Source organism: Serratia sp. CY33802 (genome assembly GCF_052169095.1).
Taxonomy (GTDB): domain Bacteria; phylum Pseudomonadota; class Gammaproteobacteria; order Enterobacterales; family Enterobacteriaceae; genus Serratia; species Serratia bockelmannii.
The window spans coordinates 627,141-854,765 of record NZ_JBJNLL010000001.1 but is presented as its reverse complement, the minus strand read 5'-3'; the positions used below and the strand labels follow the sequence as shown (position 1 = coordinate 854,765).

226 protein-coding genes, 1 pseudogene and 1 riboswitch (2 of these 228 running past the window's edge) are annotated in these 227,625 nt (G+C 59.0%); of the genes and pseudogenes, 85 read left to right on the top strand and 142 right to left on the bottom strand.

What is annotated here, in order from left to right; all coding sequences use genetic code 11:
• From ACJ8HA_RS04045 to ACJ8HA_RS04035, 3 genes are all read right to left on the bottom strand, one after another.
• A protein-coding gene (locus tag ACJ8HA_RS04045) for a Slp family lipoprotein (protein WP_021503867.1) crosses the window boundary here: on the bottom strand, positions 1-359 show its 5' portion. The gene continues 232 nt to the left of window position 1, outside the view; 359 of the gene's 591 nt are visible here — the first part of the coding sequence; its start codon is at positions 357-359; its stop codon lies beyond the left edge, outside the window.
• A 100-nt stretch (positions 360-459) separates the two neighbouring features.
• A complete protein-coding gene (gene tsaB / locus ACJ8HA_RS04040) occupies positions 460-1,161 on the bottom strand; it encodes a tRNA (adenosine(37)-N6)-threonylcarbamoyltransferase complex dimerization subunit type 1 TsaB (protein ID WP_025303116.1) in 702 nt (233 codons plus the stop codon).
• Positions 1,162-1,240: 79 nt separating this feature from the next.
• A complete protein-coding gene (locus ACJ8HA_RS04035; RefSeq protein ID WP_004932318.1) occupies positions 1,241-3,157 on the bottom strand; it encodes an ATP-dependent DNA helicase in 1,917 nt (638 codons plus the stop codon).
• A gap of 133 nt (positions 3,158-3,290) precedes the next feature.
• Here ACJ8HA_RS04035 and ACJ8HA_RS04030 point away from each other — a divergent pair, with 133 nt between their 5' ends.
• Complete coding sequence (locus ACJ8HA_RS04030) at positions 3,291-3,635, top strand: RidA family protein (RefSeq protein WP_025303117.1); 345 nt, start codon at positions 3,291-3,293, stop codon at positions 3,633-3,635.
• Between the two features lie 61 nt (positions 3,636-3,696).
• Here the strand turns inward: ACJ8HA_RS04030 and mdtI are convergent, their stop codons facing one another.
• The 4 genes from mdtI to zwf form a co-directional block, all read right to left on the bottom strand.
• Complete coding sequence (gene mdtI / locus ACJ8HA_RS04025; protein WP_016927446.1) at positions 3,697-4,026, bottom strand: multidrug/spermidine efflux SMR transporter subunit MdtI; 330 nt, start codon at positions 4,024-4,026, stop codon at positions 3,697-3,699.
• Entirely contained in the window at positions 4,013-4,381 is a 369-nt protein-coding gene (gene mdtJ / locus ACJ8HA_RS04020) for a multidrug/spermidine efflux SMR transporter subunit MdtJ (protein WP_025303118.1), read from the bottom strand. Before mdtJ ends, mdtI begins: the two co-directional genes overlap by 14 nt.
• A gap of 552 nt (positions 4,382-4,933) precedes the next feature.
• Positions 4,934-5,575 carry a bifunctional 4-hydroxy-2-oxoglutarate aldolase/2-dehydro-3-deoxy-phosphogluconate aldolase gene (locus ACJ8HA_RS04015; protein WP_025303119.1) on the bottom strand — a complete coding sequence of 214 codons (642 nt, stop codon included), beginning with the start codon at positions 5,573-5,575 and terminating at the stop codon, positions 4,934-4,936.
• Between the two features lie 154 nt (positions 5,576-5,729).
• Complete coding sequence (gene zwf, locus ACJ8HA_RS04010) at positions 5,730-7,205, bottom strand: glucose-6-phosphate dehydrogenase (RefSeq protein WP_033643346.1); 1,476 nt, start codon at positions 7,203-7,205, stop codon at positions 5,730-5,732.
• A gap of 448 nt (positions 7,206-7,653) precedes the next feature.
• On the opposite strand from zwf, the gene ACJ8HA_RS04005 reads away from it, so the two are divergent.
• From ACJ8HA_RS04005 to ACJ8HA_RS03995, 3 genes are all read left to right on the top strand, one after another.
• A complete protein-coding gene (locus ACJ8HA_RS04005; protein ID WP_025303120.1) occupies positions 7,654-8,526 on the top strand; it encodes a MurR/RpiR family transcriptional regulator in 873 nt (290 codons plus the stop codon).
• A gap of 190 nt (positions 8,527-8,716) precedes the next feature.
• The gene (gene pyk, locus ACJ8HA_RS04000) at positions 8,717-10,159 is read left to right on the top strand and encodes a pyruvate kinase (protein ID WP_004932339.1); all 1,443 of its coding nucleotides are present in this window, start codon (positions 8,717-8,719) and stop codon (positions 10,157-10,159) included.
• Positions 10,160-10,244: 85 nt separating this feature from the next.
• Positions 10,245-11,126: a leucine-rich repeat domain-containing protein gene (locus ACJ8HA_RS03995; RefSeq protein ID WP_442515211.1), complete on the top strand. Its 882-nt coding sequence runs from the start codon at positions 10,245-10,247 to the stop codon at positions 11,124-11,126.
• 49 nt (positions 11,127-11,175) lie between these two features.
• Here the strand turns inward: ACJ8HA_RS03995 and lpxM are convergent, their stop codons facing one another.
• From lpxM to znuA, 3 genes are all read right to left on the bottom strand, one after another.
• Positions 11,176-12,144, bottom strand: a complete 969-nt coding sequence (lpxM, locus tag ACJ8HA_RS03990) for a lauroyl-Kdo(2)-lipid IV(A) myristoyltransferase (protein ID WP_015378127.1) — start codon at positions 12,142-12,144, stop codon at positions 11,176-11,178.
• Positions 12,145-12,295: 151 nt separating this feature from the next.
• Positions 12,296-13,618 carry a murein DD-endopeptidase MepM gene (gene mepM, locus ACJ8HA_RS03985; RefSeq protein ID WP_025303122.1) on the bottom strand — a complete coding sequence of 441 codons (1,323 nt, stop codon included), beginning with the start codon at positions 13,616-13,618 and terminating at the stop codon, positions 12,296-12,298.
• 21 nt (positions 13,619-13,639) lie between these two features.
• Positions 13,640-14,584: a zinc ABC transporter substrate-binding protein ZnuA gene (gene znuA, locus ACJ8HA_RS03980; RefSeq protein WP_442515267.1), complete on the bottom strand. Its 945-nt coding sequence runs from the start codon at positions 14,582-14,584 to the stop codon at positions 13,640-13,642.
• Between the two features lie 78 nt (positions 14,585-14,662).
• On the opposite strand from znuA, the gene znuC reads away from it, so the two are divergent.
• Both znuC and znuB read left to right on the top strand, forming a co-directional pair.
• Positions 14,663-15,421, top strand: a complete 759-nt coding sequence (gene znuC / locus ACJ8HA_RS03975) for a zinc ABC transporter ATP-binding protein ZnuC (RefSeq protein WP_004932357.1) — start codon at positions 14,663-14,665, stop codon at positions 15,419-15,421.
• Complete coding sequence (gene znuB, locus ACJ8HA_RS03970; protein ID WP_442515210.1) at positions 15,418-16,203, top strand: zinc ABC transporter permease subunit ZnuB; 786 nt, start codon at positions 15,418-15,420, stop codon at positions 16,201-16,203. Before znuC ends, znuB begins: the two co-directional genes overlap by 4 nt.
• 60 nt (positions 16,204-16,263) lie before the next feature.
• On the opposite strand, the gene ruvB is transcribed toward znuB, so the two are convergent.
• The 7 genes from ruvB to ACJ8HA_RS03935 form a co-directional block, all read right to left on the bottom strand.
• Positions 16,264-17,268 (bottom strand): Holliday junction branch migration DNA helicase RuvB, encoded by a 1,005-nt coding sequence (gene ruvB, locus ACJ8HA_RS03965; protein WP_025303125.1) that lies wholly within the window; start codon positions 17,266-17,268, stop codon positions 16,264-16,266.
• A 19-nt stretch (positions 17,269-17,287) separates the two neighbouring features.
• Positions 17,288-17,902: a Holliday junction branch migration protein RuvA gene (ruvA, locus tag ACJ8HA_RS03960; protein WP_164064172.1), complete on the bottom strand. Its 615-nt coding sequence runs from the start codon at positions 17,900-17,902 to the stop codon at positions 17,288-17,290.
• A gap of 112 nt (positions 17,903-18,014) precedes the next feature.
• On the bottom strand, positions 18,015-18,536 hold the full coding sequence (gene ruvC, locus ACJ8HA_RS03955) for a crossover junction endodeoxyribonuclease RuvC (RefSeq protein ID WP_442515209.1): 522 nt from the start codon (positions 18,534-18,536) through the stop codon (positions 18,015-18,017).
• A gap of 57 nt (positions 18,537-18,593) precedes the next feature.
• The gene (locus ACJ8HA_RS03950; RefSeq protein ID WP_004932370.1) at positions 18,594-19,337 is read right to left on the bottom strand and encodes a YebC/PmpR family DNA-binding transcriptional regulator; all 744 of its coding nucleotides are present in this window, start codon (positions 19,335-19,337) and stop codon (positions 18,594-18,596) included.
• A gap of 19 nt (positions 19,338-19,356) precedes the next feature.
• Entirely contained in the window at positions 19,357-19,803 is a 447-nt protein-coding gene (nudB, locus tag ACJ8HA_RS03945; RefSeq protein ID WP_004932373.1) for a dihydroneopterin triphosphate diphosphatase, read from the bottom strand.
• Complete coding sequence (aspS, locus tag ACJ8HA_RS03940; protein WP_025303127.1) at positions 19,803-21,587, bottom strand: aspartate--tRNA ligase; 1,785 nt, start codon at positions 21,585-21,587, stop codon at positions 19,803-19,805. Before aspS ends, nudB begins: the two co-directional genes overlap by 1 nt.
• Positions 21,588-21,661: 74 nt before the next feature.
• Positions 21,662-21,853, bottom strand: coding sequence for an FmdB family zinc ribbon protein (locus ACJ8HA_RS03935; RefSeq protein WP_033632845.1), 192 nt, complete (start codon positions 21,851-21,853; stop codon positions 21,662-21,664).
• 254 nt (positions 21,854-22,107) lie between these two features.
• Between ACJ8HA_RS03935 and ACJ8HA_RS03930 the strand changes: the two genes are divergently transcribed.
• The 5 genes from ACJ8HA_RS03930 to cmoB all read left to right on the top strand — a co-directional run bounded on the left by ACJ8HA_RS03930 (position 22,108) and on the right by cmoB (position 25,867).
• Positions 22,108-22,686, top strand: coding sequence for a hydrolase (locus ACJ8HA_RS03930; RefSeq protein ID WP_043143030.1), 579 nt, complete (start codon positions 22,108-22,110; stop codon positions 22,684-22,686).
• Between the two features lie 53 nt (positions 22,687-22,739).
• A complete protein-coding gene (locus ACJ8HA_RS03925) occupies positions 22,740-23,555 on the top strand; it encodes a DUF72 domain-containing protein (protein WP_089196530.1) in 816 nt (271 codons plus the stop codon).
• A gap of 102 nt (positions 23,556-23,657) precedes the next feature.
• Entirely contained in the window at positions 23,658-24,053 is a 396-nt protein-coding gene (locus ACJ8HA_RS03920; protein WP_004932387.1) for an MAPEG family protein, read from the top strand.
• Positions 24,054-24,155: 102 nt separating this feature from the next.
• Positions 24,156-24,899 carry a carboxy-S-adenosyl-L-methionine synthase CmoA gene (cmoA, locus tag ACJ8HA_RS03915; protein ID WP_089180997.1) on the top strand — a complete coding sequence of 248 codons (744 nt, stop codon included), beginning with the start codon at positions 24,156-24,158 and terminating at the stop codon, positions 24,897-24,899.
• Positions 24,896-25,867 carry a tRNA 5-methoxyuridine(34)/uridine 5-oxyacetic acid(34) synthase CmoB gene (cmoB, locus tag ACJ8HA_RS03910; protein ID WP_025303131.1) on the top strand — a complete coding sequence of 324 codons (972 nt, stop codon included), beginning with the start codon at positions 24,896-24,898 and terminating at the stop codon, positions 25,865-25,867. Before cmoA ends, cmoB begins: the two co-directional genes overlap by 4 nt.
• Positions 25,868-25,903: 36 nt before the next feature.
• Here cmoB and ACJ8HA_RS03905 read toward each other — a convergent pair whose 3' ends face one another.
• Positions 25,904-27,994, bottom strand: coding sequence for an FKBP-type peptidyl-prolyl cis-trans isomerase N-terminal domain-containing protein (locus ACJ8HA_RS03905; RefSeq protein ID WP_089195962.1), 2,091 nt, complete (start codon positions 27,992-27,994; stop codon positions 25,904-25,906).
• Complete coding sequence (locus ACJ8HA_RS03900; protein ID WP_025303133.1) at positions 27,991-28,395, bottom strand: hypothetical protein; 405 nt, start codon at positions 28,393-28,395, stop codon at positions 27,991-27,993. The genes ACJ8HA_RS03905 and ACJ8HA_RS03900 overlap by 4 nt, the downstream gene beginning before the upstream one ends.
• Before the next feature lie 437 nt (positions 28,396-28,832).
• Between ACJ8HA_RS03900 and ACJ8HA_RS03895 the strand changes: the two genes are divergently transcribed.
• Positions 28,833-30,653: a hypothetical protein gene (locus ACJ8HA_RS03895; RefSeq protein ID WP_025303134.1), complete on the top strand. Its 1,821-nt coding sequence runs from the start codon at positions 28,833-28,835 to the stop codon at positions 30,651-30,653.
• Positions 30,654-30,784: 131 nt separating this feature from the next.
• Here the strand turns inward: ACJ8HA_RS03895 and cutC are convergent, their stop codons facing one another.
• Positions 30,785-31,543, bottom strand: a complete 759-nt coding sequence (gene cutC / locus ACJ8HA_RS03890; protein WP_043143046.1) for a copper homeostasis protein CutC — start codon at positions 31,541-31,543, stop codon at positions 30,785-30,787.
• Positions 31,544-31,644: 101 nt separating this feature from the next.
• On the opposite strand from cutC, the gene ACJ8HA_RS03885 reads away from it, so the two are divergent.
• Complete coding sequence (locus ACJ8HA_RS03885; RefSeq protein ID WP_149570489.1) at positions 31,645-32,793, top strand: MalY/PatB family protein; 1,149 nt, start codon at positions 31,645-31,647, stop codon at positions 32,791-32,793.
• On the opposite strand, the gene ACJ8HA_RS03880 is transcribed toward ACJ8HA_RS03885, so the two are convergent.
• Complete coding sequence (locus ACJ8HA_RS03880) at positions 32,790-33,356, bottom strand: VOC family protein (RefSeq protein WP_025303137.1); 567 nt, start codon at positions 33,354-33,356, stop codon at positions 32,790-32,792. The two genes, ACJ8HA_RS03885 and ACJ8HA_RS03880, sit on opposite strands and share 4 nt — an antisense overlap.
• A gap of 829 nt (positions 33,357-34,185) precedes the next feature.
• On the opposite strand from ACJ8HA_RS03880, the gene argS reads away from it, so the two are divergent.
• A complete protein-coding gene (argS, locus tag ACJ8HA_RS03875) occupies positions 34,186-35,916 on the top strand; it encodes an arginine--tRNA ligase (protein WP_025303138.1) in 1,731 nt (576 codons plus the stop codon).
• Positions 35,917-35,978: 62 nt separating this feature from the next.
• Here the strand turns inward: argS and murJ are convergent, their stop codons facing one another.
• The 4 genes from murJ to rimJ all read right to left on the bottom strand — a co-directional run bounded on the left by murJ (position 35,979) and on the right by rimJ (position 39,775).
• Positions 35,979-37,514, bottom strand: a complete 1,536-nt coding sequence (gene murJ / locus ACJ8HA_RS03870; RefSeq protein WP_043143599.1) for a murein biosynthesis integral membrane protein MurJ — start codon at positions 37,512-37,514, stop codon at positions 35,979-35,981.
• Between the two features lie 106 nt (positions 37,515-37,620).
• Positions 37,621-38,541 (bottom strand): Gfo/Idh/MocA family protein, encoded by a 921-nt coding sequence (locus tag ACJ8HA_RS03865; protein ID WP_060447818.1) that lies wholly within the window; start codon positions 38,539-38,541, stop codon positions 37,621-37,623.
• On the bottom strand, positions 38,534-39,181 hold the full coding sequence (locus ACJ8HA_RS03860) for a YceH family protein (RefSeq protein WP_060447819.1): 648 nt from the start codon (positions 39,179-39,181) through the stop codon (positions 38,534-38,536). The genes ACJ8HA_RS03865 and ACJ8HA_RS03860 overlap by 8 nt, the downstream gene beginning before the upstream one ends.
• Positions 39,182-39,190: 9 nt before the next feature.
• The gene (gene rimJ / locus ACJ8HA_RS03855; RefSeq protein ID WP_025303142.1) at positions 39,191-39,775 is read right to left on the bottom strand and encodes a ribosomal protein S5-alanine N-acetyltransferase; all 585 of its coding nucleotides are present in this window, start codon (positions 39,773-39,775) and stop codon (positions 39,191-39,193) included.
• Between the two features lie 346 nt (positions 39,776-40,121).
• Between rimJ and mdtH the strand changes: the two genes are divergently transcribed.
• The 5 genes from mdtH (at position 40,122) to ACJ8HA_RS03830 (ending at position 44,815) form a co-directional block, all read left to right on the top strand.
• Positions 40,122-41,327 (top strand): multidrug efflux MFS transporter MdtH, encoded by a 1,206-nt coding sequence (gene mdtH, locus ACJ8HA_RS03850; RefSeq protein ID WP_197759036.1) that lies wholly within the window; start codon positions 40,122-40,124, stop codon positions 41,325-41,327.
• A gap of 73 nt (positions 41,328-41,400) precedes the next feature.
• Complete coding sequence (locus ACJ8HA_RS03845) at positions 41,401-41,649, top strand: hypothetical protein (protein ID WP_442515208.1); 249 nt, start codon at positions 41,401-41,403, stop codon at positions 41,647-41,649.
• Positions 41,650-41,776: 127 nt separating this feature from the next.
• Entirely contained in the window at positions 41,777-42,424 is a 648-nt protein-coding gene (gene grxB, locus ACJ8HA_RS03840) for a glutaredoxin 2 (RefSeq protein WP_049209173.1), read from the top strand.
• A gap of 34 nt (positions 42,425-42,458) precedes the next feature.
• Positions 42,459-44,099, top strand: coding sequence for an AarF/UbiB family protein (locus tag ACJ8HA_RS03835; protein WP_197770685.1), 1,641 nt, complete (start codon positions 42,459-42,461; stop codon positions 44,097-44,099).
• A gap of 152 nt (positions 44,100-44,251) precedes the next feature.
• Positions 44,252-44,815, top strand: a complete 564-nt coding sequence (locus ACJ8HA_RS03830; protein ID WP_025303147.1) for a lipoprotein — start codon at positions 44,252-44,254, stop codon at positions 44,813-44,815.
• Positions 44,816-44,871: 56 nt separating this feature from the next.
• Here ACJ8HA_RS03830 and yebF read toward each other — a convergent pair whose 3' ends face one another.
• The 5 genes from yebF to cspE (ACJ8HA_RS03805) form a co-directional block, all read right to left on the bottom strand.
• Entirely contained in the window at positions 44,872-45,231 is a 360-nt protein-coding gene (gene yebF, locus ACJ8HA_RS03825) for a protein YebF (RefSeq protein WP_049209172.1), read from the bottom strand.
• Between the two features lie 70 nt (positions 45,232-45,301).
• On the bottom strand, positions 45,302-45,610 hold the full coding sequence (yqfB, locus tag ACJ8HA_RS03820) for a N(4)-acetylcytidine aminohydrolase (protein WP_004927562.1): 309 nt from the start codon (positions 45,608-45,610) through the stop codon (positions 45,302-45,304).
• A 39-nt stretch (positions 45,611-45,649) separates the two neighbouring features.
• Positions 45,650-45,973, bottom strand: coding sequence for a YebG family protein (locus tag ACJ8HA_RS03815; RefSeq protein WP_049209171.1), 324 nt, complete (start codon positions 45,971-45,973; stop codon positions 45,650-45,652).
• 88 nt (positions 45,974-46,061) lie between these two features.
• Complete coding sequence (gene dbpA / locus ACJ8HA_RS03810) at positions 46,062-47,444, bottom strand: ATP-dependent RNA helicase DbpA (RefSeq protein WP_043143580.1); 1,383 nt, start codon at positions 47,442-47,444, stop codon at positions 46,062-46,064.
• 147 nt (positions 47,445-47,591) lie between these two features.
• On the bottom strand, positions 47,592-47,801 hold the full coding sequence (cspE, locus tag ACJ8HA_RS03805) for a transcription antiterminator/RNA stability regulator CspE (RefSeq protein ID WP_004927572.1): 210 nt from the start codon (positions 47,799-47,801) through the stop codon (positions 47,592-47,594).
• Positions 47,802-48,047: 246 nt separating this feature from the next.
• Between cspE (ACJ8HA_RS03805) and purT the strand changes: the two genes are divergently transcribed.
• The gene (gene purT / locus ACJ8HA_RS03800; protein ID WP_049209168.1) at positions 48,048-49,226 is read left to right on the top strand and encodes a formate-dependent phosphoribosylglycinamide formyltransferase; all 1,179 of its coding nucleotides are present in this window, start codon (positions 48,048-48,050) and stop codon (positions 49,224-49,226) included.
• Positions 49,227-49,260: 34 nt separating this feature from the next.
• Here the strand turns inward: purT and ACJ8HA_RS03795 are convergent, their stop codons facing one another.
• Positions 49,261-49,500 carry a YoaH family protein gene (locus tag ACJ8HA_RS03795; RefSeq protein WP_025303152.1) on the bottom strand — a complete coding sequence of 80 codons (240 nt, stop codon included), beginning with the start codon at positions 49,498-49,500 and terminating at the stop codon, positions 49,261-49,263.
• A 70-nt stretch (positions 49,501-49,570) separates the two neighbouring features.
• Positions 49,571-50,572 carry a glycosyltransferase gene (locus ACJ8HA_RS03790; protein WP_049209167.1) on the bottom strand — a complete coding sequence of 334 codons (1,002 nt, stop codon included), beginning with the start codon at positions 50,570-50,572 and terminating at the stop codon, positions 49,571-49,573.
• Between the two features lie 525 nt (positions 50,573-51,097).
• On the opposite strand from ACJ8HA_RS03790, the gene pabB reads away from it, so the two are divergent.
• The 4 genes from pabB (at position 51,098) to ACJ8HA_RS03770 (ending at position 56,712) form a co-directional block, all read left to right on the top strand.
• Positions 51,098-52,471 (top strand): aminodeoxychorismate synthase component 1, encoded by a 1,374-nt coding sequence (pabB, locus tag ACJ8HA_RS03785; RefSeq protein WP_049203957.1) that lies wholly within the window; start codon positions 51,098-51,100, stop codon positions 52,469-52,471.
• Complete coding sequence (locus ACJ8HA_RS03780; protein ID WP_025303155.1) at positions 52,468-53,046, top strand: CoA pyrophosphatase; 579 nt, start codon at positions 52,468-52,470, stop codon at positions 53,044-53,046. The genes pabB and ACJ8HA_RS03780 overlap by 4 nt, the downstream gene beginning before the upstream one ends.
• 446 nt (positions 53,047-53,492) lie before the next feature.
• Entirely contained in the window at positions 53,493-54,857 is a 1,365-nt protein-coding gene (gene sdaA / locus ACJ8HA_RS03775) for an L-serine ammonia-lyase (protein ID WP_043143577.1), read from the top strand.
• 268 nt (positions 54,858-55,125) lie between these two features.
• Positions 55,126-56,712 carry an EAL domain-containing protein gene (locus ACJ8HA_RS03770; protein ID WP_025303157.1) on the top strand — a complete coding sequence of 529 codons (1,587 nt, stop codon included), beginning with the start codon at positions 55,126-55,128 and terminating at the stop codon, positions 56,710-56,712.
• A gap of 16 nt (positions 56,713-56,728) precedes the next feature.
• Here the strand turns inward: ACJ8HA_RS03770 and ACJ8HA_RS03765 are convergent, their stop codons facing one another.
• Positions 56,729-58,273 (bottom strand): TerC family protein, encoded by a 1,545-nt coding sequence (locus tag ACJ8HA_RS03765; protein ID WP_043143573.1) that lies wholly within the window; start codon positions 58,271-58,273, stop codon positions 56,729-56,731.
• Positions 58,274-58,835: 562 nt separating this feature from the next.
• Between ACJ8HA_RS03765 and manX the strand changes: the two genes are divergently transcribed.
• From manX to mntP, 5 genes are all read left to right on the top strand, one after another.
• Entirely contained in the window at positions 58,836-59,795 is a 960-nt protein-coding gene (manX, locus tag ACJ8HA_RS03760; RefSeq protein ID WP_049203948.1) for a PTS mannose transporter subunit IIAB, read from the top strand.
• 56 nt (positions 59,796-59,851) lie between these two features.
• Entirely contained in the window at positions 59,852-60,652 is an 801-nt protein-coding gene (locus ACJ8HA_RS03755; protein ID WP_015378156.1) for a PTS mannose/fructose/sorbose transporter subunit IIC, read from the top strand.
• Positions 60,653-60,667: 15 nt separating this feature from the next.
• Positions 60,668-61,510, top strand: coding sequence for a PTS mannose transporter subunit IID (locus ACJ8HA_RS03750; RefSeq protein WP_015378157.1), 843 nt, complete (start codon positions 60,668-60,670; stop codon positions 61,508-61,510).
• Positions 61,511-61,560: 50 nt separating this feature from the next.
• A complete protein-coding gene (locus tag ACJ8HA_RS03745) occupies positions 61,561-62,019 on the top strand; it encodes a DUF986 family protein (protein ID WP_025303160.1) in 459 nt (152 codons plus the stop codon).
• Positions 62,020-62,237: 218 nt separating this feature from the next.
• A riboswitch (yybP-ykoY riboswitch) is annotated at positions 62,238-62,421 on the top strand.
• A gap of 11 nt (positions 62,422-62,432) precedes the next feature.
• Entirely contained in the window at positions 62,433-63,002 is a 570-nt protein-coding gene (gene mntP / locus ACJ8HA_RS03740) for a manganese efflux pump MntP (protein ID WP_025303161.1), read from the top strand.
• 61 nt (positions 63,003-63,063) lie between these two features.
• On the opposite strand, the gene rlmA is transcribed toward mntP, so the two are convergent.
• Positions 63,064-63,882: a 23S rRNA (guanine(745)-N(1))-methyltransferase gene (rlmA, locus tag ACJ8HA_RS03735; RefSeq protein ID WP_025303162.1), complete on the bottom strand. Its 819-nt coding sequence runs from the start codon at positions 63,880-63,882 to the stop codon at positions 63,064-63,066.
• A gap of 161 nt (positions 63,883-64,043) precedes the next feature.
• On the opposite strand from rlmA, the gene pgeF reads away from it, so the two are divergent.
• Positions 64,044-64,760: a peptidoglycan editing factor PgeF gene (gene pgeF, locus ACJ8HA_RS03730; RefSeq protein WP_025303163.1), complete on the top strand. Its 717-nt coding sequence runs from the start codon at positions 64,044-64,046 to the stop codon at positions 64,758-64,760.
• A gap of 52 nt (positions 64,761-64,812) precedes the next feature.
• On the opposite strand, the gene cspE (ACJ8HA_RS03725) is transcribed toward pgeF, so the two are convergent.
• The 3 genes from cspE (ACJ8HA_RS03725) to ACJ8HA_RS03715 all read right to left on the bottom strand — a co-directional run bounded on the left by cspE (ACJ8HA_RS03725) (position 64,813) and on the right by ACJ8HA_RS03715 (position 66,895).
• Positions 64,813-65,022: a transcription antiterminator/RNA stability regulator CspE gene (cspE, locus tag ACJ8HA_RS03725; protein ID WP_002221949.1), complete on the bottom strand. Its 210-nt coding sequence runs from the start codon at positions 65,020-65,022 to the stop codon at positions 64,813-64,815.
• Between the two features lie 41 nt (positions 65,023-65,063).
• Complete coding sequence (locus ACJ8HA_RS03720; protein ID WP_002211058.1) at positions 65,064-65,180, bottom strand: DUF2627 domain-containing protein; 117 nt, start codon at positions 65,178-65,180, stop codon at positions 65,064-65,066.
• Positions 65,181-65,860: 680 nt separating this feature from the next.
• A complete protein-coding gene (locus tag ACJ8HA_RS03715; protein WP_442515207.1) occupies positions 65,861-66,895 on the bottom strand; it encodes an MBL fold metallo-hydrolase in 1,035 nt (344 codons plus the stop codon).
• Positions 66,896-67,115: 220 nt separating this feature from the next.
• Between ACJ8HA_RS03715 and ACJ8HA_RS03710 the strand changes: the two genes are divergently transcribed.
• The gene (locus ACJ8HA_RS03710) at positions 67,116-67,406 is read left to right on the top strand and encodes a hypothetical protein (protein ID WP_043143566.1); all 291 of its coding nucleotides are present in this window, start codon (positions 67,116-67,118) and stop codon (positions 67,404-67,406) included.
• A 46-nt stretch (positions 67,407-67,452) separates the two neighbouring features.
• On the opposite strand, the gene ACJ8HA_RS03705 is transcribed toward ACJ8HA_RS03710, so the two are convergent.
• From ACJ8HA_RS03705 to ACJ8HA_RS03695, 3 genes are all read right to left on the bottom strand, one after another.
• The gene (locus ACJ8HA_RS03705; RefSeq protein ID WP_043143564.1) at positions 67,453-68,814 is read right to left on the bottom strand and encodes an amino acid permease; all 1,362 of its coding nucleotides are present in this window, start codon (positions 68,812-68,814) and stop codon (positions 67,453-67,455) included.
• A gap of 175 nt (positions 68,815-68,989) precedes the next feature.
• The gene (locus ACJ8HA_RS03700; RefSeq protein WP_025303167.1) at positions 68,990-69,226 is read right to left on the bottom strand and encodes a DUF4060 family protein; all 237 of its coding nucleotides are present in this window, start codon (positions 69,224-69,226) and stop codon (positions 68,990-68,992) included.
• Between the two features lie 74 nt (positions 69,227-69,300).
• Entirely contained in the window at positions 69,301-69,603 is a 303-nt protein-coding gene (locus ACJ8HA_RS03695; RefSeq protein ID WP_004927682.1) for a phage protein NinX family protein, read from the bottom strand.
• 169 nt (positions 69,604-69,772) lie between these two features.
• On the opposite strand from ACJ8HA_RS03695, the gene fos reads away from it, so the two are divergent.
• Positions 69,773-70,180 carry a fosfomycin resistance glutathione transferase gene (gene fos / locus ACJ8HA_RS03690; protein ID WP_025303168.1) on the top strand — a complete coding sequence of 136 codons (408 nt, stop codon included), beginning with the start codon at positions 69,773-69,775 and terminating at the stop codon, positions 70,178-70,180.
• A gap of 39 nt (positions 70,181-70,219) precedes the next feature.
• Here the strand turns inward: fos and ACJ8HA_RS03685 are convergent, their stop codons facing one another.
• Both ACJ8HA_RS03685 and ACJ8HA_RS03680 read right to left on the bottom strand, forming a co-directional pair.
• Positions 70,220-70,498, bottom strand: a complete 279-nt coding sequence (locus ACJ8HA_RS03685; protein ID WP_025303169.1) for a YebO family protein — start codon at positions 70,496-70,498, stop codon at positions 70,220-70,222.
• An 81-nt stretch (positions 70,499-70,579) separates the two neighbouring features.
• The gene (locus tag ACJ8HA_RS03680) at positions 70,580-70,738 is read right to left on the bottom strand and encodes a PhoP/PhoQ regulator MgrB (protein WP_004927688.1); all 159 of its coding nucleotides are present in this window, start codon (positions 70,736-70,738) and stop codon (positions 70,580-70,582) included.
• Between the two features lie 161 nt (positions 70,739-70,899).
• Between ACJ8HA_RS03680 and ACJ8HA_RS03675 the strand changes: the two genes are divergently transcribed.
• Complete coding sequence (locus ACJ8HA_RS03675; RefSeq protein WP_004927690.1) at positions 70,900-71,133, top strand: YobH family protein; 234 nt, start codon at positions 70,900-70,902, stop codon at positions 71,131-71,133.
• A gap of 40 nt (positions 71,134-71,173) precedes the next feature.
• On the opposite strand, the gene ACJ8HA_RS03670 is transcribed toward ACJ8HA_RS03675, so the two are convergent.
• On the bottom strand, positions 71,174-71,413 hold the full coding sequence (locus tag ACJ8HA_RS03670; RefSeq protein WP_025303170.1) for a DUF2766 family protein: 240 nt from the start codon (positions 71,411-71,413) through the stop codon (positions 71,174-71,176).
• A 183-nt stretch (positions 71,414-71,596) separates the two neighbouring features.
• Between ACJ8HA_RS03670 and ACJ8HA_RS03665 the strand changes: the two genes are divergently transcribed.
• Both ACJ8HA_RS03665 and ACJ8HA_RS03660 read left to right on the top strand, forming a co-directional pair.
• Positions 71,597-71,809, top strand: a complete 213-nt coding sequence (locus ACJ8HA_RS03665; protein ID WP_004927694.1) for a YccJ family protein — start codon at positions 71,597-71,599, stop codon at positions 71,807-71,809.
• A gap of 447 nt (positions 71,810-72,256) precedes the next feature.
• Positions 72,257-72,643 (top strand): helix-turn-helix domain-containing protein, encoded by a 387-nt coding sequence (locus tag ACJ8HA_RS03660; RefSeq protein ID WP_004927697.1) that lies wholly within the window; start codon positions 72,257-72,259, stop codon positions 72,641-72,643.
• 21 nt (positions 72,644-72,664) lie between these two features.
• Here ACJ8HA_RS03660 and ACJ8HA_RS03655 read toward each other — a convergent pair whose 3' ends face one another.
• From ACJ8HA_RS03655 to lysM, 5 genes are all read right to left on the bottom strand, one after another.
• On the bottom strand, positions 72,665-73,018 hold the full coding sequence (locus ACJ8HA_RS03655; protein ID WP_260514727.1) for a DUF1304 domain-containing protein: 354 nt from the start codon (positions 73,016-73,018) through the stop codon (positions 72,665-72,667).
• 427 nt (positions 73,019-73,445) lie between these two features.
• Positions 73,446-74,387 carry a pirin family protein gene (locus ACJ8HA_RS03650; protein WP_025303173.1) on the bottom strand — a complete coding sequence of 314 codons (942 nt, stop codon included), beginning with the start codon at positions 74,385-74,387 and terminating at the stop codon, positions 73,446-73,448.
• Between the two features lie 100 nt (positions 74,388-74,487).
• A complete protein-coding gene (locus tag ACJ8HA_RS03645) occupies positions 74,488-74,652 on the bottom strand; it encodes a hypothetical protein (RefSeq protein ID WP_162837923.1) in 165 nt (54 codons plus the stop codon).
• 23 nt (positions 74,653-74,675) lie between these two features.
• Positions 74,676-74,831, bottom strand: coding sequence for a hypothetical protein (locus ACJ8HA_RS03640; protein WP_016927390.1), 156 nt, complete (start codon positions 74,829-74,831; stop codon positions 74,676-74,678).
• Between the two features lie 265 nt (positions 74,832-75,096).
• Positions 75,097-75,543, bottom strand: a complete 447-nt coding sequence (lysM, locus tag ACJ8HA_RS03635; protein WP_025303174.1) for a peptidoglycan-binding protein LysM — start codon at positions 75,541-75,543, stop codon at positions 75,097-75,099.
• Between the two features lie 228 nt (positions 75,544-75,771).
• Between lysM and ACJ8HA_RS03630 the strand changes: the two genes are divergently transcribed.
• Positions 75,772-75,963 (top strand): YebW family protein, encoded by a 192-nt coding sequence (locus ACJ8HA_RS03630; RefSeq protein ID WP_004934567.1) that lies wholly within the window; start codon positions 75,772-75,774, stop codon positions 75,961-75,963.
• A gap of 123 nt (positions 75,964-76,086) precedes the next feature.
• On the top strand, positions 76,087-76,311 hold the full coding sequence (locus tag ACJ8HA_RS03625; RefSeq protein WP_016927388.1) for a biofilm development regulator YmgB/AriR family protein: 225 nt from the start codon (positions 76,087-76,089) through the stop codon (positions 76,309-76,311).
• A gap of 242 nt (positions 76,312-76,553) precedes the next feature.
• On the opposite strand, the gene ACJ8HA_RS03620 is transcribed toward ACJ8HA_RS03625, so the two are convergent.
• From ACJ8HA_RS03620 to ACJ8HA_RS03595, 6 genes are all read right to left on the bottom strand, one after another.
• Entirely contained in the window at positions 76,554-77,636 is a 1,083-nt protein-coding gene (locus ACJ8HA_RS03620; protein ID WP_025303175.1) for a porin, read from the bottom strand.
• A gap of 566 nt (positions 77,637-78,202) precedes the next feature.
• Complete coding sequence (gene astE / locus ACJ8HA_RS03615) at positions 78,203-79,186, bottom strand: succinylglutamate desuccinylase (RefSeq protein ID WP_442515206.1); 984 nt, start codon at positions 79,184-79,186, stop codon at positions 78,203-78,205.
• A 10-nt stretch (positions 79,187-79,196) separates the two neighbouring features.
• Positions 79,197-80,537: an N-succinylarginine dihydrolase gene (astB, locus tag ACJ8HA_RS03610; RefSeq protein WP_049295797.1), complete on the bottom strand. Its 1,341-nt coding sequence runs from the start codon at positions 80,535-80,537 to the stop codon at positions 79,197-79,199.
• A gap of 52 nt (positions 80,538-80,589) precedes the next feature.
• Entirely contained in the window at positions 80,590-82,062 is a 1,473-nt protein-coding gene (astD, locus tag ACJ8HA_RS03605; protein ID WP_049209079.1) for a succinylglutamate-semialdehyde dehydrogenase, read from the bottom strand.
• On the bottom strand, positions 82,062-83,096 hold the full coding sequence (astA, locus tag ACJ8HA_RS03600) for an arginine N-succinyltransferase (RefSeq protein ID WP_049204091.1): 1,035 nt from the start codon (positions 83,094-83,096) through the stop codon (positions 82,062-82,064). Before astA ends, astD begins: the two co-directional genes overlap by 1 nt.
• Positions 83,097-83,148: 52 nt before the next feature.
• A complete protein-coding gene (locus ACJ8HA_RS03595; protein WP_025303180.1) occupies positions 83,149-84,363 on the bottom strand; it encodes an aspartate aminotransferase family protein in 1,215 nt (404 codons plus the stop codon).
• A gap of 676 nt (positions 84,364-85,039) precedes the next feature.
• Here ACJ8HA_RS03595 and ACJ8HA_RS03590 point away from each other — a divergent pair.
• The gene (locus ACJ8HA_RS03590) at positions 85,040-86,014 is read left to right on the top strand and encodes an alpha/beta hydrolase (RefSeq protein ID WP_273830351.1); all 975 of its coding nucleotides are present in this window, start codon (positions 85,040-85,042) and stop codon (positions 86,012-86,014) included.
• A 2-nt stretch (positions 86,015-86,016) separates the two neighbouring features.
• Here the strand turns inward: ACJ8HA_RS03590 and ACJ8HA_RS03585 are convergent, their stop codons facing one another.
• From ACJ8HA_RS03585 to ACJ8HA_RS03560, 6 genes are all read right to left on the bottom strand, one after another.
• Positions 86,017-86,985: an ABC transporter ATP-binding protein gene (locus tag ACJ8HA_RS03585; RefSeq protein ID WP_025303182.1), complete on the bottom strand. Its 969-nt coding sequence runs from the start codon at positions 86,983-86,985 to the stop codon at positions 86,017-86,019.
• Entirely contained in the window at positions 86,975-87,961 is a 987-nt protein-coding gene (locus ACJ8HA_RS03580; RefSeq protein ID WP_049204093.1) for an ABC transporter ATP-binding protein, read from the bottom strand. Before ACJ8HA_RS03580 ends, ACJ8HA_RS03585 begins: the two co-directional genes overlap by 11 nt.
• Positions 87,958-88,908, bottom strand: a complete 951-nt coding sequence (opp4C, locus tag ACJ8HA_RS03575) for an oligopeptide ABC transporter permease (RefSeq protein ID WP_025303184.1) — start codon at positions 88,906-88,908, stop codon at positions 87,958-87,960. The genes ACJ8HA_RS03580 and opp4C overlap by 4 nt, the downstream gene beginning before the upstream one ends.
• A 4-nt stretch (positions 88,909-88,912) precedes the next feature.
• Complete coding sequence (locus ACJ8HA_RS03570; protein ID WP_004934604.1) at positions 88,913-89,869, bottom strand: ABC transporter permease; 957 nt, start codon at positions 89,867-89,869, stop codon at positions 88,913-88,915.
• A 48-nt stretch (positions 89,870-89,917) separates the two neighbouring features.
• Positions 89,918-91,573 carry an ABC transporter substrate-binding protein gene (locus ACJ8HA_RS03565; RefSeq protein ID WP_442515266.1) on the bottom strand — a complete coding sequence of 552 codons (1,656 nt, stop codon included), beginning with the start codon at positions 91,571-91,573 and terminating at the stop codon, positions 89,918-89,920.
• A gap of 187 nt (positions 91,574-91,760) precedes the next feature.
• The gene (locus ACJ8HA_RS03560) at positions 91,761-93,179 is read right to left on the bottom strand and encodes an aminotransferase-like domain-containing protein (RefSeq protein ID WP_238969470.1); all 1,419 of its coding nucleotides are present in this window, start codon (positions 93,177-93,179) and stop codon (positions 91,761-91,763) included.
• A 144-nt stretch (positions 93,180-93,323) separates the two neighbouring features.
• Here ACJ8HA_RS03560 and ACJ8HA_RS03555 point away from each other — a divergent pair, with 144 nt between their 5' ends.
• From ACJ8HA_RS03555 to ACJ8HA_RS03545, 3 genes are read left to right on the top strand one after another with little or no spacing between them, the layout of a single operon-like run.
• Entirely contained in the window at positions 93,324-94,724 is a 1,401-nt protein-coding gene (locus tag ACJ8HA_RS03555; protein ID WP_016927376.1) for a cytochrome ubiquinol oxidase subunit I, read from the top strand.
• A 2-nt stretch (positions 94,725-94,726) separates the two neighbouring features.
• A complete protein-coding gene (cydB, locus tag ACJ8HA_RS03550) occupies positions 94,727-95,734 on the top strand; it encodes a cytochrome d ubiquinol oxidase subunit II (protein ID WP_025303188.1) in 1,008 nt (335 codons plus the stop codon).
• A 14-nt stretch (positions 95,735-95,748) separates the two neighbouring features.
• A complete protein-coding gene (locus tag ACJ8HA_RS03545; RefSeq protein WP_071605360.1) occupies positions 95,749-95,901 on the top strand; it encodes a DUF2474 domain-containing protein in 153 nt (50 codons plus the stop codon).
• A gap of 9 nt (positions 95,902-95,910) precedes the next feature.
• On the opposite strand, the gene ACJ8HA_RS03540 is transcribed toward ACJ8HA_RS03545, so the two are convergent.
• From ACJ8HA_RS03540 to ACJ8HA_RS03410, 27 genes are all read right to left on the bottom strand, one after another.
• Positions 95,911-96,177 carry a hypothetical protein gene (locus ACJ8HA_RS03540; RefSeq protein ID WP_033643416.1) on the bottom strand — a complete coding sequence of 89 codons (267 nt, stop codon included), beginning with the start codon at positions 96,175-96,177 and terminating at the stop codon, positions 95,911-95,913.
• Complete coding sequence (locus ACJ8HA_RS03535; protein ID WP_025303190.1) at positions 96,174-96,398, bottom strand: hypothetical protein; 225 nt, start codon at positions 96,396-96,398, stop codon at positions 96,174-96,176. Before ACJ8HA_RS03535 ends, ACJ8HA_RS03540 begins: the two co-directional genes overlap by 4 nt.
• A gap of 106 nt (positions 96,399-96,504) precedes the next feature.
• Positions 96,505-97,590, bottom strand: a complete 1,086-nt coding sequence (locus ACJ8HA_RS03530; protein WP_025303191.1) for an acyl-CoA desaturase — start codon at positions 97,588-97,590, stop codon at positions 96,505-96,507.
• On the bottom strand, positions 97,587-98,669 hold the full coding sequence (locus ACJ8HA_RS03525) for a fatty acid desaturase family protein (RefSeq protein WP_442515205.1): 1,083 nt from the start codon (positions 98,667-98,669) through the stop codon (positions 97,587-97,589). The genes ACJ8HA_RS03530 and ACJ8HA_RS03525 overlap by 4 nt, the downstream gene beginning before the upstream one ends.
• Entirely contained in the window at positions 98,662-99,795 is a 1,134-nt protein-coding gene (locus ACJ8HA_RS03520) for a sterol desaturase family protein (protein WP_025303193.1), read from the bottom strand. Before ACJ8HA_RS03520 ends, ACJ8HA_RS03525 begins: the two co-directional genes overlap by 8 nt.
• Positions 99,792-100,409, bottom strand: a complete 618-nt coding sequence (locus ACJ8HA_RS03515; protein WP_025303194.1) for a phosphatase PAP2 family protein — start codon at positions 100,407-100,409, stop codon at positions 99,792-99,794. The genes ACJ8HA_RS03520 and ACJ8HA_RS03515 overlap by 4 nt, the downstream gene beginning before the upstream one ends.
• Positions 100,406-101,692 (bottom strand): F390 synthetase-related protein, encoded by a 1,287-nt coding sequence (locus ACJ8HA_RS03510; RefSeq protein ID WP_049204099.1) that lies wholly within the window; start codon positions 101,690-101,692, stop codon positions 100,406-100,408. The genes ACJ8HA_RS03515 and ACJ8HA_RS03510 overlap by 4 nt, the downstream gene beginning before the upstream one ends.
• Positions 101,689-102,495 (bottom strand): MBL fold metallo-hydrolase, encoded by an 807-nt coding sequence (locus ACJ8HA_RS03505; protein WP_025303196.1) that lies wholly within the window; start codon positions 102,493-102,495, stop codon positions 101,689-101,691. Before ACJ8HA_RS03505 ends, ACJ8HA_RS03510 begins: the two co-directional genes overlap by 4 nt.
• Positions 102,488-103,504, bottom strand: coding sequence for an NAD-dependent epimerase/dehydratase family protein (locus tag ACJ8HA_RS03500; RefSeq protein ID WP_025303197.1), 1,017 nt, complete (start codon positions 103,502-103,504; stop codon positions 102,488-102,490). Before ACJ8HA_RS03500 ends, ACJ8HA_RS03505 begins: the two co-directional genes overlap by 8 nt.
• Positions 103,501-104,508, bottom strand: a complete 1,008-nt coding sequence (locus tag ACJ8HA_RS03495; protein ID WP_049209030.1) for a 3-oxoacyl-[acyl-carrier-protein] synthase III C-terminal domain-containing protein — start codon at positions 104,506-104,508, stop codon at positions 103,501-103,503. The genes ACJ8HA_RS03500 and ACJ8HA_RS03495 overlap by 4 nt, the downstream gene beginning before the upstream one ends.
• 273 nt (positions 104,509-104,781) lie before the next feature.
• Positions 104,782-105,459 carry a respiratory nitrate reductase subunit gamma gene (narI, locus tag ACJ8HA_RS03490; protein ID WP_025303199.1) on the bottom strand — a complete coding sequence of 226 codons (678 nt, stop codon included), beginning with the start codon at positions 105,457-105,459 and terminating at the stop codon, positions 104,782-104,784.
• 2 nt (positions 105,460-105,461) lie between these two features.
• Positions 105,462-106,184: a nitrate reductase molybdenum cofactor assembly chaperone gene (gene narJ, locus ACJ8HA_RS03485; protein WP_025303200.1), complete on the bottom strand. Its 723-nt coding sequence runs from the start codon at positions 106,182-106,184 to the stop codon at positions 105,462-105,464.
• Positions 106,181-107,725, bottom strand: coding sequence for a nitrate reductase subunit beta (gene narH, locus ACJ8HA_RS03480; protein WP_025303201.1), 1,545 nt, complete (start codon positions 107,723-107,725; stop codon positions 106,181-106,183). The genes narJ and narH overlap by 4 nt, the downstream gene beginning before the upstream one ends.
• Positions 107,722-111,483, bottom strand: a complete 3,762-nt coding sequence (locus tag ACJ8HA_RS03475; protein WP_442515204.1) for a nitrate reductase subunit alpha — start codon at positions 111,481-111,483, stop codon at positions 107,722-107,724. Before ACJ8HA_RS03475 ends, narH begins: the two co-directional genes overlap by 4 nt.
• A 292-nt stretch (positions 111,484-111,775) precedes the next feature.
• Positions 111,776-113,635 (bottom strand): carbohydrate-binding protein, encoded by a 1,860-nt coding sequence (locus ACJ8HA_RS03470; protein WP_043138527.1) that lies wholly within the window; start codon positions 113,633-113,635, stop codon positions 111,776-111,778.
• Positions 113,636-113,646: 11 nt separating this feature from the next.
• A complete protein-coding gene (locus ACJ8HA_RS03465) occupies positions 113,647-114,390 on the bottom strand; it encodes a glycosyltransferase family 2 protein (RefSeq protein WP_038876984.1) in 744 nt (247 codons plus the stop codon).
• 7 nt (positions 114,391-114,397) lie between these two features.
• On the bottom strand, positions 114,398-115,453 hold the full coding sequence (locus ACJ8HA_RS03460) for a glycosyltransferase family 4 protein (protein ID WP_043138535.1): 1,056 nt from the start codon (positions 115,451-115,453) through the stop codon (positions 114,398-114,400).
• A 1-nt stretch (position 115,454) separates the two neighbouring features.
• Positions 115,455-116,360 carry a glycosyltransferase family 2 protein gene (locus ACJ8HA_RS03455; RefSeq protein WP_025303206.1) on the bottom strand — a complete coding sequence of 302 codons (906 nt, stop codon included), beginning with the start codon at positions 116,358-116,360 and terminating at the stop codon, positions 115,455-115,457.
• A 3-nt stretch (positions 116,361-116,363) separates the two neighbouring features.
• Positions 116,364-117,518, bottom strand: coding sequence for a hypothetical protein (locus tag ACJ8HA_RS03450; protein ID WP_049295809.1), 1,155 nt, complete (start codon positions 117,516-117,518; stop codon positions 116,364-116,366).
• Positions 117,519-117,524: 6 nt separating this feature from the next.
• Positions 117,525-118,373, bottom strand: a complete 849-nt coding sequence (locus tag ACJ8HA_RS03445) for an ATP-grasp fold amidoligase family protein (RefSeq protein WP_025303208.1) — start codon at positions 118,371-118,373, stop codon at positions 117,525-117,527.
• Complete coding sequence (locus ACJ8HA_RS03440; RefSeq protein WP_262237356.1) at positions 118,354-119,652, bottom strand: flippase; 1,299 nt, start codon at positions 119,650-119,652, stop codon at positions 118,354-118,356. Before ACJ8HA_RS03440 ends, ACJ8HA_RS03445 begins: the two co-directional genes overlap by 20 nt.
• A gap of 4 nt (positions 119,653-119,656) precedes the next feature.
• A complete protein-coding gene (locus tag ACJ8HA_RS03435) occupies positions 119,657-121,840 on the bottom strand; it encodes a polysaccharide biosynthesis tyrosine autokinase (RefSeq protein ID WP_043138547.1) in 2,184 nt (727 codons plus the stop codon).
• Between the two features lie 27 nt (positions 121,841-121,867).
• Positions 121,868-123,001: a polysaccharide export protein gene (locus ACJ8HA_RS03430; RefSeq protein ID WP_025303211.1), complete on the bottom strand. Its 1,134-nt coding sequence runs from the start codon at positions 122,999-123,001 to the stop codon at positions 121,868-121,870.
• 45 nt (positions 123,002-123,046) lie between these two features.
• A complete protein-coding gene (wecA, locus tag ACJ8HA_RS03425; protein ID WP_025303212.1) occupies positions 123,047-124,096 on the bottom strand; it encodes a UDP-N-acetylglucosamine--undecaprenyl-phosphate N-acetylglucosaminephosphotransferase in 1,050 nt (349 codons plus the stop codon).
• A gap of 174 nt (positions 124,097-124,270) precedes the next feature.
• Positions 124,271-125,233 (bottom strand): NAD-dependent epimerase/dehydratase family protein, encoded by a 963-nt coding sequence (locus ACJ8HA_RS03420; protein WP_025303213.1) that lies wholly within the window; start codon positions 125,231-125,233, stop codon positions 124,271-124,273.
• 180 nt (positions 125,234-125,413) lie between these two features.
• Positions 125,414-126,313, bottom strand: a complete 900-nt coding sequence (locus tag ACJ8HA_RS03415; protein ID WP_043138557.1) for a winged helix-turn-helix domain-containing protein — start codon at positions 126,311-126,313, stop codon at positions 125,414-125,416.
• Positions 126,314-127,085: 772 nt separating this feature from the next.
• Entirely contained in the window at positions 127,086-128,480 is a 1,395-nt protein-coding gene (locus tag ACJ8HA_RS03410) for a NarK family nitrate/nitrite MFS transporter (protein ID WP_025303214.1), read from the bottom strand.
• Between the two features lie 350 nt (positions 128,481-128,830).
• Here ACJ8HA_RS03410 and narX point away from each other — a divergent pair, with 350 nt between their 5' ends.
• Together narX and narL are read left to right on the top strand one after the other, a co-directional pair.
• Positions 128,831-130,615, top strand: coding sequence for a nitrate/nitrite two-component system sensor histidine kinase NarX (gene narX, locus ACJ8HA_RS03405; RefSeq protein WP_049204108.1), 1,785 nt, complete (start codon positions 128,831-128,833; stop codon positions 130,613-130,615).
• A 10-nt stretch (positions 130,616-130,625) separates the two neighbouring features.
• Entirely contained in the window at positions 130,626-131,276 is a 651-nt protein-coding gene (gene narL, locus ACJ8HA_RS03400) for a two-component system response regulator NarL (RefSeq protein ID WP_025303216.1), read from the top strand.
• Here the strand turns inward: narL and ACJ8HA_RS03395 are convergent.
• Complete coding sequence (locus tag ACJ8HA_RS03395) at positions 131,273-132,784, bottom strand: YchO/YchP family invasin (protein ID WP_025303217.1); 1,512 nt, start codon at positions 132,782-132,784, stop codon at positions 131,273-131,275. The two genes, narL and ACJ8HA_RS03395, sit on opposite strands and share 4 nt — an antisense overlap.
• Positions 132,785-133,214: 430 nt before the next feature.
• On the opposite strand from ACJ8HA_RS03395, the gene ACJ8HA_RS03390 reads away from it, so the two are divergent.
• Entirely contained in the window at positions 133,215-133,883 is a 669-nt protein-coding gene (locus ACJ8HA_RS03390) for a prepilin peptidase (protein ID WP_025303218.1), read from the top strand.
• Here the strand turns inward: ACJ8HA_RS03390 and ACJ8HA_RS03385 are convergent.
• The 10 genes from ACJ8HA_RS03385 to chaB form a co-directional block, all read right to left on the bottom strand.
• Positions 133,880-135,490 carry a hypothetical protein gene (locus tag ACJ8HA_RS03385; protein ID WP_442515203.1) on the bottom strand — a complete coding sequence of 537 codons (1,611 nt, stop codon included), beginning with the start codon at positions 135,488-135,490 and terminating at the stop codon, positions 133,880-133,882. The two genes, ACJ8HA_RS03390 and ACJ8HA_RS03385, sit on opposite strands and share 4 nt — an antisense overlap.
• Positions 135,491-135,721: 231 nt before the next feature.
• Positions 135,722-137,296, bottom strand: a complete 1,575-nt coding sequence (locus tag ACJ8HA_RS03380; protein ID WP_089181023.1) for an ABC transporter substrate-binding protein — start codon at positions 137,294-137,296, stop codon at positions 135,722-135,724.
• Between the two features lie 132 nt (positions 137,297-137,428).
• Positions 137,429-138,100: an ABC transporter ATP-binding protein gene (locus ACJ8HA_RS03375; RefSeq protein WP_043138574.1), complete on the bottom strand. Its 672-nt coding sequence runs from the start codon at positions 138,098-138,100 to the stop codon at positions 137,429-137,431.
• Entirely contained in the window at positions 138,097-138,939 is an 843-nt protein-coding gene (locus ACJ8HA_RS03370) for an ABC transporter ATP-binding protein (protein WP_025303222.1), read from the bottom strand. Before ACJ8HA_RS03370 ends, ACJ8HA_RS03375 begins: the two co-directional genes overlap by 4 nt.
• Positions 138,929-139,798: an ABC transporter permease gene (locus tag ACJ8HA_RS03365; RefSeq protein ID WP_016927339.1), complete on the bottom strand. Its 870-nt coding sequence runs from the start codon at positions 139,796-139,798 to the stop codon at positions 138,929-138,931. The genes ACJ8HA_RS03370 and ACJ8HA_RS03365 overlap by 11 nt, the downstream gene beginning before the upstream one ends.
• Positions 139,795-140,850 (bottom strand): ABC transporter permease, encoded by a 1,056-nt coding sequence (locus tag ACJ8HA_RS03360; protein ID WP_025303223.1) that lies wholly within the window; start codon positions 140,848-140,850, stop codon positions 139,795-139,797. The genes ACJ8HA_RS03365 and ACJ8HA_RS03360 overlap by 4 nt, the downstream gene beginning before the upstream one ends.
• Positions 140,850-142,418, bottom strand: a complete 1,569-nt coding sequence (locus tag ACJ8HA_RS03355) for an ABC transporter substrate-binding protein (RefSeq protein WP_147823916.1) — start codon at positions 142,416-142,418, stop codon at positions 140,850-140,852. Before ACJ8HA_RS03355 ends, ACJ8HA_RS03360 begins: the two co-directional genes overlap by 1 nt.
• A 175-nt stretch (positions 142,419-142,593) precedes the next feature.
• The gene (cbl, locus tag ACJ8HA_RS03350; protein ID WP_025303225.1) at positions 142,594-143,547 is read right to left on the bottom strand and encodes an HTH-type transcriptional regulator Cbl; all 954 of its coding nucleotides are present in this window, start codon (positions 143,545-143,547) and stop codon (positions 142,594-142,596) included.
• Between the two features lie 301 nt (positions 143,548-143,848).
• On the bottom strand, positions 143,849-144,544 hold the full coding sequence (locus tag ACJ8HA_RS03345) for a gamma-glutamylcyclotransferase (protein WP_025303226.1): 696 nt from the start codon (positions 144,542-144,544) through the stop codon (positions 143,849-143,851).
• A 251-nt stretch (positions 144,545-144,795) separates the two neighbouring features.
• The gene (gene chaB, locus ACJ8HA_RS03340) at positions 144,796-145,023 is read right to left on the bottom strand and encodes a putative cation transport regulator ChaB (protein WP_025303227.1); all 228 of its coding nucleotides are present in this window, start codon (positions 145,021-145,023) and stop codon (positions 144,796-144,798) included.
• A gap of 130 nt (positions 145,024-145,153) precedes the next feature.
• Here chaB and ACJ8HA_RS03335 point away from each other — a divergent pair, with 130 nt between their 5' ends.
• Together ACJ8HA_RS03335 and chaA are read left to right on the top strand one after the other, a co-directional pair.
• Positions 145,154-145,972: a siderophore-interacting protein gene (locus tag ACJ8HA_RS03335; RefSeq protein ID WP_025303228.1), complete on the top strand. Its 819-nt coding sequence runs from the start codon at positions 145,154-145,156 to the stop codon at positions 145,970-145,972.
• A gap of 294 nt (positions 145,973-146,266) precedes the next feature.
• A complete protein-coding gene (gene chaA, locus ACJ8HA_RS03330; protein ID WP_442515202.1) occupies positions 146,267-147,370 on the top strand; it encodes a sodium-potassium/proton antiporter ChaA in 1,104 nt (367 codons plus the stop codon).
• A 36-nt stretch (positions 147,371-147,406) separates the two neighbouring features.
• Here the strand turns inward: chaA and lpxO are convergent, their stop codons facing one another.
• From lpxO to putP, 6 genes are all read right to left on the bottom strand, one after another.
• The gene (lpxO, locus tag ACJ8HA_RS03325; RefSeq protein WP_025303230.1) at positions 147,407-148,309 is read right to left on the bottom strand and encodes a lipid A hydroxylase LpxO; all 903 of its coding nucleotides are present in this window, start codon (positions 148,307-148,309) and stop codon (positions 147,407-147,409) included.
• A 234-nt stretch (positions 148,310-148,543) separates the two neighbouring features.
• A complete protein-coding gene (gene phoH / locus ACJ8HA_RS03320; RefSeq protein ID WP_015378226.1) occupies positions 148,544-149,332 on the bottom strand; it encodes a phosphate starvation-inducible protein PhoH in 789 nt (262 codons plus the stop codon).
• Between the two features lie 716 nt (positions 149,333-150,048).
• Positions 150,049-151,347: an iron uptake transporter deferrochelatase/peroxidase subunit gene (gene efeB, locus ACJ8HA_RS03315; protein WP_442515201.1), complete on the bottom strand. Its 1,299-nt coding sequence runs from the start codon at positions 151,345-151,347 to the stop codon at positions 150,049-150,051.
• 11 nt (positions 151,348-151,358) lie between these two features.
• Entirely contained in the window at positions 151,359-152,495 is a 1,137-nt protein-coding gene (gene efeO, locus ACJ8HA_RS03310) for an iron uptake system protein EfeO (protein WP_043138585.1), read from the bottom strand.
• 20 nt (positions 152,496-152,515) lie between these two features.
• On the bottom strand, positions 152,516-153,361 hold the full coding sequence (gene efeU, locus ACJ8HA_RS03305) for an iron uptake transporter permease EfeU (protein ID WP_049209047.1): 846 nt from the start codon (positions 153,359-153,361) through the stop codon (positions 152,516-152,518).
• 245 nt (positions 153,362-153,606) lie between these two features.
• Positions 153,607-155,091 carry a sodium/proline symporter PutP gene (putP, locus tag ACJ8HA_RS03300; RefSeq protein ID WP_049295847.1) on the bottom strand — a complete coding sequence of 495 codons (1,485 nt, stop codon included), beginning with the start codon at positions 155,089-155,091 and terminating at the stop codon, positions 153,607-153,609.
• A 571-nt stretch (positions 155,092-155,662) separates the two neighbouring features.
• Between putP and putA the strand changes: the two genes are divergently transcribed.
• Complete coding sequence (gene putA / locus ACJ8HA_RS03295) at positions 155,663-159,634, top strand: trifunctional transcriptional regulator/proline dehydrogenase/L-glutamate gamma-semialdehyde dehydrogenase (protein WP_025303235.1); 3,972 nt, start codon at positions 155,663-155,665, stop codon at positions 159,632-159,634.
• A 200-nt stretch (positions 159,635-159,834) separates the two neighbouring features.
• Positions 159,835-159,930 (top strand): annotated as a pseudogene (locus tag ACJ8HA_RS03290) (type II toxin-antitoxin system HicB family antitoxin); the annotation flags it as partial.
• A gap of 29 nt (positions 159,931-159,959) precedes the next feature.
• Here the strand turns inward: ACJ8HA_RS03290 and tcyN are convergent.
• The 8 genes from tcyN to ACJ8HA_RS03250 all read right to left on the bottom strand — a co-directional run bounded on the left by tcyN (position 159,960) and on the right by ACJ8HA_RS03250 (position 166,296).
• Positions 159,960-160,712, bottom strand: coding sequence for an L-cystine ABC transporter ATP-binding protein TcyN (gene tcyN, locus ACJ8HA_RS03285; protein WP_089195983.1), 753 nt, complete (start codon positions 160,710-160,712; stop codon positions 159,960-159,962).
• A 3-nt stretch (positions 160,713-160,715) separates the two neighbouring features.
• A complete protein-coding gene (tcyL, locus tag ACJ8HA_RS03280) occupies positions 160,716-161,378 on the bottom strand; it encodes a cystine ABC transporter permease (protein WP_442515200.1) in 663 nt (220 codons plus the stop codon).
• Entirely contained in the window at positions 161,378-162,178 is an 801-nt protein-coding gene (tcyJ, locus tag ACJ8HA_RS03275) for a cystine ABC transporter substrate-binding protein (RefSeq protein WP_025303238.1), read from the bottom strand. The genes tcyL and tcyJ overlap by 1 nt, the downstream gene beginning before the upstream one ends.
• 115 nt (positions 162,179-162,293) lie before the next feature.
• Positions 162,294-163,286, bottom strand: coding sequence for a D-cysteine desulfhydrase (locus tag ACJ8HA_RS03270; protein ID WP_049295850.1), 993 nt, complete (start codon positions 163,284-163,286; stop codon positions 162,294-162,296).
• Positions 163,287-163,410: 124 nt separating this feature from the next.
• On the bottom strand, positions 163,411-163,920 hold the full coding sequence (gene fliZ / locus ACJ8HA_RS03265) for a flagella biosynthesis regulatory protein FliZ (RefSeq protein ID WP_025303240.1): 510 nt from the start codon (positions 163,918-163,920) through the stop codon (positions 163,411-163,413).
• 55 nt (positions 163,921-163,975) lie between these two features.
• Positions 163,976-164,698, bottom strand: a complete 723-nt coding sequence (locus ACJ8HA_RS03260; RefSeq protein WP_004934752.1) for an RNA polymerase sigma factor FliA — start codon at positions 164,696-164,698, stop codon at positions 163,976-163,978.
• A 182-nt stretch (positions 164,699-164,880) separates the two neighbouring features.
• Complete coding sequence (locus ACJ8HA_RS03255; RefSeq protein ID WP_049209051.1) at positions 164,881-166,008, bottom strand: flagellin FliC; 1,128 nt, start codon at positions 166,006-166,008, stop codon at positions 164,881-164,883.
• A 117-nt stretch (positions 166,009-166,125) separates the two neighbouring features.
• Positions 166,126-166,296, bottom strand: coding sequence for a hypothetical protein (locus tag ACJ8HA_RS03250; RefSeq protein ID WP_233494396.1), 171 nt, complete (start codon positions 166,294-166,296; stop codon positions 166,126-166,128).
• On the opposite strand from ACJ8HA_RS03250, the gene fliD reads away from it, so the two are divergent.
• The 4 genes from fliD to ACJ8HA_RS03230 all read left to right on the top strand — a co-directional run bounded on the left by fliD (position 166,290) and on the right by ACJ8HA_RS03230 (position 169,685).
• On the top strand, positions 166,290-167,705 hold the full coding sequence (gene fliD, locus ACJ8HA_RS03245; protein WP_089181028.1) for a flagellar filament capping protein FliD: 1,416 nt from the start codon (positions 166,290-166,292) through the stop codon (positions 167,703-167,705). The two genes, ACJ8HA_RS03250 and fliD, sit on opposite strands and share 7 nt — an antisense overlap.
• A gap of 32 nt (positions 167,706-167,737) precedes the next feature.
• On the top strand, positions 167,738-168,148 hold the full coding sequence (gene fliS, locus ACJ8HA_RS03240) for a flagellar export chaperone FliS (RefSeq protein WP_025303243.1): 411 nt from the start codon (positions 167,738-167,740) through the stop codon (positions 168,146-168,148).
• Positions 168,148-168,516: a flagella biosynthesis regulatory protein FliT gene (gene fliT / locus ACJ8HA_RS03235; RefSeq protein WP_004934765.1), complete on the top strand. Its 369-nt coding sequence runs from the start codon at positions 168,148-168,150 to the stop codon at positions 168,514-168,516. The genes fliS and fliT overlap by 1 nt, the downstream gene beginning before the upstream one ends.
• Positions 168,517-168,824: 308 nt before the next feature.
• Complete coding sequence (locus tag ACJ8HA_RS03230; RefSeq protein WP_025303244.1) at positions 168,825-169,685, top strand: helix-turn-helix transcriptional regulator; 861 nt, start codon at positions 168,825-168,827, stop codon at positions 169,683-169,685.
• A gap of 479 nt (positions 169,686-170,164) precedes the next feature.
• Here the strand turns inward: ACJ8HA_RS03230 and ACJ8HA_RS03225 are convergent, their stop codons facing one another.
• On the bottom strand, positions 170,165-171,094 hold the full coding sequence (locus ACJ8HA_RS03225; RefSeq protein WP_025303245.1) for a LysR family transcriptional regulator: 930 nt from the start codon (positions 171,092-171,094) through the stop codon (positions 170,165-170,167).
• Positions 171,095-171,222: 128 nt separating this feature from the next.
• On the opposite strand from ACJ8HA_RS03225, the gene ACJ8HA_RS03220 reads away from it, so the two are divergent.
• The gene (locus ACJ8HA_RS03220) at positions 171,223-171,822 is read left to right on the top strand and encodes an FMN-dependent NADH-azoreductase (protein WP_060433359.1); all 600 of its coding nucleotides are present in this window, start codon (positions 171,223-171,225) and stop codon (positions 171,820-171,822) included.
• Positions 171,823-171,995: 173 nt separating this feature from the next.
• On the opposite strand, the gene ACJ8HA_RS03215 is transcribed toward ACJ8HA_RS03220, so the two are convergent.
• The gene (locus ACJ8HA_RS03215; protein ID WP_025303247.1) at positions 171,996-172,196 is read right to left on the bottom strand and encodes a hypothetical protein; all 201 of its coding nucleotides are present in this window, start codon (positions 172,194-172,196) and stop codon (positions 171,996-171,998) included.
• 80 nt (positions 172,197-172,276) lie between these two features.
• On the bottom strand, positions 172,277-172,591 hold the full coding sequence (gene fliE / locus ACJ8HA_RS03210; protein WP_025159836.1) for a flagellar hook-basal body complex protein FliE: 315 nt from the start codon (positions 172,589-172,591) through the stop codon (positions 172,277-172,279).
• A 315-nt stretch (positions 172,592-172,906) separates the two neighbouring features.
• Here fliE and fliF point away from each other — a divergent pair, with 315 nt between their 5' ends.
• From fliF to sra, 14 genes are all read left to right on the top strand, one after another.
• Complete coding sequence (gene fliF, locus ACJ8HA_RS03205; protein WP_049204117.1) at positions 172,907-174,601, top strand: flagellar basal-body MS-ring/collar protein FliF; 1,695 nt, start codon at positions 172,907-172,909, stop codon at positions 174,599-174,601.
• On the top strand, positions 174,598-175,590 hold the full coding sequence (fliG, locus tag ACJ8HA_RS03200; protein WP_025303249.1) for a flagellar motor switch protein FliG: 993 nt from the start codon (positions 174,598-174,600) through the stop codon (positions 175,588-175,590). Before fliF ends, fliG begins: the two co-directional genes overlap by 4 nt.
• Positions 175,583-176,287 carry a flagellar assembly protein FliH gene (gene fliH, locus ACJ8HA_RS03195; RefSeq protein WP_025303250.1) on the top strand — a complete coding sequence of 235 codons (705 nt, stop codon included), beginning with the start codon at positions 175,583-175,585 and terminating at the stop codon, positions 176,285-176,287. Before fliG ends, fliH begins: the two co-directional genes overlap by 8 nt.
• On the top strand, positions 176,287-177,648 hold the full coding sequence (fliI, locus tag ACJ8HA_RS03190) for a flagellar protein export ATPase FliI (protein WP_004934781.1): 1,362 nt from the start codon (positions 176,287-176,289) through the stop codon (positions 177,646-177,648). The genes fliH and fliI overlap by 1 nt, the downstream gene beginning before the upstream one ends.
• Before the next feature lie 21 nt (positions 177,649-177,669).
• Complete coding sequence (gene fliJ, locus ACJ8HA_RS03185) at positions 177,670-178,116, top strand: flagellar export protein FliJ (RefSeq protein ID WP_043138615.1); 447 nt, start codon at positions 177,670-177,672, stop codon at positions 178,114-178,116.
• Positions 178,113-179,342: a flagellar hook-length control protein FliK gene (locus ACJ8HA_RS03180; protein WP_197812479.1), complete on the top strand. Its 1,230-nt coding sequence runs from the start codon at positions 178,113-178,115 to the stop codon at positions 179,340-179,342. The genes fliJ and ACJ8HA_RS03180 overlap by 4 nt, the downstream gene beginning before the upstream one ends.
• A 165-nt stretch (positions 179,343-179,507) precedes the next feature.
• Positions 179,508-179,993 carry a flagellar basal body-associated protein FliL gene (fliL, locus tag ACJ8HA_RS03175; protein ID WP_025303253.1) on the top strand — a complete coding sequence of 162 codons (486 nt, stop codon included), beginning with the start codon at positions 179,508-179,510 and terminating at the stop codon, positions 179,991-179,993.
• Between the two features lie 5 nt (positions 179,994-179,998).
• Positions 179,999-181,003, top strand: a complete 1,005-nt coding sequence (gene fliM, locus ACJ8HA_RS03170) for a flagellar motor switch protein FliM (RefSeq protein WP_025303254.1) — start codon at positions 179,999-180,001, stop codon at positions 181,001-181,003.
• The gene (gene fliN / locus ACJ8HA_RS03165) at positions 180,996-181,412 is read left to right on the top strand and encodes a flagellar motor switch protein FliN (RefSeq protein WP_038876868.1); all 417 of its coding nucleotides are present in this window, start codon (positions 180,996-180,998) and stop codon (positions 181,410-181,412) included. Before fliM ends, fliN begins: the two co-directional genes overlap by 8 nt.
• The gene (fliO, locus tag ACJ8HA_RS03160; RefSeq protein ID WP_025303256.1) at positions 181,412-181,816 is read left to right on the top strand and encodes a flagellar biosynthetic protein FliO; all 405 of its coding nucleotides are present in this window, start codon (positions 181,412-181,414) and stop codon (positions 181,814-181,816) included. The genes fliN and fliO overlap by 1 nt, the downstream gene beginning before the upstream one ends.
• Positions 181,813-182,574 (top strand): flagellar type III secretion system pore protein FliP, encoded by a 762-nt coding sequence (gene fliP, locus ACJ8HA_RS03155; protein WP_025303257.1) that lies wholly within the window; start codon positions 181,813-181,815, stop codon positions 182,572-182,574. Before fliO ends, fliP begins: the two co-directional genes overlap by 4 nt.
• Before the next feature lie 21 nt (positions 182,575-182,595).
• On the top strand, positions 182,596-182,865 hold the full coding sequence (gene fliQ / locus ACJ8HA_RS03150; protein ID WP_004934803.1) for a flagellar biosynthesis protein FliQ: 270 nt from the start codon (positions 182,596-182,598) through the stop codon (positions 182,863-182,865).
• Positions 182,866-182,867: 2 nt separating this feature from the next.
• Positions 182,868-183,650, top strand: coding sequence for a flagellar biosynthetic protein FliR (gene fliR, locus ACJ8HA_RS03145; protein ID WP_043138626.1), 783 nt, complete (start codon positions 182,868-182,870; stop codon positions 183,648-183,650).
• Positions 183,651-184,006: 356 nt separating this feature from the next.
• Positions 184,007-184,141 carry a stationary-phase-induced ribosome-associated protein gene (gene sra, locus ACJ8HA_RS03140; RefSeq protein ID WP_087763075.1) on the top strand — a complete coding sequence of 45 codons (135 nt, stop codon included), beginning with the start codon at positions 184,007-184,009 and terminating at the stop codon, positions 184,139-184,141.
• Between the two features lie 272 nt (positions 184,142-184,413).
• On the opposite strand, the gene flgL is transcribed toward sra, so the two are convergent.
• The 11 genes from flgL to flgB form a co-directional block, all read right to left on the bottom strand.
• Positions 184,414-185,373 (bottom strand): flagellar hook-associated protein FlgL, encoded by a 960-nt coding sequence (gene flgL, locus ACJ8HA_RS03135; protein ID WP_016927302.1) that lies wholly within the window; start codon positions 185,371-185,373, stop codon positions 184,414-184,416.
• A 59-nt stretch (positions 185,374-185,432) separates the two neighbouring features.
• Positions 185,433-187,082 (bottom strand): flagellar hook-associated protein FlgK, encoded by a 1,650-nt coding sequence (gene flgK, locus ACJ8HA_RS03130; protein WP_033643519.1) that lies wholly within the window; start codon positions 187,080-187,082, stop codon positions 185,433-185,435.
• Positions 187,083-187,367: 285 nt separating this feature from the next.
• Positions 187,368-188,312 carry a flagellar assembly peptidoglycan hydrolase FlgJ gene (gene flgJ / locus ACJ8HA_RS03125; RefSeq protein ID WP_169540639.1) on the bottom strand — a complete coding sequence of 315 codons (945 nt, stop codon included), beginning with the start codon at positions 188,310-188,312 and terminating at the stop codon, positions 187,368-187,370.
• Entirely contained in the window at positions 188,312-189,412 is a 1,101-nt protein-coding gene (locus tag ACJ8HA_RS03120; protein ID WP_004934816.1) for a flagellar basal body P-ring protein FlgI, read from the bottom strand. The genes flgJ and ACJ8HA_RS03120 overlap by 1 nt, the downstream gene beginning before the upstream one ends.
• A gap of 10 nt (positions 189,413-189,422) precedes the next feature.
• Complete coding sequence (flgH, locus tag ACJ8HA_RS03115) at positions 189,423-190,124, bottom strand: flagellar basal body L-ring protein FlgH (RefSeq protein ID WP_004934817.1); 702 nt, start codon at positions 190,122-190,124, stop codon at positions 189,423-189,425.
• 83 nt (positions 190,125-190,207) lie between these two features.
• Positions 190,208-190,990 (bottom strand): flagellar basal-body rod protein FlgG, encoded by a 783-nt coding sequence (flgG, locus tag ACJ8HA_RS03110; protein ID WP_004934819.1) that lies wholly within the window; start codon positions 190,988-190,990, stop codon positions 190,208-190,210.
• An 18-nt stretch (positions 190,991-191,008) separates the two neighbouring features.
• The gene (locus ACJ8HA_RS03105) at positions 191,009-191,764 is read right to left on the bottom strand and encodes a flagellar basal body rod protein FlgF (RefSeq protein ID WP_043138634.1); all 756 of its coding nucleotides are present in this window, start codon (positions 191,762-191,764) and stop codon (positions 191,009-191,011) included.
• Positions 191,765-191,776: 12 nt separating this feature from the next.
• Positions 191,777-193,000: a flagellar hook protein FlgE gene (gene flgE, locus ACJ8HA_RS03100; RefSeq protein ID WP_099817138.1), complete on the bottom strand. Its 1,224-nt coding sequence runs from the start codon at positions 192,998-193,000 to the stop codon at positions 191,777-191,779.
• A gap of 54 nt (positions 193,001-193,054) precedes the next feature.
• Positions 193,055-193,732: a flagellar hook assembly protein FlgD gene (gene flgD / locus ACJ8HA_RS03095; protein WP_016927297.1), complete on the bottom strand. Its 678-nt coding sequence runs from the start codon at positions 193,730-193,732 to the stop codon at positions 193,055-193,057.
• Positions 193,733-193,744: 12 nt separating this feature from the next.
• Positions 193,745-194,149, bottom strand: a complete 405-nt coding sequence (gene flgC / locus ACJ8HA_RS03090) for a flagellar basal body rod protein FlgC (RefSeq protein WP_004934826.1) — start codon at positions 194,147-194,149, stop codon at positions 193,745-193,747.
• A gap of 5 nt (positions 194,150-194,154) precedes the next feature.
• Positions 194,155-194,568: a flagellar basal body rod protein FlgB gene (flgB, locus tag ACJ8HA_RS03085; protein WP_025303263.1), complete on the bottom strand. Its 414-nt coding sequence runs from the start codon at positions 194,566-194,568 to the stop codon at positions 194,155-194,157.
• Positions 194,569-194,728: 160 nt separating this feature from the next.
• On the opposite strand from flgB, the gene flgA reads away from it, so the two are divergent.
• The 5 genes from flgA to ACJ8HA_RS03060 all read left to right on the top strand — a co-directional run bounded on the left by flgA (position 194,729) and on the right by ACJ8HA_RS03060 (position 197,198).
• Entirely contained in the window at positions 194,729-195,382 is a 654-nt protein-coding gene (flgA, locus tag ACJ8HA_RS03080) for a flagellar basal body P-ring formation chaperone FlgA (RefSeq protein WP_025303264.1), read from the top strand.
• Positions 195,383-195,511: 129 nt separating this feature from the next.
• Positions 195,512-195,823 (top strand): flagellar biosynthesis anti-sigma factor FlgM, encoded by a 312-nt coding sequence (gene flgM / locus ACJ8HA_RS03075; protein WP_004934832.1) that lies wholly within the window; start codon positions 195,512-195,514, stop codon positions 195,821-195,823.
• Positions 195,824-195,863: 40 nt separating this feature from the next.
• Positions 195,864-196,298, top strand: a complete 435-nt coding sequence (locus tag ACJ8HA_RS03070) for a flagella synthesis protein FlgN (protein ID WP_025303265.1) — start codon at positions 195,864-195,866, stop codon at positions 196,296-196,298.
• A gap of 230 nt (positions 196,299-196,528) precedes the next feature.
• A complete protein-coding gene (locus ACJ8HA_RS03065; RefSeq protein ID WP_025303266.1) occupies positions 196,529-196,903 on the top strand; it encodes a type II toxin-antitoxin system RelE/ParE family toxin in 375 nt (124 codons plus the stop codon).
• On the top strand, positions 196,896-197,198 hold the full coding sequence (locus ACJ8HA_RS03060; RefSeq protein WP_015378258.1) for a helix-turn-helix domain-containing protein: 303 nt from the start codon (positions 196,896-196,898) through the stop codon (positions 197,196-197,198). The genes ACJ8HA_RS03065 and ACJ8HA_RS03060 overlap by 8 nt, the downstream gene beginning before the upstream one ends.
• A 2-nt stretch (positions 197,199-197,200) precedes the next feature.
• Here ACJ8HA_RS03060 and ACJ8HA_RS03055 read toward each other — a convergent pair whose 3' ends face one another.
• The 15 genes from ACJ8HA_RS03055 to flhD all read right to left on the bottom strand — a co-directional run bounded on the left by ACJ8HA_RS03055 (position 197,201) and on the right by flhD (position 213,252).
• Positions 197,201-197,605: a flagellar protein FlhE gene (locus ACJ8HA_RS03055; protein ID WP_442515199.1), complete on the bottom strand. Its 405-nt coding sequence runs from the start codon at positions 197,603-197,605 to the stop codon at positions 197,201-197,203.
• Positions 197,605-199,683: a flagellar biosynthesis protein FlhA gene (flhA, locus tag ACJ8HA_RS03050; protein WP_261464504.1), complete on the bottom strand. Its 2,079-nt coding sequence runs from the start codon at positions 199,681-199,683 to the stop codon at positions 197,605-197,607. Before flhA ends, ACJ8HA_RS03055 begins: the two co-directional genes overlap by 1 nt.
• Positions 199,676-200,827 carry a flagellar biosynthesis protein FlhB gene (gene flhB, locus ACJ8HA_RS03045; protein WP_043138644.1) on the bottom strand — a complete coding sequence of 384 codons (1,152 nt, stop codon included), beginning with the start codon at positions 200,825-200,827 and terminating at the stop codon, positions 199,676-199,678. The genes flhA and flhB overlap by 8 nt, the downstream gene beginning before the upstream one ends.
• A 165-nt stretch (positions 200,828-200,992) precedes the next feature.
• Positions 200,993-201,637, bottom strand: coding sequence for a protein phosphatase CheZ (cheZ, locus tag ACJ8HA_RS03040; protein ID WP_004934858.1), 645 nt, complete (start codon positions 201,635-201,637; stop codon positions 200,993-200,995).
• Between the two features lie 10 nt (positions 201,638-201,647).
• Positions 201,648-202,037 carry a chemotaxis response regulator CheY gene (gene cheY / locus ACJ8HA_RS03035; RefSeq protein ID WP_004934862.1) on the bottom strand — a complete coding sequence of 130 codons (390 nt, stop codon included), beginning with the start codon at positions 202,035-202,037 and terminating at the stop codon, positions 201,648-201,650.
• A gap of 102 nt (positions 202,038-202,139) precedes the next feature.
• Entirely contained in the window at positions 202,140-203,189 is a 1,050-nt protein-coding gene (locus tag ACJ8HA_RS03030; RefSeq protein ID WP_025303269.1) for a protein-glutamate methylesterase/protein-glutamine glutaminase, read from the bottom strand.
• Positions 203,189-204,061, bottom strand: coding sequence for a protein-glutamate O-methyltransferase CheR (gene cheR / locus ACJ8HA_RS03025; protein ID WP_025159837.1), 873 nt, complete (start codon positions 204,059-204,061; stop codon positions 203,189-203,191). Before cheR ends, ACJ8HA_RS03030 begins: the two co-directional genes overlap by 1 nt.
• Before the next feature lie 37 nt (positions 204,062-204,098).
• Positions 204,099-205,715 carry a methyl-accepting chemotaxis protein gene (locus ACJ8HA_RS03020; RefSeq protein ID WP_049209059.1) on the bottom strand — a complete coding sequence of 539 codons (1,617 nt, stop codon included), beginning with the start codon at positions 205,713-205,715 and terminating at the stop codon, positions 204,099-204,101.
• A gap of 76 nt (positions 205,716-205,791) precedes the next feature.
• Positions 205,792-207,462: a methyl-accepting chemotaxis protein gene (gene tsr / locus ACJ8HA_RS03015; RefSeq protein ID WP_043138649.1), complete on the bottom strand. Its 1,671-nt coding sequence runs from the start codon at positions 207,460-207,462 to the stop codon at positions 205,792-205,794.
• 195 nt (positions 207,463-207,657) lie between these two features.
• Positions 207,658-208,158, bottom strand: a complete 501-nt coding sequence (cheW, locus tag ACJ8HA_RS03010; protein WP_025303271.1) for a chemotaxis protein CheW — start codon at positions 208,156-208,158, stop codon at positions 207,658-207,660.
• A 32-nt stretch (positions 208,159-208,190) separates the two neighbouring features.
• Complete coding sequence (gene cheA / locus ACJ8HA_RS03005) at positions 208,191-210,212, bottom strand: chemotaxis protein CheA (RefSeq protein ID WP_049206033.1); 2,022 nt, start codon at positions 210,210-210,212, stop codon at positions 208,191-208,193.
• A complete protein-coding gene (gene motB, locus ACJ8HA_RS03000; protein ID WP_043138656.1) occupies positions 210,209-211,285 on the bottom strand; it encodes a flagellar motor protein MotB in 1,077 nt (358 codons plus the stop codon). Before motB ends, cheA begins: the two co-directional genes overlap by 4 nt.
• Complete coding sequence (motA, locus tag ACJ8HA_RS02995; RefSeq protein ID WP_015378266.1) at positions 211,282-212,172, bottom strand: flagellar motor stator protein MotA; 891 nt, start codon at positions 212,170-212,172, stop codon at positions 211,282-211,284. The genes motB and motA overlap by 4 nt, the downstream gene beginning before the upstream one ends.
• A gap of 145 nt (positions 212,173-212,317) precedes the next feature.
• Complete coding sequence (flhC, locus tag ACJ8HA_RS02990) at positions 212,318-212,902, bottom strand: flagellar transcriptional regulator FlhC (RefSeq protein WP_016927281.1); 585 nt, start codon at positions 212,900-212,902, stop codon at positions 212,318-212,320.
• Positions 212,902-213,252, bottom strand: a complete 351-nt coding sequence (gene flhD, locus ACJ8HA_RS02985) for a flagellar transcriptional regulator FlhD (RefSeq protein ID WP_004934891.1) — start codon at positions 213,250-213,252, stop codon at positions 212,902-212,904. Before flhD ends, flhC begins: the two co-directional genes overlap by 1 nt.
• A gap of 1,337 nt (positions 213,253-214,589) precedes the next feature.
• Here flhD and ydgT point away from each other — a divergent pair.
• The 3 genes from ydgT to ACJ8HA_RS02970 all read left to right on the top strand — a co-directional run bounded on the left by ydgT (position 214,590) and on the right by ACJ8HA_RS02970 (position 216,539).
• Positions 214,590-214,805 carry a transcription modulator YdgT gene (ydgT, locus tag ACJ8HA_RS02980; RefSeq protein ID WP_025303274.1) on the top strand — a complete coding sequence of 72 codons (216 nt, stop codon included), beginning with the start codon at positions 214,590-214,592 and terminating at the stop codon, positions 214,803-214,805.
• A gap of 197 nt (positions 214,806-215,002) precedes the next feature.
• Positions 215,003-215,422, top strand: coding sequence for a universal stress protein UspC (gene uspC, locus ACJ8HA_RS02975; RefSeq protein ID WP_025303275.1), 420 nt, complete (start codon positions 215,003-215,005; stop codon positions 215,420-215,422).
• Between the two features lie 85 nt (positions 215,423-215,507).
• A complete protein-coding gene (locus tag ACJ8HA_RS02970; protein ID WP_025303276.1) occupies positions 215,508-216,539 on the top strand; it encodes an NADP-dependent oxidoreductase in 1,032 nt (343 codons plus the stop codon).
• Between the two features lie 34 nt (positions 216,540-216,573).
• On the opposite strand, the gene pcp is transcribed toward ACJ8HA_RS02970, so the two are convergent.
• On the bottom strand, positions 216,574-217,221 hold the full coding sequence (gene pcp / locus ACJ8HA_RS02965; RefSeq protein WP_025303277.1) for a pyroglutamyl-peptidase I: 648 nt from the start codon (positions 217,219-217,221) through the stop codon (positions 216,574-216,576).
• Between the two features lie 97 nt (positions 217,222-217,318).
• On the opposite strand from pcp, the gene ACJ8HA_RS02960 reads away from it, so the two are divergent.
• The 10 genes from ACJ8HA_RS02960 to tssJ all read left to right on the top strand — a co-directional run.
• The gene (locus ACJ8HA_RS02960) at positions 217,319-218,251 is read left to right on the top strand and encodes a LysR family transcriptional regulator (protein WP_025303278.1); all 933 of its coding nucleotides are present in this window, start codon (positions 217,319-217,321) and stop codon (positions 218,249-218,251) included.
• 512 nt (positions 218,252-218,763) lie between these two features.
• Positions 218,764-221,103, top strand: a complete 2,340-nt coding sequence (locus tag ACJ8HA_RS02955; RefSeq protein ID WP_368907548.1) for a type VI secretion system Vgr family protein — start codon at positions 218,764-218,766, stop codon at positions 221,101-221,103.
• Positions 221,104-221,113: 10 nt separating this feature from the next.
• Positions 221,114-221,503 (top strand): DUF3592 domain-containing protein, encoded by a 390-nt coding sequence (locus ACJ8HA_RS02950; protein ID WP_025303280.1) that lies wholly within the window; start codon positions 221,114-221,116, stop codon positions 221,501-221,503.
• 100 nt (positions 221,504-221,603) lie between these two features.
• Positions 221,604-222,104, top strand: coding sequence for a hypothetical protein (locus tag ACJ8HA_RS02945; protein ID WP_025303281.1), 501 nt, complete (start codon positions 221,604-221,606; stop codon positions 222,102-222,104).
• A gap of 171 nt (positions 222,105-222,275) precedes the next feature.
• Positions 222,276-224,828 (top strand): DUF2169 family type VI secretion system accessory protein, encoded by a 2,553-nt coding sequence (locus ACJ8HA_RS02940; RefSeq protein WP_060433391.1) that lies wholly within the window; start codon positions 222,276-222,278, stop codon positions 224,826-224,828.
• A complete protein-coding gene (locus ACJ8HA_RS02935) occupies positions 224,825-225,892 on the top strand; it encodes a pentapeptide repeat-containing protein (protein ID WP_043138675.1) in 1,068 nt (355 codons plus the stop codon). The genes ACJ8HA_RS02940 and ACJ8HA_RS02935 overlap by 4 nt, the downstream gene beginning before the upstream one ends.
• Positions 225,893-225,922: 30 nt before the next feature.
• A complete protein-coding gene (locus ACJ8HA_RS02930) occupies positions 225,923-226,558 on the top strand; it encodes a DUF3540 domain-containing protein (protein ID WP_025303284.1) in 636 nt (211 codons plus the stop codon).
• A gap of 16 nt (positions 226,559-226,574) precedes the next feature.
• Positions 226,575-226,967, top strand: a complete 393-nt coding sequence (locus ACJ8HA_RS02925; RefSeq protein WP_169540645.1) for a DUF4150 domain-containing protein — start codon at positions 226,575-226,577, stop codon at positions 226,965-226,967.
• A gap of 48 nt (positions 226,968-227,015) precedes the next feature.
• Entirely contained in the window at positions 227,016-227,516 is a 501-nt protein-coding gene (gene tagV, locus ACJ8HA_RS02920) for a type VI secretion system accessory protein TagV (protein ID WP_025303285.1), read from the top strand.
• A 29-nt stretch (positions 227,517-227,545) separates the two neighbouring features.
• Positions 227,546-227,625, top strand: partial view of a type VI secretion system lipoprotein TssJ gene (gene tssJ, locus ACJ8HA_RS02915; RefSeq protein WP_049209066.1) — the 5' end (the start) only. It continues 451 nt past the right edge of the window; only the first 80 of its 531 coding nucleotides appear in the window; the start codon lies at positions 227,546-227,548; its stop codon lies off the right edge, out of view.

Genomic DNA, 227,625 nt, shown 5'->3' with positions numbered 1-227,625 from the left:
ACGACGGTCACCAGTTGGCCTTTGAAATCGACCGGTTCGAGGAAGCCGTTCACCGTGGCCAGCAAGCGGCCGTTCGACGGTTCACCCAGTATCGGCCGCGCACCGCTGTCGAGCGGCACCGCCGCGATCTCCAGCAGCGTACGCCCTTGTTCGTTGGCGACGTTCACCACAGTGCCGCCGAAGCGGGCTTCCGCGCCAGTAAACAGGTTCGGTGCATTTTGTACCGAGGAAAGCTGAGTCACCGGCGAAGGGCTGGAGCCTTTGATCGCATCCGGTACGGTGACGCACCCGGTCAGAACCAGCGCGCCGCAGGCGACGGCCAGCAGCGACAGCTTTTTACTTGCAGTGCGGATTAACATGGTCGCAATCTCCTGAAATGCCTGTAACTTTGACCGCGTTTCGTCGTTCAAGTTGCAGGCCTTCATCGCCCGGCATCAACAACAGCACAATACGCCGCGATTACTCGCGGCCCGGCAGTTTTTTCCAGGTGACTTCATTGCGCAGATAGGTCGGCTCGGCGTTTTCCACCGCCACCGCCAACCCCTGTTGCCAGGCGTGCAGCGCCAGCGGCAGCATGTCTTGCGCCTGCGGCAGCAGCATTTGGCCGTCACGCACGCTCAGCGTAGAACCGTTGACCAGATCGGGGTAGGTTTGCCAGCCGGTGCCAACGTGGGCCCATTCGCCCTGCAGGCGCTGTGCACGCTCGAGCGCCTGCGCCGGCGACAGCACCGCCTCGCCTTCGCTTTCCAACCAGCTGCCGTCCACTTGGCGTTCGAACTGCCCCCAGTAGACTTCCCCCATGCGCGCATCGATCGCTGCCAGCACGCGCGCCGCGCCGCTGACGCGCCAGGCGCCCTGCGCCATGGTTTGCAGCGTGGAAATGCCAATCATCGGCAAATCGGCGCCCAGCGCCAGGCCCTGAGCGATGCCGATGCCGATGCGCACCCCGGTAAAACTGCCGGGGCCGCGGCCGAAGGCCAGCGCATCGAGCTGGTTGAGCGCCAGACCGGATTCCGCCAGCACCTGCTGCACCATAGGTAAAATTCGTTGCGTATGCTCGCGTGGGCACAGCTCAAACAGGGCGTGGATTTCGCCTTGATTCCAGACGGCGACGGAACAGGCTTCCGTCGCGGTATCGATCGCTAAAATTCGCGTGGACATGCCAACCTCTGGCGGGAATAAAACTGGGTTTTTCATACAGGGCGCGCATTGTAGCACAGCCCCGTAAGCCCTTCATCTTTCACGTGGCCGACGTATCGGCGGCCTGCAGGAAGGCGATGGCCTGTTTCAGATCGCGGGTACGCGGCGTGGGCGGCAGGCTATTGAGGAACACCTCGCCATAAGGGCGCATCACCAGACGGTTATCGCAAATCACCAGCACGCCACGATCGTCGGTATCGCGGATCAAACGGCCCACCCCCTGTTTCAGGGTGATGACCGCATCCGGTAACTGTACGTCATTGAACGGATCGCCGCCGCGCAGGCGGCAATCTTCAATGCGCGCCTTCAGCAGCGGATCGTCCGGTGAAGTAAACGGCAGCTTATCGATGATGACACACGACAGCGCATCGCCACGCACGTCCACCCCTTCCCAGAAGCTGCTGGTCGCCACCAACAGCGCGTTACCGGCGGCGACGAACTGCGCCAACAGCTGCCCTTTGCTGGTTTCCCCTTGCAATAAGACCGGCAGCGTCATCGTGGCGCGGAACTCTTCCGCCAGCTCGCGCATCATCTGGTGCGATGTGCACAAGAAGAAGCAGCGGCCGTTGTTGGCTTCGATTAATGGGCGCAGCATGCGCGCCAGCTGGCGCGCCCCGCCGGGCTGATTCGGCGAAGGCAAAAAGCGCGGCACGCACAGCAACGCCTGTTTGGCATAGTCGAACGGGCTCGGCAACAGCAGCGTTTTGGCCTTGGTCAGCCCCAGCCGTTCGGTGAAGTGGCCCAACTGATCGTTGACCGACAGCGTGGCCGAGGTAAAGATCCAGCTGCCCGGCTTCTCGTCCAGCATTTCGCGGAAACGATCGGCTACCGTCAGCGGCGTCAGCGCCAGCACGAAGTGGCGCGAATTGCACTCATACCAATAGCTGTAGCCCGGTTCCGTTACCGCCTTGAGGCGTTTGAGACGCGCGCGGTACAGCGTGGCGCGCTCAAAGGCGGCGTCCAGCAGCGCCGAACGCCCCAGCGACAGCTTCATCACGTCATAACACAGCTCCAGCGCGTCATCGAGCAGCAACAGAGCACGCTGCACGTTGGGTTCGCCGAGCACGTCACGCAGATTACCGCGGAACCCCGGTTCTCCCAGATTCAGACGGAAATCTTGCGTGCTCAGGCTGAGACGGTCGGCGCTTTTTTGCAGTTGAGCGGCATCGCGCACCTCGGTGCGGTAGGCGATGGTGATGTCCTTCGCCAGATCCAGCAGCTGGCGGCTGGTGAGCTGCTGGCCGAAATACTGGCTGGCGATGTCGGGGATTTGGTGCGCCTCGTCGAAAATCATCACCTCGGCTTCCGGGATCAGCTCGGCGAAACCGCCCTCTTTCACCACCATATCCGCCAGGAACAGGTGATGGTTTACCACCACCACATCTGCATCCATCGCGCGGCGACGCGCCTTGACCACGAAGCAATCCTGATACAGCGGGCAGTCGCTGCCCAGACAGTTGTCATTGGTGCTGGTCACCAATGGCCAGACGAAGCTGTCCTCCGCCACTTCGCTACAGGTGCTGATATCACCCTCTTTGGTCTGCGACGACCACTTGCGCAGCTGCACCAGATCGATCAGCGTCTGCCCCGCCAGCTCCCCGCCGGCCATCGACTGTTGCTCAAGACGCTCCAGACACAGGTAGTTGGAGCGCCCCTTCAGCAGCGCCAGCTTGCCTTTGTACTTCAACGCCTTGGCGACGGTGGGCAGATCGCGCGCATACAGCTGATCCTGCAGCGCTTTCGAACCGGTGGAGATGATCACTTTGCGATCGGCACGCAGCGCCGGCGCCAGATAAGCGAAGGTTTTGCCGGTGCCGGTGCCGGCTTCCACCACCAGTTCCTGCTTGAAATTGATCGCTTCGGTAACGGCTTGCGCCATCTGCCGCTGCGGCTCACGCGGTTTAAATCCCTTGATAGCCTGCGCCAATGCGCCGTCTGTTGCAAAATCGTCTGTCACGCTGTCTCTCTGCCGGTGTCATTCAACGGTGATTATGCCAAGCCTGCCGCCCGGCTACCACCCACTTTATCGCCGCGCTTTTTTATCACCGGCTGTGCTACCCTTAGCGCGACTATGATATGGAGATAAGCAAATGAATATCGAAAGAATTGATCCCGATCAGCGCTGGTCCGAAGCCGTAGTGCACAACGAGACCGTTTACTACACCAGCGTGCCGGAGAACCTGGACGACGACGCGACCGCGCAGACCGCCAACGCCCTCGCCGCCATCGACGTGCTGCTGGAACGCGTAGGGTCGGACAAAAGCCGTATTCTGGATGCCACCATTTTCCTGGCCAACAGCGCCGACTTCGCCGCGATGAACGCCGCCTGGGACGCCTGGGTGGTCGCCGGCAGCGCGCCGGTGCGCTGCACGGTGCAGGCGCAGCTGATGAATCCGAAGTACAAGGTGGAAATCAAAATCATCGCCGCGCTGTAAGCCTGAGCGCAGACGAAAAAAACCGCAGACGGCGACGCCTGCGGTTTTTTATTGCCCGCTATCAAGACAGTTTAAGGATCACCATCCCCGTCAGCAACAGCGCCAGGCCAATCCAGCCTTTGGCGTTCAACCGCTGGCCGAACATGATCCAGCCTGCGGCGATGGTGGCGGCGATACCGAAACCACCCCACAGCGCATAGGCGATCGACAGATCGATACCCTTAACCGCCTGCGCCAGGGCGCTGAACGCGCCGAGCACCGACAGCAGCGACAGCAATCCCAGCCAAATTTTACGGAAGCCGTCCGACATCTTCAGGAAGATGTTGGCGATAATTTCCAGCACGATGGCCAGCCCCAGGAACCCAATGTGGTACAACTCAAACTGTTGCATGGTTGTCACCTCGCGGGCTGACCTGTTTTCGCTCTTTGCGGGTACCGGATTTCACCAACATGATGCCGGCGATCAGCGTAGCCAAGCCCAGCACCTTCAGCGCCGAGATCGGCTCGTCGAACCACAGTACGCTGAACAGGGTAATGAACAGAATGCCGATGCCTTCCCACAGCGCATAGGCCACGCCGAGCGCCACGCGTTTTATCGCTACCGACAACAATACATAAGACGCGGTGATCATCACGTACATCACGATATGCCCGATCATGCCGCCATTGACGCTGGCGTATTTCATCGACAAGGTGCCGATGATTTCGGTCATGATGGCCAAACCTAAAAAGATCCAATAAATCATAATTTTTCTCCCAAACGGCGAATAACGCGCGCCAAGGCATATTTATCCCGATTTATCTCGTCGAACGGCCGCAATGCGGCGCGCAAGACGCAGAGATCCCTGGGGATAAACTGACCCAAACGCAAAAAGAATGTTTGCCCGGCTGAACGGTAATGCGAAGGCCTAAGCCCGCTACCAGCACCGGTTAAGGGAGAAAGACGCTATAGCTCGCTGCACCAGTGATGCTCACTGGCAAGGATCGCAGACAGGAAGAGTTGGCACGTAGAGGTTCTGAGGGTAGTTCCGTTAATAGTCATCATAATAGTTCTCTATTATCAGCCGCACACCGTGCGATTTGCCCAATATCCTCATAAAAGTAAAATTTTCAACTGGGATATTTTTACCACAGCCAAAATTAGAAAGCAAACTGCCGTTTTCATAAAAAAGCAGAAAAAAACGGGTTAAAAATAAGAAAGTTAATCGCGATAAAAATTAAAAAAGGCCCAACGGAGCGTTGAGCCTTGCGAGATCCGCGGGTGAGCAAATAAGCGCCAACCCCAGGCCTGGCGCGGGTTACAACGCGGCGCCGCTGACCGCGCTGCGCGCCAGTTCAGTGATGCGCGCATAGTCGCCGCTTTCGAGCGCATCGGCCGGCACCAACCAGGAGCCGCCGATGCACAATACGCTTTTTAGCGCCAGATAATCGCGGTAATTGTTCGGCGTAATGCCGCCGGTCGGGCAAAAACGCACCTGGGGGAACGGGCCGCCGATCGCCTGCAGCGCCTTAACGCCGCCGTTGGCTTCCGCCGGGAAGAATTTGAATTCGCGCAGGCCGTAATCCATGCCCAGCATCAGTTCAGATACGGTGCTGATGCCCGGGATCAGCGGGATTGACCCCGCCGTCGCCGCCTGCAGCAAAGCGTCGGTCAGCCCCGGGCTGATGGCGAACTGCGCCCCCGCCTCGGTCACCTCCCGCAGCTGCTGCGGATTGATCACCGTACCGGCGCCGATGATCGCCTCCGGCACCTCTTTGGCGATAGCGCGGATAGCCTCCAGCCCGCAGGCGGTGCGCAGCGTCACCTCCAATACCCGCACGCCGCCGGCAACCAACGCTTTCGCCAGCGGCACCGCCTGCTCCAACTTGTTGATCACGATAACAGGCACCACCGGCCCTGCCGTCAGGATCTGCTCGGCGCTGGTTTTCCAGTTTTTCATCGTTATTTCTCCATGACTCGCGGTTAACAATGGCACGCCCCTGCCACAGGGCTCCGCGCAAGCGCGCGAACGTCCGGCCGTACCGTAAGTGATGTGGCCCACGCGCAGATCGCAGGCAAAAAAAAGCCGGCAGACAGGCTGCCGGCATTGCGCATTATTCGAACTCGTTCCAGGAACGGCCGTCGCGGGTGATCATTGCCACCGAGGCCACCGGCCCCCAGGTGCCCGCCTGATAAGGTTTAGGCGCCTCGTTGTCGGCTTTCCATGCATCCATGATGGAGTCGACCCACTTCCAGGCCTCTTCCACTTCATCGCGGCGCACGAACAGCGCCTGAATGCCTCGCATGGTCTCCAGCAGCAGGCGCTCGTAGGCGTCCGCCACGTGCTCCTGGTTGAAGGTTTCCGAGAAGCTCAGGTCCAGCTTGGTGGTCTGCAGACGGTGCTTGTGATCCAGCCCCGGCACCTTGTTCAGTACCTGAATTTCGATGCCTTCGTCCGGTTGCAGACGGATGGTCAGCTTGTTCTGCGGCAGCTGCTGGTACGAATCGCTGAACAGGTTAAGCGGCGGGTTTTTGAAGTACACCACCACTTCCGAACATTTGGTCGGCAGGCGTTTACCGGTACGCAGGTAGAACGGCACCCCGGCCCACTGCCAGTTGTCGATATCCACGCGGATGGAGACGAAGGTTTCGGTGCTGCTGCTCTTATTCGCGCCTTCCTCTTCCAGATAACCCGGCACTTTCTTGCCCTGGACGAAACCGGCGGTGTACTGCCCGCGCACGGTGGTTTCCCGTACATTGGTCTGATCGATGCGGCGCAGCGAGCGCAGTACCTTCACCTTCTCGTCGCGGATACGGTCGGTCGTCAGGTCCGCCGGCGGCGACATGGCGATCATGGTCAGGATCTGCAGCAGGTGGTTCTGGATCATGTCGCGCATCTGGCCGGCCTGGTCGAAGTAACCCCAGCGCCCTTCGATGCCCACCTCTTCCGCCACGGTGATCTGCACCGAATCGATGGTGCGGTTATCCCAGTTGGATGCGAACAGCGAGTTGGCGAAACGCAGCGCCAACAGGTTCAGCACCGTCTCTTTGCCGAGATAGTGGTCGATGCGGTAGACCTGGGACTCGTTGAAGAACTCCGCCACCTGATCGTTGATCACGCGGGAGGACGCCAGATCGGTGCCCAACGGTTTCTCCATCACCACGCGCGCCGGCTCATGGTTCAGCTTGGCTTCGCCCAACCCTTTGCAGATGGCGCCAAAGGTGCTTGGCGGCATGGCGAAGTAGTTGATGGTGGTGCGGTGTTTCTGATCCAGCATTTTACCCAGTTTGGTAAAGTTCTTGCTGTCGTTGACGTCCAGGTTGCAAAAGTCCAGGCGTGCGCTCAGCGTGGCCCAGAGTTCGTCATCCAATTTTTCTTTCATGAAGGTGCCAAGCGCTTCCTTGACCACTTCGGTATACGCTTTTTTATCCCACTCCGCGCGGCCGACGCCGATAATCCGCGTATCCGGGTGGATGTGTCCGGCTTTCTCTAACTGGTACAGGGAAGGCAGCAGCTTACGGCGCGCCAAATCACCTTTCGCGCCGAAAATAACCAGGTCACACGCCTGGGCTGTAGAGGTTACCGCCATGTTCATCTCCTCGTTGCAGGATATTTGTAATTTTCTTACATTACTAATGTACTCTGTTTGACTACGGCCAGCAAACCCGGTGCAGAAGCAGGAAAAAAGACCTCAAGATTCCAGTGATAGCGCCAATGCGCGCCAGAGCCCGCACAGGCGGGCAAAACTGTAATTTTTCGTCTTTTTTGACGCTCTGTTACCATTATGAAAGTTAGACACAGGTCATATTCTGGTGAAAAAAGCCTGCATACGCCCTGTCGAGACTGCCAACGGTTACCAGCACGTAGTATATTTTCACTAAACCGGCATTGATTTCTCCTTTGTTTGAAATCGACATACCCTATCGATTCCAGGTTACAGCCGCTCGTTTGGCGTCTGCGTGCACGGCGAACACAGGCGAAATTCGGCGCTGTTGCTTGAAAGCCACAGGGATAAAACCATGAGTGACTCTCGTTATATGAATACGCTGGACAAAATCCAGAACCATCTGGAACGCCTGAGCAAATCTGAAAGGAAAGTCGCCGAGGTGATCCTGGCCTCCCCACAGACCGCCATTCACTCCAGCATTGCCACGCTGGCGCGCATGGCCGACGTCAGCGAACCTACCGTCAACCGTTTTTGCCGCCGCCTTGATACCAAAGGCTTTCCCGATTTCAAACTGCACCTCGCCCAAAGCCTGGCTAACGGCACGCCCTACGTAAACCGTAACGTTGAGGAAGACGACAGCGTCGATTCCTATACCAGCAAGATCTTCGAATCGGTCATGGCCAGCCTGGATACAGTAAAGGCAAATTTGGATATTGCCGCAATCAATCGTGCGGTTGACCTGCTCACCCAGGCAAAAAAGATCTCTTTCTTCGGCCTGGGTGCCTCCGCGGCGGTGGCGCACGACGCGATGAACAAATTTTTCCGCTTCAACATTCCGGTGGTCTACTTCGATGACATCGTCATGCAACGCATGAGCTGCATGAACTCCGGCGAGGGCGACGTGGTGGTGCTGATCTCACACACCGGCCGCACCAAAAATCTGGTGGAGATGGCTCACCTGGCGCGGGAGAACGACGCCACGGTACTGGCTATCACCTCGCGCGACACCCCGCTCGCCCAAGCGGCGACCCTCGCGTTGCTGCTCGATGTGCCTGAAGACACCGACGTTTACATGCCGATGGTGTCGCGGATCGCGCAATTAACGCTCATTGACGTGCTTGCCACCGGATTTACCTTGCGCCGAGGGGCTAAATTCAGAGATAACTTGAAGCGGGTCAAAGAAGCGCTCAAAGAATCGCGCTTTGATAAAGGCGTGGTCATTCCCAACAGTTTTGATTCGTGACCCGACGAAGAAAAAAATCGCCGTTCAACAGACATTTGAATGACGGCATCAGAGGCGGTACCCTGTTAACATGCTCATGCGGGTAACCCGGGTGAAATATCAGTGTTGTAAAATTACATTTCACGCCTGGTTTCGTTATCCGACGTTATCGCAACACCAATATTTGCTTCACCAGTCAACGGAGTAATACATGTCCAGACGGCTCAGAAGAACCAAAATCGTTACCACCCTGGGTCCGGCTACAGACCGCGACAATAATCTGGAAAAGATCATTGCCGCCGGTGCCAACGTAGTTCGGCTTAACTTCTCCCACGGCAGCCCGGAAGATCACCAGGCTCGCGCAGACAAAGTGCGCGAAATCGCTGCCAAACTGGGACGTCACGTCGCTATCCTCGGCGATCTGCAAGGGCCGAAAATCCGCGTATCCACCTTCAAGGAAGGCAAAATCTTCCTCAACGTGGGTGATAAATTCCTGCTGGACGCCAACCTGTCAAAAGGCGAAGGCGATAAAGAAAAAGTCGGTATCGACTATAAAGGCCTGCCTGCCGACGTCGTGCCGGGCGATGTCCTGCTGCTTGACGACGGCCGCGTTCAGTTAAAAGTGCTCGAAGTTCAGGGCATGAAAGTGTTTACCGAAGTGACCGTCGGCGGCCCGTTGTCCAACAACAAGGGCATCAACAAGCTAGGCGGTGGCCTGTCAGCCGAAGCGCTGACCGAAAAAGACAAGGCGGACATCGTGACCGCCGCCAAGATTGGCGTCGACTATCTGGCGGTCTCCTTCCCGCGTACCGGTGAAGACCTGAACTATGCCCGCCGCCTGGCGCGCGATGCGGGCTGCAACGCCAAGATCGTGTCCAAGGTTGAGCGCGCCGAAGCGGTTTGCACCGACGAAGCGATGGACGACATTATTCTGGCCTCCGACGTGGTGATGGTTGCCCGTGGCGACCTCGGCGTCGAAATCGGCGATCCGGAACTGGTCGGCATTCAGAAGAAACTGATCCGCCGCGCCCGCACCCTGAACCGCGCGGTGATCACCGCGACTCAGATGATGGAGTCAATGATCACCAACCCGATGCCGACCCGCGCCGAAGTCATGGACGTGGCCAACGCCGTGCTGGACGGCACCGACGCCGTCATGCTGTCGGCGGAAACCGCTGCTGGCCAATACCCGGCGGAAACCGTGGCGGCGATGGCGCGCGTTTGTCTGGGCGCCGAGAAGATCCCGAGCATCAACGTTTCCAAACACCGTTTGGACGTGCAGTTCGACAATATCGAAGAGGCGATCGCCATGTCTTCGATGTATGCGGCCAACCACCTGAAAGGCGTCACCGCGCTGATCGCCATGACTGAGTCCGGCCGCACCGCGCTGATGATGTCACGCATCAGCTCCGGCCTGCCGATCTTCGCCATGTCGCGTCATGAGCACACGCTGAACCTGACTGCGCTGTATCGCGGCGTGACGCCGGTATATTTCGACAGCCACAAAGACGGCGTGATCGCCGCCAATGAAGCCGTCAATCGCCTGCGTGACAAAGGCTTCCTGGTCTCCGGCGATCTGGTGATCGTCACCCAGGGCGACGTGATGGAAACCGTCGGTACCACCAATACCAGCCGTATCCTGCGCGTCGAGTAATTCACGCCGCAGACGAAATGCCGGCCGGCTCACGTTGGCCGGCATTTTTTTTGCGCTGACATCGCCATAAACGACGGAGAACGCCATGCTCCACCAACACAACCCCGCAGCGAGCGCTGATGAGCTCGATCTCGACAGCCGTAGCCTGACGCAGCTCGACGAATCGCAGCTTGCCGGCAGCGCGCTGCGCAAGGTCAGCCTGTACGACAATCAGCTGACGGCCTTCCCCACCCCAATCTTCCGGCACCAGAATCTGCAGGTGCTGAATATCTCCTGCAATCAGCTCGACCGTCTGCCGCCGGAGATTGGTCAGTTGCAACAGCTCGAGATGTTCGACTTTGGCCACAATCGCGCGAGCGAACTGCCTGAAGCGTTGGGGCAACTGCACCGGCTGAAATACCTCTATCTGAGCGATAACGGTTTTAGCGACCTGCCCCATTCGCTGGCACAGCTGCAGCAGCTCATCTATCTCAACGCGACCGATAACCAACTGACCGCCTTGCCGCAGGCAATACCGAGGCTGGCGGCGTTGCAGGAGCTGCGTTTATACAACAATCGCATCCGCAGCCTGCCCGCCGAAATCGGGCAGCTGCGCGCGCTGCGCGAACTGCATATCATGAAAAATGCCCTGACCACGCTGCCGGCGGAAATGGCTCTGCTCGGTGAGTTGGAGATACTCGATGCGGCCAACAATGCTATCACCGAACTGCCGGCAGCCTTCTGCCGCCTGCCGCGATTGAGCGAGCTGAACCTGCGTTTCAATCAACTGACGCGCCTGCCGGAAAATATCGGTGAGCTGACAGCGCTGAGAAGTCTGGATCTGCGCGCCAACCGCCTGAGCGAGCTGCCGGAAAGCCTCGGCGAACTGAGCCGGCTGCGCAAGCTGGATCTGCGCTGGAATGATTTCACCCGCACGCCTAAAGTCATCGACATCCTGCGGGCGCGCGGCTGTATGGTGCACATCTGAAGTGATACCGGCCGGGTTATAGCCCGACCGGCGTTAACGTTAGGAAGGATTAGCGATACAGATCGTCGCGCGAGTAAGGCTCAATCTCCCCTTCCTTGCGCGTCTTCAACAGTTTTAGGATCCAGGTGTACTGCTCAGGGTTCGGGCCCACCAGGTTTTCCACTTCTTCATTCATGCGGCGCGCAATCCGTGGGTCATCGGCTTCGGCCAGATCGTCCATGGGCTCGCGAATATAAATATCCAGCATGCTGGTTTTGCCATCGTACACCGGGAACAAAGGCACGATCGCCGCACGGCAAACCTTCATCAACCGGCCTACCGCCGGCAGCGTCGCCTTATAGGTCGCGAAGAAATCGACGAACTCACTGTGCTCGGCGCCGTGATCCTGATCGGGCAGGTAGTAGCCCCAGTACCCCTGCCGTACCGAACTGATAAACGGTTTGATGCCGTCGTTGCGCGCGTGCATGCGGCCGCCGAATTTACGACGCACGGCATTCCACAGGTAATCGATCAACTGATTGCGCTGGTTGTGGAACATCGCCGCCATCGGTTGGCCGCGCGCAGCCATCAGCATCGCTGGCACATCCACCGCCCAGCCGTGAGGCACCAGGAAAATCACGTTACGCCCTTCCGCCCGGATCTTGTCCAGCACCTCTTCACCGTGCCAACGCACGCGCTTTAGCACTTTTTCGGGCTTGGTGCAGGCCAGTTCCGCCATCAGCACCATCGACTGCGGCGCGCAGGCGAACATCTGGTCGATAATGTGCTCGCGTTCGCTTTCAGGCAGCTCAGGCAAGCAATACAGCAGGTTGATGCGGGCACGACGGCGCGCGCCCTTCGCCAGCTTGCCGGCCAGTTTGCCGACCGCACCCAGCACCGGATCGCGCAGGCGCGCAGGCACCAGCGAAATGCCGGCCATCAGACCGGTTCCCAACCACACGCCCCAGTAGCGCGGATATAAAAAGGCTTTTTGAAACTGCGGGATGAACTCTACGTTCGATTTCTTCTCGTTTTGCATGCACGTGCTCTTCGCTTAGCGATTCGGCTAATCATAATTGCCATCACCGATTTTGCAATTAACAACCGCGAACCACCCAGATAAAACAGCATCGGCCCGCAATCAGGCCGATGAAATTAACGGCGCCGGAGCGCCGGAAAAAAGGGGGACGTTAATCCAACTGCAGCTGAGGAACCACTTCCTTCACCTGTGCCAGATAATCGCTGCGGTCTTTGCCGCCCAGCCCTTCGGAACGCGGCAGTTTGGCCGTCAGCGGGTTCACCGCCTGTTGGCCGGTCCACAGTTCAAAGTGCAGGTGTGGCCCGGTGGAACGGCCGGTGTTGCCGGAGAGCGCAATGCGATCGCCGCGTTTCACCTTCTGGCCTGGTTTCACCAGCAGTTTTTTCAGGTGCATATAGCGCGTGGTGTACTGACGACCGTGGCGGATCGCCACATAGTTGCCCGCTGCGCCGCTGCGTTTGGCGATCACCACCTCACCGTCGCCGACCGCCAGCACCGGCGTGCCGACCGGCATGGCGAAATCGACGCCCTTGTGCGGCGCCACGCGGCCAGTCACCGGGTTCACGCGGCGCGGGTTGAAGTTGGAGGAGATGCGGAACTGTTTCATGGTCGGGAAACGCATGAAGCCGCGCGCCAGGCCAGAGCCTTGGCGATCGTAGAATTTGCCGTCTTCGGCGCGGATCGCATAGTAATCTTTGCCGCCGGTGCGCAGACGCACGCCCAACAGCTGGCTTTGCGATTTCTTACCGTCGAAATGCTCGCGCGACATCAGCACGGAGAACTGGTCGCCTTTGCGCAGCTTGCGGAAATCGAGCTGCCATTGCAGCGCCTTGATCACCGCATTGATTTCGTTACGGCTCAACCCGGCGTCGCCAGCGCTGCTGACGAAGCTGCCGTTAACGCGGCCGCTGATCACGTTGTTGCGCCATTCGCCCTGCTGCGCCTCTTTCGATTCTTTGAAGCTGTTGCCGACGCGATCGTAGGTGCGGGTTTCGCGGCGGGAAACTTCCCAGGTCAACTGCTGCAAATCGCCCGCATCGTTCACGGTCCACGACAGCTGTTGGCCGATCTTAAGGTTGCGCAGATCGCGGTTTTGCGAAGCCAGCAGCGTGACATCCGACATATCGATGCCGTACTGCGTCAGAATGCTGCCGAGGGTATCGCCGGTGGAAACCACATATTCATGCACGCCATCATCGCCGGCATCTTTTTGATCCAGCTCATCCTGCGGGATTTCGTCATCGGGGGTGGGTTGGTCGACATCTATCGGTTCACTGGCTTCGGGGAGCAATGACCGCATCTGGCTGGATTCTAACTCGACGCTCTTGGCGATGGGGTTGTGTTCTGGGTGGTAAACAAAAGGCCGCCAAACAGCGACGGCCAATGTGACGACTGTCAGCGACCCCAGCATGACGCGATGGGGCCGTGGCAGGTTGTTATACGCCAGAGCGATAGTTCGGACTATCTGCTGCACTCGATATTATCCTCATAAGCTTTACTTCAGGCAGCTCACGTACTGGTTTGACAGCTGATTCAGGAATTTCCCGTAGCTGTCCTTCCCCAGCGCGATGCCGATGCCCAGCGGGTCCAGCGTTCCAGAACGCACTTTGGTACCCTTGGCGACGGCATTGATTACGGCCGGCCTGAATTGTGGCTCAGCAAAAACGCATACCGCTTTCTGCTCAACCAACTGTGTTCGAATTTGGTGTAGGCGCTGTGCTCCAGGCTGAATTTCGGGATTGACGGTGAAATGGCCCAGCGGACTCAAACCGTAGTGTTTCTCAAAGTAGCCGTAAGCATCATGAAAAACAAAATAACCCTTACCTTGCACAGGCGTAAGCATGTTACCAACATTTTTGTCAGTTTGCGTCAGCAGATTCTCGAACTGGCGCAGGTTTGCGTCTAATTTGTCCTTATTTTGCGGCATAAGTTCCAACAATCTGTCGTGAATCGCGATCGCGGTCACTTTTGCTATCTCCGGCGACAGCCAAACGTGCATATTGTACTCGCCGTGATGATGCCCATGATCGTCATCGGCATGGTTATGCGCTTCGCCTGCATGATCATGATCGTCGTCATCTTCGCCTTTCATCAGCAACGGCTTCACCGCCGGCAGTTCGCTGATAGCCAACTTGCGGGTTGCCGAGATAGGCACCAGCGCCTTGTTCAGGAACGCTTCCATGTCCGGCCCGACCCATAGCACCAGGTCCGCAGAGCGCAAACGCTGGATATCGGAAGGACGCAGCGCAAAATCGTGCGGTGAAGCGCCGTCCGGCAGCAACACCTCGGTCGGCGTCACGCCGTCGGCGATCGCCGAAGCGATAAAGCCCAGCGGACGAATCGTGGTCACCACCGCCGCGGAAGCGCTGCTCAGCGGGCCGGCCATCAACAATGCGCTGGCCAACAGCGTACGCTGCAGCCATTTATTTTTCTTTGCCATCATCAGTAATCCCATCGTTTTCATCAACAAGGCGTGATATTATAACATTCGCTTCGTTCTGCAACCTGTAATCTCGAGATGTCTACACTGATAACGCTAAAAAATATCTCCGTCGCCTTCGGCAGCCGCAAGGTGCTGTCGAACATTTCCCTCAGCCTGCAACCCGGCCGTATTCTCACGCTGCTTGGCCCGAACGGCGCGGGCAAATCCACGCTGGTGCGCGTGGTGCTGGGATTGGTCAAACCGACCGCCGGCACGCTGGAGCGTGAGCCCGATCTGCGCATCGGCTATGTGCCGCAAAAGCTGCACCTCGACGCCACCCTGCCACTGACCGTCAGCCGCTTTATGCGTCTTAAACCTGGCGTAAAGAAAGCCGACATTCTGCCGGCGCTCAAACGCGTGCACGCCGCCCACCTGCTCGACCAGCCGATGCAAAAGCTCTCCGGCGGTGAAAACCAGCGCGTGCTGCTGGCGCGAGCGCTGCTGAATAAACCGCAGCTGCTGGTGCTGGACGAACCCACGCAAGGGGTAGACGTCAACGGCCAGCTGGCGCTGTACGATCTGATCGATCAGCTGCGCAAGGAGCTGGGGTGCGCCGTGCTGATGGTCTCGCACGATCTGCATCTGGTGATGGCGAAAACCGACGAGGTGTTGTGCCTCAATCAGCACATCTGCTGCTCCGGCGCGCCGGAGGTGGTCTCGATGCATCCCGAATTCATCGCCATGTTCGGCAACCGCGGCGCAGAGCAGCTGGCGGTGTATCGCCACCATCACAACCACCGCCACGATCTGCAGGGAAGAATTGTCTTGAAGAAAACCGGGAGCCGCGAAGCATGATTGAACTGTTACTTCCCGGCTGGCTGGCCGGCGTGTTGCTGGCTAGCGCCGCCGGGCCGCTGGGTTCCTTCGTGGTCTGGCGCCGCATGTCCTACTTTGGTGATACCCTGGCGCACGCCTCGCTGCTCGGCGTCGCCTTTGGTCTGCTGCTCGACATCAACCCCTTCTATGCGGTGATCGCCATTACGCTGCTGCTGGCTCTGGCCCTGGTTTGGCTGGAACGTCGCCCGCAGCTTTCGGTGGATACCCTGCTCGGCATTCTGGCGCATAGCGCCCTGTCGCTGGGACTGGTGGTGGTGGCGTTGATGTCTAACGTGCGGGTCGATCTGATGGCCTACCTGTTCGGCGATCTGCTGTCGGTTACGCTGAGCGATATCGTGATGATTGCCGGCGGCGTCGCCGTGGTGCTGTTGGTGCTGTGGTGGCAGTGGCGCGATCTGCTGTCGATGACCATCAGCCCGGAGCTGGCGCACGTCGACGGCGTTAATCTGGTGCGCGTACGCACCGTGTTGATGCTGGTCACCGCCTTAACCATCGGTCTGGCGATGAAATTCGTCGGCGCGCTGATCATCACCTCACTGCTGATCATTCCGGCAGCCACCGCTCGGCGCTTCGCACGCACGCCGGAGCAGATGGCGGGCGTCGCAGTGCTGCTCGGCATGGTGGCAGTCACCGGCGGCCTGACCTTCTCGGCATTTTACGATACGCCGGCCGGCCCTTCGGTGGTGCTGAGCGCCGCCGTGCTGTTCACGCTGAGCCTGTTCAAAAAACAGCAGGCTTGATTAAAGCCGGGATATGACAAGGGCCGCGAATGCGGCCCTTTTTTATGATGGGTGGAAAACTTATGCTTCGCGTTCGAGGCCGAAATGCCGGTAGGCATGCTGCGTCGCCAAACGGCCGCGCGGCGTGCGCTGGATAAAGCCCTGCTGGATCAGGAACGGTTCAATCACGTCTTCGATGGTTTCACGCTCTTCGCCGATCGCCGCCGCCAGGTTGTCCAACCCGACCGGGCCGCCGGTAAACTTGTCGATGATCGCCAGCAGCAGCTTGCGATCCATATAGTCGAAGCCTTCGGCATCGACGTTGAGCATATCGAGTGCCTGCGCCGCCACTGCGCCGCTGATCACGCCGTTGGCGCGCACTTCGGCGAAGTCACGCACCCGGCGCAGCAGGCGGTTGGCGATACGCGGCGTACCGCGCGCGCGGCGGGCCACCTCATGGGCGCCCTCGTCGGACAGCTCCAACCCAAGGCACCCGGCGCTGCGTGAGACGATATGCTGCAGATCCGCCACCTGATAAAACTCCAGCCGCTGGACTATGCCGAAACGATCGCGCAGCGGCGAGGTCAGCGAACCGGCGCGGGTGGTCGCGCCCACCAACGTGAACGGCGGCAGATCAAGCTTAATCGAACGCGCCGCCGGCCCTTCGCCGATCATGATATCCAGCTGGTAGTCTTCCATCGCCGGATACAGCACTTCTTCTACCACCGGTGACAAACGGTGGATTTCGTCGATGAATAACACGTCGTGCGGTTCGAGGTTGGTCAGCATCGCCGCCAAATCGCCCGCCTTCTCCAGCACCGGGCCGGAAGTGGTGCGCAGATTCACGCCCATTTCGTTGGCCACGATGTTGGCCAGGGTGGTTTTCCCCAGCCCCGGCGGGCCGAAGATCAGCAGGTGGTCGAGCGCGTCACCGCGCTGCTTGGCCGCCTGGATGAAGATCTCCATCTGCTCGCGTACGTGCGGCTGACCCACGTATTCGGTCAACAGCTTGGGACGAATGGCGCGATCGAGGACTTCTTCCTCGTTGATCGGTTCGGCGGAGATCAGGCGATCGGCTTCAATCATTATCTACCTCTTAGCGGCCTTACAAAGCAGCGCGCAACGCGTCGCGGATCAGCGTCTCGCAGTCGGCGCCCGGTTTGGCAATTTTGCTGACCATGCGGCTGGCTTCCTGCGGCTTGTAGCCCAGCGCCACCAGCGCCGAAACGGCTTCGGCTTCCGCGTCCGCTTCCGGCGCGTTGTCGGCGGCGGACGGCAGGCTGATCTCGCTGCTGTTGTTGAACAGGTCGCCGTTAAGCCCTTTGAAGCGGTCTTTCATCTCTACCACCAGGCGCTCGGCGGTTTTTTTGCCCACGCCCGGCAGCTTGACCAGTGCGGTGATCTCTTCACGCTCCACCGCGCTGACGAACTGCTGCGCGGACATGCCTGACAGGATCGCCAGCGCCAGCTTCGGCCCGACGCCGTTGACCTTGATCAGCTCGCGGAACAGCGCACGCTCCTGCTTGTCGTTGAAACCGTACAGCAGCTGCGCGTCTTCACGCACCACGAAGTGGGTAAACACGATGGCCTCTTGCCCCAGTTCAGGCAGCTCGTAAAAGCAGGTCATCGGCATGTGTACCTCGTAGCCCACGCCGTTCGCCTCCAGCAACACCAGCGGCGGCTGCTTTTCCAGAATATTTCCTCTGAGACGACCTATCATTTACCCTCCTGCAGAATGACCGGGCATGGCGCCCTGCCATGCCGTTGCTGGTAAAGCTTATAACATAAAAAAGGCTGGATGAATATCCAGCCTGAGCAATCATCGCTTTGCGTCAGCGCAAACGCCCGCGCGCCAGGTTCAACCGCCCTTCGCTCATCCGCAGCACGTTCTGGCTGAGGTGGCAATGGGTGATGGCGATAGCCAGAGCATCGGCGGCGTCCGCCTGCGGGTTGGCCGAGAGTTTGAGCAGCGAGCGCACCATGTGCTGTACCTGCGCCTTTTCGGCCGCACCGGTGCCGACCACGGTCTGTTTGACCTGCCGCGCCGCATACTCGAACACTTCCAGATTCTGATTCACCGCCGCCACGATCGCGACGCCGCGTGCCTGGCCGAGCTTGAGCGCCGAATCCGGATTCTTAGCCATAAACACCTGTTCGATGGCGAAGAAGTCGGGCTGAAACTGGGTGATGATCTCGCTGACGCCGGTGTAAATCAGCTTCAGCCGCGTCGGCATGTCGTCCACCACCGTGCGGATGCAGCCGCTGGCGATATAGCTCAACTGACGCCCCTGCTGGCGGATAAGGCCATAGCCGGTGACGCGTGAACCGGGATCGATACCGAGTATGATCGCCATATCTACATCCACCTTGCATGCACGGCGCCGCCGAACGGCGGCGCCCGTTTTACCGGATTACAGCGTCGCCGCCACTTCGTCGGAAATTTCACCGTTATGGTAAACTTCCTGCACGTCGTCGCAGTCTTCCAGCATATCGATCAGACGCAACAGCTTAGGCGCGGTTTCCGCGTCCATGTCGGCCTTGGTCGATGGGATCATCGACACTTCCGCCGCTTCGGCCTCGAAGCCCGCCGCGGTCAGCGCGTCTTTCACCGCGCCCAGGCTTTCCCAGGCGGTGAACACGTCGATAGCGCCATCGTCATAGGTCACGATGTCTTCCGCACCGGCTTCCAGCGCCGCTTCCATCACGCTGTCTTCATCCAGGCCCGGTGCGTAAGTGATCACGCCCTTCTTGGTGAACAGATAAGCTACGGAACCGTCGGTGCCGAGGTTGCCGCCACACTTGGTGAAAGCGTGACGCACTTCCGCCACGGTGCGGTTGCGGTTGTCACTCAGGCATTCGATCATGACGGCGGTGCCGCCAGGGCCGTAACCTTCATAGATGATGGTTTCCATATTGGTATCATCATCGCCGCCCACGCCGCGCGCGATCGCACGGTTCATGGTGTCGCGCGTCATGTTGTTCGACAGCGCCTTGTCCATCGCCGCGCGCAGACGCGGGTTGGAATCCGGATCGCCGCCGCCCAGCTTCGCGGCAGTGACCAGCTCACGAATAATCTTGGTGAAAATTTTACCGCGCTTGGCGTCCTGCGCCGCTTTACGGTGCTTTGTGTTGGCCCACTTACTATGACCTGCCATAAAAAATCTCCGAAAAAAACTACTGGACTGAATTGATCACGAACTCTTCAATCGCCTGCTGATTGCTCCATGACTTGGTCAACTTCACGGCTTCGGCCGCCTCAAGCCATTGGTAAGCGTGGTGCTCGGTAATCACCGGATCGCGCTCCTCGGGCAACGCCAGACAGAACCAGTGCTCTTTATTGCGCGTGGTTCCCGGCGCATAGCGATGTCGCAAATGGACAAAGAGTTCAAACTCCACGCAGCGTTGGCAATCGAACAACGGCAGGTGCTCTGCTTCGATATCGATGCCGACTTCTTCCATGACTTCACGCCGCGCGGCATGCGGCGGTGACTCATCCTGTTCCAGGCTGCCGGTGACCGACTGCCAGAACTCGGTATCGTCGCGCCGCTGTAACATCAGCACCCGACCACTGGATTTCGCGTAAATCACTACCAGGATAGATTCAGGGCGCTTATAACTCATCACTCGCTCTCTTGTTCCGCACCGGCTTTCTTTACCACGCTGATCGCCAGCTCCTGCAGCGACGCCGGGTTGGCGAAGCTCGGTGCGTCGGTCATCAGACAGGCCGCCGCGGTGGTTTTCGGGAAGGCGATCACGTCGCGGATGTTGTCGGTGCCGGTCAGCAGCATCACCAGACGATCCAGGCCGAAGGCCAGGCCGGCGTGCGGCGGCGTACCGTACTTCAGCGCGTCCAGCAGGAAGCCGAACTTCTCGCGCTGTTCATGTTCGTTAATGCCCAGAATGCTGAATACCGTCTGCTGCATTTCGCTGCGGTGAATACGCACCGAACCGCCGCCCACTTCGTAACCGTTGATCACCATGTCATAGGCATTGGCGATAGCGTTGACCGGCGCTGCCGCCAGCTCTTCCGGGCTCATGTCGCGCGGCGAGGTGAACGGGTGGTGCATCGCCGCCAGGCCGCCCTCTTCGTCTTCTTCGAACATCGGGAAGTCGACCACCCACAGCGGCGCCCAGCTGTCGAGTTGGGTCAGCCCCAGATCGCGACCCAGTTTCAGGCGCAGCGCGCCCATCGCGTCGGTGACAATCTTGAAACTGTCTGCGCCGAAGAACAGGATGTCGCCGGTCTGCGCGTTGGTGCGCGCCAGGACAGCTTCCAGCACTTCCGCGCTGAGGAATTTGGCGATCGGGCTCTGCACGCCTTCCATGCCTGCGGCGCGGTCGTTGACCTTCAGCCAGGCCAGGCCTTTCGCGCCGTAGATGTTGACGAAAGCGCCGTACTCGTCGATCTGCTTGCGTGTCAGCTGTGCGCCGCCCGGTACGCGGATTGCCGCCACGCGGCCTTTGGCGTCGTTAGCCGGGCCGGAGAACACTTTAAACTCGACGTCTTTGACCAGGTCGGCCACGTCCACCAGCTCCAGCGGGTTACGCAGGTCCGGCTTGTCGGAGCCAAAGCGACGCATCGCTTCGGCGAAGGTCATGACCGGGAAATCGCCCAGATCCACGCCCTTCACATCCAGCCACAGCTCGCGCGCCAGTTTCTCCATCACTTCACGCACCTGATCGGCGGTCATGAAGGAGGTTTCGACGTCGATCTGGGTGAATTCAGGCTGACGGTCCGCACGCAGGTCTTCGTCACGGAAGCATTTGACGATCTGATAGTAACGATCGAAGCCGGACATCATCAGCAGCTGTTTGAACAGCTGCGGAGACTGCGGCAGCGCGTAGAATTTGCCCTTGTGCACGCGGCTTGGCACCAGGTAATCGCGGGCGCCTTCCGGCGTCGCCTTGGTCAGCATCGGCGTTTCGATATCGAGGAAGCCATGGCTGTCCATGAAGCGGCGTACGAAGCTGGTGATTTTGGCGCGGGTCTTCAGACGCTCAGCCATTTCCGGGCGGCGCAGATCCAGGTAGCGGTATTTCAGGCGCGCTTCTTCACTGTTGACCTGGTTGGAGTCCAGCGGCAGCGGCTCGGAGCGGTTGATGATCTCCAGCGCGTGGGCAAACACTTCCACTTCGCCGGTGGCCATATCTTTATTGATCTGGCTGTCCGGACGCGCACGCACGGTGCCGACGATCTGGATGCAGAACTCATTGCGCAGGTCGTAGGCCTTGTCGAACGCCACTTTCTCGTCCGGATCGAAGAACACCTGCACGATGCCTTCGCGGTCGCGCATATCAATAAAGATCAGGCCGCCGAGATCGCGACGACGATTGACCCAACCACACAGAGTGACTTCCTGGCCCACGTGGGACAGATTCAACTGTCCGCAATATTCAGTACGCATACGCTATCCTTTTACACAGCCGATGCCGCGCCGGGCTACTGCGCCCCTGTCGCGCGGCTGTTATCTGATAAATTCTACTTGTTACCCGGTTTAAAATCCGTCGCATACCACCCGGTGCCCTTAAGCTGGAAGCCGGAGGATGAAATCAACTTGGTCAACGCGGGCTGCCCACACGCCGGGCAGTCTGCCAGCGGCGCATCGGAAAATTTTTGCAATTTCTCTAACCGATGGTTGCAAGCACCACATGCATATTCATAAATCGGCATAGGTCGTTGGATTAAAGAGTGTTGAAAAAAGGGAGTCATTATAAAGGAAATTCATCCGCCCGATAAGTGCGAACACAGCATTGTTACTGCACTAAATGGCGCGTTTTTGCTCGAATCAACACATCGGTTAACAAATTTCCCATTAACCTGCGACAGTTTTTTCACGTAGCCTGATTCTCCCCCGGTTTTGCGCCGAACGCAGCTCGCCCGACGCGCCGAACAGTTTTTATCCACTTCGCAACGAGATGAAATCCATGCTGAAACTTGACGCCCAAACCACCGCTCTGGTGCTGATCGATTTGCAAAATGGCATTCTGCCCTACGCCGGCGGCCCGCACGGCGCCGAGCAGGTGGTGGCGAACGCCGCCCTGCTGGCCGCGCGTTTTCGTCTGCTAGGCGCGCCGGTGCTGTTGGTGCGCGTCGGTTGGTCAGACTCCTTCGCCGAAGCGCTGAAACAACCGGTGGATAAACCGGCTCCCGCGCCCGCCGGCGGTTTGCCGGCCAGCTGGTGGGAGTTCCCCGCGCCGCTGGCGGTCTGCGACAGCGATATTCTGATCACCAAGCGCCAATGGGGCGCCTTCTACGGCACCGATCTGGACTTGCAGCTGCGCCGTCGCGGCATCAAGTCTGTGGTGCTGGGCGGTATTTCCACCAATATCGGCGTGGAATCCACCGCACGCGCCGCCTGGGAACACGGCTATGAGCTGGTGATCGCCGAAGACGTCTGCAGCGCGCAGAACGCGGAAATGCACCGTTTCGCGTTCGAACACATCTTCCCGCGTTTGGCGCGAGTGCGCGACACCGGCGAAATTCTTGCCGCGCTCGACCGGTAACGTTAAGTTGTAGCCTGATAAGCCAAGGATAAGTAAAGGAAGACGACGCCGTGATCTACATCGGACTGCCCCAGTGGCAACATTCAGCCTGGAATCGTATCGGGCTGCGTGACTTGGCGGATTACAGCCGCTACTTCAACTGCGTGGAAGGCAACACCACCTTCTACGCGCTGCCGAAGCTGGACATCGTGCAGCGCTGGCGCGACATGACCGGCGACGATTTTCGCTTCTGCTTCAAATTCCCGTCGGACATCAGCCACAAGGCCGCCCTGCGCAACTGCGCCGCCGAGCTGCAGGCGTTTTACCACTGCCTGAGCCCGGTGCATCAACGCATCGGGCAATTGTGGCTGCAGTTGCCCGCCGCCTTCGGCCCCGACGAGCTGCCGCGCATGTGGCAGTTCTTCGAAAGCCTGCCGCAGGAATTCACCTACGGCGTCGAAGTGCGTCATCCGGCATTTTTCGCCAAAGGCGAGGAAGAGCGCGCGTTGAATCAGGGGCTGCATCAGCGCGGCATCAATCGGGTGATCCTCGACAGCCGCCCGGTGCATCACGCCGCCCCCCATACCGCCGCCGTGCGCGATGCCCAGCAGAAAAAACCGAAGCTGCCGGTGCACGCTCTGGTCACCGCCGACCAACCGCTGGTGCGCTTTATCGGCGGCGACCAATTGACCGACAACCTGCGCTGGTTCGAAGCCTGGCAGCAAAAACTGCCGCTGTGGCAGCAACAACATCAACCGTATCTGTTTATTCATACGCCGGACAACGGCGATTCACCCCAGCAAGCGCAAAAAATTTGGCAGCAGCTGCGCCGAGCGATCCCCGATTTGCCTGCGCCGCCGGACTGGCCAGAGCAAGATGCACTGTTTTGACCTATTAATCTGACCAATAACATCAAATATTTCCCCGCGACAGTGAATACAATGACGGCTATGATGCTGGCTGCCAGTTTTGGTTAGGGAACGGAGTTAAAAATGGTAAGCGCGCTTTATGTAGTGCTCGGCGCATTGTTGTTGATCAAACTCTCTTATGACGTAGTCAGATTAAGGATGCAGTACCGCGTAGCCTACGGCGACGGCGGTTTTTACGAATTGCAGACCGCCATCCGCGTGCATGGCAACGCCGTTGAATACATTCCTATCGCTGCCGTATTGCTGGTGATCATGGAGATGAACGGCGCGGAAATCTGGATGATTCACCTTTGCGGCCTGATGCTGATGGCCGGGCGACTGGTGCATTACTACGGTTTGCGCAACCGCGAGGTTCGCTGGCGTCGTTCAGGCATGGCCGCGACCTATATCTCTTTGTTGTTGATGGTTCTGGCAAATATCTTCTATCTGCCCTGGGATCTAATTTTCAGCCTGCATTGATCCCGTTTTATCATCAGGCGGCCGCGCCGCCTGCTTCCGCTCCGCTTTTTTACGCTTTTCTGTTAGACTACGCAGCTTCGAATTCTGAACTGATTTGCCGCTATGCCAAACCGCGATACCCTTTTCTCCGCCCCCATCGCCAAACTGGGCGACTGGACCTTCGACGAACGCGTCGCCGAAGTGTTTCCCGACATGATCCAACGCTCCGTTCCCGGCTATTCCAACATCATCTCGATGATCGGCATGCTAGCCGAACGCTTTGTGCAACCCGACAGCCGGGTGTATGACTTGGGCTGCTCGCTGGGCGCGGCGACGCTGTCGATGCGGCGGAATATCAAGGTGCCTGGCTGCACTATCATCGCCGTCGACAATTCGCCGGCGATGGTGGAACGTTGCCGCCGCCATATCGACGCCTTCCGCGCCGACACGCCGGTCGACGTCATCGAAGCCGACATTCGCGACATCGACATCGAAAACGCCTCGATGGTGGTGCTGAACTTTACGCTGCAGTTCCTCGAGCCGGCCGATCGCCTGCGTCTGCTGGAGAAAATCTATCGCGGCCTGCGCCCAGGCGGCGCACTGGTGCTGTCGGAGAAATTCAGCTTTGAAGACGCCGAAGTCGGCGAACTGCTGTTCAACATGCATCACGATTTCAAACGCGCTAACGGGTACAGCGAGCTGGAGATCAGCCAAAAACGCAGCATGCTGGAAAATGTGATGCTCACCGACTCGGTAGAAGCGCACAAAGCGCGACTGCAACAGGCCGGGTTCGAGCATGCCGAAGTGTGGTTCCAGTGCTTCAACTTCGGTTCGCTGATCGCCCTGAAAGCGGGAGAGGCACAATGATTGAGTTCGGTGATTTCTATCAGCATATTGCCAAGAGTCCCCTCAGCCATTGGTTGGATACCCTGCCCGCGCAGCTCAGCGCCTGGCAACGTGAATCGCTGCACGGCAAATTCAAACAGTGGTTCAACTCGGTAGAACATTTGCCGACGCTGACCCCAACCCGCCTCGATCTGCTGCACGGCGTGCGCGCCGAAATGGAGCCCGGCCTGTCGCCGGGCCAGCTCGAAGGCATCGAGAAAATGCTGCGCACCCTGATGCCGTGGCGTAAAGGGCCGTTCTCGCTGTATGGCATCGATATCGATACCGAATGGCATTCCGACTGGAAGTGGGATCGTGTGCTGCCGCACATTTCTCCGCTGGCCGGCCGCACCATTCTCGACGTTGGCTGCGGCAGTGGTTATCACCTGTGGCGCATGATCGGCGCCGGTGCCCACTTCGCCGTAGGCATCGATCCCATGCAGCTGTTCCTATGCCAGTTCGAAGCGGTGCGCAAGCTGTTGGGCGGCGATCAGCGCGCCCACCTGCTGCCGCTCGGCATCGAGCAGTTGCCAGATTTGGCGGCGTTCGACACCGTGTTCTCGATGGGGGTGCTGTATCACCGCCGCTCGCCGCTTGATCATCTGTATCAGCTGAAAAATCAGCTGGTGGCTGAAGGTGAACTGGTGCTGGAAACGCTGGTGGTGGAAGGCGATCGCCACCAGGTGCTGGTGCCGGGCGATCGTTATGCGCAGATGCGCAACGTGTATTTCATCCCTTCCGCCGAAGCGCTGAAATGCTGGCTGGAGAAGTGTGGCTTCGTCGACGTGAAGATCGCCGATATGTGCGTCACTAGCCTCGAGGAGCAGCGCCGCACCGACTGGATGACCAGCGAGTCGCTGGCCGAATTCCTCGATCCGAACGATCGCAGCAAAACGGTCGAAGGCTATCCGGCGCCCCTGCGCGCCGTACTGACCGCCAAAAAACCCTAGTACTCGCTAATCGGGCCGGCCTGCGCCGGCCCGAATTCACCCGTTACTGACATCGACAATTCGCAGCTCATAGACCATCGTCGCGTTCGGCGGGATCTGCGGCGCATAGCCGGTTTCACCGTACGCCAACGCCGGCGGCACCACCATCGTCAGCGAGCCGTGATTTTTCAGGTGGCCGATCGCCTCGCGGAACAACGGCGGATAGGCGGAGAGCGGCTGGGACATCACCTTCCCACTACGATCCATATCCTGAATCACGCGACCGTCGGTTAAACTTTCTTTCACCACGATGTCCACCCGCGCGTTTTCCTTAATGGCCTCATCACCCGCATAATCGATGCGATACCAGAAACCGGCAGGCGACTTCTGCGTACCCTTCTTCTTTTTAAACTCGGCGACGAACGCCTCACCCTTGCTGGTCTGCGTCTTCGCCGCCTGGTTTCTGGCGTCATTTACCGCTTTTTCCGACTCCGCCAGTGCGCTGGTCAACTGCGCATCGCTCAACTGGTAATGGCCGCTGAAGGTATCGATCACGCCCGCCAGCAGCACGGTTTTGTCGGGCGTGATACCCCAATTTTTACGTTCCGCCAGCATCGTTTGAATATCGCGCCCCAAAGCGACACCGGCGGCGTAGCTCTGTTGCTCCGGCTTTTTCTTGAGCGTCTGACTCTCCGGCAGCCATTTAGCCCGCGATCTCAGCCCATCCAGTTCCTCGCGCAAGGCTTGCTGTGCCTGTTGCGCGGCCGCCAGCTCCGTCGCCGTTTTATCCGCCTGTTGCGCCGCTTTATTCCGTAGCTGCACTGTCTGCGCGTTTTCCGTCGTCAGCGCCGCCAGACGCTGTTCCAGCGCCTTAGCCTGCTCGGTTTGCGTTTTGTTTTTTCCCTGCAGCGTTGCCAACTGCTGCTGAAGTTCAGCCGTCGCTTTGGCGGCCTCGGCCTTTTGCTGCGCCAGCGCCGTCTTCAGGTTTTGCTCTTGTTGCTCAGCCTGTTGGCGTTGACCATCACGCTCTTTCTGCAGCTGAGTCAGCTGCTGCTGAAGTTCAGCCGCAGCCTTGGCGGCTTCGACCTTTTGCTGCGCCAGCGCCGTCTTCAGGCTTTTTTCTTGCTGCTCGGCCTGTTGGCGTACGATATCCCTCTCTTTTTGCACCTGCGCCAGCTGCTGTTGAAGTTCACCCGCAGCCTTGGCGGCTTCCGCCTTTTGCTGCGCCAGCGCCGTCTTCAGGCTTTTTTCTTGCCGCTCGGCCTGTTGGCGTACGATATCCCTCTCTTTTTGCACCTGCGCCAGCTGCTGCTGAAGTTCACCCGCAGCCTTGGCGGTTTCGGCCTTTTGCTGCGCCAGCGCCGTCTTCAGGCTTTGCTCTTGCTGCCCCCCCTGCTGCCGTTGATCCACCTGCTCTTTTTGCAGTTTCGCCAACTGCTGCTGCAGTTCGCCCGTCAGCCTGGCAGCCTCGGCCTTCTGCTGTTCCAGCTCAGCGGCGGCCGCTTTTTTATCCTGCTCATAACGTTGGCGCGCTTTATCGTGGGCGGTCTGCACCGCGCCCAATTTCTCCTGCCAGGCGTTATCCGCCTGGCCAGGCAGCACCGCCAGCCGTTGTTCCAGCAAGGCAATACGCCGATCGCGCTCCGCGGTTTGTTGCTTTTGCCGCGCTAACGCCGCTTGCGTTTCGGCGATCTGCGCCTGAGCCTTACGCTCCTGCGGCGTCAGGTTCAGCGCCTGCCGCACGCCGCTGGCGAAGTTGCTCAACGCGCTCAGATCGGGCGCCGGTGACGGTTTGTCGGCGGCCGTCAGGGTGGACGCGACGCGCAACGCGGTCAGCTCCTGCTGCAGTGATTGAATTACCGCCTGCTGTTGCTCCAATCGGGCCTCTTTCTCGCGCAGCGCCTTTTGCCACTGCGCCAGCTGCTTCTTATGCGCCGCCGTCTCACGCGTTTGAACCGGCCGGGATGCTGACTTTTGTGGGGCCTGGGATTGAGTGACTGCGGTATCCGCTGCCGGTGCATCTTGCCGCTGATAGCGCTCGGCAAACTGCAATAACGCCGGCACGTCGTCATCCGCAGCGACCACCGCCGGCGCAAACGCCAACGCTATCATCAGGCTCAGTAGCGCCTTTCTCGCACGGAGAGTCATTGGGCGCGTTCTCCGCGCTCAGCCAGGCCGGTCATCATGGCAGAACTGATGTCTGCGCACAGACGGCTGGTGCGATAACGATACAGGGCGTCAACGGTTTCCTGCGTGCCCGTGTTGACCCGCTGGCGTACCCCGGCATACTGCGCCGCGCCGCCCATCAAAGTATCGAACTCGCGTTTGAATTTTTGGTATTTTTCGTTATCCATACCGCGCATGGCATCCAGTTCGCGCTGGCACTGCTGCATGCGCTCAGCTTCACGCTGCCGTTTGTCTTGCTCGGCAACTTCTTCCGCGCTGGGCGGCTTACTTAATGTAGAAACAGGCCGCTTGGCGGTCTGGCAGCCGGTCAGGGCCAACGTCAGCAAAAGCGCAGCGGTCAAACAGTGTGCCGTTCGGGTCATTATCGTTATCTCCTTGTAAAGTCCGCCGTCGGCGTGCTCTGTGGCTGCGCCGACGGCTCTCCTCAATTGATGCTGTGATGTTCCGGCCATAAAACCGGCGGTGAGCAGGTATAAAATGCAGACGCGATAATGAGCGGCAGAGCGCAAATCATTCACCACGCAAATAAATACCAAAAAATCATTTAATATCATGATATTTAAAGGATTTTAACTCACAAATTTATCAGCAGGGCATAGCGAGCGCAAGAAGAGATGGGGCCGCCGACCGAATAACAGCGTTGAAACGGTGCTGCGTCTTTACAAGGTACCAGGCCAATCCATGCTCCACTTTCCGCGGCCTGAACTTCACGCTGTATCAGCACCCAGCAAACCTCATCGACTTTTTGAAACGTCCAGCCTGATTGAGAATAGTGTTGCCAACCAACAGGAGAAATTTCATGAACAATATGATTAGTGTTAATAACATCAGTGAATTGCGTAATCTGACGCCAGTTACAGATGACCAGATTGTCTTTTTAGTTTCTCACACCGCTGGACACTTCACCGGAGGCGGCGAATTCTATTATGCGAAAACGGATACAACCAGTGCGGACAATAACGGTACCGTGGTGGTTACAACGGGAGGAGCGCGCTGGAAACGACTGGATCAGAAACTGACTTTCGATCACTTCGGTGCCGATCCTAGTGGCACTTCCGCCTCTGACGCAGCAATCAGCGCGACATTAAACTATGCCGCGAGTTTAAAAAACAAAGTGGTCTATGCTTCGGGAAATGCTCAATATCTGCTGACCAGCACTCAACCTATCAACGTCGCAAATGGCGTCACAGTCAGAGGATCCCGCCGCGGTATTGCTCAAGGCCCTGCAAGTCTTACAAACAATGGCCCTAATCGGGCAGGCCTTGCTGACGATAGTGCTTTCATCATCAAAAAGCCGGCAGGTACGGTTTGTTTCGCCTGCGATAAGAACGTTGTCTTTGATGGTTGGTCGTTCCTCTATCCAGATCAGAAATATACTGCCACCCAGCCGGAGGCGTTTGTTCCATACGGAGCCACCATTACCGCAACCGGCGCTCTGTCAGTCGCCAACTGCCGTTATGTAGGCGCCTATGATTTTGTTGAAGCTCGTGGAGAAGCCAACAGCTTTGAGAATATCTACGGTTGGGCAGTACGCTGCGACTACAGGGTTTATGAAAGCAGGGACATCAACAGATTTACCAATGTTCACGTCAATGCCAACGTCGTGCGCCCGACAGAAAACGCGGTGACTGCCTCTATCGCCGTAGCCGGTTCTTGTGCTTTCAATCTCGATCGCCACGACAATACGTTTATGGTGAATGTGTTCTCTTATGGCAAAAAGATCTTTATCAAAACTACAACACAAGGAACCTCCTATTTAGGCGGCCTTAGCCTGAGCAATTTCATGGCAGACAGAAATGGTACCGGAATTGATATCGACTCGGATTCCTCCGCCAATATTCAAATCGCCAACGGTTCTTATATTAATGACTATGGTGATACCGTTGGAGGGTTCCTGGTATTAAGAAAGTCTACTGGCCAATCAAATATCACCCCAGTGCAAATCAGCAATGTTAACTTCGCTACCGCTAATGGGCCGAAGGGTTCACTCTCCCCTCAGGCCATTCGCTTCGAAGCGAACGGCGGGTATCAACTTTCATTCAGCAACACCGTCATGCCAATGTGGACGAACGGCAGTCTGAACAATGAAGCGGGTTACAACATTCTTAGAGGCACACTGAGCATTGCGCAACGCAGCTATCAGCTACATGCGGCTCCGCTAAATTGTTTGACGAACAGCAACATGATCGCCATCGGTGCTGACAAACAGCCTGTTGGCTGGTTTATTGACGGGAATCTGACGGCGGATAGCAATATCCTGACCGCCAATGGAGACAACCCGGCTTATAAAGGTTTGGGTCAACGTATTCATCGGAGCATGGGATTGAGAACATTCTGGGCCATCGCATCCTCTATCGGCGATCAATCTACCGCGCAAGCTTCGACTGGCATTTGGGCCCGCTCGTACAACGATAATTATACCGACACTGTCGAGAGCAATGAAGCGATTCCCTGGATACGCATCGGCAACCTCTACTACGCGCGTTTTGTCATGAACAACAATCGCACTATCCACGATATCCTGGTCAATCCCGGAAGTGGCAATAATGCGGTGCGCGTTTTAAACTGCGGCATTACTCCGGGCGAAGTCTTCAACTTCTCGCCCGATGCACAGCACTAATCATCCGCAAAATAAAAAAAGCCCCGGCAAAACGCCGGGGCCTGGTACTTGCGTGATCGCCGAGGGCTCGGTGACACGCAAAGGGGTCTTACGGCCCGGAAACCGGTTATCAAACACGGTTAGCTGCGTGTTTATGCGCTTTGCGCCAGGGGATCAACCAAGGCCAGCGCGTTTTTCATCGCCTCCACCATTTCGCCATCCACGCAATAATGGCTAAATTCGTCAAACTCGTTATCGGAGCACATGGTGACACCCGCCTTGCGATAACGCATGGTCGACGGCGCTAGATGGCCGGAAGAGCTGTGCAGTTCATGCAGGCCGATATCGACGAACTTGTGCAGATTGCTGAGGCGCACACCGGCACCCGCCATGATCACCGGGCCCTGGCTGGCCTGACGCAAATCACGCAGCAACGGCAGGCCAAGTTCGGCGCTCTGCTGTTGGCCGGAGGTCAGAATGCGCGCCACGCCCAGCTCAGTCAGTTGCTCCAGCGCCACCATCGGATTCTGGCACATGTCGAACGCGCGGTGGAACGTCACCGCCATCCCCTCGCACAGCCTCATCACTTCGCGCATGCGCGGCAGATCGATGTGCCCTTCTTCGTCCAACATGCCTACCACTACGCCGGGGAATCCCATCTCGCGGATGTGGCGGATATCTTGCTTGATCACCTCGAAATCCACCGCGCCGTAGCAAAAATCACCACCGCGAGGGCGAACGATCGGATGCACCGGGATCGCAACCCGCTCGCGCGCCAGACGCAGCGTGCCATAGCTCGGCGTCAATCCCCCTTCGCTCTGGCTGGCGCACAACTCGATGCGATCGGCGCCCGCCCGTTCGGCCGTCAGCGCACAGTCGACGCTAAAGCAACAAACTTCCAGTTTTATCATTGTCACCCCCAGATAACGGCCAACATACGGCGGCAATTGTTCATTTCTTCATTTCTCACGTAGGCTCATGCATAGGCATAAACCGGTTCAGGGTTGTAACTATGGCATTCAATTTTGATCAATGGGTAGACCGCAGTCACAGTGACAGCGTTAAGTGGGATAAATATCGCGGCCGCGACATCCTCCCGCTTTGGGTCGCCGACAGCGATTTCGCCTCGTCGCCGGCGGTGATAGAAGCCTTGCAGCGGCGCGTAGCGCACGGCGTATTCGGCTACACCCACCCATCCCCTGATCTTCTTGAGGTTTTTATCCGCCGCATGGTAGAGCGCTACGGTTGGCACATCAAGCCTGAATGGATCATTTTCTTGCCTGGGTTGGTGTGCGGCCTGAACCTGTGCGTGCGCGCCTGCACCGAAGAACATCAGAGCACGCTGGCTCCCTCTCCCATTTATCCGCCGTTTCGCAAAGCGGCCAAATTCGCGGGGCGTAAACACCTCTCGGTGCCGCTAACGGCGGCAAACCAACGTTGGGTGCTGGATTTTTCCGCGCTGCATGGGCAGCTCAGCGGCAACGAGAAGCTCCTGCTGCTGTGCAACCCGCAAAATCCCGGAGGCACCGTTTATCGCCGGGATGAACTGTTGCAGCACCATCAGTTCGCTCGCGAGCACGATTTAATCGTCTGCTCCGATGAAATCCACTGCGAGCTGCTACTTGAACCCGGCGTGCGACACATCCCTTTCGCCACCCTGAATGAAGATGCGGCCCAACGCAGCGTGACGCTGATGTCACCGTCAAAGACATTCAATCTCGCCGGGCTCGGCGCCTCGATGGCGATCGTCCCCAACGAAGCGTTGAGACAAAAGCTGAAACGCGCACGCAGCGGCATTGTCCCGGAGGTTAATCTGCTGGCGCTGGTCGCCGCCCAGGCGGCCTATCAATACGGGCAACCCTGGCTGGATGAGCAATTAATTTATCTGCGCGCCAATCGCGATCGGTTGACAGAGCGCATCAACGCTATGCCGGGATTGACGTTGTTACCGATCGAAGCCACCTATTTGGCCTGGATCGACTGCAGCGCTTTGCCGGTGGATAACCCGCATCAGTTCTTCGAGCGCGCAGGCGTTGGGTTAAGCGCCGGTTTGGATTTCGGCGATCGGCGCTTTGTACGGCTGAACTTCGGTTGCCGGCGGGCCCTGCTCGATGAAGCGCTCGATCGCATGGCGCAAGCCTGTGCGGCACTGGCTGGCTAGCCTTGTTCGCTGGCGACGATGTCTCTAATGGAATAAGGATGAAACTTGATCGTAACCGTTCCATCGGTGATGGCCAGCGTCGGGTTCGGCAGCCGTTCGCCTTCGCCTTTTGGCGAACTTTGCTTCAGCTTGATCCCCGGCGCCAACAACGCTTCATCAGCAAGGTGACTCAACGCCCGTGCATGCAGCGTCTGCGGATCGCCGCTGAGCACCAATTCAACATGTTCCCACCCTTCATGCGGATAGCGTTTCTCCCCGGGGTACGGCAGCTCGACGCAATCTATGCGCCACGGCCCCACGGCCAGCGGCTGCTGTAAATCAAACAAACAGATAGGCCGCCCGTTGATCATCGATTCGGACAGCAGTGTCCCACACTGCATCAATCCCTGGCGCCAGCGTTCGGCGGTAGCGTTCTGGTGACAACGCAGGGAGATGTGATCGGCGATAAAGGCAGACAGATCAAGCCGCAATCTGGCGGCAAATTGTTGCAACGCCTGCTCGAAACGCGGCAGGTCGAGCTTCAGATCGTCAAGCTCGGCAATGGCCTGCAAGGGAGTGGTCATAGGAACCTCAAAACAACGGAGCACAAAGTTAAACGCCGTAATTTACACGGTGGCGACAGCGCTCGCCAGCGTTGAGAGGGTTTTCAGCAGTCATTCAGAATGATTTTTGGTTGCGTGCAGAGAGAGCAAAAAACCAACTTTTTATTAAGAAGGCAGCTTATTAAGTCAACAGAAAAATAAAAATTAAGAATTTTCGCAAGCCATTATAACCCTTCATCATGACGTTATGATTTAAGTTATTTTTCACAAAACCATTCGTGATTCGCGGGTTAAACCGATTGAATCGCTTCATTTAATCACACTTTATCCACTTATCAAATTCACAAAAAAACAACAATCAACCCATTGTAAACAAAGACAATAAAATTCAATAATTAATAAAAAACTAAGGATTATCTTAATTTAACCTCGGACAATTGATTCACCAGTACAACTCAGCTACTTTGGAGAAAATTTAAATTCGAGATGATCATTATGTTATTGCTGACGATTTCCTTGGTGTTGATAATTATCGCCGTATACGCCATCTACCGTCATTTTAAATCACGCCGCACCAACACGCTGGATGCCAGGCGTCACAATAAAAAGCGTTAGCCTCATAACTCTCCCCTCCGTACATTCTGGTCAGGTCATTCTGCTTTTCACCTTCAGGCATTCTACGCGCCGCACCCGACAACTGTTTCATCGCAGCGGCCGCGCCAACTGCTGACGGGCTCCGTCAGATCGGTTACAATTGCAGGCTGTTTTGTGGAGGTCGCCCGTCGCGCCCGCCACCGTTGAATCCCGCAGGGGCTGGCTTCAGCTCCTCGTTCGTCATTAAGGTAACCCGGTGAATATTCAGGTTCTTCTTTCAGATAAAGTCAGCCAGGCGCTGATTGCCGCTGGTGCGCCAGCCGATTGCGAAGCGCAGGTCCGCCCTTCCGCCAAGGCGCAGTTTGGTGATTACCAGGCCAACGGCGTGATGTCAGTCGCCAAAAAGCTGGGCATGCCGCCCCGTCAGCTGGCGGAAAAAGTGGTGCAACTGCTGGATCTCGGCGATGTCGCCAGTAAAGTGGAAATCGCCGGTCCCGGCTTTATCAACATTTTCCTGAACAGCGACTGGGTCGCCCGCCAGGCCGACCAGGTGCTGAATGCACCGAAGCTGGGCATTGCCCCGGTTGAACCGCAAACCATCGTTATCGACTACTCTGCGCCGAACGTGGCGAAAGAGATGCACGTCGGCCATCTGCGCTCCACCATCATCGGCGACGCCGCGGCACGTACCCAGGAGTTTCTGGGCCACAAAGTGATCCGTGCCAACCACGTCGGCGACTGGGGCACCCAGTTCGGCATGCTGATTGCCTACCTGGAAAAAATGCAGAATGAAAACGCCAGCGATATGGGCCTGTCCGATCTCGAGCAGTTTTATCGCGAAGCCAAGAAACATTACGACGAAGACGCCGAGTTCGCCGAGCGCGCGCGCGCTTACGTCGTGAAGCTACAGGGCGGCGATCAGTACTGCCTGAAAATGTGGCGCAAGCTGGTCGACATCACCATGGCGCAAAACCAGCTGACCTATAACCGCCTGAACGTCACGCTGACCGAAGACGACGTGATGGGCGAAAGCCTGTATAACGCGATGCTGCCGGGCATCGTCGCCGATCTGAAAGCCAAAGGGCTGGCGGTGGAAAGCGAAGGCGCCACCGTGGTGTTCCTCGACGAATACAAGAACAAGGACGGCGACCCGATGGGCGTCATCATCCAGAAAAAGGATGGCGGCTACCTCTACACCACCACCGATATCGCCTGCGCCAAATATCGCTACGAGACCCTGGGCGCCAACCGCGTGCTGTATTACATCGACTCCCGCCAGCATCAGCACCTGATGCAGGCCTGGACCATCGTGCGCAAAGCCGGTTACGTGCCTGAGTCCGTCTCGCTGGAACACCACATGTTCGGCATGATGCTGGGCAAAGACGGCAAGCCGTTCAAAACCCGCTCAGGCGGCACCGTGAAGCTCTCCGATCTGCTGGATGAGGCCATCGAACGCGCCGAACAGCTGATCGCCGGCAAAAACCCGGACATGCCGGAAGAGGAAATGAAGACCGTGGCCCGCGTGGTCGGCATCGGCGCGGTGAAATACGCCGATCTGTCGAAAAGCCGCACCACCGACTATGTTTTCGACTGGGATAACATGCTGGCCTTCGAAGGCAATACCGCGCCTTATATGCAATACGCCTATACCCGCGTGGCATCGGTATTCAAACGCGCCGGGATCGACGAAAGCAGCCTGACGCTGCCGCTGACACTGACCGAAGAGCGTGAAATTGCACTGGCCACTCGCCTGCTGCAGTTCGAAGAGGTGCTCACTACCGTTGCACGTGAAGGCACGCCGCACGTCATGTGCAGCTACCTGTACGATCTGGCGGGCTTGTTCTCCGGTTTCTACGAGCACTGCCAGATCCTCAACGCCGACAGCGAAGAAGCGCGTCAGAGCCGCCTGAAGCTGGCGCTGCTGACCTCTAAAACGCTGAAAACGGGTCTGGACACGCTCGGCATCGAAACCGTCGAACGTATGTAAACCGCACTGCGCGGAAAGCAAAAAGGTCGCCAAGGCGACCTTTTTTTATTCTTGCATTCGGCTCAGGCGACGCGGCGCGCAAAATCACGCGGGCGGAAACCCAACCCGGCCAGCACGCCGAAGTAGGCCACCACGCCGGCCACAACCACCGCCGCCAAGCGCAGCAAACGCTCCAGCATATTGCCCTGATCCCAGGCCGGCATCAGCCACATCACACCAATCAGCACCGCCGACATCACCAGCACGGCGATCACCAGCTTGGTGAGGAACAGTGCCCAACCCGGCTGTGGCTGGAAGATCTTCTGCTTGCGCAGCTGCCAATACAACAACGTGGCGTTCAGGCAGGCCGCCAAACCGATCGACAGCGCCAGACCGGCATGCTTAAGCGGACCAATAAACGCCAGGTTCATCACCTGTGTCATGATGAGCGTGATGATGGCGATCTTGACCGGCGTTTTAATGTCCTGCCGCGAATAGAAGCCTGGCGCCAACACTTTAACCACGATCAGCCCCATCAGTCCTACCGAGTAAGCCACCAACGCGCGTTGCGTCATCGCCGCGTCAAAGGCGCTGAACTTGCCGTACTGGAATAACGAGACGGTCAACGGCTTGGCCAAAATACCCAGCGCGATGGCGCTCGGCAACGCCAGCAGGAAGCACAGACGCAGCCCCCAATCCATCAGGCGCGAATACTCGTCGTGGTTGCCGCTTGAGAAGCTTTTGGCCAGCGACGGCAGCAGGATGGTGCCCAACGCCACGCCCAACACGCCGGACGGAAACTCCATCAGGCGGTCAGCGTAGTACATCCAGGACACCGAGCCGGACACCAGGAACGAAGCGAAAATGGTGTTGATGATCAGCGAGATTTGGCTGACCGACACCCCGAGGATCGCCGGCCCCATCTGGCGCATCACGCGCCAGACCCCGGCATCACCCAGTTTGAGGCGCGGCAATACCAGCATGCCGATCTTGCGCAGGTGCGGCAGCTGATAACCCAGCTGCAGCACGCCGCCCACCACCACCGCCCAGGCCAGCGCCAGCACCGGCGGGTGGAAATACGGGGCGGCGAACAGCGCGAAGCCGATCATGCTGACGTTAAGCAACGTGGGGGCAAAGGCCGGGATCGAGAAGCGGTTCCAGGTATTGAGAATAGCCCCCACCAGCGACGCCAGTGAGATCAACAAAATGTAGGGGAACGTGATGCGCAGCAGCGCCGAGGTCAACGCAAATTTGTCGGGCGTGTCGGTAAAGCCCGGCGCAGTAATGTAGATCACCCAGGGCGCGGCCAGCATCCCCAACACCGTCACCACCGCCAGCACCAGCGTCAACAGCCCGGAGACATAAGCGATAAAAGTGCGCGTCGCTTCTTCACCCTGCTGGCTCTTGTATTCGGCCAGGATCGGCACGAAGGCCTGCGAAAACGCGCCTTCGGCAAAGATACGGCGCAGCAGATTAGGGAGTTTGAACGCCACGAAGAAGGCGTCCGTTGCCATGCCGGCCCCGAACACGCGCGCGACGATCGCATCGCGGGCAAAGCCCAACACCCGCGAAAACATCGTCATCGAGCTGACGGCAGCCAAGGATTTGAGTAGGTTCATGTGGTTGTCTGATAGGTACCGTAAATATCAACGCCTGCAACAGCAGGCGTCAGTGAAACAATCGGCTCAGTTTACGCATCCGGAAAAGAATAGCTACCGCCATATGTTACATAGAGTTATCCCGCAGCAAACGCTCGACCACCCGCTGGGCGACCAGCGCCTGTTCGCCGCCGGTTTCCGGCGCGCTCTGGTTGGCGACGGCATCAAGGAAATGCCGTACCGCCCCGTCGAAGCCGCGTTGCACCAGCGTGCTTTGCCAACCCGGCACCGGCTGTTCCAACTCACCCTGTACATCTTCACGCAGCCAGTGACGCATATCGGTCAACTGATACAGCGCGCCGTCGGTCACCGCCTGCACGCTTTCGCGCTGGCTGCCGCCGCGGCGATGCATACTGGTCGTCACCTGCGTGTCGCCGCAGGCGAAGTGGTGCTCGGCGTACAGCATTTCGCCTGCGGCGTTGGCCCGTAAGCTGCCGCTCAACAGTTGCTCGCGTCCGCCCGCCAGCCACAGCGCAGTGTCTACCACGTGCAGGTAATCATCCAATAGGGTAAAACGCAGATCGTGCGGACCGACGCTGTCCGCCCGATGTTTATCCATACGGATAGAGGCCGGCTGGTTCATTTCCAGCTTGAGCTGCCGGTAAAGCGGCGCGAAACGGCGGTTGAACCCCACCATCAGCGTTTTGCCTCGCCGCTCGGCCAACTCGAGCAGTTGCTCGCCCTGCTCCAGCGTTTCCGCCAGCGGCTTATCGACGTAAACGTGCACGCCGCGGTTTAGCAGCTCGCCAATGACCGAAAAATGGCTGGCGGTGCTGCTGTGGACAAATACGGCGTCGCACTGTTCGGCCAGGCTGTCCAGCCGGGAGAAACAGGCCATGCGGTAGCTGTCGCACAGCGGCTGCGCTTTTTGCTGATTGGGCGAAAAACCGCCCACCAGCGTCCAATCCGCCGCTTGGCCGAGGATTGGCAGGTAAGCCTTCTGCGCGATACTGCCCAATCCCACCACGCCTACTCGTAATTTAGTCATTCGCATCCCTCGCCAACAGGTGTTGCAGCTGCCGTTTCAGCTCCGCCACTTCGTTTTCCAATGCGCTGACCCTGGCGCTCAGTTCGCTGTCTTCCTCGGATTCGAACGCCTCCGGCGGCGCTTCATCAATCTGGCCGCTGAACAGATGCATGAACCGGCTTTCGCGCTTGCCCGGCTCACGAGCCAGGCGCACCACGAACGGGCCATCTTCCCGCGTGGCCAGCTGTTGCAGCACCTGCTCGACCTCGCTGACATCGCTGAACTCGTGCATCCGATTGGTGCGGGTGCGTAGCTCGCCCGGTGTTTGCGCACCGCGCAGCAACAAAGTGGCGATCACCGCCAGTTCGGCGGGTGAAAGTTTCAGCTGGCCAAACTCGGAATTGCAAAACCGCTGCTCGTATTTCACTACCCGATTGCCGAATCCGCTGAGGGTGCGCAGGAAATGTTTGCGCAGCAACAGATCGAGGAGTTGCTGCACCTCACTCTCGCTCAGATCCATCACCGGCTCGCGGTTGGTCTTTTGGTTACAGGCCAGGGTAATGGCGTTAAGCGAAAGCGGGTATTGGTCCGGCGTCGTCACCTGTTTTTCCAACAGGCAGCCGATGACCCGGGCCTCTTTGGCGTTCAATTCATATTTCATCGTTTGGCCTCAACGTGGGGGGAGCCACTCTTTATTGGTGTATGCCGTCAAAACGTGGTCTTGCCACTGGCCATCGATCAGCAGGTAATCCTTGGCGTAACCTTCGCGTTCGAATCCCAGACGCGTCAGCAATGCGCCGCTGCGCTGGTTGTGCGGCATATAGTTGGCCATGATGCGGTGCATGCGCTGTTGGCGCAGCATATAACGGATGGCGGACTGCAAGGCTTCGAACATCAGCCCTTGCCCCTGCCATTTCTCCCCCAGCGAATAGCCGAGGAAACAGGCGTGAAACGAACCGCGCAACACGTTACTGAAGTTCGCCACGCCGCGGACTTCCTGCTCTTCCGGATCGAGCAGGATAAAATAGTAGGCGCTGCCCTGCTTTTGCATTTCAGCGATCATCCCCAGGCGCGCCTGCCAGCCGGACGGATAACAGTGGCTTTCATCGCGCACCGGCTCCCAGGGTTTGAGAAAGGTCCGGTTCTCGGCATAATAGTCCGCCAGACGATAGGCGTCCCGTTCATGCACTAAACGGACCACCATCCGGTCGGTAGTAAGACGTACTTTTGGCGATGCAGAGCGGTAGCCGAACATCATTTCCCCCGCAGTCAAAACGGTTCGATAAGAAGTATTTATTGGGAAGCCGCATGGTTAATTATCCGGCGCCGATCTAATGCCATGACTTTATTTAGCCAATAGCGCCTCAGAACCGCACTTCCCTGCATTCAATATAACCGTAGCCCGCCCCCGAGGTAAAATCCCGGTCGCTCAGTAAATCGCCGAACACGCGTTTTACGGCGTTTTTCCGCCCATTTTGCAGTGCAGGTAACACCTTGACGATAAAAAAATATTATCTACTCCGCCCCTGTCGCCGCCCGGCAATTGGGTAGAGAATGGTGGGGTTGCCTTCCCCCTCTCTCTTAATTGCTCATGGTGATGCATGTCTCTGGTGTCGCAAGCGCGCAGCTTGGGTAAATATTTTCTGTTGCTCGACAACCTGCTGGTGGTTTTAGGCTTCTTTGTCGTGTTCCCGCTTATTTCGATCCGCTTTGTCGATCAATTAGGGTGGGCGGCGCTGATCGTCGGCATCGCGCTGGGTTTGCGTCAGCTGCTGCAACAAGGGCTCGGCATCTTTGGCGGCGCCATCGCCGATCGCTTCGGCGCCAAGCCGATGATCGTCACCGGCATGCTGCTGCGCGCCGCCGGTTTCGCTACCATGGCGATGGCCGATGAACCTTGGATCCTGTGGTTCTCCTGCGGGCTGTCCGCCCTCGGCGGCACGTTATTCGATCCGCCGCGCACCGCTTTGGTAATCAAGTTGACCCGCCCGCATGAACGCGGCCGTTTTTTCTCGCTGCTGATGATGCAGGACAGCGCGGGAGCGGTGGTCGGCGCGCTGATCGGCAGTTGGCTGCTGCAGTACGATTTCCACTTTGTCTGCTGGGTTGGGGCGGCGATCTTCGTGCTCGCCGCCGGCTGGAACGCTTGGCTACTGCCGGCTTACCGCATCTCTACCGTGCGTATACCGATGAAGGAAGGCATGTTGCGGGTACTGCGCGATCGCCGCTTCCTCACCTATGTCCTGACGCTGACCGGTTACTATATGCTGGCGGTACAGGTGATGCTGATGCTGCCGATCGTGGTCAACGAAATCGCCGGTTCACCGGCGGCAGTAAAATGGATGTATGCGATTGAAGCGGCGCTGTCATTATCGCTGCTCTATCCGTTGGCGCGTTGGGGAGAAAAACACTTCCGGCTTGAGCAGCGCCTGATGGCGGGCCTGTTGCTAATGACGCTCAGCCTGCTGCCGATTGGCCTCGCCACCACCCTGCAGGGGGTGTTCACACTGATCTGCTGCTTCTATCTGGGATCGATTATCGCCGAGCCGGCGCGCGAAACGCTAAGCGCTTCGCTGGCGGATCCGCGTGCACGCGGCAGCTATATGGGCTTCAGTCGCCTTGGCCTGGCGCTGGGTGGCGCGTTGGGTTACACCGGCGGCGGCTGGATGTACGATACCGGACGCACGATGAACATGCCGGAGCTGCCCTGGTTGCTGCTTGGGGCAGTAGGCTTCGCTACGCTGCTGGCGCTGTACTGGCAGTTCAGCCCACGACGCAGCGCCCCGATGATGCTGCGCGGCGGTTAACGCCATAGAAATCCGGCCGAATCGGCAACAGCTGCTATCCTGTTAGTAAAAACACCCACAGGAGCCCGTCGGCATGAGCGAAGAAGCAAAATTACCGCAACTACTCGAACATATGATACTGAACTTGCGCATGATTTATGCGCGTTCCACCCTGGTGGAAAAAGCACTGGCCTACATCCTCGCCAGCGACGCCGGCCTGAAGGACGATATTATCAAGCAGCTGCAGGTCGTCACCGCCGCCAACGAACGTGACAGAATCGACCTCGAAGAAGCTCGCATTCACCTGATCGATGTGCTCAACTCGGTACCGGCCAAGAAATAACGCCCTCTAGCCCGTGCCGGTGCGCGGGCAATATCGCAATAACGCACCATCCAACACACGCACGTCAAGACAGCCTCGATAAGCTGTGGTAACTATTGCTGTTAAAACCTGACAACCCGGAGCAAGCATGAAACTGTTCATTTACGATCATTGCCCATTCTGCGTTAAAGCCCGCATGATTTTCGGCCTGAAACGTTTGCCGATTCGCCTGGTCACGTTGCTCAACGACGATGAGACGACCCCGTTCAACCTGATCGGCAAAAAAATGGTGCCGATTCTGATTAAAGACAACGGTGAAGCGATGCCGGAAAGCCTGGATATCGTACGCTATGTCGATGGGTTGGACGGCAAGCCGGTCCTGACCGGCCGCACCAACCCGGCTATCGCCGAATGGCTGCAGCGGGTCGGCGGTTACAGCGCAAAATTGCTGCTGCCGCGTATTGCGCATGCCGATTTCGAAGAGTTTGCCACCGCCAGTGCGCGCCAGTACTTTATCGATAAAAAACAGGCGTCAATCGGAGATTTCGCCGAACATCTCGCCAACAGCGCCGATCTGATCGCCCAGTTGGAGGCCGATCTGCAAACCCTGTCACCGCTGATCGTCTCCACTGACGCGGTGAACGGCGAGCTGTCCGAGGACGACATTCACCTGTTCCCGCTGCTACGTTCGTTGTCGATCGTCGCCGGGGTTGCGCTGCCGGATAACGTGGAAGCCTACCGCAACCGCATGGCGCAACGCAGCGAGGTGCCGTTGCTACTGGATATGGAACAATAACGTTCGAGAGTCACAAAAAGGACATGGCGTATTGATGTTGAAAATGGTGCTCGCCACCGCTCGCGATCGGGCGCGGCTGAAGGAAATTACCTCCGTTCTGATTCGTTATGGTCTGCAAGACGTTCTGCGCTTGCTGGGCCTGGGGGCATTGCTGCGCGGTGTCCGCGGCGAGCCCGCCCTGCAGGACGCACAGACCCTGCCTGAACGGCTGCGGGAGGCGCTCGAGGCGCTGGGCCCCACCTTCGTCAAATTCGGTCAGATCCTGGCCACGCGTTCTGACCTCCTGGATCCGGCCTGGACCGACGAACTGGATCGCCTGCACAGCCAAGCGGCGGTATTGCCATGGGAGACACTGGCGCCGCAGATCGTTGCCGATCTGGGGGGCGAGCCCGAGCACCTGTTTGCCGAGTTCGATCGCACGCCGCTGGCGGCAGCGTCGATGGCGCAAATTTACCGCGCCCGCTTGCACAGTGGCGAACAGGTGGTGGTGAAAGTGCTGCGGCCCGGCCTGGCGAAAACCATCCACGCCGATCTGCGGCTGCTGGCCTCGCTGGCGGAAACCGTGGAGCAGCAGAGCCCCACGTTGGCACGCTATCGGCCGCGGCAGATGGTCCGAGCGCTGGCGACGGCGCTCAATCACGAGCTGGATTTGACTCACGAAGGGCATAACTGCGATCGCGTCGCCAAGATGTTTGCACGAGAACCCGACGTGGTCGTGCCGAAAATCTATTGGCAATGGTCGTCTCCGCGTCTGTTAGTGCAGGAATACTTGCCCGGTACCGCGCCGGAGAACCCTCAGCAATTGGCGGTGGCAGGCTTTGACGGCCCGCTGCTGGCGCAACGCGGCGCCCGCGCCTTTATGAGCATGGTGCTGGAGCATCGGCTGTATCACGCCGATCCCCACCCCGGCAACGTCATGGCGCTGAGCGGTGACCGCGTCGGTTTTATCGACTTCGGTATGGTGGGCCAGCTGTCCGAGCGGCGGCGCAACCAGTTGCTCCTGCTGCTGCAGGCCATCGCCGATCGCCAATCCGAAGGCATCGTTAACACGCTGATCGCCTGGTCGGACAGCGAACCGTTGGACCTGCTGGATCTGGAGTTGGCGGCGCAAAACTTTCTCGACAAACAGGCCGCCGCCACCCTGACGCTGGGTAAAGCCTTGACCGACCTGCTGGTGATGGCGCGTGAACACCAGCTGGCGCTGCCGCCCGATCTGGTGCTGCTGTTCAAGGCGTTAATCACCGCCGACGGCGTACTGCACCGATTGGATCCGGCCTTCGACATCGTCGCCACGCTCAAGCCGATGCTGCAACAAACGGTGCTGCAGCGCTATGCCCCCGACGCCGTGCGCCAGCGGTTGTTGGCCCTGGGCGGGGAAGCGCTCGACGCCGGAGAGGAGCTGCCGCAAACCCTGCGGTTGTTGGTACGTCGCCTGAAGCGGGGGCAGCTCAATGCCGAGATCAACGTCAAGAACCTCGGCCAATTGAGCAAAGCGCTGGAACGCGCCGCCGTCACGCTGGCTATCGCCATCGTCACCGCCGCTTTTGCTCTGGGCCTGGCGCCTTATCTGATGCATTCTTCGCTGCGGCTGTGGGGCATCCCGCTGTTCCCGCTGTTGGGGAGCGCGGCCTGCGTGGCCGGCGTAATTCTCTTGGCGCTACGATTGCGGCGCTGATGCTTTCGGCGTTATCCGATAGGTCTCACCCGCTTTTGCGCGCACTATCCTTTGCACATCGCCGCCTGTCGTTTTCACGCGCAGGCGGAACGTTTATAATGATTAATCAATTATCTGCAGCACTTTTCGCCAGCAGTCGCAATGAGGCATTAATGAAGAAGATCCTGATGGGCGCAGCCGCCCTGCTGTTCGCCGGCGTATTGGCCGGTTGCAATCAACTGACCCAGTACACCCTGAGCGAGCAGGAAGTGAATGATTACCTGCAGAAACACAACGACTATCAGAAGCAGATCGGCGTGCCCGGCTTGGTGGACGCCAATATCGTGCTGACTCAGCTGCAAAGCCAAATCGGCCGCAGCGAACCGGGTAAAGTTACCCTTTCCGGCGACGCCAAGGTCAATATCACGTCGATTCTCGGCCCGCAGACCGCGGATCTGAAGCTGACGCTGAAGGCGCAGCCGGTTTACGACCGGGCGCAGGGCGCCATTTTCCTGAAGGACATGGAGCTGACTGATTACAGCGTGCAGCCGGAAAAAATGCAGACGGTAATGAAAGCGCTGACGCCGTATCTGAACCAGTCACTGAAGTCTTACTTCGACCAAAAGCCAGCTTATGTGCTAAATCCTGACAACAGCAAAACCGAAGCGCTGGCCAAAAAACTGGCGAAGGGGTTGGAAGTGAAGCCGGGTGAGTTGGTGATCCCGTTCAGCGACTGACCTCGTCTTGATGCATCAAGCCCGCCACCAGGCGGGCTTTTTATTGCAAAACAGTATTACTGCGGCGCGCTGTAGGCGATTTCGCCGGTGTTGCAGTTGAGCGTCACGTTGTAGGTTTTATCTGCCTTGGTGCCACGCACCGTCAACGGTACCTGCCACACCTGATCCTTGCCGGTGATGGCATCCGGGCTCACCCAGGCGATCGGGGTTGCGGTGCCCAGCAGTTTTTTGTCCGCCTCCCAACGCGTGATACGGTTCTGCAAGAAGTCGCGCTTGACCTGGGCGGCGATATCCGCCGGCTGCAGGCCTGCACACTGCCCCACCTTGGCAGTGCGTTGCTCTTGATCCTGCGCCCACACCGCAGTTGATGCTCCCATCATGGCCAACAAGGCGATAGCCAAACCCATTTTTTTCATATGTCCTCCCGTTGTGATTAGCGCTATCCGGGCGCCCATCCCTGGCTCACAACAGGGTTTCGGCAAAGAGTTACCGTTTGACGAACTCGATGACAAACAGCGCATCCAGGCCCGGATAGATTTCCTTGATCACCTGCTTCAGTTCGCCGAGCGACATGTTTTCCTGCTGTGCGTGGCGTTCGGTCAGCGCATCCAGGCGCACCGGCGTTACCGACAGCACTTCGATAAAACAGAAAAAGACGCCGTCTTCATTGCGGCTTACGCGCAATACCTCGCCCGGTTCGAAGTGCGACTCACTGGCATCCCGAATGGTGATGGTTTTACGCCCGGCCAGAATGTCTTGCTCAAAGCGGCTGAAGAAAGTTATTTCACGGCTCATTTTAGATCCTTTTTCATCACAACACCGCAACATAAGTCATTATGCTGCTTGCTTTTCTGACGCAGATCCCTCTTTTGAGTTAGATGTCGCTTTTTTCGCTTTGCTTTCCGCCGGTTTCTTGAGGGTTTCCGCCGGCGAAGCGCCACGCAAAATCAGACCCAGCGCGTCCTTATTCTCCGCCAGGAAGAAGCTCAAGCCTTCGCGCTGTTCGTCATCCAGAGTCAGCGGTGCCTGCTGCAGCCACTCCCCGAGATTGTCCGCCAGATCCAGCATTTTGTCGTAGGCGTCGGCTTCTTTCTTGCTCGCGAAAGTCATTTTTTCCTCACCGTTTCTCACCACCACATATTTAACTTCAACCGCCATGCGTGCGTCCTCAAAAACTCAAATTACTGTAATTATGTACAGTATAAATAGATCGTGGCGGGAAGGCAAACCGCCGCCCGCCTTCGGCTTATTTCAGCAGCCGCACCTTGCAGCTTTTGCCTTTGATTTTGCCCTGCTGCAACTGTTGCAGCGCCTTGCGCGCGCTGGCTTTGCGGATTGCGACATAGGCATGCACTGGGAACATGTCAATCTTGCCCACTTCCGCCGCCGTCAGCCCGGCATCACCGGTCAGCGCCCCGAGAATATCGCCGGGACGGATCTTCGCCTTGCGACCGCCGTCGATGCACAGCGTCACCATCTCCGCCTCCAGCGAGCCGTTGGCAGCCCCGCTCAGCTCGGACACCGGCGACCAGTCGACGCTCATCTGCAGATAGTCTTCAATCGCGTGCGCACGTGCCATTTCCTGCGGCGTGCACAGGCTGATCGCCAACCCGCTCATGCCGGCGCGGCCGGTACGGCCAATACGGTGCACATGCACTTCGGGATCGAACGCCAGCTCGTAGTTGACCACCAGCTCCAGCTCTTTAATATCCAGCCCGCGTGCGGCAACGTCGGTCGCCACCAATACCCGGCAACTGCGGTTGGCGAAACGCACCAACACCTGGTCGCGGTCGCGCTGTTCCAGATCGCCATGCAGCGCCAGCGCGCTGATGCCGCGGGCCTCCAGGGCCTCAAGCACCGTCTGACAATCGCGTTTGGTATTGCAGAACACCACGCAGGACGCGGGTTGATGATAGCGAATAGCCGACACCAGGAGCGCCGGGCGCTGATCGCGCGTAGTCTCATAAAAGCGTTGTTCGATGGAGGCCTGCGCTTCTCCATCGTCCACCTCGACGCTCAGCGGCTGGCGTTGAACGCGCGCGCTGATGCGCTCGATACCTGCCGGGTACGTGGCGGAAAACAGCAGCGTCTGACGTTGCGGCGGCGTATAGCTGATCACATCGTCGATGTCGTCGGCGAACCCCATGTCCAGCATGCGATCGGCCTCATCCAGCACCAGCACCTTCAGCTCGTCCAACTGCAGCGTTTTCTTGCGCAGGTGTTCCTGGATACGGCCCGGCGTCCCCACCACGATGTGCGGCGCATGCACCAGCGAATCGAGCTGCGGCCCCATCGGCTGACCGCCGCACAGCGTCAGGATCTTGATGTTTTGCGTGAAACGCGCCAGGCGGCGCAGCTCTTTGCTCACCTGATCGGCCAGCTCGCGGGTGGGACAGAGCACCAGCGCCTGCGTGGCGACCTGACCGACGACGATACTGTTCAGCAGACCAATGCCGAAGGCCGCCGTTTTACCGCTGCCGGTTTTCGCCTTGGCGCGCACGTCCCGCCCTTGCAGGATGGCGGGCAACGCGGCGGCCTGTACCGGCGTCATTTCGGCGTACCCCAGTTCGTTGAGGTTGGCCAACTGTTCGGCTGGCAGCGGCAGGGAAGAAAAAGAAACTGTGCTCACGGCGATAACTCTTATATGACGAATGGAATGGCGGCGCGCCCGCAGGTTGGCGCCGAATCAGGGGTAAATGATAACAGAGATGGGCGGCGTTACGGGGTGCGGGCATAAAAAAACCCGCCGGCGGCGGGTTTCTTGGCAACGCAGTCGTTAAATCGCAACGACGTTGGCTGCAGCAGGGCCACGTTGGCTGTCCTGGATGGAGAATTCAACCTGCTGGCCTTCAGCCAGGGTTTTGAACCCATCGCTAACGATAGCGGAAAAATGAACGAAAACGTCTTTAGAACCGTCGGCAGGCGTGATGAAGCCGAAACCTTTGCTTTCGTTGAACCATTTAACGTGACCAGTGATCTTGCTCATTTGTGTTTCCTTTACTTGATAAACCTGCCTTAACGGCACGAGACGCGAAAACCCTGTGATATGTAGGCCTTCTTTCGCCGTCGGTTATTAACGCATAATCGCTCATGCAGGGAAAATATTTCTGTTTGTTATAAAAACAGTCAGTTAGCAACAAACCTGGCGCAGCGGCTGTGAACGCAATCGTTTTCGTATATACTGCCCGCCGATCATCAATCCGCTTACTTTCACCGATCCAGGTACGACACTATGTTAACGATTGGAACCGCCCTGCGCCCTTCCGCCACCCGCGTTATGTTGCTCGGCTCCGGGGAGCTGGGTAAAGAAGTCGCCATTGAATGCCAGCGCCTCGGTCTGGAAGTGATCGCCGTCGATCGCTATCCCGACGCCCCCGCCATGCATGTGGCGCACCGCAGCCACGTCATCAATATGCTGGATGGTGACGCGCTGAAAGCCGTTATCGAACAAGAGCGGCCTGACTATATCGTTCCCGAAATCGAAGCGATCGCCACTGCCATGCTGGTCGAGCTTGAACGCCAGGGCCACCGCGTGGTGCCCTGTGCCGAAGCCACCCGCCTGACGATGAACCGTGAAGGCATCCGCCGTCTGGCGGCGGAAGAGCTCGCTCTGCCCACCTCAAGCTACCGCTTTGCCGACAGTGAAATCGCCTTCCGGCAGGCGGTCGAACACATCGGCTACCCGTGCATCGTCAAACCGGTGATGAGCTCCTCCGGCAAAGGCCAAAGCCTGATCCGCACGCCCGAACAGCTGCAAAGCGCCTGGGATTACGCCCAACAGGGTGGTCGTGCCGGTGGTGGCCGGGTGATCGTCGAAGGGCTGGTAAGATTTGATTTTGAAATTACACTGCTGACCATCAGCGCCGTGGACGGCGTGCATTTCTGCGAGCCGATCGGCCATCGTCAGGAAGACGGAGATTATCGCGAATCCTGGCAGCCTCAGCGTATGTCGGCTACGGCGCTGAGCCGTGCTCAGGCTATCGCGGAGAAGGTGGTGAAAGCCCTGGGTGGCTTCGGCCTGTTCGGCGTGGAGCTGTTCGTCTGCGGCGACGACGTGATCTTCAGCGAAGTGTCGCCACGCCCGCACGATACCGGCATGGTTACGTTGATCTCACAGGATCTGTCTGAGTTCGCCCTGCACGTGCGCGCGTTTCTCGGTTTGCCGATCGGCGCTATCCGCCAGTTCGGCCCTTCCGCTTCGGCGGTGATCCTGCCACAGCTCACCAGCACCGATGTGCGCTTCAGCGGATTGGAAAACGCGCTGCGCGGGCACAACCAGCTGCGTCTGTTCGGCAAGCCGGAAATCGCCGGCCAGCGCCGCCTGGGTGTAGCGCTGGCGACGGCGGACACCACGGAACAGGCGGTGGAACAAGCGAAACAGGCCGCCACCGCAGTGGTGGTCAACGGTTGACACTCACGGGGCCGCTTGCGCGGCCCCGATAACATCAATAGTCTTCGTCTTCTTCAGCATCGTCATCCCGCGACGCCTCCGGTGCGGCATCCTGCTGCTCGTCTTCGTCATCGAACAGCACCGCAACCTGAGCGCCCTGATGCTGCTCACGAATTTCCTGCGCAACGCGAGCAATGGCCTCACCGCTGCTCATGCCCTGTTCCATCAGCTGATGGATGCGATCCGCCGCTTCCTGCTGCTCCGCGTGGCTCAGTAATGGCATACCTGCATGCATGTGTCGTTCTCTCCGGCAAAAGGGAGAGCGAGTATACGCGCTAACGCGACGGATCCCAACGTCTTGTGGCTCAGGCCGGTTGCGAACAGCCGTTATCGCTGCGCCACTGCTTCAGGCGATGCCGCCACAGCATGACATGCCACCCCTGCTTCAGGCCGCGCGTATTGGCGAACATCGCTCTGTCGATGCCGCGCTGATAGAACTCTTCGGTAATCTGACTCTGGGCGGCCGGATCCGGCTCACGACGGATACTGTGACAAATGCCCAACGCCTCACGGGTGATTTGCCAATGGAAAGCGGGACGAATGGCGACAGTGCCCGCATAGCGCCGGTTGAGCCGCTCCAGCATTTCGACGATTTTCATATAGTGACGCTGATACTCTACGTTCGCTTTGCCGGTGCGACGACGGTTACTGATCGACTTGTCGTGCACCCGTTGCCGGTACAGCGGCGTGCTTAAATATTTGACCCGTTTGGCATTAAACATGACTTCCGTCGTCCAGGGAATATCCTGGTGATGCAACCCCGGCTCAAAATAAAGCCGATGCTGGCGAATAAAATCGAGGCGATATATTGCCAGCCATACAACATGAATAAACTTTCGCGACTTCAATGCACGTTCGAACCACTGAACGCCAGTGATAACGTCGGTAGTGCGTAAACGCGCCTCGGGAAAAATCGGCTGTAATTCGTCTTGGCTGGTAAAATAGCGTTCACCATTACATTGCATCACGTCTAATTGGTGTCGTTCTGCCTGTTCCAACAGCGTGGAATACATCTCGGGCGCCAATAAATCGTCGGCGTCCGGAAACGCCACATATTTACCTCGGGCAACGGCGAGCCCGGCATTACGTGCATTAGAAACGCCGGCATTGGCTTGATCGATCACGCGAATATGCGGATGCACCGCCGCGTAACGGTGCGCGATCTCTCCCGAACCGTCGGTGGAACCATCGTTGACGATGATCACCTCCAACCGTTGCTCGCGCTGGGCCAGCAGCGAGACCAGGAACGGCTCCAATAACTCCCCCGCATTGTGCATCGGGACGATGACGCTCAGCATTAACGACATAGGTAGCTCTTCACTAATAATGTAACAAAATGATAATTTTATTTTTTTAAAAAATAGAAACCGCTTCAGCGCACGAGCGAAATAAAACGCGAACCTTCACATTTCCGCCGCAGGCTAAATAAGATTAATCTTGTTTGTCTTTTCATGCTTTCGACAAGAAAAGCGTTCCACAACAAGGGATAACTTTCACAAGACGGCCACCATGAAAAAACACAGGCAAAACCGTTTCGCATCGCCAGCTTAATAACAGCAAGCAACAATAAAAGTATGAAATTAACGAACCTTTTTTATATTTCTCGGGTCTTGCGCCCTCGATGAATAAACGTCCAGTGCATTTGACGTTAAATTTTTAACATATCGAAGTATAATCAATGGCGCAAAAAATGCCTTATCTCAGGTTTATTGAACTGCCGTTTATGTGAACTGTGCTCCATGTCGCGCGTGGCAAAACATGCATGACGTGACCGTCTATGGCACACTAGCCGCCAGATATCGCCGTCCTCACAGCCAGGTTTATTGACGTTCATGAGCGTAACCGCCCCAAACATAAAATCTTTGCCCTACAGCCGCAGTGCCCTGATGACGCTTTTCGCCCCGATTTCAACCCACCCGTGGGCGATGCTGCTGCATTCGGGCTTCGCCGACCATTCGCATAACCGCTTCGACATCCTGGTCGCGCAGCCGTGCGTTACGCTCACCACCCAGGGCGCCAGCACGAAAATAGAAAGTGACGGCGTCACTATCCAGTCAAAGGAAGATCCATTCTCCCTGCTGCAGCAACACCTGGTGGCGCAAGGTTGGCAACCGGCGTTTAACCCGGATCTGCCATTTCAGGGCGGCGCACTGGGGCTGTTCGGCTACGATCTCGGGCGGCGGGTGGAAAGCTTGCCGCAGTTGGCCGCAGCCGACCTCGCCTTGCCGGACATGGCGGTGGGCATTTATGACTGGGCGCTGATCGCCGATCACCGTCTGCAAACCCTGACGCTGCTCAGCTATGGCGACGTGGAACAGCGCTGGTGCTGGCTCAATAGCCAAACCGCGCCGACAGAACGCCCTTTCACGCTGCTGAGCGACTGGCGCGCCAATATGAGCCGGCGGCAATACGGCGAGAAATTCCAACGTATTCAGCGCTACCTGCGCAGCGGTGACTGTTACCAAATTAATCTGGCGCAACGGTTCTCCGCCGACTATCAGGGAGATGAGTGGCAGGCTTTCTGTCGATTGAGCGCCTGCAACCGCGCGCCGTTCTCGGCCTTCCTGCGCCTGCCGCACAACAGCGTACTGAGCGTCTCTCCCGAGCGCTTCCTGTGGCTGGAGCAGCAGCGCATCCAAACCCGCCCGATCAAGGGCACGCTGCCGCGGCTGGCGGACGCGGAACAGGACGCCGCTCAGGCTCGCCGTTTGGCCGATTCCCCCAAGGATCGCGCTGAAAATCTGATGATCGTCGATCTGCTGCGCAACGATATCGGCCGCGTCGCCCAGCCTGGCAGCGTACGGGTGCCGGAACTGTTTGCCGTGGAGCCGTTTCCCGCCGTGCATCACCTGGTGAGCACTATCACCGCAACCCTGCCGGAACAGACCTCGGCGGCCGAACTGCTGCGCGCCTGCTTCCCCGGCGGCTCGATCACCGGCGCGCCCAAGGTGCGGGCGATGGAAATCATCGAAGAGCTGGAGCCGCAGCGCCGCAATGCCTATTGCGGCAGTATCGGTTACCTAAGCGCCTGCGGTACCATGGACACCAATATCACCATCCGCACGCTCGTCACCGAAAACGGCTGCATCCACTGCTCCGCCGGTGGCGGCATCGTGGCGGACAGCCAGGAGCAGGCGGAATACCAGGAGACCTTCGACAAGGTTGGCCGTATTCTGCCGCAGCTTGGGGAGTGTGCCCTGTCGTGATCCCATCGAACACACCGGCCTCGCTGCACGCCTTTATCAGCCGTTTTCAACTGCAGCTGCCGCAGGCGGCGCAGATCTCGCACAATGTGCGCCCGGCGGCGGTGCTGATCCCGATCGTTTGCCGTGCTGAGCCCACCCTGCTATTGACCCGCCGTGCCGATTCGCTGCGCAAACATGCCGGCCAGGTGGCCTTCCCCGGCGGCAAAACCGATGCCGAAGACGGGTCGGCGATCGTCACGGCGCTGCGAGAAGCGCAGGAAGAAGTGGCGATACCACCGCAGGCGGTGACCGTCCTCGGCCAAATGGCGCCGCTCGACAGCAGCACCGGATTTCAGGTCACGCCCATCGTCGGCCTGGTCTCGCCGGATGTGCAGTTCCACGCCAATGAGGGTGAAGTGGCGGACGTGTTCGAGATGCCCTTGAGGGAAGCGCTGACCCTGTCACGTTACTATCCGCTGGATATTCATCGCGCCGGCCATACGCACCGCATTTACCTCTCCTGGTATCACAGCCAGTTTATCTGGGGGCTGACCGCAGCCATCATTCGGCGTCTGGCGCAGCAGGTCAGTATTTAGCCCATATTACGTGATCTGACTCGCAATCTGGCATGGCCGACGGCCTCCGCTGCCGGTAAAGCGATCGAAATCACTTCATTTGAACGCTTTTTCAACTACCGTTCCGATTGAATGGTTTTAAAAAAACTGTAAACCCTCTCTTAAACCTTACGAAATACCTGTAAAATACCACCGTCCGAGATAAACCACTGTAGAAACAGGGATTAAGCCGGCGGCGTTCAGCACGGAAAGCTGGCGCGATTACCGCTAATGGAGCTTGGGCGAAAGCGGATACCTCGCATAAGGGTTCGCCCCGGGTAATCAGTAAAAAAAGCGACACCACGGATTATTTAATTTCATGCGAAAAAGGCAGCCGAACCCGCACGGCCCTTTTACAATATCGCTGTTCCCTGCGCGGTTTTTAACCGCCGCAGCCATAACAATACGTCTCTTTAAGGAGTTTTAGCGTGATTAGCGTTTTCGACATGTTTAAGATCGGCATCGGCCCGTCCAGCTCTCATACGGTTGGACCGATGAAAGCCGGCAAACAGTTTGTCGACGATCTGGTAAATAAAGGCCTGATGCCTTCTATCACGCGTGTTGCCGTAGACGTTTACGGCTCACTCTCATTGACCGGTAAAGGTCACCATACCGATATCGCCATCATTCTCGGCCTGGCCGGCAACATGCCGGACACCGTCGATATCGATAGCATTCCTGGCTTTATTCGCGATGTAGAACAACGTCAACGCCTGATGCTGGCCAACGGCCTGCATGAAGTCGATTTCCCACGCGACGGCGGCATGGTCTTCCGCAGCGACAACCTGCCGCTGCACGAGAACGGCATGCAAATCCACGCCTTCGCCGGCGATAGAGAAGTGTACAGCAAGACCTATTACTCCATCGGCGGCGGTTTCATCGTCGACGAGGAGAACTTCGGTAAGGACGCCGAGCAAGAGCTGCAAATGCCTTATCCATTCAACTCCGCGCGCGAAATGCTCGACCACTGCCGCGAGACCGGGCTGTCACTGTCCGGCATGGTGATGCAGAACGAACTGGCGCTGCACAGCAAGCAAGAGATCGAAACCTACTTCGGCAACGTCTGGCAAACCATGCGAGCCTGTATCGATCGCGGTCTGAACACCGAAGGCGTGCTGCCGGGGCCGCTGCGCGTACCGCGCCGTGCTTCCGCGTTGCGCCGCATGCTGGTGGCGTCGGACAAACTGTCCAACGATCCGATGAACGTGATCGACTGGGTCAACATGTTCGCACTGGCGGTTAACGAAGAAAACGCCGCCGGCGGCCGCGTCGTCACCGCGCCGACCAACGGTGCCTGCGGCATCGTGCCTGCGGTGCTGGCTTACTACGATCACTTTATCGAGTCCGTCAGCCCGGATATCTACATCCGTTACTTTATGGCAGCGGGCGCCATCGGCGCGTTGTACAAGATGAACGCGTCCATTTCCGGCGCCGAAGTCGGGTGTCAGGGCGAAGTCGGCGTGGCCTGCTCCATGGCGGCCGCAGGCCTGGCTGAACTGCTGGGCGGCAGCCCTGAGCAGGTCTGTGTGGCGGCGGAAATCGGCATGGAACACAACCTGGGGCTGACCTGTGACCCGGTCGCCGGCCAGGTACAGGTGCCGTGCATCGAGCGCAACGCCATCGCCTCGGTCAAGGCGATCAACGCCGCCCGCATGGCTCTGCGCCGCACCAGCGAACCGCGCGTTTCGCTGGATAAGGTGATCGAGACCATGTACGAAACCGGCAAAGACATGAACGCCAAATACCGAGAAACATCACGCGGTGGCCTGGCAATCAAGGTGCAATGCGACTGACAGACAACCCCGCCGCCCGGCGGGGTTTTTTATGGGCAATCAATTCATTGACCGTTTTTAGTGACAATGTCACCAGAAAATATCCTGCATTTTTCTCATCGATCCAGCGGTTAGCCTGCAAATTGACCTTCTGTTTTGCCAAATCGAAATAATTTACTGAGTTACCATCAATCTTGTATAACCTCAGGCTAGAATTAGCCGAGCGCAACTTAAGGAGCTGTGGCCTGACTGTGACTCGGAGCTGGATTACCGAACAAGGATTTACCGGATGTTGATGACCCACCTCGCCGCGTCCCAATATCGTTACTACCGTTGGCTGCTGGCCGGAGCGGTGGGCGTGGCTATTCTGTTGGTATCGCTGTATACCCGTTACTATCAAGAGGTCAAAAGCATCGAGCAGAGCCAGCAAACGTTGGCCACCCGCACCGTCGGCAAAATTGACCAGCTGTTGTCCCCCGCGCAGCTGCAGGCGGAACGCAGTATGGACATGCTGGAACAACCCTGCGAGAACGTCTCATCGACCCTGCGTTTTCGCGCCGCGCAAAATCAGGCGCTGCGCGCCATGCTGCTGGTAAAAAATGGCATCATCTACTGCTCCAGTCTGTTTGGCGCCCGACATTATCAGTTGGCTGCAGTGCTGCCGATTTTCGTCAACAGCAACGTCAGGCTGGCGCTGCGCCCTTCGTTGGCGGTGAGCAAAGGACTGCCCACGTTGGTGATGTGGACACCCTCCCCCGGCGATAGAAGCAGCGGCGTGCTGCACGTCTTCAATATCGAGCTGTTATCGAACTTTTTACTCGAACCCCAGGAGCCTTATGTTCAGCGCATGGTGCTGAACGTAGCCGACAGCAGCCTGGAATACGGGCGCCGCGAAATCCTGCGCCGCGACACCCTGACCAACGATCTGCGTTACACCGCCGGTTCCGAGCGTTACCCGTTCTCGATTTCGCTGTTCGGCCCGCAGGTCGGCATGTTGGCGTTTTCCGCACTGCCGCGCCATATCCCGCTGGCGCTGCTGATCAGCCTGCTGGCGGCCTATGTGGTCTACCTGCTCACCGCTAACCGCATGAGCCTGTCTTACCACATTGGCCATGCCATTACCCATCGGGAGTTCCGCGTTTACTGCCAACCGATCATTCACAGCGATACCGGGCGCTGTGCCGGCGTAGAGATGCTGCTGCGTTGGAAAAAGAAGCGGCAGGGGTGGATCTCGCCAGACGTATTTATTCCGTTGGCCGAGCAGCATGACCTCATCATTCCGCTCACTCGCTATCTGATGAACACCGTGACGGAAAATCTGCAGCTGTTCCCGCCACGACCGTCCTTCTACATCAGCATTAACGTTGCTGCCGAGCATTTTAAAACGCTCAACATCATCGACGATATCCGCCAGATTTGGCTGCCGGCACATCCGATGCCCTCATTGATGCTGGAGCTGACCGAACGCACCGCGCTGTCGGCGATCCAGTATGACCAGATTCGCACGCTGAAAGACATGGGGATCATGCTGGCTATCGACGATTTCGGCACCGGCCACAGCTCGCTGAGCTACCTGAAAAACCTCAGCCCGGACGTGTTGAAGATCGACCGCGGGTTTACCGCGGCCATCGGCACCGACGCGGTCAACGCCACGGTGACCGACACCATCATTACGCTGGCGCAGAGGCTGAAGCTGAAACTGGTGGCAGAGGGTGTCGAAACGGAGGAACAGGCCGACTATCTGCGCTCACGCGAGGTCAATGCCCTGCAGGGGTATTATTTCGCCAAGCCGATGCCGATCCACGTTTTCCCGCTGTGGTTGCAACAGTACGAATCGCGCGTCAGGAAAGCGGAAGAGGATCCGCCGGAGGCCTGAGCCCCCGGCGGGAGGGTTACGACTGCGTCGGCTCGTCAAAGACGACGCGGGTAACACGCACCAATTCGATGCGATAGTCGGAGACCTCGACGATATCGAAACGCAGGTGGTTCAGTTCAATGATGTCCCCCACCACCGGCATCTGGCCGTAGTGAGCCAACAGCAGCCCCGCCAGGGTGGCGTAGTCTGCGGTTGGGCTGACCAGGTCATCGCAGGCCAGTGCCTGTTCCAGCGAGTGCAAATCGGTTCCCCCCTTCACCAGCCAGCCGTCGCCTTCCGCCACGATATCCGGCGTTTCATCCTCGTCCGGGAACTCACCGGCAATCGCTTCCAGGACGTCCAGCGGCGTCACCAGCCCCTGCACGACGCCAAATTCATTGGTGACCACCACCAGACGCCCTTTGGCGCGGCGCAGCACCGCCAGCAGTTTGATGACGTCCATGGTTTCCGGCACCACGATCGGCGGCGTGCGGGCGGCAAACTCGGCAATATCTTCACCCTGCTCCAGCGCCACCAGCAGATCCTTGGCGCGTACCACGCCGACGATCTCATCCACCGAATCACGACACACCGGGAACAGACTGTGTGGCGTATCCAGCAACTGTGCGCGCACCTCCTCGCGGGAGCGCTCGCAGTCGACCCAGGAGATGTCCGTGCGAGGCGTCATCACACTGCGTAATGAACGCGAGGCGAGCGTCAACACGCCGCTGATCATATAACGCTCTTCCGCCGCAAAGGTTTCATCCCTCGGCAAAGCGACCTCATCGTCCGACTGCTGCGCGCGCTGCTGCCCCATCAGGCGCATGATCGCTTCCGCGGTGCGCTCGCGCATCGGCCGACGCGCTTGATGCTTGATGAAGTTGCGACGCGCGATCTGGTTGAACAATTCAATCAGGATCGAGAAGCCGATCGCGGCGTACAGATAGCCTTTCGGAATATGCAAACCGAAGCCTTCGGCGATCAGGCTCAGGCCGATCATCAACAGGAAGCTCAGGCACAGCACCACGATGGTCGGGTGCGCATTGACGAAGTTGGTCAATGGCTTGGATGCCAACAGCATCACCGCCATCGCGATCACCACCGCCGCCATCATTACCGGCAGATCGTTCACCATGCCTACGGCGGTAATCACCGCATCAAGCGAAAACACTGCGTCCAGGATCACGATTTGCACCACCACCGCCCAGAACTTGGCATAACCGCGGTTGGCGCCATCCTGGTGCGTCTGCCCTTCCAGCCGCTCATGCAGCTCCATGGTGGCCTTGAACAGCAGGAATACCCCGCCGAACAGCAGGATAAGATCGCGGCCAGAGAAGCTGAAATCGCCGACGCTGAACAGCGGTGTGGTCAGGGTTACCATCCAGGAGATCACCGACAGCAGGCCCAAACGCATCAGCAACGCCAGCGACAGGCCGATAACGCGCGCCTTATCGCGCTGCTTCGGCGGCAATTTGTCGGCCAAAATGGCGATGAACACCAGGTTGTCGATGCCCAGCACGATTTCCAGCACCACCAGCGTAAGCAACCCCGCCCAAATAGAGGGGTCCATTAAAAATTCCATATCAGACTCCAGAAAAAAGTGGGAATGAGCGCTCGCCGCTCAGACGTGACGATGCCGCCGCTGCATGGGCGCAGTCGACAATAGCAAGGTGACGGGATGGGGTTACCGGGAGATGGCCGAAGGGCCGAACAGCATATACAACGCCAGCAGGTGGCGGGTGAAACCTGGAAAAACAGTAACTTCGGTGACAGTCCATAGGGAGGGCTGAGGCCCTTCACTCCTTAGTGATGAAAGAAGAAATTACTGTATCAGGATTTTTCTGGGGGACAAAGCGGCTTTTTCAGCGGCGGTTTAGGGTGGCGCCACACCATATCGTCTGCGACAGCTAAGATTTCCCCGAGCATTCAATAGCGGAGCAGCGTCACAAAAAATATTTTTTCACTCACTAAAATAAATCTCGCGTTCGTGAAGTATCACGCACAGGCATTTGAAACTGCGTGAGAAATGTTAGGCGTGCGTTTCTTTTTTTCTACCATAATGTATCTGAACCGCGGAAGTGACTGCCAAGACGGCGCGGAGAAACGACACACACCGCGTCTGGAGTTCAACGAGGAGGTAGCGAGTGGCAATAGCTATTATCATCGGCACACACGGGGCTGCAGCGGAACAACTGCTGAAAACGGCGGAGATGCTATTGGGCGAGCAGGACAACGTCGCCTTTATAGACTTCGTTCCCGGTGAGAATGCCGAAACGTTAATCGTCAAGTACAACGAAAAAATCAGTGGGTTGGATACCAGCGGCGGCGTGCTGTTCCTGGTGGATACCTGGGGCGGCAGCCCGTTCAACGCCGCCAGCCGCATTGCGGTCGACAAAGAACACTATGAGGTCGTCACCGGGGTCAACATCCCGATGCTGGTGGAAACCTTCATGGCGCGGGACGACAACCCCGCTTTCGATGAACTGGTGGCGCTGGCGTTGGAAACCGGCCGTGAAGGCGTGAAAGCGCTGAAAAAACCGCAGGAAGAACCCGCAAAACCCGCAGCACCCGTCGCCAAAGCCGCTGCCCCTCAGGCGCCGCTGGGGCCGAACGACCACATGAAAATCGGCCTGGCGCGCATCGATGATCGCTTAATCCACGGCCAGGTCGCTACCCGCTGGACCAAAGAGACCAACGTCAGCCGCATTATCGTCGTCAGCGATGAAGTCGCCGCCGACCATGTGCGCAAGACCCTGCTGACCCAGGTTGCCCCGCCGGGCGTCACCGCCCACGTGGTGGACGTGGCGAAGGCCATCCGCGTCTGGAACAACCCGAAATACGCCAACGATCGCGTGATGCTGTTATTCACCAACCCGACTGACGTCTGGCGTTTGGTGGAAGGCGGCGTGGAGATTACATCCGTCAATATCGGCGGCATGGCGTTCCGCCAGGGGAAAACCCAGGTGAACAACGCCGTTTCCGTCGATGAAAAAGATATCGAAGCGTTTAAGAAACTGAACGATCGCGGTATCGAGCTGGAGGTGCGTAAGGTCTCGTCCGACAGCCGGCTAAAAATGATGGACCTGATTAACAAACTCAATTAGTGGCGCCAGCCGCTAATTATTTTACTCAGAGCTTTTTTGGTCATAGGAGAAGTGCAATGGAGATCACCACTCTTCAGATTGTGCTGATATTTATCGTTGCCTGTATCGCCGGGATGGGTTCCGTCCTCGACGAGTTCCAGTTCCACCGTCCGCTGGTCGCCTGTACCCTGATCGGCTTCATTCTCGGCGATATGAAAACCGGCATCATCATCGGCGGTACGCTGGAAATGATCGCCCTGGGCTGGATGAACATCGGTGCGGCCGTCGCGCCGGATGCTGCCCTGGCGTCCATCATCTCGACCATTCTGGTCATCGCCGGCGGGCAAAGCGTCGGCGCCGGTATCGCCCTGGCCATTCCGCTGGCGGCGGCCGGCCAGGTGTTGACCATCATCGTGCGTACCCTCACCGTGGCGTTCCAGCACGCAGCAGACAGCGCGGCGGAGCGCGGCAGCCTGCGCGCCATTAGCTGGATCCATGTCGGTGCCCTGCTGCTGCAGGCGATGCGTATCGCCATCCCGGCGGTCATTGTCGCCATCTCGGTCGGCACCGCCGGGGTACACGCCTTGCTCAACTCGATCCCGGAAGTGGTCACCAGTGGCCTGAACATCGCCGGCGGCATGATCGTCGTGGTCGGTTACGCAATGGTGATTAACATGATGCGCGCCGGCTACCTGATGCCGTTCTTCTATCTCGGTTTCGTTACCGCCGCCTTCACCAACTTCAACCTGGTGGCGCTCGGCGTCATTGGCGTGGTGATGGCCGTGCTGTATATCCAGCTCAGCCCGAAATACAACAAGTCTCAAGTTGTACAGGCCGGCCCGGCTAACGCGAACGATCTCGATAACGAACTCGACTAGGAATAGGTGAGAGAAATGGTTGATACAACTGCTCAAAAGAAACTCACGCCGGCCGATATTCGCGGCGTATTCCTGCGTTCGAACCTGTTCCAGGGTTCATGGAACTTCGAACGCATGCAGGCGCTGGGTTTTTGCTTCTCGATGGTGCCGGTGATCCGCCGCCTGTATCCGGAAAACAATGACGATCGCAAACAGGCGATCAAGCGTCACCTGGAGTTCTTCAACACCCACCCTTACGTGGCGGCGCCGGTGCTCGGTGTGACCATGGCGATGGAAGAGCAACGCGCCAACGGCGCGCCGATCGATGACGCCGCAATCAACGGCATCAAGGTCGGTTTGATGGGGCCTTTAGCGGGCGTCGGTGACCCGATCTTCTGGGGCACCGTGCGACCGGTGTTCGCCGCGCTTGGGGCGGGCATCGCCATGAGCGGCAGCCTGCTTGGACCGATCCTGTTCTTCGTGCTGTTCAACCTGGTGCGCCTGCTGACCCGCTACTACGGCGTGGCCTACGGTTACCGTAAAGGGGTCGATATCGTCAACGACATGGGCGGCGGCTTCCTGCAGAAACTGACGGAAGGAGCGTCCATTCTCGGCCTGTTTGTCATGGGGGCGCTGGTCAACAAGTGGACGCACGTGAATATCCCGCTGGTGGTGTCCAAGATAACCGACCAGACCGGGCATACCAACGTCACCACGGTGCAGACCATCCTCGACCAGCTGATGCCGGGCCTGGTGCCGTTGCTGCTGACCTTCGCCTGTATGTGGCTGCTGCGCAAGAAAGTCAACGCGCTGTGGATCATCATCGGCTTCTTCGTCATCGGTATCTTTGGCTATTGGATTGGCCTGCTGGGCCTGTAATCGTTCGAAACGGCCGGGGGGCAACCCCCGGCTTTTTTATGGAGCAAGAGATGTCACTGACCGACGCCGTACTGATGCTGTTTATCGCCCTGCTGTTGCTGTATTCGCTGTACGACGAATTCGGCATGGATCTGCTGAAAGGTAAAACGCGGCTCAAAGTACCGCTTAAACGCCGCCACCGCCTCGACAGCCTGATTTTCGTCGGCCTGATCGCCATTCTGATTTACCGCAATGTCACCGACAACGGTGCGGTATTAACCACCTATCTGCTTATTTCTTTGGCGTTGCTCGCCATCTATATTTCTTATATTCGCGCTCCCAAGATGGTGTTTAAAGCGCACGGTTTTTTCTTCGCCAATGTGTTTGTCGAATATAACCGCATTAAAGCCATGAATTTATCGGAGGACGGCATTCTGGCCGTCGACCTGGAACAGCGCCGGCTGTTGGTTCAGGTGACCCACCTGGACGACCTGGAGAAGATTTACCACTTTTTTGTTGATAATCAATAAATAAAGAAAAATTAACGTTATTTTAGCTCAAACCTTGCGCTGCTTGTGGGCAATTAATCGGCAGCGCAATCTCCTTTCTGACTATTATTTCTGCAACATTGTTACCCCTGGCTACATTATATTCCCGCATGAAATTAGATTAATGAAAACGAGTCTCAATTAAGAACAAACATTGCCATAGAATAAGGTTGTCCGTGGCGGAAATAATATGATATGGTTGCGCCGTCATTGGGGAGTAGCCGGTTTCTGGAGAATAAAAAGCCAGAAACGCCCGTATCAACATACTCGTTTCGCCGTAAGAAACGTGGTGCGGGCAGCCAGGTAAGGTTGGCGAGACCATAGACACGTAACTCCGTCGTTTGGTTGGGGGTGGGTTACGTGTATATGGAGCCACCCGGCCGAGGCTATTTCACATGAACCTTTCAGCAACGCTTATTCTCGCTTTTGGCATGTCCATGGATGCTTTCGCCGCGTCGATCGGCAAAGGTGCCAGCTTGCATCAACCCCGTTTCCGCGAAGCGATCCGCACCGGCCTGATCTTCGGCGTGGTCGAAGCGATCACCCCGCTCATCGGTTGGGCCATCGGCCTGTTCGCCAGTCAATACATCATGGAATGGGACCACTGGGTCGCCTTCTCGCTGCTGTTCATTCTCGGCATGCGCATGATCGTCGAAGGGGTACGTAACAAGCCCGATGAAGAAGAGAAGGTCAAACGTCATGGTTTCTGGTTGCTGGTCGCCACCGCCATCGCCACCAGCCTCGACGCGATGGCCATCGGCGTCGGTCTGGCTTTCCTGCAGGTGAACATCGTGCATACCGCGATGGCCATCGGCTGCGCCACCATGATCATGGCGACGCTAGGCATGATGATCGGCCGCTTTATCGGCCCGCTGCTGGGCAAGCGCGCCGAAATCCTCGGCGGCGTGGTGCTGATCGGTATCGGCGTCAACATTCTGCTGGAGCACCTCGGCTACCTGGCCTGAAGCGCTCGCTTTGAAAAAAACCTGCCGCGGCAGGTTTTTTTGTTTTTGAGTTCAAGGCCCCTTAAGCGCGACGTCGGTACAACGCCAGCACGAAGTCCGTCTCGCACACAAACTCGCCGCTCTCGGCCAACCGCTGTTGCACCTCCGGCGTGGCGCGCCAGGCGAACGGCGTCATCTGCAGCAGATTGGCGGCCTGCGTGCCCGGTAGGGTCATCGTATAGGCCAGCGCCTCTTTGCGCTCGCAGTCGAATCCGGCGAACTGTTCATCCTGTTCGGCATGCAGCTGCACCTGCTGGTACACCTGCTCTTTCAGCTGGTACAGATGACGCGGGCCCGGCGACACCGTCAGCACCACGCCGCCCGGCTTCACTACCCGTGCCAGCTCCTCCGCCTTGCAAGGTGCATAAATGCGCAAGACCGCATCCAACGCCCCATCGGCGAACGGCAAACGGTGACTGGAAGCGACGCAGAACGAGACCGCCGGATAACGTTTAGCGGCGTAGCGGATCGCCACCTTGGCGACATCCAGCCCATTGACCGCCATATTGCGCTCCTGGGCCAGCCTGGCGGCCACCGCGGCAGTGTAATACCCTTCCCCACAGCCTATGTCCAACAACGCGCCAGCATCGGCCGCCAGCGCCAAATCCAGCCACTCGGCCACCTGCTCTTGCAACGGCTGATAATATCCACCGTCGAGAAACGCTCGCCGCGCCTGCATCATTTCCGCGCTGTCTCCCGGCTGCTTCGATCGCTTGTGCTGTACCGGCAGCAGATTGACGTAGCCCTCTTTGGCCTGATCGAACTGATGATTGCCGTCACAACGCCAGTGTTGTGATGAAAAATGCAGCGATTGATGACACAGGGGACATTGATAAGACATGAATGGGCTTCCAGAGAGACAGGGCGCGGCTAGTCTAAAGAAGGCGCCGGTTTGATGCAAGGCGCATCCCCACTCGCTTTCGCCGCCAACAACACCTGGCCAAGCGGGGAGAAAGCTGGCTACACTGAGAGTCTGTTTTCTCACGCAGGTGAACATAACTTATGAGCGATCGTTCCGCGCTGCTCGATGCGGTGCCTCACATTCAGCACGGCTTCGGCAGCAAACTCGCGCTGCTGCCAGGGCATCTACTGCCCTACAGCGCCACGCTGCCGGAAAAAAAGCAGGTACACGGCACCCGCATCGTCGACGTGCTGCAACCGGCGCAGGCGTGCGGCGAGGCCGATGGTTTTTATACTCGCCAGCCCGGCATTCTGATCAGCGTACTGACGGCGGACTGTCTGCCGGTGCTGTTCAGCCGCCGCGACGGTGGCGCTATCGCGGCGGTACACGCCGGCTGGCGCGGGTTACTGGACGGCATTCTGGAGCAGATGGCGTCCCGCATTCGCCAAGATGGCGACACCGCCGATTGGGTGGTGTCTATCGGCCCCGCCGCCGGCCCATGCTGCTACGAAGTCGATGAAGCGCTGGTGGAGAATTTTAAACAGCGCCTGCCGCTGCCCGCCACGCTGATCAGCCCGCATTACCGGCATCTGGATCTGGCCGCAATTGCCGAATACAAGCTGACGGCGCTCGGTTTCGCCGCCGTTGACCGCGCCGGCAGTTGCACCATCTGCACGCCGGACGTCGACCCGCAGCGGCCGCAGCGCTTCAAATACACCAGCTATCGCCGCAACAGCCATCGGCGCGCGCAGGATCCGACGCATCCGGGGATCAAAGGCCGCAACCAGTACGCAGGCATCGTCATCGCCGCCGGATGACGGAAACGAAAAAGCCCGCGCGAAGGCGGGCTTTTTGTACAGCTGACGCTGATTAGATAGCAGTAACGTTTACTGCAGATGGGCCTTTCTGGCCATCTTGGATTTCGAACTCAACGTTCTGGCCTTCAGCCAGGGTTTTGAAGCCGTTACCCTGGATTGCAGAGAAGTGTACGAACACGTCTTTGCTGCCGTCAGCCGGGGTGATGAAACCGAAACCTTTAGACTCGTTGAACCACTTAACTTGACCTTTGATCTTTGCCATCTTGAGTATTTCCTTTGGATTGTTTAAACCGCCCGTGGGCGTTACATAGACAAACTAGAGTCGTTACTGCTTGAGGCACTAAGATAAGGATCGGCAGAGAAGCGGTATTCAACGCTAACGTCTTTACTCAGAACTTCTTTACTGAAAATGCCACACATATACAGAACTGTACCTCGTTTTACCCAGATGCGTTATCACATACTCTGTATGCGATGGCAAGCCATTTTTAATCACTGAACGACATGTCGCACATATTTGAAACGGTCGAGAGCCACATTTGCTTAAATAGGCCAAAAGATGTTGAAGCATCGGCTATTTTCTGCTTGCTAAAACCACCGCACCAGACCCCGCATTCTGGTGGAGTTTTAACAAAACTTTCATCGTTTTGTCGCATGTCCGTCTCGTCATTTCCGCTTTTTTGCCGCTTATAGCGTTAAAAAATTTGAATCTTTATGGAATTTGATATGCAACATTTGAATATCGATGAACGGGGGCCAATTTATTCATCGCTGCTCCGACCCTTTACCGTCGAAAACGCATCATCATCAGCCCTCAGCCCTGCCGCCACACCGCGCGAGCAGGAGCAGCACACAGGCGGGCGATGATGTTACCGTCCTGCACAACGGTTGCATAAGCATGCAACGTCCAGACGCCTCTCCCGCTGGCCAGTGGCTTCATCCTAAATAATCCGAAAACCATGAGTCCGAATAGCCGGAATAATCTTATGAATAGCAAAAGTGTGGCGTTGAATTAAATCCTGAAGATCGGGTGGTTATTTGAATCACCACCCGCACTTATCAATTTTGCTAATTACTGCCGCGCTTTCAAACCGTTGCTCTTATTCTTTCCTCTGTACCGCAGGGCGAAGAGACCACGCTTGCTGAGAATCCTGCAACGCGATGCGCTCGCCAATCTTCAGCGGGTGGAATTGATGCTGTTCAAGCCCCGCCTCACTCAGCGCCAGATTCAACTGCTGCGGCGGTTCGTCCAGCGACTCATCCGCCAATTCGAATACCCCCCAATGGATGGGAATGGCGCGCGGCTGATTGAGTTGACGGTACAGCGTCACCGACTGCTGCGGATCCATATGCTGCTCCTGCATAAACCAGCGCGGTGCGTAGGCGCCGATGGGCAGCGCCGCCACGTCGAACGGCCCCAGCCGTTGACCAATCTCCGCCAGCCGTTCCGAATAACCGCTGTCGCCGGAAAAATAAAACCGCAGCCCCGGATGGTGGATCACCCATCCACACCACAGTGAGCGATTGCGATCCCACAGCGTGCGCATGCTCCAGTGCCGCGCCGGCGTGGCGTAGACCGTCAGCTCGCCCAACGGCAGACTCTGCCACCAGTCCAGCTCATGCACCTTCAGCCGATAACGGCGGAACCAGCGCTTCAAGCCGAGCGGCACGATGAACTCGGCCTGAGGGAAACGCCGCGCCAATTGCCGCACCGTGCGCCTGTCAAGGTGGTCATAATGGTTATGGGAGATCAGTATCGCATCCACCGCCGGCAGTTGCTCCACCGTCAGCGGCGGCGGCGTTCTGCGCTTCGGGCCGTAAAAGCTCAGTGGCGATGCACGTTCGGACAACACCGGATCGATCAGGATATAGCGCCCACTCAACCGCAGCAGCATCGAGGCATGCCCCAACCACCAGACGCTGTCGTCGCTGCCGCTGAGATCGGCAGGTTGCCACCAGCGTTCGGTAAATTGTGCGTAGCCCTGCTGCGGCGGCTTGGGCAATCCCTGGCGCTTGCGTTCATCTTGCCAACGTTGAAGGTCCCCCTCCTGACGCCGCGAAGGTTCCAGGTTGCGAAATCCCTCCGGCGTATGATGCGCCTTGGCCGCGTCGTAATAACGGTTGATTCTTTTCATCCAGCCTTTTCTCCCGACCACTGCGCCCTGCACGGGCATGACTTTCAGTGTAACAAACCCGATGAAGCTCGCACTTTGTCAGCCGTGCGCTGCATCTCGGGACCTTTTGCCGTATGCTGTTGTCTCACTCCGGTGAGACAGCCAGGGCCGCCAAGAGCCCGTTAAGACTCTCTTAAGATCTTTGTGATTGACTTGTAGGGCATACAGAAAAGGAGAAGTTATGAGTCGTTCTACATCCCGCAAATCAGGCTCAAGCCTGGGGCGCCGTATTCGCAGCGCGCTGCTGGCGCAGAAACAATACTGGAAAATGTATTTCGCCATGAAGCTGCGCCGCGTGCGCGTACCTGCACCGCTGGTGCTGCTGGGCGGTTCACTGCTCGGATTCTTCATGTTGACCCTGCTGATGCTCAGCGTGGTGGCCATCGACGTGATCAGTACTCTGCTGTTGCTGTGCCGGAAACTGCTGGGGCGGGGGCACGGAGAGGGGCGCGCCTTTATGCCGCGCGGCTAACGAGAAGAGAAGCGGAGGCGCGCCATACGCCTCCGCAGCACACAGATTAACGCTTGGCGTCTTTGCGGCGCGTCAGCATAAACCCGCACCACAGCACCGCAACCCACAGCGGCATCAAAAGCACCGAAATACGGATCCCTTCGCTGAAATACATAATCACCAGAATCAGGCCGAGGAAAGCCAGACACAGGTAGTTGCCGAACGGATACCACAGCGCCTTAAAGCTGGGAATGACGCCCTGGCGGTTCTTGGCAGCGCGGAATTTCAGGTGCGCCAGGCAGATCATCACCCAGTTGATGACCAACGTTGAAACCACCAGCGCCATCAGTAACTCGAACGCCTTACCGGGCATCAGGTAGTTAATCAGCACGCCGATCGAAGTAATCAACGCCGACAGCGCGATGGACAGCACCGGCACGCCGCGCTTGTTAACGCGCGTCAGCGCCTTCGGTGCATTGCCTTGGCTGGCCAGCCCAAACAGCATGCGGCTGTTGGCGTAGACACCGCTGTTGTAAACAGACAGCGCGGCGGTCAATACCACCACGTTGAGCACGGTTGCCACCAGATTGCTGTTCAGCGCATGGAAGATCAACACGAACGGGCTACCGCCCTCCACCACTTGCCCCCACGGATAGAGCGACAGCAGCACAGTCAGCGAGCCGATATAGAAGATCAGAATGCGGTACACCACCTGATTGGTGGCTTTAGGAATGCTGCGACGCGGATCGGCGGCCTCCGCCGCGGTGATGCCGACCATTTCCAGGCCGCCGAACGAGAACATGATCACCGCCATCGCCATCACCAGCCCCGAGAAGCCGTGCGGCATAAAGCCACCCTGCTGCCACAGGTTGGTGATGCTGGCCTGTGGCCCGCCGTTGCCGCTCGCCAACAGCCAGGCGCCGAACACGATCATGCCGACAATCGCCACCACCTTGATAATGGCGAACCAGAACTCGGTTTCGCCGTACAGGCGCACATTCACCAGGTTAATCAGGTTGATCAGCACGAAAAACAGCGCGGCGGAGGCCCAGGTGGGGATCTCCGGCCACCAGTACTGAATGTAGATGCCGACGGCGGTCAATTCCGCCATGCCGACCAGAATGAACATCGCCCAATAATTCCAACCGGAAAGAAAGCCGGCGAAGTCGCCCCAATACTTATAGGCAAAGTGGCTGAAAGATCCGGCGACCGGCTCCTCCACCACCATTTCGCCCAGTTGGCGCATGATCAAAAACGCGATAAAACCGCCGATGGCGTAGCCCAACAGCACGGCGGGGCCGGCCATCTTGATGGTTTGCGCAATGCCGAGAAATAAACCGGTGCCAATGGCGCCCCCGAGGGCAATAAGCTGTATATGTCTGTTTTTTAAGCCGCGTTTTAGCGGAGTATCCTGATGCTGACCGCCCATCTTATCCTCATATGGCGTACACCCTTGCCGTTATCGGCCAAGATTTCACCAATCAATAAATGTATCTGCGGGCGGCTTTTTAACACTTAACCCCGTGAGCATCAAGGAGAAGCGCCCCGAGACGGCGTAGCGGAGCGCGATTTTTTAACCGTGAGAAAGCGTGAAATGGCGGCGTTCAGCCAGGCATGCCGCACAGTTTGGTCAGGTTGCGCGCGCCTATCATCAGCGTGGCGACATAAGATTGGCGACGCGTGACCACTTCCACCGCCACGCGATCGTTTTGATATTTTATCAGGTAGGTCGAGGGCCACCCCTGACGACGCTGGCCAAAGCTTTCGGCATGACGATCGATCGCCGCATGGGCAATCACCAGATGAGACAAATTTTTATCACCTTTGATAATGCGCTTCATAAACAGCCTCCGCCAACGACAGCTCTGTTATTAGAAAAAGGAGAAACTCTTACCAATCACCGGTATTGTTCGACTCAGTTAGCCTGCCGGCTCATCAGGAAGCAGATCATCGCCGCGCGCAGCGGGCTGGCGCTGTCCGCCTGCCATTCACCGCCCTGGGTGCTCATGCGCGCCTGCCACTGCGGGCTGTCGCTTTGGTTGTCGGGGTTCAGACTGATTTTGTTGGCGCAAATGATCGGCCAGGCATCGGAGGGATTCTTGCAGTAATCTTTACCTTTCACACCACCGTAGGGATACCACTTGTCCGGGTTCTCTCCGGTCAGCAGCGCGATGCTGCGGTTCACTTCGGCATCGCTTTCTTCGTACCATTTAATCATCGGCTTCATCCATCTTTCGTAAGGTTCGCGCTACATTACGATGTCTGTAAGACAGTTTTATGACAGTGCCGCCGGTTTTCACATTATCTGAACTAATGTTTTGCTCCCTTTAACTTTTCTCCCCTTCTGCGTACACTTTTCCTCTGTTTAGCGCCCAGGAAACGCACGCATGTTGACCGGCCTCAACCACCTGACGCTCGCCGTCAGCGATCTCGATCGCAGCTTCGATTTTTATCGTCATCTGTTGGGGTTTACCCCTCACGCCCGCTGGCAAGGCGGCGCCTATCTGTCGTTGGGGGCGTTGTGGCTGTGTCTGTCATTGGATGAGGCCCGCATGCAACCACGGGAGCGTGATTACACCCATTACGCCTTCAGCGTCGCGCCGGAACACATTGAACGGGTCAGCGAGCGGCTGCGCCAGGCCGGCGTCGAAGAGTGGAAAAGCAATCGCAGCGAAGGCGAATCGCTCTACTTTCTCGATCCCGATGGGCATCAGTTGGAGATCCATGCCGGCGATCTGGCCAGCCGCCTGGCGGCATGCCGGGAAAAACCGTATCAGGGCATGGTGTTTTACTGAAACGCCCCGGCGACGCTGCCGCCGGCCGGAGCATCATGTTCAACGTTCGGGGATAAAACCTTTGAAATCCAGCGCGGGGCTGAGATCGTCGTCGTCAGCCGCAGCGGCGCCGTCAGCGCCTGCGCTGTGCGCCAAACGCTTCAACAGCGCCGTTTGCTGGCGTTGTTGCTCGGCAATTTCCTGCAGCAGGCGAATCTGCTCGTTGGCGCGCACACTGGCGCGGTTCACCAGGAACCAAACCCACAGCCCGGCCAACAATGCCACAACGGCGAGCGCCAGCGACAACAGGCCGTTCTGGCCAAAACCTAAATCGTACATGGACAACCCTATCTACTGCGAAATTCAGGCCGCCATCTTAGCACTCGCGGCGGCCGTGCGAACATCCCTACCGAAAATTGCTTACCAGGGCACGAAGCGGGTCACCGAACAGATGCCCAACGCAAAATTTCCACCGTCGTCGCAATAGCTATCCAGCGCCAGCAGGTAGAAAAACAGGCAGGCAGCGACGGCCGTCATTATCACGAGGATTTTTTTTCGCAACAAATTTAGCAGCCTCATTGTTATCTGGGTAATCTATCGCGCATGTTATCACAGCGAAGTTAAACGAAGTTTAACTTTCCGTTTAGATTTCTGGCTATTGCCCGGTTTTCAGACTGTTACCCTTGTCGTCGCGCGGCAGTCATGGCTAGATGAACCCTCAGGGATAATGAGGAAGCGCAATGAGCAAATTGATTAAGTGGGTACTGGTGCTAGCGGTCATTTACGGCGGTTTTTTGATCTCGGGTTACGGCGTGCTGATCGGCAGCAACAAAAACGTTGGCGGGTTGGGATTGCAGTGCAAATACCTGACGGCGCGCAACGTGGCGATCGCCCAGTACGTGAATGGCGACAACGGTTTCATCGGCGTAGCCGACTGCCCGTTGTTCAAGAAAATCGAAACGGTGGTGGATTAACCGCCACCGCCCGACGCCGTCGCTTTGCGGCGGCCCCGCCTCAGCTGCGGGTGAATTTCATCTCGATCAGCGCAATCGCCTTGTCAATCGCTCGGCGTGTCACCGGATCGGCACCTGCCGGGTGCGTGGAGAAATCAATGCTTTTTAGCTGACCCGCCATCTTGTCGCGCACTTCGGTCGGCGCAATCACGTCGATAACGTCCAAAATCTGTTTGATGACCAGTTGGCAAGCGACCAGATCGGAAGCCAGTTCCTGCTCGTTGCTCAGCATGTCAGACATAATAACTTTCCCTCTTGATTCAAACGCCGCACAGAATAGCACGGCGTCCGCGCCATTGCCCGCTCTCCCCGTTTTTTTCCCCTTCTGCGCACCGCCGGGCAAAAGCCCGCGTCGGATTAGCCTATACTTGCAGCATGACGGTGGCAAAAACCACCCATAAGCCACAACCAACAGGAGAAAGTTATGGCGAATCACAATGTGAAATCCTGGGCGACAGTGCGTGAAACTTCGGTGGAAATCGCCGAAGCCATTTTTGAGCTGGCAGGGAACGACGAAGTGTTGGCGCAGAAAATCTGGGAAGAAGGCAGCGATGAAGCACTGGAGAAGGCCTTTGCCAAAACCACCGCCGACCAGCTTTATTGGGGAGAGGAAACCGTCGAGCGGAAAAACGTTTGAGCGCCCGCGCAACAAAAAGCCCGGGTTTCTGACCCAGGCTTTCCCGATTAGCGAACGCCCCGCTCAGCGGCGTGCAATGTCTCTTGCTCTCACGGCTCTTCACCTCCCACACTTTCCGCATTTTTCATGCTCATCACCGGCATCGCCATAAAAGCGCCGACGCCCACGATTACAACCAGAGTAATAATCACTGTCATTAACATGCGATCACCCCATCAACGTTGAGTTGTTACGGCTGACTCTGTTTTGGCGGTTACTTGCTGTGGCCTTCTTTCCGTCCCCCACCGCGGCGGCGACAGTCTCAGATTAGCCGTTTTTCCTTTCTGCTGACAAGCGGCGGTTCAACGGTTTTTCCGAATAATCCCCCCCGGTCATCGGTGGCGTTTTTGTCCACGGCGGCAAGTTGTGTATACTTCACCGCTATGTAGGTCTCACACTGACGCACTGATGATACAAGAACACCACCTCTCATTGGTCTGCGCCCTCAGCAAATGGGTCGAAACTCACCTCGGACGAGTGATCCATCTCGAAGAGTTGGCCGAGTACTCCGGCTACTCGCTGTGGCACATGCAGAAGCTGTTCAAAGAAGCGACAGGGATTTCGCTCGGCAAATACATTCGCGAACGCCGTCTGGCCGGCGCGGTCTATCAACTGCGCAGCAGTGAAGCGTCGATCTTCGATATCGCCCTGGACTTTGGCTTCGGTTCACAGTCCCACTTCACCTACATGTTCAGAAAGCGTTTTAATATCACGCCCTATGATTTTCGCCAGGATTTGAGCGTCGATCTGCACATCGATCCGCCGCTGCACGTCATTCATCAAAAATCCGCCTGAAGCCCGCCGTAAACCGGCGGGTTAACGCGTCCCCCAGACCGCCAGTATCGCGATCGCGGCCGGCAGAGCCTGCACCCAGAGAATTTTACAGCTGGCGCTCAGGCCGCCGAATACGCCGGCCGCCAGCACACACCCGAGAAAAAACAGCTGCAGCGCCATATCCTCACGCCAGTAGCTCCATGCCAACCCCAACGCCAGAAAGCCGTTGTACAACCCCTGATTGGCGGCCAACACCCGCGTGGCTGCAGCGAACTCCGCCGTCGTGCCAAATGCGCGTCTGCCGAGTGGCGTACGCCACAGGAACATTTCCAACACCAGGATATAAAGATGGAGCGCTGCGATGAGCAGCAACAAAATATCGGCAAAGAGCTTCATGATGATCCCTGTCGTTTATTGAAGATGTCGTCAATTATAAACGCCGCCTCTCACCTCCCCATCGATAGAGATAAAAAAACCCGCCGAAGCGGGTTTATGCAGGAGTCATTTTTTGAGGTTAGTTTAATACGGCGACCAACAATGCCGCGACAGAGACCCAAAACAACGCCGTGGCAACCACGACATGGGACAGTCTTGCACGATAGAGTACCTGGCTCATAATGACCTCACTGACATCTGACTAACGGGAGACAACCTGACTTCCTGAGGATTATCCTAAACTTCTTCTCGTTGTCATTATATGCGCCAGATCACTTTTCCGCCGAGAAACCTTATATTGTCCTAAAGCTGGAGCCGCGATCACATTAATTACGTCTTATTAGAGCGAAATAAGCCGAATAACCGCGGCGATTATATCCTAACGCTATCAAACATCGCTCCAGGGCAGGCGTGGCGCGGTCATGCGCTCACCAGAATAACCGTCAACCGCCGGGAAACGCGGCGCCTCTTGCTCCCAATCATGCTGAGCCTGAGTAATTTCAGCTTTGGTATGGCCAACGAAATTCCACCAGATAAGGATCTCTTCGTTTAGTGGCACTCCACCGATTAATAATCCCCGGCTGCCCTTCCGTGCATTTAACCCAATAGAGTTATTCTTCATGCCCAAATAGGCAAACTCATCAGGTGAAAAAGTTTCACCATTAAGTTCAAATGCACCAATAAGGGGCAAAAAGCCGATTTCATAATCATCGCGCAGCGGCAATTCTATCCTCGCCGCTTCCTGCCACTCCATATCAATGGCAATTAGTGGCGAGAAAGTAAACACCGGTGAACGATAAGCGCCAAATTCCCCGACCAACAAACGGTGATTCACGCCGTTATTCTGCCATTGTGGCAAGTCCGGATAGTGATCGAAACGTGGCGCCATGTCGGCATGTTCGGCCGGCAGCGCGATCCATAATTGTGCGGCATGCAATCGCCGCTGCTCGCCCACCGACTGTTCCGTATGCGCAATGCCACGCCCTGCGGTCATCAGATTAACCTGCCCTGGGCGAATCACTTGCTCACTGCCGAGGCTGTCACGGTGCAGCACTTCACCCTCTATCATCCAGGTGAACGTTTGCAGCCCGATGTGCGGATGCGGCCCCACATCCATGCCGGGCGAGGTGCCGTTGAATACCGTCGGTCCAGCGTGATCGAGAAAACACCAGGCGCCGACGGTGCGCCGCTCCCGAGTTGGCAACGCACGATTGATCGGGATACCTCCCACTTCGGCATTACGCACGGCAATACGTTGTATCTGGCGCACGCCGTCAACGACAGGGCATTCGCGTGAAGATGAAGAGAGCGTAGGACGTGACTGACTCATCGCAAAGACCTCCTGAATGGCGCCGATTCGCCAAGGGTACCCCCAATCTTAACACAGGGTAGCCCCCACAGAGCGGCGACGCTCAGCGCGTTCGCGCGATTCAGGACGCTTTGATATAGCAGCTCTTGATGTCTATATCGTCATGCGCGTGCCTGAGATCGGAGAAATAGGTCACGCCAAAGAGAATTGATACCACCAGCAGCACGGACACCAACAGGCCGATGATCGCCAGCAGTTTGGTTTCATCATGGAGATTAGGCTCCATTTTATCTCCCCTAGTTAATCGCGTCAGGTCACCCACAGCGTGACCGCCAGCGTAAAGATAATCAGTGAGCAGGACGCCACCGCCAACACGACGATCGCAAATTGCGCATCACCCAAGGTTTCTCGATAATTTTTATCCGTTGAGGCGTTACGCTGTTGTTTCACTAAATCGGTTTTCACTCGTTCAACTGCTGCATTGCTGTTTGACGGGGCAAAATATCCCCTCAGAATAAGGCACGCACGTTGGCGCCTTGGTCGTTCCGGCCTCAACCGGGAGATGACGCTATCAATTTTCCCCATCAGGGTCAACACCGCCCCTGCCGGCGAGCGAGCAGGGACACAGGGGAGATGTAACTGGCATGGAGATCGCAGGGAAATAAGAGACGCCTATTGCAGAGGACAAAAAAAAGCCCGGTACGCAACCGGGCTATGGCAGACCTACGCGTTATTGCGGGATACGCAATACCTGCCCCGGATAAATCTTGTCCGGGCTCGACAGCATCGGCTTGTTGGCTTCAAAAATCTTGTTGTACAGATTGGCGTTGCCGTACATCTCTTTAGAGATCGCGCTCAGCGTATCGCCCTTCTTCACGGTATAGAAGCGGCTCTCGGCGTCGGGTTGCGTCACCGCCACCTTGTCTTCCACCCCGCTGATACCCGCCACGTTGCCGATAGCCACCAGGATCTTCTCTTTTAACTCCTGGCTGACGGCATCGCCGGTCACTACGGCTTTACCATCGACCACCTGCACATCGACTTTGTCGGTGCCCGGCAAGCCGCTCTTATCGAGATGCTCCTTGAGTTTGGCGCCTTGATCTTCGGCGGAGGCATTGCCGGTGACTGTGTCCCACAGTTTTTCTCCCGCTTCTTTGACGAAGTTAAACAAGCCCATATTCACTCCTTTTGATGGTTGCATTAATGCGTTTAAGTAAGGCTTGTTAAGCTTAGCATCGTCAAAAGGATATGCCATCCGCTCACGGCGCCAGAAACGGGTAGAGTATTCCGAAAGTGTCGTCAGCGGCGTTTCAACGGTGATTAATTGCGCAATGATGCTGAAAAATCGTGCTTTTTTACCTACACTGTTGCAGACAAGGCAACTCGACGAAGGAGGCGTGCAACGATGTACGCATTGGTGATGTTTGTCTGTTATCTGGATGGTGGCTGCAGTGAAATGGTGGTCGACATATTGCGCGACGAGCCACAATGCCTGGTCGCGATGAAGGAACAGAACTTGCGACACGCCGGTTGTTATCCCATGGAAGAGTTCATTGACGGCTTCTGGTTGCCAGCCAGCGAATATTCGGATTTTTAATTCCCTCCCCGCGCGATGCTGAGGAATTTCTGATTTCATCAGAAACTTCGCCTTCCTCCGAGGCATAAGGCCGCTGTTTTGCTAAATTGCGGCTCCCGAAGAAGAGAGAGACAGAGAAAGGTCATGCCAGCATCAGCTCATTCCAACGAGCAATATGAAACTCTGCTGCGCGACGTCAGCCTGGCGTTAGGCGACGCAGTGTTGCAGTTAATCAAAAACCATAAAAAAGTATCCGGCGGCAATATTCTTTCACAGCTGGTGACCGAAATAGAGCGGGAGCAGGATCAGCAACGTTTCGCCGCGCTGCGTTCCGCCATTGAGCTGGTCGGGTTGGCACCCAAAGGCTGAGTTCCCGATAAAACAAAGGCAGGGCTTGCGCCCTGCCTGAGGTTAATGACAAACCTGATGACATTACCAGGTTTACCGAAGACAACCTTTAAAATAAGGAAAATCAATTCATTGATTTTCGACTGCTCACCACAAAGGAGGAAAAACCACGCTTTTTCCTCCTTTGTCAGCAAGCTAAGGCAGGGCTTACGCCCTGCCTGATTACCACTCCCGACACAGGATGAAGGTAATGAAATTGCCGCTTAGAAGCGATACGTCAAGCTGACGGCAACGATATCATCGTTGGCCAGTTTCAGTTTGTTATTGTCGCTCAGCTGGTTGATTTGATAATCAACGTAGGTGTACATATTTTTGTTGAAGTAGTAAGTCGCCCCCACTTCCACATATTTCACCAGGTCGGCATCACCGATCCCTTCGATATCCTTGCCTTTGGACTGCACGTAGCCCAAGGAAGGGCGCAGGCCGTTTTCGAACTGATACTGGGCCACCACTTCGAAGTTTTGCGTTTTATTGGCGAAGCCGGAGGTGCCATTGACGCTGATCGGCGTCATGTTACGGGTTTCGGCATACATCGCGGCCAGGTAAACCTGGTTGGCGTCGTATTTCACTGCGGTGGTCCATGCAGTGGCGCTGTCGCCCTTACCATACTGCAGCTCTTTTTGCTTGCTGGTGCGGTTAGAATCAGAGAACGCCGCCGCTACGCCGATGCCGGAACCGCCGATGTCCTGGTAGTCCAGGGACAGGCCGTAACCGTCGCCGTTTTGCTTGGTCACGCTGCGACCGTCGCCGTCGTTTTTACCCTGATACTGCACCGCCAGATTCAGGCCTTCCACCAAACCGAAGAAATCACGGTTACGGTAGGTAGCCAAACCGTTGGAACGGGCGGTCATAAAGTTATCGGTATAGCTGTAGGAGTCGCCGCCGAATTCTGGCAGCATGTCGGTGTAAGCCTCGGCGTCATACACCACACCGTAATTACGGCCGTAGTCGAAAGAACCGTAGTTGCCGAATTTCAGCCCCGCGAAGCCCAGACGCGTTTTGGTGCCGGCGGTGCCCTGCGCTTCGTCGTGATTGGCCTGGACGTTGTATTCCCACTGACCGTAACCGGTCAACTGGTCATTGATTTGCGTTTCGCCTTTGAAGCCCAGGCGAACATAGGTCATATCGCCGTCATTGGACTTACTGTCGCTGAAATAATGCTTGGCGTTAACGCGGCCGTACAGGTCGAGTTTATTACCATCCTTATTGTAGATTTCAGCCGCGTTGGCGAAGGAGGTGATCGCCCCGAGGGCGACAGCTAAGGCTAATACACTGCGTTTCATCATTTATTTTCCTAGATATTATAATTAGAACCCTGCCCGTCACGCCCAATTTATAGTTTGGGCTGTGATTTTATCTTTTGGTATTTTATGAGCCCCCCTAATGTGGGGTGATGTGACATTAGCATCATGAATCAAAACTTAAAATCAAAAAGTTCATGAAACAACGAGGAGAAAGCATGTTTATTTGTAACTAAATATTTCCAATAAGAAAGCATATAACTTATTGAATATAAGAATTTTTTATCACATAACTTATAACCAAAATGGTGCATCGCACTCTTTTGGTGCATTTTGGTTTCGTTTTGCGTGCTTTCTGCGCGATTCAAAAGTAACAACAAAATTAGCATGGTTATTAAAAACGTTACTTATTTCACATTTTTATCTTAACAATCTCACCAGGCAATTAAGGCTTTCAGATAACGACCTGATACCTCCTTTTATTCACGCGTATAAAAGGAGGCATTAGGAACGAATAAAATTCGCCTTAGGGCAATTAAATAGCGGGAAATAGCAGAGCAAAATAATGAACGGAATAACGGCGGCGCGCTGACGGCGCCGCCGAGGATAAATCAATAGAGCGTAGAACGGGAAACTTCGCTCAACAGCATGCCAGCGCGCAGGCCCAGCGCCACAGTGGGGTTAGGGAACAGTATCCACGCGCCCTCTTGGCCAACGCGATAGTCCTCCTGCGGCTGCTCGCACAGCAACATCCCCGGTTTCAACTCGGTGAAGTTGGCCGTGTCATCATCCAGGTGCAGCTTGAAATCCTCGCTGTGTTTGATCAACGAATGCATCACACGGAATACCCGGATCGCCTCGCCCTCGCGCTCCGGCAACGGCCCCTCGCTGACCGCCGCCCGCAAAGCGCGATCGATGGCAGCAAACTGCTGTAGATCGTTGCTGCCAAACGGTCGCGCCTTGCCCAGCTCGAGCGTACAGCTCGCCGCATTGAGATGCTCGCTGGAATAGTGGCTAAACGTCCCGCCTGGTGCGCTGTGCACCACCAGCGCATCCAAATCGGCGGCATCCAGCAGCTTCAGCATCGGCTCACTGTACGGGCGTTTCTGGAAAGGCAGAATGCCGAAACGTGGCAACCGCGATTCACGGATGGCGGTGTGCAGATCGTAATGGAAACGCGCCGCCAGTTCCCCATCGAAAAAGGCGGCGAGCGCACGCTCCAACTGCTGCGCACGCACGGTCTCGCCGCTGGCGACGAAGTTGCGGTAGCGGCCGCCGAACATGCGGTTCATGTCGCTGTGCAGATAACGCTTGCCGGCCCGCATCGCCGCCGGGTTGCCCAGCACCACCAACAGCCGCACCGTCAGCGGCAACCGGCCGATCAGCAGATCGCCAACCAGCTGATTGAGCAGTTCAATCGGCGCGGTTTCGTTGCCGTGCACGCCCGCCGACATGACCATCGCCTGGCGGTAAGGCTGCCGCGGCATGAGCTCCAGCACGCCTTCCCCCTGCCAACGCCAGCGCAGCTGCGGCGTTTCACCTTGCCATTCGACGGGTTCGTTCCCTTCCAGCGTCAGGGGCAGTAGATCGATCATGCCGCCTCCCTTAGCGTTGGAACGGATAAATGGCGCCGAGACCGAGGATCGACGTCAGCGAATCCAGCGCCTCACGCCCTTCGCGCAGCAGCAGCGGATCGGCCAGGTCATCCTGCGTCAGGCGATCGCGGTAATGGCGATCCACCCACTCGTTCAGCGTCGCGAACAGCCGCTCGTTCATCATCACGCGTGGATTCACCGCCCGCAGCTCCTGCTCGTTGAGCGCCACCCGCAACCGCAGGCAGGCCGGGCCGCCGCCGTTGCGCATGCTTTCGCGCAGGTCAAACACGCGAATTTCATCGATCGGGCCGCCGCTGCCGACCATGTCGTTCAGATAACGCCACACGCCGGCATGTTGGCGCGACTCTTCTGGCACCACGATCATCATCTTGCCGTTCGGCTTGGTGAGAATTTGGCTGTTGAACAGATAGGTCGCTACCGCGTCCGCCACCGAGACGCGCTCTGTCGGCACCTCGATTGCCACCAGCTCGCTGTCCAGCGTCGCCATCTTGCGGCGCAAGTCATCCAACGCCTGTTGCTGGCGGTAAAACGCCTGCTGGTGGTGGAACAGCACGTTCTGGTTACTGACCGCTATCACGTCGTTATGGAATACGCCCTGATCGATCACCGCCGGGTTTTGCTGTACGAAGACCGTATGCTGCTCGTCCAGTTGGTGCAGGCGAGCGATTGCCTCGCTGGCTTCGCGCGTTTGGCGCGCCGGATAACGCGTCGGCGCCGTTTCGCCACCGAATTCCTGACGACCGTAGACGAACATCTGCACGCTGCGCTTGGCGTAGTCGCCGCCCAGACGGTTATGGTTGGCCGCCCCTTCGTCGCCGAATAACGCCACCTGCGGCAGCGCCTCGTGGTGGGCAAAATGCCGATCGTCGCTGAACATCGCCCGCAATACGGCGGTGGTGGTTTCCGCCTCGATGGCGCGGTGGAATTTATTGTTCAGGTTGGCGGCAGTGAAGTGCACCTTGCCGTCGGCGCTGTCCGCCGAGGGCGACACGGTGGCCGCATTGGCGGTCCACATGCAAGACGCCGAGCTGAGCGCCGACAGCAAACGCGGTGATTGACGCATCACCTGCGCCAGCACCGTCTCATCGCTGCCGCTGAAGCCCAGGCGACGCAGCATCGGCAAATGCGGCCGCTCCTGCGGCGGCAATACCCCTTGCTGGAAACCGAGATCGGCCAGCGCCTTCATTTTCAGCAGACCTTGCTTCGCCGCCAGCTTCGGGTTCGATACGCTGTTTTGATGCTGCGTAGAGGCCTCGTTACCGAACGACAGCCCGGCATAGTGGTGCGTCGGCCCCACCAAACCGTCGAAATTGACTTCATATCCTGACATGGCTATCCCCTGGGGATGGCCTGCGGCAGCGCCATCGCGCCGCCGCAGACGATTAACGGAACGACAAGCCCGGCGAGAGCGTCGCCGGCAGCGACAGGCTTTCGCTTTCCAGCGACGCCATCGGCCAGGCGCAATAGTCCGCCGCATAGAAGGCGCTTGGGCGATGGTTGCCGGAGGCTCCCACGCCACCGAACGGCGCCGCGCTGGACGCTCCGGTCAGCGGCTTGTTCCAGTTGACGATGCCGGCACGCGCTTCCAGTAGCAACCGCTCGAACAGCTCACGCTGCGGCGATACCAGCCCCACCGACAGGCCGTAGCGCGTCCGGTTGGCCAGCTGCAGCGCCTCGTCGAAATCGCGGTAACGCACAATCGTGGTCAACGGCCCGAAGTACTCTTCGTCCGGTACGCCGGCCACGCCGGTCAGCTCGATGATGCCCGGGCTGAGCAGCGAACTGCCCGGCTCCAGCAGGCGCATGGTCAGCAGCGATTTGCCGCCCAGCGCCAGCAAGTTTTGCTGCGCTTTCAGCATGTTCTCCGCCGCGGCTGCCGACACCACCCCGCCCATGAACGGCTGCGGTTCGGCATCCCAACGGCCAACGCGCAGTTCGCCCGCGACCTGAACCAAACGCGCGATAAAGGCGTCGCCTTCCGCCCCCTGCTTCACCAAAATGCGGCGTGAACAGGTGCAGCGTTGGCCGGCGGAGATAAACGCCGATTGGATAGCCAGGTTGACCGCCGCGTCGCGATCCTCGAAGCCATCGACGATCAGCGCGTTGTTACCGCCCATCTCCAGCGCCAGGATCTTCTCCGGCTGCCCCGCCAATTGGCGATGCAGGTGATAGCCGGTGCCGGCGCTGCCGGTGAACAGCAGGCCGTCGATATCCGCACTGGCCGCCAGCGCTTCGCCGGTTTCCCGGCCGCCTTGCACCAGATTGATCACCCCGTCCGGCAGGCCGGCCTGCTGCCACAGCTTCAGGGTTTCCTCGGCGGTCAGCGGCGTCAGCTCGCTCGGTTTGAACACCACGCAGTTTCCGGCCAGCAGCGCCGGCACGATATGGCCGTTCGGCAGATGGCCGGGGAAGTTGTAAGGCCCAAACACCGCCAGCACGCCGTGCGGGCGATGACGCAGCACCGAAGCGCCGTCGGCCATCGCCGTCTGGCTAAAACCGGTGCGCGATTGGTAGGCCTGCAGCGAAATGCCCACTTTACCGATCATCGCCTGAATTTCGGTCAACGTTTCCCAACGCGGTTTACCGGTCTCACGGCTGATGGTTTCCGCCAGCGACTGTTTGTGCTCTTCCAGCAAGGCGGCGAAGCGTTTCACCAGCTGTTCGCGCTGTTCAAACGGCGTACGCGCCCAGGCGGGAAACGCGGCACGCGCGGCCTCGCAGGCGGCGGCGACGTCGTCAGTATCGGCGGCGTTAGCGCGCCACAGCGGCTGGTTGCCGACCGGATCGGCTTTGCCGAACTCGGCGCCGCGGCCCTGCCGCCAGACGCCATTAATCAACAGAGCAGGATGGGACATCATGCTTTCTCCTGTGCAATAAGGGGGAGCACCCGCACCGGGCTGCCCTGCTCGACGCCCAGCGCCGCAGCGGTGGCGGCGTTGATATGCAGGCGGTCGTCATACAGTTCGGCATTGACCAACAGTGCGCGGTAGTTCTGATAGTTGTCGTTGGCCACCAGATGCACCGGCGCATCGGCGCGCATCGGCGTGTCATCCAGCACCACTTTCACCAGGCGGCTCTGCTTCACCGCGCGGATATGGTCGATCTCGGCTTCCAGCGTCGGGCCGCCGTCGAAGATATCGACGTAGCCCTGATAGCTCAGGCCTTCCGCCTCCAGCAACCGGCGTGCCGGCAGGGTTTGCGGATGCACTTCTCCGATCACTTTCTGCGCGTCTTCGGCCAGGAAATCGACATACAGCGGATGTTTCGGCATCAGTTCAGCGATAAACGCCTTTTGTCCGGTGCCGCTCAGGTAGTCCGCCTTGGCGAACTCGATGGAGAAGAAACGGTGGCCGACGCTCTCCCAGAACGGCGAACGGCCGTTTTCATCTGAGAAGCCGCGCATCTCGGCGATCAGACGGCGGGAGAAACGCTCGCGGAATGCGGCAATAAACAGGAAACGCACCTTCGACAGCAGTTTGCCGTTCTCACCGTGGCGATAGTCCGGATCGAGGAACAGCGTGCACAGCTCCGAATGGCCGGTATGATCGTTGCTGAGGAACAGGGTCGGTACCGATTTATAGACGTTCAGCTGTTTGGAGGCATGTACCTGCGTGCCGACGCGGAAGCTGTACCAGGGTTCTGCCAGGCCGACAGCCACTTCGATCGCGCAGACCCCCACCGCCTGCCGGCGCTCGCTATCCTCCAACACGAACAGATAACACTGGTCACTTTGCGGAAGTTCGCCTTGCCAGGTTTTTAACGCCCGCTCAATGCGTGCCGACAGGGTATCTTCATTTTGCGGCAGTGAAGTGAGACCGATGCCAGATTTACCGGCAAGCGTCAACAAATCCGCCAGATCGCGACGCTCTATAGGGCGAATAATCATCATAATGCGAACCTCTTCTGAATCAGGCTGCGCCGGTGAAGGCGCAGCCCGCTGATTAGCTGCAAATGCGCGCCACGGCACGCGCGAATCGCGCCAGCCCCTCTTTCACATCCTGCTCAGGGATGATCAGCGACGGCGTGAAACGCACCACGTCCGGACCGGCGATCAGCGCGATGACGCCTTCTTCGTTGGCCAGTTGGGTGATCTGCTTCGCTTTGCCGGCATAGTCCTTCGTCAATTGGCAGCCGATCAGCAAACCGCCGCCGCGAATGTCGGCGAAGATCGGGTACTGGCGATTGATGTCGTTCAACCCGTCGATGAACCACTGGTGACGCTGTTTGACGCCTTCCAGCACTTCCGGCGTGTTGATGATGGAGAACACTTCCCCCGCCACCGCCGTCGCCAGCGGGTTGCCGCCGTAGGTGGTGCCGTGGGTGCCGACGCCCAGCGTTTTCGCCAGCGCATCGGTGGTCAGCATGGCGCCGATCGGGAAGCCGCCGCCCAGCGCTTTCGCGGTGGTCAACACGTCCGGCACCACGCCGTACTGCATATAGGCATACAGGTGGCCGGTGCGGCCGACGCCGGTCTGTACTTCGTCGAAGATCAGCAGCGCGTTATGACGATCGCACAGTTCACGCAGCCCCTGCAGGAAACTGGCTTCCGCCGGCAGCACGCCGCCTTCACCCTGGATCGGCTCGACGATCACCGCGCAGGTGCGATCGTTGATAAGCTCGGCCGCTGCGGCCAGATCGTTATACGGCGTATGAGTGATACCGCCCGGCAGCGGCGCAAAGTCCTGCGAATATTTTGGCTGGCCGCCGGCGGACACGGTAAACAGCGTGCGGCCGTGGAACGCGTTGTTGAACGCCACAATCTGATCTTTACCGGCGCCGTGCTGATCGTGCGCATGTTTGCGTGCCAGTTTCAGCGCCGCTTCGTTAGCTTCGGCGCCCGAGTTACAGAAGAACACCTTGTCGGCGAAGGTGGCGTCGATCAGTTTTTTGGCCAGGCGCAGCACCGGTTCGTTGGTATAGCCATTGCCCAGATGCCACAGCTTGCCTGCCTGCTCCACCAGCGCCGCCTTGACCGCCGGGTGCGCATGCCCCAACGCGTTAACCGCGATGCCACCGGCGAAATCGATATAAGACTTACCCTGCTGATCCCACACCTGCGATCCTTCGCCCCGCACCAGAATAAAATCGGCAGGGGCATAAACCGGGACCATCCAGTCATCGAAAGACTGGCGGGTAACTGCGATTGGCTGTTCCATAGTGACCTCATAATCTCAGCAAAGGCTGAATTTTGACTGTAAGGGTCGCTCAAGCCCGGTTAGGCCGCCACAATGCAAAAAAACCGTTGTTCAAAACCGACTTTCGCGGCGGAGAAAATACTGTCCCTTACCGCTGATTTAGAAACAAATCTGTTACATAAAATCGATTTTTCACTATTTATGGCGTATATCCGGTCCCTGAGCGGGGAGTAAATGTTAACGAGCAGTTAAAATACATGTCGTTTGATAAAGAGTGTAGAGCAGCTATCGTGCCAAAACGTGATTTTTGCCGGATTTTGCTATTTTTTGCGTTAAAACAACGGCTTATATTGAATATTTATTCATTTTCTATGCATTGGTAATGCATAAATTAAAAAATAAGGCCTAAAATCATCATTGCGCGCGAAATCCTATTCAATTACGAAAAACTTTAGAATTTCTGATCGGGCTCGCAAAAATAATTTCACCCAATTTGCTCGCCCTCACACTTTTTGCCCCCATCGGGTGCAGCGGTGCGTCAGGATTGTGCAAGACGGCAGTGACGCGGAGATCCCACCTGCAACATCCCCAAAACACGGGCCGCGCTGACCGCCGTCAGCCTCCACTCCCGCTTTGTTTGCCAGCGGCTACACTGTGATCCTGACCGCCCCTTCTCTTCTGCGCCCAAGGAGTCACCATGCCCAAGAAAACCGTCGATCTCAGCCAGCCACACGCCCAGCACGACATCCGCGCATTTCTCGACGCGCTGAATGCCGCCGGCGGTAAACCCATGGAACAGATGAAGCCTAAAGAGGCACGCAGGGTCTTGGAGGACGCGCAACGCAGCGTCGAGGTGCCGCTGCGCGAGGTCGAGATCAGCGAAAAAACGATTCACGTAGAAGGTCAGGATATTCTGCTGCAGCTGGTGCGGCCGGCCAGGGTCAACGAGGCGCCGCCGGTATTCATGTTCTTTCACGGCGGCGGCTGGGTGCTGGGCGATTTCCCCACCCACGAGCGCCTGGTGCGCGATCTGGTTTACAGCTCCGGCGCAGCGGCGGTGTTCGTCAACTACCCCCGTTCCCCGGAAGCGCATTACCCACAGGCGATCAATCTGGCCTATGCCGCCACGGAATGGGTGGCCGAGTACGGCGAGAAGATCAACGTCGACGGTTCACGGCTGGCGGTGGTCGGCAACAGCGCCGGCGGCAATATGGCGGCGGTGGTCAGCCTGATGGCCAAAGAGAAAGGCATACCGGCACTGCGTTGCCAGATCCTGCTGTGGCCCGTCACCCGTGCCCAGTTTGATACCGACTCCTATCATCAGTTCGCCGAAGGCCATTTCCTGACCCGCAACATGATGAAGTGGTTTTGGGACAGCTACGCGCCCGATAAGGCGCAGCGCAAAGACATCTACGCCTCGCCGCTCAACGCTACGCCGGAACAGCTGCGGGGCTTGCCGCCGGCGCTGGTGCAGACCGCCGAGCTGGACGTGCTGCGCGATGAAGGCGAAGCTTACGCGCGTCTGCTCGATGCCGCCGGCGTCGAGGTCACCGCCACCCGCTACAACGGGCTGATCCACGACTACGGCCTGTTGAATCCGCTCGCCCACGTCCCGGCGGTGCATTCGGCGATCCACCAGGCCGGGCGCGCGTTGAAGCACTACCTGTCCTGACGCTAGCCGACCAGGTGGCAAGCCACCTGATGGCCGGGCGCCACGCTGCGCAGCTGCGGCGCCTGTTCGCGGCACTGCGCCGTGGCCAGCGGGCAGCGGGGATGGAAACGGCAGCCGCGCGGCGGGTTGGCGGGGTTCGGTGGCTCGCCGCCGGCCACCCACGCCGGCGCGCGTTGCGCATCCAGCGTCGGCACCGCTGCCAACAAGGCCTGCGTGTAGGGATGCAGCGGTTGGCGAAACAGCGCGTCGCGATCGGCGCTCTCAACGATCTGCCCCAGATACATCACTGCCACATCCTGGCACAGATGCTCCACCACGCCGAGATCGTGCGAAATAAACAGTAGCGTCACCCCCTGCCGTTCCTGCAAATCGGAGAACAGATTGATGATCTGCGCCTGAATCGACACGTCGAGCGCCGATATCGGTTCGTCTGCGACGATAAACTCCGGCTGCAGGATCAGCGCGCGCGCGATGCCGATGCGCTGGCGCTGGCCGCCGGAAAACTCATGCGGAAACCGCCCATAATGCTGCGGCGACAGCCCGCAGATCGCCAGGGTATCGAGCACCCGTTCGCGCAGTTCCGCCTTGCTCGCCAGGCCGTGTTGCAACAGCGCTTCCCCAATGGCGTCGCCCACGCGCAGGCGCGGGTTCAGAGAACTGTACGGATCTTGAAACACTAACTGCATTTTCGGCCGCAGGGCGCGCAGCGCATCTTTACTCAGGCTATCCAGTGCCAGCCCTTTGAACATTACCTCACCGGCGGTTTTGTCGTGCAGGCCGAGCAGCGTGCGGCCGACGGTGGTTTTTCCGCTGCCTGACTCACCCACCAGCCCGAAAATGCGCCCCTTGCGAATGCTGAAGCTGACGTCGTCCACCGCCTTCAGTTGACCGGTGGTGCGCCCGAACAGTCCGTCGCGCAGCGGAAAATATTTCTTTAATCCTTTCACTTCCACCAAAGGTTCAGTCGACATGCGGGCGCCCTCCGGCGTTGAGGAAACAGGCGGACTGGCGCTGCGGCGTGCCGTACAGCGGCGGAATGCCATCGCGGCAGCGCGCGGTGGCCTGCGCACAGCGCTCGGCAAACGCACAGTGATCAGGCAAGCGCGCCAGATCCGGCACCTGGCCGGGAATGGAGTACAAACGGCGGAGCCGCTGGCCCGGCACCGGCCGCGAGGCGATCAGCCCCTGAGTATAAGGGTGCCGCGGTTCGGCGAGCACTTCCCGCGTCGTGCCCTGCTCGACGACGCGCCCGGCGTACATCACCGCCAGCCGATCCGCCATCTGGGCGATCACCCCAAGATCGTGGGTGATCAAGATCATCGCCATGTTGTGTCGCCGGCTCTGCTCACGCAGCAACGCCAGGATCTGCGCCTGCACCGTAACATCGAGCGCCGTGGTCGGTTCGTCGGCAATCAGCAGCGCCGGACGGCACCCGATCGCCATAGCGATCATCACGCGCTGCAGCATGCCGCCGGAAAGCTGATGCGGATAGCAGCGCATCAGTGCCTCGGCGCGCGCTAACCCCACTTCCGTCAAGAGTTGAATCGCCTGGCGCCAGGCCGCTTTCGGCGACAGGGTCAGGTGGCGAATCAGCGGCTCCACCAGCTGTTCGCCGAGGGTCAACACCGGATTGAGCGCGCTCATCGGTTCCTGAAAGATCATCGCCAGTCGGTTGCCGCGCAGATCGGCCATCTTGGAGGCCCGCAGCGACAGCAGGTTTTGCCCTTCAAAGCGAATTTCACCGCCGTCTACCTGCGCCAGCGGCTGCGGCAACAGCCCCATCAGCGCCATGGCGGTCACGCTTTTGCCGCAGCCCGACTCACCGACGATCCCCAGCGTTTGCCCGGCCTGCAGCTCAAGGCTGACCTGCTGCACCGCCCGCACCGGCCCTTGTTCCCCCTGAAACGACACCGACAGTCGCTCGAACGCCACCAGCGGTTGGCTCATCGTGTTACCCCGTTCATTTTCGGATCGAGCGCGTCCCGCAGGCCGTCGCCCAAGATATTGATCGCCACCACGGTGACGAAGATCGCCAGCCCGGGCGGCATCCACAGCCAGGGGCGGCGCTGAAAGTCGATCAGGCTATTGGCTGCGTCCATCATGTTGCCCCACGACGGCGTCGGCGGCACCACGCCCAGCCCAAGGTAGCTCAACGCCGACTCGCTGAGGATGGCGTTGGCCACCGCCATGGTGGCGACCACCACCAAAATCGGCACGGTATTGGGCAACAGATGGCCGAAGAGGCGCCGCCGGGTGGAGAGCCCCAGCACTTCGGTGGCCAACATGAAATCCCGCTCACGCAGCGACAGGATCTGGCCGCGCACCAGCCGCGCCAGCGACGGCCAGCCCAGCAGGCTCAGCATGATCATCACCATGTAGATGCGGTAGTCCGGCGACACGTCGAGTTCGGTCAGCATCGCCCCCATGATGATCAGCAGCGGCAGGCCGGGAATGGTCATCAGCAGATCGGCGAAGCGCATGATCAGCCTGTCCGCCACGCCCCCCAGATAACCGGCGAGCGCCCCCAGCACATAGCCCAGCGTTACCGACAGCAGCATCGACACCAGGCCGATGGTCAGCGATATCCGCCCCGCCAGCAGCAGCCGGGTGCAGATATCGCGGCCGAGAAAGTCGGTGCCCAGCCAGTGCGCGCCGCTCGGCGCCTGGTTGATATTCAGCACGTCGCCGGCATCGTCGCGCCACGGCGACAGCGACGGCCCAATCAGGCACAGCAGCGCCAACAGCACCAGCAACGCCAGCGAAATCATCGCCGGTCGGTGGCGGCGCAAACGTCGCCAGGCCTGAGCGGCGGGCGGTGGCGACAGTTGCGCCAGCGCAGGCAGCTGTGCCTGTCGCCAGCGGCGACGGCGGCCGAAAAACAGCGTAACCAACATCGTGTTACCTCAAGCGAATGCGCGGGTCGGCGTAGGCGTACAGAATATCCGCCAGCAGATTACCGAGAATGGTCAAGGCGGCCAGAAACAGCGTGAACCCCATCAATACCGGGTAATCACGCGCCGCCAACGAATCGATATGGATATGTCCGGCGCCCGGCCAGTTGAAGATTTTTTCGGTGATCAGCGCGCCGGAGAACAATCCCGGCAGCTCGAACCCCAGCAGGGTGATGATCGGCAACAGCGCATTGCGCAGCGCGTGTTTGAGGATCACCGTTTTCTCCCTGAGCCCCTTGGCGCGCGCGGTGCGGATATAGTCCATGCGGATCACCTCCAGCATGCTGGCGCGAAAATAGCGCGTCAGGCTGCCGGCCTGCAGCATCACCAGCGCCAGCACCGGTAACAGCAGGTGCGCCGCCACCTCCAGCGCCCAGGCCAGTCCGCTCGCTTCGCTGCCGGTGCGCAACATGCCGCCCGCCGGTAGCCAGTGCAGGTCGACGGCGAACCATTTGATCAGCAACAGGCACAGGAAGAACGTCGGAAACGACATAGCGGCGAACACCGCCACGGTGATCAGATGATCGAACAGCGAATAGGGTTTCATCGCCGAGATCACCCCCACCGCCAACGCGATGCCCCAATACAGCACCATCGCCACCGCCGCCAGCAGGAACGAGTTCCAGATGTATTGATTCAGCAACGTGCTGACCGGGATCTGATACTGCAGCGAAAAACCGAGATCGCCCTGCAGCAAGCGGCCGAGCCAGTGCAGGTAGCGGCTGAACAACGGCTGATCCAACCCATACAGCGCCCGCAGCTCGGCGGCGCGTTGCGCGGTCAAATTGATGTTGCCGTCGATAAAATCGCCGGGCGCCAGGGCGAAAATGCAAAAAATCAGCAAGGAAGCCAACAACAGCATCGGGATAGTCTGCAACAGACGGCGCAGGATAAAGTTTCTCATCGCGGGTTCCATCGCCGCCGCCCGGAATGGCGCGGCGGCGTCAGGGCGTTACGGCGCCGGTTTGACGTTCGGCAGGCTGCCGACCAATCCGTTGTAGATATCCGGTTTAAAGCCGGTGACGCGCGCGCTGCTGGCGCTCAAAATCTCGCGGTTGCCGAGCAGGATCACCGGCGGATCGTCCGCCAACGCTTGATACAGCTGGTGATACAGCGGCTTGCGCTGGGCTATATCCAGCGTGGCATTGGCCCTGGCGATCAGCGCGTCTACCTGCGGGTTGTGATAACCGGTCTCGCTCTCGCTGCTGATGAAATCGCGTACTCCGTCGTGCGGATCGTTCAGCGTACTGGTGCTGAGGGACGCCAGGTCGTAATTGCCCACCTTGCGCTGCGCCAACAGCGCGTTGAAGTCCAATACCTGCGGTTTCAGCACCACGCCGAGCCGGCGGTAGTTATCCTTGGCGATCGGCACCAGCGCGTCGTTGATCAGCTTTTTGGTTACCAGCAGCGTCAGCTCCAGCTTTTTACCGTCTTTTTGCCGAATGCCGTCCGCGCCCACTCGCCAACCGGCCTCGTCCAACAGCTTCCCAGCCTTATCGAGATCGTAAGCGTAGGGATTGATGCCGTTCGCGTCATAGGCCCAGGAGATCGGCGAAATCGGCTGGTTGGCGACCTTGCCGTACCCCTGGTACACCACGGCGATCAACTTTTGCCGATCGAGGCCGTAGATCAGCGCCTGGCGCACCCGTTTATCCTGCAGCGCCGGGCGTCTGAGGTTGAAATCAACGCGGCTGTAATCGCTTGAGCTGTAAAGGTTGATATTGGCGAAGCCGAGCAGCTTGAGCTGTTCGATATCGTCCGGTTTGGCGGTAAAGGCGTCGTAGTCGGTCTCACCGGTCTGGAACAGCTGGAAGTTGGTGGCCGGGTTGGTGACGCGGTAGATAAAGCGCGCCATCGGCGGCGGGCCGAGGTAAAAGTTCGGGTTGGCGTGGAAGCGGATCTCCTGCCCCGGCACGTACTTGTCGTAAATATAGGGGCCGTTGCCGAGCGGCTTGCCGTTCAAGGCGCGCACGCTGTCGAGTTTGCCGCGCTGATAGTCTTTGCCGTAGTAAGCCCGCGACAATACCGGCCCGCCAATCAGTTGCAACGTGGTCGCGCCCGGCTGGGTGGTGACGATCTGAATGGTGCGATCGTCGATCACCTTCAGCCCGCTGATGCCGGCGGCGGTACCGTTTTTATACTCGGCGCCGCCCTGGATGTGCGCCGGCGTGATATCGGTGTCGCCGTCATAGGCCGGATCGTGCAGCAGCGTCAGGGTAAAGGCGATATCGTCGGCTTTCAGCGGCGAGCCGTCGCTGTAGACCAGATTCGGCCGCAGCTTAATGATGTAGGTCAGATTATCGGGGCTGACCTGCCAGGACTCCGCCAATCGCCCTTCTGGCTTGCCCTGGCTGTCCAGGCCGATCAGGCGGCTGAAGATCACGTCGGTTACGTTCTCGTCCCAGCCGTTGGTGAACAGATACGGGTTGAAAATCCCCTGCGGCTCAGAGATGCCCGCCACCACGGTGTCTTTACGCAGTTTGGCGGCGGTCGGCACCCGAGCGGTGTCGCTGGCCGGCGTGATACCTTCGGCCAGCGTTTCCGCCTGAACGACGCCGCTCAGCCCCAGCGCGCAGATCAACGCCAGCGGCGTCAACCTATAACGCAACAGTTTGTTTAGCTTGTTTTTTATTCTACTCACCCACTGCCCCTCGTCTACCCGTTGATAAAAATGTGACAAAATTTATCGCAGAGTAATGGGCGGCTGGAGGGCTGTCTAACAACGAAACCGGCATTCCATTGCCGAAAAAAGCATTATGAATTTTTCTGGGGCAAAGCCCGCTGCAAATCGCGGTTCAACCGGTCGCAGCCAGCCCCCGGATAAGTTTGGCTAAGGTTTTGACCGCCTCTTCAAAGCGGTCATTCCATTCAAAAGAGGCGTTGAGGCGGAAACAGTGGTTGAAATGGTCGCCGGTCGTGAACATGCGCCCCGGCGCGATGCTGATGCCCCGGGAAAGGGCCCGCCGGTACAGCTCCATCGACGACAGCGCCGGATCGAGCTCCAGCCACAGGAAGTAACCGCCGTCGGGCTGGCTGACCTTCACCGTCGGCGGGAAATGGTGGGCGATCGCCTGACGCATCGCGCTTTGGCGTTGAGCCAGCAGGCGCCGCAGCCGCCGCAGATGGGTATCGTAGCCGCCGTGCAGCAGATAATCCGCCAGCGCCATCTGGGTCGGCACGCTGGTGGAAACGGTGCTCATCAGCTGCAAACGCTGGATCTGCTGCGCATAACGCCCCGCCGCTACCCAGCCGACGCGAAAGCCCGGCGCCAGGCATTTGGAAAACGACGAGCAGTGCAAGATCTGGCCGCCGCTGTCGAGCGCCTTGGCCGGCAGCGGCCGTTCGGCGCTGAAGTACAGCTCACCGTAGACATCGTCTTCGATCAGCGAAATCTGCCGTTCGCGCAGCAGCTCCACCAGGCGCTGCTTGTTGGCCTCCGGCAGGGTGGCGCCCTGCGGATTTTGGAAGTGGGTCATCAGCCAGCAGGCCTTGATCGGATACTGTTCCACCGCCTGCTGCAACGCGTCCAGATCGATACCGTCCTGCGGATGCGTGGCGATCGCCACCGCCTTTAACCGCAGCCGTTCCAGCGCCTGCAGCGCGCCGTAAAACGCCGGCGATTCGATCGCCACATAGTCGCCCGGCTGGGTCACCGCCTGCAGGCTGAGGCTGAGCGACTCCATCGCCCCGGCGGTGATGACGATTTCGTCCGGGGCAACCTGCATGCCGCTCAGCGCATAGCGTTGGGCAATGTGCCGCCGCAGCGCGTCGTTGCCCGGCGGCAGGTTGGCCAGCGAACTGTGCGGCGTGAACTTGCGCGCTACGCTGCTCAGCGCCCGCGCCAGCTTCGGCTGGGCGAACAGCGTGGCGTCGGGAAAGGCCGAACCGAAAGGCACGATGTCCGGATCCTTGCAGGCCTGCAGCACGTCAAAAATAAAGGCGTTGATGTCCACCTGCTCGCTCAGCAACAGTTTCTCGCCGCGCGAAGGCTGAGGCAGCGGCTGCGGACGCGCCGCCACATAGTAGCCCGACTGCGGGCGGGCGACGATCCACCCCTGGCTCTCCAGCAGTTGGTAAGACTGCACCACCGTCATCAGGCTTAATCCGGCGCGTTTGCCGCTCTCGCGCAGCGAAGGCAGCTTGTCGCCCGCCCGCCACACCCGGTTCTGGATCTGTTCTCTAATCTGCTGCGCAAGCTGCTCGTATCGGGTCATAACCATTAACTGTTATATGAAAAAGTAAAATAACTGTCACTATTATAGTCACTGTACTTCGTGATTAACTTAACGCCAAGCTTTTCACATAAAAATGACAGCTATACTCAAGAGGTTAATTTATGTTCAACCCTAGGAGGCGCCATGCTGGGTCTTGATGCACTGGAACTCGCCAGAATACAGTTCGCCTTCACCGTGTCTTTCCATATCATCTTCCCCGCCATCACCATCGGTTTAGCCAGTTATCTGGCGGTGCTGGAAGGGTTATGGTTGAAAACGCACAATGAAGCCTACCGCGAGCTTTACCATTTCTGGTCAAAGATTTTCGCCGTTAACTTCGGCATGGGCGTGGTGTCCGGGCTGGTGATGGCCTATCAGTTCGGCACCAACTGGAGCTTCTTCTCCGAGTTCGCCGGCAGCATTACCGGGCCGCTGCTGACTTATGAAGTGCTGACCGCCTTCTTCCTCGAAGCCGGTTTCCTCGGCGTGATGTTGTTCGGCTGGAACCGCGTCGGCCCAGGGCTGCACTTCTTCGCCACCTGCATGGTCGCGCTCGGCACACTGATCTCCACCTTCTGGATCCTGGCCTCCAACAGCTGGATGCAGACCCCGCAGGGGCATGAAATCATCAACGGCCAGGTGGTCCCGGTCGACTGGCTGAAGGTGATCTTCAACCCGTCCTTCCCGTACCGCCTGCTGCACATGTCCACCGCCGCCTTCCTCTCCTCGGCGTTCTTCGTCGGCGCCTCCGCCGCCTGGCATCTGCTGCGCGGCCGTGATACCCCGGCGATGCGCAAAATGCTGTCGATGGCGATGTGGATGGCGCTGATCGTCGCGCCGGTGCAGGCGATGATCGGCGATGCGCACGGCCTGAATACGCTGAAACACCAGCCGGCGAAGATCGCCGCCATCGAAGGCCACTGGGAGAACCCGCCGGGCGAAGCCACGCCGCTTATCCTGGTCGGTTGGCCGGACATGCAGCGCGAAGAAACCCGCTTCAAGCTGGAGGTGCCGTACCTCGGCAGCCTGATCCTAACGCACAGCCTGACCGAACAGGTGCCGGCGCTCAAATCCTTCCCGCCGGAAGATCGCCCCAACTCCACCGTGGTGTTCTGGTCGTTCCGCATCATGGTCGGGCTGGGCATGCTGATGATTCTGGCCGGGGTGTGGAGCCTGTGGCTGCGCTGGCGCGGCGGGCTGTATCAGTCGCGTCCGTTCCTGTACTTCATTCTGTGGATGGGCCCTTCCGGGCTGCTGGCGCTGCTGGCGGGCTGGTTCACCACCGAGATCGGCCGCCAACCGTGGGTGGTGTACGGCCTGCTGCGCACCAAGGATGCGGTCTCCGCGCACGGCGACCTGCACATGAGCATCAGCCTGCTGGCGTTCATCATCGTCTACTGTTCGGTGTTCGGCGTGGGGTATTCCTACATGATGCGCCTGATCCGCAAAGGGCCGCAGCCGCATGAACACCAAGAAGACAATACCGAGGGCCGGCCGGCGCGTCCGCTGTCCGCGGTCAACGACACTCTGGACGACAGGAGCTGAACATGGGTATCGATCTTCCGCTGATTTGGTTTGTCATCATCGTGTTCAGCACCATGATGTACGTGGTGATGGACGGTTTCGACCTGGGCATCGGCATCCTGTTTCCGTGGGTGAAAGAGAGCGGCGACCGCGATCTGATGATGAACACCGTCGCCCCGGTGTGGGACGGCAATGAGACCTGGCTGGTGCTGGGCGGCGCCGCACTGTTCGGCGCCTTCCCGCTGGCCTATTCGGTCATCCTCGACGCGCTGGCGATCCCGCTGACGCTGATGCTGATCGGGCTGATTTTCCGCGGCGTGGCCTTCGAGTTTCGCTTCAAGGCGACGCCGGAGAAGCGCCATATCTGGGACAAGGCGTTTATTTGGGGCTCACTGTTCGCCACCTTCAGCCAGGGTGTGGTGGTGGGCGCCGTGATCAACGGCTTCCCGGTAGAAGGCCGCACCTACGCCGGCGGCGCGCTGGACTGGCTAACGCCGTTCGCGCTGTTCTGCGGGCTGGGGCTGGTGGTGACCTATGCCCTGCTCGGCTGTACCTGGCTGGTGATGAAAACCGCCGGTGAACTGCAGGCACGCATGTATCACCTGGCGACGCCGCTGCTGGCCATCCTGTTGCTGGTGCTGGCTGCGGTCAGTGTCTGGACGCCGATCGCCCATCCGGAAATCGCCGCCCGCTGGTTTACGCTGCCTAACCTGTTCTGGCTGCTGCCGGTACCGCTGCTGGTGCTGCTCAGCGCCTGGGGAATTCAACGCGGAGTGAAACGCGGCGCGCACTACTCGCCGTTTATGCTGACGCTGCTGCTGGTGTTCCTCGGCCTGAGCGGGCTTGGCATCAGCATCTGGCCGCACCTGATCCCGCCGGCCATCAGCCTGTGGGACGCCGCAGCACCACCGCAGAGCCTTGGCTTTATGCTGGTGGGCGCGCTGTTCATCATCCCAATCATTCTGGTCTACACCTTCTGGAGCTACTACGTGTTCCGCGGCAAGATCAGCCATGAACACGGCTATCATTGAGAAGGGAGGACGCTATGCAAGATAAAACGGCAACCGCCGCTCCGGCGCCCTGGTGGAAACGCATCGGTTGGCTGGTGATCATCTGGAGCGCCAGCGTGCTGGGGTTATTCGTGGTTGCCTCACTGTTCCGCCTGCTGATGACCGCGGCGGGCATGAAGTCGCATTGACGCGGCGCCTTATCTGGACGCGCTGTTGGGAAAGTAAAAAGAGACCACCAGCGTGACCAGCGGCAAGGCGCCGATCTTCACCAGCTCAAACACCTGATTCAGCGCTTCGTTTTTCTCCCAATACGCGTGGGCGGCGAATACGCCCACGCTGACGGCGAATATCCCGCACAGCACCTGGCGTGCCAGGCGCAGCCGCTCCATTTCGTCGAAGACCAAGACCTGCTCCAGATAAACCTGGCTGGCCTCATCGCGCAGATTACGGCTTTCGATGTTCATGGGAAGATCTCCACGACCCGCCCCACCGCTTCAAGCTGTTCACCCTTCTCCCGTACAATGCCAAGAGAAGTACCATCCTGTTTCATCCAGTACTTATCGGCAAGGGTAATCAGTGCAAACGCCATTTTGATTACCTCGGTTTTTTCCATCCCGTGACGCCGGGCGATATCGTTCAGATCATCATCAATTTTGTTCGATAACCGAATCGGCAAGCTGCGCATAGTCCACCTCCTGTGGCCGTTGATTCACAGAGGGAAAGTCTACTGGAAGGGCAAATATCGTTCAATTAGTGAACTGCGTAACGCCTCGCACAATCCGCATGCAACGCTAGTACGGCTTGCGGCCCATCGCGCTGAGGAAGCGTTGCTGCAGACGCAACAGCTCCTCCAGTTCCAGCAGGCGGTAGTCGATGCCGAAACGCGGCGCCACCTCGCCGATGATGCGGCTCAGCGCCGGGTAATGGCGGTGGCTCCAGTGCGGGAACAGATGATGCGTCAAATGCAGGTTCGCCCCGCCGAGCCAGTACCCCAGCCAACGCGGCCGGGTCAGCCAGTCGAAGGTGGTGGCGAACACGTGGTGATACCAGCCGTGCGGCATCGTGCCCTGCGCCGGCGCCTGATAAAAGTTGGCCTTGGCCCAGTGGGTGCCGATGATCAACATCACGAACAGCAAGGAAGAAAGCATCTGGCTCAGCAAATAGACCAGCAGAATTTGCCCGATGCCGATAGCCGGCGGCAGCAACCAGCATGGGATCGCCAGCGCCAGCAGCAGGTGTGCCGCCTTACCCGCCAGAAACCCGCACCAGCCACGCACGCCCTGCTGCGCCATGCGCGCCGCCACGCGGGTGCGGCCCGCCCTGTCCAGCCAATCGAACAGCCAGATGTAGTACGGGAACGTCAGCGCCGCCACCAGCGGCCAATAGTAACGCTGCGCGCGCATAAAGGGGCGCCAGCGCTGGAACGGCGTTTGCCGCAGCACGCCGTTGGCGTCGATGTCGGGATCGTAATGTTCGATATTGTTATGGGCATGGTGGAACAGCACGTGCCGCACGCGCCAGCAGTCGGGATCCAGCCCCAGCGGCACGCTCACCAGGGCGTTCAGCCAACGGTTGGCCCAGGGCCGACGGAAAAACGCGTTGTGCGAAGCATCGTGCACCACGTTTACCGTCAGGAACATGCCGATAAAGATAAAACCGAAATAGCAGGCGAAAAACGCCCAGCCGTTTTGCTGCTGCAGGCTCAGCCCGTAACACAGGCCGCACAGTGCCAGCAGCAGCGTCACCTTCGCCAGCATGCCGCCGTCGGCGAAACGGTGATCGCCGTTGGCCGCCAGATAGTGCTGGGCGGCCTGCATCAGCGCGCGATGCAACCCGCTGTCGTCGCGCCGATAGGCCAACGGACGCAGCGGTTTCATGGCTGCCCCATCCGCCGCAAGAAGCGCTGTTGCTGCGCCAGCAGTTCGCGATAGCCGATGCAGCGGTACGCCATGCCGTGCCGCTGTGCCACTTCCGCCACCGCGGCGGCCAGCGCCGGATAGTGGCGGTGATTCCAACCGGGAAACAGGTGATGGGTCAGGTGATAGTTCAGTCCGCCGGTCAGGTGCTCCAGCCAGCGCGGTTCGGGCTGCCAGTCGCAGGCGGTGGCGAAATTGTGCCGGTACCAGCCTTGCGGCATGCTGTCGCCCGTCGGCGCAGGGTAAAACTCGGCCTGCGCCCAGTGGGTGCCCAACAGCAGGAACACCACCAGCAGCGAGGCACACATCTGGCTGAGCGCGTAAGCCAACAGCACCCAGCCCCAGCCGATGCCGTGCAGGTGGCCCACGATCAGCGGCACCACCAGCACCAGCGCCAGATGCGCGAGCTTGCACAGCACGAACAGCGTCCAACCGCCGCGCCCCGCCAGCACGCGTTTTTCCCGCAGCGGCGTTTTATCGAGCCGATCGGACCAATCGAAAATCCAGGCGATATAGGGCAAGGAGAGCGCGGCGATCAGCGGCCAGTACAGATGCTGATAGCGCATATGGGGCCGCCAGCGCTGGAAAGGCGTCTGGCGGAAAAAGCCGTTCTCTTCGGTGTCCAGATCGTAATGCTCCACGTTGGCGTAAACGTGGTGGTAATCCACGTGCCGCGTACGCCAATAGTCCGGATCGACGCCCAGCGGCAGCGTCACCACCCGCCCCACCAGGCGATTGGCCCAGGGCGCACGCAGGAAGGCGTTATGCGAAGCATCGTGGTTGACGTTGACGTTGAGCAGCATACCCATGGTCACGAACAGGAAATAGCAAAGGAAAAACGCCCATGGCTGATGCTGCATCAGGCTGAGCGCGTAAAACCCGGCGCACAACACCAACAACAGCGCGGCCTTGACCAGCCGCGCGGCATCGGCATAGCGATGATCGCCCGCCAGGCAGGCGTGCGCCGCGCGCTTGAGATCGCGATGAAACGCCTGCTCGCCATCGGCGGGAAAACGCAGCGGCGGCATTGACTCAGCCATGCGGTTCCTCCACGGCGGCCGATGCGGCCACTCGCCCCCAGCCCAGCGCGATGCACAGGGCATGCAGCGCCACGGCGGCCATGGCGATATGCCAATAGCGCTGCGGCCAGCCAAGATAGCCGATAAACAGCAGCGGCATGCCCAGCGCGATCAGCAGCCAGACGGCGCTCGCCCACGGCCGCCCTTCCGTCATGCCGCCCAGCGCTACCGATCCCAACGCCAGCAGCACCAGCAGCGCCATTTGCGGCCAGCTGATGTCGCCGTAACCATAGCCGTATTGGTAGACGTAGCCGACCACCAGCGTGAACAACAGCATGGCGCCGCTGAATACGCTGAGTGCCGAACGGCGGTCGCGTGGTCGGCCCGGCGCCGGGCGCCATGTCAGACGCAAATAGCGCAGGAACGGCAGATTACTCGCCCAGAACGGGTTGGCAGACGGCCTGTCACCGCTGACGCCATAGCTGAACGGCGTGGTCGGCAACGCCGGGCAGAAGGTGCCGAACAGCTTGTCCCAAAAGATAAAGCTGCCGCCGAAGTTCTTATTGGAATACGCCATGTCCTTGACGTGGTGCACCCGGTGGTGCGCTGGCGTGACCAGGATTTTTTCCAGCACGCCCAGCTTCGGCGTCAGCGCATTGTGGTTAAACAGCTGAATGCTGTAGTGAAAAATCGACACCGCGACGAACACCGACAGCGGCACGCCCGCCAGCGCCAGCAGCAAAAAGAACGGGATCGACGTCAGCGACGAATACCAGGAGTTGCGCACCCCCAGCGACAGGTTGAAGTGCTCCCCCTGGTGGTGCACCACGTGTACCGCCCACAGCACGCGGAAGCGGTGGTGCAGGCGATGCAGCCAGTAGAAACCGAAGTCCCACGCCAGCAGGGCGAACAGCCACATCAGCAGCGGCGGCCAGGCGTCCAGCAGCCCCAGGCTGAAATGCGCGGCCACGTAGCCGTAGCAGGTGATCTCCAGCCCGCGGAACAGCCACAGCATGATATGGCCGGAGTTCAGGTTGAACACCAGATCGTGCCAGTTGACCGGCTCACGGCGCCCCCACTGCAGCGCCACCGCCTCGGCCACCACGATGAACAGCATGAACACTATCGGCAACGCCAGATCGCTCATCCCATTTCTCCTTTAACCACGCGCCTGCGCAGGGCCTTTATACGCAGCGCCAGCCCACCGGCGCATAGCGCCAGCAAGGCGCCACCTGCCAAATCGACAAACAAGTGACGGCGCAGCTGCAGAATGGAGAACGCGATCGCCACGCCCCACAGCATCCACAGCGCCGTCCGCATTTTGCGCTCGCCGTCGCTCAGCGCCCACACCGCCAGCACCGTCAGCGCCATGTGCAACGACGGCAGGCAGTTCTGCGCCGAATCCACCTGCGTTAACGCCGCCAGCAGCTGCGCGCTGATCCCAACGCCATCGTTCTGCGGATAGGCCATGGTGGTCGGCCACAGCAAGTAAACCGCTCCGGCGCCCAGCGCCGTCAGCTGCATCGCCAGCGTCAGCCATTTGATTCGCCGCAGCGGCGCCAGCAAATAGCCAGCCGGGACGATGAGGAAGAACGACAGGTAGAGCCAGATGGCCGCCGGGTTGAACGGGATCGCCCGATCAAGCGCCGACGGCGGCAACAGGGTTCCCGCCCCCTGCAGGCGATCGGTCAGGCTATACACGACCCCGACCGTCCCCCAGCCGAGCAACATGTGCCCTAGCCTGAACAGCGTATTTTTCATGCTTCCTCCGCCTGGCGCACGATGCGCCGCCGCTTGCGATCGAACTGCGGCAGCACCGCCTGCGTCGTCAGCCGCCATTCGAGCCGCTCGGTGGCGATGCCCTGACGGGCGAACAGTGCGATCAGCTGCGCCTGGCAGTGCGCCAATTCCGCTTGGCTGCAATCGGCAATCAGCTCCAGCCGCTGCTCGCCGCGCTGGATCAGGCGGTAATCGCTGGTCAGCGGCAACGCATTGGCGATCGTCCGGCTGCAGGCATCGGCGAACACCGCCTGCGGTTGCCGCTGCGCATCGGGTAACATCAGCTGATCGTCGCGCCGCCCTTCGATACGCGCAATCGCCCGCGTCGGTTGCCCGCATGGGCAGGGTTCCTGGCGCAGCACCAATACATCATCCAGCCGATAGCGCACGATCGGCTGCGTACTGCGGGTAAAGTCGGTGATCAGCGGCGTGAAGTGCAGTTCGTCGATCCACTGCGGTTCGATATGCAAAAACTCTTCGTTCAGATGCAGCGTGCCGTGCGCGCAGGTCGCGGCCAGGAACCCCTCGGTGGCCTGATACACTTCGCCAACCGCCGGAAACACCTGCATCAGCAGGCGGCGATCCTGTTCTTCAAGCACCTCGGCGACCGAGATCACTTTTTTGACCGGCAGCGTCACCTGCCCGGCCAGCACCGCCAGCGCCAGGGCGCGCAGCACCTGCGCCGGCGCCACGATGATGCTGGGCGCCTGCCGTTCCAAGGCGGGCAGATGCGCACTGAACGGCGCGAGCAGATCGTAAAACGCCAGGCTCAGCCAACGGTTGTTCACGCTGTGATAGAGGTTATTGTCCGCCCGCAGAAACAGCGCAACGCGCTCGCCGGCCAACAGCCCGTCCGGCAGCATCTTCGCCAGCATGCCGCCGGCCCACACCTGCTGTTCGCGCGGGCTGACGACAAACACGCCGCGCTGCCCGGAGGTGCCGGACGACAATCCGACGCTGTAGCGCCCGATCTTCGGCGTGAAATCGCGATCCGCCTCGCTGCGCTGCGCGCAGGCCAGCACCGCATCGCGCTGCAGCCCGGCGGTATTCATCCGGTCGAACTGCGCCATCATCAGCGCCTTGTCCATCTGCGGCCATTCGGCGAACGGCCGGCGGCTGAAACACTGAAAATAGGGGCTCTTGCTCAGCACCCGGCGGGCAAAGCCCGTGAGCTGCCGGGCCTGATACGCCTCCAGCGCCGCACGATCGCCAAAGCGCAGGCGTCGGGCGCGAAAATAGTGCCAAAGGGTCATGAAGGGGATCACAGGTCCCCCTCATGACACAGCAAAATGTTGACCTGGCCGCCCGCCCACAGCTGGTTGAGCCGCTCCAGCGTGCGGGTGTACGCCGCCGCGTCGTCCATCACCAGATTGGCCAGGCGCGAAGGCCCGCGCAGCGTCTGGTAGCTCTGCGGCGACCAGGCGGCGTCGCTGGCCAGCAGTGTCCAACCGGCATCGGTGAGGATAAAGGCGCCGATATGGCCGGCCGCATGCCCCGGCAGCGGCACCAGCACGATCTGCCCTTCGCTGCCCGGCAGCGCGTAACCGCGATCGAACGGCGCCAGCAGCGCGGGCAACGCCACCGAGGGAAAAGCCTCCATAAACTGCAGGCGGCTCTCGAAGTCCGCCGGGATCAGGCCGGGAATAAAGGCGCGCTTCAGCGCCGCAAAACCGCGCAGCCCACGGGTTTGCTGCCAGCCTTCACCAGAGCAAATAAAATCGAGTTGGCTGAAATCCTGCAGCCCGGCGATGTGATCCGCGTGAAAATGCGAGACGATCAGCGCCTGGATGTCACCTTCGGTGTAACCGGCTTCGCGCAGCTGGTGCGCCAACGACTCGGCGGGATCGAAATAGACCGGCGTCATGCGGCGGTAAAGGCTGAACAGCCCCGACTGCGTGTGCTGCTGAAAATAATGCGCGTAGCCGGTATCCCACAGCCAGCGGCGCTCCCCTACCTCCAGCAGATAGGCGCGCGCCGGGAATTTGCACACCCGGAACCCGGCACCGCGCAGCGCCATGCAGCCGATATGCGTGCAATAGCCCACTTCAAAAACGGTGACTTTAGCCATGTTGTCCGCCTCCTTGCTGCCGCAGCCACTCGCCGGTCAGGCGGATCCCCTCTTCCATCGAGTAACGCGGCCGATAGCCCAGTTCTTCGATCGCGCGGGTCTGGCTCAGGGTCATGTCGAAGTGCACCGCCGCCACGCTGTAGCGCGTCAGCATCGGTTCCTTGCCGCTCAGGCTTGCCCACAGCTCCATGCCGCCGGCCAGCGAATGCAGCAGCGGATAGGGCACGGCCTGCAGCCGGTAACTCAGCCCCAGCGCCTGACGCAGCAGCGCATCCAGCATGTCCGCCAGCCGCTGCGGTTGGTGATTGGTGATGTTGTACACGGCGCCGGACGGCAATCCGCGCTGCCGGCTGGCCAGCTCCATGGCGTGCACCACATTGGGGGCAAAGGTCAGATCCAGCAATGCCTGTCCGCCGCCGGGCAATCGCAATACGCCGCGATCGCGTTCGAGCTGCTGCAACAGCCGCGGCACGATCACCCGATCGTGCGGGCCAAACAGGCCGCGCGGCCGCAGCATAATGTAGGTGGTTTGCGGATAGATCTTCGCCTGCGCCAACAGGCGCTGTTCGGCCGCATACTTGCTGGCGGCATAGTGATTGGCGAAGCGCCGGGCGCGGTAACCCTCGTCAAGATCGTAATGCGGCTGAAAATCGAAGTAGATTGCCGGCGTGGAGATATGCACGAAGCGCCGCACGCCGCAGCGCCCCGCCGCCTCCGCCAGCTTCTCCGTCGCCGCGGCGTTGATGCGGTGAAATTCCGCCTTGCTGCCCCAGGGCGAAGACTTGGCCGCACAGTGCCACACCCACTCGCAGTCGGTCACCAGCTCCCGGCACTGCTGCGGCGTGGCCTGCGCCAGATCGAGCGCGCAAAACTCGGCGCCCAGCCGGCGCAGCGTTGCGCCGGCCCGCTCATCGCGGCCGGTGGCGCGCACCTGATGTCCGGCCTCCAGCAACCACTGCGCCGCGTTGCGTCCCAGCCCGCTGGTCGCCCCGGTGACCAGCACCCTCATGGCAGCAACACCATGCCGGCCAGCGCCAGCCCGGCGGCGGTGCCGATCAGCATCACCGGCTGACCGGGATTGAAGCGCCCGGTGGTCACGGCGGCATGCAGCGCCGTCGGGATAGACGCCGCCACCTGATTGCCATGATGGCGGTAGATATCGACCAGCGCCTCGCTGGAGACGTGCAGCCGTTTGCGCATATGTTCGAGCGACAGATGGCTGGCCTGATGCGGCACTACGGTGGCGATCTGCGCCAGGGTCAGGCCGCTGGCGTTCAGCAGCCGGTCGAGGTAGCCCTCAATCAGCGCCGACGCCTGACGGAACAGCGGCTTGCCCTGCATATGGAACAGGAAGTCTTGCTCACACATGCCGGCGCGCGGGTTACGACGCGTACCGCCGGCGCGGATCTCGCACAGTTCGCTCCCGGCGGGATAGGTTTCCACCAGGCTGGCGAGGATACCGCTGGCGCCGTCGCCGCACTCCACAATGGCACAGGCGGCACCATCGCCGAAGATCAGCGACGACTCTTCGTGCTGCCAGTCGATGCCGCGTGAAGCGAGATCCGCCGAAACGATGGCGATACGCCGATACGTCCCGGCGTTCAACAGCCCCGCCGCTACCTGCAGCGCAGAGATAAAGCTGACGCAGCTGCTGTTGATGTCGAAGCCCGGCGTGCCCGCCGCCAGCCCCGCCACCTTGAGAATATGCGCGGCGGTGCATGGCAGCGCCTGCACCGATATCGCCGAGGCGGAGATCAGCAGGTCAATGGAAGCTGCCGGGATGGCGTGGCGAGCCAGCGCATCTTGCAGCGCAGCGGCAGCGAGTTCGGCCTGGCTGGCATCGTCGGCGGCGTGATAGCGGCAAACGATACCCGAGCGTTTTTCAACGTAGCCGGCCGGTTTCCCCAGGCGAGCGTCGAGCGTAGAAGACGCCACGCGGTTGGGCGGCAACGCGGCCCCGGTGGCAATGATTTTCAGAGGCAACAGCTCGGGTGAGCGACATTGTGTGGTCATTATTGTTATTGATTAACCTGACTATCCATAAAGCGATTCTCCCGCACGGCACGAAGGCCACGCGGATCATCCCCGGTTTTTATGTCCCAAAATGCCTTTCATCAAGGCGGTATCTCTTGTTATCGGCTACCACGGGCCGACGTCCGTCGGCGGAAGCATAAGCGTAACATGACTGAGATAATTAGTTTACGACAAGGCGGCGAGAATGGGCAGACGGCGGGGGAATTATCGGAATAGCGCCGCCGCTGGCGATCGGCGGCGGCGGGGTCAGGCTCAGCGGCGGTTGCGCACCAGCTGATAACGGCGGGTCAGGTACTCTACCGGCGCACTCCAGATATGCACCAGGCGGCAGAACGGGAACAGCACGAACAGCGTCATGCCCAGCACCATGTGCAGTTTGAAGATAATCGCCACCCCTTCCAGGTGCGCAGAGGCGCCGGCGTGGAAGGTCACTACCGCCTGCGCCCAGGCCACCAGCTTCATCATTTCGCTGCCGTCCATATGCTGGGCGGAGAACGGAATGGTCAGCAGGCCCAGGCACACCTGCACCACCAGCAACGTCAGGATCATGATGTCGGCGAAGCTGCTGGTGGCGCGCACCCGTGGGTTGGTCAAGCGACGCTTCAGCAACAGCGCGCCGCCGATCAGCGTCATCAGGCCGCAGGCGCCGCCGGCGATCATCGCCAGTTTCTGCTTCACGTCGATCGGCAGGAAGGCCTCATACATCCAGTGCGGCGTCAGCATACCGAGGAAGTGGCCCGCGAAGATGCCGATAATGCCGATGTGAAACAGGTTGGACGCCAGCCGCATGCCCTTTTTATCCAGCATCTGGCTGGAGCCGGCGCGCCAGCTGTACTGCCCGTAGTCGTAACGCAACCAGCTGCCGATCAGGAATACCGCGCCGGCCAGATAAGGGTAGATATCGAAGAAGAACTGATTCAAAAATTGCATGATTAGCGTCCTTTGGTTCCGGTTAACGCATCCGTCAGATCCAGATACTGTGGCGCCACCGCGCCGGCGAAGCGCCGCTGGTGCGCCGTCTGCTGGGCGGAGGCGCAGCCCTGTTCGCCGAGAAACTTGACCTGCTCCTCTTCCCACACCGCATCCAGCGCCTGCGGCGTATCGTCGCGCGCCTCTTGCGCCACCTGGGTCTCCAGCGCCTGGGCCTGCACCTCGCTGCCGGACAGCGCCAGCAGCAGATCGAACAGCACCGCGTACGGGCTTTCACGCTGTTGCAAGCGCGCGCCCAGCAGCGCCAGGATCGGCGCGATGTCCTGCAGCCCTTCCCGCGCCTGCGCCGCGCTGCGGCTGGCCAAATACTCCAGGTACAGCGGCAGGAAGTCCGGCAGCTCGCGGCTGTCGATCTCCAGCCCGGCGGTGCGGTACTGCGCCATCAGGTCAACCATCGCCTGGCCGCGATCGCGCGACTCACCGTGCACGTGCTCAAACAGCAGCAGCGAGGTGGCGCGGCCGCGATCGAACAGCTCGCAATAGTCAGCCTGAGCATCCAGCAACGGGCGCGCGCACAGGCGGCGGATAAACAGAATCAGCTGCGCGCTGTGGTGCAGATCCAGCTCGCTGGCCGGCTCCAGCGCTTCGATCAGCGCCTGCTGATGGTCAAACAGCACCTGCTCCGGATAATCCAGCAGGCGGGCGATCACTTTCAGGCTGATCATGAGGCATCCTCCGGCCGCGCGGTTTTCGCGGTCACGTCGATGGCGTCGATACGGCGGCTGTTGAACAGATTGAACTTGCCATCGCTGCCGTGGCAGCCGTCGCCGAAGCTGAAGCCGCACCCCTTGCTTTCCGGGAAGGCTTCGCGCGCCAGTTCGCGGTGGCTCGACGGCACCACAAAGCGATCTTCATAGTTGGCGATCGCCAGGTAGCGATACATCTCCTGCGCCTGCGCTTCGCTCAGGCCAACCTGCTCCAGCGCGCTGGTGTCCACCACGCCGTCGACGGTTTCCGCCCGTTTGTAGTGGCGCATCGCCAGCATGCGCTTCAGCGCCAGCAGTACCGGTTCGGTATCGCCGGCGGTCAGCAGATTCGCCAGATACTGCACCGGAATGCGCAGGCTCTCGACGTCCGGCAATACGCCGTTGTGCGCCAGCTCGCCGGCGTCGGCGGCGGACTGAATCGGCGACAACGGCGGCACGTACCACACCATCGGCAGCGTGCGGTATTCCGGGTGCAGCGGCAGCGCCAGCTTCCAGTCCATCGCCATTTTGTACACCGGCGACTGCTGGGCGGCTTCAATGACGCCCTGCGGCACGCCGTCCGCCAGCGCCTGAGCAATCACCTTAGGATCATGCGGATCGAGGAAGATATCGAGCTGGCTCTGATACAGATCTTTGTCGTTCTCCACCGCCGCCGCCTGCTCGATGCGATCGGCGTCGTACAGCAGCACGCCGAGATAGCGGATGCGGCCCACGCAGGTCTCCGAACAGACCGTCGGCTGCCCGGCTTCGATACGCGGGTAACAGAAGATGCACTTCTCGGACTTGCCGCTTTTCCAGTTGAAATAGATTTTCTTGTACGGGCAGCCGGTCAGGCACATGCGCCAGCCGCGGCACTTGTCCTGGTCGATCAGCACGATGCCGTCTTCGCCGCGTTTGTAGATCGCCCCGCTCGGGCAGGTGGCGACGCAGGCCGGGTTGAGGCAGTGCTCGCACAGGCGCGGCAGGTACATCATGAAGGTGTTTTCGAACTGGCCGTACATCGCCTTCTGCAGGTTATCGAAGTTCTTGTCCTGCGAGCGTTTTTCGAATTCCCCGCCGAGGATCTCCTCCCAGTTCGGGCCGCTTTCGATCTTGTTCATGCGCTGCCCGGTAATCAGCGAGCGCGGGCGGGCCACCGGCTGGTGTTTGCCCTGTTTGGCGGTGTGCAGATGCTGGTAGTCGTAATCGAACGGCTCGTAGTAGTCGTCCAGCGCCGGCACGTCCGGGTTGGCGAAGATTTTCGCCAACACGCCGACGCGGCTGCCCATGCGCGGCTCCAGCTTGCCGTTGATTTTACGGATCCAGCCGCCCTTCCATTTTTCCTGATCTTCCCAGGCGTGCGGATACCCGACGCCGGGCTTGCTTTCCACGTTATTGAACCAGGCGTACTCCATGCCTTCACGGCTGGTCCAGACGTTTTTGCAGGTGACCGAACAGGTGTGGCAACCGATGCACTTGTCCAGATTCAGCACCATGCCGACTTGCGAACGAATTTTCATTTGCTGTTCTCCTGCTGACTGCCCTGCGCGTAGTCGTTGCCTTCGTCGTCCAACCAATCAATGCGGTTCATCTTGCGCACCACCACGAACTCGTCGCGGTTGGAGCCGACGGTGCCGTAGTAGTTGAAGCCGTAGGCCAACTGCGCATAGCCGCCGATCATGTGGGTCGGCTTCGGACAGGCGCGGGTCACCGAGTTGTGGATGCCGCCGCGTTGGCTGGTGATCTCCGAGCCCGGCAGGTTCACGATGCGCTCCTGCGCGTGGTACATCATGGTCATGCCGGCCGGGATACGCTGGCTGACCACCGCGCGCGCCGTCAGCGCGCCGTTGGCGTTGAAGGCCTCGATCCAGTCGTTGTCCGCGATGCCCAGATCTTTGGCGTCGTCTTCGCTCAGCCAGACGATCGGGCCACCGCGCGACAGCGTCAGCATCAACAGGTTGTCGCTGTAGGTGGAGTGAATGCCCCACTTCTGGTGCGGCGTCAGGAAGTTCAGCGCCTTCTCCTTGTTGCCGTTCGGCTTGCTGTTCAGCAGCGGCTGCGCGGCACGGGTGTCGATCGGTGGCCGGTATACCAGCAGGCTTTCACCGAAGGCGCGCATCCACTCATGGTCCTGATACAGCTGTTGACGGCCGCTGAGGGTGCGCCACGGGATCAACTCGTGCACGTTGGTGTAGCAGGCGTTATAGGAAACATGTTCATCCTCCAGACCGGACCAGGTCGGGCTGGAGATAATTTTGCGCGGCTGCGCCTGAATGTCGCGGAAGCGAATTTTCTCGTCTTCCTTGTTCAGCGCCAGATGCCGGTGATCGCGGCCGGTGACGTTGCTCAGGGCTTCCCAGGCTTTTACCGCCACCTGGCCGTTGGTTTCCGGCGCCAGCGACAGGATCACTTCCGCCGCGTCAATCGCGCTCTCGATCTTCGGCCGCCCTACCGCCGGGCCGTCGGCCTTGACGTAGTTAAGCTGCTTGAGGAAGTCGACCTCGGTTTGGGTGTTCCAACTGATGCCCTTGCCGCCATTGCCCAGTTTGTCCAGCAGCGGCCCCAGCGAGGTGAAGCGCTCGTAGGTGGCCGGGTAATCGCGTTCCACCGCGATGATGTGCGGCGCGGTTTTGCCGGGGATCAGATCGCATTCGCCTTTCTTCCAGTCCTGCACGCCGTAAGGCTGTGCCAGTTCGGCGGCGGAGTCGTGCTGGATAGGCAAGGTCACCACGTCGGTTTCCTGGCCCAGATGGCCGACGCACACTTCGGAGAAGGCCTTGGCGATGCCCTTGTAAATCTCCCAGTCGCTCTTCGAATCCCAGGCCGGATCGACCGCCGCCGACAGCGGATGGATGAACGGGTGCATGTCGGAGGTGTTCATATCGTCTTTTTCGTACCAGGTGGCGGTCGGCAGCACCACGTCGGAGTACAGGCAGGTGCTCGACATGCGGAAATCGAGCGTCACCACCAGATCCAGCTTGCCTTCGCCGCCCTGCTCGCGCCATTCCACTTCCTGTGGCTTCACGCCGCCCTGCTGGCCGAGATCTTTCCCCTGGATGCCGTTTTCGGTGCCCAACAGGTATTTGAGCATGTACTCATGGCCCTTGCCGGAAGACCCCAGCAGGTTGGAGCGCCAGACGAACAGGTTGCGCGGGAAGTTCTGCGGATTGTCCGGCTGCTCGGCGGCGAAGCCCAGCGTGCCGTTTTTCAGGCCGTCGACGGTGAACTCGACCGGTGACTGGCCGGCGGCGCGGGCCTGCTCCGCCAGGCGCAGCGGGTTGGTGCCCAACTGCGGCGCCGACGGCAGCCAGCCCATGCGCTCGGCGCGCACGTTGAAGTCGATCAGGCTGCCGCCGAAGCGCGACTTGTCCGCCAGCGGCGACAGCAGCTCGTCGGTGCCGACAGTTTCATAGCGCCATTGGCTGGAATGGTTGTAGAAGAACGAGGTGCTGTTCATGTGGCGCGGCGGGCGCTGCCAGTCGAGGCCAAACGCCAGCGGCAGCCAGCCGGTTTGCGGCCGCAGTTTTTCCTGGCCGACGTAGTGCGCCCAGCCGCCGCCGCTCTGGCCGACGCAACCGCAGAAGATCAGCATATTGATCAGGCCGCGGTAGGTCATGTCCATGTGATACCAGTGGTTGACGCCGGCGCCGACGATGATCATCGAACGGCCGTGGGTCTTCTCGGCGTTTTCCGCGAACTCGCGGGCAATGCGGATGATGTTGTGGCGCGACACGCCGGTGATCTGTTCGGCCCAGGCCGGGCTGTAGGCCTTGACCTCGTCATAGTCGGCGGCGCAGTTGGCGTCGTCCAGCCCGCGTTCCAGGCCGTAATTGGCCAGCGTCAGGTCATACACGCTGGTCACCAGCGCTTCGCTGCCGTCCGCCAGCCGCAGGCGTTTCACCGGCAGCTTGTGCAGCAGGATCTCGTCCAGCGCCACGCTGTTGAAATGCTCGCTGTCGGCGCCGCCGAAGTACGGGAAGCCCACCTCGGCGACGTCGTCATGCATGCCCAACAGGCTGAGCTGCAGCTCGACTTCCTGTTGCGATTTGCCCTCGCGCTGTTCCAGGTTCCACTTGCCCTTCTCGCCCCAGCGGAAACCGATGGAGCCCTGCGGCGCCACCAGATCGCCGCTGTGGCTGTCGATGGCGACGGTTTTCCACTCGGGGTTGTTTTCCTGGCCCAATCCGTCCACCAGATCGGCGGCGCGCAGCAGGCGGCCGGCGGCGTAATGGCCGCCTTCACGCGCTTCCAGCAGCACCAGCATCGGCATGTCGGTATAGCGGCGCACATAGTCGCGGAAGTAGCCAACTTCGCGGTCGAGATGGAACTCTTTCAGCATTACGTGGCCCATCGCCAGCGCCATCGCGCTGTCGGTGCCCTGCTTCGGATTCAGCCAGTGGTCGCACAGCTTGGCGACTTCGGCATAGTCCGGCGTCACCGCCACGGTTTTGCTGCCCTTGTAACGCACCTCGGTAAAGAAGTGGGCGTCCGGGGTACGCGTCTGCGGCACGTTGGAGCCCCAGGCGATAATGTAGGAGGAGTTGTACCAGTCGGCGGATTCCGGCACGTCGGTCTGCTCGCCCCAGGTCATCGGCGAGGCCGGCGGCAGATCGCAGTACCAATCGTAGAAGCTCAGGCAGGCGCCGCCGATCAGCGACAGGTAACGGGCGCCGGCGGCGTAGGACACCATCGACATCGCCGGGATCGGCGAGAAGCCGATAATGCGGTCCGGGCCGAAGGTTTTGGCGGTATAGACGTTGGCGGCGGCGATCAGTTCATTGACCTCTTGCCAACTGGAGCGGACGAAACCGCCGCGGCCGCGCGCCACCTTGTAGCTTTTGGCTTTTTCCGCATCGCCGACGATAGAGCCCCAGGCCGCGACCGGATCGCTGTGCTGCGCTTTCGCTTCGCGCCACAGTTTGAGCAGACGCTTGCGCATCAGCGGGTATTTCAGCCGGTTGGCGCTGTACAGGTACCAGGAGTAGCTGGCGCCGCGCGGGCAGCCGCGCGGTTCATGGTTAGGCAGATCGGGACGGGTGCGCGGATAGTCGGTTTGCTGGGTTTCCCAGGTCACCAGACCATTCTTCACATAGATCTTCCAACTGCAGGAACCGGTGCAGTTCACGCCGTGGGTGGAACGCACCACTTTGTCGTGTTGCCAACGGCTGCGGTAGCCGTCTTCCCAGTCGCGGTTGGTGTTCAAGGTCTGGCCGTGATCGCCAGAAAAAGGCTCCGCCAACTGCTTGAAATAGCGGAAACGGTCTAAAAATTTGCTCATCCGGAATGCTCCTGAAGGCTCTTGTCGTTATAAGAAGACATGCTCAATCTGCCGCCAGCCTACTGACGGCCAACCGGCGGCAAATTGATTGCGATCAAGAGAAAGCGGGAGGCGACGCGCGCGTCGGGGATGAAATACCACCAAAGTATAGGTGCGAGGATTAACTTTAATTAATTGAATTTGAATGAATAAATCAGGAATTCATGACAGAGACTGACGGGCGGGGTGCAAGGTGGGGTATTTGGGGGTAGGACGCGGGAGAAACCTCCCGCGTGATGCTAACTCGTCGCTTTCAGCGTTGAAGCCACAGCGTCGCGGTGCCCACGGCGGGCAACGCCAGCTTGACCTCCGTGCCCTCTCCCTGCTGCCGCCAGCCCGCCGGAAGGCGCAAGCGGGTGCTTCCCTCTCGATAGTAGGGGTTGGCTACCAGCAGCAAGGCGCGATCGCCCAGAATAAACATCCGCGCCGGCATTTGCGGGTCGCTTCCCGCCAGCGGCGTCGATTTTCCCGTCAGCAGATAAGGGGTGAAAGCGGCAATTTGCTGCGACACGGCAGCCACGCCACGCCAGGTGGCGTCAAACTCCCGTTGGTCGAAGCGGCCGGTTTTACGCTTGTAAAACAGATCGGTATAAGAATAAAACAACAGCCCCTTAGCGCCGCCGATCAGCGCCTGCCAGGCCTGGTTGCGGATTTCCGCCTCTGACGGCGGATGTGGCTTGCGGCGAGCGTCATAAGCGGCGTGATCCATGATTTGCATCACCACCCAGGCCCCGCGTGCCTGCCGGGCGGCCTGCACCGTCAGTTCGGTATAACGCGTGGTGCGCGTCAGATCGCGATCGTTCCCCACCGGGTAAGGGTCGGTCGCCAAAATGTCGCTGCTGTTAAAGTAGGCGTCCAACTCCCCGGTTTTGTTCAACACCTGGAAGGTGGGGTGATCGCCGTCAAGCCGCTTTATTTGCAGGTTTTTTTCCTCGATCTTATCGAGATATTCCGGCCCCAGCTCATCGTTGATGTACCAGGCGAGCAGGTTGGGCTGAGAGCGCAAGCGCTGCACGTACCAGGCCGTCATCGCCGCGTAGTCGCCACCACGCACGGCCGGCGCGAAACGGCTGCCGCGGTACTGATCTTTGACGGAGTAAATGACCAGCAGCCCGCGCTTGCGTGCGTTGCGGAAAAAGGCGTAAGGATCTTTCTTTTCCCCATAATCATAGTTCAGCACCGTGTTGAATCCCGCCGAGGCGATGCGCGCCAAATGTTCATCGGTAGCCACGTTGGCGTAAATGCCCAACGGGAAAAGCCGTTGACCATCGCGCAGGGTAAAGCCTTTGCTGTCGATCGCCACTTTGGCCGCAGGCTGGCCAACGCGAAAAGACAGCTCGCTGCCCTGTGCCGGCTGGGATTGCTGACCGGTGACCTGCTGACGCAGGCGGTACTCTCCCTGGGCCAGGCCGGTCGGCAGTGGGTATTCGATACGGCGCTGCCCTTCAACTTGATAACGGTCGCGGCTACGGTGAACAACCTGCCCCTCGGCATTAAGCAATTCGCTATCGACCTGCAAATGCTGCGGCTGCGCAGTGACTATCAGCGTGTCGACCTTTCCCTGCGCCGACGCGCCGAGCTGATACAATGCCGGCTTAGGCGCTCGAGTACACGCATAGGCGTCGTCAAACCAGACGGTACCGGTGCTCCCCTTACGCAGGTAAACGCCAAAAGTGATTCGCGCCGCCTGCGGCGGCACGGTATAGCTGGCGTTCACCTGCCGCCAACCGCTGTCGCCGGTCACGCCAGCCGGATAGCTGCCTTCCAGAAAGCGCCCCTGCGCATCAAAGCTTTGCAGATAAACCCCGGCGCCGCCGTCGCGGCTTTGCCCGCGTACGCCGCGGGTCTTGAGCCAGACGCCGAAATCGATCGTCTGCCCGGGTACAACCTGCAGCGCCTGGTTGAAGGTACGGTACTGCGCTGCATCTGCATTGTCATAACGCAGACTGCCACGGCCGCTGTGCGTATCGCCGTCGCCCTGTGCGCCCTGCGCGCGCCAGCCGCTGAGCCCCTGCTCAAAGCCGGGGTTGGCCAACAGATTGGGTTGGCAGCTCTGCGCCAGAGCCGAAGCGCTCCACAAGGCGCAACAGCCCAGAGCCACCCTCTGATACATCCCCCTCATGGTCACTTCCTTTTCACCACGGCATTGAACAGATAGGTGGCGAACAGATAGCAGGATTTCTGGTAAGACAGCCCCAAATGCTGACGGTAAATCCGCCATTGCCAGTCCGCGGCGCGGATTTTGTTGCCCGACAGCGAATGGGTAGACAATCGGTAACAGGCCAGCGGTTCGGGAATGCAGTAGGCCAGGCCGTTACGCGCCTTCTGCAGCACCGCCAGCCACATCAAATAGTCCTCATGGCCCACTTTTTGCTGATACACCTTACCGATGCGCTTCTGGTTGTAGATGCCGGTGAGATTGCCAATCCAGTTGCTTTTCAACATATCCTGATAGCCAATAAGCTCATCCGCACCACGGGTATTTTTGATCAATTTCAGGTCGTCTTCGAAGGTGTAATAATGGGAGCACACCACGTCGTAGCGGCGGGTTTGCAAAATGCTCGCCTGCCGCGACAGCTTGTTGGGCAGCCATACGTCATCACTGTCGCAGAAGGCGATATAGTCGCCTTTCGCCGCCTCAATGCCGATGTTGCGCGTTTCCGCCACGCCCTGGTTATGCTCATTACGGATATAGGTGAGGCGATCGTGGATAAACGGCCGTACCACCTCGGCAGTATCGTCGGTAGACGCATCATCGATCACATACAGGTGATAATCGGTAAATCGCTGATTCAGCACGCCTAGAATCGACTCTTTAATAGAGTTCGCAGCATTGTAGGCCGGCATTATCACGGATATCTTTTCCATTCTGTCCTCACTCGGTGAGCTGTTGCCACTGGGGATAAATACGTTCGGGAGAAAAACGACGAGACTTCTCTAACGCGGCGATAGAGAAGTGCTCGCGCAAACCCGGATCGAGCATCAGTTTGATCACCCCTTCGCTGAAGGCGGCGGCGTCGTCATCGGGCACCAGATAGCCGTTGACGCCATCGTCTATCAACTCGGCCGGGCCGGTCTTGCAGTCGTAGGCCACCAGCGGCAGGCCGAAACTCATGGCTTCGATCAGCACCATCGGCAATCCCTCATAGCGAGAGGTCATCAAATACAGGCTGGCCTGGCGATAATAGTCCGCCACGTTAGCGGTGGCCGGCAGCAGACTCACCTGCCGCTCCAGCCCGGCGTCTTCAATCTGTCGCCGCAATGCGTCGCGCTCCGGACCGTCGCCAATAATCAGCAGACGCCAATCCGGCGCCTGCGCCACCACCCCTCGCCACAGTGCGATCAGTCGATCGAAGCCTTTCTGATTGCTCAATCGCCCCACCGCCAGCGCCACCTTTTTTTGCAGCGCCGGCGTCGGCGCCTGTGCGCCGAATGGCGAAACGTTCTCGATCACCCGACATTTTCCGGCCCCCACCCAGCGAGCGATGGCGTCGCTATCTTGCCGCGTCAGGAAAATCACGCGATCGCTCAGCCGGTAAACCAGCAACTTCAGCCACTTAAATACGCGCGGATACTGGTGAAAGCTGACGTGCTCACTTAATAGCAACCGGCTGCGGGCACAGAACAAACGCAGAAAAGGCGTCATCACCACCGACAGTTTTCCCATAGAAACGGTAATGATCACGTCCGCGCGTTCACGCCGCAGCGCCAATGCCAGCCGCCATGGCCAGAACAGCGAATCGCCACCGCCGCAGCGCAACCGGACGTCACTCGCCAGCGGAAAGAAGCTCCGCTCGCCAAACAGCGAAAACACCGCCACCTCATAACCCGGCAGACGCGCCAGCGCGTTGGCCAAACCGCTGGCGACCCGTTCAGTACCGCCCTTGCCCGCGATATTTTCGATAACGATGATTACCTTGCGTGCTTGCATATCATCTCCTGAATCCCTGGCGCACATTGCGCAGCAGCCGGCCGCCAACCGAGAACAATCCCAACCGCGCCAGACAATCGCCATACCATTTGATCACCTTGAACTTGCCGCTCAGGCTGTGCCGCACGATGCGCGACGAGTAATAATTGAACGCCTGGGCGTTTTCCGAATACAGCGAGGCCAGCAGATGCTTGCAGGCGAATCCACTGATATGGCGATCGCTGGGGCTGAGGAAGGTATTGATAAACCGGTCGCTGGCCTCCAGATTGAGCTTCGCCGTCATGCGCCCATAGCGCCCTACGTCGAGAAACACCCCTCCGCCGGCGTCGTGCGCCACATGCGCGCCCAAATTGGTGGCATTGACCAAAAAACCCCAGTCCTGATGCTTATTGAGGAACTCGGGAAATAAAAAGCGGCGATCGCTTTTTTTACGGATGCTGATGGTGGATGAACGAATATCGCCCATTTCCAGAAAAAGAAAATCCTCGCCGGAGGAACCGGATTTATAATGGAAGTTGAAATCACGCACCGAATCGCCGCTCACCTCCGCATAGTTGCCGAAGATAATATCAATATGGCGATCCTCATGTTTATTCATACGACGAATAATATAGTTGGTCGTGAAGTAATCATCAGAGTCGAGGAAAAACACGATCTCCGATTGCGCTAACTTGGTACCTAAGTTGCGCGACACCGCCGCATTGCTCTTCTGTTTTTTCTCATGCAGCATCACATTGCTATTCGTCGCCGCTATCTGACGAATATACTTGATATCATCCTCGTCAGAGCAATCATCAACCAAAATCACCTGATAGTCGAATCCTTGGCAAGCGTTGAAAATCCGCTTCAGCGTTTTCGGCAGGTAGCGTGCACTATTATAAATAGGGATAACGATCGAGAAATCCATTTCTTAACCCTCCAACTTAGAATTTATCATTTCTTTTCCACGGCAAAGCAACAATAACGACACGTTAAATACCGGGACCAAAAAATAGGTTTCCGTAAAGGTTGTCAGCAGGAAAACAACCACCACCCAGCGCATGAACCGACTCAGCCTGCGCATATTGCCCAACAGGTGAAAATAACAAAAAAGCATGACGACAGAAGCGATGCCACCGGCCGAATAAAACATGGCGATGAAGAAGAAATCGACGGGCTTATAAGGCTCTATATTCATGCCGAACAGCGGATTGGGTAGCCCCACCGCCTGAAACATCTGCCAGGAGAACCAGATTCGCCCGGTCAACGCCTGGTTCAAGAGGACGTCCAAGGCCGGATTACTCCCCCAGCGTATAACGCTGGCGAATTGAAAGCCTACAATGGCCAACGTCAGCGCGATGCAGACTTTTCTGTTCGGCGCGACACGCAGCAGCGGCGCCAGCCAAAACAGCAACAACATCAACAGCGCCAACATAAAACAGGTGCGAGAATAGGAATACATCAGCACCGGGAGAATTAACGCCGATACCGCCAGCGAAGCGATATTTTTCATTCCTCGCGTTAATTTCGCATGGTCGATCAGGCACAGCAGTGTGGCGAACAAGGCAAAAGAATAATACGCCAGGGTATTCGGATTATCGAACCCCAGCGTTAATCGATTGCCGTAACGCTCATCAAGGTAAACAAACCCATCGGTGTAAAAGATATAGGGAATAACCACCAGTAACCCTGCCACCACAAAGGTGATGACAAACATTTCAGCGCCACGCCCCATTTCGATGCGACGGAATAAAATTATCACCGCCGTGCTGAATACCGCACCGAACAGATAATCACCATGACCGGTGGCAATATTAACAAGAAACAGCAGAACCAAAAAACCCGCAACCGCCTTTTCCGCCAGCGTAGCGATAAAAAATGCATAGCCAACATAGAGCAACATCAAGCCATTAAGCCCCATGACCGCTTTATTAATCAGCTCGCTATTGAACGATCCCGAGGTCAGGAACGTTTTCACGAAAAACATCAGCAGGAAGGTCAATACAATTGATTGATTGACTAAATCTCGCGACTGATTATAACCCGCATTGGCATGCATTTGAAAATTGGAGGCGACTCTTTGCATAAGCGTTTACTCAGTAAAATAACTGCCCCATTCCTGCTCAATGTTTTTCGGCATCAGCTTGCTTAACCCCGCGCCAGGCGTAAACGTCAACTCACCGAAATACACCTTCTCACCGACCTGGTAGAAATCCACACGGACATAAGAGAACTGCTGCGCGGTCTGGCGAGCCAAACGTATCATTTCCTCCAGCCGTGTAGGGCGCGGCATCGGTTCGTCTGCATTCGGCAAGTTGATACGAATTTCGGTGCGGTTCCAGTCGATATCAAAAATATCGCGCCGATGGGTGCCGAAACGCTGGTAATCCACCTGGATGAACATACGAATTTCATGATTGTCGTTGAAACAATGAAACTTGATATCGTTCGGCACCTGTTCGCCATCCAGCAACAGGCGCTCCACCATGATGCAGGGTTCGATATCCAGATAATGCTTTTCGCGGCTCTGCTCATAAAAGTTGCTGCGCATCCACGCGTTGCTGAGATCGTACAACTCCGCGTAGCTAATCTGCTGCTTGTCGAACACCAAGCGGTTATAGCCGCTGCCGTGGTTGGCCTTCAGCACAAAGGCGTTAGGCAATTGCCTGAACATGTCGTAGCTAAGTTCAGTGCCATGCGCATACAGCTCCACCAGATACTCCTCGCCCCACAGGCCGGCGATAAATTCACGCACCTTGAACTTGTCCGACAAAGTGGTGTAGATGCTGCGCGGATAAATTTTGCGGCGCATGATCTTTTCGCTGAAGCCGGTCGGTTTTGACAGGTGCGGCAGCTTCTTGAAATAGAGCGCGTATTTAACCTGATGGTGCCAGGCATCGGGCAGGCGCTTGGAAATATTTTTAACCAGGATGTTTAACATGCTCTCTCCTTAATTTGCTGACAAGACGCGGCAGGCAGTAAAAACAGGTCAGCTGCAGTCGGGTAATTTTTCCGCCACGGAATAAACTGTTCAGCACGAAGAACGAAATGAACTCCGCCAACAGCGTAGATACCGCCGCACCGATCAGGCCGTAGCGCGGGATCAGCAGCAGATTCATCACCACGTTCGCCACCGCCACCAACGGCATCTTGATGGCGATAAAACGATAGCCGGCGAACAGCACGATGCTGCGGTACGAAACCGTCCCCATTACCGAGAACAGCGAGGTCAGCGTGCAAATAGCCAGGATATTGGCGGCCGGTTGGAAAGCGGCGCCGTACAGCAGCGCAATCGCCGGGTGGGCGAACCACCATAGGCCCAGCAACACCGGCAACGACAGGCCCAAGACCACCAGATAAAGCACCCGAATACGGTACTCCTGCTCCAACGGATCGCGACAGCTGGCAATGCCCGGCATCAACGAAGTGACCAGCGCCATCGGCACGAAAACCCAGCCTTGGCTGAGGGTGGTGGCGGCACTGAACCAGCCTACCGCCTGCTCGCCGACCAGATTGCCCAGCATGATTTGATCGATGCGGGTATAGATCACTATCGACAGGCTGGAGATGGCCAACGGCAGGCCCACCTTTAGCAAATAACGGCCATAGCGCCTGGCCTGGCGCGGCGTAACCCGCGGCGAGGCCGCCGCTTCCGCACGGAATAACCAGAGGCGCGCCAGGTAAGGTACGGCGCTGCTGAGGATGTAGGGTACCGCGAACCACACCAGCGGCAGCGCCGCGCTCACCAGCGCCAGCCGCAGCCCGATCGACAGCAGCAGCGCCAGGTTGTTGATCAGCGTATTGCGTTTCGACTGCAGGCGGGCATCGTAATAAATTTTGTACACGTCCTGAATCGAGAAATAGGCGCTGATAAGCAGCAACAGCGTCATCAGTTGGCTGGCGGGCGATTGGCTGAAATAGCTCCATATCAGCATCGGCAGCGCCACCACCAGGAACAGCCAACGACGCAGGCGTATTGACGCCAGCATCAGGCGAATGCCGCTCGGCTGTCGGCGGGCGACGCGGTTGAAAATGATGCTGTCGGCGCCCAACTGCACCAGTGGCACTACGATGGCGATCGTCGCCAACAGATAGTTGAGGGTGCCAAACTGCGCGGGCCCCAGATAGCGCGCAACGTAAATGGAGACGAAGATGCCGGACAGGCTGAGCGAAACGCGTTCAAGCATCAGCCACAGGGCATTGGTGATAATGGCCTTCACCCGCTTATTCCCCTGCCTGCGGGTGATCTTCCCGATGGCTTGGGTAGGCGAAGTTGTAATAGCTCATGTCGGTTGCCGCCTTCTTCACCATCCCGTTGAGGATCACGCCCTTGATCGCCACGCCATTCTGTTCGAAACGACGCATGCTGGTTTCGATCTGCTTGACGGTATTCACCTCAAAGCGCACCACCAGCAGTGAGGTACCCGCGTGATTGCCGACGATCGCCGCGTCCGTAACCGCCAGAATCGGCGGCGTGTCGATCAGCACCAGATCGTAGTTCTGCCCGGCCCAGCGCAGGAAGTCGGCGAAACGGCGGTGCATCAGCAGTTCGGACGGGTTCGGCGGCACCTGACCGCGCGGCACGAAGTCCAGATTGGCGATGGCGGTTTTCCGCACCGCCTGTTCCGCCATCACGTTGCCCACCAGCATGTCGGACAGCCCCTGATGCCCATCATCCGCCAGCCAGCGGTGCAGGAAGCCTTTGCGCATATCGGCGTCGATCAACAGCACCCGCTGCCCGGCCTGCGCCACCACCACCGCCAGGTTGGTGCTGGTAAAGCTCTTGCCGCTTTCCGGGCTGGCGCCGGAGACCATCAGAATGTTGTTCTTGGCCTCCATCATGGCGAAATGCAGGCTGGTGCGCAGGCTGCGGATCGCTTCCACCGACAGGTCCGTCGGTTCGGCCACCGCCAGGATCGGCAAGCGCCGCCCCCCGGACCTTGGCAGCAGCTGACGTTGCTCGCGGTTGCGCTTCACCTGCCACGGCGACAGCGGCACGGTGGCGTAGACGTTGATGCCCCGCTTCTCCAGGGTATCGATGTCATTGATGCCGCGATGGAAGGCCGCACGCAGCAGCACTACGATGGCGCCGCCCCCGGCGCCAAGCAGCAGCGCCAACAATACGATCAGCATCTTTTGCGGCTTAATCGGCCGCAGCGCGGTTTCCGCTTCGTCGATGATGCGCACATTGCCCACCGTGCCGGCCTTGCTGATGCTCAGTTCCTGCTGCTTGTTCATCAGCTGCATGTAAACCTGCTGATCCACCTGCACGTCGCGGGTAAGACGCAGGATCTCCTGCTGCATTTTCGGCAACGTCTGCACCTGTTTACCCAGCCGTGCCTTTTCCGCCTCCAGCGTGGCGCGCTTCTCCAGCAGCGCCCGGTAAGCCGGGTGCGCGCGGGTGTAGAGTTTGGAGATTTCCGCTTCCTTGAAGGTCAGCTCGTTGAGCTGGGCCTCGAGCTGCACTTGAGTATCCAGCACCGATTTGGCTTCAAGCGACAGATCCACCGAGTCATTTTGCTGGCGGAACTGATTAAGTTGGGTTTCCGCGTTGTTCAACGAGGTTTGCGTTTGCGGCAGCTGCTCTTGCAGGAACGCCAGCATTCGCTGAGCTTCTTCCGTTTTGCGGTCCACGTTCTGCTGCAGGTAGTTGTCGGTGATGTTCTTCAGCATTGCCTCGGCGCTCTGCGGATCTTCGCTCGGCAGCGTAAAGGTCATGATGCCGCTGTCCTTGCCACTCGGCACCACGTCCAGGTATTTACGCAGATCGTCCACCGCTTCTTGACGCGCGACTTTGACCACGGTAAAGCTGGCGCCCGGCGAAGCGTCCAGCGCCGAGACGGTCATGTTCCAACCGCCTTGCGCCACCGGCTGCCCGACCACGCCGCTGAACAGTTTGCTGCCGTCATAACTCAGCTCGTAATGCTGCCCATCGCGCACCGTCAGCGTCAGCGCTTCGCCCTCCATGTCCGCCGGCGTCGTCAGCGTGGCAATACTCAGCACCGGCGGCTTTTCACCGCTCAAGCGGGCAAAGCCTTTGCCGAACACCGGGAAATAGTCCGGGCTGACGCGCACCGTCAGACCGAGGGTGTCCACCGTTTTTCCCAGCACGTAGCGCGACTTAGCCAGCGTCACCTCATCCTGTGTCGCTGAATTTTGCCCCATCATTGAACTGTCCAACGTTTCACGCAGCAGCGAATCGCCGGACAGCTGCTTCTCCACCTGCACCACCGCCGTAGCCTGGTACACCGGGGTGGCCAACAGGGCGTAGGCGACGCCCAACATGCCTGCCACGCCGGTCACGACGGCGATCCGCCAGCGGTTATCCCACAGCGGCCCAATCAGGCGTTCCCACTCCAGCTTTTCGTCTTGTTCGGCCACCATCACGGACAGCGCATTATTTTTCATCTTCTGTTCCTTATTCACCCTGCGGAGTTACCAGTTGCGCACGCGCAAGGTCGCCTCGCTGAGATCGTTAAAGCTGCTGATGGTCGGCACCAGCTGGCTGATCAAACGGTTCCAGCGCGCGACCGGCGCCGCAGTGACGTACACGACGTCGTAAGGTTGCAGCTGAAATTCAGCGCCCATCGCCAGCGCGCTGGCGTCGGAGAGATCGAACTGATACAGCGTCGCCAGTCGCTGCGGTGTTTTACCGCCGCTCGGCCGGATCACGAACACCCCGGTCGCATCCGCCACCGTCTGGCTGATCCCTTCGGAAGATCCGAGGGCCTCGGTCAGGGTCATGCCGCTGCGATCCATCTTCAGCGTCGCTTGCTTGCCCACCTCGCCCATCACGAACACTTTCAATTCGTCATTGCGCGGGATGTAGAGGATGTCGCCCGGCTGCAGCAGCGCGTTCTGGCTGATGTCGCCGCGCTGCATCAGCGCCTGCAGCGAGATAGCCCGCTCTTTGCCCTGATGGGTCAGCACGACGTTGCGCCAATCGGCGTTGTCCGTCAGGCCGCCGGCGGCGTTAATCGCATCCAGAATGGTCAACGGCACGTTGGTGATCGCCTGTTGGCCGGAGGTTTTCACTTCGCCGGTCACGTAAGCCTTCTGCGAACGGAAAGCGGCAATACTGACGTCTACCTGAGGGCTTTCCACATACTGCGCCAGACGGCCGGCGATCAGGCTGCGCACTTCGGTGACGGTCTTGCCCACCACCGCCACTCGCCCGATATAGGGATAAAAAATCGTGCCATCCGCATGCACCCAGTTGCCGGTGTCGCTGGCGCTGCGGTATTGCCCGGCCGGCGTGGTCAACTCGGGGTGATCCCAGACGGTGACGTTCAACACGTCGCCGACGCCGATGCGGTATTGATAGCTCTGCAATCGCTGATCCAGCGCCGGGTTCGGCCGGGCGACCGGTTCTACGCGCCGCATTTTCTGCAGCAGCATCGGCGACATGCGATAAACCTGTACCTGGTCATTCAAATCGAAATCGTCGTCCTGTTGCACGACGATGGCTTTTCCGCTGGTCGGTAAATGTGAACCGGGAACCACCGTACATCCACTCAACAGCGCGGAGGTGAAGGCCAATGGCATCAAAAGAGGCAAATGAAAATTCATGGAAGTACCGTGATAAACGGGCTGCTGCCGCAGCCCGTGAGGGGATTAACGGCCGACGGTCGGATTATCGCTGAACACCGTCGCCTGACGCGGTTCGCGCAACATGACGAAATAACCGCAAAAACAGAACAGAAACGCCACCAACATTTGGCTTTCCTGCAGCTGCAACACTTCACTGCAAATGCCAATGCAGGCCAACGTCACCGCCAGCATGGTGCTCATCGCCAGCGCCTGACGCGCATTGAGCCCACGACGCATCAGAATATGGTGCAAATGATCGCGGCCCGCTTTGAAGGGACTTTGGCGACGTAACAGGCGACGCACCATCACAGTCACCATGTCCATCAGAGGAATGGCGATCAGCCACAGCGCGGTGACCGGACGCATTACCGCCTGTGGCCCCTGCGTCGCCAGCAACACCAGCCACAGCACGCTGAAGCCGATCACCATGCTGCCGGCGTCCCCCATAAAGATCTTGTTGCGCGCGCCGAACAGGCTCAGGTTGAACAACAGATAGGCCGCCAGCGCGACGATCAGGCCCAGGCACCACAGCGCCAGATCTTCCCTGCCGCCCAATCCGAACACGATAGCCAACGCGACGAAGGTCACGCAGGACAAGGCGCCCAGTTGCCCATCGATGCCATCCACCATGTTGTAGGCGTTGATCGCTCCCCATACCGCCAGCGGCGTGAGCAGCAACGCGCCATAACCGAGCATCACTTCCTGATGCCCCCAAACATAGCCCAATGAGGAAAGCTGCATCCCTGCCGCCAGCATCATCGCCAGCGCGATCCCTCCCTGCACCATGACGCGTGGCGCCACGGGCAGATCAAAGCGGTCATCCAGCACGCCCAACACCACCAGCGCCGTAATGCACAGCAGATAGACGGTGCTGTCAGGCAGCCAGGCGGGTTGCCACAGCGTCATCAGCATCAGCGTCAGGTACACGGCGATACCGCCGACCAGCGGAATGTGTCCCAGATGTTGCTTACGCGCATTGGGCTTATCCACTAATCCCACCGTTAAGGCGGCCCGGCGGGCAATAAGGACCCACGCTACCGCCAGCACAAATATCACGCTCAGTTGATATAACATCGTTCCTCCAGCGAATAAGCACGCTACCGCCCTTGAGTTACAGCTCCCAATGCGCTATTAACAAAAACAAAATTGATCCTGCCAGGATATAAGTCAGCATGAATTAATCCTGAAAAATACAGATTTATCCGCTTGTCGGCGGAAATAAGTAAATAACGTCAGCGTGCGGTTAAGTTATCTATCAGAAAACTCATGTTTAATGGTTCTTTCGATTGCCGAATCAAGTTCAACCGGCGCCACGAAATTATTTTGCACATTACTTTTAAATTGCGTTCTGGCGCAGAATTTCTGCACTCTGACGCGACTGATTGGGAATTTTTTACGACTTATTTTACTCACGACATCCAAGGCGGTCGCCCCGCATATTCCCACCACATAAGGAATGCGAATCGTCTTATTTTCTCTGCCCAGCGAGGAGGAAATAACGTCGACCAATTGATTCATCGTAAAGTCCGGTTTATCGACGTAGTTGCTGACCTGATAACTTGACTGCTGGTCCAACGCATGCTCCAGCCGCGCGGCAATATTTTCAACGTAAGCCATCGACTTCATATTATTGCCACTGCCAATCATCACGAATCGGCCGCTGGCGATCTGGCGGAACAGGTTATACACATTGCCGCGGTTGCCTTCACCGAATACCACCGTCGGGCGAATGATGGTCAATTTGTTGGCGCTATCCGCCTTGCGCCACGCTTCATAAACGTATTCCGCTTCGAGCTTGGATTTGCCGTAATGATTGAAAGGATCGAAACGCCCTCCTTCATCGGTTTCCTGCTCGACGAACCCATAAACGGCAACCGAGGAAGTGAAAATGACTTGGTGGATATTCAACGCGGAGGCGGTCATGCAGACATGCCGTGCACCTTCTACATTGACCTGATAATAGAGCGAAATGGGATCGACGTTGTCCTGATGTTCCGCCGCCAGATTAATGATGGCGTCGCAGCCCGCCAGCGGCTCTTGCAGGGTCTCGGGTTGCGTCACGTCGCCATACTGATAGAGCGCCGGAAAATGTGCGCTAGGTTGTTTATCAACGATGACCAACGTCAGATCATCGCGCACACTGAGACGTTTCGCCAGGCGTGTTCCGATAAAACCGGAACCCCCGATAATAGCTACTTTACGCTTATCCATAATTTGTCACTCAGCAGGTTCTCATTATTCCTGTCACCTCGATGGAAACAGGACGCTAATATGCGTTAGGTAATGAGTTCCAGACTGGACAAATCGAACCCGGCTTTCAAATAACAAATAATGAAATAAAATATTTCATCAAATGTAAAATTATCGCTAAAGATAAAACCTCATTTAGCACTAATTTTTAACATCGTAAGCAACTTGATATTGCAAGGTTTTATTCGGCAATATGAGATTAATCCGACCTTTACCCGGCGTAGAAGAGGTCTCATATTTTACCGGTAATTTAAGCTGCCCCTGCTTAGGGTCGACACATTCGATGGTCGCCTGCTCCATGCTCTCCCCCTGGTACAGGCAGAACAGGGTTTGTGGGCTGTTGGTATGGGGGTTATTCAACGTCAGCGTCAACACGACGCGCGTATTGTTCTGAATATCATTGATCACCGGCGGGCGAGTTTGGTTGCCGAGCACATATGAAAAATGTGAAATAACCAGTAAAGAAGCAAATGCCGTCAGGTATTTCACTACGCGACTGGCGGGCATGCTGAAAAATCGGCGCACCGTCGCCGACTTTTTATCACGAGTGGGTTCCTGGGAGGGTTCTACCGTTGCAACAGGCGCTGCAACAAGCGTCGTTTTACGCGGCTTATCTATTTTTTCATCGTGTGCCTCAGGGGACTCACTTTCACTTTCAGAAAGTTCCGCTTGAATATTAACGCCAATATCCTCACCGCCATTTAATATATCATCATCAGCGTAGTCTTCATCCTCGGATATAAAGTGAAAAGCCGCTTGATTTTCCACCTTGTAACCCAGCCGAGGAATGGTTCTGATAAGCGTATGTTCCGAGTCGCTGATTTTTTGGCGAATAGATTTAATTGTTTGATTTATCGTTGAATCTGAGCAGTAAGTTCCTTTCCAGATATTTTCTATAATTTCCGTTCGGGTTACCAGTTCTGGTGATCTGGCGACAAGCAGCGAAAGAATTTGATACTCCTTCCAACGCAGACGAAATTTCTCCCCGGCAGGAGTCAGAACATCGAGATTCCTAATCTTTATTCTTCTATCAAGATTCACTTTTAATTTCCTTAGCGTGCCTGTCCTGCACACTTTGTATAGAAATATCAAAAAATGTTCAAGAAATTAAATGTAAACTCAACAGGTTGCATTCATCGGATATTGGCCTTTATAAAAATTTTCTGATTTCATTTTTTACATTAGGCCTTATTAAGGATGTTCCGTTTATCCAAATGACTCTTTTTCCCTGTTGGCAACATGGATTTCCTTCATGACTACCGTAAAGTTCAAATGATCACCTCATTGATTTAAAAAGAAAAAAATAACAACCCTGTTCAGTTGTTAACCGAATGAAATTGTGAAATTTCATTCTTCTCCGTGAGTTCATTGTGTTTTTCCACCTAATCGGATTGTCAGATAGACTACAAAAAGCCGGAAAAAACAGAATGAGAGTTATCTGATTTAACCCTGTCACACATTCCACACGGCGCGTGCAGCATCTAAGACAAAACCCTATTGCTGATTTTATAACAATCGCACTAATTATGCCTTACCCTCCCAGAAATTTCATTTAACCTGCGGGAAAGACATTAATCTTTTAATGTAAGAATACTCTCAACAAAACGAAAAAACCGTGCAAATAATATAATACGCTTGGGAGAAGACATTCCCATATTGAGAGATATAACTATAAAAAAAGAAAAAAACGGCAAACGGAGATGAGAATTTTACCTAAAGGCAGAAAATTTCACTGAGAGAGCGAGGAGAGATGACTCGGAATGAGCGAAATATCCCTCCCCTGTCGGGAGGGATTGAGAAAATCGTTTGATACTCAGGCCTTTTTCTTGCGGCCATACACCGCCCAAGTGATGACCACACACAAGATATAGAACACCAGGAATACTTTCATTGCCCCCGCCGGGGAACCGGTCAGCGCCAGCGAAGTGCCGAATGCCTGGGGAATGAAGAAGCCGCCTGCGGCACCGATCGCCGAGATAAAACCCAATGCGGCGGCGGAGTCCGTCACCGCTTCACGCTGCGCGCTCTCGTCGCTGCCGCCGGCCGCTTTCACGCGATCGACAGTGATTTTACGGAAAATGACGGCGATCATTTGGAAAGTCGACCCGCTGCCCAGCCCCGCCGTGAGAAACAGCACCATAAAGATACCGTAGAAGGCGATGAACGAACCGCCCTCACCCGCCATCGGCAAGGTCAGGAACAACAGCGCGGCGAACACGGCCATCACTACAAAGTTGATCAACGTCACCCGCACGCCGCCGAAACGGTCAGACAGCGCGCCGCCGACTGGCCGTGCCAGCGCACCGAGGAATGGCCCAAAGAAGGCGTAATGCAGGATCACTACGTCCGGAAATTGCGTCTTCGACAGCATGGCGAAACCGGCGGAGAAACCGATGAAAGAACCAAAGGTCGCGAGGTACAGCAAACTCAGCATCCATAAATGCCCACGCTTGAGCACCGGCAGTTGCTGGCGCAGCGATGCCTTGGCCGCGGCCAGATCGTTCATGCCGAACCAGGCCGCCAGGGTGGCAACCAGCAGGAACGGTACCCAGATCCAGGCGGCGTTTTCCAGCCACAGCTGCCCCCCCTCTGCCTGATTTTGCGCCGTGCCGCCAAACAGGCCAAACAGGCTGAAAGAAATCGCCAGCGGCGCGACCAGTTGCATGACGCTGACGCCCAGATTTCCCAGACCGCCGTTGAGCCCCAACGCACCGCCCTGACGCGCTTTCGGGAAGAAGAAGCTGATATTGGCCATGCTGGAGGCAAAGTTCGCGCCGGCGAAACCGCACAGCAGGGAAATAATGACGAACACGCTGTACGGCGTGCTGCTGTCCTGCACCGCGAACCCCAGCCACAGGCACGGCACCAGCAGGAAGCAGGTGCTGATGGCGGTCCAGCGACGGCCACCAAACAGCGGGATCACGAAGGAATACGGCACGCGTAAAATAGCGCCCGAGACCGACGGCAGCGCGGTCAACAGGAACAGTTGGTCGGTGGTGAAGTTGAAACCGACCTTGTTCAGGTTGACCGCAACGGCGCTGAACAGCATCCAGACGCAGAAGGCCAGCAGCAGGCAGGGAATGGAAATCCACAGGTTGCGGGTGGCGATGCGATGGCCACGCTGCTGCCAAAAGGCGCTGTCTTCAGGACGCCAGTCCTGAATCAGCGCACCGGTTTTCTTTGATGAAGGCGTTGCAAGTTGCGACATAAAAACCTCAGACACGGGGGATCATTCCGCACACCCTAGGGGGCGGCCCCGGCGGCAAAGTTGATGTATATCAACCCGAATGCAAGTAGTTGGCGGCACAAATAGCGCCTTCATCCCCTTAGGGGTACACCCCGAATAAAAATTAAATCACTTTTAATCAATGCATTAGAAAGCATCACTCCGTCATTTTTACCGCTTCACCGTCCTGCTGGAAACTAATGGGTACTTCATTCGAGGTATGGGGTTATGCTCAGGGATAATCAAAAATACGGCTGAATCGTTACTTGTTTACCTCGTCGCCGCCTTCTCCCCTGAGCTTCAGCGGCGCCAAATGCCAGGAACCCGCGCTTATGAAACGCCTGTTGGCCCCGCTTTCGATCGTGAATCAGGTCGCCCTGCTGATGTTGCTGTCGGGCATTCTGGGCGTGGCCGGCATGGGGATTTCCGCCTGGATGTCGCAAAGCATTCAGGGCAACGCGCATGCCATCAACAAAGCCGGCTCGCTACGTATGCAAAGCTACCGACTGCTGGCGCAGGTGCCGCTGGATGAACGGCATGAAACGTTGATCCGCGAACTGGAGCGCGACGAAAACAGCCCCGATCTGCAGCGTTCGGTGGAGCAGGAAGGGTTGACCCAACCGTTCGACGCCTTGCGTGATTACTGGCAACAGACTCTGCAACCTCGCCTGCGCAGCGCGCAGCGCCCGGCCGATGCCGCCCCGCAGGTGGCGCACTTCGTGCAGCTGCTGGACAAGCTGGTCTCGGATATCGACAGGCAAACCGAGCGCCGCCTGCTGATGGTGACGCTGGTGCAGGCCGGCTTCATCGCGCTGACCCTGCTGCTGTTGATCGGCACCACCTGCTACCTGCGGCGCCGGTTGCTGCATCCGTGGCGGCAACTGGTGGAGATGGCCTTGGCGGTAGGCCGCGGCGATTTTAGCCGCCGCTATGCACAACGCGGCCACCAGGATGAAATGGCGTCGCTTGGCGGCGCATTGAACACCATGTCCGACGAGCTGTCGGCGACCTACAGTGGGCTGGAGCAGCGCGTGGCCGAGAAGACCGCCGACCTGCAGCAGAAAAATCAGGTGCTGAGCTTCCTCTACCGCGCCAGCCGCCAGCTGCACGCCAGCGAGCCGTTGTGCAGCCGCCTGACGCCGCTGCTCAACCAACTGCAAACCCTGACGCCGTTGCGCGCCATTCAGGTGCGGCTGTATGAAAACGACAGCCGGGAACCGCTGCTGCAGCTGAGCGGCAACCAACCGCTAAGGCCGGAGCATTGCCATAACCCGGTGTGCAGCGCCTGCCTGAACGACAGCCACCGCCAGCATCCCGACAATCCGTCGCTGAGCTGGAGCCTGAGCGACAAGCTCGGCGACTACGGCGTGATCGTGGCACAGCATGCGCCGCAGCAACCGCTGAACGATGAACATCGCCAACTGATCAATACCCTGGTGGAACAGCTGACCAGCGTGCTGGCCATCGAGCGTCAGGTCGACCACCAACAGCAGCTGATGCTGATGGAGGAGCGGGCGGCGATCGCCCGCGAGCTGCACGACTCCATCGCCCAATCGCTCTCCTGCCTGAAAATGCAGATCGCCTGTCTGCAGATGCAGGGCGAAACGCTCTCTTCGGCCAGCCAGGCGCTGGTGCAACAGATGCGTGAAGAGCTGAACGGCGCCTATCGCCAGCTGCGCGAGTTGTTGACCACCTTCCGCCTGCAGCTGACCGAACCGGGCCTGCTGGCGGCGCTGCAATCGACGGTGGCGGAGTTCAATCCCAAGCTGGGCCTGACCATCAGCCTCGATTACCAACTGGGGCCACGCACGGTTCCGGCCTATCAGGCCATTCACCTGCTGCAGATCGCCCGCGAGGCGCTCAGCAACATCCTTAAGCATGCCGCCGCCAGTGAGGTGAGCATTCAGGTCATCAATAAACGGGGCGAAGTGACCCTAAGCGTCTGCGACAACGGACGCGGCCTGCCGGCCGAGACGTCTCGCCCCGACCATTACGGCTTGATCATCATGCGCGATCGCGCCAAGAGCCTGCACGGCCGCTGCGACATTTTACCGCGCAGCGGCGGCGGCACTGAGGTGCGGGTCAGCTTCACGCCAGATAACCACGCCATCGACTAACGGAGACACCATGACGACAGAAACCGCCGCCACCATCTTACTGATCGACGACCACCCGATGCTGCGCAACGGCGTAAAACAGCTGATTGGCATGGATGCTCGTCTGCAGGTCATTGCCGAAGCCAGCAACGGTGAACAAGGGGTCACGCTGGCGGAGCAGCACGATCCGGATCTGATCCTGCTCGACCTGAACATGCCCGGCATCAACGGGCTGGAAACGCTGGATCGTCTGCGCCAAACCGACCTGTCAGGGCGCATCGTGGTGTTCAGCGTGTCCAACCATGAAGATGACGTCGTCAGCGCGCTCAAACGCGGCGCCGACGGCTATCTGTTGAAAGACATGGAGCCGGAGGATCTGCTGAAGGCGCTGCATCAGGCGGCAGCCGGGCAGATGGTACTGAGCGAAGCGCTGACGCCGATCCTCGCCGCCAGCCTGCGGGAAAACCGCCCCAGCGCCGATCGTGATATTCAGCAACTAACGCCGCGGGAACGAGATATCCTGAAGCTGATCGCCCAAGGGCTGCCAAACAAGCTGATCGCCCGTCGCCTGACCATCACTGAAAGCACCGTCAAGGTACACGTCAAACACCTGCTGAAAAAGATGAAGCTAAAATCCCGCGTCGAGGCCGCCGTATGGGTGCTGCAGGGCAAAAACGGTTAATCGCCGCCGTACAGCGGCCCGGTTTGCGCCGGGATCGGCGGTGGCGTCAGGGTTTTGATCGGCGGCAGGCCCGCGTCATCGCCGGCGGTTGCCGTCAGCGGCGGCGCCACTTTCAGCTCTATCCAGTTGGACGTCACGCGCTGCTGTTTATCATCCTCCAGCGTGACCGATAGGCGGTAGCTGTTGGCGGCGCCCGGCGCGTCGTCCCACGGCGGCACGATCGCTGTCCAGCCCTGCGGATCGTTGGCGTTGTGCGGCGGCGTCAGGCTCAGCGCCTGCGTATCCCCCTGCCAACTGACGTGAGTGATGCCGTTCAGCGCCTTGATTTCCAGCACCAGCGGCACGGTTTCCCCCGCCTGCAGGCTCCAGGGCGGCGTAGCCAGGAACACCTGCAGCGACTTGCGCTGACGGAACTCCAGCACCGGCACGTTCTTGCGTTCGATAGGATCGTAGCGGCTGCCGCGCAGCGACTTGGCCTGCGCCACATACTCCGGCGAAATCTGCTTCACCAGCGGTACCCCGAGCCGATAGCTCAGCGCCAGTTCGACCTGATCCTGGCTCTGCCCGCCCGCGCCAATCTTATGCAGTGCCTTCATCGTCACCAGCGGCACCGGAGTGTAATTGAGCCCCAGCTGCATCGCGCGCGGATCGTTTTGTTTTTTGCCGCTGCCGAACAGATCGACATTATCGCCCAGATACTGCTCATAACTGAGCGAACCGCCGATCTGGCGATAAAACGGCAGATAACCTTGCGTCGTGATGTCGTAACCGCGCGCCGGACGGCTGAAAAATACCCCATCGCCGGGCTGTTGCGACAACGCCGACAGCGGGTAGTAATAGTTGGTGGAGAAACGCAGATAATCCCCCCAGGCTTCCGCACCGACGCTGCCTCTATTGCGCTGCCGAGCAAAATCGCTGTCGAGCGCCGTGTTGTACCCCAGCAGCCAGTCGCCGGCGATCCAGCGTTGCCCCAGCGCGAAATTGCCAAGCGCCCCGGCGCTTTGCTGCAGCCAGCCGATCTGGCTGTAGGTCAACAATCCGTCGACGTCGTACAGCGGGCTGAATAACTGCCCGTTGCTGCCGGTAAAGTCCCCCTCGCCGCTCATCTTCAGCGATAGCCTGGCGGTACCCAACGGCGACAACAGCTCCTGCGCCTGTTGCTGCAGCGCACCGGTCGCCTGGCCCAGCAAATAATCTTCGGCGCGGCTGCGCATCTGTTGACGTGAAACGTTGTTCAACTCTTTTTCGCCGAGTTGCTTGGCCATCTCGGCCCACTGCTTCTCGCGCGCGGCATCGTCGGGCGCACCGCCCAACTCCGGCAAATTCGCGGCCGGGTCCGCGGCGGCCTGTTCAGAAGAGATGACGCTGTCCGGCGCCGGCGGGGATTCGGCGCACGCGGCCGCTGCGCCGGCCAGCCACACCAGTGGCCCGGCCAGCCACGCCGTCTGGCGTCGGCGCCAGAATCGTTTTTTGGTCTTGATAAGTATTGCCTGAATCACGTCTTTCATGACACCGTTGGCCTCCCTCCCTCCTGGAGCATGCCAACCCACTGCTTTGCTGCCGCCTTTCCCACGGCAGATCTGAAAAACCTTACGTCCCGGCCTGGCGGGGACGCCTCTCTCTTAAAGCCTAACGGCTTGACGAGCAGAAACAATAGGATAAACCCCAATCGCGCTTCAGTGACAGCGTCACTTGCACCATTTACCGATCCATTCCCGCCGCCAAATGAATTCACCGCATTTTAGCGTCGATTTTGCCGATAAAAAGCACAGCACACCACTGCTGAGCGCCACCGCGCAAGGCATTGTATCACTCTGCAATACGTAAAGTGGCGATGCGTACGACTGCGCATTCCTCACAATCCACCGCATTTCACCCCGATGAAATATGCATTTTGCCGTTATTTTAAACATCTGTTTCACGACTGGCGGAGCCTTGATGTTTATTTCCTCACTGTGGCACGCGCTGTTTTTCACCGCGCTGCTGTCGGCGGGTCTGGTCGCCTTCGCGCTCATCACCCGCTTGGAGCGAACGGCGGCCGTGCGCGCCAGCCCGCCGAGATTGCGCCGCCGCAGCCTGCTGCTAACGGCCCTGGGTTTGGCGTTGACGGCGTTGCCCTTCGACCTGCCGGCAGCACACCGGCTGTGGTTACCGCCGGCCGCGGCACTGCTGATCGCCCTGGCCTGGCTAGACGGGCGTCACCGGTGGCTGCCGGACCGGCTAACCCAGCCGCTGCTGTGGGGCGGGCTGCTGTGCAATCTTGACGCTCGCTGGGCAACGCTTGACGACGCGGTTCTCGGCGCCGTGGCCGGTTACGGGGCATTGTGGCTGCTCAACGCGCTTTATCGGCAGGTGCGGCGGCGTAACGGCATCGGACAGGGCGATTTCAAACTGTTGGCCGCGCTGGGCGCCTGGCTCGGTTGGACAATATTGCCGCTGCTGGTCTGCCTGGCGGCAATGTTCGGATTAGGCATGGCATTGGCGCGCGGCAGACGCAACCGTCGCGCCTGGCGAACGCCGCAGCCTTTCGGCATCGCCTTGGCGGCCGCCGGCTGGTTGCTGCTCTTGCTGGACGCCGGCCAGAACGCGCCGGCGTTATTCGGTTAATTCTTCAGTGTCTCGATCAGCCGATTGAGCAATCCGGCCACTTCCGCCGTGCTGGCCGTTGTCGGATTGGCCAGTGGTTGGATCACCGCGAGTCTGGCCGTGGATAACACCTCATCGCTGCGGATTTCCAACGCATCGGAGGGCGGCGTGCTCAACGAAACGCCGTCCGGCCGCCAGTAGCTGCCGCGTGTAGTCTGCACCTGATAACTGCCAAAGCCGAAATCTTTCTCGACACGGTAATATATTTCGCAGCTCAACGGCCCAGTGCGACGCAACATAAAGGCGCCTTTCGCGCTATAGCTGCCTTTATTGACGACAAAGGCGGTCGCCTGCGAGGTCAGATCGAACGTGATATATAAATCGCACGCCAGCACCTTGGTGCTTACGCCCTGTTGAAGAGTAATGCGCGTTGTAGGTTGCCGATCCGGCGCAGTCAGGGTGCCTAAAAAAGTCCACGATGGCTGTTTCGATATATTGCGCGGCAAATGGTTGCTGGAGGCGGAAGGGGCAATACCCCGCTCGCCCAGACTGTACATCGCTTCAACCCCGCTTAAAAACGACGTCACATCGACGGTGCTTTTGCCGGCCACCGGGACGCCGCCGTTGTATACGTTACTGAAGGTTACCTCGGTATTGTTGCTGCAGGCGGCGATCGCCACCGGGAAAGGCGTCTTAGAACCGCTGTAAAGAGTCAACTGACCGATATCCCAACGAGATTCGTTGATGAATCGGCACAACACGCCCCCGCTCTCCACATTCTGCGCGTCCTGGATATTGATATTGCCTATCGTGCCTTGGGCAAAGTTGGTGGACAGCACGCTGACATTGGCGGCGCGCTGCGTGTTGCGGTTCTCGCAACCCAACGAATTGATCGTGCCGTTAAAATCTTTGAAAGAGTAGATATCGCCGATGCAGTCATCCGCAGCCAACGAGCCGATAGTAGAGTAAAACCCTGAAATTCTGAACGCCGTACCCTTCGCGCGAGCGGCGTAGAGGCCGTCTATAAAATTGGTGGTGCCAGACTTGTCCATCCACAGCACCCCATCGCCCGGGCGATTGGCGTTTGCCTCCATCTGCACGTTCACCAGCCAGTTGATGAACATGTCGCCCGAGACAAACAGCGAATAACCGCCGACCTTGGTGTAAATGTCGCGAATATCAAACTTCGTCATATTGCGGTCGCTGAACCACACGCCGTGGGTGTCGTCTACGCCGGTATCATCCCGCAACGTCAAGCCGTGCAGCGTCAGATTGGCGAAGCCTTTTACCACGATCACCGCTTTCTTCGTTTCGCCCTGTTCGTTGGTGTAACTGCTGTCTGCCGTCTTGACAATTTTGGTCGCCCGCCCCAATCCGACCACCCGTAAACCGATGCCGCCGTAGATGTCCGTTGTCGTCTGAATGAGTACGTGTCCGGCGACCGTATACACCCGCTTCCCCAGGGACAACGTACCGCCGGCTTGCAGCGCCGCCGCCGCCGCTTTGTTGATCGCCGGCCCCCAGTTGCTTCCGTCGCTGTCCTGATAAAACTGTTCCGGCGTAACCACCTCACCGGTGGCAAGCAAGGTTGCTGCGCGCGCTGCTGAAGCCTTTTCGTTATTGTCCATAATCTCTCCTGACGTGATGTGTCCGCATCATTGCGGACGACCGCGGTGAAAGGCGTAAACAACGCCGCCTTTCGAAGCCAATCTATCACCGTCATATGAGCACGTTATGAAATTTCATTTTATTTCACCCTGACACAACATTTCACGATTCGTGGTGGCAACAGCAAGCGATTTCACGCGCTGTCGGCCTATGGCGCGACAGAAAGCTCGGCCAGGCGCACGGCGTTGCCGTCACTTACTGACCCGATCCAGATACAACATGCTGTTGGCGATATCCAGCCGGGCACCTTCGACATTGTCCCGCAATGCCACCAGCGTTTGCCCCTGCAGCGCCACCACATAGGGCGAACTGGCCTGTAATTCCCGTTGCAACGTGACGTAGCGTGCGCTGCGCGCGGCGCTATTCCCTTCCGCAGCCGCGGCACGCGTTTCCGCGCTGATGGCGGGAATGTCCCACTGGGTGCGCCAGGCCAAGGTTTTCGGCCCGCCTGACACGTTGTAAGCAAAGGCACTGGCGTTGGTGTTCGGATCCAGGTAGTCGGCGCCCCAGTAGGTGAAGATCGCCTGAAAATCGCGGCCGCGCATCTTGCCCCACAGATCGCTTTCCACCACCGGATGGATATCCAACCGCAGTCCGGCCTGCGCAAAACTGGCCTGCAGCGCCTGCGCGATGTCGGTATACGGCGGTTGGTTGATGACGATAAGATCGATGCGCGTACCTTCAGCGATGCCGGCATCGCGCAGGATCTGTTTGGCTTTGTCTACGTCGAGCTTAAATGGCCGATCGTCGAGCGCGCCGTCCAATCCCTGCGGCAAGAAGGCCTGATGCACGCGATATTGCCCTTTCAGCAGCTGCTCGGCGATGCTCTGATAATCCACCAGCCAGCGCGCGGCCTGCCACAACGCCGGATTGCCCAGCGCCGGATTGTCTTTGCTGCCGGTGTTGAAACCGAGGTAATAGATCCGGGGCGCATCGGCCTGTTCGATGCGCACGCCCGGCGCGTTGCGCAGCGAGTCGAACTGGTCGGCGCCCAGATCGTAGGCCACGTCGGCATCCCCCTTCAGCAACAGCAAACGGCGGGTGCCGGCGTCGCTGACGTTCTTGAATAGCACCGTTTTCAACCTTGCCGGCGACGGCGCGTAATCGTTGCGGCCAAACAGCAGCGCCTCATGCGGCACATAGTTATTTACCCGATACGGGCCGCCGCCGGCGGAATGGCTGCGCAGCCAGGCGTTACCGTAGTCCCCCTGCTGCGCGTGCTCGTTCAGCAGCTTCTCATCCACGATCGAAGCCACGTTCGCCGTCAGCAGCCGTAGCGCCAGCTCGCTGCCGATGTTGGCGGGCCAAGTGAGTTGCACCTGGTTATCCCCCACCTTCTTCAGCTGCTGCTCAACGTTATCCGGCGTCCAGCCAAATTCACCGAGAATAAACGACGGCGCCTTGTTCAGCTTTACCGCACGCACCAGCGAGAAAATCACGTCTTCAGGCCGCAGCGGATTGCCGGAAGCAAAACGTTGCTGCGGTTTCAGGGTAAAGGTCAGGCTGTGGCCATCGGCGCCCGCCTGCCAACTGCCTGCGGCGTCCGGCGCCAGCTTTTGCGGCGCGGCGCGATCCGGCGCCACCAGGCGCTGATAGAGGTTGACCAGATTGGCCGAGCTGACGGTTTCAAAGCTCTCCGCCGGATCGAGGCTGATAATGCCCTCCAGCGAACTGACCACCACCAAGGTATCCTGCGGGGTGGCGGCCTGCGCACCGAAAGCGGCCGCCAGCGCGCCATACAACAAGGTTGGGATTAACCGTTTCATCGATACACTCTCCACAATCACGCGGTTGCGCTGTTTGACGAGTGTAGAGGGTAAGAATTAACAGAAGAACGACGATAAATTGCTTTATTTATTACCAAGATGGATATGCCCGCCACGTTGGCGGGCATAGGGTCAAACGATGATGCGGCCGTGCGCCATTGCCACCGAACGATCGCACATGTGGTCAATCACGTCCGCATCGTGGCTGACCAGCACCATAGTCAGATCGCCCGCCTGTTTCAGCTCGTTAAGCAGGTTAAGGATTTCCGCCTGCACTGACATGTCCAGCGCCGAGGTCGGCTCATCCAGCAGCAACAGCTTCGGCCGCAGCAGCAATGCGCGCACGATCGCCACGCGCTGCCGCTGCCCGCCCGACAGCTGATGCGGATAGCGATCCAGCAGGCGCGGATCCAACCCCACCTGGCGAAAGCCCGCGCCGATTTTGCGTTCGATGTCGCTTTCCTGCAGCAGTTTTAGCGGTTCCGACAGCGTACGCAACAGCCGGTGTTTAGGGTGTAGCGAAGCATAGGGATCTTGAAACACCATCTGCACCTCGCGCCGCAGTTCACCGGTAAATGCCTGCCCCGGTTGTAGCTGCCGCCCGAGCAGTTCAAAACCGCCGCGCCAGCTGTCGTTCAGCCCGGCCAGCACCCACAGCAACGAGGACTTGCCGCAGCCGGAAGGCCCCACCAGGCCGAAACACTCGCCCGGTTCGATGCGCAGGTTAACGTCGTGCACCACGGTGCGCTGTTCATAGCCCTGACGGTGACTGACGCTGAGGTTCTCCAGTGCAATTACGCTCATTTCAACGTCTCCAACAGCGCGCGGTCCAGTACCGGCAGCGGTTTGCCGCGCGTCTCGCGGCTCGGCCGACACGCCCACAGCGTGCGAGTATAAGGGTGCGTGGCCTGCGCCAGCTCTGCTGCCGGCAGTTGATCCAACAGCTCGCCTTTGTACATCACCAGCACCCGCTCGCAGTGGTGCGCCACCTGCTGCAAATCGTGGCTGATCAGGATCAGCCCCATGTTGCGTTGCGCCACCAGATTGTCTATCAGTTGCAGCACCTGATCGCGCATCTGGTGATCCAGCGCCGACGTGGGTTCATCGGCAATCAACAGCTGCGGATCGTTGATCAACGCAATGGCCAGCATCACCCGCTGCCCCATCCCGCCGGAGAGCTGATGCGGATAACGGCCGCACAGCGCCGCCGGATCGGGCAAACCCACCGCCGCCAACATATCCAGCACTTTTTCACGCCGCTCGGCGCGGCTTAGCTTGGCATGCAGCACCAGCGGTTCCTCCACCTGACGGCCGATCGGCTGATTGGGATTCAGCGCATGTTTGGGATCTTGCATCACCATCGCCACCCGGTCGCCGCGCAGGCGGCTCCACTGGCGTTCGCTCAGGCGCGTCAAGTCTTCATCGCCCAACGTCAGGCGCTGCGCCTGCAGCTGCAACGGCGGCGGCAATAGCCCCATCAGCGCACGCGCGGTCAACGATTTGCCGGAGCCGGACTCACCGACCAGCGCCAGTCGCTCCCGCCCCATGCTGAACGAAATATTCTTCACCAGCGCCACCGGCTGCGGCCCCGGCACGCCGATCGCCAAACGTTCAACGGTCAATAAGGTGTTATCAGTGCCCATGACGAGGATCCATTTTGTCGCGCAGGCCATCGCCCAGCAGGTTAAACGCCAGGCTGGCGAACAGGATCGCCCCGCCCGGTGCGGCGGCGACCCACCATTGGTCGAAAATCACTTTACTGCCTTCGGCCACCATCGATCCCCATTCGGCGGTCGGCGGCGCGACGCCCATGCCGAGGAACCCCAGACCGGCGGCGGACAAGATGATGCCGCCCAGACTCAACGCCGCGCGCACCACCGCGCTCGGCAGGCATAAAGGCAAAATGTGGCCGACCATCAGCCGCAGCCCGTTGATGCCCTGCATACGCGCTGCCGCCAGGTAGTCGCTGCGGCGCAGCGCCAGGGTTTCGGCCCGCGCTTGGCGGGCAAAGGCCGGCCAGCTGGTCAATGCCAACGCCAGCGCGCCGTTCATCAGCCCCGGCCCCATGACCGCCACGAACGCCAGCGCGATCACCAGGCTCGGCAACGACAGGAAAATGTCGGTCAGACGCATCAAAATACGCTCTACCCAGCCGCCGAGATAACCGGCGCAAATGCCGACCAGCAGACCAATGGGAATGGTCAACACCAGAATCAACGACACCAGGATCAACGTCGGCCGTGCGCCGTAAATCACGCGGGAGAGCAAGTCGCGGCCGAAGCCGTCGGTGCCCAGCCAATGTGCGGCGGAAGGCGGCAGTAACCGCAGCTCGATATGCTGCAGATTGGGATCGAAAGGCGCCAGCCACGGAGCCAGCAGCGCGGTGACGATCAGGATCGCCACCAGCGCCGCGCCCAGCGTCAGCGTGGTCAGGCGCCGACCGCGGCGGTAACCGACGGCCGGCTCGCTTTGCGGTTCGTGTTCAGAGAGATATTGGCTCATCGGGTTCGCGGATCCACTAAATAGGTCAAGGCGTCAGCCAGCGCATTCAACAGCACGAAACAGGTGCCGATCAGCAGCGTGGCGCCGAGGATCGCCGGCGTGTCGGCGGCAAACAGCGCCGAGGTCAGGTAACGCCCGACGCCGGGCCAGGCGAACACCGTTTCGGTCAATACCGCGCCCTCGAGCAGGCTGGCGTAGGAGAGAGACAGTACGGTGATCAGCGTGCCCAGCACGTTGGGGAACACATGGCGCAGCAGAATGCGCAGGCGGCCGGCGCCCTTGGAGCGCGCCAGCGTCACGTATTCCTTGTTGCATTCTTCCAGCATCGCCGCGCGCAGCAGCCGGGTGATACCCGCCATCGACAGCAGCGCCAGCGCCACCACCGGCAGCCACAGGTGGCTGATGGCGTTGTAGAACATTTCGCGATCGCCGGACAGCCAGCTGTCAATCAACACGAAACCCGTACGCGGCTCCATGCTGTACAAGTAAATGTCATCCAGCCGCCCCGGCCCCGCCGACCAGTGCAGCGTGGCGTAGAACAGCAGTAGCCCGAGCAGGCTCAACCAGAAAATCGGCACCGAATAACCGATCAGCGACAGCAAGCGCGCCGCGTTATCCAGCCAACTGCCCGGTTTGAGCACCGCCAGAAACGCCAGCGTAATGCCGCCGAGAGCGCCGAGGATAATGGCGCAGGTGGCCAGTTCCACCGTCGCCGGGAAGGTACGCAGCAGATCGCTCAACACCGGCTGGGCGGTGATGCGCGAAATGCCCAGATCGCCATGCGCCAGGTGCACCAGATAGCGCCAAAATTGCACCGGCAGAGGCTGATCCAGCCCCAGCTCGTGCCGCACCTGCGCATAGGTGGCTTCGCTGGCGTGATCGCCCGCCACCTGCAGCGCCGGATCGATCGGCGCCAGGTGCGACAGCATGAAGGTGAACAGCAGCAGACCGAGCAGCGTTAACGCCAGCGACAGCGCGCCGCCGAGCAGCCGCCCGCCCCAGCGCCAATACCGCCGGGCCGCCCCGGCGCTGGCGGACAGGTCAGCAGCCATTACTTGCTGACCTTGCTGTAGAACACCATGTCAGGGTTGATGCCCTGCACATAGCCCTTAAGGTTGTCACGCACTGCGATCAGGCTGCGCGCCTGCAGGCCGATGACAAACGGCGAGCTTTGCTGCACCTCTTTCTGCAGTTGCTGGTAGTCGGCCACCCGTTTGGCGGTGTCGTTTTCCGCGGTGGCGGCCAGCGTCAACTTGCTCAGCGCCGGGATCTGCCAGTTGGCTCGCCAGGCCAGCGTCTTGCTGCCGTCCTCCGGGTTGTAGGCAAAGGCGGCCGCGTTGGTGTTAGGATCGAAGTAATCCGGTCCCCAGGAAGTCAGCGTCGCATCGTAGTTAAGCGTTTTCACCTTGGTGGAGACCTGTGAGCTGATGCCCGGTACCAGTTCGACCTTCACGCCGCCCTGAGCAAAACTGGCCTGCAGCGCCTGAGCGATATCCAGGTACGGCGGCTGGTTGTTGACGTCCAGACGGAAACTGACGTTGCTCAGCCCCGCTTTGGCCAGTATTTCTTTGGCTTTCTGTGGATTGAAGCTGTACGGCTGATCCTTGAGCGCGCCCAGATAACCGTCCGGCAGGAATGCCTGATGGCTCTGGAACTGCCCTTTCAGCAGATCGTCGGCGATGCCTTGGTAATCGAACAGCCAGCGCGCCGCCTCCCAAAACGCCGGGTTGCCGAGCGCCGGCGACGCCTTGGCGTTGAACTGCAGGTAATAAAGCGAGGCGTAAGGAATGGCCAACGGTTTGACGCCCGGCTTGCCCTTCAGGGCCGCCATCTGGTCCGCCCCCAGGTTGCGGGCGATATCGGCATCGCCCTGCTCAATCAGCAAACGGCGCGCGGCCGGATCGGGCACGTTTTTGATCAGGATGGTTTTCAACGTCGGCGCCCCTTCCGGCGAGCCGGGGTTCGCGTCCAGCACCACCACTTCGTGCGGCACATAGGTGCGAATTTTGTAAGGGCCGCTGCCGGCGGAGTGGCTGTTCAACCATTGGTGCCCCAGATCGTCGCCCTGCTGGTGCGCCAGCGCCTCTTTGGCGTCGACAATCGAGGATACCGGCGCCGACAGCAGGCTGAGCACGAAGGCCGGGCTGACGTTCTCATCCCAGCTGATTTTTACCGTATGGTCATCCACCTTGGTCAGGTGTTGATCCACGTTCTTCGCGTTCCAGCCCAGCTGCGTTAGGATAAACGACGGCTCCAGATTCAATTTCACCACCCGTGAAAGCGAAAAGATCACGTCCTCCGGCCGCAGCGGGTTACCGCTGGCGAATTTAGCGTCCGTGCGCAGGCTGAAAGTCAGGCTGCGGTTATCGGTGCCGGCCTGCCAGCTGCTGGCCAGAGTCGGCTTGAGATCGATGGGGTTGTGCGGATCGGACTGGATCAAACGTTGATACAGGCTGTTGAACGACTGCACCGTGGTTAACTCAAATCCCTGGGCCGGGTCAAAGCTGACCACGTCATCGATAGACTGTGCGATCACCAACGTGTTGGCTGGCGTCGCCGCCTGTGCGTTAACGCTGGCCGCCACGGCCAAAAACAGCAAAGAAGGAACGAGCGCTTTCATCTGAAACTCTCCAAGCGGATGGAATTTATAATAATTTTGCGAGTGTATGCGAGCGCGATCGGCAGCTGAAGGTACTTAAATCACTATAGATATTCTTTTTATGTATATAGATGGGGTTTTGATTATTAGGCGGGCAATGCAGAATGCGCGGCAGGAATTGCCTGCCGCTTATCGGTTAAATCTGGTAATCAATCACCGCGTCCAGCTGCGACGAGAAGACCTTGTCTTTGATTTCGGTCAGCGACAGCGTCGGGTTGCACAGTTGGATAAAGCGCCAGGCATAGTTGCGCTGCAGCTGGCTGCGTTTCAGGCCCAGCCATACCGTATTGGGTTCAAACAAATGCTCGGCGTTGAGGCTGACCAACCCGCGATCGCGCTCTTTTTCATACGACATGTCCGCCAGCACGCCCACGCCCAATCCCAGTTCGACATAGGTTTTAATCACGTCGGAGTCTTGTGCGCTGAGCGCGATGTCCGGGGTCAGGCCCGCCGCTTTGAACGCCGCATCCAGCTTCGCGCGCCCGGTAATGCCCTGCCGGTAAGTGATCAGCGGCAAAGTGCTGAGCATCTCCAGCGTCACCTGCGGCTGACGCGTCAACTCGTGCCCTTCCGGCACCAGAATGGTGTGATGCCAGCGGTAATATGGGAACGACGCCAGCGATTCGTCGCTCATCAGCCGTTCGCTGGCAATGCCGATATCGGCTTCGCCGGCGGCCAACATCGAGACGATCTCTTCAGGGCTGCCCTGATTGAGCACCACCCGCACCCGCGGATAAAGCGCGCGAAACTCTTTGATCACCCCCGGCAGGCTATAGCGCGCCTGGGTGTGCGTCGTCGCAATATGCAGCTGGCCCGAGTCGTTGCTGCTGAAGACATCCGCCAGGCGACGGATGTTATTGGCGTCGTTGAGAATGCGCTCCGCCACCACCAGCAGCTCTTTGCCGGGCTCGGTCATGCCCAGCAGCCGTTTGCCCCGGCGAATGAATATTTCGATGCCCAGCTCTTCTTCCAGCTCGCGAATATGCCGACTGACGCCGGACTGCGAGGTAAATAACGTATTGGCGACCTCGGTCAGGTTGTAGTTGCAGCGCGCCGATTCACGAATAATTTTTAATTGTTGAAAGTTCATCCCCGTCTCCCTGTTTCTTCCAGTAGCGTTAGCCATATTGATACGGAGTCCCGCGGGGCTGAACAAATAAGAAATAACCTTTACTTATGCAATTTAATACTAAGTCGATCATTCTGCTTCGCATAGGGGATGGGAAACTGACAAAAAACAGCGAATGACTTTAAAAATAAAGGGATAGATAACCACAATAAAAACATGCCTTCAATCACTGTGCAAATTAAAGTTATTAAATATAGGCATTAGATATAAAAAAAGGGCTCAGCATGCTGAGCCCCTCACCGTTCGCATTCCCGCAGCAGCCTCAGGCGGTGGCCTCACTGCCGATGCCGCCGGTGCGGTTCTGCTGCAGCCATTGCTGCACGCAGCGCACCAGATCGCCGATGCAATCATCCTGCATGCCGTGGTGCTTCAACTCGTTATCCAGCGCAAACAGATATTGCGCGTTGGTGCCCAGCGGGCCGCTGGCGCTGGCGATCAATGGCGCGATCACCTGGTAGCTGGTGTCTTCTTCAAACAGCGGATGCTGCGGGTTCATCACGAATACCAACGCAGTAACCTTCTCGCCGCCATCCAACTCCAGCTCGCACCAGGTCGGCACGTAGCAATCGGTCACCATTTCGCGCTTCCAAAGCAGCTCCAACTCTTCACGCAGTTTGCTTTCCGGCAAGCGAAAGGCCAGGCCCGTAGTGTGGCCGCCGGCCTTCAACGCCAGCATGCGCCCCGGCTGATGCAGCGTGCCGCGCCCGGCGGTCAAGCGCATACAGAACGCCCGGTGCCAACCCTGCAGCTTGGCCGGCCGCACTTCTTCCGATTCGAAAACCGGGTTCCACATCAGCGAACCGTAACCGAATATCCATACGGGGCTGTGACCCGGCCGGCGCGATAAGGTGCAATCCAACGAGGCTGCACGCTGTTCAGGCGTCAGCAACAACGACTCCTCAATAGCGCCGAATGCAGTTTTGCAATCCGCTTTTTGCAGAAAATCTCGCGTTAACACTGATATTACCTCCCGGGAATACGATTTCTCGCCTTCCCTCGCCACTGCTGAACCTTTGATGTTTTATTTTCGGCGGCGGATTTTTATTAATTCAATCACCGCGCCTTATAAGAATGACCTTATTCTTTTCCTGACGTGCAATCAAGTTACAAAGCGGCGTTAAAGTGAAAAAGTATTTGTACTGAGCAGCAATAATATTAATTGCCGGGCTCCACATAATGTCTGCGCGATTTTTGCTGCGTGATAATTCGTTACTTTTTATGCCAACGTTCGTCATCGCCCTTACGATAGCTTTGCTTGACCGCCGCCCAAGCCACCTTATGCGCCGTCTCTTCACGGCTGTCGTCACCGCGCCGGTCATCGGGATCGCGGTATTGTTGCCAGGCGCTGTTGAACGCTTCTTTATAGATCGCCTGCGCATGTTCCGGCAGCACATGCTTCACATTGTCCGGCAAGTCGTTCGTGCTGTGGTAGGGCATATGGCCTCCCCTTTCAGGATGAGTGAACCTTAAGCCTAGCCCACATGCGGTTTCGTCTCAATTAGCAAACAATTCTCATTATCAAACGACATGTTATACTCACCGCCAAACGAACTATAAGGAGATCCCCGTGACTACCGAAGCCCCTCGCTCACGCGCCCCCTACCTGATCGCCGTCAGCCGCGTACAGGACATTACGCCGCACCTGCGCCGCATTACCTTTACCGCCCCCGATCTGCGTTACTACCCGGCCAATGCCGCCGCTGCACACATCAAAGTCTTTTTGCCGCTCGCCGGCCAGACGCAGCCGGACCTGCCGACGCTGACCGAAAACGGCCCGCGTTGGGCCGCAGATGCCGTACGCCCGATCGTGCGCACCTATTCCATCCGCGCCGTGCGCCCGGAACTGGCGGAAGTAGACATCGAGTTCGCCATTCATGACCATCAGGGCCCGGCGGTCGACTTTGCGCGCCAGGCGAAAGCCGGCGATAAAATCGGCATCAGCAACCCAGGCGGCCCCAAACCGATGCTGCCGGCCGCCGATTTCTACTCCCTGGCGGGCGATCCCTCCTCACTGCCTGCGCTGGCCGCGCTGTTGGAAAACCTGCCGCCGCACAGCGCCGGACGCGCTTTCGTCCGCGTCGACAGCAACGCTGACGTCATTGACCTGAAAAAGCCTGCCGGCGTTGAGGTGAATTGGGTTGTCGGCGGCACAGAGAAAACCGACGAATTGGTCGCTCGGTTCCGCGCGCAATCCGTGCCGCAGAGCGATACCCACTTCTGGCTCGCCGGTGAAGATCGCCTGGTGGTAGAGCTGCGCCGCTACCTACGCCGTGAACGTCAATGCGATCGTAATCGTCTTTATGCTGTGCCTTACTGGCGTGAGGGGCTAAATGAAGAGGGTTACCACAATAAACGGCATGAAATCATGGATAATATTGACGACTGATCGTCTCATTTTCCTTGATTAACCGAGTACTAAACAAGTAAACATGACTTTTCTCAAATCTAACGTTAAAACTTGGCGTTATTGCGTAAAAGTAAGTAAATAAAACCGCACCCCGTGCGGTTTTTTTGCTACCCTGATCACATAAAGCAAGCAATTGCTTTCTCAGATAAAAACAACATCACACCGGCGCCGTGGGTGTATCCTAATATAAAATACCTACTGGAAACGCAGAGTTGCCGTATCACGGCAACCGGCGCTGACGGGCTACGCTGTTTGAGAAGGAGTGCCACCCTCATGAAGTCGCAACACGATCCTGGCCGATCCACCAAATCTCGCCACACCGAATACTCTCTGATCTTCCCTATCGCCGCGTTGGTAGTGCTAAATCTATGGGGTAGCACCGATAACTTTCCGCTAATCGTCGGCATCAATATTCTCGCGCTGGTGGGGATCCTCAGCAGCGCCTTCAGCGTGGTGCGCCACGCCGACGTGCTGGCCCACCGATTGGGCGAACCCTACGGCTCGCTGATCCTCAGTTTGTCGGTGGTGATCCTCGAGGTCAGCCTGATTTCCGCGCTGATGGCCACCGGCGACGCCGCACCGGCGCTGATGCGCGACACGCTGTATTCCATCATTATGATCGTTTCCGCCGGCCTGGTCGGTTTCGCGCTGCTCCTCGGCGGGCGCAAGTTCGCCACCCAGTACGTCAACCTCGGCGGCATCAAACAGTATCTGATGGCGATTTTCCCGTTGGCGGTGATCGTGCTGGTGTTCCCGAGCGCGCTGCCTGGCGGCAACTTCAGCACCGGGCAAGCGCTGCTGGTGGCGTTGATCTCCGCCGCCATGTATGGCGTGTTCCTGGTGATCCAGACCAAAACCCATCAGAGCCTGTTCGTGTACGAGCATGAAGACGACGATGGCGATCCGCATCACGGCAAGCCCTCTTCGCACAGCAGCGCCTGGCACGCCGCCTGGCTCATCGTGCACCTGATCGCAGTGATCGCCGTCACCAAGTTCAACGCCAATCCGCTGGAAGGCCTGCTGACCAAGATGAATGCACCGGCGCAGTTCACCGGTTTCCTGGTGGCGCTGTTGATCCTGTCGCCGGAAGGTCTGGGCGCGCTGCGCGCCGTGTTGAACAATCAGGTGCAACGCGCCATGAACCTGTTCTTCGGTTCGGTGCTGGCGACCATCTCCCTGACCGTGCCGGCGGTGACCATCATCGCCACCCTGACCGGGCAGACGCTGATCTTCGGCCTGCAAACGCCGCATATCGTGGTGATGCTGACGGTGCTGCTGCTGTGCCAGCTGTCGTTCTCGACCGGCCGCACCAACGTGCTGAACGGCACCGCCCACCTGGCGCTGTTCGCCGCCTACATGATGACTCTCTTCGCCTGATCAAAAAGGGGCGCACTCTGTGCGCCCCTGCCTTCGTTATACCGAGAAGAATATCGCCGCGGCGATCCCCCCGAACAAAATCCACTTGATGATGTAATAACCGGTGCGGTTCCAGGCCTTCAGGCGTTTCCCCACCCGGCGTATCGCATAGATGTATTTGAACATCTTGTTGACGCCGCCGGTGCGATCGCCCTCTTCATTCGGCGCGGTGGCGGCGCTCATCAGGTTGCGCCCCAGCCAGTGATTCACCGCCTGCGCCCAGCGGTAGCGCATCGGCCGTTCGATGTCGCAGAACAGGATCAGACGATTCTGCCCGCTCTGGTTTTCCGCGTAGTGCAGATAGGTTTCATCGAACATCACCCCTTCACCGTCGCGCCAGCTGTAGCGCTCACCGTCCACCTCAATGAAGCAGCGGTCATCGTTGGGGGTAATCAACCCCAGGTGATAACGCAGCGAACCGGCATAAGGGTCGCGGTGACGCGGCAAACGGCTGCCGTCCGGCAGTTCGGCGAACATCGCCGCCTTGACCGAAGGCAGGCTGCGCAGCAGTTCCGTGGTCTGCGGGCACAGGGTCATAGCGGAAGGATGGCTGTCTTCATACCATTTCAGGTAAAAGCGCTTCCAACCGGTCTTGAAGAACGAGTTGAAACCGGCGTCGTTGAATTGATCGGACGCCTTGATCTGCTGGATCTCCATCAGCTTCTGTCCTTCGTCGCGGATGGTTTCCCAGTTCTCCCGCAGTACCGCCAGCTCAGGGAACTGCTCCGGCTTCAGGTACGGCGTGGTCGGCACACGGGAAAACAGATACATGAAAACGTTCAACGGTGCGGTAAAAGTGGAATGGTCAGACAGCTGTCGCCACACGTTGTAGCGCACCCGTCCGCGGTAATGCACATAGACGACGCATAAAATAAGCAAAATCAGAATGATGTATTTCATGTTTGAATCGCATCAAGGAACCCACACGCTATGCGCCGCGCGGCGCACACCCCAGATAATGTCCTTTTGGCGGCACAGGCAAATTGCGCGCCAATCTGGAACCCATTAATCATTAACGCTAACTCAACGAAAATCTATACAGAAAACCACAATAATTTACACAAAGGTTAAACGAGAGAGGAAATTGCGGAGATAAAAAAGGCCGCCGAAGCGGCCTTTCCATTAGCGGATAGGTTAACTGTAAGCGTTGAGCGTGCGCTGGCACAAAGCGGAACGCACGCAGTCCTGTTTTTCAAAGCGGATAACGCCGATCATCTCGTCCTCTTCGAAGCGTTCCAGGGCATCGCTGAGGCCGGATTTCACGCCGCGCGGCAGGTCGCACTGGGTCACGTCGCCGTTAACGATAACCGTCACGTTTTCCCCCAGGCGGGTCAGGAACATTTTCATCTGGCTGGCGGTCACGTTCTGGGCTTCATCCAGGATAACGACCGCATTTTCGAAGGTGCGTCCGCGCATGTAAGCAAACGGTGCAATCTCTACCTTGCCGATTTCCGGGCGCAGGCAGTACTGCATAAAGGAAGATCCTAAACGACGTACCAGAATGTCATACACCGGGCGGAAATAAGGGGCGAACTTCTCGGAGATATCCCCCGGCAAGAAACCGAGGTCTTCATCCGCCTGCAAAACAGGACGGGTAACGATAATCCGATCCACCTCTTTATGGATCAGCGCCTCCGCCGCCTTGGCGGCGCTGATAAATGTTTTGCCACAGCCCGCTTCGCCGGTGGCGAAGATCAGCTGCTTATTCTCTATGGCTGATAAGTAATGACCCTGAGCTTCGGTTCTAGCCTCGATGGGTGAGCTATCGCGCTTGTCTCGCGCCATGCCGATAGACTCGACTCCCCCCATTTGCACCAGCGAGGTCACAGACTCTTCTTCCAGCTGGCGATGACTACGAGCGTCACGACGAATAACGCGTTTCGCTTCACGACGTGCTTTGATCACTGCTTTCTGTCTACCCATAGTGGCACCTTACAGTTTGTTTCACCTACCGCAACGGCCAGGCCGTGCGATTATGTTTCACACACGTATTAGGTTTTGGCCTCCTCCGAGCCAATGAGAGCCAAGGGACAATGTGAATTGACGGCAACGCTTAAGCGCCGTTTTTTCACGGGACAACGCGGACTGCATCAATAAACGTGGAGTAAAAAGTGGTGAGATTCGGTAGCGATAAGAGTGCGGAGTTGCCGGTAAAAGAGAGTCGGAGAGAGAACCCTCGTTACAACGAGAAATCAGGGGAGATGTGTTATTTTTTCTTTCCAGCCCAACCAAGGACTTTACCATTAGCGATCCCCGCAGTGATATTTACAGCTTCAAGCTGTGCACCGTGTGAAAACTACCGCCAGATGATTACAGTATAATGACATTCAATCCTGTCGCGTTACTAAAATGTAAAAAAATTTATATTTTTTGTTTTTAGTTATCGCTAAAACACTATATCACGCACGACACGTCATTCCACAAGAATTTATAATCTATAAATATCAATAAATTATAATTAAACAGTGCGAATGACACTTTGGTTTCCTGATTAAATTTCGCACACCACAAAAGCGCACGCGGTGCGTGCTTTTTAATCCATAGGCCAGGTGTTGAATTGAGTTTCGACGCTCAATCTTCCGTACGGCAGGCAAAACAAAGTAAAACGAGGCAGGCGATCCCGCCTCGTCATTTCGGGTTCAGGCCTTGAGCAGGCCGCTGGCCAGATAGTCACCGTTCTCTTTCGCGCCCGGCAGCACGAAGAAATACCCGCCGCCAATCGGCTTGATGTATTCCTCCAACGCTTCGCCGTTCAGCCTTTTTTGCACCGTCAGGAAGCCTTTCTCCAGATCGGCCTGATAGCAGACAAACAGCAGCCCCATTTCCAACTGCCCGGCATTGGATACCCCCAGCGAATAGCTGTAGCCACGCCGCAGCATCAGGTTGCTTTGGTTTTCCGGCGTACGGGGGTTAGCCAATCGAATGTGCGCATCCATCGGGATCACCTTACCGTCGGGATCGTTCGCGTAATTCGGCTCGTCATGTTCATGCTTCATGCCGAGCGGCGCACCGCTGTGCTTCTCGCGGCCGAAAATGGTTTCCTGCTCCTGCAGCGGCGTGCGATCCCAAAACTCGACGCGGAAACGAATAATGCGCGCCGCCTGATAGCTGCCGCCGGCCGTCCACGCCGGTTCACCAACGCTGTCGCCGACCCAAACCACTTTATCCATCAGCGATTTGTCGTCGGTCTTCGGGTTGGCGGTGCCGTCTTTGAACCCCAACAGGTTAATCGGCGTCTCTTTGCCTTTGCTGCGCGCCGCGTGCGCGGAGATGAACCCTTCCCGCTTCCAGCGCACGCTGAGCAGATCCGGCGAGTGCTTGATGATATCACGCAGCGCGTGGAGAGCGGTTTCGTTGGTGTTGGCGCAGATCTGCAGCAGCAGGTCGCCGTGGCAAAGCCCGGCGTCCAACGCATCGTTGGGGAAGCGGGTCATTTTCTGCAATTTCAGCGGTTTGTGCGCCTGCAGACCAAAGCGTTCGTCGAACAGCGATGCGCCGACCGAGACGGTGATGGTCAGGTTGTCCGGGTAAATCTCCGGCCCCATGATGCCGGAATCGAGCGGTGGTAGTTTGGCGTCCACCTCCGGCGCCTTGCCGCCGTGAGTCAGGAAGGCGATGCGATCGGTCAGTAGCCGGAACAGGCGCTCCAGCCCCGCTTTGTCGGTCGCCAGCACATCGAACGCCACCAGCATCATCGCCGCCTGTTGCGGCGTCAGCACCCCGGCCTGATGGCGGCCATAAAACGGCTGCTTCTGCCAGCGCTCATCCTGCGGCGTCGCCAACGGCTCCGCCGCTTTGTCCGCCGCCTGCGCCAAGCGGGTGCCGCCCAGTGCCAGTGCGCCCAGCCCCAGCCCTTGCAGCAAACGGCGCCGCGAAGGCGATGCCGCCCCCTGAGAGTGCGGATGAGGCCCGTTATTCGGGCCTACCTTGTTGCTCATAACCTTATGCCTCAGTCCAGACCCAACACGCCGCGCAGTTGGGAAAGATCTTCCGCCAGCGTGGTGATCGGCCCTTTCAACGCATTGCGATCGGCATCGGTCAGCTTCTCATAGGACTCATAGCCGTCTTTGGTTTGGTACTTCGCCAAGATGGTGTCCACGGTTTTGAAGTTGGCGTCGATCTTGTCCAGCAGCGGCTTATTGGCCTTGACCAGCAAAGGACGCAGCAGGTTGACTATCTTCTGCGCGCCGTCGACGTTGGCCTGGAAGTCCCACAGGTCGGTGCGGCTGTAGCGGTCTTCTTCACCGCTGATCTTGCTGGCCGCCACCTCTTCGATCAGCCCGGCTGCGCCGCCCACCACCTTGCTCGGCGGGAAGGTCAGTTCACTCACGCGCTTTTGCAGCTCTACGGTGTCGTGGTATAGGCGATCGGCGTAGGCGCCCATGTCTTTGGTGGAGTTGTCGGCAAACAGCGCCTTCTCGAGGCGGTGGAAACCGGTGAAGTTCGGATCCGCCGATTTCTTCTCGTAGTCGTCCTCACGGGCGTCGATGCTGCCGTCCAGATCGGAGAACAGCTCGGCGATCGGCTCGATGCGCTCATAGTGCTGGCGGGTCGGCGCGTACAGCTTGCGCGCTTGCTCCACGTTACCGGCCTTCACCGCGTCGGTGAACAGCTTGGTCTGTTTCACCAGCCCATCGACTTCTTTGGTGACGTAGACTTTGTATTCGGCGATCGGGCCAACCAGATCCAGCGCGCTCGGCTTGCCGTCGGTAGCGCCGTTGGCCGCCGCAGTGACAATCAGTTTGCCTTTCGGATTGCTCAGCAGCCCGCAGGTCATGTCATATTCGCCCGCTTCCAGCGTGGCGGTCATTTTCTGGGTGAAGCCCGGCGCGATGTTTTCGCGCTCTTCCACCACCATCACCCCTTTCAGGATTTCCCATTCGACGTTTTTCTGGCTGGTGTTATGCACCACAAACTGCGTTTTGCCGGCTGGCACCGTCAGCTGCATCGGTTCGCACTGCTTGTCGTTGACCGTGACCTTGACCTGCGGCACGTCCGCCGCCAAGGCGTCGATGCTCAGCGCAAACGCCGGGATAGCCAGTAATGCTGCGTGCAACGCCTTGCGGCGAAATAACGGAGTAGACATACGAGATTCCCTATTAAACATTAATGATTGATTTTACGTTGCGCCGGGGCCGCTGCCGGCTCCGCGCGCTGCGGCAGGAAAAAGAAAATCAGCGCCGGGATCAGATACAGGAAGTAGACCGCCACTTCGCTGACCGTCGGGGCTTCCTGATAACCGAGAATGCCTTCCAGCAGGGTGCCGAACAGAGAATGGGTCGACAGGGTGTTGCTGAAATCGAAGGCGATGTCCTGGAAATGGTTCCACAGACCGGCTTCGTGGAAGGCGCGGATCGCCCCGGCGGCCAGGCCGGCGGCGACGAACAAAATGAACAGGCTGGTCCATTTGAAGAATTTGGCCAGGTGCAGCTTCACCCCGCCCCAGTAAATCATCATGCCCAGCACGATGGCGGCAACCAGCCCGAGCACCGCACCGATCGGCGCCGCGGCGCCCACGTCTTGCTGAAACGCCGCCAACAGGAAGAACACTGACTCCAGCCCTTCTCGCGCTACGGCGAAGAACACCATCGCCACCAGCGCCCAACCCTGCCCTTTACCGGCGTTAAGCGCCTGATCGATCGCGCCTTCCAGATGCACCTTGACCGATTTGGATACCTTACGCATCCAGAACACCATATAGGTGAGGATCAGCACCGCCACCACCGCCACGATGCCTTCAAACAGCTCCTGCTGTTTTTGCGGGAACTCGCCGGTGGTCTCATTGATGAAGATGCCGAGCGCCAGACACAGCGCCGCGGCGACAATCACGCCGATCCACACCGCACCGAGCCATTGGCTGCGCTGCGTGCGTTTCAGGTAGCTGGCGATCAGGCTGACGATCAGCGCAGCCTCCAGCCCCTCGCGGAACATGATAAGAAAGGGAACAAACATAAATAAACACCCCTGAAAAGACCGCGGCGGCAGAGAAAACTGACTCAAAATGAGCGGCGGCAACTCTGTAAAGAAACGTAAAATACAACGAGAGTGATTATCATTCTGCCAAGAAGAAATACAAGAGGCGCAAGCGTGATTTTTTCTAATCAAATGTCGCCAGGTGTTACAGCTGAGTGACAGTGGCGAACAGGCAAAAAGAAGGGGCGCTCTGCGCGCCCCTTGCTGACTGACATCGAACGGCGTTATACCGTTTTGTACTCGGCTTCCGCCTGATCGAAACGTTCGGTCATGGTGGTAGACGGCTGGCGACCCATCAGGCTCACCACCACAATGGCCAGACAGCCCAGGAGGAAGCCCGGGATGATTTCGTACAGGCCCAGCCATTCGTACTGTTTCCAGACGATCACCGTCACTGCACCGACCAGCATGCCGGCCAGCGCGCCGTTGCGGGTCATGCGCGACCACATCACCGAGATCAGCACAACCGGGCCAAAGGCGGCGCCGAAACCGGCCCAGGCATAGCTCACCAGGCCCAGCACGCGGTTCTCCGGGTTGGCCGCCAGCGCGATGGCGATCAGCGCCACCACCAGCACCATCACGCGGCCGACCCACACCAGCTCACGCTGGCTGGCGCCCTTGCGCAGAAATGCCTTGTACAGGTCTTCAGTGATCGCACTGGAGCACACCAGCAGCTGGCAGCTCAGGGTACTCATGACCGCCGCCAGAATCGCCGACAGCAGCACGCCCGCCACCCATGGGTTGAACAACAACATCGCCAGTTCAATGAACACGCGTTCGCCGTTCTGCGACACGTTACCGGCTTGATCCGGGTTATTGGCGAAGTAAGCAATGCCGAAGAAACCGACGGCGATGGTGCCGGCCAGGCACAGGATCATCCAGGTCATGCTGATGCGACGCGCGCTGCGGATGGTGCGGTGAGAATCCGCCGCCATGAAACGCGCCAGGATATGCGGCTGGCCGAAGTAGCCCAGGCCCCAACCCAGCAGCGACAGGATGGCGACGAAGTTCAGCCCCTTCAGCATGTCAAGGTTGGCCGGGTTCTGTGCCTGGATCACCAGCATCGAGGTATCGATGCCGCCGACGGCGAAGATCACGATCACCGGGGTCAGGATCAGCGCGAAAATCATCAGGCTGGCCTGCACGGTGTCGGTCCAGCTCACCGCCAGGAAACCGCCGATAAAGGTGTAGAGGATGGTCGCTGCGGCGCCGGCCCACAGGGCGGTTTCGTAGCTCATGCCGAAGGTGCTTTCGAACAGGCGCGCGCCGGCTACGATGCCGGAGGCGCAGTAAATGGTGAAGAACACCAGGATAACGATGGCCGAGATCACGCGCAGCAGCTTGCTGTTGTCTTCAAAGCGGCTGGTGAAATAGTCCGGTAGCGTCAGGGCGTTGTTGTTGGCTTCGGTATGTACGCGCAGCCTTCCTGCCACCAGCTTCCAGTTCAGGTAAGCGCCGATGGTCAGGCCGATAGCGATCCAGCTTTCGGAGATGCCGGAGAGGAAGATGGCGCCCGGCAGGCCCATCAGCAACCAGCCGCTCATGTCGGAAGCGCCGGCGGACAGCGCGGTCACCACGCTGCCCAAACTGCGGCCGCCGAGAATATAGTCATCAAAGTTGTTGGTTGCCCGGTAGGCAAGCAGGCCGATCAGCACCATCCCGAAAATGTACACCAGGAAGGTCACCAGCATAGGTGTGCTCATTGTCATTTAATTCTCCACTTTCATTATTATTCGCGTTTCGCTCCGGCCAAGCCGGCGCCGGTAAACCCACGCGCAATGCATTTCACTGGCCGCCGCGCCGGAACGTGGCGCAGCCTGCGAGCAAGTGCAGGTAAAATAGTTTCTGCCCGTAATTGTTGACCGTCGGTTATCCTAGATGAGCCTTTCATCAACCAACAAGATATTTAACAACAAAGTTACACAAAGTTTACCCTGCGTCACATTTACCGGGCTCAAAGGTTGCACTCACGACAAACAAAATGAGTTGCACCCTGCTATTACCCTCATATACCGCAAGGTAAAGCGCCTGCGGCGTAATAAACCCCGCCGCGTTCGCTCAATAACGCAACATTCGTGCCAACTGCCTGTGTTAAAAAATCGATGAAACTCACACTTCGTTCATCCGCCTGATTTAACAAGGTTGCACAAAGTTGCAACATGCAGGATATTGTCTGCATTCTTGACACCACACATCACACGAACCTATCCCAACAGGCTTTCCAGCCTGCTGTTTGTCTAGCCTGATGGGATAGGTTCTAAACACAGGAGTTGGATAGGCATGGGCACTACCACAATGGGCGTGAAACTCGACGAGGCAACACGCGACCGGATCAAGAGCGCCGCGCAGCGCATCGATCGCACGCCGCACTGGCTCATCAAGCAGGCCATCTTTAATTACCTCGAGCGTCTCGAGAGCGGTACCGATATTCCTGAAATTCCAGCGCTGGCCGCTGCGGGCCAGCCTGAAGCGGACGACATTATGCCGCAAGCGCAGGAAGAGTCACACCAGCCATTCCTCGATTTCGCCGAACAAATTCTGCCGCAATCGGTGACCCGCGCCGCCATCACCGCCGCCTATCGTCGCCCGGAGACCGAAGCGGTGCCGATGTTGCTCGAACAGGCGCGATTACCTGCCGATCTTGCTCAGGCTACTCACAAAATGGCCTACGGCATCGCCGAGAAGTTGCGTAACCAAAAAAGTGCAAACGGCCGCGCCGGCATGGTGCAAGGCCTGCTGCAAGAGTTCTCCCTCTCCTCGCAGGAAGGCGTAGCGCTGATGTGCCTGGCGGAAGCGCTGCTGCGCATTCCGGACAAACCGACCCGCGATGCCCTGATCCGCGACAAGATCAGCAACGGCAACTGGCATTCGCACCTCGGGCGCAGCCCGTCGCTGTTCGTCAACGCCGCCACCTGGGGCCTGCTGTTCACCGGCAAGCTGGTGTCGACCCATAACGAAGCCAATCTGTCCCGCTCGCTGAACCGCATTATCGGCAAGAGCGGCGAGCCGCTGATCCGCAAAGGCGTGGACATGGCGATGCGCCTGATGGGCGAACAGTTCGTGACCGGCGAAACCATCGCCGAGGCGCTGGCCAACGCGCGCAAGCTGGAAGAAAAAGGTTTCCGCTACTCCTACGACATGCTGGGCGAAGCCGCCCTGACCGAGGCCGACGCCCAGGCCTACCTGGTTTCCTACCAGCAGGCGATCCACGCCATCGGCAAAGCCTCCAACGGCCGCGGCATCTATGAAGGCCCCGGCATCTCCATCAAATTGTCCGCCCTGCACCCGCGCTACAGCCGCGCGCAGTACGAACGCGTGATGGAAGAGCTTTACCCGCGCCTGCTGTCGCTGACCCTGCAGGCACGCCAGTATGATATCGGCATCAACATCGACGCCGAAGAGGCCGACCGACTGGAAATCTCGCTCGATCTGCTGGAGAAGCTGTGCTTCGAGCCGCAGTTGGCCGGCTGGAACGGCATCGGTTTCGTGATCCAGGCCTACCAAAAACGTTGCCCGTTCGCCATCGACGCGGTGATCGACATGGCGCAACGCAGCCGCCGTCGCCTGATGATCCGTCTGGTGAAAGGCGCTTACTGGGACAGCGAAATCAAACGCGCCCAAATGGACGGCCTGGAAGGTTATCCGGTTTACACCCGCAAGGTGTACACCGACGTATCCTACCTGGCCTGCGCCCGCAAGCTGCTGTCGGTGCCGAACCTGATTTATCCGCAGTTCGCGACCCACAACGCCCATACGCTGAGCGCCATTTATCACCTGGCCGGCAATAACTACTACCCTGGCCAGTATGAGTTTCAATGCCTGCACGGCATGGGTGAACCGTTGTACGAACAGGTAGTGGGCAAAGTGGCCGACGGCAAACTGAACCGCCCTTGCCGCATCTATGCACCGGTCGGCACCCATGAAACGCTGCTGGCTTACCTGGTGCGCCGCCTGCTGGAAAACGGCGCCAACACCTCGTTCGTCAACCGCATCGCCGACGCCACCCTGCCGCTCGACGAGCTGGTGGCCGATCCGGTCAGCGCCGTGGAAGCGCTGGCGGCCAGCGAAGGCCAGATTGGTCTGCCGCATCCGCGCATTCCGCTGCCGCGCGAGCTGTATGGCGAGAAACGTACCAACTCCAGCGGCCTGGATCTGTCCAACGAACAGCGTCTGGCCTCACTCTCCAGTGCCCTGCTCACCAGCGCTAGCCATCCATGGCGCGCGGAACCTATCATCGATGCCGAGTTGGATCAGGGCGTCGAGCAGCCGGTGATCAACCCGGCAGAGCCAGGCGATGTGGTCGGCTACGTGCGTGAAGCCACCGAAGGCGAAGTCAGCCGTGCGCTCGACGCCGCCGCGGCCGCCGGCCCAATCTGGTTCGCTACGCCGCCGACGGAGCGCGCCGCGATCCTCGAACGCGCCGCCGAACTGATGGAAAGCCAGCTGCAAAGCCTGCTGGGCATTCTGGTGCGTGAAGCGGGTAAAACCTTCAACAACGCCATCGCCGAAGTGCGCGAAGCGGTCGACTTCCTGCACTACTACGCCGGCCAGGTGCGCGACGACTTCGCCAACGACAGCCACCGCCCGCTGGGCCCGGTGGTCTGCATCAGCCCGTGGAACTTCCCGCTGGCGATCTTCACCGGCCAAATCGCCGCCGCGCTGGCGGCGGGCAACAGCGTGCTGGCCAAACCGGCCGAGCAAACGCCGCTGGTGGCCGCGCAGGCGGTGCGTATCCTGCTGGAGGCCGGCATTCCGCAAGGCGTGCTGCAACTGCTGCCGGGCCAGGGTGAAACCGTCGGCTCAACGCTGGTTAACGACGCCCGCGTCCGCGGCGTGATGTTTACCGGCTCCACCGACGTCGCCGGCATTCTGCAGCGCAGTATCGCCGGCCGTCTGGATCCGCAAGGCCGTCCGACGCCGCTGATCGCCGAAACCGGCGGCCTGAACGCCATGATCGTCGACTCCTCCGCCCTGACCGAGCAGGTGGTGACCGACGTGGTGGCCTCCGCCTTCGACAGCGCCGGCCAACGCTGCTCCGCGCTGCGAATCCTGTGCATTCAAGAAGACGTGGCCGAGCACACGCTGCAAATGCTGCGCGGCGCGATGGCCGAATGCCGCATGGGCAATCCGGAGCGCCTGTCGACCGACGTGGGCCCGGTGATCGACGCCGAAGCCAAAACCGGCATCGAACGCCACATCCAAGCGATGCGTGCCAAAGGCCGCAAGGTGTACCAGGCCGCCAAAGGCAGCGCGCAGGATGAGAAAGAGTGGGCGCGCGGCACCTTCATCAAGCCGACGCTGATCGAGCTCGACAGCTTCGACGAGCTGCAGAAAGAGATCTTCGGCCCGGTGTTGCACGTGGTGCGCTTCCAGCGCAACAATCTGGACGCGCTGGTCGATCAGATCAACGCCGCCGGTTATGGCCTGACGCTGGGCATTCACACCCGTATCGATGAAACCATCGCCCGGGTGACCGAACGTGCCAAGGTCGGCAACCTGTACGTCAACCGCAACATGGTCGGCGCAGTGGTCGGCGTGCAGCCGTTCGGCGGCGAAGGCCTGTCAGGCACCGGCCCGAAAGCCGGCGGTCCGCTGTACCTGTACCGTCTGCTGGCCAACCGCCCGGACGACGCGCTGCAACGTACGCTGCACCGTCAGGACGAAGAGCGCCCGATGGAAGCCACCGCACGGCCGCAGCTGCTGGGTGCGCTGCAATCGCTGGAGAAATGGGCGGTCACCAGCCAACACGGCGAACTGGCGGCATTGGCGCAGCGCTATGCGGAACTGGGCCAGGGCGGCACCGTACGCCCGCTGCCGGGCCCAACCGGCGAGCGCAATACCTATGCCCTGTTGCCGCGTGAACGCGTGCTGTGCCTGGCGGATAACGAAACCGACGCGCTGACCCAGCTGGCCGCCGTGCTGGCGGTTGGCAGCTGCGTGCTGTGGCCGGAAGCGGAACTGCAGCGCAATCTGTTCCGCCGCTTGCCGAACGATGTGCAGGCGCGCATCGCCTTCAGCAAAGACTGGCAGCAGGATAAGGTCGAGTTCGACGCCGCCATCTACCACGGCGATGCCGACCAGCTGCGCACCCTGTGCGAGCAGATCGCGCAGCGCGGCGGCGCCATCGTTTCGGTGCAGGGCTTCGCCCACGGTGAAACCAACATCCTGTTGGAACGCCTGCTGATCGAACGTTCGCTGAGCGTCAACACCGCCGCCGCCGGCGGTAACGCCAGCCTGATGACCATCGGTTAACGCATCGCCAAGGCGGCCATGCATGGCCGCCTGATTGGCTCACCGCTACGCAAACCCTGCACTCGTGCAGGGTTTTTTATTGTCCGCAGGCCGATCAGCCGTTAGCGCCTTATTATCCTTACAGGGTGGGGCGTCGCTCTTGGACGATAACAACATAGACGGATTATTCTGTTTGAAAGCCGCGTCAGAGCGCTACGAGACGCATTGACTCTCGGGTTCGGCAATATCCGGGATACGGCAGCCGCAGCGGGTTTCTCGCCGCCGCCGCGCGAAACGAATGGTTGAAAGCGGAGTGAATGCGGTCGGGGGAAACGCCCCCGACGCCTTATTGATTCCGGAACTTGTCGAGGAATTGCTGGGTGCGCTGATGCTGCGGATTGGCGAACAGCGCTTTGGCCGGGCCCTGTTCGACGATGCGGCCGTGATCCATAAAGATAACCCGGTCGGCCACGTCGCGGGCGAAGCTCATCTCATGCGTGACGATCACCATAGTGCGTTTCTCTTCCGCCAGTGAGCGCATGGTATTGAGCACTTCCCCCACCAGCTCGGGATCGAGCGCCGACGTCGGCTCATCGAACAAAATCACCTCCGGCTGCATCGCCAGCGCGCGCGCGATAGCCACCCGCTGCTGCTGCCCGCCGGACAGTCGACGTGGATAAGCCTGCTCTTTGCCGCTCAGGCCCACCTTGGCCAGCAACGCGCGGGCGCGCTGTTCCGCGCTGGCTTTCGCCTCGCCTTTAACGATAACCGGCCCTTCGATGATGTTTTCCAACACCGAACGGTGCGGGAACAGGTTGAAGTTCTGGAACACGAAACCGACCTGCTGACGCAGCGCCCGCACCTGATTTTTCTGTTTGCTCAGCGGCTTGCTGCCGTCAATCAGGATATCGCCGACGCGAATGGTGCCGGAATCCGGCTCCTCCAGCAGGTTGATGCAGCGCAACAAGGTGGTTTTCCCCGAACCGCTCGGCCCGATGATCGCCACCACTTCGCCGGCGTCCACCGCCAGATCGATCCCATGCAGCACCGTCTGACCCTTGAACTGCTTGGTCAATTGCTTAACTTCAATGGCACTCATGCGCTACTCCTGATCCTGGCGATTAACGTGGGCTTCCAGACGGTTTTGCAGCGCGGAAAGCAGGGTTGCCATCACCCAATAAATCAGCGATGCCGCCAGGTACATGGTGAACACTTCCAGCGTGCGCGAGGTGATCAGCTGCGCCTGGCGGAACAGTTCCGGCACCTGAATGGTGGCGGCTAGCGAGGTGTCCTTCACCAGGCCGATAAAGCTGTTGCCCAGCGGCGGCAAGGCGGTGCGCGCCGCCTGCGGCAGGATCACCCGGCGCAGGGTTTGCCAACGGGTCATGCCGATGCTGGCGGCGGCTTCCCACTGCCCTTTATCGATCGACGAAATCGCCGCGCGCAGCGTTTCCGAGGTGTAGGCGGCGGTATTGAGCGACAGGCCAATCAGCGCCGCCGGGAAAGGGTCGAATTCGATGCCGAACTGCGGCAGACCGTAATAGATCATAAACAGCTGGGCAATCAACGGCGTACCGCGGAACAGCGACACGTAGATACGCGACAGCCACGACAGCGGCCAAAGCGGTGAAAGACGCATCAGCGCCAGCAGAAAACCGAGCAGCAACCCCAACGCCATACCGCTCAGGCTGAGCTGAAGCGTCAGTATTGCGCCCTTCAATAAAAATGGCGCTGAATCCAGCGCCAGTTGAATACTTTCGTGCATTATTTAGTTACGTCCGCGCCAAACCATTTCTCGGAGATCTTCGCCAGCGTGCCGTCTTTTTGCATCTCGGCGATCGCCTGGTCAATCGCGGCCAGCAGCTCTGGGTTGTTCTTGCGCAGCGCCACGCCGGATTCCTGGCGAGAGAACGCCGGGCCGGCTACCGCCAGCGTATCGCCGGTTTTCTTCACCAGATCCAGCGCCGCCAGGCGATCCACCAGAATGGCGTTGATGCGGCCAACGCGCAGATCCTGATACTTGGTCGGATCGTCGTCGTAGGTGCGCACGTCTACGCCCTGCACGTTCTCGCGCAGCCATTGCTCATAGTTGGTGCCCAGGCCAACGCCGACCTTCTTGCCCTTCAGGTCCTCCGGCTTGGTGATGGTGCCTTCGTTGCCCTTTTTCACCAGCGCCTGAATACCGGAAACGGTATACGGAGTGGAGAAGTCATATTTCTTCTTGCGCTCATCGGAGAGCGTCACCTGGTTGATAACCACGTCGATACGTTTCGAGTCCAACGACGCCAGCATGCCGTCCCACTTGGTCGGGTTCAGCTTGGCTTTCACGCCCAGATGTTCCGCCAGCGCGTTGGCGAAATCCACTTCAAAACCGGTCAACTTGCCGTCTTCACCCTGGAAGCTGAACGGCGGATAGGTGCCTTCCAGCCCGACGATCAGCGTGCCGCGCTGTTTCACCTGCTGCAGCAGGTTATCAGCGGCGTAGGTTTGAGTCGTCACACCGGCGGCCAACGCAATACCCACCACGCCCAACAACCATTGACGACGAACTTTCGCAAACATCATAAACACCCCTGTGTGTTATTTATCTTTTTTGATATCAGCACTTTAACAGTGCGACCGCCCGCATAAAGGAATATAACTTTATAAATATAGTTCAAAATGGAATAACAAGCGGTTTTTACACCTGCGGATGGTAGGCGAACAGCGCCGGCGCACCACCGGTGTGAACGAACAGAATAGGGCCCTCATCGCGGAAGCGCCGCTGGGCGATGCCGTCGATCAAACCGGCCATCGCTTTGCCGGTGTATACCGGATCCAGCAACACGCCCTCTTGCTGCGCCAGCAGCTGCACGGCCGCCATGCCCTCTTCGTTCGGCATGCCGTACTGCGGCGCGAAATAATCGTCCCACAGCGCGATCGGCGCCAGCTCGTCGATATTCAGCGAACAAGCCAGGGCTTTCTGGATCTGCTCCACCTTAGGCAGTTGATCGATCACGGTGCGCGAGACCGTCACGCCGATCAACTCGGTTTCCGGCAGCAGCTGTTGCAACCCCACCGCCAGCCCGGCGTGAGTGCCGGCGCTGCCGGACGCCACCACCACAGAACTGAACGCCACGTTGCTGCGTTGGCTCTGTTCGGCAATTTCCAATGCGCACTGCACATATCCCAGCGCGCCCAGGGCATTGGAACCGCCCACCGGCACCACGTAAGGCCGGAACCCCTGCGCCTCAAGGCGCGTCGCCAGTTCTGCCAGCTGTTGCTGCGGATCGTGCAGCGCTTCGCACATCACCACCTCGGCGTTGAACAGGCCGAGCAACAGGCGGTTGCCGTTGGTCAGGTAGTTTTCCGCGCGGGTGTCGATAGGGTTTTCCAGCAGCGCGACGCAGTGCAGGCCCAGCTTCGCCGCCACCGCCGCCGTCTGGCGCACGTGGTTGGATTGAATGGCGCCGGCGGTGACCAGCGTATCGGCGCCTTGCCTCAGCGCATCGGCGGCCAGAAACTCGAGCTTTCTCAGCTTGTTGCCGCCCATGGCCATTGGAGTGACATCGTCACGTTTAAGGTAGATTTCGCGGCCGAGGTAATCGGAGAGACGGGACAGCTTTTCGAGCGGTGTGGCGGTGCCAACCAGATCCAGACGCGGAAATTGCGCCAGTCGTTGTTGCAGGTTCACTACTTCCCCCCAGGGAATCGAATATCAACATCTGATAACCGATAGATTTAGCAGATGTGAACTGAATAATCATCCTTTATCACGGGGGGATCCGCAGACCCCGGCCCAGCGGCCGGGGAAAATCTCAGTAGCTGCGCTGCCAGGCGAGATACTGATCGTATTTGCGCAGCGCAATGCGGTAGTTGTTGTGCGCCGCGGTAGGCAGATCGTCGATAATGCGCTGATGGCTGGCGCTGCTGGCGAATTTATCCGCCGGATAGTTACGCGCCACCAGCATTTCGTCCAGCCGACGCAGCCGCACCACATACTCGCGGATGGTGCTGTGGCTCATCTCGGTCTGTTCGAACAGATACTGCTTGAACGCCATGATGTCGAAATAGCTCGGGTGGCTGTTACAGGAGATCTCGCTGCAAAAGCGGCACAGCGCGGTCAGCTCGTGCTGCACGTTTTGCCAGACCGCATCGTCGATCGGCTGATCCATGCGCGCGATGGCTTCTTTATTGATAATCTTGCCGCGAAACACCAGCGCCATGCGGTCCAACAGTTTGCCGCACTGGGAGCAATGGGTCTGGCTGTGCTTGTAGTCTTTCAGGTAACGGCTAAGCGGCCGTTTCTTTAACAGTATTCCTGGCATAAGGGGCAGTCCGGTTGTCGCATGGGTCATCAAGTTGAGGGGCGGCGGGCCGCCGTCAGGTATCGTTCGCCAGCCGCGCACGCAGCCGTTTGATCGCCTGACTGTGCAGTTGGCTGACGCGGGATTCCCCGACGTCCAGCACGGCGCCGATCTCTTTGAGATTCAACTCTTCCTGGTAATACAGCGTCAGCACCATTTTTTCGCGCTCCGGCAACGCCTCGATGGCGTCGATCACCCGCTGGCGCAGGCTGCCTTCCAACAGGTGATGCAGCGGGTTGGCCTCTTCATGCCCTTCCAGCATCGGTTCCGCGTTTTCGCCATGCTCCTCGCGCCATTCGTCGTAGGAGAAAAGCTGGCTGTTATTGGTGTCCAACAGAATTTGACGGTACTCATCCAGCGAGATATTCAGCGTCTGCGCCACTTCCGTCTCGCTCGCCGGGCGGCCGTAACGCTGTTCCAGTTGCCGCATCACCTGCGCGACCTCACGCGCATGGCGTCGCACGCTGCGCGGCACCCAGTCGCGGCTGCGCAGCTCGTCGAGCATCGCGCCGCGAATGCGCTGCACCGCATAGGTGGTAAAGGCGGTTCCCTGTAGGGCGTCATAACGCTCAACGGCGTTCAATAGCCCGATTCCCCCGGCCTGCAGCAGGTCGTCAAGCTCCACGCTGGCGGGCAGCCTGACCTGCAGGCGCAACGCCTCGTGGCGCACTAACGGCACGTAGCGCAGCCAGAGAGAATTTTTGTCCATCACGCCTTCGGCGGTATACAGATCGCTCACTATGTCTTAAACCTGCGGATAAGAGAGTCAGCGCTATTATGCGTAGGGGGCGAAATGCCAATCGGCTGAACAGTCGCACAAAACAGGCTTTATTTGCGCCATGTAATAACCGCGCGGTGCGCGAGCATAAAAAAACCCCGCCGAAGCGGGGTTTCTTTGCGACAGTTAATCGGGAGAGACGATTAACGCAGCAGGGACAGAACGTTCTGAGTAGACTGGTTAGCCTGTGCCAGAACAGAGGTGCCAGCCTGTTGCAGGATGTTGGCACGGCTCATGTTGGACACTTCGGTCGCGTAGTCAGCATCCTGGATACGGGACTGAGAAGCGGACAGGTTGTTCACGGTGCTGTTCAGGTTGTTGATAACAGAATCGAAACGGTTCTGTACCGCACCCAGGGAAGAACGCAGGTTGTCGACTTGAGACAGCGCTTTGTCCAAAGTATCCAGTGGGTTCGCAGTCGGGGTCGACATGTCTACAGCGTCAGTACCCTTAGTAAAGACTACTTTTGCAGGAGCGGCAACGACAGGAGGAGTCGCGGTTGGATCGGCAGCTACTGCCGCAGTAAACGCGGCTTCCGCTTTGGCGTAAGTCTTTTTGCCATCAGCATCAGTAGACTCAACCATATACATGGTCTTACCATTTTTATCCGTGCCAGATACTAATTTATCACCTGTAGCCAAGCCTGATGCATCAACAGTGGTATTGTCAGTAACGGTAGTACCATTGTCGTACTTAATGCTAGCTTTGTCGGCGATCGCAGCGCCCACTTTGTTGCCTGCATTCGCAACGCTGAAGTCTTTCAGACCCAGTTCTTCGGCATTGATCTTTTTCAGATCGATATCGATGGTTTCACCGTCGTTAGCGCCAACCTGGATGGTCAGTTTCTGCTCGCTGCTCAGCACTTTCACGCCGTTGAAGTCAGTTTGTTCGGAGATACGGTTGATCTCTTTCAGGCGCTGAGTGATTTCGTCCTGGATAGAGTTCAGGTCGCTGGTGGAGTTAGAACCGTTCTGCGCCTGTACGGTCAGACGACGGATGTTCTGCAGGTTGTCGTTAACTTCGTTCAGTGCGCCTTCAGTGGTCTGCGCCAGAGAGATACCGTCGTTGGCGTTGCGAGAAGCCTGAGTCAGGCCTTTGATGTTCGCGGTGAAACGGTTGGAGATCGCCTGACCCGCAGCATCGTCTTTCGCGCTGTTGATACGCAGACCGGAAGACAGACGCTCAATCGCAGTGCCCAGAGAAGACTGAGATTTGTTCAGGTTGTTCTGCGCCATCAGCGACAGGCTGTTAGTGTTGATTACTTGTGCCATTGTTTGCTTTCCTTACGAGTCAGTTGCGTTCTTCGCAACACGGTTAAAAGGTTCGGGCTTGTTTGCCCACGGCGTCAACCACCGTCCCCTCAGGTATCGGCCCTCCCCTAACAACCTTTAGAATTTTTTTAATTTTTTTTGCATCGCCGGCAATGGCGGAAATAACGCGGTTTTTCCCTCCTCTATTGCGCCATCGATTTTTTGTTTTTTTCGGTAAACTTTTTCATCACTGAGCCGATAACGCGTAAAGCGAATAAAGTCATTACCAAGGAGAAGCACGAATGGCATCGATCAGTTCATTAGGCATCGGCTCAGGACTCGACCTTAACGGTTTGCTCGACAAACTGACCAAAGCGGAACAGCAGCGCCTTACGCCTTACACCACCCAGCAGACTAGCTATAACGCCCAGTTGACCGGTTACGGCACGTTGAAGGGCGCGCTGGAGAAGTTTGACAATCTGAGCAAAGATCTGGCCAAGCCAGAGTTCTTCAACAGTACCACCGCCACCAAGCACGATCAGTTTACCGTGACCACCACCGACAAGTCGGTTCCGGGCAACTACTCCATCGAGGTGCTGAAACTGGCGCAGCCGCAAACGTTGACCACTAAAGCGACGATTACCGATCAACAGGCCAAGCTGGGCACGCCGGGCAGCAGCGATCGTTCCATCAGCATCACCGCCGGCAACCCGCCGAAAGAAACCAAGATCCCGCTCGGCGACGATCAGACCTCGCTGGTCGAAATGCGCGACGCCATCAACAAATCGAAATCCGGCGTTACCGCCAGCATCATGCGCGTCGGCGACAATGACTATCAACTGGCATTGAGCTCCACCACGCCAGGCGAAAAAAGCACCATTGCAGTGCAGGTCAATAACGACGACAAGCTCGGCGCTATCCTCAACTACGATCCTAAAAACCCGCCGAAAGATGGCAGCACCGCGATGAAGCAAACGGTGCCCGGCCAGGATGCGGAAATCGTCGTTAACGGCACCACCATCAAGCGCAGCACCAACTCGATCGCCGATGCCCTGCAGGGTGTCACGCTCGACCTGAAAACCACCACCAAGGCCGGTGAACCGCAAAACCTGGTGATCGGTATCGACAAGAGCGGCAGCGCCAACAAGATTAAAGAGTGGGTCGACAGCTATAACTCGCTGCTGGACACCTTTAATTCGTTAACCAAATACACTCCGGTCAAACCCGGTGAAGCACAGAATGCCAAGAACGGCGCGCTGCTGGGCGACAACACCCTGCGCGGTATTCAGTCCTCGATCAAAAGCGCTCTCAGCTCGGCTCAAGACAACCCGGAGTTGAAAGGCCTGGGCAACCTCGGCATTTCCACCAACACCAAAACCGGCAAGCTGGAAATCGACAGCACCAAGCTGAACAAAGCCATCGACGAAAAACCGGAACAAATCGCCAACTTCTTCGCCGGTAACGGCAAAGACACCGGTATGGCCACCGAGATCCACAACGAGATCCAAAATTACATCAAGGCCGGCGGCATCATCGAGAACTCGACCAAGAGCATCAATACCAATCTCGATCGCCTGAACATCCAGATAACCACGGTCACGGCCAGCATTCAGAACACCATCGACCGCTATAAGCAGCAGTTCGTTCAGTTGGATACCATGATGTCCAAATTGAGCAGCACAGGTAACTATTTACAACAGCAGTTCTCGGCAAAGTGATCCCTTAACCAGGTAACAGGTAAAGAAACAACATGTATAACAGAAGCGGCACTCAGGCCTATGCGCAGGTCAGTCTGGAAAGCGGCGCCATGAGCGCCAGCCCGCACCAGTTAATCGTGATGTTGTTCGACGGGGCGCTCAGCGCCCTGCTTCGCGCACGCATCCTGATGAACCAGGGCGATATCGCCGGCAAAGGTATGGCGCTGTCCAAAGCCATCAATATCATCGACAACGGCCTGAAAAGCGGCCTCGATCCTCAGCAGGGTGGCGAGATCGCCGAAAACCTGGCGGCGTTGTACGACTATATGAAGCGTCGGCTGATGCAGGCCAACCTGCACAACGACGAAGCGGCGATCGCCGAAGTGGTCAAACTGCTGGAGAACATCGCCGACGCCTGGCGCCAGATTGGCCCTAACTACCAACCTTCGCAGGACGCCATGTAATGGAACGTCAACAGCAGCTGTTAGCCGCTTATCAACAAATTTATAGCCTGAGCAGCCAGATGATCGCGCTGGCGCAAACCGGGCGCTGGGAGGAGCTCGTCGAGCTCGAATTCGCTTACGTGACGGCGGTGGAAAAAACCGCCGCCTTCACCGGGCAAGCCGGCCCGTCAATGGCGCTGCAGGAAATGCTGCGCAATAAGCTGCAACAGATCCTCGACAACGAAACCGAGCTCAAACGTCTGTTACAGCAGCGGATGGATGAGCTGAAGATGCTGATCGAACAGTCCACGCGCCAGAACGTGGTCAACAATACCTACGGCCAGTTTCATGATCGTGCGCTGTTGCTGGGGGAACCACAGGTCCGATAAGATCGACAATACTGACGAAAATGGATTAAATAGCACTATGCGCTATTACTCTCGGGTTACGTTAGGATATTAATCTATGGCATTTGAATTATTCAGTTTATGGGTAATTGGTAAAATGCACGCTTCGAGCCTGGCTCTCACTTTAATGGATAAACATTATCCCGACACGGACGTTTTCTGTTCAGCAGGAAATTGATTTTTGATAGATAAAACACGCCGCTGTGTTTCACGGCCCATGGAAAAATGTTGCTCCAACGCGGATCAAAGCGTAAAGATATTCTCAGATAATGGCTGCGAAATGAATATCGATGGAACGTACAATTAATCTCTGTCCAGGAATTGGCGCCTCAGCGCACATCATTCAGCATACTGAATTATTATTCCCTTCAGTCTATTTTGAGCAACCACATCTGTATCTGATACAACAAGGCCATAAGCGCGTACGCTGGCAACAACACGAGGTGGTGGCTCATGCCGGCGAGCTGTTGATTATCGACGGGGGGCAAACGGTGGATATTATTAATGGCCCATCCGCAGAAGGTGTTTTCAGCTGCCAGTTGCTGACCTGCGATCCACGGCTGCTCACGATTCAGCCTCCGGCTGAGGAAGCGCCGACGCCAATGCCGTTCGATGCCGTCCTGGCGCTGCGCAACCTGCCCTGCGCCCTGAAGCACAGTTTTGAGACGACCAGCCTGGCGCTGGCGCTCCGGCAGCGGTTTCCCACCATCATCGTGCGGCACAAAATGCTGGAAATTCTGCTGTGGCTGGCCCAGTTCGGCATTCGCTTCATCCACAACGAAGCCAAGGACCTCACCCAACGCGTGCGTCGCTGCCTGGCAACCGATCCGCACAGCATTTGGACGGCGGCCAAAGTGGCGGAAAGCCTGTCGATGAGTGAAGTGATGCTGCGCCGCAAACTGTCGATGGAAAATACCGCATTGCGTAATCTGATGATCGACGTGCGCATGAGTAGCGCGCTGGCCCTGCTGCAGTCGACCGACTGGCCGATCTCCGCCATTGCGCAACATGTCGGCTATGAAAGCGCATCACGTTTCGCCGAACGTTTTCGCAAACGTTTCGGTTTCGCCCCTACCGCTATTCGCGGTCATCAAAGGATTATGGAACCCGGCTCTCAAGGCATTGAGTCGCTGGTCGCCGGAGAAACCTAAATAGACGCGTAACAAAATGGCTTTATTTGACACAGATCCCTAACGATTGTCACACCGCCGAGATACGCTACGCAACGTTCATCCGCCGAAGAGCGAAATAAATGATGCGTAATGAAAAGCGATTATTTTCTCTAGCAATCACGTTGTTGGGGCTGTGGCTGTTGGTATTGTTGTATGAAGAAGACATGATGCGTTTACTTGCCGCACAATAAAACGGCCAGGCTTTTTATCGCCTGGTCAGACTTCAGTCCAGTTTAACCAGAACGCCAATTAATACGGCAAGTACCGTCAGCATTAAAATACTGATCAGACGCCATCTGGATTCGCTTTTCGTGCTCATTGACCTGCCTCGAATAATAACCCTACTAATCAGGCTATAATAAACGGTCACCTGCGTATTCAATAAGCCTGACAGCACCGTTTTCGCCCCTCTATTCGGTAGATTAGCGCCCATTCCTTGTCGGTTGCGACACCGGCCATTAGCACGGCAATACCGGTGGTGCCACAAGCGCCAATTTCCCCGGTAGCTCCGCCACCAGTTTTTCCACCGCCAGCCGCACCTTGAGCGGCTGGTAAGGCATATAGGGCCACACGGCATTCACCGGAAAACTGAGGCTGGATCCACCGCGCATGATTTCCACCAGCGTCCCTGCCATCAGCCGCTCGCGTACCAGCCACTCCGGCAGCCAGGCAATACCGGCTCCGGCGGAAACGGCATCGACGATCCCCTGCATGTCATCCATCATCATCTTGGCCGGTGGCCTGAACGACTGCAGCTCACCGTTTTCGCCGCGAAGTTGCCAGGGCAACACGGCGCCGGCGTGCAGATACCCCACCGCCTGGTGTTGGCTTAACGCGTCCAGCGTGCTCGGTTCACCACTGCGCCGCAGGTAGTCGGGCGAGGCGCACAGCAGCATGCCGTGTTCGCCCAAGCGCCGGGCAACCAAACTGCCGCTGTCCGCCAGTTCGCCGATGCGAACCGCCAGATCGAACCCCTCATCGATCAGATCGATCCTGCGGTCGTTGAACGAAATTTCCAGCGTCAGTAAGGGATGCTCATTCGCCAGTGCCGTCATCAAGGGTGCAATGCACAGATGGCCGAACAACACCGGCATCGAGATCCTGAGCCGGCCTCGGACCTGCATCTTGCCACTGTCCAACTGGTTTTCCGCCGCCTGAACGTTCGCCAACGCCTGCCGGCAGTGCTCGTAGTACAACGCCCCTTCATCCGTCAGGCTCAGGCTGCGCGTCGTGCGCATAAACAACATCACGCCCAGCCGCGCCTCCAGACGCGACACGATTTTGCTGACCGCAGAACGTGTCAGATGCAATTTTTCTGCGGCGGCGGCAAAACTGCCGCCTTCCGCTACGGCAACAAACGCCGGCAGTGCGCTGAGATCGCTTTTCATCTTAATGCTTCCAAATTGGAATCAATTAAGTGAAAACCTATCACCACTGGTGAGCATCAGGCAATGGTAACCTGCAGTCATTCCGGAGTCCCGGTGAAAACCACAGATTACCGTCAGAGGACAACAGCATGAAAAAAATACTGGTACTCAAATCCAGCATTATGGGAAACGACTCGCAGACCAATAACCTGATTGACCACTATCTGGCGGCGCGTCGGGCCAAAGGATATGAAGATCAGATCGTCGAACACGATTTGGCGGCCTTGGATCTGCCGGTATTGGACGGCGAGCTGTTCGATGCGCTGCGAGGCGCAGAAAACATCAGCCCACGCGCCAAAGCGACGGTAGCGCTCTCCGACCGGCTGATTGCCGAACTGAAAGGGAGCGATCTGCTGCTGATCGGCGCGCCGATGTATAACCTCAACGTTCCAACCCAGCTGAAAAACTGGTTCGATCTGGTGGCCCGCGCCCGGGTGACGTTCAACTATACCGCCACTTACCCAGTGGGGCTGGTAGAAGGCGTCAATGCGCTGGTATTCAGTTCACGCGGCGGCATACACGCCGGCCAGCCGACTGACGCCGTGACGCCGTACCTGCGCTCGGTGATGGGGCTGATGGGGATCGGCGACGTGCAGTTTATCTATGCCGAAGGGCTGGATATGAAACCGCACGGCCTCGCTCAGGGGTTGGCGAACGCCCGCGAGCGGATCGCAGAATTGGCAGGCTGAAGCAAACGCACAGCAGCATTGATTTGTTATAACATAACAAATATGATAACCACGTCGGCACCATTTCGAGCGGGCGTCGACGCTCCTACATCACATACATAAATGTTTTATCGCACCTTCAGCCAGCTATTTCGATAGCTGGTTTTTTTTGCCTATTGGCTGAAGTCGTGACTTCAGTATTGCCGGGCAGCGCGTTTCATTTCTCGCTCGCCGGGCGACTGCGTTTTCACCGACAGTGGCGCGACAAACGCTTTCCATTCTTTGCCGGCGTCCTGATGAGCCGCATTTTTTTGTGCCGATGAATAGTCATCGTTTTGCCCGGCGCATCCAGACAACGCCATGATACCCAGAGCAAGATACAGCGATTTGTACATCATCCTATCCCGATAAATGACCGTCGCTATAGGGTAACAGCGCCGACCCAAATTTCACTGAAAAATGATCGGCACGTTCATCACACCGGCATATTCATAATATCCTGGTAGGCCGCCACCAGCTTGTTGCGCACCTGTACGCCCAGCTGTAAAGACACCGACGATTTCTGCAGATCGACCATCACATCGTTCAGGCTGATGCCCGGCACGCCCAGTTCGAAATCCTGCGCCTGTTTGCGCGCCGTTTGCTGGGTCTCGCTGATCTTGCCGAGCGCCGCGGTCAGTTCGCTGGCGAAGCTGACGCCCTGCGGCGCCGCATTCTGCCCCATCTTGCCGGCCTGAACCGCCATGGTCTGCATCTGCTGCAGTACCCCTTCAATGCCCTGAATCGCCATCTGATCCTCAATCATCTCGTCTCGCCGGGTGACGTTTTCACCCTGCACTTCTCCAATGATGCACACCCTAGCACAGCGTTTTCAGACCTAAAGCGGTTAATTAACTGCAAAAAACCCGGCTTATCGGGCAATCGGAATCGTCTGATAAGGCGAATAATGGCCTGCCCAGAAATGGGAGCGCCGCTATTTAGAAGATATGTGTATCAGGGAGTCTGTTTTGTCACACAACGCTAACCATACCGTTCATCAGCCTGGCAGGGAGCTGCTCAGCGGCCCATACGGGATCGTGAGCGCCATTGAAGGACGAGACCTAAAATGAGTGCTTCGATAACCGCCGGCGAAAGCCGCGACAACGGCCTGCAAGCCATCTGGAATCGTCTGCGCGCCAACCCGAAAATTCCGTTGCTGGTCGCCGCTTCCGCCGCGATCGCGATCGTCGTCGCGCTGCTGTTGTGGGTGAAAAGCCCCGACTACCGCGTGCTGTACAGCAATCTGAACGACCGCGACGGCGGCGCCATCGTCACCCAGCTGACGCAGATGAATATCCCTTATCGCTTTGCCGAAAATGGCGCAGCGCTGCTGATCCCGGCGGAAAAAGTGCATGAAACCCGTCTGCGCCTCGCGCAGCAAGGGCTGCCGAAAGGCGGCGCCGTCGGTTTCGAACTGCTGGATCAGGAAAAATTCGGCATCAGCCAGTTCAGCGAGCAGATCAACTATCAGCGCGCCCTTGAAGGCGAGCTGTCGCGCACCATCGAGTCGCTGGGGCCGGTGCAAAACGCCCGCGTTCACCTGGCGTTGCCGAAACCTTCGCTGTTCGTACGCGAACAGAAATCCCCTTCCGCGTCGGTGACGCTGACCCTGCAACCCGGCCGTGCGCTGGACGACGGCCAGATCAACGCCATCGTTTATATGGTGTCGAGCAGCGTCGCCGGCCTGCCGCCGGGCAACGTGACCGTGGTCGACCAGGCTGGCCGCCTGCTGACGCAGTCCGACGGCACCGGGCGCGATCTCAACGCCTCGCAGCTGAAATACGCCAACGAAGTGGAAAATGGCTTCCAGCGCCGCATCGAGGCGATCCTCGCCCCGGTGGTCGGCAGCGCCAACGTGCGCGCGCAGGTCACGGCGCAGATCGACTTCGCCACGCGCGAACAAACCGATGAACAGTACCAACCTAACCAACAGCCTGACAAAGCCGCTATTCGCTCTCAGCAAACCAGCCTGAGCGAGCAGATCGGCGGGCCACAGGTGGGCGGCGTGCCAGGCGCGCTGTCCAATCAGCCAAGCGCACCGGCCACCGCGCCGATTGAGACCGCCAAGCCGGCCAACGCCGCAGGCAACAATGCCACCGCGCAAAACGCCGCAACCACCCGCAGCGCGGCGGCCAACGGCGTACCGCAAAATACCCGTCGCGACGCGACCACCAACTACGAACTCGACCGCACCATTCGCCACACCCAGCAAAAAGCCGGCACCGTGCAGCGTCTGTCGGTCGCCGTGGTAGTCAACTACCTCGGCGTAGATAAAGACGGCAAACCGCAGCCGATGAGCAAAGAGCAGTTGGCGCAGATCGAAGCGCTGGTGCGTGAAGCGATGGGCTACTCCAGCAGCCGTGGCGATACCCTGAACGTGGTCAACACGCCGTTTACCGACAGTCAGGTGACCGGTGGCGAACTGCCGTTCTGGCAAAGCCAGTCGTTTATCGATCGCCTGATCGACGCGGGCCGCTATCTGCTGGTGCTGCTGGTGGCCTGGCTGCTGTGGCGCAAACTGGTGCGGCCACAGCTGCAACAGCGCCAGGCGGCGCAACAGGCCGCCATCGCCGCCGCCAATGCCCCTGCCGCCAAACCGGCCGACAGCGGCAAACCGAGCAACGAGGAGCTGGCGCAGCGTCGTAAATCGCAGCAGCGCGTCAGCGCAGAAGTCCAGAGCCAGCGGATCCGCGATCTGGCTGATAAAGACCCACGCGTGGTCGCTCTGGTAATCCGCCAATGGATGAGTAACGAGATATGAGCCTGACCGGAACCGACAAAAGCGCCATCTTGCTGATGACGCTGGGTGAAGATCGCGCGGCGGAGGTGTTCAAGCACCTCTCCTCGCGCGAAGTACAGCTGCTGAGCGGCACCATGGCCGGCATGAGCCAGGTTTCGCACAAACAGCTCGGCGAAGTACTGACCGAGTTTGAAGACGACGCCGAGCAATACGCGGCGCTGAGCGTCAACGCCAGCGACTATCTGCGCTCGGTGCTGGTCAAGGCCCTGGGCGAAGAGCGCGCGGCCAGCCTGCTGGAAGACATTCTCGAATCGCGCGAGACCACCACCGGCATGGAAACGCTCAACTTTATGGAGCCGCAGAGCGCTGCCGATCTGATCCGCGACGAACACCCGCAGATCATCGCCACTATTCTGGTGCACCTCAAACGCGGCCAGGCGGCGGATATCCTGGCCCTGTTCGACGAACGTCTGCGCAACGACGTGATGCTGCGTATCGCCACCTTCGGCGGCGTGCAGCCGGCGGCGTTGGCGGAGCTGACCGAAGTGCTGAACAACCTGCTCGACGGCCAGAACCTCAAGCGCAGCAAAATGGGCGGGGTGCGCACCGCCGCCGAGATCATCAACCTGATGAAAACCCAGCAAGAAGAAGCGGTCATCGACGCGATGCGCGAATACGACGGCGAGCTGGCGCAGAAGATCATCGACGAGATGTTCCTGTTCGAAAACCTGGTGGAAGTCGACGATCGCAGCATCCAGCGTCTGCTGCAGGAAGTGGAAGGCGAGTCGCTGCTGATCGCATTGAAAGGCGCCGAACAGCCGCTGCGCGAGAAGTTCCTCAAGAACATGTCGCAACGCGCCGCCGACATCCTGCGCGACGATCTGGCCAACCGTGGGCCGGTGCGCATGTCGCAGGTGGAGAACGAGCAGAAAGCCATCCTGTTGGTAGTAAGACGCCTGGCGGAAACCGGCGAAATGATCATTGGCGGCGGCGAGGACACCTATGTCTGATCGCATTAACACCCTGCCCTGGCAGCCCTGGTCGCTCAACGATTTGGGTGAACAGAAACCGGCGTTCGACCTGCCGCCGCTGCCGGATCTCGAACAAAGCGATCCGTCGCCGGACGCGCAGGCCGAATTGCAACAGCAGCTGGCGACGCTGCGGCTGCAGGCTGAGCAACAGGGCCAGCAGTTGGGCTATGCCGACGGCCAGCAAAAAGGCTATGAAGCCGGTTTTCAGTCCGGTCTGGAAGAAGGCCGTCAGCAAGGGCTGCTGGAAGCGCAGCAGCAGCAACAGCCGCTGACCGCCCACTGGCAGCAGTTGGTTACCGAATTCCAGCACACGCTGGACGCGCTCGACAGCGTGATCGCTTCACGGTTGATGCAGCTGGCGTTGACCGCCGCCAAACAGGTGCTGGGCCAGCCGCCGGTGTGCGACGGCACCGCCCTGCTCGCGCAGATCCAACAGCTGATCCAGCAGGAGCCGATGTTCAACGGCAAGCCGCAGCTGCGGGTCCACCCGGACGACTACCCTCGCGTCGAGCAACAGTTGGGGGTTACCCTCAGCCTGCACGGCTGGCGCCTGTTGGCGGACGGCGAACTGCATCCGGGCGGCTGCAAGGTCAGCGCCGAGGAAGGCGATCTCGACGCCAGCCTGGCGACGCGCTGGCATGAACTGTGCCGCCTGGCGGCACCGGGAGAAGTCTGATGACCGCGCGTCTCGGCCGCTGGCTGAGTTCTCTGGATACGCTGGAAAAACGCATCGCCCGCGCGCCGACGGTGCGCCGCTACGGCCGCCTGACCCGCGCGACCGGGCTGGTGCTGGAGGCTACCGGCCTGCAGCTGCCGCTCGGCGCGACCTGCCTCATCGAACGGCACGACGCCGGTGAAGTGCAGGAAGTGGAAAGCGAAGTGGTCGGCTTCAACGGCCAGCGGCTGTTCCTGATGCCGCTGGAAGAAGTGGAAGGTATCGTGCCGGGCGCGCGGGTTTACGCCCGCATCGCGCCGGAAGGCCAAAGCGCCGGCAAACAGCTGCCGCTCGGCCCGGCCCTGTTGGGACGGGTGCTGGACGGCAGCGCCAAACCGCTCGACGGCCTGCCTTCACCGGAAACCGGTTACCGCGCGCCACTGATCACCGCGCCGTTCAACCCCTTGCAGCGCACGCCGATCGAGCAGGTGCTGGACGTGGGGGTGCGCACCATCAACGGTCTGCTGACCGTCGGTCGCGGCCAGCGCATGGGCCTGTTCGCCGGCTCCGGCGTCGGCAAGAGCGTGTTGCTCGGCATGATGGCCCGTTATACCCAGGCAGATGTGATCGTCGTTGGCCTGATCGGCGAGCGCGGCCGCGAGGTCAAAGACTTTATCGAGAACATTCTCGGTGCCGAAGGCCGGGCGCGCTCGGTGGTGATCGCTGCGCCGGCGGACGTATCGCCGTTGCTGCGCATGCAGGGGGCGGCCTACGCCACCCGCATCGCCGAAGATTTCCGCGATCGCGGGCAGCACGTGTTGCTGATCATGGACTCCCTTACCCGCTACGCCATGGCGCAGCGTGAGATCGCCCTGGCCATCGGCGAACCGCCGGCGACCAAAGGCTATCCGCCTTCGGTCTTCGCCAAACTGCCTGCGCTGGTGGAACGCGCGGGTAACGGCATCAGCGGCGGCGGTTCCATTACCGCCTTCTACACCGTATTGACCGAAGGGGACGATCAGCAAGACCCGATCGCCGACTCGGCGCGCGCCATCCTCGACGGCCACGTGGTGCTGTCCCGGCGCCTGGCGGAAGCCGGCCATTACCCGGCTATCGACATCGAAGCGTCAATCAGCCGCGCCATGACGTCGCTGATCGACGAAGAGCATTATCGCCGGGTACGCACCTTCAAACAGATGCTGGCCAGCTATCAGCGCAACCGCGATCTGATCAGCGTCGGCGCCTACGCGGCCGGCAGCGATCCGTTGCTGGACAAAGCGATGACGCTGTACCCGCAGATGGAAGCGTACCTGCAACAGGGCATCTTTGAACGCAGCGGCTACGATGAAGCCTGTCAACAGCTGCAGCAGTTGATTGTTTAACGTCACCAGAGGCGCACAGCGATGAAATCACAATCTCCCCTGATTACCCTGCGAGATCTGGCGCAGGATGCGGTGGAACAGGCCGCGCAACAGCTGGGCCAGGTACGGCAGGCGCAGCAGGCGGCAGAGCAACAGCTGTCGATGCTGCTCAACTATCAGGACGAATACCGCCAGAAGCTGAATCATACGCTTTGCGACGGCATGGACAGCTCTAGCTGGCAAAACTACCAGCAGTTTATCGGCACGCTGGAACAGGCCATCGACCAGCACCGCCAGCAGCTGCTGCAGTGGGGGCAGAAAGTGGATCATGCGGTGAAGCAATGGCAAGACAAACAACAGCGGCTGAACGCTTTCGAGACCCTGCATACCCGCGCCTTAAATGCGGAGCAGCAGCAGGAGAACAAACGGGATCAAAAACTGATGGATGAGTTCGCTCAACGCAGTGCACAAAGGAATATCAACCCATGAATCTGAACGCCCTGCCCGGCCTGGCCTTACCCGGCGACGCCGGCGGCCTGGCCGAACTGACGTCGGCGCTGGATGAGAGCCAGTTGTCATCGGCCTTCGCCCAGCTGCTCGGCGCACGTTTCGCGCCCGCCGCCGATGGCAAACAGCCGCCGGTCGCGCTGAGCGCGGACGAGGAACGCGCCCCGGCCCTGAGCCGCAACCAGCTCAATCAACTGCTAGCCACCTTCGGCGAGCGCGGCGGCCTGCTGCAGAACCCGGCCACCCCAGCCGATGCGCTTTCACCTGAAGGCGCCGAAGCCGAGGCACCCACCGCCGGCGACAAACCGGCGCAACCACCGATCGCCGCCGCCAAAGAGCTGGATGCCGCAACGCTGCAGGCGCTGTACGCCATGCTGCCGGCCGCGCTCGTCGCCCAGGCGCAACCGACCGAAGGCCAACGTTCGCTGCCGGTGGAAAGCGCTGACGAGGCGACTGCACTGCAGCCCGGCAATGGCCTGCTGAACATTGCGGCGGCCGGTGATAAAACCGCCGCGCGTTCATCGGCATCCCCTGCTCCGTCGCTGACAGGGGCGAAAACGCCGGCCACCGGCGACGATAATGCCAAGGCGGCGCTCCCGCAACCGACCAGCGGTGAGCGCGCAAGTGCCGCACAGCCGCTGCCGGCGAGCGATGCACAGCAGCAACCGACGCTCAACCATGCCGTCGCCCTGGCCGCCGCCAGCCCAACGCAAACGGCCGCACCGGCCAGCGCACTGGTGACCGCACCGCCTACGCCGCAGCTCAACGCGCAGCTGGGCAGCCCGGAATGGCAGCAGGCGTTGAACCAACAGGTGCTGATGTTCCACCGCAACGGCCAGCAAAGTGCCGAGCTGCGCCTGCACCCGCAGGAGCTGGGCGCCTTGCAGATCACGCTGAAACTGGACGATCAGCAGGCGCAATTGCACATTGCCTCCGCCCACGGTCAGGTGCGCGCGGCGGTGGAAGCAGCGATGCCGCAGCTGCGTCACGCGCTGGCGGAGAGCGGCATCAACCTGGGGCAAAGCAGCGTGGGCGGCGAGTCCACCCCGCAATGGCAACAGGGGCAGCAGCAGGCGTCCAACGGCCAGGGGCGTTCCAGCTATGCTGAACATGCTGGCGGTGAGGCTGCGGCCGCCGACGGCGTCAGCGCGCCGGTGGCGCTGCAGCGCATGGCCAGTGCGGTCAACGGCGTCGATATTTTCGCCTGAGCCGCCGCAAACGCCCAAGCTGGCACCCATTTGCGCGTCTATTCAGGCTATTGCACGCCGTGATAGACGCGATAATACCTTTACATGTCATGCGTGCGGCTTTGCCGCGCGCCATGCCCGCCGCCTAGCAGGCTGCGGGTGGAACAACAGGAATTAGATTTGGCTATGTCTCAGAACACCCTTCCGGCAGCACCGAAACGCTCCCTTCTGGTCATCCTGCTGGTATTGATCAGCGTCGTCGCCTGTGGCGCCGCGGGCTACAGCTGGTGGCTGCTGCAACAGCATAAAAACGGCGCCGAACCGGCCGCCGTCAAACAGCAACCGCCGGCCGCGCCGGTGTTCATGCCGCTCGACACCTTTACCGTCAACCTGGTGACGCCGGACAACAACCCGGATCGCGTGCTGTATATCGGACTCACGCTGCGTCTGCCGGACGAAAGTACCCGCCGTCAGCTGAACGATTTTCTGCCGGAAGTGCGCAGCCGCTTGCTGATGCTGCTCTCCCGTCAGGAAGCGGGCCAGCTGGCCAATGAACAAGGGAAGCAACAGCTGGTGGCGCAGATTAAGGACGTGCTCAGCCCGCCGCTGGTTAAGGGACAACCGAAGCAGGTGGTCAGCGACGTGCTGTTCACCGCCTTCATACTGCGGTAATCACTATGGGCGATAGCATTCTTTCACAGGCAGAGATCGACGCCTTGCTCAACGGCGACAGCGCGGGTGATGAACCCGAAGCGATAGTCGGCAAAGAGAGCGAGGTCAAGCCTTACGATCCGAACACCCAGCGCCGCGTGGTGCGCGAGCGTCTGCACGCGCTGGAAATCATCAACGAACGTTTTGCCCGGCAGTTCCGCATGGGGTTGTTCAACCTGCTGCGCCGCAGCCCGGACATTACCGTCGGCCCGATCAAAATCCAGCCGTATCACGAGTTCGCCCGCAACCTGCCGGTGCCGACCAACCTGAACCTGGTGCATCTGAATCCGCTGCGCGGCACTGCCCTGTTCGTGTTCGCGCCGAGTCTGGTGTTCATCGCCGTCGACAACCTGTTCGGCGGCGACGGCCGCTTCCCGACCAAAGTCGAAGGCCGCGAATTCACCCCGACCGAACAGCGGGTGATCAAACGCATGCTGCGCCTGGCGCTGGACGCCTATGGCGACGCCTGGAGCGCCATTTACAAGATCGACGTGGAATACGTGCGCGCCGAAATGCAGGTGAAGTTCACCAACATCACCACCTCGCCGAACGACATCGTGGTCACCACGCCGTTCCAGGTGGAGATCGGCGCGCTGACCGGCGAGTTCAACATCTGCATTCCGTTCGCGATGATCGAACCGCTGCGCGAGCTGTTGACCAACCCGCCGCTGGAAAATTCGCGGCAGGAAGACAGCCACTGGCGCGAAACGCTGGTGAAGCAGGTGCAGCACTCCGAACTGGAGCTGATCGCCAACTTCGTCGATATCCCGATGCGGCTGTCGAAAGTCCTGAAGCTGCAACCGGGCGATGTATTACCGATAGACAAGCCGGAACGCCTGATCGCCCATGTGGACGGCGTACCGGTTCTGACCAGCCAATACGGCACGTTAAACGGGCAATATGCCCTGCGTGTTGAACATTTGATTAACCCTATTTTGAATGCTCTGAGTGAGGAACAGCCCAATGAGTGATCCTAAGCAACCGTCTGGCGAAGGAAAGGAATCCGTAGACGATCTGTGGGCTGATGCGTTTAACGAGCAGCAGTCGACAGAGAAATCCGGCGCGAGCACCGAAGGGGTGTTCAAGTCGCTGGAAGCTCAGGATGCGCTCGGCAGCCTGCAGGATATCGACCTGATCCTGGATATTCCAGTCAAGCTGACCGTGGAACTGGGGCGCACCAAGATGACCATCAAAGAGCTGCTGCGCCTGTCGCAAGGCTCGGTGGTGGCGCTGGACGGCCTGGCCGGCGAGCCGCTGGACATCCTGATCAACGGTTACCTGATCGCACAAGGTGAAGTGGTGGTGGTGGCCGACAAGTTCGGCGTGCGCATCACCGACATTATCACCCCGTCCGAACGCATGCGTCGACTGAGCCGCTGATGACCGTTGCGGCGCCCGTAACCGTTCAAAGCAGCCAATCCCCCGCCGCGCCGGCCCTGCCGGCCGGTTCGGTGTTGATGCAGGTCAGCAGCGCGCTCGGCGGCATTCTGCTGCTGATCCTGCTGGCCGGTTGGCTGTTCCGTCGGCTGGGTTTCGCCCCGCAGGCGCGCAACAACAAACTGCTCAACCTGCGCGCCAGTTGCCAGGTCGGGCAGCGCGAGCGCGTGGTGGTGGTGGAAGTCGATGACACCTTGCTGGTACTGGGCGTCACCGCCCAGCAGATCACCCCGCTGCACACCCTGCCCGCCCCGCCGAAAGACGAGGGCGCGGCCGACGTGGCGACGCCGGCGGACTTCCGCCAACTGATGCAAAAAGTTCTGAAACGCCCGGAAAAATCGGCATGACCTCGACTCTTCATACCCTCGTCCGCCGTCCGGCGGTTTGGCTCCCTGCCGCCCTGCTGTTCATCAGCCCGGCGGCTTTGGCACAACTGCCGGGGCTGATCAGTCAGCCGCTGGCCAACGGCGGCCAAAGCTGGTCGCTGCCGGTGCAGACGCTGGTGCTGTTGACCTCGCTGACCTTCCTGCCGGCCATGCTGCTGATGATGACCAGCTTCACCCGCATCATCATCGTGCTCGGCCTGCTGCGCAATGCGCTGGGCACGCCTTCGGCGCCGCCGAACCAGGTGATGCTGGGGCTGGCGTTGTTCCTGACCTTCTTCATCATGTCGCCGGTGTTCGACAAGGTTTATCAGGACGCCTACCTGCCGTTCAGCCAGGACAAAATCGGGCTGGAAGTCGCGCTGGATAAAGGCGCGCAGCCGCTGCGCGAATTCATGCTGCGCCAAACGCGCGAAACCGATCTCGCGCTGTACGCCAGACTGGCCAATCAGCCGCCGCTGGCCGGCCCTGAGGCGGTGCCGATGCGCATCCTGCTGCCCGCCTACGTCACCAGCGAACTGAAAACCGCCTTCCAGATCGGCTTTACGGTGTTCATTCCGTTCCTGATTATCGACCTGGTGGTCGCCAGCGTGCTGATGGCGCTGGGGATGATGATGGTGCCGCCCGCCACCATCTCGCTGCCGTTCAAGCTGATGCTGTTCGTGCTGGTCGATGGCTGGCAGCTGCTGCTCGGCTCGCTGGCGCAGAGCTTCTATTCGTAACCCCTGACCGGAGAACGCGAGATGACACCTGAATCGGTTATGGCGCTCGGCACCGAAGCGATGAAAGTCGCGCTGGCGCTGGCCGCCCCGCTGCTGCTGGCGGCGCTGATCAGCGGCCTGGTCGTCAGCCTGCTGCAGGCCGCCACCCAGATCAACGAAATGACGCTGTCGTTCATCCCTAAAATTCTGGCGGTGGTGGCCACCATCATCATCGCCGGTCCCTGGATGTTGAATCTGTTGCTGGACTACATGCGCACTCTGTTCAGCAACCTGCCCACCCTGATCGGCTGACCGTGCTCACCTTCGACAGCGCCCAGCTCACCGTCTGGCTCAGCCACTACTTTTGGCCGCTGCTGCGCATTCTGGCGCTGATCAGCACCGCGCCGATATTCAGCGAAAAACAAATCAGCAAAAAGGTCAAAATCGGCCTTGGCGGGCTGATCGTCATCCTGATCGCGCCGACGCTGCCCGCCAGCAATATCCCGATCTTCTCCGCCGCCGGCCTGTGGCTGGCGGTTCAACAGATTCTGATCGGCGTGGCGCTGGGATTGACCATGCAGTTCGCCTTCGCGGCGGTGCGCCTGGCGGGCGAAGTGATCGGCATGCAGATGGGCCTGTCGTTCGCCACCTTCTTCGATCCCAGCGGCGGCCCGAACATGCCGGTGCTGGCGCGCCTGCTTAACCTGCTGGCGATGCTGCTGTTCCTCAGCTTCGACGGCCATCTGTGGCTGATTTCACTGCTGGCGGACAGCTTCCATACCCTGCCTATCCAAACGCAGCCGCTGAACGGCAACGGCTTCCTGGTGTTGACCCAGGTTGGCTCGCTGATTTTCATCAACGGCATGATGCTGGCGCTGCCGCTGATCTGCCTGCTGTTGACGCTGAACATGGCGCTCGGCCTGCTCAATCGCATGACCCCGCAGCTGTCGGTCTTCGTGATCGGTTTCCCGGTCACCATGACCTTCGGCATCATGACGCTGGGTATGATGATGCCGATGCTGGCGCCGTTCTGTGAACATCTGTTCGGTGAAATCTTCGATCGACTGGCGGCGGTAATCGGCGGCATGACCTTCTAAGCCCCTGCAACGCCCCTCCCTTTCCCCCTTATCTGCCTGAGACAAAATGGCAATAAAAACGCTTTCTTGGGACAAAAGCCTGAGAAACGCCTTTTATCCGGATTAAGGTTCAAATGTCTCCGGCGGCTTGAATAAATAAAACCCCGACCTAGAATAGACCCGGCAACAGAAATATCGCTTGTACCACGCTAGCCATCAGCGGCGATAAAAACACTGACTCCAAAGTAAAAATAAAAAATAACGCAGCCACGCAGGGTTAAATGCGCGGCAGATAACTTACACCCTGAATAAATGCGTCCGGCGCCTGCCGGCTGCAGGGCGCAGCATCGACCTTTGCTAACCACAGGAGCGAGAAAATGATTAAAGCGAAAAGCAACCGCAAAGCACGCCGGTTATTCGGTCTGACCCACTGGAAAAGCAACAAGTTTAGAGTTTCGTTTACCGAGACGGCCGACGGCGGAAAATGGAAAGTGGAGAAGAAAAAGAAATAGCAGCGCTATTTATCGTCAGGGAAATAATATCCATCGCGATTCTTCCACCGCTGATTTCAATAATGCCATTGCGCATTAAACAGGGGTGACAATCGTATTATTTCTTTCCTGATGAAAAAAAGGCGCGTCACTCAGTCAGTAGTGGGAGAACGAGCGACGCGCCAAACGAGTGCACCCGGTTTCAAGAAGCCTCCCTCCCCGCGAGGCGGAGAAGGCATTTTCTAAGCGCACTAAAGGGAAACCCGTCGCGGTCAGGCAACGGGGTATTGCTCTTAACGATTCATCTGGAACAGCGACATGCCCTGCATATCGCTGAAGGTTTTATACGACGCCTGCAGCGCTGCCTGCTGCATGAAATAAGACGAGATAGACTCGGCCAGATCGGCATCCGTCAACGCGCTCATCTGGATCTGGTTGGTCATGTCACGCTCTTTACCGATGCTGTCCAGCTGATCCATTTCCTGCAGCTGACTGCCCAGCTCGGCGCGCACGCTCAACACGTTGTTGTAGGAGTTGTCCAGACCGCGGTTGGCTTTCGCCAAGGCATCGTTCACCTGCTGCTTGGTGGCCTCGTCGGCGCCCTGCAGCGGGGTTTTCAACGCGTTCAGCGCAATATCGATGCTCTCGAATACGTTGCTGACCGGCGCGCTGCCGTCCGGCTCGGGCTTCGGATTGCTGGTCAACGACATGAACACCGCGTTGCCGGTATGGCCGATGGTCATGGTGCGGTTGGCGTCCACTTTCTGCTGAACCGTCTTGTCCCCGCCCTGATAACTGACGGTGCCGCCGTTATCGACGAACGGCGCCTTGTCGTTCACATATCCGCCGAACATATAGCGGCCGTTGCCGTCGGTGCTGTTGGCCTGGTTCAGCAGCTGATCTTTCAGCCCCTGCAGTTGGGTGGCCAGCGACTGGCGATCGTTATCGCTTTCGGTGCCGCCGGCGTTGACGATCAGCGCCTTCATATCCGCGATGGTGGAGGTCGCGCCGGCCAATACCGTTTCTTCCATCGACACGTTCTGACGAGCGAAGGTGCGCGCCAGGGTGTACTGGCTGTTTTCCGCCTGCGACTGCGACAACATCACCGCGCGCGACGCCGCCAGCGGATCGTCGGACGGGTTGATCACCCGCTTGCCCGAGGAAAGCTGCTCGGCCGCCTTCATGAACAGCGACTGGTTGCCCGTGATGCCGTTCATGTTCTGTTGGTACATCATGCTGGTGCTCATGCGCATGCTGTGGGTTCCTTACTCTGAGCAACCGGCGCCGTTATCGGCGCCGATTAACAATGAAATCAACGAATATTCAGCAGCGCGTCGAACAGCGAGCTGGCGGTCTGAATCACCTGCGCGTTGGCCATGTAGTACTGCTGGAAACGCAGCAGTTCACCGTACTCTTCGTCAAGGTTGACGCCGGACATCGACTGCTGTTGCGCGCCCAGCTGCGTGACGATCTTGGCCTGCGAGGTAGCGATGGCCTTGGCGGCAGCGGTCTGGTTGCCGACGCCGCTGACGATGCCGGCGTAAGCGCCGCTCAGGGTCGCTTTGCCGTCCACCAGGTTTTTGGTTTGCAGATCCAGCAGCTTCTTGGCGTTCTCGTTATCGCCGCGGCCGCTGTCGTCTTTACCGGCGGCGGCGATCTTGGACGAATCGGTGATGGCCACTTTCAGGTTGCCCGCCACGTCGCTGACCGGCTTCACGGTGAAGCTGTCTTTGGCCTGCGCATTGCCGTCGATGCTCACTTCCAACCCGTCGAAGTTCAGCGTCGGTTTGCCGTCGGCGCTGGTGCCCGGCGTGGCGTTGACTTTCACATTGTCCGGCAGGCGGCTGACCTGCCAGTTGCTGCCGTCGAACTCAACGCGATAATCGTTAGCCTTCACCTTGCCGGTATCGGTGTAAGAAACCGACAGCGACGCGTCGCCGGTGTTGCGGGTGTTATCCACCACCCGGCCGCCGCTGAAGCTGAAGAAGTCGCCGCCTGCGTCACCGTTCAGATCGAAGCCGGCGCGATGCTGTTGGTTAAAGCTGTCCGCCATCGCCAGCGCCAACTGGCCCAGCTGATTGCGCACGCCGTCCAGCGTTTCGCTGCGGAATTTCAGCACGCCGCTCAGCGTGCCGCTGGTGATCTGGCCTTCCGGCACTTCGCTGGCGCCGTTGCCGCGGTTATAGCCGATGGTCAGACGGGAAGGATCGCTGCTGGAAGGCACGGCTTCCACCTGATACGTATTGCTGCCCTGCACCAGCGTCAAGCCGTTGGCGAAGGAGACGGTATAGGCGTCGCCGTCCTGTTGCGTGACCTGTACGCCCACCAGCTGGTTCAATTCGGTGACCAACTGATCGCGCTGATCCAGCAACGCATTCGGTTCGCCGCCGGCGCTGCCGCGCAAACGGGTGATCTCGTCGTTCAACTTGGCGATCTGTTGGCCGTAGCTGTTGATCTGCTGCGCCGTATCGCTGATCTGCTGATTAACGCCGTTGTCCATGTCGCGCAGGAATTTATCGGTGTTGTTGAACTGGTTCACCAGACCGTTGGCCTTGCCCAGCACCGTCTGGCGCGCGGCGTCGTCACCGGCGTTGCTCACCAGGTTCTGCAGGTTGGTGAAGAAATCCTGCATGTTGGTCGACAGCGGGTTGGTCTTGCTCGCCAACAGATTGTCGATCTGCGAAATCTTCTCGTAATAGGCGTTCTGCGCCCCGAACGCGCTTTGTGCGCCGCGCAGCTGGTTGGTGATGAACTGGTTGTACTCGCGGTTAACGCTGGTGACGGTCACGCCGTTGCCGATAAAGCCGCTCATGGTGGCCATGCCGCCGTTCTGCGCCAGGATCGCGGTCTGGCGGTTGTAGCCCGCCACGTTGTAGTTGGAGATGTTGTTGCTGACGGTACTGAGCGCCACCTGAGCCGCATTCAGCCCGCTCATCGCGGTATTGATTAAGCTATTGGACATCGGAATTCCTTATGCTGCGGCGCCGGTGGCCCACAGGGTTCTTAATTGAGCTGCTGAGCCTGTTCGCTCAGCCTGTTTCGGTTATCGGCCAAAATGAGAAGAACTTGAGGAAAAAAAGCGGCAACGCGGTCAGCATCCAGCTAGCCTTCGTTACCGCCTATCCCCTAAATAATTGGCGTCGCAGCAAGGCGACAAGCAAGGGCGTCCCCGAGCGCTTGGTTAAGCCAAGTGACCGGGGCGAGCTTGTGCAGTCAACGCCGCTGCGGCGTCAAGAATGACGGGGATTTAGAACAAATCTTTCAGATCGTGGGTGTAAGCTTTCACCGCCTGTTCCCCCGCGCTCTTCATCTGCTGAATCACGCTGACCAGTTTGCTGGCGTACTGCGGATCGGTGGCGTAGCCGGCGCGTTGCAGCGCATGCGCCGCCTGCTCCGGGCTGCGCGCGGCGGCCACGTCGGCATAGCGCGGGTTGTTGGTCAGCAGTTTGACGTAGTCGGCAATCGCTTCGACATACGAACCGTAGACGCGGAACTTCGCCTTCACCTTCTTCGCCGCGCCCTGTTCGAACTCGGTGGTGGTGATCTCCGTCACCGGCCCGTTCCAGCTGCCGCCGGCCTTGATGCCGAACAGGTTGTAGCTCGGCGTGCCGTCTGAGGTCGGGATCTCGCGCTGCCCCCAGCCGGATTCCAGCGCCGCCTGCGCGACGATCAGCTGATGCGGAATGCCGCTCTGCTGGCTGGCGACCTTCGCCGGTATCGACAGGCGAGCGACGAAGTTGCCGTTGTTGAGCGACAGCGGCGCGGCGGCCGGCGGGGCTTTCGGCATCGCCCGGCGCACCATCTGCTCCAGCGCCTGGTTCGGCAGCGTTTGCAGCACCTCGTTGTCCAGCGCCATCGGCGACATGCCCGCCGTTTCGCTCGGCACCGTATTGGCATTGCTCATCTGCTTGACCATCATGTCGGCCAGCCCCAGCCCTTTTTGCGACATCTGCTGGGCGATTTGCTGATCGTACATCGAGGTATAGAGCCGCGTTTGATCGCTGCTCAACACCCCGTCCTGCGGCAAGGCGGAACGCATGCTTTTCAGCATCATCTGCACGAACATGCCTTCTACCTGCTGGGCCACCTGCTTAAGGTTGCCCTGCGGGTCGGCCGCCGCATCGCGCTTCAGGCCGTTCAGCGCCTGGGCGTCATAGGCCGCGCCCGACATCGCCATCAGATCGCCGGCCATCAGATGATTTCCAGCTTGGCGCGCAGGCAGCCGGCGCTCTGCATCGCCTGCAGGATCGACATCAGATCGATCGGCGTGGCGCCCAACGCGTTCAGCGCGCGAATGACGTTGTTCAGGTTGGCGCTGGCGTTCACCTTCTGCAGCGATCCGCCCTGCTGTTGCACCGAGATCTGGGTGTTTGGCGTCACCACCGTCTGGCCGCCGCCGAACGGCGTCGTCGGTTGGCTGACGGTGTTCTGCCGATCGACCACCACCGACAGGTTGCCCTGGGCGACGGCGCAGGAATCGAGGATCACATCGCGGTTCATCACCACCGACCCGGTGCGCGAGTTGATGATCACTTTGGCGTCCATCGCGCCGACGTTGACGGTGATGTTTTGAATCTCCGCCAGGAAACGCACCTGAGAGCTGTTGCCCTGCGGCACCAGCACCTGGATCGTGCGGGCGTCGAGCGGCGTCGCGGTGCCGCCGCCGCGTTGGCGGTTGATAGCGTCGCTGATCTGCTGCGCCAGCGTGAAGTCTTCGTCGTTCAGCTGCAGGTTGAGTACGCCGCCGCTGCCGAAGGTGGTCGGCAGCTCGCGCTCAATGGTGGCGCCGTTGCTGATGCGCCCGCCCGCCAGCTGGTTGACCTGCACGCTGCTGCCGCCGGCCGCCGCGCCCGCGCCGCCGACCAGCACGTTGCCCTGCGCCAGCGCATAGACCTGGTTATCCACGCCTTTGAGCGGCGTCATCAGCAAGGTGCCGCCGCGCAGGCTCTTGGCGTTGCCCATCGATGAAACCACCACGTCGATGTTCTGCCCGGCGCGCGAGAACGGCGGCAGTTTGGCGGTCACCATCACCGCCGCCACGTTTTTCAGCTGCATGTTAGTGCCCGGCGGCACGGTGATGCCCAGCTGCGACAGCATGTTGCTCAGGCTTTGGGTGGTGAACGGCGTCTGCATGGTCTGGTCGCCGGAACCGTCCAGCCCCACCACCAGGCCGTAGCCGATCAGGGCGTTGTCTCGCACGCCCTGCACCGTCACCAGATCGCGGATGCGCTCCGCCGCCGCCGGCAAGCACACCAGCCCGACGCACAGCGCGATAAACCATTTTTTCAGCATCAGTCAATCCTTAGAACGGTGAAACATTTAAGAAGAAGCGCTGCAGCCAGCCCATGGTCTGCGCTTCGTTGATATAGCCATTGCCGACGTATTCGATACGCGCGTCCGCCACCTGCGTCGAGGTGACCGAGTTGTTGCCGCTGATGGTGCGCGGGTTAACGACGCCGGAGAAGCGAATGAATTCGGTGCCCTGGTTGATGGCGATCTGCTTTTCCCCCACCACGTGCAGGTTGCCGTTGGCCAGCACCTGGTTGACCGTCACCGTAATGGTGCCGTTGAAGGTGTTGTTGGCGTTGGCGCCGCCCTTGCCACCGAAGGTGCTGTCGCCGGAAATGTCCATATCGGCGCGCGCATTGCCCAACAGACCGTCGAGGTAACGCGGCGAGGTGGCGACGCCGAACTTGCTGGCGCCGTTGCGGCTGGCGTTGGCGGAAGAGCTCTTGCTGGCGCTGACGTTTTCCTGCAGCACGATGGTCAGGGTGTCACCGACGTTGCGCGGACGGCGGTCTTCGAACAGCGGCTGATAGCCGTAGTTCATCGGCTGCACCGTCTGGAAGATCGAGCCGTTCGGCATCGGCGCGCTGGCCGGCGCGGGCTGCGCCGTGGTCGCACCGTCCACCAGCGGTTTATGCGGAATATAAGCGCAGCCGCTCAGCGTCAGCATCACCATTCCCGCCAGCCAGCGTTGTCCCTGCCGCGGCAGGATTGCCATCGAATATGTGGTTACCACGGGTATCGCCTTTGTTTCACGAAAGAGAATGACGGGCGCGGCAAGCCGGGCCCGTCAATGACAGATTACAGTTGTGTCAGCTTTTGCAGCATCTGATCGGAAGTCGAAACCGCTTTGCTGTTGATCTCGTAAGCGCGCTGAGTCTGGATCATGTTGACCAGCTCTTCCGCCACGTTAACGTTGGAGGTCTCCACGTAGCCCTGATACAGCAGACCGGCGCCGTTCAGCCCCGGCGTGCTCTCGTTCGGCGCGCCCGAGCTTTCGGTTTCCTGATACAGGTTCTCGCCCACGCTCTCCAGACCGCTGTCGTTGACAAAGGTCGTCAGCGTCAGTTGACCCACCTGCTGGGCGGCGGTTTGCCCCTGCTGGGTGACGCTGACGATGCCGTCGCGGCCGACGGTGATGGACAGCGCGTTCGCCGGAATGGTGATCGCCGGCTGCACCTGGAAACCGCTGGATGTGACCAGCTGGCCGTTCTGATCGATCTGGAACGAGCCGTCGCGCGTGTAGGCCTGGGTGCCGTCCGGCAGCATCACCTGGAAGAAACCCTGCCCCTTGATGGCGACGTCTTTACTGTTGTTGGTCTGCGACAGGTTGCCCTGGCTGTGCAGACGCTCGGTCGCCACCGGACGCACGCCGGTGCCGATCTGCAGACCGGAAGGCAGCGTGGTCTGCTCGGAGGACTGTGCCCCCGGCTGACGCATGGTCTGGTACAGCAGATCTTCAAATACCGCACGCTGGCGTTTGAAGCCGTTGGTGCTGACGTTCGCCAGGTTGTTGGCGATCACGTCCATGTTGGTCTGCTGCGCGTCCAGACCGGTTTTGGCAATCCATAAGGATGGAATCATCGGTTATTTCCTTGCTGCTTAACTCATTGAGAGCAGTGAGTTGGCACGCTGTTCGTTTTCATCCACGCTGTGGATGACTTTCATTTGCATTTCAAAACGGCGGGCGTTGGCGATCATGTCGACCATGGTCTCCATCGGCTTGACGTTGCTGCCCTCCAGCACGCCCGGCATCACCCGCACCTGCGGATCGTTTTGCAACTGATTGCCGCGCTGCTGTTGAGTTTCCGGCGTCAGGCGGAACAGCCCGTCGTCACCGCGCATCACTTCGCGCGCATCGGCTTTCACCAGCTTCAGACGGCCGATCTGCGCGATGGTGTTCGGCGGATCGCCGGCGTTCAGCGCCGAAATGGTACCGTCGGCCGCGATGGTGATCTCCGCCGACGGCGGCACCTCGATCGGGCCGCCGTCACCCATCACCGGCAATCCCTGCACCGTCAACTGCCCGGTGGAGGAGATCTGAATGTTGCCGTTGCGGGTATAGGCTTCCCCCCCACCCGGCAGGCTCACCGCCAGGAAACCGTCCTGCTGCAGCGCCACGTCCAGCGGACGCGCTGTGTAGTTCAGCGCCCCCTGGCTCATATCGGCGCCCGGCGTCGACGCGGTCACCAAGGTGCGCGTCGCCATGCTCGGCCCGTCGACCGGCACCGCGCGCAATGCGGCGAGCTGGGCGCGAAAGCCCGGCGTCGACGCATTGGCCAGGTTGTTGGCGGTAATGGACTGCTGTTCCAGCGTTTGGCGCGCCGCGCCCATCGCGGTATAAATCGCGTGATCCATAACTCGGCCTTATTAGCGCAGGCTAACCAACGTCTGCAGGATGGAGTCCTGCGTCTTGATGGTCTGGGCGTTGGACTGGTAGTTACGCTGTGCGACGATCATGTTCACCAGCTCCTGGCTCAGATCGACGTTGGAAGACTCCAGCGCGCCGCTGGTCAGCTTACCGAAGCCGCCGCCGCCCGACAGACCAACGCGCGGCTGACCGGACGCACCGGTTTCCTGCCACACGTTATCGCCCTGCGACGCCAGCCCTTCCGGGTTGGAGAAGTTGGCCATGACGATCTGGCCCAGCACCTGAGTCTGCTGGTTGGAGTAGATGCCCACCACTGTGCCGTCGTTGTTGATCTGGAAGTTGGTGTATTCACCGGCGGCATAGCCGTCTTGCGATACCTTGCTCACCGAGTCGCTGCCCACGTTCTGCTGCATGCTGCCGGCGAAGCTCAGGGTGAAGTTTTGCGCCGGTGCGCCGTCTTTGGCGGTCATCGGGATCACCATGCTGAACTCGCCCGGCGCGCCGTTGGTGCTGGTGGTTTTCACCAGGTTGCCGCTGGTGCTGAACTCCATGGTGCCGGCGTTCACTGGCGCGGCGCTGCCGTCCTGGGTGTAGACCTGCCATTTATTGTCTTCCGTCTTCACGAAGTAGGCGTTGATGTTGTGCGCGTTACCCAGCGAGTCGTAAGCGGTGATGGTGTTGACGTAGTTGTAGCTGTCCTGTTTGGTCGGATCGAAGGTCTTGTTCTCCGGCACTTTATGGGTGGACTTCAGGTTGGCCACCATCTCGCCGGAGGTGGATGCCTTGGCGTTCATCATACCTTCAGGAATGCTCAACGGCACCGGGTTGGCACCCTGTTGGATGGTCGGCGGAGAACCGGCCGCCGGGTAGCCGGTCAGCTGCAGCCCCTGCATGTTGGTCAGGTTGCGGTTCTCGTCCAGCTTGAACTGACCGTTGCGGGTATAGAAGATGCCGCCGTCTTTATCCTGCATGCGGAAAAAACCGTTGCCGTTGATGGCCACATCCAGCGCACGGCTGGTACCGGTGGTGGTGCCACCCTTGAAGTTCTGGGTGATGCCGGACACTTTGACGCCCAGACCGACTTGCGAGCCAGCGAACATATCGGCAAAGGAGACGCTGCCGGATTTGAAGCCCGCAGTCGCGGAGTTGGCGATGTTGTTACCGATCACGTCCAGGTTGGTTGCTGCCGCGTTCAAGCCGCTGACTGCCTGAGAAAAGGCCATGTTATTCTCCGAATAGTGGTCAGGCTATCGTCCGATTGAGCCTGATGCTTAGGGTTATAAGATCTGTCGCACGTCTTCCAGGGTGGCGTTGCCCGCCAGACCGAGATCCAGCTTGGCGCCGTTGCCGTCGCGGATCACGCCGTTCACCAGGCCGAAGTGCAGGCTGCGCGCCACCAGTTGCTCGCCATTGCCTTTGGCGTTAATCGCCACTTTGTAGGCGCCGTCGGGTGCGGTAGAGCCGTCATCCAACGAACCGTCCCAGGTGAAGGCATGCACACCGGCGGTCAGGCCGCCGATTTCGATGGTGCGCACCACCTGCCCACTGGCGTTGGTGATGGTAGCGGTCACCTGATCGGCAGCGCGCTCCAGTTCCACGCCGAACGGCGTCGTGCTGACCTTGCCGTCCTTGCTGCCGACCAGAATGTTATTGCCCGGCACCATCACGCCGTGGCCGATCAGCGCAGTGGCTTGCAGCGACTGGTTGCTGTTGATCTGGCCGGAGATCGACCCCAGCGTGGTGTTGAGTTTTTCGATGCCCTGCACGGTGTTGATCTGCGCTAGCTGCGAGGTCAGTTCGTTGTTCTGCATCGGATTGGTCGGATCCTGGTTTTTCAACTGCGCCACCAGCAGCGTCAGGAAACTGTTGTGCAGATCCTGGCTGTTGGTATTTTTGCTGTTGTTACCGATGACGGTGTTGTCCAACGACTCGTTCGTGGTTGCGGCGATAGCCATGGGAACCTCCGGTTACTGACCCAACGTCAGGGTTTTCATCATCATCGACTTGGTGGTGTTGAGCACCTCGACATTGGCCTGGTAGCTGCGGGAAGCGGAGATGGTGTTGACCATTTCACCCACCACGTCGACGTTCGGCATGCGCACGTAGCCCTTGGCGTCCGCCAGCGGGTTGCCCGGTTGATAGACCAGACGCTCGGGCGCCGGATCGTCCACCACCTGAGCGACGCGTACGCCGCCGGTCGGCTGCCCGGGGGCCGCCGCGACCTGGAACACCACCTGCTTGGCGCGGTAAGGCTCGCCGTCCGGGCCGGTCACGCTGTCGGCGTTGGCCATGTTGCTGGCGCTGACGTTCATGCGCTGGGATTGCGCCGATAACGCCGAGCCGGAGATATCAAAAATATTCAGTAAAGACATGCGCCTTATCCTTGTTGCAGCACGGACATCATCCCTTTGATCTGACCGTTGAGCAGCGTCAGGTCGGTCTGATATTTCAGGCTGTTATCGGCAAAGTTGGTGCGTTCGCGATCCATGTCCACCGTGTTGCCGTCCATCGAGGGCTGATCCGGCACCCGGAACAGCAAATCGAGCTGCGGCGGCTGCAGGGTCTGCGCCGGGATGTGGCGCGCCGCCGTCAGGTTCAGCGACATGCCGTTGCCGCTGACGCGCCCCTGCTCCATCACTTTGTTCAATTGGCTGGCGAAATCGATATCCCGCGCCTGATAACCCGGTGTGTCTGCGTTGGCGATGTTGGCGGCCAGAATTTCCTGCCGCTGGGCGCGCAAGTTCAGCGCCTCTTGGCCAAAGCGCAGAGCCGCGTCCAGTTTGTCGAGCATGCTCCCTCCGCGAGGTTAGAATTTGGAGTCGACAGCATAAACGCCCCCCGCGCTACCCTATCGCGGGAATAAACGCAAAATGGGGTGCTATTTATCTGCTTAGCCTGCGCGCGCTGCGGGTACACTTACGCGTATCCCGATGAAGCTTGAGAAGATGACGATGAAAGGTAAAATGCTGCTGCTTATCGGCCTGCTGTGCAGTCTGAACGCGCGCGCCGACGATCTGGCGACGCAAATCGAAAGCTTCATCCAAGGCAAGTTCAGCGGCGAACCGGTACAGGTAAAAGTGCGGGTGCGCACGCCGCCGAACCAATGGCCCGCTTGCGAACTGCCGCAGCTGTCGCTGCCGCCCAACGCGCGGATCGGCGGCAACGTCAGCATTTCGGCGCGCTGTGGTCAGGAGCGGCGTTTTATCCAGACGCAGGTGCAAGTGTTTGGCCGCTATCTCGTTTCGGCGCGCGGCATCAGCGCCGGCAGCCGGTTGACGGCGGCGGATCTGACGTTGAAAGCAGGCCGGCTCGATACCCTGCCGCCGCGTGCGCTGACCGAAGCGAGCAAAGCGTTAGGCGCCGTCAGCCTGCGCAACATTAGCCCCGGTCAGCCGCTGACCCTCGCCATGCTGCGCCGCGCCTGGATTATCAAGGCCGGGCAATCGGTACAGGTCAATGCACAGGGCGAAGGATTCAGCATCAGCGGTGCGGGTAAGGCGATGAACAACGCCGCCGCCGAAGACAGCGTGCGGGTGCGCATGGCGTCCGGGCAGATCGTCAGCGGCGTGGTCGGGGACGACGGCGCGATCCGCATTACGTTATAAAAAAGTAAAGGTTCCGCAAACCTTGCCGATAAGACAAATCAAGCAGCATTTTATTGGCCACCAGGGCCGCAAAACTTTCATTGCAGCGTCGTCGCCCCCGAGCGGCCACGGCGTAAACGGAGATGGACCATGAGTATCGATCGCACCCAGCGGTTACAGCCGGTTTCCACTGTGCAACCGCGTGAAACCCCGGCCGACAACCCGCTCCAACCGCGCAAGGCCGCCGTGGCCGAAACCGCCGTCAGCGGCACGCAGGTCAAACTGAGCGAGGCGCAGGCGCGCCTGATGCAACCGGGCACCCAGGATATCGATATGGGCCGGGTCGAGGCCATCAAACAGGCGATCCGCAACGGTGAACTGAAGATGGACGCCGGCAAAATCGCCGACGCACTGCTGCAAGACGCGCAGAGCGATGTTCAATGGATCGCCGGACGCGACTGACAACGCGGCGGCGGGTAGCGATAAAGGATAAGTCATCACTATGGAAAAGCTGGTACAACTGCTGGACAAACTGTTGGAAACACTGCAGGCGCTCAATGGCGTGCTGGAGGAAGAGCACGACTTGCTGTGTTCCGGCCAGTTGCCCGGCGTGGCCTTGCAGCGCGTCACCGATGCCAAAAGCCAACTGCTGGCGACGGTCGCTTACCTCGAGCAACAGCGCCTGGGGCAGGAAAAAACCTGCGGGCAACGCGCGCCCTATGCCAGCCATGCGCCTCTGGCCGATCGCTGGCAACGCGTTCAGTTGCTGAGCCAAACGCTGCGTGAGAAGAACCAGCACAACGGCCTGCTGCTCAATCAGCAGATCGACCACAACGCTCAGGCGCTGGCTATCCTCAGTAAGAACAACAAATCGCTGTATGGCCCGGACGGCCAGTCGCACGCCGGCAGCCTGCTCGGCAGAAAAATCGGCGTCTGACCTGACTCATTTCGCCCGGTGAGCCTATCACCGGGCACGCGTTAGCCGACTTTTGCGCATCCCCTCGCATTTTCACCTCATCACCTCCTGAGTTCCCTTAACGTTATGCGTCAGGCTGCGCAGAACGTGAATTTAGCTGTTTCTTTCCCTTTGGCCACTTGTCACCCTGTGGTGATTTTTAAATCACTTGAAATATACCCTTAACGGGTATAGATTCGCAGGGAGAGCGAATGGCTGATATCTATCTCACCAAAACCTTTCAGGGTTTTGCCGCACGCGAGCGCATTAGCGACGCCACGATAGTGAAAGCGGCGCGAGAAATGCAGCATCAGCGGTACGACGCCAATCTTGGCGGTTGCGTATACAAAAAGCGCATCGCTCGGGCTGGTGCGGGCAAACGTGGCGGCTATCGGGTGCTGATCGTTTTTCGCGATGAAGACCGCCTGTTTTTTATGCGCGGCTTTGCCAAAAGCGAGAGAGAAAACATCAGTGCGGATGAGTTACAGGGATTGAAACATCTGGCTGCGCTGTATCTGGATTATTCGCCATTCAGACTCTACCAGCTGGTCAACAACAGGGAGTTACGGAGGCTAAGCGATGAGTAAAATTCTTGCCGAGATCCACCAGGAAGTTCAGGGCCTGCACCGCGCCGGTTTCGTCGACGACGTGACCATGCGTACCTTCGACATGCTGTGCCTGCGGCCGGTGAAGCAGTTCGGGCCGGCCGAGATCCGCGCGCTGCGCGAACGGGAAAACGTCAGTCAGCCGGTGTTTGCGCTGTATCTCAACGTCAGCAAAAAGGCGGTACAGAAATGGGAGCGCGGCGAAGCGCAACCGAACTCCGCCGCGATGAAGCTGCTGACGCTGGTGGAACGCAACGGCCTGCAAATTCTGGCCTGATCTTACTGATAATTGACGATCACCTGATTGCCAATCACCCGCAGCGGCGGGTTGAACCCGCCTTGCGACTGCACGTAATAGACGAAACGCAATTCCGCATTGGCCGGCTCGCCCTGCAGACCGTTGCTGCTGCCGCTGCCGCCGCCCAGCGGAATGCAGCGGTTGACCGTGCAAAGCTGCGCCTGCAGCCCCACTGGTTCAGGCCCCAGCAAACGGTAGCGCCAGCTGACGCGGGTGATGCGCGCATTGGCATCCGGCAACGCGTTCGGCGGCCGCAAACCGGCGGACTCATCGCGCATGCCGCCCTGTTCCAACGTCACGCCCGCCCCTTCGGCCACCCAGGAGCCGGACACCGCACCGACGGTTAACGGCGCCAGCAAACACAACACGAACAGACAGCGTTTCATCAGGCGGCTCCAATGGTCGACGTCATGCGAATCTGGCGATCGTCGTTAATCTCCAGGTTGGACAGCACCACGAGCTGCGGCAGGCTGCGGCGCAGAAAGCGCGCCAGTAAAGGACGCAGCGCATGGTTAACCAACAGCACCGGCGGCGCGCTGAGCATCTCTTGCCGTTGCAGCGCCTGACGCGCCTGTTCCAGCAGGCGATCGGCCAGCCCCGGCTCCAGACCGCCGCCGCCCTGCAACGCCTGCAGCAACAGGCGCTCCAGCTGGGTATCCAAGCCGATAACCTGAATCTCGCCGTTGCCCGGGAACCACTGCTGCGTGATCGCCCGGCCCAGCGCCACCCGCACCACGGTCGTCAGCTCATAAGGATCGCTTTGCGCCGGGGCATGTTCCGCCAGCGTTTCGACGATGGTGCGCATATCGCGGATAGAAACGCGTTCGGCCAACAGGTTTTGCAGCACTTTGTGCAGCGTCGTCAGCGACACCACGCCCGGCACGAAGTCTTCGGTCAGCTTCGGCATCTCTTGTGAAACACGGTCCAGCAGCTGCTGAGTTTCCTGGCGGCCAAACAGCTCGCTGGCGAACTGGCCGATCAGGTGATTAAGGTGCGTCGCCACTACGGTACTGGCTTCCACCACGGTAAAGCCCTGGATCTGCGCCTGCTCGCGCAAGGCGCTGTCGATCCATACCGCCTCGAGCCCAAAGGCCGGATCAATGGTTTTGTCTCCCGCCAGCTCGCCCACGGCATTGCCGGGGTTGATCGCCAGCCAACGGCCCGGCTGCGCTTCACCGCTGCCGATCTCAACGCCTTTCATCAGGATGCGGTAGCTGGCTGGCGGCAGTTCCAGATTGTCGCGGATGTGCACCACCGGCGGCAGATAGCCCATGTCCTGCGCGAATTTCTTGCGGATCCCGCGGATACGCCCCAGCAGCTCGCCGTTCTGTTGAAAATCGACCATCGGAATCAGCCGGTAGCCCACTTCCATCCCCAGCGGATCTTCCAACTGCACGTCGGCCCAGCTGGCCTCGGCGGCCTGCGGATTCTCCGGCATCGCCGGTTCTTCCACCGTTTTCGGTGCCTGTTGTTCACGGCCACGCAGCCACCAGGCCAGGCCCAGCAAAGCGGCGGTAAACAGCAGGAACACCAGGTTCGGCATGCCCGGCACCAGGCCCAACAGCCCCAGTACTCCGGCGCTCAGCAACATCACGCGCGGATTGTTGAACAGCTGGCCCACCATCTGCTCGCCGACGTCCTGATCGGTCGCGACGCGGGTGACGATGACGCCGGCGGCGGTGGAGATCACCAGCGCTGGGATCTGCGCCACCAGGCCGTCACCGATGGTCAGCAGCGTATAGCTTTCCGCCGCCGCCCCCAGCTCCATGCCATGCTGCACGACACCGACCAACAGGCCGCCGACGACGTTCAGCACCATGATCATCAGGCCGGCAATGGCATCGCCACGTACGAATTTACTGGCACCGTCCATCGAGCCGTAGAAATCGGCCTCCTGGGTCACTTCAGCGCGGCGTTTCTTCGCTTCGTCTTCACCGATCAGCCCGGCGTTCAGGTCGGCGTCGATCGCCATCTGTTTACCCGGCATGCCGTCCAGCACGAAGCGCGCGCCCACTTCGGCGATACGCCCTGCACCTTTGGTAATTACCATAAAGTTGATCAGCACCAGGATGATGAACACCACGATGCCGATGGCGAAGTTGCCCCCCACCAGGAAGTGGCCAAAGGCTTCCACCACGCGCCCGGCGGCGGCGGAACCGGTGTGGCCCTCCAGCAAGATGATGCGCGTCGACGCGACGTTGAGCGACAAACGCAGCAGCGTGGAGAACAGCAGAATGGTCGGGAAGGCGGCGAATTCGAGCGTGCGCTGGGTGAACATCGCCACCAGCAGCACCATGATTGACAGCGCGATGTTGAAGGTAAACAGCAGATCGAGGATAAACGCCGGCAGCGGCAGCACCATCATCGACAGGATCAACAGGATCAGCACCGGGCCGGCCAACACCTGCCACTGCGTATCTTTAAAATTGCCCGGCAAACGAAGCAGGGAGGCCAAATTAGCCATCAGAGTCACTCTCTCTTGCAAAATCCAGTGCTTCCGGCACCGGTAAACGTTCAGGTTTTTTCGGGATCAGGCCGCCCTCGCGCCGCCAGCGGCGCAGCTGGTACACCCAGGCCAGCACTTCGGCGACGGCGGCATACAGGGTGGCCGGAATATGTTGTCCAATCTCGCTGTGCCGATACAGCGCACGCGCCAGCGGCGGCGCCTCCAGCATCGGAATGCGGTGCTCCGCACCGAGCTCACGAATGCGCAAGGCGATTTCGCCGGCCCCTTTGGCCAGCACTTTCGGCGCACTCATTTTTTTGTCGTTGTACTGCAACGCGACGGCGTAGTGCGTCGGGTTGGTGACGATCACGTCCGCCTTAGGCACGTCGGCCATCATGCGGCGCCGGGCGATCGCCCGCTGCTGCTGGCGAATGCGTCCCTTGACGTGCGGATCCCCCTCCTGGTCTTTGAATTCGTCGCGAATATCCTGCTTGGTCATCTTCAGCTTTTTGAAGTGGCTCCACAGCTGGTAGAACACGTCAAACGCCACCATCGGCGTCAATCCCAGCACCACCAGAAAACCGCAGAACAGGATCATCTGCAGCGCATTGCCCAACGCGTCGAGCGGCTGCTGAGTCATCAGATGCAGCATCGCCGCCCAGTTGTGCCACAGATAAAGACCGGTCACCCAACCGACCAGCGTCGCTTTCAGGATCCCTTTCAGCAGCTCGGCCAGCACCTGGGTGGAAAAGATGCGCTTCAACCCGGACAGCGGGTTCAACCGCTTCAAGTCGAATTTAATCGACTTGCCGCTGAACAGAATGCCCCCCAGCAGCATCGGCGCGGCGAGCGCCACCAGTACCAGCCCCGCCATGATCGGCAACAGCGCCAGCACCGCCTGACGCAGCAACATGCCGAGTTGGCGTACCATCTGTTTATCGTTGCTGACCATGCCATGGTCGAAGTTCAACCCCTGCGTGAGCATCGCCGCCAGCTGTTGCGCCATGTTGCTGCCGGACATCAGGATGATCGCGAGGCCCGAGAGCAGCATCAGTACCGAGGTCAGCTCGCGGGAGCGCGGGATCTGGCCGTCTTCACGCGCCTTCTCCAGCCGGTGGGGCGTGGGGGCCTCGCTTTTTTCCAGATCGCTGTCTTCAGCCACGAAACGCCGTTCCTGTGTCGGGAGGGTAAAGAATGGCGGTCAGCATGCCAAAAAATTGGCGATGTCATTGGCGGAACAACGGGGAAAAAGGCGGGTTATTTAGGGGATGAGACGAAAACTGCGCGGAATGTTGTCGGGGCGCGCCGTCGCGCGCCCCGAAAAGCCTCAGAAACCGAGGCTGTCGAGCAGATCGTCGACCTGCGCCTGGTTGGCGATGACGCCGACGCCGTTCTGGTCGAGCTGCGGGCCGTTCAGCAGGCTGTCGTTCGGCCGTTTTTCCTTCACCGGCTGCTCCGGCATGTTTTCCATCAGCACCATCAGCAGCTGCTTTTCGATCTCCTGCACCACATCCATCATGCGCTTGATCACCTGACCGGTCAGATCCTGGAAGTCCTGCGCCATCATGATTTCCAGCAGCTGTGCGTTGGTGAAGGCCGTATGGCCCGGCACCTGATCCAGATACTGGCGCGTGTCGTTGACCAGAGAACGCGCATCGTCCAGTTCGATGGGATTGGCGAACCACTCGTCCCAGCGCCCTTTCAACGCATTGGCGCCGGATTCCAGCTCCGCCTGGCGCGGTTGCGCCGCCTCCACGCAGTTCAACGCCCGTTCCGCCGCCTGCGCCGTCATGGTTACGACATAGTCAAGACGGTCGCGCGCATCCGGGATCGCCTCTGCCGCCTGGGCGATCGCCTGATCGAGCCCCAGTTCGCGCATGCTGTCGCGCAGCATTCGGGTCAGTTGGCCGATGCGGGAGATGATCTCTCCCGCGGTCGCTGCATCGCTGGCAGGCATTGGAATGTCTCTCATCGCCCTCTCCTTACATGCCCAATTTTTCAAAAATCTTGTTGAGCTTTTCTTCCAGCGTCGCCGCCGTAAATGGTTTCACTACATAACCGCTGGCGCCGGCCTGCGCCGCCGCGATGATATTTTCTTTCTTGGCTTCCGCCGTCACCATCAGTACCGGCATCGCGGCCAGCGCGCTATCGGCGCGAATGGTCTGTAACAGTTCGAGTCCGTCCATGTTCGGCATGTTCCAATCGGACACCACGAAGTCGAAACCGCCGGCGCGCAGCTTGTTCAGCGCATCCGCGCCATCTTCAGCTTCTTCGACGTTGTTGAAGCCCAGCTCTTTGAGCAAATTTCTGACGATGCGGCGCATGGTGGAAAAGTCGTCCACAACCAGAAATCTGAGGTTCTTGTCTGCCATTGTTACTCCTGAAATAGTTAACCGTTTAATGATGCAAAACCGCAGGCCGCCGCGCGGCGAACCAGGGTCATATCGCCGCCGGGTAAACCCTGCGGACTAAAATCAAATGCGCAATGCCTGGCCGCCGGAAATCTGCGCCAACATGCGCTGGCTCATCCTGTCCAACTCGACCACTTCGCTGACGCCGCCGCTGGCGATCGCCTCGCGCGGCATGCCGAACACCACGCAGCTCGCCTCGTTCTGCGCCAGGGTATACGCCCCGGCGCGGTGCATCTCCAGCATCCCCGCCGCACCGTCGTTCCCCATGCCGGTGAGGATCACCCCCACTGCATTGCGGCCGGCATATTGCGCCACCGAACGGAACAGCACGTCGACAGACGGACGATGGCGGTTGACCGCCGGGCCGTCATGCAGCTTCACCTGATAGTTGGCGCCGCTGCGCGCCAGCTCCAGGTGGCGGTCCCCCGGTGCGATGTAGGCATGGCCCGGCAGCACGCGCTCGCCGTCCTCCGCTTCTTTCACCGTGATCTGGCACAGTTTGTTCAGCCGTTCGGCGAACGAACGGGTGAAACCGGGCGGCATGTGCTGGGTGATCAGCAGCGCCGGGCTGGTGGCCGGCAGCGGCTGCAGTACCTGGCGGATCGCTTCGGTACCGCCGGTGGAAGCGCCGATGGCGATCAATTTTTCACTGCTCAGCAGCGGCGCGTGGCTGAGGATCGCCGGCGCCGGGCTGTTGGAACGCTGCGGCAGGCGCGCTCTGGCGGCGGTGCGGATCTTCTCGGCAATCAGTTCGCTGTAGGCCAACATGCCCTCACGAATGCCGAGCTGCGGTTTGGTGACGAAATCCACCGCACCCAGCTCCAGCGCACGCAGCGTGATTTCCGAGCCTTTGCCGGTCAGCGAAGAGACCATCACCACCGGCATCGGCCGCAGGCGCATCAGCTTCTCGAGGAAATCCAGCCCGTCCATGCGCGGCATCTCGACGTCCAGCGTCAGCACCTGAGGATTAAATTTTTTGATCAGATCGCGCGCCACCAGCGGATCCGGCGCAGTCGCCACCATTTCCATGTCGGGATGGCCGTTCACGATTTCCGTCATCAGTTGACGCATCAGTGCCGAATCGTCTACGCATAACACTCTGATTTTACTCATTACCTCTCCTTGGTCAGCCCATACACGGTCTGCCCACGCAAGTAGAAATCCCGGCTGATCTGGCTGAAGTTCTCGGAGTGGCCAGCGAACATCAGCCCCCCCGGCTTAAGCAAGGGAACAAAGCGGCGCAGGATGCGCTCCTGCGTCGCCTTATCGAAATAGATCATGACGTTGCGGCAAAAAATGGCGTCGAATTGCCCCGGCAGCGCCCACTCTGGCGCCAGCAGGTTCAACGGCTGGAAGTTCACCCGCGCCGCCAGTTCCGGCCGCACGCGCACCAGCCCCTGATGCGGCCCGGTGCCACGCAGGAAATAGCGCTGCATTTGAGTCGGCGTCAGGGTGCGCAGATCTTCCTGGCGGTAAACGCCCGCTTCCGCTTTTTCCAGCACCTGCGTGTCGATGTCGCTGGCCCAGACCTGGCAACTGCCGGCCCGCTGGCCCAATGCATCGCTCAGCGTGATGGCGATCGAATACGGCTCTTCACCGGTCGAGGCCGCGGTGCTCCAGACGCTGTAGCCGTTCGGCCGCGAGCGCGCATGCTCCGCCAGGATCGGGAAGTGATGCGCCTCGCGGAAAAAGGCCGTCAGGTTGGTGGTCAACGCGTTGATGAACGCCTGCCACTCCGCGCTGTTCGGATCGCTTTCCAGCAGCGCCAAGTAGTCGCCGAAATCGTGCAATCCCAACAGCCGCAGCCGGCGCACCAGGCGGTTGTAAACCATCTCGCGCTTATGCTCCGCCAGCACGATGCCGGCGCGTTGATAAATCAACTGGCTGATACGGCGAAAATGCACGTCCGACAGCGGCAGACGCTGCACCATTTGCGTCAACATCGACGCTGTATCCCGGTTAGAAGTTGACGGCGCCTGTTTCATGCCGCTTCACCGGAGAAAAACGTGCTGCTTATGCGGTTTAACAATCTTGGGCTTCCTTTACCACGGGTGAAACTGCGTTGCTGCTGTTACCTGGCGCGACGAAGTTATCGTCCGCCAGACGGAATACCGCGACCGCGTCGGCCAGGGTAATGGCCTGCTCTTCCAGCGCGGTGGCGGCAGAAGCGGACTCTTCCACCAACGCGGCGTTCTGCTGGGTGACCTGATCCATCTGGGTCACCGCCTGCGTCACCTGCTCGATGCCGCGGCTCTGTTCATCCGACGCCGACGCGATCTCGCCCATGATGTCGGTCACGCGGGTCACCGAACGCACAATGTCCTGCATGGTGGCGCCGGAGTTTTCCACCAGCACCGAGCCGTGTTTGACGCGGCTGACCGATTCGTCGATCAGCCCCTTGATCTCTTTCGCCGCCTGCGCGCTGCGGCTCGCCAGGTTGCGCACTTCGCCGGCGACCACGGCGAAACCGCGCCCTTGTTCACCGGCGCGCGCCGCTTCCACCGCCGCATTGAGCGCCAGAATGTTGGTCTGGAAGGCGATGCCGTCAATCACGCTGGTGATGGCGCCGATTTTCTGCGAACTGTTGGCGATATCGTGCATGGTGGTGACCACATCGCCGGCCAGCTCGCCGCCCTTGGCCGCGGTGGCCGAGGCGTCACGCGCCAGCTGAGAGGCCTGCCGCGCATTGTCGGCGTTCTGTTTCACCGTCGCGGTCAGCTGTTCCATGCTGGCGGCGGTCTCTTCCAGCGAAGCGGCCTGCTGCTCGGTGCGGGAAGACAGATCGTTATTGCCTTCGGAGATTTCCTGCAGGCCGATCAGAATCGACTCCGCCCCGTCGCGCACCGCGCCGACGGTGCCGATCAGCGACTGCTGCGTGCGTTGCAGGCTGGCGAACAGCATGCTGATTTCATTGCGGCCGTACACCTGAATCGGCGTCGCCAAATCGCCGGCGGCGATGCGTTCAAAGTGGCTGCGGATTTGGTTCAACGGCTGTACCAACATGGTGCGCAACCACCACATGGCGCTGCCGGTCACCACGATCAGCATCAAGACCGCCCCCGCCAGCATCAGGCCCGCCAGCGTGAAGGAGAACTGGTTGGCGTCCCTGGCTTCGCTGATGTCGCCGTTGACCAACTGCAGGTACTGCACGAAGTCGGCCTCGAACAGGTCCTGGGTTTTCTGCGTCGGCTGATCCATAAACGCCTGCAGCTCGCCCTTTTCCAGGAAACCGATCAGTTCACGCAGCGCGCCGCGCAGCCGCTCGTAGCTGGCCTTGGTGGTGGCCGTCTGCTGGCTTTGCTGTTCACTGCTGCGTTCAACCGCCATGAACTGATTGAAATAGAGATCGGCCTTCTGCAGCGAACTGCGGGCGCTGCTCATCAGTTCGTTCACCTGCTCCTGCGGCAGCTTCAGCGCCGCGCGGGTGCCGGCGCGGTTCAGCGTATTGCGCGCCTGCAACAGCGACACCCAACTCAGGCTGAGCGAATCGCGCTGCTGGCTGCCGAGGGTGATGATGTCGAGGTTGTGGTTATCGGAGCGAAACGCGGAATACGACAGGCCGCTGCTGACCAACTGCAGAACGCAGAAGGTCATCAACAACAGGAATAAGCTGGTAGAGATACGGATTCGGTTAAACACTGTGAACCTCCTTGCAGCCGGCCGGCGACCGGCCTACGTAGGGAAAAGGGCCCCTGCGAGAGAGGCCCGATACCGGTCAGAACGTTTCCCAGTTATCCTGCAGATCGCTGGCGTTCATTTTCTTATGATTGATTACCGGTGTTACCGTCGCCTTGCTGGTGACAGGCGCTTTAAACTCTTCCTGGCCTTCCTGCCTCAGGCGGAATACCGCCACCGACTGGGTCAGCATGCTGGCCTGTTCTTCCAGCGCCGCCGCCGCCGAGGCGGATTCTTCCACCAACGAGGCGTTCTGCTGGGTGACGCGGTCCATTTCCGCTACCGCCTGGCCAACCTGATCGATACCGCGGCTCTGCTCGTCCGACGCCGAGGCGATTTCGCCCATGATGTCGGTCACGCGGGTGACGGCATTGACGATGTCGCCCATGGTTTCACCGGCGCTTTCGACCAGCACAGAGCCCATATCGACGCGGCTGACCGAATCTTCGATCAGACCTTTGATCTCTTTCGCCGCCTGCGCGCTGCGCTGCGCCAGGTTACGCACTTCACCGGCCACCACCGCGAAGCCGCGGCCCTGCTCGCCGGCACGCGCCGCTTCCACCGCGGCGTTCAACGCCAGGATGTTGGTCTGGAAGGCGATACCGTCGATCACGCCGGTGATATCGGCAATTTTCTGCGAGCTGCCGGCGATGTCATGCATGGTCTGCACCACGTTGGCCACGACCTTGCCGCCTTTCTGTGCGGTTTCGGAGGCGCTCAACGCCAGCTGTGAAGCCTGACGGGCGTTTTCGGCGTTCTGTTTCACCGTCGCGGTCAGCTGTTCCATGCTGGCGGCGGTTTCTTCCAGCGACGCGGCCTGCTGCTCGGTGCGGGAGGAGAGATCGTTGTTGCCCGCAGCGATTTCTGACGCGCCGCTGTAGATGGCGTCCGCGCCCTGACGTACGCCGCTGACGGTTTCAATCAGTTCGCCTTGCATGTGTTTCAGGCTGGCCGCCAGCACGCCCATTTCGTTGCGGCTGTTGACGACGATCTGCTGAGTCAGGTCGCCGGCGGCGATCTGTTTGATGTGATCGATCATGCGGTTCAGCGGGCGCACCAGGATGTGATGGATACCGGTCCAGACCAGCACGATCACCGCCAGCACCACCACCAGGATCACGATCAGCGTCCAGATGGCCGAGTTATAGGAGCTGTTGCTGCCGTCGACTGCGATCTGGTACAGCTTGCCGTTTTGCTCCAGGTAAACGTTGTAGCTCTGCTCAAAGTTGTCCTGGTAGCTCTGCGTAGGCTGATCGAAGAACGCGTTGATTTTGCCTTCGCCCAACAGTTGGATCAGCTCGGAGAGCGCGCCGTACAGCACATCGTACTGATGCTTGAGGCGCTCCGCCGCCTGAGGATCCTGGCGCGGATCCTGAGGGATTTTCTCGTACGCGGCGTAGTGTCTTTCCGCTTCGCCCAGCTCTTCTTTCGCCTTGGCCAGCAGTTCATCAATGGTGGCGCCGCTGCCGATCTTGTTGGTATCCATCATGTAGCGAATACCGGCACGGTTCAGGGAGTTGCGCGCCTGCAGCAGGTCAACGCGGCTTTCACTCAGCTGCAGCTGCTGCTGGCGGATAGTTTGCAGGACGGTAAAGTTTTCCTTATCGCTTTTCAGCGAGGAGAAAAAGAGTCCGCCCGAAATCAACTGCAAGGCGCCAAACAGCACCAACACCAGCAACAGGCTGGTGACCACCTTCATACGATTTAACATGATTTCCCTTGTTGAAGCCCGCGCAGACAGGCTCTGATGACGTTGAATGTGAGAGTTATCGGCGCCGCGCGGCAAAACTTTATGCGGGAAAGTAACTATTTTTAGTGGGGGTTACAGGTATGGTCTGCGGCATCGCGACAGGTCAGGAAGAGTGATGGATGAAGGGGGCAGCGCCCTGCCCCCTTGAGTCTTGGATCAGACGCTTTTCGCCACGCTGTCAACCAGCGACATCTCTTCGCTGCTCAGCAGCTTTTCGATATCCACCAGGATCAGCATGCGCTCGCCCAGCGAACCGAGGCCGGTCAGGTATTCAGTCGCCAGCGTCACCGCGAACTCCGGCGCCGGGCGAATCTGCTCGGCGGTCAATGACAGCACGTCGGAAACGCCGTCGACCACGATGCCCACCACGCGCTGGCCAAAGTTCAGTACGATCACCACGGTGTTCTCATCGTAAGACACGCTTTGCTGGGAGAATTTCACCCGCAGATCGATGATCGGGACGATCACGCCGCGCAGGTTAGTGACCCCCTTGATGAACGCCGGGGTGTTGGCGATGCGGGTCACCTGATCGTAGCCGCGAATTTCCTGCACCTTGAGGATATCGATGCCGTACTCCTCGTTGCCCAGGGTGAAAATCAGAAACTCTTGCCCTACCGTTTCGCCAGCCAATTTGCTGACGGCTGCCAATCCTGCCATATCATTCACCTTTTAAATCAATAAACTCATTATTATGCGGCGGCGTCCGTCAGACGCTTTTCACGGTTCAAGGTTTGCAACGCCGAGACATCGACGATCAAGGCCACGCTGCCGTCGCCCAAAATGGTCGCGGCGGAGATGCCCGGCACTTTGCGGTAGTTGCTTTCCAGATTCTTCACCACCACCTGATGCTGGCCGATCAGCTGATCCACCAGCAACGCATAGCGGCGGCCGGCACTTTGCAGGATGACGACGATGCCCTGCGTGGCGTCGGTTTTGGCGCCTTCCACTTCAAATACCCGATACAGTTCTACCAGCGGCAGGTATTCGCCGCGCACCTGCAGCACGCGTTCGCCGCCGGCCAACGGATGAAGATCTTCCGCCTGCGGCTGCAGCGATTCCATCACCGCGTTCAGCGGCAGAATGAAGACTTCGTCGTTCACTTTGACCGACATGCCGTCAAGGATCGCCAGCGTCAACGGCAGCAGGATGCGGATGGTGGTGCCCTTACCGGCCTGTGAACGGATCTCGACGTGGCCGCCCATCTCCTGAATATTCCGTTTCACCACGTCCATGCCGACGCCACGGCCGGAAACGTCGGTCACCTGCTCGGCGGTAGAGAAGCCCGGAGCAAAGATCAGCATGCCGACCTCTTCGTCGCTCATGCTGTCGCTCACCGCCAGCCCTTGCGACGCGGCCTTGGCGAGAATTTTTTCGCGGTTCAGGCCGGCGCCATCGTCGATGACCTCAATACAGATGTTGCCACCCTGATGTTCGGCCGACAGCACCAGATTGCCCACCGCCGATTTACCGGCGGCGATGCGGGTGGCCGGTTCTTCGATACCGTGATCGAGGCTGTTGCGCACCAGGTGCGTCAACGGGTCGATAATCCGTTCGATCAGGCTCTTGTCCAGTTCGGTGGAGCTGCCCTGCAGCGTCAGTTCCACCTGCTTGTTCAGCTTGCCGGCCAAATCGCGCACCAGGCGCGGGTAGCGGCTGAAGACATATTCCATCGGCATCATGCGGATCGACATGACCGACTCTTGAAGATCGCGCGCGTTACGCTCCAGCTGGCTCATGCTGTTCAGCAGATCGCCGTGGTTCACCGGATCCAGCGTGCCGGAGCGTTGCGCCAGCATCGACTGGGTGATCACCAGTTCGCCCACCAGGTTGATCAGCTGATCCACTTTTTCCACCGCCACGCGAATGCTGGTGGATTCGCTCGCCTTGGCGCGCGCTTTTGGCGCTTCCGCCGCTGCGGCGGCCGGTTTAGTGGCGGGCGGCACGGCGCTGGCGACCGGCGCTGGCGCAGGTTCCGGCACGGCGACCGCTTCCGGTAAGCTCGCTTCCACGGCGGCCGGTTCGCTTTGCGTCGGCGTCGAGAAGCTGATTTGTTCCGGTTCCAACACGAAGCACAGCACGGCGCTGATGTCGTCTTCGCTGGCGGAGGTGAGCAACGTCACGTCCAGACTGTGTTCCGTCTGATGCGGATCTTTAACCTCGCCGAGGTTGCCCAGCTCTTCCAACATCAAGGGGATTTCACTGGCTTTTAGCCCGTTCAGGCTGATGCGCATGCCGCCTTCGATCGCCGCCGGCGCGGCTGCGTGCTGAACAACGGGCTGCTGAACGGCCGGTTGAACCGCGGGCGCCTCCTGCTGCTGTTGCGCTTCCAACGCCAGCTGGCGCAGCGCCTGGCAAATGTATTCAAAGCTTTCGGCGTCAGGCTGTTGCGAGGTTTTATAGGCGTCCAGTTGCTCCTGCATAATGTCTTTGGTTTCCAGAAACAGGTTGATAATCTCGGTGCTCAGGCTCATTTCCTGGCGTCTTGCACCGTCCAGCAGGTTCTCCAGCAGGTGGGTAGTTTCCTGCAGCACCGAAAAGCCAAAGGTCGCCGCACCGCCCTTGATCGAGTGTGCCGCGCGGAAGATGGCGTTCAACGGCTCGATATCGGGGGCCAGCGGATCCAGCTCAAGCAGGTGTTGCTCCATGTCGGCCAGCAACTCGTCCGCCTCATCAAAGAAGGTCTGATAAAAATCGCTAATGTCCATGCTCACGGGGTCACCTCTGGCTGTGAGTCGCGGTTAGTCGGTGCGGGCGCAGCCGCCGATTGTTCCGGCGTTTGGCCGGCCGGGGCTATCGCCGGGGATGTCTGCGATTGGGCGGCAGGGTCCATCGCCGGCGGCGTCGCTTGATCGGTCGGCGTTACCGCCTGGGGTTCCGGCGTTTGGCTGGCCGGCGCAGTCGCCGACGGCGCCAGCTGCTTCAAGCTATCCGGCTGGGCGATATCCATCGCGTTGCTTTCGGCATTTTCGTGTTCGATGCCCTCTTGCGTTTGCTTGTTCAGCACCAGCACGGTGATACGACGGTTGATCGCATCATCGGCGCCGTGCTGTTTCAGGCTCATGGTGGCCGCCATGCCCACTACCCGCAGCACCTTGCCTTCCGCCAGGCCGCCGGCAATCAGCTCGCGTCGGGAGGCGTTGGCGCGATCGGCCGACAGTTCCCAGTTGCTGTAGCCGCGCTCGCCGGTGGCGTAAGGGATATCATCGGTGTGGCCGGACAGGCTGATCTTGTTCGGCAGGTCGTTGAGGATCGGCGCTATCGCCCGCAGAATATCGCGCATATAACTCTCGACCTGCGCGCTGCCGGTTTTGAACATCGGCCGGTTCTGGCTATCGATAATCTGAATGCGCAGCCCCTCATCCATCATGTTGATCAACAGATGCGGACGCAGCGCCTTCAGGCGCGGATCGGACTCAATCAACTCATCCAGCTTTTCGCGCAGCTTGTTCAGGCGCAGCTCTTCGGCGCGCGAGTCCGGCGAGTCGACCTGCTTTCTCACCAGGCCATGCTGTTGCGTCGGATCGTCGCCGCCGCCCGGGATTGGGCTGCTTTCGGAACTGCTCTTGTCGCCGCTGGTCAGGGCAACCTTGAGCGGCGTGCGGAAATATTCGGCGATTTGCGTCAGCTCCTGCGGGCTGGCGATCGCCAGCAGCCACATCACCAGGAAGAACGCCATCATCGCCGTCATAAAGTCGGCATAAGCGATCTTCCAGGAGCCGCCGTGATGGGCGGCATGATGCGACTTGCGCTTTCTGACCAGAACGACCGGATGATTCTGTTTCATGCTTCTTCTTCTTCCGTCGCCTGCTGCGCCGGCGCTTTCACGCGGCGCACGTGTTCTTCCAGCTCAACGAAAGAAGGACGTTCGGTGGTATACAGCGTTTTGCGGCCAAACTCGACCGCGATCTGCGGTGCGTATCCGTTCAGGCTCGACAGCAGCGTGACCTTGATGCACTGCATCATCTTGACGTTTTCGGCGCTCTTCTGGCGCAGCAACGTGGCCAGCGGCGAGATGAAGCCGTAGGCCAGCAGAATACCGAGGAAAGTACCAACCATGGCGTTAGCGATCAGCGCCCCCAGTTCCGCAGCCGGCCGATCGGCCGAAGCCAGGGCGTGTACCACCCCCATCACCGCCGCGACGATACCGAACGCAGGCAAGGAGTCACCCACCATCGCCAAACTGCCGGCGGGCACTTCGCTTTCCTGCTCGTAGGTTTCGATCTCTTCGTCCATCAGCGCTTCGATCTCGAACGCATTCATATTGCCGCTCACCATCAGCCGTAAATAGTCGGTAATGAACTCCACCAGGGTGTTATCGGCAAGGATGCGCGGATAATTAGAGAAAATTTCACTTTCTTGCGGATTATCGATATCGAACTCGAGCGACAGCATGCCTTGCTGACGAGATTTGGCCAGCAGGCGGAACAACAGCGCCATCAGATCCATGTACAGATCTTTGTTGTATTTGGAACGGCGCATCAGCCGCGGCAGCGCGCGCAGCGTGGCCTTGATCGCCTTGCCGTTGTTGCCGACGATGAAAGCGCCGACACCCGCCCCGCCGATAATCAGAAACTCCGCCGGTTGGTATAACGCACCGAGATGACCGCCCACGATCAGGTAGCCGCCAAACACCGCACCCAATACCACGAGATAACCCAAAATAACTAGCACACGCATTCCTTAAATTAACAATGTGGATGGAAGGTGGGGCAAACGCGCCCTGGCGCGACAGACCAGGCTGCGTGTCTGGGGGCGGCATGCCGCCCCTGCGTATCACACGTCGGTATTCATTGCCGAGAGCCGGCAACGTGGCGGCTCAAATGGCGCGTTTGACCTGCTCGTCCAGCAGTTGAGGAATAATATCGGCCAGTTGCGGCGAAAGTTTACGTCTTTTTACGGCGCGGGATGGAGGTTGGCATAAACTGCAGATGAAACCATTCAGCGGCTGATGCGCATGAGTGATAAATGCGCCGCCGCAGCAGCTGCAGGCGGAGAGCTGCAACATGCCGCTATCGACGAAACGCACCAGCGTCCAGGCACGGGTCAGCGCCAGCAGCGGCGCCTCGCCGGCCTGCTGCGGGCACTGTTCCAGGTAGAGGCGATAGGCTTTGATCACCGCCTCCACTCCGCTGCACTGCCCGCTTTTCATCAGAAACAGGTAGGCGTTGTAAAACATCGACGAGTGAATATTTTGTTCCCAGGTCATAAACCAGTCGGTTGAGAACGGTAACATTCCTTTTGGCGGCGGGCTGCCGCGTAACTCCTTGTAAAGTTTAATCAAGCGCCCACGGCTGAGCTGAGTTTCACTCTCCAGCATCTGCAGTCGGGCTCCCAGCGAAATCAGCTCCATAGCGAGCTGAATGTCCTTGGCTTCTTGAACGATACTTTTCTCAACCATCATCAGGCTCTTTTCTTCGTCGGGCTAGCGTCTTTACTCGATAGCTCTTGCAGTAAATGGCTTGATAGCAAAATGCCGGTATGGATTTGTTGCAGATCGTCGACGCGCGACTCTTTGGTCAGGCGTTCGATGGTCTGGCTTTCGTTAAAGCGGAAGTGGCAAACCAGCTGGTTGGTCTCGGCCAGTTTGACCATTTGCGGCAAAGTCAGCTGCGCCAGCGCATCGGCCATGGTTTCATCAATACCCAGGCGGAACATCGCGGACGCTTTTTCATCGTTGATCAAACGCTGTGCTAAAAGTAAATATGACAAATTGATGTCATAAATATGCTTAAGTAATTCAGACGTACCCATATTCCCCATCCCGACAGACTATGTTTAAAAACATACGCTGGGTGATAAATTTTATCGCCCGTGACTTGGGTTGTTTCCCAAAGTTGGCAAATTAATCTCTCAAAAACGACTGCTATAATTTTCTACAATCGCTAAATTCGACCACTGTTCAGTATTTGCTACGAGCGTAAACCTACGTGTATGGATGTACAGCATTCTGCTTCGATAGTGTTTAGTCACCATGAAACTATTTTTACAAATTTAATAAGATTATTCCTAAAGCAGCGCAACTCTACCCCCGAACCATTAGCACACACAATGTAAGTGAGAGGCAATTTTAAATACAATGTGACATAGATCACAAAAATAAAAAATAATTAAGCCAAATACCCCCAAATACGCTCACTTATTGACCGCCATTTTGTACACAAAACAACCATAGGTAAAAAAACGTCTTAAAAACAATGTTTATCCGCCAAAAAATTATCTTTTTTAGATCAATTCGAACAAAAGCATCACCAAACCAAAATAACAGAACAAAAATCTGTATATAGGCAACAAACTCAGTATAAATAACCAGTTGAGTTACTAAAAAATATCCAAGCTGAAAAATAACCAGTGTAAACTATAAGGTTATTAGCTATCGGATTTGACTTAAGCCCCCAGCCTGAGGCTGTTTTAATTTTCAACATCAGGTGATTATGGCTTATCAATGATTCGCGGGCGTAGTGAACAAGCTCACAGACGTAACGATATGTTTCCGTATTAGCACGATGCAAGAATACTTTTTTTGCGTTAAATTCCGCCAAAACGATATATCGGCAGCACGCCATAAAACTTTAATGCTTTTTATTTCTTTTTTGTCGTCGTGATAATTTCCCCTCATCCCCAGATGATTATTTACATGGCTTACGATTTCATCCCCTTATGGTCATAAAATAAAACGCAGTTTTGTTTTACTCTTCATATTTCTCCATAGAGAAAAACGGCGTTTTAACGTCAGCGGCGGCGAAAAACACCACCCAATGCCGCGGCTGGGTGAAAAAATCACTGCAGAATGAGGCCTGGCACGGCGGCGCGTGCTTGTGCACAGCAGCGACGACGACGCGTCTGCCGTCAGCCACCCTGAGACTTTCCCTATTTCTCCATTTATCAGCAGGATGAGATTGCTGACGGCGCACGGGCATATTATGATTTATCAAAGCGTCGCTACGGGCGGCGTGACATCATTACCCAGTGCAATTTATCTACTTGAAATGATTTTTGTCAGGTCGTACATCGCTACCTCGACGGCGTCGCCGTGAGCCGCCGATGTGTTATTCACCCGGCTTTAACTATTAACAGGCTATATTTTAATCATGACCGATACGCTCGAATATCTGCTGACATTCCGTAAATGCTCCTCTTTGGACAGCCTGGAGAAGGTGTACGACAAACTGAACTACTCCATTGAAAATGATACAGAAATGAGCAATATGTACCGCGCTGCCGACCACCGTCGCGCTGAGCTGGTTGCCGGTAAACTGTTCGATCTGGGCAAGGTGCCGAAAACGCTGTGGACGCAGGTGCTTTAATTCAGTGAAATTACGTGCGGCAACGGTTTTATCTTTTATTGCTATATAACCGGTGCAAATTCAGCTTTTATTGCCGCGCGTGATGCGAAACACATTTATTCCACCCGCCAGGTTCTACCCTTTATCCGACGCAAGACTTCCACCTAGGCCACCGATGCGGCAGCCTGAAACACGATGGATACAACAAGGAGTAGGATATGGGGTATCAAAACGTTCTGGTCACCGTTGCCGTTGCCCCTGACAGCCACCGTCTGGTGGAAAAGGCCGTCTCCATCGTCCGCCCTTACAGCGGCAGCATCACCTTGCTGAGCACGCTCGCCAACCCGGAAATGTACAATAATTTCGCCGGGCCAATGCTGGGCGATTTACGCACGTTGATGGAGGAGGAAACCCGGCTGTTTATGGAGGAACTGCGTCAACGCGCCGGTTACCCGATCGCCGATACGTTGATCGTGCACGGCGAGCTGGGTGATAGCCTGGAATACGCCAGCCGCCGTCAGCCGTTCGACCTGCTGCTCTGCGGCAACCATCGCGACGGCATGATGAATAAGGTCTCCTGTTCCGCCGCCCGCTTTATCAATATCAGCCATATCGACGTGCTGATCGTTCCGCTCTAAGGCTAAGCACATTCGGTAACGTTGCCTTGCCGCCCCTGGACTAGGCTTAACGAATCTTGTTTGTCGCAACGCAAAGGAGCTTTCGATGTCCCCTTCTCAACAGAACCGCCGCTTCCTGCTGGCTTCGCGTCCGCACGGCGAACCGACGGCGGCCAACTTCCGTCTCGATACCGTCCCCGCACCGCAGCCCGCCGCCGGGCAGCTGGTGCTGCGCACTGTTTATCTGTCGCTGGATCCTTATATGCGCGGGCGCATGAGCGATGCCCCCTCCTACGCGCCGCCGGTGGAGATCGGTCAGGTCATGGTGGGCGGTACGGTATCGCGCGTGGCGGCTTCACAGCATCCCGATTTCAACGTCGGCGATTGGGTGTTGGGTTATGACGGCTGGCAGGATTACGCCCTGTCTGACGGCAGCGGCCTGCGCAACCTAGGCCCGCACCTGCCGCATCCTTCCCGCCTGCTGGGCGTGCTGGGCATGCCGGGATTTACCGCTTACATGGGGTTGCTCGACATCGGCCAACCGCAGGCAGGTGAAACGCTGGTGGTCGCCGCCGCCAGCGGTGCGGTCGGTTCGGTGGTCGGCCAAATCGGGAAGCTGAAAGGCTGCCGCGTCGTCGGCGTCGCCGGCGGTGCGGAAAAATGCCGCTATGTGGTGGAAGAGTTGGGTTTCGACGCCTGTCTCGATCACCGCGCCCCTGACTTTGCCGAACAGCTGGCGGCCGCCTGCCCAAAAGGCATCGACATCTATTACGAAAACGTCGGTGGGGCGGTGTTCGACGCCGTGCTGCCGCTGTTGAACACCAAAGCACGCATTCCGGTGTGCGGCATCATCGCCCATTACAATGCCACCGGATTACCTGCGGGGCCGGACCGCTTGCCCCTGCTGGAAGGGCTGATCCTGCGCAAACGCATCCGCATGCAGGGCTTTATCATCTTCGACGACTACGGCTCACGCTTTGACGAATTCTTGCAACAAATGAGCAGTTGGGTCGAACAGGGGAAAATCAAGTTCCGCGAGGACATCGTTGATGGGCTGGAGCAGGCGCCGCAGGCGTTTATCGGCCTGCTGCAGGGCAAAAACTTCGGCAAACTGGTGATCCGCGTCGCCGACGAATAACCCGTAGCAGGGCGTGGTACACCACGCCCTGCTTTTAATGTACGGCGCCGTCGCCGAATCGCACATCTTCCTCTACCGTCAGCGTCACCTGTACGACCGTGCGCACCGCTTCCACCATCGTCGCCAGCGCCATGCTCGGCTTGCCCGGATGGGACGCCGCCAGTTCATGACTGTACGGAATATGTACGAATCCCCCCCTGACACTCACGTGCTGCGTCTCCAGATAGTGCCGCAGACCGTAAAAAATATGGTTGCAGTTATAGGTACCTGCCGTATAAGAGACCGCCGCCGGGATCCCCTGTCGGCGCAGCTGCTGCACTGCGGCCTTCACCGGCAACGTGCTAAAATACCCTACCGGCCCGCCCGCCACCACCGGTACGTCGATCGGCTGTTTACCGGCATTGTCGGGAATGCGGGCATCGATCAGATTGATGGCCACCCGTTCCAGCGAAATCTCGGCCCGGCCGCCGGCCAGGCCCAGACAAATCACCGCCAGCGGCTGCAGCGCCTCAATCGCCGCGATCAATTGCTGATTGGCCACGCCCAATACGCAGGGCAGCTCGAGCACCGCGATCTCCGCGCCGGCAATATGTTCACCGGCCAGCGCCTGCGCAATTTGCCAGGAAGGATTCACCGCATCGCCATCGAACGGCTCAATGCCGGTGACCAAGACTTTGTTCATCATTTCCCCTGATTGAAGGCTAAATTTGTGTGCTTTCAGCCTAAAGAACACAGTATGATTCTGGAAATGGATTATCTGTATATAGAGTATTCATAAAATGAATTTAGCCAGCGTCGATCTCAACTTGCTGGTGGTGTTTGAGGCGTTGTATCAAACGCGCAACGTCACCGCCGCAGGCCGGCGTCTTAACCGCGCTCAGCCCTCCGTCAGCAATGCATTGGCGCGGCTGCGCATTCTTCTCAACGATCCCCTGTTTGTGCGCAGCGGCGGCGGCATGTCACCCACGCCGCGCGCCCACCAATTGATGCCGCAAATACAGCAGGTGCTTGAACAGATCCATCTGGCGTTGGCCCCCCCTGCCCGTTTCGATCCGGCCACCGCCGGGCAGCGGCGTTTTACGCTGGCGGCCGGCGACTATGCCGATATCTTGCTGCTGCCCACCCTCATCAGCCGGTTGCGTCAGACCGCCCCCGGCATCGATATTCGCGTTTCGCGTCTGGATCGCCACAATATTTATCGGCAACTGGATCGCGGCGAGGTGGATATCGCGCTGGGAGGACATCTTTCCGGTGCGGAAAGCCACTATGTGCGCACGTTGTTTGAAGAGCACCTGGTGTGTATCGCCAGCCGTTCACACCCCCAGCTGGCGGATGGCCGCTGGGATCTGGCACGCTACCTCAGCCTGCCGCATGGGCTGTACGCACCGGCAGACGATGGCTCTGCCAGAGGGCTGGTCGACCGGCGTCTGGCGGAAATCGGCGGTCAGCGGCGAGTCGCCGTGACCTTTTCACATATTGCCGCTCTGCCGGCCGTGGTCGCCGACAGCGATCTGATCGCCACGCTGGCCGCCAGCGCGGCCCGGCATTTTTCCGATCCGCAACGCGTACGCATTCTCCCACTGCCTGACGAGTTGGCCATCGCGCCTTTCCCCATTGAGCTGATCGCCGGCCGGCAGGCGCAACGCGACCCGGCTTTAATCTGGCTCTGCGAGCTGGTAGGTCAACTCTCCTTCGACTCCTCTCCACGTTAACGACGGTATTCGCTGCATTTTCAACCGTTCAAACGCATGTTCCCAGGCCCGTCGGTGGGCCCTGGGACGCCCACCAAATAGGAATCATCCGAATTAACATTCGCCAAATTTATATATTTGATCATCTTTAACTGGCAAATGGTAAGGATAAAAAACAGTCAGCGACTTTTTTTACGTAAAAAAAGAGTTGTTTTATAAGCACGTTGACTTATGTGTTACACATTTATTCTTTGGTATTACCAATTTCCCAATAATTTGAGATAAAAAATGATCTGCTCGCATCTATATGTTTTAGATAATAAAAAACAAGATCGTGAGCAAGTTAACGAATTGAGCATTGATCCACAAGGCTATTTTGCAAATGCAGAGCTCTATTGTAGACTGCACAAATCGTGCCTTTGTGTAAACTTTGTTAAATCTTTCGTCAGTTCCTGTCTCTATTCGTGACAGATACGCCATCGGGATCGCGCGTCAATTCTCGTGCGGTAGCTATGCCTAAAGCGGGGAATAGTATGGATCGTCTTATCATTGCGCACACGCCCTTGCCCTCCCATCAGCTGTTGTTCAGAAGCCTTTCCGGCGAGGAAAAACTGGCCGGATTGTTCGAGTTCGACGTCGAGTTGCTCAGCCCCGACAATCGGCTCGATCTGAAAGCGCTGCTGGGACAAAAAATCACGCTGGAGCTGCGGGGTAATCCGTTGGCACCGCGTTATCTCAACGGCAATATCACGCGCATGACCCTCTCCGGCCGAGAAGCTGGCGGCAACCGTTACTATATCTACCGCGCCGTGCTGCGCCCCACGCTGTGGTATCTGACGCAAAACCGCGATTTTCGCATCCACCAGGAAAAAACCGTTCCCGACATCCTGACTCAGGTGCTGGGGCAGTATCAGGTGAAAATCGATAACCGCCTGAGTTACGACTACCGCATCTGGGGATACTGCGTGCAGTATCAGGAGAGCGATTTCGATTTCATCAGCCGTCTGATGGAACACGAAGGCATCTATTATTATTTCACGCACCAGCAAGACGGCCATACGCTGGTGCTGGCTGACGCGCCGGCGGCCCATCAGGAACTCGCCGGCTACGCCAGCATTCCCTACCAGCTCGCGGAAGGCGGCCTGGTGGAAAACAAGGACAGCATCAATAGCTGGAGCGTTTCTGACGCCATCACGCCCAGCCTCTATAGCCTGGATGACTACGATTTTCGTAAGCCACGCGCGCGGTTGCTGGAGGCCCGGCAGAATCCCGCCTCGTTCGCGCAGGACAAAGCCGAGGTGTTCGACTGGCCCGGTCGCTATACCGATCACTCCCACGGCCAGTTTTACGTCAAGGTTCGCCAACAGGAGTTCGAAGCGCAGCACGAGCAGATGAGCGGCGAAGGCAATTCGCAGGGCATTGCGCCCGGCTACCGTTTTCAACTGACCCAGGCGCCGCGTATGGAAGACAACCGCGCCTACCTGGTGGTCAGCGCGCAGTACTTCATGCAGGAAAACAGCTACGCCAGCAACGATAATGATGTTGGCGAGCAGCGAACCGAATTTCAGGTCGTTCCGGCGGACATCAATTGGCGCCCGGCGCGCACCACACCTTGGCCGAAAACCCACGGCCCGCAAACTGCCGAAGTAGTGGGCCCGGAAGGCGAAAGCATCTGGACCGATAAATATGGCCGGGTGAAACTCAAATTCCGTTGGGATCGCCACGGCAGCGGCAATGAAACCAGTTCCTGTTGGGTGCGCGTCTCGAGCGCCTGGGCCGGCTGGAAATACGGTGGGATCCAGATCCCGCGCGTGGGTGAGGAAGTGGTGGTCGACTTTATCAACGGCGATCCGGATCGCCCTATCATCACCGGCCGCGTTTACAACGAAGACAGCATGCCGCCGTGGGATCTGCCCGGCGACGCCACTAAAATGGGCTTTATGAGCCGCAGTAAAGGCGGCGGCGCCGACAACGCCAGCTTCCTGTTCCTGGAAGACTCGCCCGGCAACGAATCGTTCGACATGCATGCCGAACGCAACATGAACATGACGGTGGAAAACGACAAGAACGTCAATATTGACGGCAGTCGCACCACCACCATCGGGCGCCAGCAGGACGACACCGTCACCGGCGACGCCACGTTCCTGTACAAAGCGAAACGCACGACGACCGTCAATGGGCTGGACACCGCCAACCTGAACGCTCACCAGACGGTGAACATCAAAGGCGGCCGCGACCTGACGATTATCGACGGCGGCGATAAAATCGACATCACCGGCAATCAGTCTTTCAAGCTTGACGGCGCGCAGACGCAAAACATTACGCAAACCCAGCATGTCACGGTGAAAGGCAACCAGACCCTCGACATTACCGAAGGGCAACAGACCAGCACCATCAAGCAGGGGCAGACCGTCAACATCACCGCCGGCGGTCAGCACACCACCATTACTGCCGGCGGGCAAGTCCTGACGATTGAAGCGGGCGGCCAGACCGCTACCGTGAGCGGGGATGTCACCGAAACCTATAATAATAACCAGAACACGACGATCACCGGCACGCTGACCATCAAGGCGAAAACCATTGATATCACCAGTGCGGACGGCGTCTCGGTACAAACGCCGAACTGGAAAGATAACTGCCACGGCTGGAAATGGGTGGCGACCGGGGCCAATTTTGCCTTCTACGGCTCCAATCTTTCGTTGACGGCGACCAGCCTTAAACACACGATGCTGGATATCTCGCATAACCCGCTGTCGATCAGCAAAACCAATTTCAAGCTCAGTAATGATCCCATGACGTTCACTCAGCTTGGCGCGCTGGTCACCAACGGCGCCTTACGGCTGAGCACCAAGGCGCTGGCGATCTTCTTGTAAAGGGACTCCCATGTCGAAGGCCAAAAATGTTTTCACCGTTATCGGGTTGATTTTATTGGCTCCCATCCTCAGTCTGGTGGGTTTTTTCAAATTCATCACGGTCGATATCTGGGGTTATTTCAAACATATCGGTTCTTCCCTCAGCGTGATGGAGAACGGTATTTCCGCTTCCGGGCAAATCGTCAGCATTCGCCAGACCAACCTGTGGGACGGAAATCGGCCGGTCTGCGAAGTCGAAGTCAAGTACATCGCCCAAGACGGGAAAAACCATACGGCCGTGGCGAAAGGCCCGATCAGCGTCGTGGATCTGCCGCGTTATCAACCGGGCCATTTCACCGCGATAAAGTACGACCCGAAGAACCCCAAAAAAGCGGTGATCGAAGAGCTTTCCCGGCTTTAAGCGAAAAGGATCCCTCAATCACGCGATCCGATTTCAACGTTCTGCAAACGGCTTATCGTTCATCAGTTCGCTAAATCACCTTGCATAAGGAAGTGTCACGATGGGCGCGTTCATTGCCTTTTCGACGCAGGACAGCCTCTGGGGACAGATCCTGTTTACCGTCTTTGGCATCCTGGTCGGCTGCGTATTGCTCGCTGCGATCGGCAAAACCTTTTTGTCGGCAAGCCGAGCGGCCGCCTTACCCATGCGGTTGCTGATCTTTGTCGCGCTGATGCTAGCGCTCCTGAAATACAATCAGCAGGTGATGTCTGCGGTGAATGCTCCCGCAGAGCTGATCGGGTTCCTGATTTTGCCCGGTTTTTTGATGCGTTACCTCGGTGCGGCGACACCCGGCAGACTGACGCTGGCGATAGAGTTGCCCTGTTTTGCGGCGCTCGTCGCGCTGCTGGTTCTGAGCACCGCTGGCGTCGGATTTTTTGCGCCCTATCACCTGGAGAGCACCGGCCAATTTACCGCCAAGGCGATCGCCGCGTCATTGTCCGTCGCCGCCGTGCTGCTGGCTCGCGGAATAAACGGGAAGGACAACGCACTGTCCTCTTGATCATCCATTTCGAAGTGGGACTCTCCCCGCATTAGCGATCGGCGCTGAACGCCGCATCGTTTTCTTCATCTGTTGTGACATAGCCTGATATCTATTAAACCGAAAAACGGATTGTTTTTGAGCAAGCAGCCTGGCTGCCAGCTGATATCCACAGGAAGCTTTACACACACAATGAAAGTCGTAAAACCTCTGCGCCTCAGCGCGCTTCATCGCCCCTTCTCTTGGCAAGGGCAAAATCATCTGGGCGTTTCCGTTTTGGCCTTGGCCGACATGGGGGCCTCCCCGCGTCTGCGCCCCGAACCGGAACTGTGGCAGTTGGCCGCCGACGAACTTACGTTAAGTGGCGGCGTGCTCGATCTGGCTATCCCAAAAGCCTGTGCGGAGTTTCTCGCCACTGGCAACGCCTACACCCACCATCAACAAGACAAAACCGCCTGCGCCGTGAAGATCCAGTTTGATTCGCTGGAGAAAACGCTGGTGGTTTTCGGCGATCGCCATTGGATCAACGATCGTCCCTCCACGCCTCTACCCTTTGCAGAAATGCGTCTGGACTGGCGCCGGGCTTACGGCGGTACTCAGTTCGCCGATAATCCGCACGGCATCGGCGCCACTCCCGAAACATTTCCGCAGGGCCGCATCCATCGCCTACCCAATGTTGAACCGCTGCAGGGACGCCTTGCGTCTCCTCGGCAAAGCGCCCAGCCGGCAAGCTTTGACGCGCTGGATATCACCTGGCCGCGTCGCTTCTCCCGCATCGGTAAAAACTACGACGCCGACTGGTTGAAGCACGGCTTTCCCGGCTTCGCCAACGATATCGACTGGCGCCTGTTCAACATGGCAGAAAGCGATCAGCAGTTTCCTCAACGTGATAGCTTGCCGCCGCGGGCTGCCTATCGGATTTGGAATATGCACCCTTCAGAACCGGTGCAGCAAGGGCATTTACCGCCGTGGCGCGCGCGCTGCTTCATCAACCGACTGCGCGGCGGTGAAACGCATTTCGAAGAGATCGCGATGCGCCATACCACCGTCTGGTTCTTCCCGCATCGGGAACAGATGCTGTTGATCTATCAGGGTAGCGCGCGCATCAATGAGGACGATGCCGCCGACGTGATGCAACTGATGCCAGCCCTGGAAACCGAAGGGGAGCCCCGTTCCACCGCGCATTATCGGCAGGTGTTGGCCCAGCGGCTGGATAAAGAACAGGGTGCTTTGCACGCTTTTCGCGAACAAGAATTGCTGCCGGAGGCGTGCATCGGTGCCTGGCTGGATACGGAAACGCCGACGCAGCAAAGCCCAATGGCGGAAAATATCGCCGCCTACGAGCACCAGCAGCGCGAAGAGCATCGCCAGCGCCTGCTGCGTGAAGGCCAGGACATCGATGAACTGTTCCCGCTACCGTCGCAAGAAGCGCCGCCGAAGCTGGACCAACTCGCCGAATTCGTCGAGCGTCTGGAAAGCCAGGCCGAGGTGCAGTATCAGGACATGCTCAAGCTGGCGCACGCCGAGGGTATCGACCCGCTTAACCCCGGAGGGGATCACGTGTCGCCCTCCGGTGCGGAAAGCTACCAGCAGCAGCGCGATCTGCTGTTCCAGGAGGCGCGCCAGCATCCCGACGCGTTCAGCGAGAAGCAGCTGGGGGAAAGCGAGCGCGCGCTGCACCAAATGTATTTAATGTCAGCGCAGGCGCAAAGCCCTGCACTGCGCTTAAGTGGCGATCTGGCGCAAATCATTCGCCAACGCGTCGCCGCCGCCATGCTGCGCGATAAAGATCTCAGCGGCCTTGATCTCACCGGCGCCGATCTGTCCGGCATGGATCTCTGCCAGGCTAACTTACGCGGCGCGTTATTGGAAAACGCCAATCTACGCCAAACCCGACTGGTGGGTTGCGATCTTCGCGAGGCGATGTTGGCGCGCGCCGATCTCAGCGGCGCCGTCTTGCAGCAGGCCGATCTGAGCCACGCCTCTTTGGCCCTGGCGAAATGCGAAGCGACAGATTTCGGCGGCGCGCAGCTGCATGAGACCAATATTCAGCAAACGTTGTTTCAACGCTGCGATTTCACGATGGCGTCATTACGCGATTTGCTGGGATACGAAACCTTGCTCGGACAATGTGATTTCAGCCGCGCCACGCTGGCCAACATTACCCTGATGGAACTGCAGCTGGAGCAGCTGACATTCAGCCACGCCCGGCTCGACAAAGTCAGCTTCGTCAAATGCCGGTTGCTGGCGGTGAACTTCAGTCAGGCGCGGCTGGAAAGTTGCGCCTGGGTTGACACCGAGACGCAAAGCCTCAGCTTCCACGCCGCACGTCTCACGGCCTGCGCCTTTGCAGCGAAGACACTGTTGCCGCAGGCGGATTTCAGCGACGCGACGCTAAACCAGTGCAATTTACGCCAGATGCCGTTGCAGCGGGCCAATTTTAGCCGTGCGCGTCTCAATAATTGCGATCTGTCGGAAACCCGATTGAACGAGGCCGATTTCCGCCAGGCCAACGGCAGTGGCAGCCTGTTCATCCGCAGCGATTTGTCTCGCGCCAGCCTGCGCGATGCCAATTTCATTGCGGCTATCCTGCAAAAATGCGTGCTGTCAGGCGCCGACCTGCAGGGCGCCAATCTGTTCCGGGCTGACCTGTCGCAGTCGCAAGTGGATCAGGCAACCCGGCTAGAGAGAGCCTATACCGCCAGGGTGAAAACATTGCCTCGCCACAACGGGAAGGAAGTATGACCTCAAAACCAGAGCAGATACGCCAGCGCGTAAAACGCGGCGAGCCGATCGCCGGAGAGGACTTGCACGGTCTGTCATTCGCCGGTCTGGATTTGGCCGGCGGCATGTTCAACGAACTGAACCTGAACGGCGTGAACTTCTCTGACTGCGATCTGCGCGACAGCGTTTTCAGCGATTGCCAGCTCGAACACGCACAATTTACGCGGGCGGATCTGAAGCAAACGGCCTTCAATCAGTGCGCCATGTCGGCCAGCCGCTTCAGCGAGAGCCATATCGAACTGACGATGTTCAACGATTGTCGGCTTGAACAGAGCGACTTCAGCCGGCTGTCGCTCAACCAAAGTCACTGGATGTCGTGCCAATTGGCCGGCGCGAATTTTTCCGCCACTCAGCACGATCGCACTACCTTTTACGAAAGCCCGCTCGACGGCGCCATGTTGAATCAGGCGCGCTTATGCCTTGTCACGTTCTTTCGATTAAATCTCTGTAAAACGCAGTTTGAAGGCGTGAACTTCGACCGCGTCACGTTTTTCGAATGTGACCACCGCGGCAAAAGTTACGCCGGGCAGAGCCTGATCGCCTGCCAGTTTACCGATAACCAATTGGACGACGTCGACTTCAGCCAGGCGACGCTGCGCCAGAGCAATTTCAAGGGCGCTTCGCTGCGGCGCGCCAACCTGACCAGCGTACAGGCGCAGCAGTCGCTGTGGCTGGAGGCCAATCTGACTCAGGCGCAGTGTCGCGGCGGGCAGTTCGATCAGGCGATCTTCAGCGAAGCGACGTTGGATGCCGCCAACTTCAGCCAGGCGCGCCTGTATCAATGCGTATTTCAGCACAGCCGATCGGCGCGTTGTGATTTCAGCGACAGCGACCTGACCTACGCCGACTTCTGTTATGCCGACATTGGCGCCGCCGATTTCCGGCGCGCGCGCTTTATGCGCACCCGTATGCATCGCGCCCACCAGCAGCAAACGCGCTGGAGCGATCGCAGCGGGATCCTCGAGAGCGACGAAGAGCTGTACGCCGCCGAAACCTGGAGCGCACAGCGCCAGAGCCGAATCTGAATGCATTGACCACTTCACGAGGGGATCACCATGAGCGTTGCCAACACAACTCGCGCCGTCAACATCGCACCGCCCCAACAGGCCGCTGGCCAGGTCGTCAACCTGTTGCCGGACGGCAGTCTGGTGGTGGAATGTGAAGGTCGTGGCTGGCATTGTCGCCGGGCGGCGAGCTGCCTGCTGACGCCGGCCCTCGGCGATAACGTGCTGGTCGCCGGCTGCGGCCACCAGCTGTGGGCGATCGCCGTCCTCGAGCGGGCAGAGCCGCAAAGCACGGCGCGGCTCTGCGTCGCAGGCGATCTGCAGATTGAAACGCCGAACGGCTCGCTGTCGTTGCACAGCGCGCAGGCGCTGAAACTGAGCGGCGACGCCATGACGCTGCAGGCGAACAGCGGCGACTGCCACGTCGACAAGATGAAATACAGCGGCGAAGAGCTGTCGGCCTTCGTCAGCATCAGCCGTTTGGTCGGTAAACGCTGCGAGTCGCTGTGGCATTCGGTCAGCCAGATCAGTCATTCGCTGTTCCGCAAAGTGCGCCAAACCGAGCACGTGCGCGCCGGGCAGCTGGATTATCAGGCGGAAGATTACGCCCGCATTCATGCCCGCAACACGCTCATTACCTCAAAAGACATCACCAAGCTGGATTCAGAACAAATCCACGTCGGATAACCTGCGGAGGCCTTTTATGTTTGCCAACAGCCAAATGATCGGCTTGGACCTGGCGTTTCCCGACGTCTGTCTGACGCCAAGCCCGGCGCCGGTGCCCGTGCCCTACCCGGATATCGCCCTCGCACCGACCGCCATCCCGAACGCGTTCAACATTCTGTTCGTCGGTACCCCGGCGCACAACATGGCGACGGTAACGCCCCTGACCAACGGCGACAACCCCGGCGTAGCCACCGGTGTCGCTTCCGGGACGGTGATGGGGCCATCCCGCCACCTGACCGGCGCCTTTACCGTGTTGCTCAAAGGCACTCCGGCCACCCGGCTGACCAGCCTCAGCCTGCAGAATTCCACCAACGCGCTCGGCATGCGCATCGTGCCGAGCCAATTAAAAGTGTTGCTGCTTGCGCCCTGATGACGGCGCCTTATTACACAGCCATTCAATCAAGAAAAAGAGGACATTGTGAAAACACGGATTACCCTGACGCTGCTGACCGCCCTGACGCTTGCCGGTTGTTCCACCCCGCCGCCACCGCCGCCGGCGCTCAATAACGACGCCCTCATCAGCAGTGAAGTCAACGGCGTCACCCTGCAGCACCGCGCCGCGGTAAGCGCGCCGAAACAGTTCAAGCCGATCGGTGAGGAGTACCGCAGCCTGTATGCCGCCAGCATCATGAGTAGCCCGAATTATACCGGCACCGCCGTCGGCAGCCTGGACAACGCCGCCGCGTTCTATGCGCTGGGCGAAGTGGAAAACAACTGGCTGGCGATCTCCGCCATCCGCGGGGGCGATCTGATGGGGTATATCCAGGCCAACGCCGGCGTGCCGGAAGCGCGCTACAAATCAACGCTGCGCAAAGATCTGCCGCGTCGCGCGCGCGCCGCCAAACAGGACTGCGTCAAAGTCGGCGGCGACAGCAAGGCGTGTAAAAACGCCGGCTCAGCCACCTGGATCCTCCAGTAGTCAGCACGCCTGCGGGCGACGAGATTCCTATGATGACGACCCCTATCGCTTCCCGCTGGTGCGGGATGCTGTTTCTGCTGCTGGGCGCGCTGGCGCTCGGCGGCTGCAT

Coding starts and splice junctions, on each gene's coding strand:
- ACJ8HA_RS03070 (WP_025303265.1), top strand. CDS start 195,864: ATGGAAAAGCTGGTACAACTGCTGGACAAACTGTTGGAAACACTGCAG.
- ACJ8HA_RS03630 (WP_004934567.1), top strand. CDS start 75,772: ATGTACGCATTGGTGATGTTTGTCTGTTATCTGGATGGTGGCTGCAGT.
- astB (WP_049295797.1), bottom strand. CDS start 80,537: ATGTCAGGATATGAAGTCAATTTCGACGGTTTGGTGGGGCCGACGCAC.
- cbl (WP_025303225.1), bottom strand. CDS start 143,547: ATGAACTTTCAACAATTAAAAATTATTCGTGAATCGGCGCGCTGCAAC.
- ACJ8HA_RS03495 (WP_049209030.1), bottom strand. CDS start 104,508: ATGACCACACAATGTCGCTCACCCGAGCTGTTGCCTCTGAAAATCATT.
- ACJ8HA_RS03120 (WP_004934816.1), bottom strand. CDS start 189,412: ATGCTGAAAAAATGGTTTATCGCGCTGTGCGTCGGGCTGGTGTGCTTG.
- ACJ8HA_RS03365 (WP_016927339.1), bottom strand. CDS start 139,798: ATGAGCCAATATCTCTCTGAACACGAACCGCAAAGCGAGCCGGCCGTC.
- ACJ8HA_RS03520 (WP_025303193.1), bottom strand. CDS start 99,795: ATGAGCGATCTGGCGTTGCCGATAGTGTTCATGCTGTTCATCGTGGTG.
- ACJ8HA_RS03595 (WP_025303180.1), bottom strand. CDS start 84,363: ATGGAACAGCCAATCGCAGTTACCCGCCAGTCTTTCGATGACTGGATG.
- ACJ8HA_RS03525 (WP_442515205.1), bottom strand. CDS start 98,669: ATGGCTGAGTCAATGCCGCCGCTGCGTTTTCCCGCCGATGGCGAGCAG.
- ACJ8HA_RS03920 (WP_004932387.1), top strand. CDS start 23,658: ATGGTAAGCGCGCTTTATGTAGTGCTCGGCGCATTGTTGTTGATCAAA.
- narI (WP_025303199.1), bottom strand. CDS start 105,459: ATGCAATTTTTGAATCAGTTCTTCTTCGATATCTACCCTTATCTGGCC.
- fliQ (WP_004934803.1), top strand. CDS start 182,596: ATGACACCTGAATCGGTTATGGCGCTCGGCACCGAAGCGATGAAAGTC.
- chaB (WP_025303227.1), bottom strand. CDS start 145,023: ATGCCCTACCACAGCACGAACGACTTGCCGGACAATGTGAAGCATGTG.
- ACJ8HA_RS03880 (WP_025303137.1), bottom strand. CDS start 33,356: ATGACCACTCCCTTGCAGGCCATTGCCGAGCTTGACGATCTGAAGCTC.
- cheR (WP_025159837.1), bottom strand. CDS start 204,061: ATGAAACAGGCGCCGTCAACTTCTAACCGGGATACAGCGTCGATGTTG.
- fliG (WP_025303249.1), top strand. CDS start 174,598: ATGAGCCTGACCGGAACCGACAAAAGCGCCATCTTGCTGATGACGCTG.
- ACJ8HA_RS03500 (WP_025303197.1), bottom strand. CDS start 103,504: ATGAGGGTGCTGGTCACCGGGGCGACCAGCGGGCTGGGACGCAACGCG.
- flhC (WP_016927281.1), bottom strand. CDS start 212,902: ATGATGGTTGAGAAAAGTATCGTTCAAGAAGCCAAGGACATTCAGCTC.
- cmoB (WP_025303131.1), top strand. CDS start 24,896: ATGATTGAGTTCGGTGATTTCTATCAGCATATTGCCAAGAGTCCCCTC.
- ACJ8HA_RS03255 (WP_049209051.1), bottom strand. CDS start 166,008: ATGGCACAAGTAATCAACACTAACAGCCTGTCGCTGATGGCGCAGAAC.
- lysM (WP_025303174.1), bottom strand. CDS start 75,543: ATGGGCTTGTTTAACTTCGTCAAAGAAGCGGGAGAAAAACTGTGGGAC.
- ACJ8HA_RS03675 (WP_004927690.1), top strand. CDS start 70,900: ATGAGCAAATTGATTAAGTGGGTACTGGTGCTAGCGGTCATTTACGGC.
- ACJ8HA_RS03815 (WP_049209171.1), bottom strand. CDS start 45,973: ATGGCGGTTGAAGTTAAATATGTGGTGGTGAGAAACGGTGAGGAAAAA.
- ydgT (WP_025303274.1), top strand. CDS start 214,590: ATGACCGATACGCTCGAATATCTGCTGACATTCCGTAAATGCTCCTCT.
- tsr (WP_043138649.1), bottom strand. CDS start 207,462: ATGTTAAATCGTATGAAGGTGGTCACCAGCCTGTTGCTGGTGTTGGTG.
- flgK (WP_033643519.1), bottom strand. CDS start 187,082: ATGTCCAATAGCTTAATCAATACCGCGATGAGCGGGCTGAATGCGGCT.
- ACJ8HA_RS02955 (WP_368907548.1), top strand. CDS start 218,764: ATGGATCGTCTTATCATTGCGCACACGCCCTTGCCCTCCCATCAGCTG.
- rlmA (WP_025303162.1), bottom strand. CDS start 63,882: ATGTCTTATCAATGTCCCCTGTGTCATCAATCGCTGCATTTTTCATCA.
- pcp (WP_025303277.1), bottom strand. CDS start 217,221: ATGAACAAAGTCTTGGTCACCGGCATTGAGCCGTTCGATGGCGATGCG.
- ACJ8HA_RS03250 (WP_233494396.1), bottom strand. CDS start 166,296: ATGCCATTCGTGCTTCTCCTTGGTAATGACTTTATTCGCTTTACGCGT.
- purT (WP_049209168.1), top strand. CDS start 48,048: ATGTTAACGATTGGAACCGCCCTGCGCCCTTCCGCCACCCGCGTTATG.
- tsaB (WP_025303116.1), bottom strand. CDS start 1,161: ATGTCCACGCGAATTTTAGCGATCGATACCGCGACGGAAGCCTGTTCC.
- aspS (WP_025303127.1), bottom strand. CDS start 21,587: ATGCGTACTGAATATTGCGGACAGTTGAATCTGTCCCACGTGGGCCAG.
- astE (WP_442515206.1), bottom strand. CDS start 79,186: ATGATCGATCTACTGCCCCTGACGCTGGAAGGGAACGAACCCGTCGAA.
- flgH (WP_004934817.1), bottom strand. CDS start 190,124: ATGGCAATCCTGCCGCGGCAGGGACAACGCTGGCTGGCGGGAATGGTG.
- ACJ8HA_RS03030 (WP_025303269.1), bottom strand. CDS start 203,189: ATGAGTAAAATCAGAGTGTTATGCGTAGACGATTCGGCACTGATGCGT.
- ACJ8HA_RS03390 (WP_025303218.1), top strand. CDS start 133,215: ATGTTTATTTCCTCACTGTGGCACGCGCTGTTTTTCACCGCGCTGCTG.
- ACJ8HA_RS03745 (WP_025303160.1), top strand. CDS start 61,561: ATGTCACTGACCGACGCCGTACTGATGCTGTTTATCGCCCTGCTGTTG.
- znuC (WP_004932357.1), top strand. CDS start 14,663: ATGTCTACACTGATAACGCTAAAAAATATCTCCGTCGCCTTCGGCAGC.
- murJ (WP_043143599.1), bottom strand. CDS start 37,514: ATGAACCTACTCAAATCCTTGGCTGCCGTCAGCTCGATGACGATGTTT.
- ACJ8HA_RS03715 (WP_442515207.1), bottom strand. CDS start 66,895: ATGAAAAGAATCAACCGTTATTACGACGCGGCCAAGGCGCATCATACG.
- ACJ8HA_RS03580 (WP_049204093.1), bottom strand. CDS start 87,961: ATGAGCCAACCGCTGGTGGCGTTCGAGCGACTGTCGGTGTCGTTTCAG.
- cmoA (WP_089180997.1), top strand. CDS start 24,156: ATGCCAAACCGCGATACCCTTTTCTCCGCCCCCATCGCCAAACTGGGC.
- znuA (WP_442515267.1), bottom strand. CDS start 14,584: ATGGCAAAGAAAAATAAATGGCTGCAGCGTACGCTGTTGGCCAGCGCA.
- fliN (WP_038876868.1), top strand. CDS start 180,996: ATGAGTGATCCTAAGCAACCGTCTGGCGAAGGAAAGGAATCCGTAGAC.
- ACJ8HA_RS02945 (WP_025303281.1), top strand. CDS start 221,604: ATGGGCGCGTTCATTGCCTTTTCGACGCAGGACAGCCTCTGGGGACAG.
- astD (WP_049209079.1), bottom strand. CDS start 82,062: ATGTCCCATCCTGCTCTGTTGATTAATGGCGTCTGGCGGCAGGGCCGC.
- cspE (WP_004927572.1), bottom strand. CDS start 47,801: ATGAGCAAGATCACTGGTCACGTTAAATGGTTCAACGAAAGCAAAGGT.
- ACJ8HA_RS03660 (WP_004927697.1), top strand. CDS start 72,257: ATGATACAAGAACACCACCTCTCATTGGTCTGCGCCCTCAGCAAATGG.
- motB (WP_043138656.1), bottom strand. CDS start 211,285: ATGAAACAGAATCATCCGGTCGTTCTGGTCAGAAAGCGCAAGTCGCAT.
- flhD (WP_004934891.1), bottom strand. CDS start 213,252: ATGGGTACGTCTGAATTACTTAAGCATATTTATGACATCAATTTGTCA.
- ACJ8HA_RS03585 (WP_025303182.1), bottom strand. CDS start 86,985: ATGTCGACTGAACCTTTGGTGGAAGTGAAAGGATTAAAGAAATATTTT.
- fos (WP_025303168.1), top strand. CDS start 69,773: ATGTTGACCGGCCTCAACCACCTGACGCTCGCCGTCAGCGATCTCGAT.
- ruvB (WP_025303125.1), bottom strand. CDS start 17,268: ATGATTGAAGCCGATCGCCTGATCTCCGCCGAACCGATCAACGAGGAA.
- fliD (WP_089181028.1), top strand. CDS start 166,290: ATGGCATCGATCAGTTCATTAGGCATCGGCTCAGGACTCGACCTTAAC.
- fliI (WP_004934781.1), top strand. CDS start 176,287: ATGACCGCGCGTCTCGGCCGCTGGCTGAGTTCTCTGGATACGCTGGAA.
- cheZ (WP_004934858.1), bottom strand. CDS start 201,637: ATGAGAGACATTCCAATGCCTGCCAGCGATGCAGCGACCGCGGGAGAG.
- tcyN (WP_089195983.1), bottom strand. CDS start 160,712: ATGAGTGCCATTGAAGTTAAGCAATTGACCAAGCAGTTCAAGGGTCAG.
- ACJ8HA_RS03055 (WP_442515199.1), bottom strand. CDS start 197,605: ATGAAACGCTGTCTGTTCGTGTTGTGTTTGCTGGCGCCGTTAACCGTC.
- astA (WP_049204091.1), bottom strand. CDS start 83,096: ATGATGATTATTCGCCCTATAGAGCGTCGCGATCTGGCGGATTTGTTG.
- flgJ (WP_169540639.1), bottom strand. CDS start 188,312: ATGGCCGGCGATCTGATGGCGATGTCGGGCGCGGCCTATGACGCCCAG.
- flhA (WP_261464504.1), bottom strand. CDS start 199,683: ATGGCTAATTTGGCCTCCCTGCTTCGTTTGCCGGGCAATTTTAAAGAT.
- ACJ8HA_RS03555 (WP_016927376.1), top strand. CDS start 93,324: ATGCTGGGTCTTGATGCACTGGAACTCGCCAGAATACAGTTCGCCTTC.
- pabB (WP_049203957.1), top strand. CDS start 51,098: ATGAGCGTAACCGCCCCAAACATAAAATCTTTGCCCTACAGCCGCAGT.
- ACJ8HA_RS03230 (WP_025303244.1), top strand. CDS start 168,825: ATGGAACGTACAATTAATCTCTGTCCAGGAATTGGCGCCTCAGCGCAC.
- flgA (WP_025303264.1), top strand. CDS start 194,729: ATGAAAGGTAAAATGCTGCTGCTTATCGGCCTGCTGTGCAGTCTGAAC.
- fliF (WP_049204117.1), top strand. CDS start 172,907: ATGAGTGCTTCGATAACCGCCGGCGAAAGCCGCGACAACGGCCTGCAA.
- ACJ8HA_RS03370 (WP_025303222.1), bottom strand. CDS start 138,939: ATGGGCACTGATAACACCTTATTGACCGTTGAACGTTTGGCGATCGGC.
- phoH (WP_015378226.1), bottom strand. CDS start 149,332: ATGGGTAGACAGAAAGCAGTGATCAAAGCACGTCGTGAAGCGAAACGC.
- narX (WP_049204108.1), top strand. CDS start 128,831: ATGAAACGCCTGTTGGCCCCGCTTTCGATCGTGAATCAGGTCGCCCTG.
- fliL (WP_025303253.1), top strand. CDS start 179,508: ATGTCTCAGAACACCCTTCCGGCAGCACCGAAACGCTCCCTTCTGGTC.
- ACJ8HA_RS03380 (WP_089181023.1), bottom strand. CDS start 137,296: ATGAAACGGTTAATCCCAACCTTGTTGTATGGCGCGCTGGCGGCCGCT.
- ACJ8HA_RS03700 (WP_025303167.1), bottom strand. CDS start 69,226: ATGAAGCGCATTATCAAAGGTGATAAAAATTTGTCTCATCTGGTGATT.
- cheW (WP_025303271.1), bottom strand. CDS start 208,158: ATGGCAGGATTGGCAGCCGTCAGCAAATTGGCTGGCGAAACGGTAGGG.
- zwf (WP_033643346.1), bottom strand. CDS start 7,205: ATGGCGGTAACCTCTACAGCCCAGGCGTGTGACCTGGTTATTTTCGGC.
- ACJ8HA_RS03795 (WP_025303152.1), bottom strand. CDS start 49,500: ATGCATGCAGGTATGCCATTACTGAGCCACGCGGAGCAGCAGGAAGCG.
- fliO (WP_025303256.1), top strand. CDS start 181,412: ATGACCGTTGCGGCGCCCGTAACCGTTCAAAGCAGCCAATCCCCCGCC.
- ACJ8HA_RS03995 (WP_442515211.1), top strand. CDS start 10,245: ATGCTCCACCAACACAACCCCGCAGCGAGCGCTGATGAGCTCGATCTC.
- ACJ8HA_RS04005 (WP_025303120.1), top strand. CDS start 7,654: ATGAATACGCTGGACAAAATCCAGAACCATCTGGAACGCCTGAGCAAA.
- mntP (WP_025303161.1), top strand. CDS start 62,433: ATGAACCTTTCAGCAACGCTTATTCTCGCTTTTGGCATGTCCATGGAT.
- ACJ8HA_RS03935 (WP_033632845.1), bottom strand. CDS start 21,853: ATGCCGATTTATGAATATGCATGTGGTGCTTGCAACCATCGGTTAGAG.
- tcyJ (WP_025303238.1), bottom strand. CDS start 162,178: ATGATGTTTGCGAAAGTTCGTCGTCAATGGTTGTTGGGCGTGGTGGGT.
- ACJ8HA_RS03665 (WP_004927694.1), top strand. CDS start 71,597: ATGGCGAATCACAATGTGAAATCCTGGGCGACAGTGCGTGAAACTTCG.
- flgG (WP_004934819.1), bottom strand. CDS start 190,990: ATGATTCCATCCTTATGGATTGCCAAAACCGGTCTGGACGCGCAGCAG.
- ACJ8HA_RS03360 (WP_025303223.1), bottom strand. CDS start 140,850: ATGGCTGCTGACCTGTCCGCCAGCGCCGGGGCGGCCCGGCGGTATTGG.
- znuB (WP_442515210.1), top strand. CDS start 15,418: ATGATTGAACTGTTACTTCCCGGCTGGCTGGCCGGCGTGTTGCTGGCT.
- ACJ8HA_RS03770 (WP_025303157.1), top strand. CDS start 55,126: ATGTTGATGACCCACCTCGCCGCGTCCCAATATCGTTACTACCGTTGG.
- flgL (WP_016927302.1), bottom strand. CDS start 185,373: ATGCGCATGAGCACCAGCATGATGTACCAACAGAACATGAACGGCATC.
- ACJ8HA_RS03830 (WP_025303147.1), top strand. CDS start 44,252: ATGAAGAAGATCCTGATGGGCGCAGCCGCCCTGCTGTTCGCCGGCGTA.
- ACJ8HA_RS03545 (WP_071605360.1), top strand. CDS start 95,749: ATGCAAGATAAAACGGCAACCGCCGCTCCGGCGCCCTGGTGGAAACGC.
- ACJ8HA_RS03455 (WP_025303206.1), bottom strand. CDS start 116,360: ATGGATTTCTCGATCGTTATCCCTATTTATAATAGTGCACGCTACCTG.
- ACJ8HA_RS03835 (WP_197770685.1), top strand. CDS start 42,459: ATGTTGAAAATGGTGCTCGCCACCGCTCGCGATCGGGCGCGGCTGAAG.
- efeU (WP_049209047.1), bottom strand. CDS start 153,361: ATGTTTGTTCCCTTTCTTATCATGTTCCGCGAGGGGCTGGAGGCTGCG.
- efeO (WP_043138585.1), bottom strand. CDS start 152,495: ATGTCTACTCCGTTATTTCGCCGCAAGGCGTTGCACGCAGCATTACTG.
- flgM (WP_004934832.1), top strand. CDS start 195,512: ATGAGTATCGATCGCACCCAGCGGTTACAGCCGGTTTCCACTGTGCAA.
- efeB (WP_442515201.1), bottom strand. CDS start 151,347: ATGAGCAACAAGGTAGGCCCGAATAACGGGCCTCATCCGCACTCTCAG.
- yebF (WP_049209172.1), bottom strand. CDS start 45,231: ATGAAAAAAATGGGTTTGGCTATCGCCTTGTTGGCCATGATGGGAGCA.
- putP (WP_049295847.1), bottom strand. CDS start 155,091: ATGACAATGAGCACACCTATGCTGGTGACCTTCCTGGTGTACATTTTC.
- ACJ8HA_RS03470 (WP_043138527.1), bottom strand. CDS start 113,635: ATGTATCAGAGGGTGGCTCTGGGCTGTTGCGCCTTGTGGAGCGCTTCG.
- ACJ8HA_RS03215 (WP_025303247.1), bottom strand. CDS start 172,196: ATGTACAAATCGCTGTATCTTGCTCTGGGTATCATGGCGTTGTCTGGA.
- ACJ8HA_RS03540 (WP_033643416.1), bottom strand. CDS start 96,177: ATGAACATCGAAAGCCGTAATCTGCGCGATGAGGCCAGCCAGGTTTAT.
- ACJ8HA_RS02930 (WP_025303284.1), top strand. CDS start 225,923: ATGAGCGTTGCCAACACAACTCGCGCCGTCAACATCGCACCGCCCCAA.
- ACJ8HA_RS03720 (WP_002211058.1), bottom strand. CDS start 65,180: ATGTGTGGCATTTTCAGTAAAGAAGTTCTGAGTAAAGACGTTAGCGTT.
- ACJ8HA_RS03930 (WP_043143030.1), top strand. CDS start 22,108: ATGCTGAAACTTGACGCCCAAACCACCGCTCTGGTGCTGATCGATTTG.
- ACJ8HA_RS03885 (WP_149570489.1), top strand. CDS start 31,645: ATGGCATTCAATTTTGATCAATGGGTAGACCGCAGTCACAGTGACAGC.
- ACJ8HA_RS03375 (WP_043138574.1), bottom strand. CDS start 138,100: ATGAGCGTAATTGCACTGGAGAACCTCAGCGTCAGTCACCGTCAGGGC.
- mdtJ (WP_025303118.1), bottom strand. CDS start 4,381: ATGATTTATTGGATCTTTTTAGGTTTGGCCATCATGACCGAAATCATC.
- ACJ8HA_RS03670 (WP_025303170.1), bottom strand. CDS start 71,413: ATGTCTGACATGCTGAGCAACGAGCAGGAACTGGCTTCCGATCTGGTC.
- ACJ8HA_RS03180 (WP_197812479.1), top strand. CDS start 178,113: ATGAATCTGAACGCCCTGCCCGGCCTGGCCTTACCCGGCGACGCCGGC.
- ACJ8HA_RS03385 (WP_442515203.1), bottom strand. CDS start 135,490: ATGGACAATAACGAAAAGGCTTCAGCAGCGCGCGCAGCAACCTTGCTT.
- ACJ8HA_RS03695 (WP_004927682.1), bottom strand. CDS start 69,603: ATGATTAAATGGTACGAAGAAAGCGATGCCGAAGTGAACCGCAGCATC.
- ACJ8HA_RS03680 (WP_004927688.1), bottom strand. CDS start 70,738: ATGAGGCTGCTAAATTTGTTGCGAAAAAAAATCCTCGTGATAATGACG.
- lpxM (WP_015378127.1), bottom strand. CDS start 12,144: ATGCAAAACGAGAAGAAATCGAACGTAGAGTTCATCCCGCAGTTTCAA.
- ruvA (WP_164064172.1), bottom strand. CDS start 17,902: ATGATAGGTCGTCTCAGAGGAAATATTCTGGAAAAGCAGCCGCCGCTG.
- nudB (WP_004932373.1), bottom strand. CDS start 19,803: ATGAGTTATAAGCGCCCTGAATCTATCCTGGTAGTGATTTACGCGAAA.
- ACJ8HA_RS03625 (WP_016927388.1), top strand. CDS start 76,087: ATGCCAGCATCAGCTCATTCCAACGAGCAATATGAAACTCTGCTGCGC.
- ACJ8HA_RS02960 (WP_025303278.1), top strand. CDS start 217,319: ATGAATTTAGCCAGCGTCGATCTCAACTTGCTGGTGGTGTTTGAGGCG.
- ACJ8HA_RS03650 (WP_025303173.1), bottom strand. CDS start 74,387: ATGAGTCAGTCACGTCCTACGCTCTCTTCATCTTCACGCGAATGCCCT.
- ACJ8HA_RS03220 (WP_060433359.1), top strand. CDS start 171,223: ATGAAAAAAATACTGGTACTCAAATCCAGCATTATGGGAAACGACTCG.
- ACJ8HA_RS04030 (WP_025303117.1), top strand. CDS start 3,291: ATGAATATCGAAAGAATTGATCCCGATCAGCGCTGGTCCGAAGCCGTA.
- ACJ8HA_RS03420 (WP_025303213.1), bottom strand. CDS start 125,233: ATGGATAAGCGTAAAGTAGCTATTATCGGGGGTTCCGGTTTTATCGGA.
- narJ (WP_025303200.1), bottom strand. CDS start 106,184: ATGATCAGCCTGAAAGTGATCGCCCGCCTGCTGGATTATCCGGAGCAG.
- lpxO (WP_025303230.1), bottom strand. CDS start 148,309: ATGAAATACATCATTCTGATTTTGCTTATTTTATGCGTCGTCTATGTG.
- pyk (WP_004932339.1), top strand. CDS start 8,717: ATGTCCAGACGGCTCAGAAGAACCAAAATCGTTACCACCCTGGGTCCG.
- rimJ (WP_025303142.1), bottom strand. CDS start 39,775: ATGTTCGGCTACCGCTCTGCATCGCCAAAAGTACGTCTTACTACCGAC.
- ACJ8HA_RS03705 (WP_043143564.1), bottom strand. CDS start 68,814: ATGGGCGGTCAGCATCAGGATACTCCGCTAAAACGCGGCTTAAAAAAC.
- opp4C (WP_025303184.1), bottom strand. CDS start 88,908: ATGTTGGTTACGCTGTTTTTCGGCCGCCGTCGCCGCTGGCGACAGGCA.
- mdtH (WP_197759036.1), top strand. CDS start 40,122: ATGTCTCTGGTGTCGCAAGCGCGCAGCTTGGGTAAATATTTTCTGTTG.
- fliS (WP_025303243.1), top strand. CDS start 167,738: ATGTATAACAGAAGCGGCACTCAGGCCTATGCGCAGGTCAGTCTGGAA.
- fliP (WP_025303257.1), top strand. CDS start 181,813: ATGACCTCGACTCTTCATACCCTCGTCCGCCGTCCGGCGGTTTGGCTC.
- ACJ8HA_RS03435 (WP_043138547.1), bottom strand. CDS start 121,840: ATGAAAAATAATGCGCTGTCCGTGATGGTGGCCGAACAAGACGAAAAG.
- ACJ8HA_RS03845 (WP_442515208.1), top strand. CDS start 41,401: ATGAGCGAAGAAGCAAAATTACCGCAACTACTCGAACATATGATACTG.
- ACJ8HA_RS02970 (WP_025303276.1), top strand. CDS start 215,508: ATGTCCCCTTCTCAACAGAACCGCCGCTTCCTGCTGGCTTCGCGTCCG.
- ACJ8HA_RS03560 (WP_238969470.1), bottom strand. CDS start 93,179: ATGACCCGATACGAGCAGCTTGCGCAGCAGATTAGAGAACAGATCCAG.
- ACJ8HA_RS03060 (WP_015378258.1), top strand. CDS start 196,896: ATGAGTAAAATTCTTGCCGAGATCCACCAGGAAGTTCAGGGCCTGCAC.
- cydB (WP_025303188.1), top strand. CDS start 94,727: ATGGGTATCGATCTTCCGCTGATTTGGTTTGTCATCATCGTGTTCAGC.
- ACJ8HA_RS03755 (WP_015378156.1), top strand. CDS start 59,852: ATGGAGATCACCACTCTTCAGATTGTGCTGATATTTATCGTTGCCTGT.
- grxB (WP_049209173.1), top strand. CDS start 41,777: ATGAAACTGTTCATTTACGATCATTGCCCATTCTGCGTTAAAGCCCGC.
- ACJ8HA_RS03530 (WP_025303191.1), bottom strand. CDS start 97,590: ATGAAACCGCTGCGTCCGTTGGCCTATCGGCGCGACGACAGCGGGTTG.
- ruvC (WP_442515209.1), bottom strand. CDS start 18,536: ATGGCGATCATACTCGGTATCGATCCCGGTTCACGCGTCACCGGCTAT.
- ACJ8HA_RS03065 (WP_025303266.1), top strand. CDS start 196,529: ATGGCTGATATCTATCTCACCAAAACCTTTCAGGGTTTTGCCGCACGC.
- fliE (WP_025159836.1), bottom strand. CDS start 172,591: ATGGCGATTCAGGGCATTGAAGGGGTACTGCAGCAGATGCAGACCATG.
- ACJ8HA_RS03620 (WP_025303175.1), bottom strand. CDS start 77,636: ATGATGAAACGCAGTGTATTAGCCTTAGCTGTCGCCCTCGGGGCGATC.
- flgE (WP_099817138.1), bottom strand. CDS start 193,000: ATGGCCTTTTCTCAGGCAGTCAGCGGCTTGAACGCGGCAGCAACCAAC.
- flgD (WP_016927297.1), bottom strand. CDS start 193,732: ATGGCTATCGCCGCAACCACGAACGAGTCGTTGGACAACACCGTCATC.
- cutC (WP_043143046.1), bottom strand. CDS start 31,543: ATGATAAAACTGGAAGTTTGTTGCTTTAGCGTCGACTGTGCGCTGACG.
- tcyL (WP_442515200.1), bottom strand. CDS start 161,378: ATGCACGAAAGTATTCAACTGGCGCTGGATTCAGCGCCATTTTTATTG.
- putA (WP_025303235.1), top strand. CDS start 155,663: ATGGGCACTACCACAATGGGCGTGAAACTCGACGAGGCAACACGCGAC.
- flgB (WP_025303263.1), bottom strand. CDS start 194,568: ATGCTCGACAAACTGGACGCGGCTCTGCGCTTTGGCCAAGAGGCGCTG.
- fliM (WP_025303254.1), top strand. CDS start 179,999: ATGGGCGATAGCATTCTTTCACAGGCAGAGATCGACGCCTTGCTCAAC.
- fliZ (WP_025303240.1), bottom strand. CDS start 163,920: ATGCCAGGAATACTGTTAAAGAAACGGCCGCTTAGCCGTTACCTGAAA.
- fliT (WP_004934765.1), top strand. CDS start 168,148: ATGGAACGTCAACAGCAGCTGTTAGCCGCTTATCAACAAATTTATAGC.
- ACJ8HA_RS03570 (WP_004934604.1), bottom strand. CDS start 89,869: ATGAGAAACTTTATCCTGCGCCGTCTGTTGCAGACTATCCCGATGCTG.
- sra (WP_087763075.1), top strand. CDS start 184,007: ATGATTAAAGCGAAAAGCAACCGCAAAGCACGCCGGTTATTCGGTCTG.
- pgeF (WP_025303163.1), top strand. CDS start 64,044: ATGAGCGATCGTTCCGCGCTGCTCGATGCGGTGCCTCACATTCAGCAC.
- ACJ8HA_RS03865 (WP_060447818.1), bottom strand. CDS start 38,541: ATGACTAAATTACGAGTAGGCGTGGTGGGATTGGGCAGTATCGCGCAG.
- ACJ8HA_RS03765 (WP_043143573.1), bottom strand. CDS start 58,273: ATGGAATTTTTAATGGACCCCTCTATTTGGGCGGGGTTGCTTACGCTG.
- yqfB (WP_004927562.1), bottom strand. CDS start 45,610: ATGAGCCGTGAAATAACTTTCTTCAGCCGCTTTGAGCAAGACATTCTG.
- ACJ8HA_RS02940 (WP_060433391.1), top strand. CDS start 222,276: ATGAAAGTCGTAAAACCTCTGCGCCTCAGCGCGCTTCATCGCCCCTTC.
- ACJ8HA_RS03590 (WP_273830351.1), top strand. CDS start 85,040: ATGCCCAAGAAAACCGTCGATCTCAGCCAGCCACACGCCCAGCACGAC.
- ACJ8HA_RS03950 (WP_004932370.1), bottom strand. CDS start 19,337: ATGGCAGGTCATAGTAAGTGGGCCAACACAAAGCACCGTAAAGCGGCG.
- ACJ8HA_RS02925 (WP_169540645.1), top strand. CDS start 226,575: ATGTTTGCCAACAGCCAAATGATCGGCTTGGACCTGGCGTTTCCCGAC.
- ACJ8HA_RS03790 (WP_049209167.1), bottom strand. CDS start 50,572: ATGTCGTTAATGCTGAGCGTCATCGTCCCGATGCACAATGCGGGGGAG.
- ACJ8HA_RS03685 (WP_025303169.1), bottom strand. CDS start 70,498: ATGTACGATTTAGGTTTTGGCCAGAACGGCCTGTTGTCGCTGGCGCTC.
- ACJ8HA_RS02950 (WP_025303280.1), top strand. CDS start 221,114: ATGTCGAAGGCCAAAAATGTTTTCACCGTTATCGGGTTGATTTTATTG.
- uspC (WP_025303275.1), top strand. CDS start 215,003: ATGGGGTATCAAAACGTTCTGGTCACCGTTGCCGTTGCCCCTGACAGC.
- ACJ8HA_RS03225 (WP_025303245.1), bottom strand. CDS start 171,094: ATGAAAAGCGATCTCAGCGCACTGCCGGCGTTTGTTGCCGTAGCGGAA.
- ACJ8HA_RS03410 (WP_025303214.1), bottom strand. CDS start 128,480: ATGTCGCAACTTGCAACGCCTTCATCAAAGAAAACCGGTGCGCTGATT.
- ACJ8HA_RS03895 (WP_025303134.1), top strand. CDS start 28,833: ATGAACAATATGATTAGTGTTAATAACATCAGTGAATTGCGTAATCTG.
- ACJ8HA_RS03905 (WP_089195962.1), bottom strand. CDS start 27,994: ATGACTCTCCGTGCGAGAAAGGCGCTACTGAGCCTGATGATAGCGTTG.
- ACJ8HA_RS03750 (WP_015378157.1), top strand. CDS start 60,668: ATGGTTGATACAACTGCTCAAAAGAAACTCACGCCGGCCGATATTCGC.
- ACJ8HA_RS03645 (WP_162837923.1), bottom strand. CDS start 74,652: ATGGAGCCTAATCTCCATGATGAAACCAAACTGCTGGCGATCATCGGC.
- ACJ8HA_RS03900 (WP_025303133.1), bottom strand. CDS start 28,395: ATGACCCGAACGGCACACTGTTTGACCGCTGCGCTTTTGCTGACGTTG.
- ACJ8HA_RS03860 (WP_060447819.1), bottom strand. CDS start 39,181: ATGAAATATGAATTGAACGCCAAAGAGGCCCGGGTCATCGGCTGCCTG.
- cspE (WP_002221949.1), bottom strand. CDS start 65,022: ATGGCAAAGATCAAAGGTCAAGTTAAGTGGTTCAACGAGTCTAAAGGT.
- ACJ8HA_RS03475 (WP_442515204.1), bottom strand. CDS start 111,483: ATGAGCAAATTTTTAGACCGTTTCCGCTATTTCAAGCAGTTGGCGGAG.
- cheY (WP_004934862.1), bottom strand. CDS start 202,037: ATGGCAGACAAGAACCTCAGATTTCTGGTTGTGGACGACTTTTCCACC.
- flgC (WP_004934826.1), bottom strand. CDS start 194,149: ATGTCTTTACTGAATATTTTTGATATCTCCGGCTCGGCGTTATCGGCG.
- ACJ8HA_RS04015 (WP_025303119.1), bottom strand. CDS start 5,575: ATGAAAAACTGGAAAACCAGCGCCGAGCAGATCCTGACGGCAGGGCCG.
- ACJ8HA_RS03465 (WP_038876984.1), bottom strand. CDS start 114,390: ATGGAAAAGATATCCGTGATAATGCCGGCCTACAATGCTGCGAACTCT.
- ACJ8HA_RS03535 (WP_025303190.1), bottom strand. CDS start 96,398: ATGCGCAGCTTGCCGATTCGGTTATCGAACAAAATTGATGATGATCTG.
- ACJ8HA_RS03395 (WP_025303217.1), bottom strand. CDS start 132,784: ATGAAAGACGTGATTCAGGCAATACTTATCAAGACCAAAAAACGATTC.
- ACJ8HA_RS02935 (WP_043138675.1), top strand. CDS start 224,825: ATGACCTCAAAACCAGAGCAGATACGCCAGCGCGTAAAACGCGGCGAG.
- narL (WP_025303216.1), top strand. CDS start 130,626: ATGACGACAGAAACCGCCGCCACCATCTTACTGATCGACGACCACCCG.
- narH (WP_025303201.1), bottom strand. CDS start 107,725: ATGAAAATTCGTTCGCAAGTCGGCATGGTGCTGAATCTGGACAAGTGC.
- ACJ8HA_RS03355 (WP_147823916.1), bottom strand. CDS start 142,418: ATGAAAGCGCTCGTTCCTTCTTTGCTGTTTTTGGCCGTGGCGGCCAGC.
- ACJ8HA_RS03710 (WP_043143566.1), top strand. CDS start 67,116: ATGAGTCGTTCTACATCCCGCAAATCAGGCTCAAGCCTGGGGCGCCGT.
- ACJ8HA_RS03460 (WP_043138535.1), bottom strand. CDS start 115,453: ATGCAAGCACGCAAGGTAATCATCGTTATCGAAAATATCGCGGGCAAG.
- fliH (WP_025303250.1), top strand. CDS start 175,583: ATGTCTGATCGCATTAACACCCTGCCCTGGCAGCCCTGGTCGCTCAAC.
- ACJ8HA_RS03515 (WP_025303194.1), bottom strand. CDS start 100,409: ATGAAAAATACGCTGTTCAGGCTAGGGCACATGTTGCTCGGCTGGGGG.
- ACJ8HA_RS03450 (WP_049295809.1), bottom strand. CDS start 117,518: ATGCAAAGAGTCGCCTCCAATTTTCAAATGCATGCCAATGCGGGTTAT.
- ACJ8HA_RS03505 (WP_025303196.1), bottom strand. CDS start 102,495: ATGGCTAAAGTCACCGTTTTTGAAGTGGGCTATTGCACGCATATCGGC.
- ACJ8HA_RS03445 (WP_025303208.1), bottom strand. CDS start 118,373: ATGTTAAACATCCTGGTTAAAAATATTTCCAAGCGCCTGCCCGATGCC.
- ACJ8HA_RS03655 (WP_260514727.1), bottom strand. CDS start 73,018: ATGAAGCTCTTTGCCGATATTTTGTTGCTGCTCATCGCAGCGCTCCAT.
- wecA (WP_025303212.1), bottom strand. CDS start 124,096: ATGTTATATCAACTGAGCGTGATATTTGTGCTGGCGGTAGCGTGGGTC.
- ACJ8HA_RS03105 (WP_043138634.1), bottom strand. CDS start 191,764: ATGGATCACGCGATTTATACCGCGATGGGCGCGGCGCGCCAAACGCTG.
- fliJ (WP_043138615.1), top strand. CDS start 177,670: ATGAAATCACAATCTCCCCTGATTACCCTGCGAGATCTGGCGCAGGAT.
- chaA (WP_442515202.1), top strand. CDS start 146,267: ATGAAGTCGCAACACGATCCTGGCCGATCCACCAAATCTCGCCACACC.
- mdtI (WP_016927446.1), bottom strand. CDS start 4,026: ATGCAACAGTTTGAGTTGTACCACATTGGGTTCCTGGGGCTGGCCATC.
- ACJ8HA_RS03430 (WP_025303211.1), bottom strand. CDS start 123,001: ATGAATTTTCATTTGCCTCTTTTGATGCCATTGGCCTTCACCTCCGCG.